The 214,425-nt window shown below is 41.6% G+C and carries 214 protein-coding genes, 1 tRNA gene, 1 rRNA gene, 8 pseudogenes, 2 riboswitches and 2 other annotated features; of the genes and pseudogenes, 146 read left to right on the top strand and 78 right to left on the bottom strand.

Features of this window, described 5'->3' with window-relative positions; genetic code table 11:
• From rrf to I2484_RS04800, 5 genes are all read left to right on the top strand, one after another.
• A 5S ribosomal RNA gene (rrf, locus tag I2484_RS04780) occupies positions 1–96 on the top strand; the annotation flags it as partial.
• 303 nt (positions 97–399) lie between these two features.
• A complete protein-coding gene (locus I2484_RS04785) occupies positions 400–1,230 on the top strand; it encodes a YihY/virulence factor BrkB family protein (protein ID WP_207149902.1) in 831 nt (276 codons plus the stop codon).
• Entirely contained in the window at positions 1,227–1,901 is a 675-nt protein-coding gene (locus I2484_RS04790) for a response regulator transcription factor (protein ID WP_207149903.1), read from the top strand. The genes I2484_RS04785 and I2484_RS04790 overlap by 4 nt, the downstream gene beginning before the upstream one ends.
• Positions 1,898–3,277: a sensor histidine kinase gene (locus I2484_RS04795; protein ID WP_207149904.1), complete on the top strand. Its 1,380-nt coding sequence runs from the start codon at positions 1,898–1,900 to the stop codon at positions 3,275–3,277. Before I2484_RS04790 ends, I2484_RS04795 begins: the two co-directional genes overlap by 4 nt.
• Positions 3,278–3,352: 75 nt before the next feature.
• Positions 3,353–3,751: a hypothetical protein gene (locus tag I2484_RS04800; protein ID WP_207149905.1), complete on the top strand. Its 399-nt coding sequence runs from the start codon at positions 3,353–3,355 to the stop codon at positions 3,749–3,751.
• 83 nt (positions 3,752–3,834) lie between these two features.
• Here the strand turns inward: I2484_RS04800 and I2484_RS04805 are convergent, their stop codons facing one another.
• A complete protein-coding gene (locus I2484_RS04805) occupies positions 3,835–5,985 on the bottom strand; it encodes a type IA DNA topoisomerase (protein WP_207149906.1) in 2,151 nt (716 codons plus the stop codon).
• Between the two features lie 288 nt (positions 5,986–6,273).
• On the opposite strand from I2484_RS04805, the pseudogene I2484_RS04810 reads away from it, so the two are divergent.
• Together I2484_RS04810 and I2484_RS04815 are read left to right on the top strand one after the other, a co-directional pair.
• A pseudogene (locus I2484_RS04810) lies at positions 6,274–7,046 on the top strand (GNAT family N-acetyltransferase).
• Positions 7,047–7,524: 478 nt separating this feature from the next.
• Entirely contained in the window at positions 7,525–8,013 is a 489-nt protein-coding gene (locus I2484_RS04815; RefSeq protein WP_207149907.1) for a hypothetical protein, read from the top strand.
• Between the two features lie 248 nt (positions 8,014–8,261).
• Here I2484_RS04815 and I2484_RS04820 read toward each other — a convergent pair whose 3' ends face one another.
• Positions 8,262–8,426: a hypothetical protein gene (locus I2484_RS04820; protein ID WP_207149908.1), complete on the bottom strand. Its 165-nt coding sequence runs from the start codon at positions 8,424–8,426 to the stop codon at positions 8,262–8,264.
• A 358-nt stretch (positions 8,427–8,784) separates the two neighbouring features.
• Here I2484_RS04820 and I2484_RS04825 point away from each other — a divergent pair, with 358 nt between their 5' ends.
• The 4 genes and pseudogenes from I2484_RS04825 to I2484_RS04830 all read left to right on the top strand — a co-directional run bounded on the left by I2484_RS04825 (position 8,785) and on the right by I2484_RS04830 (position 10,862).
• Positions 8,785–10,080: a tetratricopeptide repeat protein gene (locus tag I2484_RS04825; RefSeq protein WP_207149909.1), complete on the top strand. Its 1,296-nt coding sequence runs from the start codon at positions 8,785–8,787 to the stop codon at positions 10,078–10,080.
• Positions 10,080–10,214, top strand: coding sequence for a hypothetical protein (locus I2484_RS21365; protein ID WP_255551098.1), 135 nt, complete (start codon positions 10,080–10,082; stop codon positions 10,212–10,214). Before I2484_RS04825 ends, I2484_RS21365 begins: the two co-directional genes overlap by 1 nt.
• A gap of 147 nt (positions 10,215–10,361) precedes the next feature.
• Positions 10,362–10,575: pseudogene (locus I2484_RS21370) on the top strand (LLM class flavin-dependent oxidoreductase); the annotation flags it as partial.
• Between the two features lie 134 nt (positions 10,576–10,709).
• Positions 10,710–10,862: a hypothetical protein gene (locus I2484_RS04830; protein WP_207149910.1), complete on the top strand. Its 153-nt coding sequence runs from the start codon at positions 10,710–10,712 to the stop codon at positions 10,860–10,862.
• Between the two features lie 145 nt (positions 10,863–11,007).
• Here I2484_RS04830 and I2484_RS04835 read toward each other — a convergent pair whose 3' ends face one another.
• Complete coding sequence (locus I2484_RS04835; protein WP_207149911.1) at positions 11,008–11,262, bottom strand: hypothetical protein; 255 nt, start codon at positions 11,260–11,262, stop codon at positions 11,008–11,010.
• 497 nt (positions 11,263–11,759) lie between these two features.
• On the opposite strand from I2484_RS04835, the gene I2484_RS04840 reads away from it, so the two are divergent.
• Both I2484_RS04840 and I2484_RS04845 read left to right on the top strand, forming a co-directional pair.
• Positions 11,760–12,494 (top strand): sulfite exporter TauE/SafE family protein, encoded by a 735-nt coding sequence (locus I2484_RS04840; RefSeq protein WP_207149912.1) that lies wholly within the window; start codon positions 11,760–11,762, stop codon positions 12,492–12,494.
• Positions 12,495–12,606: 112 nt separating this feature from the next.
• Entirely contained in the window at positions 12,607–13,206 is a 600-nt protein-coding gene (locus I2484_RS04845; protein ID WP_207150098.1) for a short chain dehydrogenase, read from the top strand.
• Between the two features lie 211 nt (positions 13,207–13,417).
• Here I2484_RS04845 and I2484_RS04850 read toward each other — a convergent pair whose 3' ends face one another.
• The 6 genes from I2484_RS04850 to I2484_RS04875 all read right to left on the bottom strand — a co-directional run bounded on the left by I2484_RS04850 (position 13,418) and on the right by I2484_RS04875 (position 20,206).
• The gene (locus I2484_RS04850; RefSeq protein ID WP_207149913.1) at positions 13,418–14,236 is read right to left on the bottom strand and encodes a purine-nucleoside phosphorylase; all 819 of its coding nucleotides are present in this window, start codon (positions 14,234–14,236) and stop codon (positions 13,418–13,420) included.
• Between the two features lie 127 nt (positions 14,237–14,363).
• Positions 14,364–15,548, bottom strand: a complete 1,185-nt coding sequence (locus I2484_RS04855) for an alanyl-tRNA editing protein (RefSeq protein WP_207149914.1) — start codon at positions 15,546–15,548, stop codon at positions 14,364–14,366.
• Positions 15,549–15,638: 90 nt separating this feature from the next.
• Positions 15,639–17,021, bottom strand: a complete 1,383-nt coding sequence (locus tag I2484_RS04860) for an FAD-binding oxidoreductase (protein WP_207149915.1) — start codon at positions 17,019–17,021, stop codon at positions 15,639–15,641.
• Between the two features lie 1,096 nt (positions 17,022–18,117).
• Positions 18,118–18,600, bottom strand: a complete 483-nt coding sequence (locus tag I2484_RS04865) for a DUF2798 domain-containing protein (protein ID WP_207149916.1) — start codon at positions 18,598–18,600, stop codon at positions 18,118–18,120.
• A gap of 326 nt (positions 18,601–18,926) precedes the next feature.
• Positions 18,927–19,679 (bottom strand): hypothetical protein, encoded by a 753-nt coding sequence (locus tag I2484_RS04870; RefSeq protein WP_207149917.1) that lies wholly within the window; start codon positions 19,677–19,679, stop codon positions 18,927–18,929.
• Complete coding sequence (locus I2484_RS04875; RefSeq protein ID WP_207150099.1) at positions 19,676–20,206, bottom strand: RNA polymerase sigma factor; 531 nt, start codon at positions 20,204–20,206, stop codon at positions 19,676–19,678. The genes I2484_RS04870 and I2484_RS04875 overlap by 4 nt, the downstream gene beginning before the upstream one ends.
• Before the next feature lie 193 nt (positions 20,207–20,399).
• Between I2484_RS04875 and I2484_RS04880 the strand changes: the two genes are divergently transcribed.
• A complete protein-coding gene (locus I2484_RS04880; protein ID WP_207149918.1) occupies positions 20,400–20,936 on the top strand; it encodes an NADPH-dependent FMN reductase in 537 nt (178 codons plus the stop codon).
• Positions 20,937–21,010: 74 nt separating this feature from the next.
• On the opposite strand, the gene I2484_RS04885 is transcribed toward I2484_RS04880, so the two are convergent.
• Both I2484_RS04885 and I2484_RS04890 read right to left on the bottom strand, forming a co-directional pair.
• A complete protein-coding gene (locus tag I2484_RS04885) occupies positions 21,011–21,574 on the bottom strand; it encodes a GNAT family N-acetyltransferase (RefSeq protein ID WP_207149919.1) in 564 nt (187 codons plus the stop codon).
• A 93-nt stretch (positions 21,575–21,667) separates the two neighbouring features.
• A complete protein-coding gene (locus I2484_RS04890) occupies positions 21,668–22,555 on the bottom strand; it encodes an EamA family transporter (RefSeq protein ID WP_207149920.1) in 888 nt (295 codons plus the stop codon).
• A gap of 204 nt (positions 22,556–22,759) precedes the next feature.
• Here I2484_RS04890 and I2484_RS04895 point away from each other — a divergent pair, with 204 nt between their 5' ends.
• From I2484_RS04895 to I2484_RS04930, 8 genes are all read left to right on the top strand, one after another.
• A complete protein-coding gene (locus I2484_RS04895; protein WP_207149921.1) occupies positions 22,760–23,698 on the top strand; it encodes a carbohydrate kinase family protein in 939 nt (312 codons plus the stop codon).
• Between the two features lie 113 nt (positions 23,699–23,811).
• Positions 23,812–24,966, top strand: coding sequence for an ABC transporter substrate-binding protein (locus I2484_RS04900; RefSeq protein ID WP_207149922.1), 1,155 nt, complete (start codon positions 23,812–23,814; stop codon positions 24,964–24,966).
• 92 nt (positions 24,967–25,058) lie between these two features.
• Positions 25,059–25,943 carry a branched-chain amino acid ABC transporter permease gene (locus I2484_RS04905; protein WP_207149923.1) on the top strand — a complete coding sequence of 295 codons (885 nt, stop codon included), beginning with the start codon at positions 25,059–25,061 and terminating at the stop codon, positions 25,941–25,943.
• A gap of 4 nt (positions 25,944–25,947) precedes the next feature.
• Positions 25,948–26,928, top strand: coding sequence for a branched-chain amino acid ABC transporter permease (locus tag I2484_RS04910; RefSeq protein ID WP_207149924.1), 981 nt, complete (start codon positions 25,948–25,950; stop codon positions 26,926–26,928).
• On the top strand, positions 26,900–27,673 hold the full coding sequence (locus I2484_RS04915; RefSeq protein ID WP_207149925.1) for an ABC transporter ATP-binding protein: 774 nt from the start codon (positions 26,900–26,902) through the stop codon (positions 27,671–27,673). The genes I2484_RS04910 and I2484_RS04915 overlap by 29 nt, the downstream gene beginning before the upstream one ends.
• Complete coding sequence (locus tag I2484_RS04920; RefSeq protein ID WP_207149926.1) at positions 27,666–28,367, top strand: ABC transporter ATP-binding protein; 702 nt, start codon at positions 27,666–27,668, stop codon at positions 28,365–28,367. Before I2484_RS04915 ends, I2484_RS04920 begins: the two co-directional genes overlap by 8 nt.
• 194 nt (positions 28,368–28,561) lie before the next feature.
• Positions 28,562–28,939 carry a hypothetical protein gene (locus I2484_RS04925; RefSeq protein ID WP_207149927.1) on the top strand — a complete coding sequence of 126 codons (378 nt, stop codon included), beginning with the start codon at positions 28,562–28,564 and terminating at the stop codon, positions 28,937–28,939.
• A gap of 167 nt (positions 28,940–29,106) precedes the next feature.
• Positions 29,107–29,778 carry a polysaccharide deacetylase family protein gene (locus tag I2484_RS04930; RefSeq protein ID WP_207149928.1) on the top strand — a complete coding sequence of 224 codons (672 nt, stop codon included), beginning with the start codon at positions 29,107–29,109 and terminating at the stop codon, positions 29,776–29,778.
• Between the two features lie 513 nt (positions 29,779–30,291).
• Here the strand turns inward: I2484_RS04930 and I2484_RS04935 are convergent.
• The gene (locus tag I2484_RS04935; protein ID WP_207149929.1) at positions 30,292–30,537 is read right to left on the bottom strand and encodes a hypothetical protein; all 246 of its coding nucleotides are present in this window, start codon (positions 30,535–30,537) and stop codon (positions 30,292–30,294) included.
• 176 nt (positions 30,538–30,713) lie between these two features.
• On the opposite strand from I2484_RS04935, the gene I2484_RS04940 reads away from it, so the two are divergent.
• Positions 30,714–31,169: a YflT domain-containing protein gene (locus tag I2484_RS04940; RefSeq protein ID WP_207149930.1), complete on the top strand. Its 456-nt coding sequence runs from the start codon at positions 30,714–30,716 to the stop codon at positions 31,167–31,169.
• A 373-nt stretch (positions 31,170–31,542) separates the two neighbouring features.
• Here I2484_RS04940 and I2484_RS04945 read toward each other — a convergent pair whose 3' ends face one another.
• Positions 31,543–31,737: a CsbD family protein gene (locus I2484_RS04945; protein ID WP_207149931.1), complete on the bottom strand. Its 195-nt coding sequence runs from the start codon at positions 31,735–31,737 to the stop codon at positions 31,543–31,545.
• Positions 31,738–31,855: 118 nt separating this feature from the next.
• Positions 31,856–32,671: a flagellin N-terminal helical domain-containing protein gene (locus tag I2484_RS04950; RefSeq protein ID WP_275956873.1), complete on the bottom strand. Its 816-nt coding sequence runs from the start codon at positions 32,669–32,671 to the stop codon at positions 31,856–31,858.
• A 169-nt stretch (positions 32,672–32,840) separates the two neighbouring features.
• Here I2484_RS04950 and I2484_RS04955 point away from each other — a divergent pair.
• The 7 genes and pseudogenes from I2484_RS04955 to I2484_RS04985 all read left to right on the top strand — a co-directional run.
• Positions 32,841–33,032 (top strand): annotated as a pseudogene (locus I2484_RS04955) (ATP-binding cassette domain-containing protein); the annotation flags it as partial.
• Positions 33,023–33,241 (top strand): annotated as a pseudogene (locus tag I2484_RS04960) (ABC transporter permease); the annotation flags it as partial. The pseudogenes I2484_RS04955 and I2484_RS04960, both read left to right, overlap by 10 nt.
• Before the next feature lie 96 nt (positions 33,242–33,337).
• The gene (locus I2484_RS04965; RefSeq protein WP_207149933.1) at positions 33,338–33,502 is read left to right on the top strand and encodes a hypothetical protein; all 165 of its coding nucleotides are present in this window, start codon (positions 33,338–33,340) and stop codon (positions 33,500–33,502) included.
• Between the two features lie 195 nt (positions 33,503–33,697).
• Positions 33,698–33,898, top strand: coding sequence for a PLDc N-terminal domain-containing protein (locus I2484_RS04970; RefSeq protein WP_207149934.1), 201 nt, complete (start codon positions 33,698–33,700; stop codon positions 33,896–33,898).
• On the top strand, positions 33,895–34,794 hold the full coding sequence (locus I2484_RS04975; protein ID WP_207149936.1) for an ABC transporter ATP-binding protein: 900 nt from the start codon (positions 33,895–33,897) through the stop codon (positions 34,792–34,794). The genes I2484_RS04970 and I2484_RS04975 overlap by 4 nt, the downstream gene beginning before the upstream one ends.
• Positions 34,794–35,576: an ABC transporter permease subunit gene (locus tag I2484_RS04980; RefSeq protein ID WP_207149937.1), complete on the top strand. Its 783-nt coding sequence runs from the start codon at positions 34,794–34,796 to the stop codon at positions 35,574–35,576. Before I2484_RS04975 ends, I2484_RS04980 begins: the two co-directional genes overlap by 1 nt.
• A gap of 60 nt (positions 35,577–35,636) precedes the next feature.
• Positions 35,637–36,341 (top strand): CBS domain-containing protein, encoded by a 705-nt coding sequence (locus I2484_RS04985; RefSeq protein WP_207149940.1) that lies wholly within the window; start codon positions 35,637–35,639, stop codon positions 36,339–36,341.
• A 42-nt stretch (positions 36,342–36,383) separates the two neighbouring features.
• Here I2484_RS04985 and I2484_RS04990 read toward each other — a convergent pair whose 3' ends face one another.
• Positions 36,384–36,569, bottom strand: a complete 186-nt coding sequence (locus I2484_RS04990; RefSeq protein WP_207149942.1) for a hypothetical protein — start codon at positions 36,567–36,569, stop codon at positions 36,384–36,386.
• A gap of 198 nt (positions 36,570–36,767) precedes the next feature.
• On the opposite strand from I2484_RS04990, the gene I2484_RS04995 reads away from it, so the two are divergent.
• On the top strand, positions 36,768–37,175 hold the full coding sequence (locus I2484_RS04995) for a hypothetical protein (protein WP_207149945.1): 408 nt from the start codon (positions 36,768–36,770) through the stop codon (positions 37,173–37,175).
• Between the two features lie 111 nt (positions 37,176–37,286).
• On the opposite strand, the gene I2484_RS21800 is transcribed toward I2484_RS04995, so the two are convergent.
• Positions 37,287–37,616, bottom strand: a complete 330-nt coding sequence (locus I2484_RS21800) for a hypothetical protein (protein WP_346014155.1) — start codon at positions 37,614–37,616, stop codon at positions 37,287–37,289.
• A 244-nt stretch (positions 37,617–37,860) separates the two neighbouring features.
• Here I2484_RS21800 and I2484_RS05010 point away from each other — a divergent pair, with 244 nt between their 5' ends.
• The 4 genes from I2484_RS05010 to tatC all read left to right on the top strand — a co-directional run bounded on the left by I2484_RS05010 (position 37,861) and on the right by tatC (position 40,569).
• Positions 37,861–38,112, top strand: a complete 252-nt coding sequence (locus I2484_RS05010; RefSeq protein WP_207149946.1) for a hypothetical protein — start codon at positions 37,861–37,863, stop codon at positions 38,110–38,112.
• Between the two features lie 102 nt (positions 38,113–38,214).
• Positions 38,215–39,246, top strand: a complete 1,032-nt coding sequence (gene nadR / locus I2484_RS05015; protein WP_207149948.1) for a multifunctional transcriptional regulator/nicotinamide-nucleotide adenylyltransferase/ribosylnicotinamide kinase NadR — start codon at positions 38,215–38,217, stop codon at positions 39,244–39,246.
• Positions 39,247–39,504: 258 nt separating this feature from the next.
• The gene (gene tatA, locus I2484_RS05020; protein WP_207149950.1) at positions 39,505–39,705 is read left to right on the top strand and encodes a twin-arginine translocase TatA/TatE family subunit; all 201 of its coding nucleotides are present in this window, start codon (positions 39,505–39,507) and stop codon (positions 39,703–39,705) included.
• A 12-nt stretch (positions 39,706–39,717) separates the two neighbouring features.
• Entirely contained in the window at positions 39,718–40,569 is an 852-nt protein-coding gene (gene tatC, locus I2484_RS05025; RefSeq protein WP_207149952.1) for a twin-arginine translocase subunit TatC, read from the top strand.
• 389 nt (positions 40,570–40,958) lie between these two features.
• Here tatC and I2484_RS05030 read toward each other — a convergent pair whose 3' ends face one another.
• A complete protein-coding gene (locus I2484_RS05030; protein WP_186668287.1) occupies positions 40,959–41,105 on the bottom strand; it encodes a hypothetical protein in 147 nt (48 codons plus the stop codon).
• A 164-nt stretch (positions 41,106–41,269) separates the two neighbouring features.
• Between I2484_RS05030 and I2484_RS05035 the strand changes: the two genes are divergently transcribed.
• The 5 genes from I2484_RS05035 to I2484_RS05055 are packed head-to-tail and all read left to right on the top strand — an operon-like array spanning position 41,270 to position 46,113.
• Entirely contained in the window at positions 41,270–42,844 is a 1,575-nt protein-coding gene (locus I2484_RS05035) for an ABC transporter substrate-binding protein (RefSeq protein WP_207149953.1), read from the top strand.
• Positions 42,834–43,802, top strand: a complete 969-nt coding sequence (locus I2484_RS05040; RefSeq protein ID WP_207149954.1) for an ABC transporter permease — start codon at positions 42,834–42,836, stop codon at positions 43,800–43,802. Before I2484_RS05035 ends, I2484_RS05040 begins: the two co-directional genes overlap by 11 nt.
• Complete coding sequence (locus I2484_RS05045; protein WP_207149955.1) at positions 43,803–44,615, top strand: ABC transporter permease; 813 nt, start codon at positions 43,803–43,805, stop codon at positions 44,613–44,615.
• On the top strand, positions 44,608–45,357 hold the full coding sequence (locus I2484_RS05050; protein ID WP_207149956.1) for an ABC transporter ATP-binding protein: 750 nt from the start codon (positions 44,608–44,610) through the stop codon (positions 45,355–45,357). Before I2484_RS05045 ends, I2484_RS05050 begins: the two co-directional genes overlap by 8 nt.
• Positions 45,358–45,375: 18 nt before the next feature.
• Positions 45,376–46,113, top strand: a complete 738-nt coding sequence (locus I2484_RS05055; protein ID WP_346014156.1) for an ABC transporter ATP-binding protein — start codon at positions 45,376–45,378, stop codon at positions 46,111–46,113.
• A gap of 127 nt (positions 46,114–46,240) precedes the next feature.
• Here I2484_RS05055 and I2484_RS05060 read toward each other — a convergent pair whose 3' ends face one another.
• Together I2484_RS05060 and I2484_RS05065 are read right to left on the bottom strand one after the other, a co-directional pair.
• Positions 46,241–47,623, bottom strand: a complete 1,383-nt coding sequence (locus I2484_RS05060; protein WP_207149958.1) for an alkaline phosphatase — start codon at positions 47,621–47,623, stop codon at positions 46,241–46,243.
• 277 nt (positions 47,624–47,900) lie between these two features.
• On the bottom strand, positions 47,901–48,047 hold the full coding sequence (locus I2484_RS05065) for a hypothetical protein (RefSeq protein ID WP_207149959.1): 147 nt from the start codon (positions 48,045–48,047) through the stop codon (positions 47,901–47,903).
• A gap of 29 nt (positions 48,048–48,076) precedes the next feature.
• Positions 48,077–48,330: a binding site (T-box leader), on the bottom strand.
• Positions 48,331–48,504: 174 nt separating this feature from the next.
• Here I2484_RS05065 and I2484_RS05070 point away from each other — a divergent pair.
• Complete coding sequence (locus I2484_RS05070) at positions 48,505–48,840, top strand: L,D-transpeptidase family protein (RefSeq protein ID WP_207150102.1); 336 nt, start codon at positions 48,505–48,507, stop codon at positions 48,838–48,840.
• A 234-nt stretch (positions 48,841–49,074) separates the two neighbouring features.
• Here I2484_RS05070 and I2484_RS05075 read toward each other — a convergent pair whose 3' ends face one another.
• On the bottom strand, positions 49,075–50,517 hold the full coding sequence (locus I2484_RS05075; protein WP_218627924.1) for an MFS transporter: 1,443 nt from the start codon (positions 50,515–50,517) through the stop codon (positions 49,075–49,077).
• 285 nt (positions 50,518–50,802) lie between these two features.
• Between I2484_RS05075 and I2484_RS05080 the strand changes: the two genes are divergently transcribed.
• Both I2484_RS05080 and I2484_RS05085 read left to right on the top strand, forming a co-directional pair.
• Positions 50,803–51,261: an NUDIX hydrolase gene (locus tag I2484_RS05080; protein WP_207149960.1), complete on the top strand. Its 459-nt coding sequence runs from the start codon at positions 50,803–50,805 to the stop codon at positions 51,259–51,261.
• 247 nt (positions 51,262–51,508) lie between these two features.
• Entirely contained in the window at positions 51,509–52,042 is a 534-nt protein-coding gene (locus I2484_RS05085; RefSeq protein WP_207149961.1) for a P-loop NTPase family protein, read from the top strand.
• 11 nt (positions 52,043–52,053) lie between these two features.
• Here the strand turns inward: I2484_RS05085 and I2484_RS05090 are convergent, their stop codons facing one another.
• The gene (locus tag I2484_RS05090) at positions 52,054–52,383 is read right to left on the bottom strand and encodes a winged helix-turn-helix transcriptional regulator (RefSeq protein WP_207149962.1); all 330 of its coding nucleotides are present in this window, start codon (positions 52,381–52,383) and stop codon (positions 52,054–52,056) included.
• Between the two features lie 114 nt (positions 52,384–52,497).
• Here I2484_RS05090 and I2484_RS05095 point away from each other — a divergent pair, with 114 nt between their 5' ends.
• The 4 genes from I2484_RS05095 to I2484_RS05110 all read left to right on the top strand — a co-directional run bounded on the left by I2484_RS05095 (position 52,498) and on the right by I2484_RS05110 (position 56,733).
• Positions 52,498–53,343: a VOC family protein gene (locus tag I2484_RS05095; RefSeq protein WP_207149963.1), complete on the top strand. Its 846-nt coding sequence runs from the start codon at positions 52,498–52,500 to the stop codon at positions 53,341–53,343.
• Positions 53,344–53,663: 320 nt separating this feature from the next.
• The gene (locus I2484_RS05100) at positions 53,664–54,743 is read left to right on the top strand and encodes an AI-2E family transporter (RefSeq protein ID WP_207149964.1); all 1,080 of its coding nucleotides are present in this window, start codon (positions 53,664–53,666) and stop codon (positions 54,741–54,743) included.
• 123 nt (positions 54,744–54,866) lie between these two features.
• Positions 54,867–55,748 carry a DUF4349 domain-containing protein gene (locus I2484_RS05105; RefSeq protein ID WP_207149965.1) on the top strand — a complete coding sequence of 294 codons (882 nt, stop codon included), beginning with the start codon at positions 54,867–54,869 and terminating at the stop codon, positions 55,746–55,748.
• Between the two features lie 388 nt (positions 55,749–56,136).
• Positions 56,137–56,733 carry a hypothetical protein gene (locus I2484_RS05110; protein ID WP_207149966.1) on the top strand — a complete coding sequence of 199 codons (597 nt, stop codon included), beginning with the start codon at positions 56,137–56,139 and terminating at the stop codon, positions 56,731–56,733.
• Between the two features lie 258 nt (positions 56,734–56,991).
• On the opposite strand, the gene I2484_RS05115 is transcribed toward I2484_RS05110, so the two are convergent.
• The gene (locus tag I2484_RS05115) at positions 56,992–57,321 is read right to left on the bottom strand and encodes a CHY zinc finger protein (RefSeq protein ID WP_207149967.1); all 330 of its coding nucleotides are present in this window, start codon (positions 57,319–57,321) and stop codon (positions 56,992–56,994) included.
• Positions 57,322–57,401: 80 nt separating this feature from the next.
• On the opposite strand from I2484_RS05115, the gene I2484_RS05120 reads away from it, so the two are divergent.
• Positions 57,402–57,680 carry a hypothetical protein gene (locus I2484_RS05120; RefSeq protein WP_207149968.1) on the top strand — a complete coding sequence of 93 codons (279 nt, stop codon included), beginning with the start codon at positions 57,402–57,404 and terminating at the stop codon, positions 57,678–57,680.
• An 11-nt stretch (positions 57,681–57,691) separates the two neighbouring features.
• On the opposite strand, the gene I2484_RS05125 is transcribed toward I2484_RS05120, so the two are convergent.
• On the bottom strand, positions 57,692–58,402 hold the full coding sequence (locus I2484_RS05125) for a hypothetical protein (RefSeq protein ID WP_207149969.1): 711 nt from the start codon (positions 58,400–58,402) through the stop codon (positions 57,692–57,694).
• Positions 58,403–58,507: 105 nt separating this feature from the next.
• Between I2484_RS05125 and I2484_RS05130 the strand changes: the two genes are divergently transcribed.
• The 6 genes from I2484_RS05130 (at position 58,508) to I2484_RS05155 (ending at position 64,174) form a co-directional block, all read left to right on the top strand.
• Positions 58,508–59,779, top strand: coding sequence for an acetyl-CoA hydrolase/transferase family protein (locus I2484_RS05130; protein WP_207149970.1), 1,272 nt, complete (start codon positions 58,508–58,510; stop codon positions 59,777–59,779).
• Between the two features lie 121 nt (positions 59,780–59,900).
• Positions 59,901–60,254, top strand: coding sequence for a rhodanese-like domain-containing protein (locus I2484_RS05135; protein ID WP_207149971.1), 354 nt, complete (start codon positions 59,901–59,903; stop codon positions 60,252–60,254).
• A gap of 234 nt (positions 60,255–60,488) precedes the next feature.
• The gene (locus tag I2484_RS05140) at positions 60,489–61,217 is read left to right on the top strand and encodes an ABC transporter permease (RefSeq protein ID WP_481886378.1); all 729 of its coding nucleotides are present in this window, start codon (positions 60,489–60,491) and stop codon (positions 61,215–61,217) included.
• Positions 61,218–61,221: 4 nt separating this feature from the next.
• Positions 61,222–62,016, top strand: a complete 795-nt coding sequence (locus I2484_RS05145) for an ABC transporter ATP-binding protein (protein WP_207149973.1) — start codon at positions 61,222–61,224, stop codon at positions 62,014–62,016.
• Between the two features lie 27 nt (positions 62,017–62,043).
• A complete protein-coding gene (locus tag I2484_RS05150; protein ID WP_207150104.1) occupies positions 62,044–63,138 on the top strand; it encodes an ABC transporter substrate-binding protein in 1,095 nt (364 codons plus the stop codon).
• Between the two features lie 373 nt (positions 63,139–63,511).
• Entirely contained in the window at positions 63,512–64,174 is a 663-nt protein-coding gene (locus I2484_RS05155) for a M50 family metallopeptidase (protein ID WP_207149974.1), read from the top strand.
• An 82-nt stretch (positions 64,175–64,256) separates the two neighbouring features.
• Here I2484_RS05155 and I2484_RS05160 read toward each other — a convergent pair whose 3' ends face one another.
• The 4 genes from I2484_RS05160 to I2484_RS05175 all read right to left on the bottom strand — a co-directional run bounded on the left by I2484_RS05160 (position 64,257) and on the right by I2484_RS05175 (position 67,541).
• The gene (locus I2484_RS05160) at positions 64,257–65,213 is read right to left on the bottom strand and encodes a DMT family transporter (RefSeq protein ID WP_207149975.1); all 957 of its coding nucleotides are present in this window, start codon (positions 65,211–65,213) and stop codon (positions 64,257–64,259) included.
• Between the two features lie 18 nt (positions 65,214–65,231).
• Positions 65,232–66,458, bottom strand: a complete 1,227-nt coding sequence (pepT, locus tag I2484_RS05165) for a peptidase T (protein ID WP_207149976.1) — start codon at positions 66,456–66,458, stop codon at positions 65,232–65,234.
• Between the two features lie 35 nt (positions 66,459–66,493).
• Entirely contained in the window at positions 66,494–67,156 is a 663-nt protein-coding gene (locus I2484_RS05170; RefSeq protein WP_207149977.1) for a lysoplasmalogenase, read from the bottom strand.
• A 163-nt stretch (positions 67,157–67,319) separates the two neighbouring features.
• On the bottom strand, positions 67,320–67,541 hold the full coding sequence (locus tag I2484_RS05175; protein WP_186668246.1) for a DUF2187 family protein: 222 nt from the start codon (positions 67,539–67,541) through the stop codon (positions 67,320–67,322).
• 299 nt (positions 67,542–67,840) lie between these two features.
• Here I2484_RS05175 and I2484_RS05180 point away from each other — a divergent pair, with 299 nt between their 5' ends.
• The 7 genes from I2484_RS05180 to I2484_RS05210 all read left to right on the top strand — a co-directional run bounded on the left by I2484_RS05180 (position 67,841) and on the right by I2484_RS05210 (position 71,853).
• Complete coding sequence (locus I2484_RS05180; protein ID WP_207149978.1) at positions 67,841–68,104, top strand: metal-sensitive transcriptional regulator; 264 nt, start codon at positions 67,841–67,843, stop codon at positions 68,102–68,104.
• 68 nt (positions 68,105–68,172) lie between these two features.
• Entirely contained in the window at positions 68,173–68,652 is a 480-nt protein-coding gene (locus tag I2484_RS05185) for a DsrE/DsrF/DrsH-like family protein (RefSeq protein ID WP_207149979.1), read from the top strand.
• A gap of 25 nt (positions 68,653–68,677) precedes the next feature.
• On the top strand, positions 68,678–68,974 hold the full coding sequence (locus I2484_RS05190; protein ID WP_207149980.1) for a rhodanese-like domain-containing protein: 297 nt from the start codon (positions 68,678–68,680) through the stop codon (positions 68,972–68,974).
• A 58-nt stretch (positions 68,975–69,032) separates the two neighbouring features.
• Positions 69,033–69,599, top strand: coding sequence for a sulfurtransferase TusA family protein (locus tag I2484_RS05195; RefSeq protein ID WP_207149981.1), 567 nt, complete (start codon positions 69,033–69,035; stop codon positions 69,597–69,599).
• A gap of 33 nt (positions 69,600–69,632) precedes the next feature.
• On the top strand, positions 69,633–70,760 hold the full coding sequence (locus I2484_RS05200) for an MBL fold metallo-hydrolase (RefSeq protein ID WP_207149982.1): 1,128 nt from the start codon (positions 69,633–69,635) through the stop codon (positions 70,758–70,760).
• Positions 70,761–70,788: 28 nt separating this feature from the next.
• Entirely contained in the window at positions 70,789–71,016 is a 228-nt protein-coding gene (locus I2484_RS05205; RefSeq protein ID WP_186668233.1) for a sulfurtransferase TusA family protein, read from the top strand.
• Between the two features lie 63 nt (positions 71,017–71,079).
• A complete protein-coding gene (locus I2484_RS05210) occupies positions 71,080–71,853 on the top strand; it encodes a TSUP family transporter (RefSeq protein WP_207149983.1) in 774 nt (257 codons plus the stop codon).
• A 61-nt stretch (positions 71,854–71,914) separates the two neighbouring features.
• On the opposite strand, the gene I2484_RS05215 is transcribed toward I2484_RS05210, so the two are convergent.
• Positions 71,915–72,538: a glycerol-3-phosphate acyltransferase gene (locus tag I2484_RS05215; protein WP_207149984.1), complete on the bottom strand. Its 624-nt coding sequence runs from the start codon at positions 72,536–72,538 to the stop codon at positions 71,915–71,917.
• A 145-nt stretch (positions 72,539–72,683) separates the two neighbouring features.
• Positions 72,684–72,799: riboswitch (SAM riboswitch) on the top strand.
• A 125-nt stretch (positions 72,800–72,924) separates the two neighbouring features.
• Between I2484_RS05215 and I2484_RS05220 the strand changes: the two genes are divergently transcribed.
• From I2484_RS05220 to I2484_RS05230, 3 genes are read left to right on the top strand one after another with little or no spacing between them, the layout of a single operon-like run.
• On the top strand, positions 72,925–74,214 hold the full coding sequence (locus tag I2484_RS05220; protein WP_207149985.1) for an O-acetylhomoserine aminocarboxypropyltransferase/cysteine synthase family protein: 1,290 nt from the start codon (positions 72,925–72,927) through the stop codon (positions 74,212–74,214).
• A gap of 30 nt (positions 74,215–74,244) precedes the next feature.
• Entirely contained in the window at positions 74,245–75,111 is an 867-nt protein-coding gene (locus I2484_RS05225) for a homoserine O-acetyltransferase family protein (protein WP_207149986.1), read from the top strand.
• Positions 75,069–76,055 (top strand): homoserine dehydrogenase, encoded by a 987-nt coding sequence (locus I2484_RS05230; protein WP_207149987.1) that lies wholly within the window; start codon positions 75,069–75,071, stop codon positions 76,053–76,055. The genes I2484_RS05225 and I2484_RS05230 overlap by 43 nt, the downstream gene beginning before the upstream one ends.
• A gap of 38 nt (positions 76,056–76,093) precedes the next feature.
• On the opposite strand, the gene I2484_RS05235 is transcribed toward I2484_RS05230, so the two are convergent.
• The 4 genes from I2484_RS05235 to I2484_RS21375 form a co-directional block, all read right to left on the bottom strand.
• Positions 76,094–77,584 carry a BCCT family transporter gene (locus I2484_RS05235; protein WP_207149988.1) on the bottom strand — a complete coding sequence of 497 codons (1,491 nt, stop codon included), beginning with the start codon at positions 77,582–77,584 and terminating at the stop codon, positions 76,094–76,096.
• Between the two features lie 196 nt (positions 77,585–77,780).
• Positions 77,781–78,011 carry an excisionase family DNA-binding protein gene (locus tag I2484_RS05240; protein ID WP_207149989.1) on the bottom strand — a complete coding sequence of 77 codons (231 nt, stop codon included), beginning with the start codon at positions 78,009–78,011 and terminating at the stop codon, positions 77,781–77,783.
• Between the two features lie 71 nt (positions 78,012–78,082).
• The gene (locus tag I2484_RS05245; RefSeq protein ID WP_207149990.1) at positions 78,083–78,583 is read right to left on the bottom strand and encodes a QueT transporter family protein; all 501 of its coding nucleotides are present in this window, start codon (positions 78,581–78,583) and stop codon (positions 78,083–78,085) included.
• 7 nt (positions 78,584–78,590) lie between these two features.
• A riboswitch (PreQ1 riboswitch) is annotated at positions 78,591–78,637 on the bottom strand.
• A gap of 185 nt (positions 78,638–78,822) precedes the next feature.
• Positions 78,823–79,158, bottom strand: a complete 336-nt coding sequence (locus I2484_RS21375; RefSeq protein WP_346014157.1) for a winged helix-turn-helix transcriptional regulator — start codon at positions 79,156–79,158, stop codon at positions 78,823–78,825.
• Positions 79,159–79,292: 134 nt separating this feature from the next.
• Here I2484_RS21375 and I2484_RS05255 point away from each other — a divergent pair, with 134 nt between their 5' ends.
• Positions 79,293–79,922: a nitroreductase family protein gene (locus I2484_RS05255; protein ID WP_207149991.1), complete on the top strand. Its 630-nt coding sequence runs from the start codon at positions 79,293–79,295 to the stop codon at positions 79,920–79,922.
• 424 nt (positions 79,923–80,346) lie between these two features.
• Here I2484_RS05255 and I2484_RS05260 read toward each other — a convergent pair whose 3' ends face one another.
• Both I2484_RS05260 and betB read right to left on the bottom strand, forming a co-directional pair.
• Positions 80,347–81,558, bottom strand: coding sequence for an iron-containing alcohol dehydrogenase (locus I2484_RS05260; protein ID WP_207149992.1), 1,212 nt, complete (start codon positions 81,556–81,558; stop codon positions 80,347–80,349).
• A 55-nt stretch (positions 81,559–81,613) separates the two neighbouring features.
• On the bottom strand, positions 81,614–83,089 hold the full coding sequence (betB, locus tag I2484_RS05265; RefSeq protein ID WP_207149993.1) for a betaine-aldehyde dehydrogenase: 1,476 nt from the start codon (positions 83,087–83,089) through the stop codon (positions 81,614–81,616).
• 279 nt (positions 83,090–83,368) lie between these two features.
• Here betB and cudC point away from each other — a divergent pair, with 279 nt between their 5' ends.
• The 6 genes from cudC to I2484_RS05295 all read left to right on the top strand — a co-directional run bounded on the left by cudC (position 83,369) and on the right by I2484_RS05295 (position 89,658).
• Complete coding sequence (cudC, locus tag I2484_RS05270; RefSeq protein WP_207149994.1) at positions 83,369–83,935, top strand: choline uptake/conversion transcriptional regulator CudC; 567 nt, start codon at positions 83,369–83,371, stop codon at positions 83,933–83,935.
• A gap of 37 nt (positions 83,936–83,972) precedes the next feature.
• Positions 83,973–84,896 carry a glycine betaine ABC transporter substrate-binding protein gene (locus I2484_RS05275; RefSeq protein WP_346014158.1) on the top strand — a complete coding sequence of 308 codons (924 nt, stop codon included), beginning with the start codon at positions 83,973–83,975 and terminating at the stop codon, positions 84,894–84,896.
• Positions 84,897–85,594: 698 nt separating this feature from the next.
• A complete protein-coding gene (locus I2484_RS05280) occupies positions 85,595–86,479 on the top strand; it encodes an EamA family transporter (protein ID WP_207149995.1) in 885 nt (294 codons plus the stop codon).
• Between the two features lie 140 nt (positions 86,480–86,619).
• Entirely contained in the window at positions 86,620–87,309 is a 690-nt protein-coding gene (locus I2484_RS05285; RefSeq protein ID WP_207149996.1) for a response regulator transcription factor, read from the top strand.
• Positions 87,287–87,463, top strand: a complete 177-nt coding sequence (locus tag I2484_RS05290; RefSeq protein ID WP_207149997.1) for a hypothetical protein — start codon at positions 87,287–87,289, stop codon at positions 87,461–87,463. Before I2484_RS05285 ends, I2484_RS05290 begins: the two co-directional genes overlap by 23 nt.
• A gap of 2 nt (positions 87,464–87,465) precedes the next feature.
• On the top strand, positions 87,466–89,658 hold the full coding sequence (locus I2484_RS05295) for a sensor histidine kinase (protein WP_207149998.1): 2,193 nt from the start codon (positions 87,466–87,468) through the stop codon (positions 89,656–89,658).
• A gap of 784 nt (positions 89,659–90,442) precedes the next feature.
• On the opposite strand, the gene I2484_RS05300 is transcribed toward I2484_RS05295, so the two are convergent.
• Positions 90,443–91,087: a CPBP family intramembrane glutamic endopeptidase gene (locus I2484_RS05300; RefSeq protein ID WP_207149999.1), complete on the bottom strand. Its 645-nt coding sequence runs from the start codon at positions 91,085–91,087 to the stop codon at positions 90,443–90,445.
• Between the two features lie 165 nt (positions 91,088–91,252).
• A complete protein-coding gene (locus I2484_RS05305) occupies positions 91,253–91,369 on the bottom strand; it encodes a YjcZ family sporulation protein (RefSeq protein WP_370569575.1) in 117 nt (38 codons plus the stop codon).
• Positions 91,370–91,699: 330 nt separating this feature from the next.
• On the opposite strand from I2484_RS05305, the gene I2484_RS05310 reads away from it, so the two are divergent.
• Together I2484_RS05310 and I2484_RS05315 are read left to right on the top strand one after the other, a co-directional pair.
• Positions 91,700–92,023 carry a hypothetical protein gene (locus I2484_RS05310; RefSeq protein WP_207150000.1) on the top strand — a complete coding sequence of 108 codons (324 nt, stop codon included), beginning with the start codon at positions 91,700–91,702 and terminating at the stop codon, positions 92,021–92,023.
• Positions 92,024–92,106: 83 nt separating this feature from the next.
• The gene (locus I2484_RS05315; RefSeq protein WP_218627925.1) at positions 92,107–92,577 is read left to right on the top strand and encodes a DinB family protein; all 471 of its coding nucleotides are present in this window, start codon (positions 92,107–92,109) and stop codon (positions 92,575–92,577) included.
• A 68-nt stretch (positions 92,578–92,645) separates the two neighbouring features.
• On the opposite strand, the gene I2484_RS05320 is transcribed toward I2484_RS05315, so the two are convergent.
• The 5 genes from I2484_RS05320 to I2484_RS05340 all read right to left on the bottom strand — a co-directional run bounded on the left by I2484_RS05320 (position 92,646) and on the right by I2484_RS05340 (position 96,126).
• Positions 92,646–93,278: a response regulator gene (locus tag I2484_RS05320; RefSeq protein ID WP_207150001.1), complete on the bottom strand. Its 633-nt coding sequence runs from the start codon at positions 93,276–93,278 to the stop codon at positions 92,646–92,648.
• Complete coding sequence (locus tag I2484_RS05325; protein ID WP_207150002.1) at positions 93,253–94,299, bottom strand: sensor histidine kinase; 1,047 nt, start codon at positions 94,297–94,299, stop codon at positions 93,253–93,255. Before I2484_RS05325 ends, I2484_RS05320 begins: the two co-directional genes overlap by 26 nt.
• Positions 94,296–94,997, bottom strand: coding sequence for a cell wall-active antibiotics response protein LiaF (gene liaF / locus I2484_RS05330; RefSeq protein ID WP_207150003.1), 702 nt, complete (start codon positions 94,995–94,997; stop codon positions 94,296–94,298). Before liaF ends, I2484_RS05325 begins: the two co-directional genes overlap by 4 nt.
• A gap of 123 nt (positions 94,998–95,120) precedes the next feature.
• Entirely contained in the window at positions 95,121–95,759 is a 639-nt protein-coding gene (locus I2484_RS05335; RefSeq protein ID WP_207150004.1) for a PspA/IM30 family protein, read from the bottom strand.
• 16 nt (positions 95,760–95,775) lie between these two features.
• Positions 95,776–96,126 carry a lmo0954 family membrane protein gene (locus tag I2484_RS05340; protein ID WP_207150005.1) on the bottom strand — a complete coding sequence of 117 codons (351 nt, stop codon included), beginning with the start codon at positions 96,124–96,126 and terminating at the stop codon, positions 95,776–95,778.
• Between the two features lie 400 nt (positions 96,127–96,526).
• Between I2484_RS05340 and I2484_RS05345 the strand changes: the two genes are divergently transcribed.
• The 4 genes from I2484_RS05345 (at position 96,527) to I2484_RS05360 (ending at position 101,556) form a co-directional block, all read left to right on the top strand.
• A complete protein-coding gene (locus tag I2484_RS05345) occupies positions 96,527–97,675 on the top strand; it encodes an acyl-CoA dehydrogenase family protein (RefSeq protein ID WP_207150006.1) in 1,149 nt (382 codons plus the stop codon).
• Positions 97,676–97,928: 253 nt separating this feature from the next.
• Complete coding sequence (locus I2484_RS05350; RefSeq protein ID WP_207150007.1) at positions 97,929–99,551, top strand: long-chain fatty acid--CoA ligase; 1,623 nt, start codon at positions 97,929–97,931, stop codon at positions 99,549–99,551.
• Between the two features lie 558 nt (positions 99,552–100,109).
• Positions 100,110–100,721, top strand: a complete 612-nt coding sequence (locus I2484_RS05355) for a VTT domain-containing protein (RefSeq protein ID WP_207150008.1) — start codon at positions 100,110–100,112, stop codon at positions 100,719–100,721.
• A gap of 7 nt (positions 100,722–100,728) precedes the next feature.
• Complete coding sequence (locus I2484_RS05360) at positions 100,729–101,556, top strand: undecaprenyl-diphosphate phosphatase (protein ID WP_207150009.1); 828 nt, start codon at positions 100,729–100,731, stop codon at positions 101,554–101,556.
• A gap of 60 nt (positions 101,557–101,616) precedes the next feature.
• Here the strand turns inward: I2484_RS05360 and I2484_RS05365 are convergent.
• A pseudogene (locus tag I2484_RS05365) lies at positions 101,617–101,739 on the bottom strand (FAD-linked oxidase C-terminal domain-containing protein).
• Positions 101,740–101,950: 211 nt separating this feature from the next.
• Positions 101,951–102,040: pseudogene (locus I2484_RS05370) on the bottom strand (FAD-binding protein); the annotation flags it as partial.
• A 684-nt stretch (positions 102,041–102,724) separates the two neighbouring features.
• On the opposite strand from I2484_RS05370, the gene I2484_RS05375 reads away from it, so the two are divergent.
• The 4 genes and pseudogenes from I2484_RS05375 to I2484_RS21940 form a co-directional block, all read left to right on the top strand.
• Positions 102,725–104,656: a TRAP transporter permease gene (locus tag I2484_RS05375; RefSeq protein ID WP_207150010.1), complete on the top strand. Its 1,932-nt coding sequence runs from the start codon at positions 102,725–102,727 to the stop codon at positions 104,654–104,656.
• 53 nt (positions 104,657–104,709) lie between these two features.
• Complete coding sequence (locus I2484_RS05380; RefSeq protein ID WP_255551111.1) at positions 104,710–105,717, top strand: TAXI family TRAP transporter solute-binding subunit; 1,008 nt, start codon at positions 104,710–104,712, stop codon at positions 105,715–105,717.
• Positions 105,718–105,766: 49 nt separating this feature from the next.
• A complete protein-coding gene (pheA, locus tag I2484_RS05385) occupies positions 105,767–106,636 on the top strand; it encodes a prephenate dehydratase (RefSeq protein ID WP_207150011.1) in 870 nt (289 codons plus the stop codon).
• Positions 106,637–106,676: 40 nt separating this feature from the next.
• Positions 106,677–106,871 (top strand): annotated as a pseudogene (locus I2484_RS21940) (undecaprenyl-diphosphatase); the annotation flags it as partial.
• A 194-nt stretch (positions 106,872–107,065) separates the two neighbouring features.
• On the opposite strand, the gene I2484_RS05395 reads toward I2484_RS21940, so the two are convergent.
• A complete protein-coding gene (locus tag I2484_RS05395) occupies positions 107,066–107,806 on the bottom strand; it encodes an IclR family transcriptional regulator (protein WP_207150012.1) in 741 nt (246 codons plus the stop codon).
• 169 nt (positions 107,807–107,975) lie between these two features.
• On the opposite strand from I2484_RS05395, the gene I2484_RS05400 reads away from it, so the two are divergent.
• From I2484_RS05400 to I2484_RS05435, 8 genes are all read left to right on the top strand, one after another.
• Positions 107,976–108,848, top strand: coding sequence for a dimethylarginine dimethylaminohydrolase family protein (locus I2484_RS05400; protein ID WP_207150013.1), 873 nt, complete (start codon positions 107,976–107,978; stop codon positions 108,846–108,848).
• 20 nt (positions 108,849–108,868) lie between these two features.
• Complete coding sequence (locus I2484_RS05405) at positions 108,869–109,630, top strand: dimethylarginine dimethylaminohydrolase family protein (protein WP_207150014.1); 762 nt, start codon at positions 108,869–108,871, stop codon at positions 109,628–109,630.
• Positions 109,631–109,678: 48 nt separating this feature from the next.
• A complete protein-coding gene (locus I2484_RS05410) occupies positions 109,679–111,097 on the top strand; it encodes an amino acid permease (RefSeq protein WP_207150015.1) in 1,419 nt (472 codons plus the stop codon).
• Positions 111,098–111,109: 12 nt separating this feature from the next.
• Positions 111,110–112,747: a M20/M25/M40 family metallo-hydrolase gene (locus I2484_RS05415; protein ID WP_207150016.1), complete on the top strand. Its 1,638-nt coding sequence runs from the start codon at positions 111,110–111,112 to the stop codon at positions 112,745–112,747.
• 95 nt (positions 112,748–112,842) lie between these two features.
• Positions 112,843–113,550, top strand: a complete 708-nt coding sequence (locus I2484_RS05420; protein ID WP_207150017.1) for a response regulator transcription factor — start codon at positions 112,843–112,845, stop codon at positions 113,548–113,550.
• Positions 113,540–114,883 (top strand): HAMP domain-containing sensor histidine kinase, encoded by a 1,344-nt coding sequence (locus tag I2484_RS05425; protein ID WP_207150018.1) that lies wholly within the window; start codon positions 113,540–113,542, stop codon positions 114,881–114,883. The genes I2484_RS05420 and I2484_RS05425 overlap by 11 nt, the downstream gene beginning before the upstream one ends.
• Positions 114,884–114,939: 56 nt before the next feature.
• The gene (locus tag I2484_RS05430; protein WP_207150019.1) at positions 114,940–115,635 is read left to right on the top strand and encodes a PepSY domain-containing protein; all 696 of its coding nucleotides are present in this window, start codon (positions 114,940–114,942) and stop codon (positions 115,633–115,635) included.
• Between the two features lie 87 nt (positions 115,636–115,722).
• Positions 115,723–116,271, top strand: coding sequence for a PepSY domain-containing protein (locus I2484_RS05435; protein ID WP_207150020.1), 549 nt, complete (start codon positions 115,723–115,725; stop codon positions 116,269–116,271).
• 49 nt (positions 116,272–116,320) lie between these two features.
• Here the strand turns inward: I2484_RS05435 and I2484_RS05440 are convergent, their stop codons facing one another.
• Together I2484_RS05440 and I2484_RS05445 are read right to left on the bottom strand one after the other, a co-directional pair.
• Complete coding sequence (locus tag I2484_RS05440) at positions 116,321–117,055, bottom strand: MBL fold metallo-hydrolase (RefSeq protein WP_207150021.1); 735 nt, start codon at positions 117,053–117,055, stop codon at positions 116,321–116,323.
• Positions 117,056–117,126: 71 nt separating this feature from the next.
• Positions 117,127–117,930 (bottom strand): RDD family protein, encoded by an 804-nt coding sequence (locus I2484_RS05445; protein ID WP_207150022.1) that lies wholly within the window; start codon positions 117,928–117,930, stop codon positions 117,127–117,129.
• A 170-nt stretch (positions 117,931–118,100) separates the two neighbouring features.
• Here I2484_RS05445 and I2484_RS05450 point away from each other — a divergent pair, with 170 nt between their 5' ends.
• Positions 118,101–119,066, top strand: a complete 966-nt coding sequence (locus tag I2484_RS05450; protein WP_207150023.1) for a stage II sporulation protein M — start codon at positions 118,101–118,103, stop codon at positions 119,064–119,066.
• On the opposite strand, the gene I2484_RS05455 is transcribed toward I2484_RS05450, so the two are convergent.
• From I2484_RS05455 to I2484_RS05490, 8 genes are all read right to left on the bottom strand, one after another.
• A complete protein-coding gene (locus I2484_RS05455; protein ID WP_207150024.1) occupies positions 119,059–120,420 on the bottom strand; it encodes a DUF58 domain-containing protein in 1,362 nt (453 codons plus the stop codon). The two genes, I2484_RS05450 and I2484_RS05455, sit on opposite strands and share 8 nt — an antisense overlap.
• Entirely contained in the window at positions 120,371–121,300 is a 930-nt protein-coding gene (locus tag I2484_RS05460; RefSeq protein WP_207150025.1) for an AAA family ATPase, read from the bottom strand. Before I2484_RS05460 ends, I2484_RS05455 begins: the two co-directional genes overlap by 50 nt.
• Positions 121,297–122,430 carry a DUF4350 domain-containing protein gene (locus I2484_RS05465; RefSeq protein WP_255551112.1) on the bottom strand — a complete coding sequence of 378 codons (1,134 nt, stop codon included), beginning with the start codon at positions 122,428–122,430 and terminating at the stop codon, positions 121,297–121,299. The genes I2484_RS05460 and I2484_RS05465 overlap by 4 nt, the downstream gene beginning before the upstream one ends.
• Before the next feature lie 36 nt (positions 122,431–122,466).
• Positions 122,467–123,096: a DUF4129 domain-containing protein gene (locus tag I2484_RS05470; RefSeq protein ID WP_207150026.1), complete on the bottom strand. Its 630-nt coding sequence runs from the start codon at positions 123,094–123,096 to the stop codon at positions 122,467–122,469.
• A 24-nt stretch (positions 123,097–123,120) separates the two neighbouring features.
• Positions 123,121–124,026, bottom strand: coding sequence for a hypothetical protein (locus I2484_RS05475; protein WP_207150027.1), 906 nt, complete (start codon positions 124,024–124,026; stop codon positions 123,121–123,123).
• Between the two features lie 174 nt (positions 124,027–124,200).
• Entirely contained in the window at positions 124,201–125,091 is an 891-nt protein-coding gene (locus I2484_RS05480) for a glycine betaine ABC transporter substrate-binding protein (protein ID WP_207150028.1), read from the bottom strand.
• A gap of 2 nt (positions 125,092–125,093) precedes the next feature.
• Positions 125,094–125,747 (bottom strand): ABC transporter permease, encoded by a 654-nt coding sequence (locus tag I2484_RS05485; RefSeq protein ID WP_207150029.1) that lies wholly within the window; start codon positions 125,745–125,747, stop codon positions 125,094–125,096.
• Positions 125,744–126,874: a betaine/proline/choline family ABC transporter ATP-binding protein gene (locus tag I2484_RS05490; protein ID WP_207150030.1), complete on the bottom strand. Its 1,131-nt coding sequence runs from the start codon at positions 126,872–126,874 to the stop codon at positions 125,744–125,746. The genes I2484_RS05485 and I2484_RS05490 overlap by 4 nt, the downstream gene beginning before the upstream one ends.
• A 247-nt stretch (positions 126,875–127,121) precedes the next feature.
• Between I2484_RS05490 and I2484_RS05495 the strand changes: the two genes are divergently transcribed.
• From I2484_RS05495 to I2484_RS05515, 5 genes are all read left to right on the top strand, one after another.
• On the top strand, positions 127,122–127,805 hold the full coding sequence (locus tag I2484_RS05495) for a response regulator transcription factor (RefSeq protein WP_275956874.1): 684 nt from the start codon (positions 127,122–127,124) through the stop codon (positions 127,803–127,805).
• A gap of 15 nt (positions 127,806–127,820) precedes the next feature.
• Positions 127,821–128,843 (top strand): sensor histidine kinase, encoded by a 1,023-nt coding sequence (locus I2484_RS05500; protein ID WP_255551115.1) that lies wholly within the window; start codon positions 127,821–127,823, stop codon positions 128,841–128,843.
• Positions 128,844–128,945: 102 nt separating this feature from the next.
• A complete protein-coding gene (locus I2484_RS05505; RefSeq protein WP_207150031.1) occupies positions 128,946–129,734 on the top strand; it encodes an ABC transporter ATP-binding protein in 789 nt (262 codons plus the stop codon).
• Positions 129,721–131,691, top strand: coding sequence for an ABC transporter permease (locus tag I2484_RS05510; RefSeq protein WP_207150032.1), 1,971 nt, complete (start codon positions 129,721–129,723; stop codon positions 131,689–131,691). The genes I2484_RS05505 and I2484_RS05510 overlap by 14 nt, the downstream gene beginning before the upstream one ends.
• A gap of 542 nt (positions 131,692–132,233) precedes the next feature.
• Complete coding sequence (locus I2484_RS05515; protein WP_207150033.1) at positions 132,234–132,551, top strand: hypothetical protein; 318 nt, start codon at positions 132,234–132,236, stop codon at positions 132,549–132,551.
• A 179-nt stretch (positions 132,552–132,730) separates the two neighbouring features.
• Here I2484_RS05515 and argS read toward each other — a convergent pair whose 3' ends face one another.
• Entirely contained in the window at positions 132,731–134,395 is a 1,665-nt protein-coding gene (gene argS, locus I2484_RS05520) for an arginine--tRNA ligase (RefSeq protein ID WP_207150034.1), read from the bottom strand.
• A 62-nt stretch (positions 134,396–134,457) separates the two neighbouring features.
• Positions 134,458–134,661: a binding site (T-box leader), on the bottom strand.
• 561 nt (positions 134,662–135,222) lie between these two features.
• Between argS and I2484_RS05525 the strand changes: the two genes are divergently transcribed.
• The 12 genes from I2484_RS05525 to I2484_RS05580 all read left to right on the top strand — a co-directional run bounded on the left by I2484_RS05525 (position 135,223) and on the right by I2484_RS05580 (position 146,691).
• Positions 135,223–137,439, top strand: a complete 2,217-nt coding sequence (locus tag I2484_RS05525; protein WP_255551139.1) for a ribonucleoside-diphosphate reductase subunit alpha — start codon at positions 135,223–135,225, stop codon at positions 137,437–137,439.
• Complete coding sequence (locus I2484_RS05530) at positions 137,424–137,864, top strand: flavodoxin (protein WP_207150036.1); 441 nt, start codon at positions 137,424–137,426, stop codon at positions 137,862–137,864. Before I2484_RS05525 ends, I2484_RS05530 begins: the two co-directional genes overlap by 16 nt.
• Positions 137,819–138,880, top strand: coding sequence for a ribonucleotide-diphosphate reductase subunit beta (locus I2484_RS05535; RefSeq protein WP_207150037.1), 1,062 nt, complete (start codon positions 137,819–137,821; stop codon positions 138,878–138,880). The genes I2484_RS05530 and I2484_RS05535 overlap by 46 nt, the downstream gene beginning before the upstream one ends.
• A 603-nt stretch (positions 138,881–139,483) precedes the next feature.
• Positions 139,484–140,182 carry an iron-sulfur cluster repair di-iron protein gene (ric, locus tag I2484_RS05540; RefSeq protein WP_207150038.1) on the top strand — a complete coding sequence of 233 codons (699 nt, stop codon included), beginning with the start codon at positions 139,484–139,486 and terminating at the stop codon, positions 140,180–140,182.
• A 104-nt stretch (positions 140,183–140,286) separates the two neighbouring features.
• Positions 140,287–141,054 (top strand): molybdate ABC transporter substrate-binding protein, encoded by a 768-nt coding sequence (modA, locus tag I2484_RS05545; RefSeq protein ID WP_207150039.1) that lies wholly within the window; start codon positions 140,287–140,289, stop codon positions 141,052–141,054.
• 17 nt (positions 141,055–141,071) lie between these two features.
• Complete coding sequence (modB, locus tag I2484_RS05550; protein WP_207150040.1) at positions 141,072–141,782, top strand: molybdate ABC transporter permease subunit; 711 nt, start codon at positions 141,072–141,074, stop codon at positions 141,780–141,782.
• The gene (locus tag I2484_RS05555; protein WP_207150041.1) at positions 141,775–142,401 is read left to right on the top strand and encodes an ATP-binding cassette domain-containing protein; all 627 of its coding nucleotides are present in this window, start codon (positions 141,775–141,777) and stop codon (positions 142,399–142,401) included. Before modB ends, I2484_RS05555 begins: the two co-directional genes overlap by 8 nt.
• 531 nt (positions 142,402–142,932) lie before the next feature.
• The gene (locus I2484_RS05560) at positions 142,933–143,397 is read left to right on the top strand and encodes a GAF domain-containing protein (RefSeq protein WP_207150042.1); all 465 of its coding nucleotides are present in this window, start codon (positions 142,933–142,935) and stop codon (positions 143,395–143,397) included.
• Positions 143,394–144,440, top strand: coding sequence for a sensor histidine kinase (locus I2484_RS05565; protein WP_481886376.1), 1,047 nt, complete (start codon positions 143,394–143,396; stop codon positions 144,438–144,440). The genes I2484_RS05560 and I2484_RS05565 overlap by 4 nt, the downstream gene beginning before the upstream one ends.
• Positions 144,441–144,457: 17 nt before the next feature.
• The gene (locus tag I2484_RS05570; RefSeq protein ID WP_207150043.1) at positions 144,458–145,105 is read left to right on the top strand and encodes a response regulator; all 648 of its coding nucleotides are present in this window, start codon (positions 144,458–144,460) and stop codon (positions 145,103–145,105) included.
• A 35-nt stretch (positions 145,106–145,140) separates the two neighbouring features.
• Positions 145,141–146,160, top strand: a complete 1,020-nt coding sequence (locus tag I2484_RS05575; protein WP_207150044.1) for a ThiF family adenylyltransferase — start codon at positions 145,141–145,143, stop codon at positions 146,158–146,160.
• Positions 146,161–146,184: 24 nt separating this feature from the next.
• On the top strand, positions 146,185–146,691 hold the full coding sequence (locus I2484_RS05580) for a MogA/MoaB family molybdenum cofactor biosynthesis protein (protein WP_207150113.1): 507 nt from the start codon (positions 146,185–146,187) through the stop codon (positions 146,689–146,691).
• 16 nt (positions 146,692–146,707) lie between these two features.
• On the opposite strand, the gene moaC is transcribed toward I2484_RS05580, so the two are convergent.
• The gene (gene moaC / locus I2484_RS05585) at positions 146,708–147,202 is read right to left on the bottom strand and encodes a cyclic pyranopterin monophosphate synthase MoaC (RefSeq protein ID WP_207150045.1); all 495 of its coding nucleotides are present in this window, start codon (positions 147,200–147,202) and stop codon (positions 146,708–146,710) included.
• 64 nt (positions 147,203–147,266) lie between these two features.
• On the opposite strand from moaC, the gene I2484_RS05590 reads away from it, so the two are divergent.
• The 6 genes from I2484_RS05590 to moaA are packed head-to-tail and all read left to right on the top strand — an operon-like array spanning position 147,267 to position 151,279.
• On the top strand, positions 147,267–148,523 hold the full coding sequence (locus tag I2484_RS05590) for a molybdopterin molybdotransferase MoeA (RefSeq protein ID WP_207150046.1): 1,257 nt from the start codon (positions 147,267–147,269) through the stop codon (positions 148,521–148,523).
• Positions 148,511–149,032, top strand: a complete 522-nt coding sequence (mobB, locus tag I2484_RS05595; protein WP_207150047.1) for a molybdopterin-guanine dinucleotide biosynthesis protein B — start codon at positions 148,511–148,513, stop codon at positions 149,030–149,032. Before I2484_RS05590 ends, mobB begins: the two co-directional genes overlap by 13 nt.
• The gene (locus tag I2484_RS05600) at positions 149,019–149,465 is read left to right on the top strand and encodes a molybdenum cofactor biosynthesis protein MoaE (RefSeq protein WP_275956875.1); all 447 of its coding nucleotides are present in this window, start codon (positions 149,019–149,021) and stop codon (positions 149,463–149,465) included. The genes mobB and I2484_RS05600 overlap by 14 nt, the downstream gene beginning before the upstream one ends.
• Complete coding sequence (gene moaD / locus I2484_RS05605) at positions 149,462–149,695, top strand: molybdopterin converting factor subunit 1 (RefSeq protein WP_207150048.1); 234 nt, start codon at positions 149,462–149,464, stop codon at positions 149,693–149,695. Before I2484_RS05600 ends, moaD begins: the two co-directional genes overlap by 4 nt.
• Positions 149,692–150,264 carry a molybdenum cofactor guanylyltransferase gene (gene mobA, locus I2484_RS05610; protein ID WP_207150049.1) on the top strand — a complete coding sequence of 191 codons (573 nt, stop codon included), beginning with the start codon at positions 149,692–149,694 and terminating at the stop codon, positions 150,262–150,264. Before moaD ends, mobA begins: the two co-directional genes overlap by 4 nt.
• Positions 150,265–150,268: 4 nt before the next feature.
• A complete protein-coding gene (gene moaA / locus I2484_RS05615; protein WP_207150050.1) occupies positions 150,269–151,279 on the top strand; it encodes a GTP 3',8-cyclase MoaA in 1,011 nt (336 codons plus the stop codon).
• Positions 151,280–151,386: 107 nt separating this feature from the next.
• Here the strand turns inward: moaA and I2484_RS05620 are convergent, their stop codons facing one another.
• The 5 genes from I2484_RS05620 to I2484_RS05640 form a co-directional block, all read right to left on the bottom strand.
• Positions 151,387–152,913, bottom strand: coding sequence for a tripartite tricarboxylate transporter permease (locus tag I2484_RS05620; RefSeq protein WP_207150051.1), 1,527 nt, complete (start codon positions 152,911–152,913; stop codon positions 151,387–151,389).
• Between the two features lie 18 nt (positions 152,914–152,931).
• Complete coding sequence (locus I2484_RS05625; protein ID WP_207150052.1) at positions 152,932–153,381, bottom strand: tripartite tricarboxylate transporter TctB family protein; 450 nt, start codon at positions 153,379–153,381, stop codon at positions 152,932–152,934.
• 54 nt (positions 153,382–153,435) lie between these two features.
• A complete protein-coding gene (locus tag I2484_RS05630) occupies positions 153,436–154,449 on the bottom strand; it encodes a Bug family tripartite tricarboxylate transporter substrate binding protein (RefSeq protein ID WP_481886377.1) in 1,014 nt (337 codons plus the stop codon).
• Positions 154,450–154,581: 132 nt separating this feature from the next.
• Positions 154,582–155,274, bottom strand: a complete 693-nt coding sequence (locus I2484_RS05635; RefSeq protein WP_207150053.1) for a response regulator — start codon at positions 155,272–155,274, stop codon at positions 154,582–154,584.
• Complete coding sequence (locus I2484_RS05640; RefSeq protein ID WP_481886379.1) at positions 155,258–156,877, bottom strand: ATP-binding protein; 1,620 nt, start codon at positions 156,875–156,877, stop codon at positions 155,258–155,260. The genes I2484_RS05635 and I2484_RS05640 overlap by 17 nt, the downstream gene beginning before the upstream one ends.
• Positions 156,878–157,001: 124 nt before the next feature.
• Here I2484_RS05640 and I2484_RS05645 point away from each other — a divergent pair, with 124 nt between their 5' ends.
• Entirely contained in the window at positions 157,002–157,964 is a 963-nt protein-coding gene (locus I2484_RS05645) for a 2-hydroxyacid dehydrogenase (RefSeq protein WP_207150054.1), read from the top strand.
• A 68-nt stretch (positions 157,965–158,032) separates the two neighbouring features.
• Positions 158,033–158,446, top strand: a complete 414-nt coding sequence (locus I2484_RS05650; RefSeq protein WP_207150055.1) for a VOC family protein — start codon at positions 158,033–158,035, stop codon at positions 158,444–158,446.
• A gap of 143 nt (positions 158,447–158,589) precedes the next feature.
• Here I2484_RS05650 and I2484_RS05655 read toward each other — a convergent pair whose 3' ends face one another.
• The 3 genes from I2484_RS05655 to hutG all read right to left on the bottom strand — a co-directional run bounded on the left by I2484_RS05655 (position 158,590) and on the right by hutG (position 162,291).
• Positions 158,590–159,957, bottom strand: coding sequence for a sodium-dependent transporter (locus I2484_RS05655; protein WP_207150056.1), 1,368 nt, complete (start codon positions 159,955–159,957; stop codon positions 158,590–158,592).
• A gap of 185 nt (positions 159,958–160,142) precedes the next feature.
• A complete protein-coding gene (gene gltS, locus I2484_RS05660) occupies positions 160,143–161,333 on the bottom strand; it encodes a sodium/glutamate symporter (RefSeq protein WP_207150057.1) in 1,191 nt (396 codons plus the stop codon).
• Entirely contained in the window at positions 161,317–162,291 is a 975-nt protein-coding gene (gene hutG, locus I2484_RS05665; RefSeq protein ID WP_218627927.1) for a formimidoylglutamase, read from the bottom strand. The genes gltS and hutG overlap by 17 nt, the downstream gene beginning before the upstream one ends.
• Before the next feature lie 134 nt (positions 162,292–162,425).
• Here hutG and I2484_RS05670 point away from each other — a divergent pair, with 134 nt between their 5' ends.
• On the top strand, positions 162,426–163,328 hold the full coding sequence (locus tag I2484_RS05670; protein WP_207150059.1) for a LysR family transcriptional regulator: 903 nt from the start codon (positions 162,426–162,428) through the stop codon (positions 163,326–163,328).
• A gap of 685 nt (positions 163,329–164,013) precedes the next feature.
• Here the strand turns inward: I2484_RS05670 and I2484_RS05675 are convergent.
• Together I2484_RS05675 and I2484_RS05680 are read right to left on the bottom strand one after the other, a co-directional pair.
• Positions 164,014–164,811 carry a TIGR00266 family protein gene (locus tag I2484_RS05675; protein WP_207150060.1) on the bottom strand — a complete coding sequence of 266 codons (798 nt, stop codon included), beginning with the start codon at positions 164,809–164,811 and terminating at the stop codon, positions 164,014–164,016.
• Between the two features lie 94 nt (positions 164,812–164,905).
• A complete protein-coding gene (locus tag I2484_RS05680; RefSeq protein WP_207150061.1) occupies positions 164,906–165,790 on the bottom strand; it encodes a TetR/AcrR family transcriptional regulator in 885 nt (294 codons plus the stop codon).
• Between the two features lie 235 nt (positions 165,791–166,025).
• Between I2484_RS05680 and I2484_RS05685 the strand changes: the two genes are divergently transcribed.
• The 16 genes from I2484_RS05685 to I2484_RS05755 all read left to right on the top strand — a co-directional run bounded on the left by I2484_RS05685 (position 166,026) and on the right by I2484_RS05755 (position 184,602).
• Positions 166,026–167,552 carry a DHA2 family efflux MFS transporter permease subunit gene (locus tag I2484_RS05685; protein WP_207150062.1) on the top strand — a complete coding sequence of 509 codons (1,527 nt, stop codon included), beginning with the start codon at positions 166,026–166,028 and terminating at the stop codon, positions 167,550–167,552.
• 110 nt (positions 167,553–167,662) lie between these two features.
• Complete coding sequence (locus tag I2484_RS05690) at positions 167,663–168,706, top strand: SEC-C metal-binding domain-containing protein (protein ID WP_207150063.1); 1,044 nt, start codon at positions 167,663–167,665, stop codon at positions 168,704–168,706.
• A 181-nt stretch (positions 168,707–168,887) separates the two neighbouring features.
• On the top strand, positions 168,888–170,366 hold the full coding sequence (locus I2484_RS05695) for an aldehyde dehydrogenase family protein (protein ID WP_207150064.1): 1,479 nt from the start codon (positions 168,888–168,890) through the stop codon (positions 170,364–170,366).
• A gap of 24 nt (positions 170,367–170,390) precedes the next feature.
• Entirely contained in the window at positions 170,391–171,557 is a 1,167-nt protein-coding gene (locus I2484_RS05700; RefSeq protein WP_207150065.1) for a saccharopine dehydrogenase family protein, read from the top strand.
• Between the two features lie 579 nt (positions 171,558–172,136).
• Positions 172,137–173,327, top strand: a complete 1,191-nt coding sequence (locus I2484_RS05705; RefSeq protein ID WP_207150066.1) for an acyl-CoA dehydrogenase family protein — start codon at positions 172,137–172,139, stop codon at positions 173,325–173,327.
• Positions 173,328–173,451: 124 nt separating this feature from the next.
• On the top strand, positions 173,452–173,688 hold the full coding sequence (locus I2484_RS05710) for a hypothetical protein (RefSeq protein WP_207150067.1): 237 nt from the start codon (positions 173,452–173,454) through the stop codon (positions 173,686–173,688).
• An 83-nt stretch (positions 173,689–173,771) separates the two neighbouring features.
• Complete coding sequence (locus I2484_RS05715; RefSeq protein ID WP_207150068.1) at positions 173,772–174,470, top strand: AIM24 family protein; 699 nt, start codon at positions 173,772–173,774, stop codon at positions 174,468–174,470.
• 290 nt (positions 174,471–174,760) lie between these two features.
• Positions 174,761–175,930, top strand: a complete 1,170-nt coding sequence (locus I2484_RS05720) for an aminotransferase class I/II-fold pyridoxal phosphate-dependent enzyme (RefSeq protein ID WP_207150069.1) — start codon at positions 174,761–174,763, stop codon at positions 175,928–175,930.
• 265 nt (positions 175,931–176,195) lie between these two features.
• Positions 176,196–176,561 carry a DUF2089 domain-containing protein gene (locus tag I2484_RS05725; RefSeq protein WP_207150070.1) on the top strand — a complete coding sequence of 122 codons (366 nt, stop codon included), beginning with the start codon at positions 176,196–176,198 and terminating at the stop codon, positions 176,559–176,561.
• Between the two features lie 12 nt (positions 176,562–176,573).
• Entirely contained in the window at positions 176,574–176,960 is a 387-nt protein-coding gene (locus tag I2484_RS05730) for a hypothetical protein (protein ID WP_207150071.1), read from the top strand.
• A gap of 9 nt (positions 176,961–176,969) precedes the next feature.
• On the top strand, positions 176,970–177,251 hold the full coding sequence (locus I2484_RS05735) for a hypothetical protein (RefSeq protein ID WP_207150072.1): 282 nt from the start codon (positions 176,970–176,972) through the stop codon (positions 177,249–177,251).
• Positions 177,252–177,547: 296 nt separating this feature from the next.
• Complete coding sequence (locus I2484_RS05740; RefSeq protein WP_207150073.1) at positions 177,548–179,281, top strand: ABC transporter ATP-binding protein; 1,734 nt, start codon at positions 177,548–177,550, stop codon at positions 179,279–179,281.
• Positions 179,282–179,457: 176 nt separating this feature from the next.
• A complete protein-coding gene (locus I2484_RS21805) occupies positions 179,458–179,577 on the top strand; it encodes an RAxF-45 family protein (RefSeq protein WP_346014159.1) in 120 nt (39 codons plus the stop codon).
• A 152-nt stretch (positions 179,578–179,729) separates the two neighbouring features.
• The gene (gene abc-f / locus I2484_RS05745) at positions 179,730–181,601 is read left to right on the top strand and encodes a ribosomal protection-like ABC-F family protein (RefSeq protein WP_481886380.1); all 1,872 of its coding nucleotides are present in this window, start codon (positions 179,730–179,732) and stop codon (positions 181,599–181,601) included.
• A 160-nt stretch (positions 181,602–181,761) separates the two neighbouring features.
• The gene (locus I2484_RS05750) at positions 181,762–182,331 is read left to right on the top strand and encodes a TetR/AcrR family transcriptional regulator (RefSeq protein WP_207150075.1); all 570 of its coding nucleotides are present in this window, start codon (positions 181,762–181,764) and stop codon (positions 182,329–182,331) included.
• A gap of 69 nt (positions 182,332–182,400) precedes the next feature.
• Positions 182,401–184,602: a YhgE/Pip domain-containing protein gene (locus I2484_RS05755; RefSeq protein WP_255551124.1), complete on the top strand. Its 2,202-nt coding sequence runs from the start codon at positions 182,401–182,403 to the stop codon at positions 184,600–184,602.
• A gap of 249 nt (positions 184,603–184,851) precedes the next feature.
• On the opposite strand, the gene I2484_RS05760 is transcribed toward I2484_RS05755, so the two are convergent.
• Both I2484_RS05760 and I2484_RS05765 read right to left on the bottom strand, forming a co-directional pair.
• Positions 184,852–185,733, bottom strand: coding sequence for an SDR family oxidoreductase (locus tag I2484_RS05760; RefSeq protein ID WP_207150076.1), 882 nt, complete (start codon positions 185,731–185,733; stop codon positions 184,852–184,854).
• Positions 185,734–185,850: 117 nt separating this feature from the next.
• The gene (locus tag I2484_RS05765) at positions 185,851–187,374 is read right to left on the bottom strand and encodes a DASS family sodium-coupled anion symporter (protein WP_207150077.1); all 1,524 of its coding nucleotides are present in this window, start codon (positions 187,372–187,374) and stop codon (positions 185,851–185,853) included.
• Positions 187,375–187,588: 214 nt separating this feature from the next.
• Here I2484_RS05765 and I2484_RS05770 point away from each other — a divergent pair, with 214 nt between their 5' ends.
• Positions 187,589–188,782 carry a GTP-binding protein gene (locus tag I2484_RS05770; protein ID WP_218627928.1) on the top strand — a complete coding sequence of 398 codons (1,194 nt, stop codon included), beginning with the start codon at positions 187,589–187,591 and terminating at the stop codon, positions 188,780–188,782.
• Between the two features lie 138 nt (positions 188,783–188,920).
• Here the strand turns inward: I2484_RS05770 and I2484_RS05775 are convergent.
• Positions 188,921–190,234, bottom strand: a pseudogene (locus I2484_RS05775) (short-chain fatty acid transporter).
• Between the two features lie 181 nt (positions 190,235–190,415).
• Here I2484_RS05775 and I2484_RS05780 point away from each other — a divergent pair.
• The 3 genes from I2484_RS05780 to I2484_RS05790 all read left to right on the top strand — a co-directional run bounded on the left by I2484_RS05780 (position 190,416) and on the right by I2484_RS05790 (position 194,015).
• Entirely contained in the window at positions 190,416–192,566 is a 2,151-nt protein-coding gene (locus tag I2484_RS05780; protein ID WP_207150078.1) for a beta-propeller domain-containing protein, read from the top strand.
• A 226-nt stretch (positions 192,567–192,792) separates the two neighbouring features.
• Positions 192,793–193,539, top strand: a complete 747-nt coding sequence (locus I2484_RS05785; protein ID WP_207150079.1) for a threonine/serine exporter family protein — start codon at positions 192,793–192,795, stop codon at positions 193,537–193,539.
• Positions 193,540–193,559: 20 nt separating this feature from the next.
• Positions 193,560–194,015, top strand: coding sequence for a threonine/serine exporter family protein (locus tag I2484_RS05790; protein ID WP_207150080.1), 456 nt, complete (start codon positions 193,560–193,562; stop codon positions 194,013–194,015).
• Between the two features lie 86 nt (positions 194,016–194,101).
• On the opposite strand, the gene I2484_RS05795 is transcribed toward I2484_RS05790, so the two are convergent.
• Positions 194,102–195,745 carry a sensor domain-containing protein gene (locus I2484_RS05795; RefSeq protein WP_207150081.1) on the bottom strand — a complete coding sequence of 548 codons (1,644 nt, stop codon included), beginning with the start codon at positions 195,743–195,745 and terminating at the stop codon, positions 194,102–194,104.
• 134 nt (positions 195,746–195,879) lie between these two features.
• On the opposite strand from I2484_RS05795, the gene I2484_RS05800 reads away from it, so the two are divergent.
• Positions 195,880–196,779 (top strand): DMT family transporter, encoded by a 900-nt coding sequence (locus tag I2484_RS05800; protein WP_207150082.1) that lies wholly within the window; start codon positions 195,880–195,882, stop codon positions 196,777–196,779.
• A 168-nt stretch (positions 196,780–196,947) separates the two neighbouring features.
• Here the strand turns inward: I2484_RS05800 and I2484_RS05805 are convergent, their stop codons facing one another.
• The 4 genes from I2484_RS05805 to I2484_RS05820 are packed head-to-tail and all read right to left on the bottom strand — an operon-like array spanning position 196,948 to position 199,640.
• Entirely contained in the window at positions 196,948–197,631 is a 684-nt protein-coding gene (locus I2484_RS05805) for a hypothetical protein (protein WP_207150083.1), read from the bottom strand.
• The gene (locus I2484_RS05810; protein WP_207150084.1) at positions 197,631–198,380 is read right to left on the bottom strand and encodes a hypothetical protein; all 750 of its coding nucleotides are present in this window, start codon (positions 198,378–198,380) and stop codon (positions 197,631–197,633) included. Before I2484_RS05810 ends, I2484_RS05805 begins: the two co-directional genes overlap by 1 nt.
• Entirely contained in the window at positions 198,352–199,260 is a 909-nt protein-coding gene (locus I2484_RS05815) for an ATP-binding cassette domain-containing protein (protein ID WP_207150085.1), read from the bottom strand. The genes I2484_RS05810 and I2484_RS05815 overlap by 29 nt, the downstream gene beginning before the upstream one ends.
• A 2-nt stretch (positions 199,261–199,262) precedes the next feature.
• On the bottom strand, positions 199,263–199,640 hold the full coding sequence (locus I2484_RS05820; protein WP_207150086.1) for a GntR family transcriptional regulator: 378 nt from the start codon (positions 199,638–199,640) through the stop codon (positions 199,263–199,265).
• 389 nt (positions 199,641–200,029) lie between these two features.
• Between I2484_RS05820 and I2484_RS05825 the strand changes: the two genes are divergently transcribed.
• Positions 200,030–201,772, top strand: coding sequence for an ABC transporter ATP-binding protein (locus tag I2484_RS05825; RefSeq protein WP_207150087.1), 1,743 nt, complete (start codon positions 200,030–200,032; stop codon positions 201,770–201,772).
• Complete coding sequence (locus I2484_RS05830; protein WP_207150088.1) at positions 201,753–203,582, top strand: ABC transporter ATP-binding protein; 1,830 nt, start codon at positions 201,753–201,755, stop codon at positions 203,580–203,582. The genes I2484_RS05825 and I2484_RS05830 overlap by 20 nt, the downstream gene beginning before the upstream one ends.
• Before the next feature lie 432 nt (positions 203,583–204,014).
• Here the strand turns inward: I2484_RS05830 and I2484_RS05835 are convergent, their stop codons facing one another.
• Positions 204,015–204,485: a YusW family protein gene (locus I2484_RS05835; RefSeq protein WP_207150089.1), complete on the bottom strand. Its 471-nt coding sequence runs from the start codon at positions 204,483–204,485 to the stop codon at positions 204,015–204,017.
• Positions 204,486–204,633: 148 nt separating this feature from the next.
• Positions 204,634–205,653 (bottom strand): DUF2804 domain-containing protein, encoded by a 1,020-nt coding sequence (locus I2484_RS05840; protein ID WP_207150090.1) that lies wholly within the window; start codon positions 205,651–205,653, stop codon positions 204,634–204,636.
• 68 nt (positions 205,654–205,721) lie between these two features.
• Between I2484_RS05840 and I2484_RS05845 the strand changes: the two genes are divergently transcribed.
• The 5 genes from I2484_RS05845 (at position 205,722) to I2484_RS05865 (ending at position 209,153) form a co-directional block, all read left to right on the top strand.
• Positions 205,722–205,794 (top strand) — tRNA-Ala (locus I2484_RS05845).
• Positions 205,795–206,003: 209 nt separating this feature from the next.
• Complete coding sequence (locus I2484_RS05850; RefSeq protein WP_207150091.1) at positions 206,004–207,533, top strand: sensor domain-containing diguanylate cyclase; 1,530 nt, start codon at positions 206,004–206,006, stop codon at positions 207,531–207,533.
• Entirely contained in the window at positions 207,479–207,784 is a 306-nt protein-coding gene (locus I2484_RS05855) for an ABC transporter permease subunit (protein WP_255551128.1), read from the top strand. Before I2484_RS05850 ends, I2484_RS05855 begins: the two co-directional genes overlap by 55 nt.
• A gap of 30 nt (positions 207,785–207,814) precedes the next feature.
• On the top strand, positions 207,815–208,543 hold the full coding sequence (locus tag I2484_RS05860) for an amino acid ABC transporter ATP-binding protein (protein WP_207150092.1): 729 nt from the start codon (positions 207,815–207,817) through the stop codon (positions 208,541–208,543).
• 124 nt (positions 208,544–208,667) lie between these two features.
• The gene (locus I2484_RS05865; protein ID WP_207150093.1) at positions 208,668–209,153 is read left to right on the top strand and encodes an amidase domain-containing protein; all 486 of its coding nucleotides are present in this window, start codon (positions 208,668–208,670) and stop codon (positions 209,151–209,153) included.
• Positions 209,154–209,547: 394 nt separating this feature from the next.
• Here I2484_RS05865 and I2484_RS05870 read toward each other — a convergent pair whose 3' ends face one another.
• Positions 209,548–210,393 carry a DegV family protein gene (locus I2484_RS05870; RefSeq protein ID WP_207150094.1) on the bottom strand — a complete coding sequence of 282 codons (846 nt, stop codon included), beginning with the start codon at positions 210,391–210,393 and terminating at the stop codon, positions 209,548–209,550.
• A gap of 167 nt (positions 210,394–210,560) precedes the next feature.
• Here I2484_RS05870 and I2484_RS05875 point away from each other — a divergent pair, with 167 nt between their 5' ends.
• A complete protein-coding gene (locus tag I2484_RS05875; protein ID WP_207150095.1) occupies positions 210,561–211,154 on the top strand; it encodes a nitroreductase family protein in 594 nt (197 codons plus the stop codon).
• A 209-nt stretch (positions 211,155–211,363) separates the two neighbouring features.
• Here the strand turns inward: I2484_RS05875 and I2484_RS05880 are convergent, their stop codons facing one another.
• Positions 211,364–212,761, bottom strand: coding sequence for a dipeptidase (locus tag I2484_RS05880; RefSeq protein WP_207150096.1), 1,398 nt, complete (start codon positions 212,759–212,761; stop codon positions 211,364–211,366).
• A gap of 166 nt (positions 212,762–212,927) precedes the next feature.
• Between I2484_RS05880 and I2484_RS05885 the strand changes: the two genes are divergently transcribed.
• The gene (locus tag I2484_RS05885) at positions 212,928–214,163 is read left to right on the top strand and encodes a hemolysin family protein (RefSeq protein WP_207150097.1); all 1,236 of its coding nucleotides are present in this window, start codon (positions 212,928–212,930) and stop codon (positions 214,161–214,163) included.
• The last annotated feature ends 262 nt before the right edge of the window (positions 214,164–214,425 follow it).

Here is a 214,425-nt window from a genome sequence, read left to right on the forward strand (position 1 = left end):
GGTCACACCCGTTCCCATCCCGAACACGGAAGTTAAGCTCTTCAGCGCCGATGGTAGTTGGGGGTTTCCCCCTGCAAGAGTAGGACGTCGCCGGTCTCATTGAAAGGTCATTACCTAATAGGTGGTGGCTTTTTTTGTGTTTATATTTAATGGGATATGTCAGGGGAAATTGCGAGGGTGCAAGGAAATAATTCTCTATTAATAGAAATTTACATTCGAATTTAATCAAACCTATTATATGATTGGTCAGCGATGGGATATGCTTGTTCCTCGAAGTTATATGTTTGACCATTTAACCAACCAAGTAATACAATTCATTCCTCCACATTTCGATATTCCTTCATAGTCATCCTATTGCTTTCTTTAGAATAGGGTATATTGAAGTAGAGGGGGTTCCAAATGACAATTATTAAAAACGTAGTGGTTCGTTTTTTCAATGAACGCTTTTTTGATCAGGCAGCGCAGACGGCGTACTATCTTCTATTGTCGATGTTTCCATTTTTCCTCTTTATCCTTTCCTTGCTTAGTTTGTTTCCGGTTAATGAAGAGATGCTACTAACATTTCTCAGACCTTTTACGCCTGAGGAAGCGTTCACTGTAATAGAAGAAAATGTTCAAGCGGTTCTTAATAAGGGTCATGGTAAGGTGTTATATGCAAGCCTAGTGACAGCGTTTTGGATTACTTCGATGGCAGTACAGTCGCTTGCGCGTTCACTTGACCTGGCGAATGGTTATGTACGTCGTTATGCGTTTTGGAAAGTACTGATACGTGATCTTGGGGTGACGCTTCTTTTTATGTTGGTCATTCCGTTATCATTGTTTCTTCCAATTATCGAAAAAGCTTTATATAGGGTTGTGACCTATTACGATACAATCGAGGAATGGCAGGGTTGGTTTTATATTTGGCCGAACGTTAAATGGGGCTTGGGAACGTTGTTTCTGTTTTTATTTTTTCTATTGTTTTATAAAGTTGTGCCAACAGGTAAGATGAAGTTTAAAGAAGCACTTCCGGGAGCGATTTTTTCTGCTATTGGATGGCAGTTATTTTCACTTGTGTTCGGTAGCTATGTTTCGAATGTTGATTATACTCGTTTATATGGACAATTGTCGGGTATTATTCTGCTGGTTATCTGGTTTTATTTGACTGCAGTCATTATTTTAATTTCAGGTTTGTTAAATTCGGAATGGCGGAAGTTATCCAGTCGAAAAAGGAGGAAAATAATAGGATGAAAATACTTGTGGTAGATGATGACCCAAATATTTTAGAGCTGGTAAATATCCAATTGACTCAGGCGGGGTATTCGGTTTTGAAAGCATCTGATGGATTTGAAGCGCTCAAGGTATTGGAAGAAGAATTACCAGATTTAGCAGTGGTTGATGTAATGATGCCTGGGATGGATGGGTATACGTTAACTAAGAAGCTCAGGGCAGAGGCGGATATTCCAGTTTTATTGCTGACGGCTAAGGGGGAACTTGAAGATAAGGAAAAAGGGTTCCTTGCTGGTTCCGATGACTATGTTGTGAAACCCTTCGAGCCGAGAGAATTGTTATTTCGGATAAACGCGATTTTGCGTAGATACGACAAAGCTGTGGACGTGTTCATTCAAGCTGGCCCGATGAAAATAAATCGACAGAGTTATGAAGTCTCTGTTGGTAAAAAAGTACTGCTTCTTCCGCTAAAGGAGTTTGAATTACTTTCAGTTTTAGCATCACGGTCAAATCATGTATTTACAAGGGAGATATTAATCGAGAGGGTATGGGGTTATGACTATGAGGGCGATGAACAGACGTTGAATGTTCATATCAAGCGGATTCGAGACAAGTTGGCGAAGCTGACGGGCGAGGTGTCCATTTTAACGGTGCGGGGTGTTGGTTATAAGCTTGAAGTGTCAGCGTCATGAGATCGTTGTACGGGAAATTCATCGCGATGACGGCGGTTATCATGATAGCGAGTGCTCTTATTGCATTTCTCGCGGTCAATACATATTACCATCAACAGTTGAAAGGTCAAAATGACGAAAAAAATATGAGCATCGCAAAAAGCATTGCATCGTTCATTGAATCGGATAAGGAATTAGATCTGGTAAACTACTTTGAAGCGCAATCTGCCGTCGGGTATAAGCTCTACGTTGTCAATGAAAACCAAGTAGCGACGATGTATGGAGAAGTATTTCGGGTAGAAAATCTTTCAGACAGAGTTATAGATCAAGTATTGAGTGGGGCCGTGTATCATGGGATGAGGGATCTCCCAAGCAAAACGTTCGTAACCGGTTTTTTCTCAAATGAATTAGCAAATACCGTGGGGGTACCCTTTGAATATGATGGAAAAACATATGCTCTATTTTTACGCCCAGATATTAAGATGCTCTTTACGGAAGTGCATTACATCCTTGGTGGGATGGTGCTTGTCATGGCAGTTGTTAGTTTGCTAGCGATGTTAATAGTGGCTAAAATGTTAATTGATCCAATTACAGAGTTAACCGCTGCGACGAAAAAGGTTGGGGAAGAACAGTTCTCTGGGACGCTCGATATCAACCGAAGAGATGAAATCGGGCAGCTGGCGAAAAGCTTTCAGCTGATGACGACAAAACTTAGCGAAAATGATCGGATACGCAAAGAATTTATAAGTGATGTGTCGCATGATTTCCAGTCACCATTGCTTAATATAAAAGGATATGCGGAGCTGTTGTTGGATGATAAGCTCACGGCAGATTCACGGAAAAGTTATGCTAACGTTATTCAATCGGAAACGGAACGATTGTCTTCATTGACCAAACAGTTGCTCCTTCTTACATCACTCGATCAGTTATCATCTCCTCTTGAAAAAAGGACTTTCGACTTGGACAAGCAGCTGAAGGAGACAGTCCGCAAGTATAGATGGTTGTTGGAAGAGAAGGAAATGACGTTAGAAATGGATATCGAAGAGGTTCGTTTCACTGGCGATCCTGCATTTCTTGAGAAAGTGTGGGAGAACCTGTTATCGAATGCGCTAAAGTATACAGAGATTGGCGGGGCGATTGAAGTTGTGTTGACGGAGCAATCGAATCAAGTTGAGGTCCTTATCAAAGATAACGGAATAGGCATTGATGAAGAAGTACTTGGGCGTGTTTTTGATCGTTTTTATCGAGCAGATGATTCGAGAACGCAGGAAACAGGTGGAACAGGACTTGGATTATCCATTGTCCAACAAGTCGTGAAACTGCACGGTGGAACAATTGACGTTGCTAGTCATAAAGGGCAAGGCACGACTTTTACTGTTGTGTTTCCAAACTTGTAATGTCCTGTTCATCTTGCGTTCATATTGGATGTCTAAGATAAGGGTATACCATTAACATTACAGGAGGAATTTAATATGGAGAAAAAGTGGAGTTTACGCTTGATTCGTGTAGCGGCAATTTTTGGTTTAATCGGGACAGTATTAGGTTCACATATGGCGGGAGCCGGATCACCGGCATTTCGTCCAATTCATGCGCATATTCTATTAGTAGGTTGGTTGTCCCTATTTGCTTGGGGCGTCTTCTACCGGATTTACAAAGTTCGCGCGAATAAATTGGTTGCGATTCACGGCTGGACGGGAATTATTGGAGCAATCGGTCTGACATCTGGTATGTGGCTACAGTTCATGAAGCCGTTTGGAGTGAATGAAACAGTGTCACTCATTCTTTACATCGTCGGTGGAACAATCTTACTAATTAGCTTTGCATTGTTTGTCATCATTACGTTTTTAACTGAAAAAGAAAGTAAACGTTAATTGAAGCAGCTAGTTTCGGGTAGTTAAAATACTCCAGTACAAAAAGTCACTTCCTTGATCAAAAAAGGAGGTGACTTTTTGCGTTAGGAATTAAACTCGATATTTATTTTTCCGTTTACGAGGGTTAAGCTCGCATCAAACTTCTTGTCGGAATTGGATACGAATCCTTTTATAACATTCGTTTTCCCCTTCGTACAAAGAAGCTTCACTTGAGCGGGCGTGAGCTTTTTCTTCAAAAAGACAGCGGGAAAAGTCTGCTTGCAGCCGCTTGCGTAGGAGCTGCAGCCATAAAACTCTTTTCTTGCAACGATTGTACCTTGTTTACAAGCAGGACATGCTACGATGCCATTTTGAACGGGTGCGGATGAAGAAGAGGCAGTAGAAGTAGAAGTCAGTTTGATATCGATCTTCTGAGACTTCAGCTGACCGGGTACTTCTTCCAATAAGCTATAGATGAACTTCGCAATGCTTCCGAGAAAACGTTCCCCAGTTCCTTCACCATTACCGATTTTTCGTAAATACGCTTCCCATTTAGCCGTCATGGATGGGCTTGCGAGGAGATTCCCTTCGATTGCCTGACAGAGGATGCGCCCCTTATCCGTAATAGAAACAATGTTCTTCGTCACATCGATGTAGTTATGCCGTTTTATCGTTTCAATGATACCGCTTCGCGTCGCTTCAGTACCGAGTCCTTCGATTTCTTTCAAAATATCGGTTTCTTTTTTATCCTCAACAAGTTTCCCACATGTTTTCATCATTGCGATTAGCTGACCCTCCGTATACGGTTTCGGCGGCATCGTTTTGCCTTCTTTAATACCGATATCACTCTCAACGGGTTCGTGCATAACGAGTGGAGGTAGCGTTGGCTCGTCCTTATCTTTGTCATTTTCCTTAGCCGAACGGACGAACAATGCTTTCCACCCTTTATCGCGTTCCGTCTTGCCGATTGTGAAGAAGGGGAGGTTGTTGACGTCCGTCGTGACCTTCGTTTCAGTGTACAGGTAATCGGTATGGAACATAGCGAGAGTGGTCCGGACAACTTCTTCGTATAAGTTGCGCTCGATAGTTGAGAGCCCAGCCAGTACCCCTTGTGACGGGATTTTCTTCGTTGGAATGATTGCGTAATGTTCTTGCACTTTTGAGCTGTCGACATAGCGCTTTTTCGGAGCGAGCGATGCGACAGGGAAAGTATGACCGATAAGTTGCTGATACTCTGTTACTTGTCCAGCGAGATAGGTGAACTCACTCGGCGTGATATACCGCGAATCCGTCCTTGGATACGTCACGAGTTTCTTTTCATAGAGTCCTTGCATCGTCTTCAACACATTCGCGGGACTCGTTTTCCACAAGCGGTTTGCAGTTGCCTGTAGTGTAGACAGTGCATGTAGCTGCGGAGGCGGGGTCCGTTTATCGATTGTTTCCACGGAAGTAAGGACACCAGGTGATTTTGGGTGGATGTTATGTTTCGCGAGAAGGTCCCGGATAATTTCCCTTTTCGAATCCTTTGCTTTGGCCTTCCCTTTATACGTCCCATTTTTGGCAGTAAACGTCGCTTCTATTTCATAAAACGGCTCAGAAACAAATGCTTCAATTTCCTTTTGTCGCTGATAAATAAGGTAAACAGTCGGCGATTGAACCCGCCCGATTGAAAATACTTCTCGAATGCCGCGCGCTTGCAACAGGAGAGAGTAGAGACGAGAGCCATTCATCCCAACAAGCCAGTCACTAATTTGCCGGGCTTTCGCCTCCTCATACATCAGAAGATCTTTACGATTGTCTTGTAGATTGGAGAATCCTTTGCGAACTTCATCGACTTCGAGCGAATTAATCCAAAGCCGCTTTATCGTTTGGTTTTTTGCACCTGTTTGATAATAAATACTATAGAAGATATTCGATCCTTCACGGTCAACGTCACAGGCGTTAATGACAGTATCCGTAGCTTTAATCAGCTTTTTCACAATGGCGAACTGTTTGGTTTTCCCTTTTGCGACTTGAAACTCATAGCGGTCCGGCAAAATGGGTAAACTGGCAAGTGACCACTTGGCCCATTTTGGATCGTACTCTTTCGGTTCTTTTAGTTCGACAAGATGGCCGATTCCCCACGTAATATATGCACCTTCTGAAAAAATAGGGGAAGGTAATAGCTCTAAATAACCTTCATGTCGTTTAACGGAAAAAGCATCTGCGTAAGCCTTCGCTTGTGATGGTTTTTCAGCTAGGATTACTGGCTTCATAAAAAAACCTCTTTTCTTTATACAATGAAACAGTAGTTCTACTAGTTGCATTATCTCATAATTGGGGGAGGTTTGCTTGAGTGAATGACTGATTGTCAGCCATTATTCACCGTCTTTGTGTAAGGTAATAAAGCTGGATTCATGTGTTCAACATACATAATTACTTTTTTTGAAAAATCCTTCAGTGAAAAACTCAAAGAACTTTAGAGGAAATTCACATTAAATGAAAAGTTAATGATAACATTGTTATGAATATTTAATTTATTATACAGAGAGAGAAGGAATTGGATGATTTATGAGTTAAGTAACGATTTGAGAAAAAATCTTATCCCAATGTTTGATGGTATGGATAGCACTATTATTCTTTCTTGTCTTCAAGGGCATATGGGAACAGCATGGGTTGACGACCTTGAAAATCCTACAGTTGCCCAAGTGGAAGTGGGAATTTTGTTTTTTTTGCTGGAAACCCTAATGCAAAAATAGCGGAAGAACTTCTAAACAATCTGTCGGATTATAATCTCGTTATTGTTAATACTGATGCATGGAAAAAGCGTATCGAAACAGTACATAAAGGCTCAATAGAGAAGTTTCAACGGTATAAATTTAAAAAGAATCCAGAACATCTTGATAAGAGTTATATACAGAACTTATTATCTCCATTACCAGAAGGATATGAATTGAAAAAAATAGATGCGACAATAGCGAAAGAATCATCTTTTCATGAGTTATCAGAAGATTTTATAGCTCAGTTTAATTCTGTAGATGACTTTATAAATCGAGGAGTAGGTTTTACTATTTCGAATAAGGAACAAGTCGTATGTGGGGCAACATCATTTAGTATTTATGATGGTGGAATTGAGATTGAAATTGCTACAGATCCTCAACATAGGAAAAAGGGCTTGGCAACAATTACAGCTTCTGCGTTGATATTAGACTGTCTGGAGAGAGGGATATATCCAAGTTGGGATGGAGCTAATAACGAATCAGTTAAATTAGCTGAAAAACTCGGATACATATTTAAAGAATCATATGATACGTACTTTATCGAATATGTAAAATAATGCCGAGTAGTATTTTTCTGTGCTTCAAGTTCGGACTATTTAGAGGTCCAGGTTAATTCATACTTTAATACTTTAAATGCGACTATAATATAATGCGAAATAGTTAAGCCCACTCAGTGATTGAACTGACGAAGAGTCTAATGGGGGTACTCTTTGATTTGACACCTTTTGGGAAAATATCACGGAAGGAACTATTCCTGGAATTAAAGATTCCTTCTTAGTAGCTACTGGAGTCGCAGTTGGTGCATTTGTTTTGTCAATATTTGTTTAAAGAACGACATTTTCAAAACCGAGGCAAGCCGAAGAGACAAATGAAGTAAAATAATACTCAACTCTCAATAGAAGTGCTAAAGCCAGGGATCCATATGATCTCTGGCTTTAAACTTGTCCACCTAAACTTCCGTGTCTAGCGAACAATCGATATGAAGATGGCATAGTCTATACAGATATAAGTTCGATTAGCAACGGAGGTAAAGGGATGATAAACTTTCAAGCTTTTAATGGCACGGTAACGATGATTGATGATTTTTCGATAGGGCAAAATAATGAAGCTGGTTGCTATAAACTAATAGCCGTGGATAACGGGAATGGGACATTAGTCAATTTCGTTGTGGCACCTACGACTTACTTTGTAGATCATTTAAGGGTGGCAGTTGGGGATAGGGTAACAGGGTTTTATGATGCAAACGCGCCAGTTCCTTTCATATACCCGCCGCAATATCGAGCGCTCGTGATGGCCAAAGATACGCCCTATCAACACGTGAAAGTAGCCTTTTTTAACAGCCGTTTGGAGAGTAGCGACGGCACATTAAAGTTAACCGTTTCTCCACATACTCAAGTATTATTGGAAAATGGGCAAACCTTTACGGGGAATATTACAAATCGAAATCTAATTGTTACTTATGGCGCTACTACTAGAAGTATCCCGGCTCAAACCACACCCCACCAAATCATTGTCATTTGTTAGCGGTTTGGACTGAATGATAGGTACCTATTCAAACAAACTACAATAGCATAAAAAAGCTCGGTCATATTCAATTTGACTGAGCTTTTTGTTGTATATGATTTTTTCGCAACAGCGGATAATGTAATTCGGTAGTGGATTACGATTACCAACTATAAAGCAAAAACACTTGAAACTGAATTTTCATATGTTTAGCCTTACCTGAAATAAGAAAATTTTCAATGATGGAAACAACTGAATACCTTCTTGAGTTAAATCTGTTTGATTTCAGTTGGAATATCTCGGAATTCTACTGATTCTAGAAATCCATTAGACTTCATCTTATCCAGAAACTCTATCAGTTCAATTTTCATTTGATATAATTGCATATCTCTAAAATTAACATCCAATTGTTCGTTCGTCGTTTCTATAGGCATAATATCACTCCCTTCGAAAGAATGGTATGCAGGTTTGCATTAAATTTAATATATTGGAAATGACTCTAGAATCGCGTACTCGTACTTTAGTATCACTATGTTGACTAATACCTTTACCTGTCTTTCTTTCCTTAAAGGCTTCATCAAAATAAATGTCTTCAATTCGCATGAGTACTACCCCCCATTTCTTTGCTGAATTAAACATAACACTAACAAGACTAAAGTAATATTCAATTAGGTTGGGACATTTTATTTGAAAACATGCTTTTTTTTGGCATTTCGTTAATTAATTTCTCACAATAAAGTGGTATGATAAATGTAACGTATGTACTATGCTATATAAGAGAGGGATTCGCTTATGAAAGTTGGTCATTTGATAAGGGCAGAACGAATTAGACAAGAGATGAAACAATTAGTATTAGCAAAAGGAATCTGCACGCCTTCTTACTTATCTAAAATTGAACGGAATTTAATTTTCCCAAGTGAAGACATAGTCCTGTTACTATTCAATCGATTAGGCATAGATCCGTCGAAGTTACAGAATAATGATAAGAAAACTGAAACTGATTTTGAGAAGATGCTGGAAGCTACTTACAAAGAAGTAATTACAAATCGAGATGAAAGTTTTACTAAACAAAAACTGGAGTATTTAGAACAACACAGTCCCTTATTTGAAAATCAAACGCTGTACTACACTTACCTTCTAATTGTATTAAGGTTCCGCATTATTTCAGGCAGTAATTTGAATGAAATAAAAAAGGGAATTGAAGATCTTGAAGAATTAAGCAAAGATTTCAACCCAAGGCAAGCCTATTTATATAAGTTAAATAAGGCAATTTACTATTATTCAACAGAAAACCGCAATAAATCGATCGAATATTTCGAGGATGCGTTATTATTAGGTGATAATAATTCTTTAGAGGTTTGGGAAAAAGCAGAATTGAATTATATGATAGGAGTAGTATACACAGCTGATGGTCGTATATTTGCCTCCATTGAATATACAAGATACGCGCTCGACTATTTTAGAGAGAATTTTTTAATGAAGAGAGTGCTGGATTGTTATATACTTATTGGAATTACTCGTAAGAAAAGCGAACAGTTTCAAGAAGCATTGGAATCCTATACGAAAGCAAAGCAAATTTGTGATGAATTTAATTTACACAATGAAAAAGGTATTGTTTACCACAACTTAGGTTCTTTATGTGGGACAATGGGCAATAGTGAAGATGCAATTCGTTACTATAAACAAAGTATTAAATTTAGAACAAAGAAAGACAGCCCTCTTATTTCTATACTTTGTTTAGTTATCGAGTATTCAAAAATGAATCATCAACAGTTTATTAATGAGTGGTGTGATAAAGGACTTTCTTTACTTTCACAATTAAGGGATAATAACTTCACATCGTATTATCATCATTTCACCTTTTTTAAATCATTTCATAGTGAACAGGGTTTATCCGGAAAAGTTACCGAAGATGCGATTGATTATTTTAAAACAATTCAAGACTATCAATATGCACATAAATATTCAATTGCACTAGCAGAATGGTATTACAACAACAGGAAGTATAAGCTGTCATCTATTTGCTTTCAAGAAGCGAATAGATATGGTTACTTATATAGAAAAATTAATAGATGGGAGGACTTGTAATGAAGAAATTATTATCTATTGTTTTACTTGTAGTAGTTTTAAGTGGTGTTGCTGGTAATCAAGCATTTGCAACTAAAGATGAGGTACCTAAATTGTTCAGAACATCTAGTTTTACAATTGAACTCCTAAAATAAGTACTGTAAAGGGAGCAACTCTTAACCGAGTTGCTCCCTTTACATTTGATGCTTAAAATGAAGACCAGTGTTTTGGACGAGAGTAAGTGCGGTAGTTTTTTCTTGAATCGCCCTTAGCTAAGCTGATTTCAACTTGAATGAGAATGAGAGCGACGTATTCATGAATTAATTGAACTGAGTAAGTTGGCAGATTAGGCGGACTAGATGTTTTCACAGTAGGGGGAGAGTCATCAAACGCATTTACAACACAAGCACATACAGTCATTATGGGCGCTATAGCACAAGCAACAAAAAATAGGAAAACGCAAGTTCTGTAACTGTGCTAAGTGTATCTGATCCTGTAAATGTCTTTGAAGGTTTTACCGCAACCACAAAGTGGTTTATCTGCCAAGTCGGCGTGCAGTGGGTGGACCACCTGTGAGTGCTATTCCAGCCATACTCAAAGATGTTTTTGATTTATTACCAGTCAATGCGTTCTGAGATAAAGTGGTAAGGGTGCTTGTAATAGCTAGTACAGCGAAGTATTATTTGATGGCGGACACTGTGCTTCTTGTCGATGCTTACGTAGGTATTTGTAAAGTGAAAGTCGAGGAATATGGTTTTGAACTAGTTAATGGTGGGATTAAAAATACAACCAATTATTGCTAGTAGGCCGTTTTTGTGCGATGGGAACTTAGAAAGAAACAATGAAAGGCGGAATTACTTAAATTGAAAAACTAGGCATAATAAAAAATCCCAGCAATCTCGTTGAAGCTTACGATGAGATTGCTGGGATTTTAGTCACTAATGACAGTCACTCAAGAAGAATGAGCTTTACCTTTTTTTCGTTTTCAAATAATAGATAATGGGCATTCCCCACTTTATCTTCTATATAGTCGAGTGAATAATTACCGAATGGATCCGCTAAATCTCCAAGTGCCCGAGATAGATTATCAACCGCAAGATTTAGCGTTTGAAACTGTCTAGGTTCATTTTCTCTGTTCATCTCATCCATAATTTCATGAGCTAGGCGCTGAATCCGACGTAAGCGCACTTCTTTTGTTTGCATGATAGCCTCCTCTATATATCAACTTCTATAGCCTAACTATATGGCTATTAACGGGAGTTCATGAGTAGATATATAAATTAATTCGGATAACCGCTCACAAGCGCTACTTAGTCTCCGGTTCGAAAAGTTATTTATTTATTATCGTAACAAGCTTGCGAATATCCGTGCGTGGTTGAGTTTCGGGTAAAGGTTCACGATAGCAAATCATCAACGTCGCGATTACCTTCTCGCCAGTAAGGTCACCGATACCCTCCCTGAATACTGGGGCGTATACCCAATCATTAGTACGCCAAATCATATCAATTTCCCTTTCCCATGCCGCAAGCTGGAAGTTTTGAATTAGTGAGGAAACTGCCCCAGCGTGCAATCTAAGTAGTATATATAGATTCCTCCATTAGTTTTCCGAATCGAGATTCATTCATTCAATTGAATTTACTTATGAACTAAGGTTGAATATGCTAGTCATATAGGGGTCTTAACTGAAAGAAGGATGCTATATGGAATATATTTTGCTTTATTTCATCGGGTTTGCTGCAACAACGCTTGGTACATTAGCTGGGGGCGGGGGACTCATCAGTTTACCGGCTATGCTACTAATGGGATTGCCGGTTCATTCAGCAATTGGGGCGAATAAAGTATCAAACACAGTGAGCTCATTTTCGAGTTTTCTTGTGATTTACAAAAATAAGGAAGTAACAGTCAAAGAAGCGCTTAAGGTTGTTCCAATTAGTCTTGCCGGAGGGATTACAGGCGGGGTTATCGCCTCCTTTTTGAAAGAAGAATGGATGATTGTTATTGCGATAATCCTATTAACCTTCGCATTCATCTCATCCTTTTTTGGGAAAGCGGATTTTGATGGCGATGAATCATTTCGTGTAACTAAAAAGAGTGCTACTTCATTGTATGGAATCGGTATTTACGACGGCGTTTTTGGGCCAGGTAGCGGAACATTAGCCTTATACCTGTATGCTCGATTGAAAGTTTCTTATTTGAGAGCAGTCGGATTGTCTCGCATCATGATTTTTTCAAGCTGTTTCGGTGCCTCAATTAGTTATATTTCAACTGGAAAAATAATATGGCCGCTCACGATTGCATTAATGCTCGGTTCGATAACTGGTGCACAACTTGGTGTTCGCCTCGCACGTAAATTGAAAACAGAGCATGTTAAGCCGATACTTCGCATTGTAACTGTGCTTCTGATTATACAGATTGGTGTAAAGTATTTGGGGTAAAGTGTTTAAAGACCAAAGCAAAATCGGAACACTTTTCATAAGTAAGGCATTTAATTAGTATGATGGAACAATAACTAATTGAAGCTAGTTAATTTAAAAAGGGGGATTACATATTAAAATACTCATCGTTGGTGCAAGTGGAACGATTGGCAATGCGGTTACTAAAGAATTGGAGAAAGATCATGAAGTGATCCGCGCGGGACGAAATGGTACAGATGTATCCGTTGATATTACGTCAGTAGAGAGCATTAAGAAGATGTATGAACAGGTTGGCAAAGTTGATGCTGTAATTAATGCGGCAGGGCGTGCTCATTTCGACGCAGTTACGGATATGACACCCGCGTTGAATGACGTGGGGATTGATAGCAAACTAAAAGGGCAAGTCAATCTAGTACTTTTAGGTTTTGATAATATGAATGACGGTGGGAGTTTCACGTTAACGACGGGGGTTATGATGGATGATCCTATCGCGAAAGGATCTTCGGCGGCTCTAGCAAACGGCGGCGTTAGAGCATTTGTTAAAGCTGCAGCCATTGAAATGCCAAGAGGAATTCGTATTAATAGCGTAAGTCCAAATGTTTTACAAGAGTCGATTCACAAATTTGGCACCCTCTTTCAGGGATTTGATGCGGTTCCTGTAAGTCGTGTAGTTCTAGCTTTCGAAAAAAGCGTCTTTGGCTTACAAACAGGCCAAAACTTTGAAGTCTATTAGTAAGCATATGAAAAGCCTTCCGTGAGAGTTTCTCGGAAGGCTTTTCATATTTATCCCGCATTAACGGGCAGTAAGACCCCCACATCAAGTCTTTATGGGCACAAGAAGAATCAGTGGGGGATCAACTGCCCGTAAAAGCCCGAATGGTTAAACTAACAATCAGTGGGGGAAAAAGCCCCCCTCTGATTGAAGATTAACTATATTATTGTCTTTAAATCTCTTTCAAGACGTTTTTAATTAAATGTACAAATGCACTTCGAGATTGAGCAGCAACTTTAATTACATCCTCATGACTTAGCGGTTCATCTAGAATTCCACATGCCATATTCGTTAAGCACGATATTCCTAATACCTTCAGGCCCGAATGAATCGCGACAACTGCTTCAGGCACTGTAGACATCCCAATTGCATCTGCACCTAAAATACGAATCATCCGGATTTCAGCAGGTGTTTCGTAAATAGGGCCACTCCACCATCCGTAGACGCCTTCTCTTAATATAATGTCATTGTCACGTGCTACTTGTAATGCCGTTTGTCTCATTTCTTTATTATAAACCTCAGAAACGTCAGGGAAACGCGTTCCTAAATCATCGTTATTTTTACCAATCAATGGATTAATGCCAACTAAATTAAGATGATCAGTAATTAGCATTAATTCGCCCGGATTAAAATCAGTATTTACCGCTCCGCATGCGTTCGTTATAATCAGTTTCTCTATACCTAATGCTTTCATCACTCTGACAGGGAAAGTAACTTCATCTAAGGAATACCCTTCGTAGAAGTGATAACGTCCTTTCATGGCCACGACTGTTTTTCCTTCTAAACGTCCGATAACTAATTCATTTGCGTGACCAACTGCAGCTGATTTTGAGAAATAAGGAATATCCTCATATGGAATGACAACTCCGTTTTCTATTTCATCAGCAAGGGTGCCGAGTCCAGAACCGAGGATAATTCCTATTACGGGAATTTCTTTGGTTTTACTAAGAATGTAATTTTTAGCTTCTAAAATTTCTTCTGTTTTATGCATTAATGTTGCCTCCTATTAGATCTGGGGAATTGTCTATTCATTAAGGTGCTTTCATAGTCTAGTGGCTGTATAAAAAAGAATCAAGGATGTTTTTTAAAAGTTGGTATCAATTCACGGAATGACTAGGTCATCGTGAGCCTTCCATGACAGTCAGCAATTGTTCTGCGGATATCAAGCGTTCAACGCCACCTTGGACAAACGATTCATTCCCTCCGCCTTTTCCGTTAATAAGAGGGAGTGCAGCAGAGGAAACTTGCTTCATACTTGTTTCAACGGAAGCCCCGCGAGCCGCGACAAACTGTAGTCGATTATCATTTTCAGCAACGAGAAGTACAATTATTTCATCTGCTTCAGCTACAAGAAGTCTGGCAAGTTTCTGTAATTGTTGAACCGTTCTATCTGTAAAGAATGCTTTCACAATGCCTTGTTCCTGTTGGTCCAATAATGCTTTCGATTCAAATGCTAACAGTGCTTCTTGAGCATTTTCCAATGATTTCTCAAGTGAATGATTCATTTCCAATAACTTTTGTACCGCATCCGCAACACCATCGTCCGGCGCACTTACTAATCTTGACGTTTCCGCCAACTCCTGGTTTTTTCGTTGCAATTGCTGTAACACGCGTCCACCGCAAACGAAATGCACGCGCACTTTACCTCTATGCTTCTCTGTCGATAAAATCTTCAGCGCACTTACTTGTCCCGTTGCACTTGGATGTGTACCCCCACAACCGTTGTAGTCAAAATTAGGGATAATAACAAGTCGGATTTCGTCTGTTACTGCCAGTTGCTTGCGAAGTGGGTAGTGATGAAGTTCATCTTCAGTTACCCATTTTATTTCAATCAGTCTATTTTCTAAAATAATGTCATTCGCTAACTTTTCCACCGAGTTCAATTGTTCTGGTGATACATCCTCCACATCCAAATCAATCGATACAATTTCTTTTCCTAAATGGAAGCTTACCGTTGGAAACTCGAACAGTTCAACAAATGCTGCTGACAGAATATGCTGTCCTGCATGTTGTTGCATATGATCAGAGCGGCGTTCCCAGTCGATGACACCCTCCACTTCAGTCGCAGAACCGAGACTATCAGCCAATGTATGGCGAATCTCATCTTCCACTTCTTCCACATTGAGCACCGCAATACCATTCAATGTCCCCAAATCATGTGGCTGACCACCACCTGTCGGATAAAAAGCTGTATTGTCCAACACGACATAGTGATTTCCTTCTGCATCTTGCGCGGTTTTTATAATCTGCGCCGTAAACGAATTACGATATGGATCTGCATAATACAAACGATCTTTTAACATATATAATCGACTCCCATGGCTTTTTTCTATTTTATCACGAACAGTGAAAAGAGTGCCCGATCTACTAAGGATTGGACACTCTTTGTATAATTAGTCGAATTTCACAATTTTATTTGGGTTCAATAAATTGTCTGGATCAAGTGCTCTTTTGATTTTCTCCATGACGAGAAGTGCCGCGCCGTGTTCTCGTTCCTGATACTTCTGTTTACCAATCCCAACGCCGTGCTCTCCAGTGCATGTGCCGCCACGTTCTAGCGCATACATGACAATTCTTTCATTCAACTCATCGGATTTTGCAAGTTCCCCGGCATCGTTCATATCCATCATCAGTAGAACATGGAAGTTACCATCGCCTACGTGACCGACAATTCCGCCGGTGAGACCAAGTGATTCAACGGTTTCGCGGGCATGTTCGACCGCACCTGCTAACTCTGAAATAGGCAGACACACATCTGTTACCATCATCTTTTTGCCAGGATAGCCGTGGATAAAGGCGTAGGCTAAATTATGCCGTGCCTCCCACAGTCGGTTTCGTCCGGCGTTGTCTGTTTCGAATTCGATGTCTTCACAATGATGGTCTTTCACAATTTCTTTTGTGAAATCAACGTCTTGTTTCAATCCGGCTTCATTGCCATGAAATTCTAGGAACAGCGTCGGTTTTTCTTTATAATTGGTTTCACTGTAAAGATTCGCCTGTTTTATAGAGGGTTCATCGACCAACTCAACCCGCGCAATCGGAATACCGGCTTGTAGAATGGACACGACAGCTTCCACTGCATCATTGACGGTAGGGAAGGAAGCCCGTGCAGCCGTGACGTGCTCCGGAATGCCGTATACACGAAGTGTTAATTCCGTAAAGCAGCCAAGCGTACCCTCAGAGCCTACGAATAGACCGTTCAGATGAAGACCAGATGCAGATTTTGCAGCCATATTCCCCGTATGAATAACGGTACCATCAGCCATCACGACTTCTAAATCACGGACTTGATCACGCATCACGCCGTATTTGACAGTCGTTGTTCCACTTGCATTTGTTGCCGCCATTCCGCCGAGTGTGGCATCCGCTCCTGGATCGACCGAGAAAAAGAGTCCGTACTTTTTTAGTTCTTTATTTAACTGTGTACGGGTTACGCCAGGCTGTACTTTTACTAGGAAATCATTATCTCGTACCTCCAACACTTTATTCATCAATGAAAAGTCAATTGTGATTCCTCCCTTAGAAGGGATTACATGTCCTTCCAAGCTTGAACCTAGGCCGAATGGGATGACTGGAACCTGGTATTCTTTCGATACTTTCATTACTTTACTTACATCCTCAGTCGATTCTGGGAAAACAACAATGTCCGGAAGCCTTGCCGCGTGATAGGATTCATCCCTGCCATGAAGCTCCCTTACGGTTACGTTGATGGAGACTTGTTCATCCTTGAGCACACCTTTTAAGGCTTCAATTATATTTACTGTAGATATTGTCATTTTTGTTCACTCCTTATGTAAGATAAGTATTTATACGATTTTGGTCCAACCACTTTCTAGTATACGTGAAAATGTAAGTGATTACTTAGTCTAATTGATAATTCTAAATCCGACTGGTATCGTCAGAGGTAATTAGCTTTCTGGATTAATTTTCCGTATCCGATGTAAATTAAAGGAGGGGCTACGCGTGAAAGAAAAGCTAGCTATTATGCTTATAGGGTTTACTGTCCTCTTTTTGTATCTACCCGCGCCTGATGCTACCAAGGCAAGTTCAGAGATTAGTGTCGAGACAACTATATAAACGCAAAAAAAGATATGGCTAATTAATAGCCATATCTCAGATTGCAGGCAATCGTACAATTCTTAATCCTTTACCTTACTTGGATTTCAAGAAACGTATCTCTTTTAAACGAATGGAGAGTAACCAGGTTATCAATTTTTCATATTTCTCTTGCCATAGTTTTTTCATTATCAATGTCAAGAATAACAAGGATAACAAAAATAAAAAAGAGATGATGCTTGTTAACTGGAAAAAAAGAGTTTCTTGAAAACCGCCATAACCGATACAAATGACAACGCTACTCACAAAAATTATAGATAGAACAGGTAACAATTCAAAAAGTATGTCGTAGTTTCTTTTTTTGATAAAGCGCATTATAGTTGGGGAAATTAAAGAAATAAGTAGGATATAGGAGATAACGACAAGTATGTCTACCACGACTATGAATAAGTCCATCTCTTTTCAAAGCCTCCTTATCAAATTCACCTACAGAATGACTCCCTTAGAAAAGGCTATATAGATAAACTATACCCTTTCGGCGGCTCAGTTATGCATCGAAACATAGTTTTTCCTTACAATGAATATACAGAACGAGGATGGTTGTATCGCTAACGGGTTCTCTTTTTAGGGATAAAACAACAAAATAGCAGGGGAAGGCAGGGACCTATTCGCATTAGCGGATAGGTCCCTTATTGTTGAATAACAGGTAGCAATACTTGCATTAGAATGATGTTTTAGTAACAGGGCAAGAAATTGAAACCAATTTGGAAGTTCTACATAAAACAAGCAAGCCACCTTTTGGTGGCTTGCTTGTTTTTACACGTTTACTTCTGGCTTTTGTGTCGATGGTTTAATATATTTAACTAATAGCCTACGTGAGATTGGTCCAACAATTAGTAACTGCGATGGAAGTGCAACGATAAAGTTTAGACCAACTATCTTAAGGTAGGCTGTGAAAATTGAACCTTCAATTTCTGTCATTAACGCCGTTAAAATAAGGCCGTAAACTGACATGATAAGAACCATTATAGGGACCATACAAAAAGCAATCGCCACAATAAAGTTGATTTCTCTCGATTTATCATAAGGTAGTGATAATGCCATTTTACGCGCTTTCGGTTCAATGAATGACTCTACGATAAAAGCGACGATAAATGTTATGACAAATTGAATCACTGCACTCCCTACTGTATACGATGAAAATCCGTGTAAAGCTGTGTTGTAAACTGACATAATAAGAACCATTCCAAAACACATAAATAGTCCGAAAATAATGCCTTCTTTTTTATTACTAGGCAAATAAAAACATCCTTTCGTATTGAGAATAAACGTAATTATATATGCTTAGAATTTTTCACATAAGTGACGTTTTTGTGAACCTTTTTAGACGACATTAAATTACATTGTTATTTTCAATTGAAAAATAGAGATGTACATGATTTATTGGTATAGATAGTCGCATTAATTCTAGCAAAGCTTGTAAAATTAATAATTCAAAAAAGCAGCGGCGCTATAACCGATGCTTTTTGGGTCGTTGAAACAAGTGTTATTATTGATGTTTTTTTCTTTTTTGTCCCCCCTAAAAATTACCCGTTTTTGTATCGCAAATCCTCTTTCATATTTCTTTATTCTACTATCTCAAAGCTCTCCAACATATAGTGAAACCTTGCTCCGTGGCCTTCCGCAGCTTCAAGGAAATAGTTTTCTGTAATGATGTAGCTACCCTCTTTGCCATTGCTGATGACATATGCTTGAACAACTTTAGCATCCCAATCGCTACCGTTCAATCCATATAATAAATAGCCTTCGACTGGTTCTGTTACGGCTTCGACAGCTCTTAATTCCGGAAACTCTTCCTTTAACTCGACTTCAATTTGTTTAACAAGATCTACGGGTTTCTGATCTGTTACTTGTCTGATTTCCATAGTCACTTCTGGGTACTTTTCCGGAAGCGGCTCAATCGTTGTAATGACGTCTGCTTTATCGCTTTTGATCATTTTATAGCGTGTTTCATCGACATAAATGATGTACTGTGAATTTGTACCTTCATTTAAATTAACGTCGGTTTTTTCGTCCTGTCCTTCAATGCTTTGAGTAATTTCCTTTTCCGGGACGAATATATCTTTAATACCTTTCATGAATGCCATTCCAGTATCCGTTTGTAAACTGAATGCGATGATAAGAGCAGCGGCAGTTGTAATAAGAATAGGAATTAGACGATTTTTCTTTTTCATTGTCTGAACTTCACCCCTGTTAACTTTCTCTTCGCTGAATAATTCTTTTTCTAGGCCGTTCCATATTTCATCTTGTAGACCAATTGTTTCTTGTTCTGTCCTTTTATGAAAAACCTCTTTTGCTCGTTCGTCGAAGTTACTCATTGTGGTCCCTCCTCTTTATCAATCGGGTCTAATTGTTCTTTTAGCCGTTTCCTACCTTTAAACAACCTGGACTTTACTGTATTGTGATTTAGTCCTAGAATCTCCGCAATTTCTTTTTCGGTGAAGCCCCTCACATATTTTAATATGATTGGAATTCGGTGCATGTCATCAAGAGATTGAATCGTATCGTATAAATCAGATAGATGATCGAAAGATTCTTCAGCAAGGGATGGATCATTTTCCAGGTCGGGGTGTTCAAATTTTGAAAGAGCTGACTCTTTCTTTAGGTACCGAAGGCACTCATTCATCAAGATTCGGTAAAACCACGGTTCAAAGGGCAATTCAGGGTTATAGCTGCCGATTTGCCGGTATACGCGGATGAACGTTTCTTGTACCGCGTCTTTGGCCATTTCACGGTTGCGCGTAATAGCAGAAGCCGTTCGGATTGCGTAGTCTGCATATGCTTCGTAAAGTTCACGAAACGAGTTTTTGTCGCCGGCCTGTATGTTTCGTATCAATTCTTTCATCTCCACTAGGTTTCACTCCTTCCAGAACAACGGTATTTTATTGCTCATACTATACTTACCCTTAGAAACACTAAAAAGTTTTCAGCATGGAATTTTTATTTACAAAGTCGAGTCGAATGATATATGTGAATGTAGGGTATCGTGTAGAGTACACGTTAAAGAATGAAATATGTAAAATAGAGGAGAGAACTTGATGAAAGTCGTAGCGATTGTCGGGAGTTTACGAAAAGATTCATTCAATATGCAGTTAGTGAAAACGATTGAAAAGAGATATAGTCACCTTTTTGAAGTAGTAATTGCGGATATCGGAAGTTTGCCGTTCTACAATGAAGATGAGGAAAATTCACCTTCTGGGGAAGTACAGAACTACAAGGAAATGATTGCTGAAGCGGATGCTGTCCTCATAAGCACACCTGAATTCAACTGGTCTATGTCGGGCGTTTTGAAAAATGCATTGGAATGGTTATCTAGAGTGGACAAACCGATAGCCGGTAAACCGGTTATGCCGATGGGCGTTTCTCAAGGGGCGCTTGGAACAGTAAGAGCGCAATTGCACTTACGACAAGTATTAGGGAGTATCCAAGCGGCTACACTGCCTCCTGCGGGGAATGAAATCTTCATTGGTTCGGCGGGACAGAAATTCCAGAATGGTCAACTGACAGATGAGGCTACACTTAAGTTTCTGGATAAGATCGTTGATAAGTTTGTTACTTTCGTCAAAGAGCAATAGGCTAAATAAATAATGAAAGAAAATCGCCCTTTTGATTTCCATTGGAGAAATCGAAAGGGCGATTTATATTTAGGTTAAATGATTTTCACCATATGATGAAACGGTTCACCAATGATTGTCCATGGCGAGACAATCTCGTAGCCGATCCGTTTGTAGAGACGGATGGCCGGTTCTTTTTCTGTTTCGACGTTTAAAGAAAGTTTTGCGCTGTTTTTTTGTCTAGCAACTTCTTCTGCGTACTCAAACAACTTCGTACCGATTCCTTTACCGCGAAATGCGGGATCAATACAAACTGTATCGATGTAAAGTTCGTCAGCTAATGATTCCGCGTCCACTTCGGAGTTAGTAGCACCTTTTTTAGAAAGCCACTCACTTAAGTTTTGGTCGAGTTTAGGGGCATCCGAGCCTGCATATAACACCATAATACCTGCTACTTTCCCATCCAGCTCTGCAATATAGGTATAGAGATGAGAGTGTCGGTTATCCTTACGCTTGAATAGAACGCATAGTTCCTGCTCTACCTTGTCCCATTCTGTTTCGCCTGTCATTCTTTTAGCGATATCACCGATTGCGTCGATAATAAGCGGCGCAGCCTGTTCAGCATCAGCGGGTTGTGCTTGTCGAATTGTGATGTCCATTAGTAAAAAACCTCCTTCTACATCCTCTATTATATCAAATAATACTTGTTGTAAAGAAAACAGCCCGTCTGCAAGTGCAGCGGGCTGTTCAACTCAGCTTCTATATTTCAATCTTCTCTGCGCAATGGTCGGTAACGTCATACCGATTACGATAATAATAATACCAATTACCTGGAATGTCGTCAGTGCTTCGCTTAATAAAATAACGGACGCGGTGACCGCAACTGGAAGTTCTGCTGCGCTTAAGATCGATGTCATTGCAGTCCCAACTTTCGGTACTGCAATTGAGAAGAGATAAATCGGAATGACAATCCCGAACAATCCGAGAATCAAACCGTATACCCATAAACCGCCACTGAACAACGTACCGTTCCAGACAATTTCAGGCGTTTGGAAAAAGAAGATTGCAATGGCTGCGAAAAATGATGTGAACAGCAAACGCGTTTCCGTATCCATTCCTTCAACTTGTCGTGAATTAATCATAACAAATGATGCAAAGCTGATAGCTGAAGCCATTCCCCATGCCCAACCTTGCCAAGGAATTCCGCTAAGATCTGCATCGATAATGCCGGCCGCAAGAATTGTACCGCCGAAAAGGAAAAGAAGTGAAATGACTTCAATTCGTTTTGGAAGGCGTCGTTTCGCGATACAGTCGAACAGCATTCCGACCCAAGTAAATTGGAATAACATAACAACTGCAAGAGAAGCGGGCATGTATTCAATGGCTTGGCCGTATACCGTACCTGTCGTTGCGGTGAATAACCCCGCAAGAAGGAGCGTCACGCCACCGCCGAATTTTGGAACTTTATGTCGTACAATGACAAAAATAAGTAAAGCTATGAAAAACCCGACGAAGTATTGGCTCGTTACTGCTTCAGCAGCAGTGTAGCCATCTTGAATCGCCAGTTTAATAATTGTTGAAAGAATACCGTAACAGCTTGCTGCAAAGACGATAAGTAGTGGGTAAATCCATTGTTTCATAAGAAAAATCCTCCTGTTCCATCAAAACAGTATACCACGATTAGGGAAAGTATTACAGGTCGGAAGTCTGACGACTAGATGAATTTAAATCGTGTTGGTATAGATTCTACTATAAATTGAAACGAGCTATATATTTCGGTACTCTTCCTGTATATAGTGTTCCATGATACGATGAGGAAAAATAAAGTGATAGGGTGTACATTCATGATTGATGCAACTAAAAAACACGTTTTAATTTATGGCGATGCATTCGTCGATTATATAGCGGAAGACCAGTCCAATTCGACATTCGCGACGTTTCTTGGCGGGGCAACGGTCAACGTGGCAGCGGGAATTTCTAGGCTTGGCGCGTCTTCCGCGTTCATCACAGTGACGGGAGAAGACACGACTTCCGAATTTGTACGGGAGGAGTTAGAGAAAGAAGGTGTTGACTTATCGTTTGCGAAACGTAAGAATGACAAGCGAGTGAGTGGTGTGTACATACATCTGACGCGAGATAATGACCGTATTTTCCATACGTATATAGATGAGACACCTGACATCCAAGTGGAAACTACCGATTTGTCTACAAAGGCATTTCAAGACGCTTCGGTATTGCATATTTGTTCGGGTACGATGTTTCATTTAACGGCTCTACAAACGACGCGGGAAGCGGTACGCCTTGCTAAGAAGTTTGGAGTGCCTTTGTCATTGGACGCAAATATCCGCCCACTTAGGTGGGAGAGTGAAGCGTTTTGTCGTGAGACAATCATGTCCTTTGTTGAGGACACCAATCTACTAAAATTGACGGAAGAGGAGCTTTTTTTTCTGACGGAGACAGATACGTTAGAAGATGGAATCGCTAAACTGGCGCCCTATCAGATTCACGCCATACTTGTCACTGCAGGCGAGCTCGGTACATTTGCCATCATTGACGGCAGCCTGACATATGTAGGCGTTGAACCCGTCATAGCTGTCGATACGACGGGAGCAGGCGATGCATTCATTGCAGGAATTCTTCGCCAAATCCATATGAAAGGGAAACCGAAAACACGCGATGAATGGATTGACTATATTTCCTTTGGCAATAAGCTTGGTGCACTCTGTGCGACAAAACCGGGGGCATTATCTGCAATGCCTCGGCTTGAAGAAATAGATGAATAATGATATCCTCCCTTTTTTGTGGGAGGATTTTTTATTTATTGTTCCAATTAACTAAATAGTGGTGTATATTCAGAATTATCACTATTATCTACTATTAAAGGGGATGGGATTAAATGAATAAGAGAATCAAACTGCTATTTTCAGTTTTGATGGTATTCTCACTAGTTGTATTGACAGCTTGCGGAAACAATACGAAGGATGCAGGCGACAAAGAAATAGGAGCAGATGGCGCAGTAAAAGCTAAAATAGGTGTCATTTCCTATTTAACTGGGCCAGGAGCTGGTTATGGAGAGGCAATTACGAATGGCTTGAAATTGGCCAATAAGGAGCTTAAAGAAGCAGGAGAAGTTGATTTGGAATTGAAGATTGAAGACTCAGCTGGTAAACAAGAAGAAGCATTATCTGCTGCACAGAAATTGATGAACTCAGATAATGTTGATGCAATTATTGGGCCTACGCTTAGTACTGAAATGTTTGTAGTTGGACCTGAAGCTGAATTAAATGGTGTTCCAATCATGGGGACTTCAAATACTGCAGAGGGGGTTCCGCAGCTTGGTGAATATGTGTTCAGAAACTCAATCCCTGAAACATTAGCGATTCCAGCATCTGTACAAAAAGCAATTGAAAAATATGATGTTAAAAAAGTAGCGATTTTATATGGAAATGATGATGTATTTACAAAAGCGGGTTACGATGTAATGAAAAAAGTAGCAGAAGACTTAAATCTAGAGGTCGTTACGACAGAAACATTCCAGTTAGGTCAATCAGATTATAAAGCACAATTGACGAAAATAAAAAACTTGAATCCAGACTTGATTCTTGCATCTGCTTTGTATAATGAAGGCGCAGTTATATTAGATCAGGCTAGAAAAATGGGGCTTGATGTTCCATTTGTAGGCGGGAATGGGTTCAATTCACCGGAAGTTATTAAGATTGCCGGGGAGGCTTCCAATGGTTTAATTGTTGCGACACCTTGGTTTGCACATAAGGATGATGAAAAAGTTAAAAGCTTTGTGAAGAACTATAAAGAAGCATATGGAGTTGAACCGGATCAGTTTGCAGCACAAGCTTATGATGGATTGTATCTAATGGCTGAAGCGGTTAAAAATGCAGGTGTAGCTGACCGTGATGAAATTCGTGATGCACTGGCAGCAATTAAAGATTTTAAAGGTGTATTAGGTACAATGTCGTTTGATGAAGACGGTGATATTGTAATGGAACCTACTGTATTAATCATCGAAGGCAATGAGTATATAGTATTTGAATAAATAATTGGCAATCAGGTTAAGATTGTTTGCAGCCTGATTGCATTTCTATTTAACTATTTTTAAAAGCTATGAATGGATAAGGAGGGTGCGCATTGCTAATTGAACAATTAATAAATGGTCTTACATTGGGAAGTATTTATGTTGTTGTTGCCCTCGGTTATACGCTGGTGTTTGGTGTCCTTAACATTGTCAATATGGGACATGGGGAAATTTTTATGTTTGGTGCATTTATGGGCGTTATTGTAACGAATAGTTTAGGTTTACCGTTATACGTGGCCTTTTTGGTTGCCATTATTGTTACAGGTATATTAGGTTATTTCCTTGAGCGTTTTGCATTAAGGCCATTGAGAGGGAAAGAGGGCGTGTCCCATCTTGCTCCACTTATCAGTACGATTGGGGTATCTATTTTTCTTGAAAATGCTGCTCATCATTTTTTTGGAGCTGGAAATCAGCCCTTCCGAACAAGCTTTTCGGAGTTGAACATAACGATTGGTTCAACAACCGTCTATTATGTCCAAATTCTTATCTTTGTTATTGCAATTCTATTAATGTTTGGACTCACATTTTGGTTGTCAAAGACGAAGGCGGGCAAGGCTTTACGTGCAAGTGCAGAAAACTTAGCAGTTGCAAGCCTACTTGGCGTTAATACGAAAAGAGTGATTACACAAACGGTTATTATTGCATCTGCAATGGGTGGAATTGCGGGAATTCTAGTTGGGATTGCATTCAACTCGGTTAATCCGCAAATGGGTTTATCATTTGGATTAAAAGGTTTAGCCATTATCATTCTTGGTGGTTTAGGAAACGTTCGTGGTGCGATGGCGGGCGGTCTAATATTGGGACTTTCTGAAACGTTTTTAGTGGCTTATGGAAATTCAGGTTATCGTGATGCCATCGCGTTTATCGCGATTATCGTTATTTTAATTGTTAGACCACAAGGACTTTTCGGTACGTCAACATCGAAATCAAAGGGGTGATTATATGTTAAGCGAATTAATAAACCCATATTATTTGCAGGTTGCAACTTTTATTTTATTGAATATTATCCTTGGAGTTAGTATTTACATAACGCTTGGAACGGGGCAATTATCACTGGGACATGCGGGATTCATGAGTATAGGTGCATACACATCGGCTATTTTAACGCTTAATTATAATGTACCTCTTGTAATCGGTATTATTATAGCGGCTGTGTTTACAGGTTTTATCGGTGTGTTAATTGGGTTCCCTGCACTAAGATTACAAGGCGTATACCTAGCGATCGCAACGCTTGGGTTTGGGGAAGTCATTCGAGTGCTCTTCATCAACTGGGAGGGTTTAACAAACGGTGCTATAGGGATTCGTGGTATCCCTCATCTTGGACGAGAAATTTTGAGTTTCAGTGAAAGCTTAGGTTTTAGTCCGGGAATGATTGGATTGAAAAATAATCAGTTTGTAAGTTTAGCGGTTTTTCTTGTGTTACTGATTATTAGTATAGGAGTTATTTGGTTCTTTATCAGACAGAGTAATTCTAGAATAGGGCGTGCATTTGCTTCTATAAAGATGGATGAAGAGGCGTCGGAAGCGATGGGCATTAACATTACATACTATAAGATTCTAGCATTCGGTCAAGGTGCGCTACTTGCCGGATTTGCAGGGGCGTTATATGCGCATTTAACGGCGTATATTAGTCCATCGGATTTTGGTTATCATCGTGCTGTTGAGATTCTGATATTTGCAATATTTGGGGGGAGTGAAGTTATTTGGGGACCGATATTTGGTGCTATTTTCCTTTCAACAATGCCGGAATTTCTACGTGTTATCAGCGAGTATCGCTTCATGATTTACGGTGCACTCCTCGTACTTATGATGGCATTCCGACCACAGGGGCTTATTGATACGAATGTCGTCAATTGGATCAAACGTCCAAGATTAAAGAAAAAGGAGGGAAAACATGGTACTGGAAATAAAAAAGATAAGTAAAAACTTTGGTGGAATTCAAGCGTTGACCGATGTTTCATTTTCAATAGAACAAGGAGAAGTACTGGGCTTGATTGGGCCAAACGGTGCTGGGAAAACAACAATGTTCAATATGATTACCGCCATGTTTCCCCCTAGTTCTGGTGAAATAGGATTCTTGGGCCAATCGCTTTCAGGTTTGAAACCGCATGAAATTACGAAACGAGGAATTTGCCGTACTTTCCAAAATATTCGGCTCTTTTCAGAGCTAACTGTTCGCGAAAATGTGATGGTGGGAAATCACTGCCGCCTCACTACGGGTGTTTTGCAAAGCGTATTTCGGACGAAATATCAAAAGCAAGAAGAGGAAAACGTATTAAGAAATTCGGATGAGATTCTAGAAATTGTTGGGTTGTCAGAATTTGGCCAGACAATCGCGAAAAATCTATCTTACGGTCAGCAACGTAGATTGGAAATTGCAAGAGCTTTGGCAAGTCGACCACAATTATTGCTTCTTGACGAGCCGGCCGCAGGAATGAATGAAAAAGAAACAAATGATTTATTTGATTTGATCAAGAAAATTCAAGCGCTAAACATAACTATTTTATTAATCGAACATGATATGCCACTCGTTATGCGAATTTGTAGCCGTATTGTTGTATTGAACTTTGGAAAGAAAATTGCAGAAGGCACGCCGAGCAGTATTCAAAACAATAAAGAAGTAATTGAAGCCTACCTCGGGGTTGAGGAGGAAGATGAGCTTGCTTAAACTACAGAATGTCAGTACTTTCTATGATAAGATCCAGGCATTGAGAAGCGTTGACGTAACGGTTAAAGAGGGTACGATTGTAACGATCCTTGGTGCAAATGGTGCTGGGAAAACAACAATGATGAACACGATTGCAGGTTTGTTAAAACCAAAAGAAGGTAGTATTCAATACTTGGGTAAGGATGTAACTGGACTACGACCTGACCAACTTTTGAGAAAAGGGTTGGCTTTAGTTCCAGAAGGACGAGGTATTTTAGCTTCCATGACTGTTTTAGAAAACTTGGAAATGGGTGCCTATCATCGAAATGACGCTGAAGTAAATGCTGATCTCGAAAAGGCGATGGATCGGTTCCCGATATTAAGGGAAAGACAATCTCAGCTAGGTGGAACATTGTCTGGTGGACAACAGCAAATGCTGGCAATTGCGCGGGTAATTATGTCTAAACCCAAGTTGCTTTTACTCGATGAACCATCGATGGGACTGGCCCCGCTAATCGTAGCAGATATCTTTAAAATCATTAAAGAGATTAATGAAGCGGGAACGACTGTTTTGTTGGTTGAACAAAATGCGCGTCAGGCTCTAAAAGTTGCGGATTATGGCTATGTGCTGGAGACAGGTAAAGTGGTCGCGAGCGGTAACGCGAAAGAGCTGTTGCAAGATGATACAATTAAAAAGGCTTATCTAGGGCATTAATTAATAAATAAGTTTGACAAAAAACGGTAGCGATTTCAGCTACCGTTTTTTGTGTGGTATACGAACATCGATTAGTTTTGAGAAAATCCTTCAAAAGTAGAGGCATCCTATTCAAATTTAAAGCTATAAATTTTTCCGAGTAAATTCGTCTATGTAGACCAAGCTATGTAAAATGGAAAGGACTGTGTAGGGGTTTGAAAAAAGTGAGTGTGTTTTTGGGTGTACTAGCAATTTCCATCGTATTGTTAGTGTGGTCACCTATGCAGATAACAAGTCAGCCACATTCTTTTGTTTCAAAAGATAACAGCAACATGGAAAATGTAAATGGAATTGTAGAAGAATCACTGCAAATTTATACCATTAAGATGGTTAAGAATGCAGAAATTCTAGGGGATATGACAGGTTTTTTTGAATATGTGGGTACCGCCGCAGTTGGACAGCATTTTAAAATTGTAGGGGAAAATGATCGTTATTTTTACGTGAATTTTGGGAGAGGTACCGGGTTTGTCAAAAAAGAAGATACTGTAAAAGTGAAAGCGGAAAAACTGGTCAAGTACCACAATCCGAACTAACGAATGAAAGCTTTATTACAAAAAATGACGTTGTAGTCTATGATTCAAATCAGGATTATAACCTTGGTGTGATTAGAGCAAACATGCGGTTTCCGATTGTAAAGGAAACAGATGAATGGTATGTCGTCGACTTTATTGGGTAGCTTGGATACGTTGAGAAGGAAAAAGTGGTGAAGGATAAAGGTGTAGTGGCGATTATGTATCACCATTTTCTAAGAAAAGAAGAAAATAAAAAGTTTTCAGAAGCCAGTACTACAATTCAACCAGTGGAATTTGAGTTGCAAATGAAATACTTGCAAGAAGAAGGATACGTTACGATTGATATGAATACATTAGAGAAGTATTTATTAAATCGGATCAATCTTCCAGGAAAAGTGGTTGTTATCACGATGGATGATGGTTTGAAGTCGAACGTGGTATACGCAGCACCTATTTTGCGGAAATATGGCTTTAAAGCAAATATTTTTCTAATTACGAGTCGTGTGAAAGAACATGACCAATCTTGGAATGCGGATACCATTGTTTCGGTAAGTACACATGAAATGGAGGCCAATAAAGATGTGTTTGCGTATCACGGGCATACGCATGACATGCATTATTTTAATGGTCGCCTAAGTGCAATGAACTTTCTACCTTATGATGAAGCTCTTGCAGATTTGAAGAGAAATAAGAATTTTTTAGCTAAAAACGGTTTTAACACAACCCATTTCGCTTATCCTATTGGATCGAACTTTCTTCAGTCGCAATCACTGCTAATAGATTCTGGGTTCACCACAGCCTTTACGACAAGGAAGGGCTATAACAAGGTGGGAGATAACCCGTTATTATTTAAAAGGTGAAATATCGGGCCCGGTATGACGATGGAAAAATTCGTCGGGATATTGAACAGATGAACTTATTCGGTGTTGTTAAGGAATATGGAATCCTCCCGATTATTATATTCGAGAGGATTTTTTTGTTGCGAGAATTGGACATAATGCTTACAACTCCCTATGACCCATAAATGTCTAGGTATTTTGTCGTATCACACACGTTAGTTACTCACAATATAGAACAGTTTTGGAGAACTATATTTACCTTTAACAAATAGAAAGGTAGTGAAGTTCATGTTTGAACTCTAAAGTATTCCATGGAATCTCATCATGCCATTGAATGTACTTCAATTCATTTCGATGATTATTGCACCCTTTGATGTCATCTGCCATTCGCGGACGAACGGTCCATTTATCATGTGGATATGGGGCTTTTTCCGGAGGGGGTAAAACAACGTATAGGTCTTACGCAGGCGATTGTCCATAAACCCAAAAAACTGTGCACCATTCACATTATAAGAATGGTGCACAGCTTTTTTACTATTTTTTAAGTCCAGGGCCGAGAAATTTCTCTTCGCTGGATGAATTACTTTTGGAATCGTGATGATGTTTCTCTTCCCGTTCTTCCAATTTTAAATCTTCCAGAGGAATAGAGTCGACAGTTTTCATATCTTCATGCATATCGTAAATGCTTTCCTTATCAGTTCGGAGGTTTTCAGGATTATCCATGTATGGCCCTTCAGCATCCTTTCGGTCACGTTCAGTAAATACATTTTTGTTAGTCATCAAAATCAGACTCCTTTCATCTTCGAGTTTGCCGTGGAATATTCTCCTGTTCTTATATATTCACTCTTTTACGGAAACTAAACATCCAATTTGATGGAGCAGTGCGTTTCTTAATGGTTTTGATGGGTACAATAAGAAATAAAGGCAATATCATCGAAAAGGAGGGGGTATGTAAAATGGAAAACAAGAAGTACTTAGTTACATTCCATTCCATAGATACAGTTTTATATAAAATTACAGAACTGAAAGCGCAAGGCTATGATGAAAGTGATATGTATGCCGTTACAAATGAAGAAGATAATATTTCAATGCTCCGGGGACAGACCGATGCTGAACTCCTCGGTAGAGTAGATGAAAATTGGTTAGGTTGTTTTCAACTATTCTTGAGCGGTGAAGAACCAATTCTGAATGCTTTTTCACGCATGGGGTTTTCAGAACAGCAAATTAGGGGCTATTTCAAAGAAGTTAAAAGTGGTGGCGTTGCTCTAGTCGTTAAAAGTAAGGCACTGGATGAGATGGATAGTAGTACAGAACGTGGCCTGAGTGGAGAACCATTGGATGCTCAAGATGGAAACCAACAAATGATTGATAATGACGGGACGGTCCCACGCCTCAATACAAGAAACTTATGATGGGTAGAAAGACGACTGTTTACTAATTGGAAACAGCCGTCTAATTTTTAAAAGATAAGAAATTATAATTTTTTCATCTGGAGCGTTGTCTAGTCTCTCGAGTTGCTTGTGCTGATATTATTTAGTTGTCTATTATGGTCTTGGGGCTGCCATTACAGTTTGGTGTGTTGCCCTACCAGTTTCACGAAATTTACATCAGCCCCTTAAGTGGTTTCACACTCCCACAATAAATTAAAACCCCCCTTCGTCTAAAAAGGGAGGCATACAGTCAGATAATCAAAATAGGGATGCATAGTGACACGCTTATTTCTATTTCTTATCAGATATGGACTTATAACTATCACTGTTTAACAGAAGACTTTCTATTTTAAAATTATCTATTGTTATTATCGGAAATTTTATCTTTTAGTTCTCCGATTTTCTTTTGCGCTTCGCCTTTCAACTTATCAAACTTACCTTCAGCTTGTAGTGATGGGTTATTTGTGGCATTACCAATTTGATCCTTTGCTTCACCTTTCACTTTATTTACTGTGCTTTTGACTTTGTCTGAGAAACTATCGCTTGTCATTGTAAAGCCTCCTTTTTATTCTTGTTAGGTAACAGATACCCCTTTGGAAAAACATTAAACATGGAAGAAAAACATAAAAAGGCAATTGTGCATGTCGAAAAGACAACACAATTGCCTTTTATTGTTTTAACAGCTGTAGCACAGATTGGGCTTGTTGCATGTGCATAGCGAGGATATATTGGCCAGCCTGAAGTAGAATGTTTGCTTTCGTGAGTGCCATCATTTCCTTTGCGATGTCGACATCACGTATGCGGGAATCGGCGGCAATTAAGTTTTCTTCCATGACGAGTGTATTGTTGTACGCATGTTCAAGCCGGTTTGTATAGGCACCTATTCTAGATCGTTCCGAGGATACGTTTTTAATTGCATTGTCGAGTAATCCAATTGCATCATTGGCCTGGGATTGGGTTGAAATCGATGCGTCAGACAAACCGAGTGTCTTGGCACTCATATCGCCTATGGAAAATTCAATTGATTGGCCGGCATTCGCCCCAGCTTGAATTTTCAAGGAGGAGCGTGAACCGTCTAACAGTGGCAATGTGTTGAATTCTGTGTCTTTTGAAGTACGAGTGATTTCCTTTTTTAGTTCTACAAATTCGAGAGAGAGGGCTTTACGGTCGGAATCTGTCAAGGTTCCATTGGCAGCCTGGACGCTCAGTTCACGCATCCGTTGCAGTATGGCGTGTGTTTCATTTAAAGCACCTTCAGCTGTTTGGAATAGGGAAATACCGTCTTGGATGTTGCGTCCCGCCATCGATAGACCTCGGATTTGCGCACGCATTTTCTCGGAAATCGCAAGGCCTGCTGGATTGCCTGCAGCTCTGTTTATGCGCATGCCTGAAGACAATCGCTCCATCGACCGCATTACTTGATTGTTTTGCATAGTCATATTGCGAATGATATTCATTCCTGTCGCCTGCCACATGCCAAGCATGGCACAACCCCCTCTTTATACACTGTATCGGTAATAACTGAAGGTTATTAATATATGATCTTAATCATGATTGAAATATGAAAAAAAGGAGTATGCAATAGAAAATGGGTATTTGATCAGAATAAGTAACTAAAATGATTGAACAACTTAATTATAGGGGGCGAAATGAGTGCTTGCATTTAAAAATGTGTTAAAGATTTATGCTGGTGGTAAAAAAGCTGTAGATAATTTAGATTTACATATAAATGCAGGTGAATTTATCGTCTTTATTGGTCCGAGTGGTTGTGGAAAGACGACGACTATGAAGATGATCAATGGAGAAAACATTATGGAAAAGAATATTGTACAATTGCGGCGGGAGCATTCATAGGTGGTGGAGGACTAGGCTCTATTATTATTCGCGGGACGAATGTAACAGATGGAGCATCTATTATTTTGGCCGGAGCAATTCCAACAGCATTAATGGCGGTCATCGCAGACCTCTTTATGGGATGGCTCGAACGTGTTTTATATCCAGCATACAGGAAGGCTGGAGCAAAACAATCATCATCACCGAATACAGTGGCATGAAATACCCCCCTTTCTTTGAGGGAATAAAAGGCTTAAAATTCCTGGGATAGGAATGAAGAAGCAATTTCATATGAGCGAAATGGAGGGGATGAAGAGATGATCGGCAACTTTAATGTGCGGAAAGAAATAGTAGAAGATACGCCAAATGAAACGTTACACTTTGAGTTGACGTTGGACGGCAAGGAATATCAAGGACATTATAAAGAGGATGAAGTGAGCTGGTTTCAAATACAGCCGGATCAAGAAAATCATGAAATGTAGCTTGTAGATTTGGAAGCTGAAGTAAGAAAGCGTATTAAAGAGTGGAAAGAAGATTGAATTAAATCGACATGTGATTGAAGACTACCTAGTAATTATGTAGTCTTTTTTTCATATTACACACGTTTGTTATATACAATGTAGAACAGTCTTGGTAAACTGGATTTACCATTAACTATTAGAAAGGTTGTGAGATTTATGGCTGAGCTTGCGAATATTCCTTGGAATCTTATTATGCCTTTGATTGTACTTCAATTCATTTTGATGATTGTTGCACTCGTAGATGTCATTCGTCATAGGCGGACGAACGGTCCATTTATCATGTGGATTTTCATCATCGTTCTGGGCAATTTAATTGGATCAATTCTATACTTCATCTTTGGGAGGCGGCAAGTATGACCCCACTGCTTCAAGTGGATAATTTGACCAAGAAATATGGTTCTATACATGCATTAGATACTGTGTCGTTCGAGCTTGAAGAACATACAGCAACCGCTTTAATAGGACCGAATGGGGCTGGAAAAACTACGGCGTTGTCTATGCTTTCGGGGTTAGTTTCACCAACAGGTGGATCAATTCAGTTTCAAGGCGGTGTAAAACAGGATATCCGGTCAATTATTGGTTTTCTACCACAATATCCGAAGTTCTTTCCATGGCTATCTGCGCTTGAATTTACTGAAATGGCTGCGCGATTAAGCGGGGTGGAAACGAGGCAAACGACAATCGAGGCGAAAAAGACCTTGGAATTTGTTGGTCTCGGGGAAGTAATGAACAAAAAGACGGGTACTTTCTCCGGGGGCATGAAACAGCGTTTGGGGCTTGCACAAGCGATTATCCATAAACCGAAACTCCTTCTACTCGACGAGCCGGTATCTGCACTAGACCCAGTTGGGCGTCGACAAGTGATGGAATTGTTAAAAGAGTTACAACGAAAAACGACGATTTTATATTCGACTCATATTTTGAATGATGCGGAAGAAATGACAGACCAGTTGCTTTTTTTACGGCAAGGAAAGCTTGTCGAACACGGTTCACTTGATGAAGTACGTGCACGCTATGCGGAGCCGCGAATAGTCATAGAATTCGAAGGGATACAAGAATTGCAGCGATTTACGGAAGTGACTAAATGGCAAGTGACATCAAAAGGGCTGATTGTTTCGATTGACGTCCGGTTAGAAAAGGCTGAAATGTCATCTGTCCTATCCGTGTTAACCGCAGGCAAGTTTTTAGTGCGAAGAGTTGAATGGCAGACGGCGAGCCTTGAAGATATCTTCATGAAAGTAGCGGTGATCTGATGAATGGATTTAGCGTACTATTGCAGAAAGAATGGCGTGAGCATACACGGAATTTCAAAATGTTATGGATGCCGCTCGTTTTTATTATATTTGGTATATTGGAACCTGTAACGAATCACTTTTTGCCCGAAATCATGAAAAGTATCGGTAATATGCCGGAAGAAGCCGAATTCTTATGGCCGGAATTCACAGGGGAAGAAATCTTTATGTCATTGCTCGGGCAATACCAATCTATTGGTATTCTCGTTATTATTCTCGCTTTCATGGGGACGATTTCAGGAGAACGGAAAAATGGTACAGCAACATTACTCTACGTCCGCCCGATGTCATTCCTAAGCTACTTTTTGGGTAAATGGATTGTCGTAAACGGGATTGTACTTGGAAGCGTTTGGCTCGGCTTTATGGCGGCCTGGTACTATATTGAAATCCTCTTTAACCGTGTAGATGCAGGAGCAATATTCGCTTTTGTTGCGACGTATAGTGTATGGCTAGTCTTTGTTGTTACAGTTGTTCTAGCGCTAAGCGCGTGGCTTCCGACTGGAGGGGCGGCGGGTCTTGCGATTCTAATTACACTTGTCTATCAGTTTATCGATTCGCTTATTGGTACCTATTGGACAGTGTCGCCGTGGAAATTGTCGATGTATGCATCCTATTGGTTCGAGCCGGATTCCGAACTGTCGAATTTATGGATGAGTTTGGGTTTGACAGTGATCCTAATCGTCATCCTAATCGTTTTCGGAGTATTTTTGTCGAAATGGAATGCGTCAAAAACGACAGTGTGAATAGCCCTTTGTGGTATAATCCCCATAAAGGCTAATTATTCAGACTGGGAGGGTTTCTAGATGACTACGCGCAACTCAGATCGCTTCATTTTCGCATTTAACCGTATCGAAAAATCAATGGAAAAAATAAGTGGCTTAAGCAGCTATATGTCTTTCTCGCGTTTGATTGATAAATCCAAGCATTTAAATGCGGTTATCCGGAAATTTGAGCAGGATTTGCGGGAATGTGGTGATTTACGCAATGCAATCGTCCACAATCGAACCGGTATGGAGTATGCAATCGCCGAACCACATGATGAAATAGTAGAACTGATTGAATACATCGACCAAGAACTTTCGAAACCTGTAACAGTCGGTGATATGTTTTTACGAAAAGTCCATATATTACAAGCTACTGATACACTTGCCCACGGGTTGAGACTAATACGGGAAAAAAAGTTCAATCAGATACCGATTTATCAAAGCAATAAGTTCATTGGGCTTGTTACAGCGACAGGCATTACGTATTGGCTTGCAGATAATATGACAGATGAAATGATTTCCCGGGAAATGCCGACTCTCCTCGACATTTATTCCCATGAAAAACAAAAAAACACGTATCGATTTATAAGAATGGATCTTTCCGTGTATGAAGCGGAGGAATACTTTAAAAAGTCTGTCGCAGAAGGAAAACGTCTTGAGGCACTTCTTATTACGGAAAATGGAAGGCTGGAAGGGAAACTTCTTGGAATCATTACACCGCTAGACCTAATGAAAATAGATTAAAAAGCAATGTCCATTCACAATAAGTGAATGGACATTGCTTTTTTAGGAATCCGGGAAATTTTCTTTGCCCGATATAGCGTTTTCTGTAATAGGCCGCTGTTTCTCTGTTGATGTTTTCATTTTTAATTCTTCGAGTGGAATAACATCGACAAATTTCATGTCATCTCTAATTACCTCGTCTATCGGAAGGTTTTCGGTGCTATTCATGAATGGCTTCTTTTTAGTCAATTGAACCAACCTCCTTTTTCTGTACTACTGCCTATGCTTGTCATAATTCATAAGATTATACCTGAACCGGGATCTACTTATTATTTTTCAACTGTAATTTCATCTGAATTTTTTGTGGAAATATGACGAAAGATGTATACGAAATTTTCAATGAGTTATGTATAATGGTTATATAATATGAATAGTGGGGGAGATGAAGTGATAAGAAAAGGGCGTTTTGCTTTATGGGGAAGCAAAGAGTTTGAACTAGTTTCCTATCAACGACAATACTACTTACAATCGGAAGATCCTTTAGACTTGGAGAACGGCTTCGTCGGAAAAAATGGGGATAAACAGGTTTTCATTAAATCAGTCTCCGTCAGAGAACTGGAGGATGCGTATGAAATCGTTCCGTATGCGATGATTGCGGGCTATCGATTCGCTGTGGAAGGATACAATGAAAAGACTGGAAAAGTTGCACTTGTGACAAATAATCCTTTTGTTAAAGAGAAGATTGAAGTGAGCGCTTACGGGAAGTTTGAATATATAATCAAAATTTCGTTAGATGAGATTCGATTAGAGGAAGATCGGGTTCCGATACTTGGCTTTGAAGGCCTGTACACATAAAAAGGTAATTGTGTACGCCGAAATGACGGTGCACACGATTACCTTTTACTGCTGAAGGATGAACTAGTTTCTGTCGCTAGATGACTTACGTTTGGTGTGAACTTTTGAATGTCACTTTTTGTTAGTAAACTTGTCTTTCAGTTCACCAAATTTATCCTGCGCTTGCCCTTTAAACTTGTCGACCTTGTCGTTGTCCAGTGCGGTACCGATCTTGTTTTTTACTTCACCAAATTTATCCTGCGCTTGCCCTTTAAACTTGTCGACCTTGTCGTTGTCCATTGCGGTACCAATCTTGTTTTTTACTTCACCAAATTTATCCTGAGCTTGCCCTTTAAACTTGTCGACCTTGTCGTTATCCATTGCAGTGTCAAATTTGTCTTTTACTTCACCTTTTACTTTGTTTACAGCGCCTTTGAATTTGTCAGAAAAACTATTACTCACAATAAAACCCCCCGTCTGGTTAATAATACAACTATATACCCGACATCGAATATAGTAAACGTTATTGGAAGTTTAGTAAGAATCGTCATTTTTTTTAGCTATCGATTTTTCGTCTGCAGGATTTGAAGGCGGTCAAATAATCTTCCGTGACAATCGCAAAGCCGACAATTGCCATGGTGTGAAATGAATTTCATTATTCAAGTAAGAAAGCGTCGATAAGTGTGCATAATAAGGAAGGGAAACTGTGGAAGATCGACTAAACGGAGGCGACGTAATGATTGGGAACTTTAATATACGGAGAGAAATATTTGAAGATACACAATACGAAACATTACATTTTGAGTTGACGTTGGATGGGAAAGAGTACCAAGGGCATTATAAAGACGATGAAGTGAACTGGTTTCAAATGCAGCCCGATCAGGAAAATCATGCAATGGAGCTTGAAGATCTGAATGCTGAAGTGAAGAAACGTATTAGAGAATGGGAAGAGAAATGAATTGGAAGTTATTTGGAGGCCGCCTATCACTAGGTGGTTTTCTTATTTTGCAAGACCTTGTAGTATTGGAGTCATATGAAAGCATTCTGGGGGGCAGGAAAAATGACAGCGAAGCGTAGAGTTGGGATGTATGGCGGGAAGTTTTTACCGGTACATTTAGGGCATGTAAATGCGATGGTGATGGCTTCAACAATTGTCGATGAATTACATGTCGTTGTATCATATGATGAAGAATATGAGAAAGGAGTCTTCGATGGGACAGGAATGAAACCGATTTCGGCGGTTCAACGACTTCGCTGGTGGAGCGAAATTACGGCTGATTTGGATCATGTATTTGTACATAGTGTAGAAGAAAAGCAAACAGGGAAATTTGAAGACTGGATGGCGGGTGCAAAAGCGATTAAAGCGTCTGTAGGGAAAGAAATTGATGCAGTCTTCAGTTCTGAAAGTAGTTATAACGAATACTTTAATGAATTGTACCCAAACGCTACGCATATCGTGCTTGATAATGATCGGGAGCTATTTGATATTTCGGCGACAAAAATCAGGGATGAAGGACCTTATGTTCATTGGCATATGATTCCCCAAGAAGTTCGTCCCTATTTTGTGAAAAAGATTGCAGTCATTGGGACGGAGAGTAGTGGGAAGTCGACGCTCGTACGAAATCTAGCGCGTGTGTATAATACCTCGTATGTTGAGGAATACGGTCGTACATATTACGACAAATTCAAAGATTCGATGTCGATTACGCTAGAAAGCGATTATCATGAAATTGCGTTTGAGCATAAATACCATGAACGTATGCAAACACGAACGGCAAATAAAGTGCTTTTTATAGACACGGAAGCAATTGTTACGCAGTATTATTCGGAGCTGTATGTCGGGAAAAGATTGGATATTTTAACTGAAGTGGCAAAGTTACAGGAGTACGATTTACATATTTATTTGGAGCCTGATGTGGCATGGGTGAACGATGGTATGCGTGTTCATGGGGGACAGTCGATTCGAGAAGGAAATAACCGTAACTTGAAACAGATGTTTGATGATGCGGGTGTTGACTATGTCACTGTAACAGGGAATTATGAAGAACGATTTGAAAGATGTAAGGAATTGGTAAAAGTGATTATGAAGTGAATAGGGAGGGGCTACCTGTGTTTGGTAGCCTTTTTTGTTATGTGGAAATTAAGTTAATCAAAAAAATGCCTTGTATTGTATGAAGGTTAGATAGAACTGCCATACTTTATGCTAGGACTTGATTATATAGACGGCAGTCATACAGAGGAGGATAAAGGATGGAAGAAAATATAAATGACTTATCGAGCTACGGAAAAAATTGTTGATTACAGTAAAACTGGTGGTTCACTTGTGTGAAAACGAAGGGAGTCTTATGCAATGAGTTTAGCGAGTATTGGCGTACCTGGCCTGATTATCATCCTTGTTATTGTTTTAATTTTGTTCGGACCGAAAAAGTTACCTGAAGTGGGAGCTGCGGTAGGGAAGACACTTGCTGAATTTAAAAAGTCAGCGAAAGACATTATGGAAGATGAAGAACCAGTAGCCCCAAAGGAAATAAAGAAATCGGACCAACTATAAGCAGGTGAAAGTATGGATCCATATGAAGATCACAATCGTAAAAATGTAAGTCCACTTGATAAAGTTCAAGTCGAAAAGGCGAAGGAGCAGGGTGTTGTACCAGTTGCACAGAAAATAGAAACGAAAACAACAGAAGAAGAGAAGGTCTTGGAACACAGTCTTGAAACGGATCCGTCCCTTGTCGATCATCTCACAGACTTGAGAAAACAGCTCGTTAAAAGCGCAGCTGTTTTCCTTTTCTTCCTAATCGCAGTGTTTTCGAGTATCAATCTATGGTTTCCGTATATTACTCGCGAGCATGAGCTAATCGTTCTTGGACCACTCGAAGTCGTGAAGTTTTATATGTCGATTTCAACGGCGCTGGCATTCGGTTTGTCGATTCCTTTTCTCTGCCATTTTCTCTGGCAGTTCGTAAAACCAGGACTGAATGAACGGGAAAGCCGTTTTTTGAGCCTATACTCGCCCGTGATGTTACTGCTTTTTCTTATAGGCGTGTCGTTTGGTTACTTTATCGTCAATCCCCTTAGTTATACGTTTCTTGTGTCATTAGGAGCTGTAAATTTTAACGTCATGGTGTCGGCGCAAGAATACATCAGTTTCTTGCTCATGACGACTCTACCGATTGGGCTGTTATTTGAGTTGCCTATAGTTGCGTTGTTTTTGTCTGCAATCGGGATACTTACTTCGTATTCAATGAAAAAAGTGCGGAAATGGTCGTATCTTGCCATCGCAGTTGTTTCGGCTTTGATTACACCACCGGATTTTGTTAGCCAACTCATTGTATTGATTCCAATGGCGTTACTTTACGAAGTGAGTATCCATATCGTCTTGTATACGGAGCGTCGAAATGCTGTCGCAAACTAATACTATAATCCATATCTGTTGATTTACGATTATCTTACATGAAGTACCTGTAGGAAAAGCATACAAGTCAATATTTGCACTTGTACATTTTCGCCTCGCTTTGGACGAAAAGCTGGTTTGTTTGGTTAGTTAACACATGTGACAATAATCGACATTTTCACAACAAAAACGGCAGCCTATATAAAGGTTGCCGTTTTTGTGTAAAAGTCTTTTCGGTTAATCGTTTATCCTGTATTAACAGGCAGTAAGATCCCCACTTTGAGTCATCTAGGACACGAGAAGACTAAGTGGAGAGTTCAATTGCCCGCAAAAGCCCGAATGGTTAAACTAACAATCAGTGGGGGATGAAAAAACCCCCTCTGATTGAAGATTAACTTAATAAAACGATTTTACGAATTGCTTTGTGATTCGCTTTTTTTGGAAAGTGTACCTGTAAACGATTCAACCTGTTTCATCAGTTTGTCCCTAGCGTCTTTATTTCTCATTAAATATGCTGCGCCGAGTCCAAGTGCTGTCATGGCCATTTTGTTCATCATTCAATCATCCTCCTTATTTTTTTGTTCATGATAATATGCCCGAGTTGTAGGATATTAATCGGTAAATCTGCAAGAAGATTGTTCCAAACTGCGTAAGGTTAGACTTTGAACATCCAGCTCTTTATAATTAGGTAGTAGGAATTACAAATTTTTGGGAGGCAATTATGTTTAGAAACAGAACGAACTTATTAGTTATATTCATTGCCGCTTTACTCATTATCGCGGGTTGTGGAAACAAGGAGAAAGAAACTTCAAAAACAAAAGAAAACCGACTAGTCTATGCGTCGGAAGCTGAATTTGAAGGACTTAATCCGTTACTGGAAGAAACGAACTTGGATGCGCTATTATTCCGTGGCTTGATGCGGTTCGATGAAAATAATGAACCTGTTACGGATATTGCGGAATCGTATGAAGTATCAACGGATCAGTTAACGTATACGTTTGTTTTAAAAGATACGATTAAGTTTCATGATGGTGAACCACTTACTGCTGACGATGTTGTTTTTACTATTGAAAGCATTCTCGACGATAACAATGCGTCATTCTTAAAAGAAGATTTCACTGAAGTTGATTCGATTAAGAAAGTAGACGACTATAAGCTTGAATTGAAGCTAAAACGTCCATTTACACCAATGCTTGATAAACTGACAGCTCCAATTCTTCCAAAGCATGCATTTGAGGGTGTTGATATGCGGACAGCTGAATTCAACAGTCATCCAATTGGTGCGGGCCCGTACATGTTTGACAAATGGGATCGTGGCAACAGTTTAACATTAAAAGCATTTAACGATTTCCATGGAAAGAAACCTTCTATTGAAAAAGTTATTTTTAAATTCATTCCGGATAGCAATGTGCGTGCATTGCAACTTAAATCTGGGGAAGTTGATATTGCACTACTCGATCCTGTACAAGTTGAAGAGTTAGAAAAAGAAAAGAATATTAAGATTTACGATATTGAATCTGCGGATTACCGCGGCATTCTTTATAACATGACTAAAGATTTATGGAAAGATGTTGATGTGAGACGTGCATTTAGCTATGCGACGGACCGCGCTCAGATTGTCAAAGGTATTTTGAAGGGATACGGAACAGAAGCGTATTCACCCCTTCAAAAACATGCGTTCAACAATGAAAATGTAGAGAAGTATGCATACGACGTTGAAAAAGCGAAAGAGCTTCTAGACGACGCAGGCTGGAAAGAAGAAAAAGACGGTTTCCGTTATAAAAATGATGAAAAATTGGCGTTTACGATTACCGCACCTGTTTCAGATACAGTTCGGGTAAATATGGCGAACTATGTTGCCGAAGGATTCAAGAAAATCGGTGCGGATGTCAAGGTAGATGCGCTTGACTGGAGTGCAATTACGATTGAAGATACAGAAGCATTCATGATTGGATGGGGTAGCCCTTACGATGCCGATCATCATACGCATATCCTGTTCCATACAGATCAGTCGAGTTTAACAAGCTCCGGTTATAACTTTGGGAGCTATTCAAATGCCAAAGTGGATGAGCTACTCGAAAAAGGGCGTCTCACGACGGATCCTGAAGAGCGAAAGGCGATATATATGGAGTTCCAAGCTGAGCTGGCGAAGGACCCTGCATTTGACTTTATCGCGTACGAAGATGCTGTTTACGGCATTAATAAAAATCTAAGCGGCGTGAAAGAACGGATACTTGGCCATCACGGATCTGGTTTCCTCTGGAATGTTGAGGAGTGGACGTGGAATGACCGTTAAATGGATTGGGAAGCGAATGATGATGGGGATAATTGTCCTCTTCATCGTAAGCTTCCTCTCTTTTTTCATCATGCATGCAGCTCCCGGTGATCCGGCGGCGGCTTTTTACGGAGGGAATGCGCAAACATTGAACGCGGCTGAAAAAGAACGAATCAGCCGTGTTTTTTCGCTTGACCGACCTGTCATTGCGCAGTATGGTACGTGGTTAGCGGAAACGATGAAAGGGAATTTAGGCGTTTCGTATAAAGAAGGGCGGCCCGTATCGACCATTCTTATGGAGCGGCTACCAAATACATTACTTCTTTTCGGCGTGACGCTATTTTTCATTATAATTGGTTCAATCTGGCTTGGAACGACGGCGGGCATGAAAGCAGGGTCTCTGTGGGATAAAGGATTATCGACAGCCAGCATTGTTACGTCTTCAATTCCGGCATTTTGGCTCGGGATTTTATTTATTTCATTTTTCGCAGTGAAACTGGGCTTCCTTCCGTCATCTGGAACGGGAGATATCGGCGGTGAAGGTGGATTTACGGATAAATTACGTTATCTACTCATGCCAGCAACGGTTATCGTCTTGACTCACGTTGGGATTTACGCACGCTTTCTCCAAGAGAGCATTAAAGCCGAAAGCCGCAACTACTATGTAACGGTTGCGCGTGCCAATGGTGTAGCGGAGCAAGTCATTCGAAAAGGGATTTTACGCAACGCATCGATTCCTTATTTGAATTATATCGGTATGACCATACCTTCATTTGTTGGCGGGTCGATTATCGTGGAATCGCTCTTTTCATGGTCAGGACTTGGACAACTAACCGTAAAAGCAGTGGTTACGAAGGACTTTCCACTATTGATGGGTGGTATTTTACTAACGGGTTTGATTGTTGTCTTGAGCCTTTTCGTTATTGACCTCATTACGTATTCATTGAATCCGAGGCTGCGGAAAGGGGATGTGCGATAAATGAAATCACGAAAAGCACTGACTTTTTGGTGCACTATCCTCGGCATTATTGTAGTCATGACTATTTTTGCAGGTTTCCTTTCGTCGTATGAACCAAATGACATGAATCTCGATGAAGTATATACCTCTCCTGGTGAAAGCCATCTGTTAGGAACGGATCATCTTGGGCGCGATGTCTTTTCACGTCTTTTGGAGGGCGGTAAAGTAACGCTGACTGTAGCGAGTATCTCTGTGCTAGTATCGCTTGTTATTGGCGTACTATACGGCGGAATTAGTGGCTATGTCGGAGGAATCGTTGATACTGTTATGATGCGATTTTTAGAAGCGCTCATTACGATCCCTTCACTTATTATCATCTTAGCGTTTCAAGCATTCATGCAAGGCGGGATGTGGAGTATGGCGCTCATTATTGGTGTTACGGGTTGGCTGGTTACCGCACGTATCGTCCGCTCTGAATTTATCCGATTGAAGGATGCGGAATTTGTAAAAATGGCGATTATGTTCGGGACACCGATGTGGAGAATTATTTTTGGTCATATGCTTCGCAATAGTATTCCCGCTATTTTCGTTGTTACATTGTTCAATTTTGCAGGAGCCATATTCATCGAAGTGTCGCTTAGTTTTCTAGGGATTGGCGTACCACCAGCGATTCCATCATGGGGCAATATGCTGTACTACGCGCAAAATGATATCCTAATTGGCGCTTGGTGGATTGGGGTGTTCCCGGGAATAATGATTTTCATTACAATTCTTGCGATTAACTTTATCGGGGAAGCGTTGAAAGATCCGGAACGGAGGCGTTTAGATGCTTAGTGTACGTCAATTGTCGATTGACATCGAAGGGAAACCGATTGTGCGTAATAGTTCGTTTTCTGTTCCACTCGGAAAAATAACTTCAATTATTGGCGAAAGCGGCAGTGGGAAAAGTATGACGGTTTCCGCGCTGCTGGGGATATTGCCACCAGGTGCGAAAGCGACTGGACAGGCTCTATTTTATGACAAAAACTTACTTACCGTTTCGGATAAAGAAATGATGGAAATACGGAGAACACACTTATTTACAATCTTTCAAGATGCAGCGAACAGCTTTAACCCCTCCGTGAAGATGAGGCACCAACTTTTTGAGTTTTCAGGAAGAAAATCGGGCGATACAAATGAAGAGTTCCGATTGAAGATGGAGGGCATCTTGGATGATCTTGGCCTTGCACCAGAAATCATGGAACAGTATCCATTCGAATTATCGGGTGGTATGTTGCAACGATGCATGATTGCATGTGCTTTGTATATGAAACCGGGTCTTTTAATTGCAGATGAACCCACATCCGCACTCGATATGGTGCTACAAAAGGAATTCATTGGGCTACTGAAGCGATTGAATGAGCAGCATGGGACTACAATACTTCTTATTACGCACGACTTGGATATTGTCGCAGAAGTGGCACATGATATGGTTGTTATGCGTCATGGCGAAGTTATTGAGACTGGCAGTGTTACAGAGGTATTTGATTGTCCTAAGCATCCTTACACAAAGCTTTTATTGGATAGTCGGTTTTAAAGGAGCGGAGGTGTGACGGTGTTAGCGGTAGAAAATATAACGAAAAATTATAGTAGTGGAAGTAAAGCGAAAGCAGTCCTTCGTGCAATCAGCCTAACAGTTGGAGAAGGTGAAATCGTTGGGCTCGTCGGGGAAAGTGGAAGTGGAAAAAGTACGCTAACACGTGTTATTATGCAGCTTGAAGCTCCTGATAACGGTACGATATTATTCAATGGTTCGCCCGTCACGAGGCAGTCGAGAAAAGCATTTTACAAAGAGTGCCAACTCATCTTTCAAAACGCATCGGCTGCCCTCAATCCATTATGGACCGTCCGTGAGATCTTGATGGAACCGCTTCGTAATAAGAAAGGGGACCGAGATGCTCATATTCGACGTATGCTCGGCAAGGTAAAGTTAACGGAGGCCCATTTACAGAGACGTCCTTCCGAACTGAGTGGTGGAGAAAGACAACGTGTTAACTTGCTCAGATCAATTCTCGTTGAACCAAAACTACTCGTATGTGACGAAATCATTTCTAGTCTGGATCGATTGATTCAAAGAGAAATTATTGATTTACTGATAGAACTTAACCGTGAAACCGGCATGGCCTTACTCTTTATTGCGCATGATTTGCAAGCCGTTAAGTATATGTGTGACCGGCTATATGTGTTGAATGATGGGGAGATTGTTGACGAGAGTGTGAAAGTGGAAGGTAAATTCAACTTTACACACCCTTATTCGGCAAGGCTTTTTGGGGCAGAATATAGAAGAGGATAAGGGTAGTTGGTTAATGGAGTAATTTTATTTTATTAATATAGAGTTCGGGAATAAATTACTCGGGCTTTTTTTTGTATGAAGAAATAAACCCGTTGCTTCATTAGCAAGCAACGGGTTCTAACTATGATTACTTATCTTTGTCCGCATCTAAAATGTTAAATATAATTTGTGCATGGTCTGTATTATCGAGTAACCCGGCAAAACGATCTTTGGATGGACCGAAAGCATACACAGGTACGTCTTCACCGGTATGTCCACCAGTTGTCCAACCTGTATAAGAACGCTTGTCGAAAATTGTTTTGATTACGTTATTAATAGCACTCGCTTTTTCACCAGCAGCTTTAACAGATTCAATCTCAACTTCTGTCAGTGGTAATAACTCTTGATCAATATAGTTTTTTAAGGTTTCTTCGACATCTGCACCATTGGCAATTTCATCTGCCATATAGGAAGGCGTCCGTTTTGCGGCTTTGATTGTATCACTATGCCAGTTATAATTGCCATCTGCGCCTATAGAAAATCCGCCTGTAGAATGGTCAGCGGTTGCTACGACTAGCGTATGCTTATCTTTTTTCGCAAATTCAATAGCTGCTATAAATGCTTTTTCAAAGTCTTCCATTTCACTCATTGCACCAACAATGTCATTATCGTGGCCAGCCCAGTCGATTTGGCTTCCTTCAACCATAAGGAAGAAACCATTGTCATTTTTACTTAAGCGATCGATTGCTGCAGTAGTCATCTCTTCAAGTGATGGAATAGCATCTGAACGATCTATCATTTTGGGAATGCCGCCAGTAGCAAACAATCCTAGAATCTGGTCGTTAGTATCCTTTAAAAGATCTTCTTTAGTGGTAACATAGCTAAATCCATCTTTTTTAAAGGATTCCGTGAGGTTGATATCTGAGCGTTCAAAGTTTGATTTTCCTCCGCCAAGAAGGACGTCGATTTTATGTTCACCATTGATCAACTCATTGTAGTAATCATCTGCAATTTCATCCATATTCTTACGACTTTCATTGTGGGCACCAAATGCAGCAGGCGTTGCATGGGTGATTTCTGAGGTAGCAACTAGCCCAGTCGATTTTCCAGTTTCTTTTGCAGCCTCTAAAACAGTTTTCACGTTAGATTTGTTTTTATCTACAGCAATTGCTGCATTATAAGTTTTTACGCCGGCAGACATTGCAGTTGCTGCTGAAGCTGAATCTGTTATTGTTTGTTCTGGATCGTCGGGATAAGTCATTTGTTGACCGACAAGGTACTTGTCAAACGCTGTTTTATCAACAAAGGGCGTAGTAGGATCATCTTTCAAGTAACGATAAGCTGAGGTGTAGGAAACGCCCATTCCATCACCAACGAGGAAAATGACATTTTTAATTTTAGCATTGTTGTTGGTTCTAGCTTCATTCGCCTGAACGCTTGGATTAGCGTTTATACTAACCAAACTTGTAACTAGAACCGTGGAGAGAACTGCAATCGGAATAACCTTTTTAAAAAACTTCTTTTTCAACAATGTAAAACCTCCTATTTATTTCTACTAACAAAGGTAACTATAAGCGAGAATTGTTAATCTAGCATGAATGGCATGTAAATTTGTGTTAATAGTATGTGAAGAATTGAAAAGGTTATTCGGCAATCGATCTTGCGCGAGAGGATGGAAATAGCTAGCGGTTTTGTGCATAAGCGATATTAATCCCAAGATTATGTTCAATCTACGGTTGCAGTCGAATAAATTTTTTCCTTTGAAGGGTGGATGTTGAAAATAAATAGTGTCACGGATATCACCAACATCACGAATGTCCCTGCAATGACAACGTACTGAATAAAAATAAGTTGAGCTGCCAATTCCAACTAACTACATCAAAGGATGCTTCCAAGATACGACCACGTTCCCAGGCCTCATCTGATATTCCTAATTTATCAATCATTTTTAACAATAAAAAATCCCACCCCAAAGACCTTAAGTCTTGAGGATGAGATTGTATGAATCGTGGTGCCATCTCAGTTTATTACGATGTTTCCATCGTAACCTTATCAGGTACGGAAAATAGATGCGTATTTCTAGGCTCTATAACAGGAGCTCCTGTCACTCCATCCCCATTGTTGGTTCCAAAGTGATGCTCAGAGACTTGTTTCGATAACACATTCTTACTCCTTTTCAGCAACCGGAGCTTTCTGCAAAGAATGAACGTTAGCTACTCTTCTCTTCAACGCGTTTGATTTTTAAAGATAATAGCATTTGTGGTGTGAATTGTAAATAGAAAATTCAATTTGATGGACAGTAATGATATATGAGCAAGATTTGGAATCTGGAATTAAGTCATTCTAAGCCCTCCTAGTTGGAGCATACCCTCATACAATAAGTTAACTATATTTTTGTATGGAGGCGATCTTATCAATCTATGGATCGATATATCCACACGGAAACACCAATTAAAACTTTATGATGATTATCACTTACTTAAAATTTATCCAATTGCAGTAGGGAGAATGGTTACATCAACACCGATGGGGACATATAGAATCATTAATAAACAAAGCAATCCTGGTGGGCCATTTGGGGCATTTTGGATGGGATTATCAAAACGCCATTATGGGATACACGGAACAAATAACCCTTCCTCTATCGGTAAAAATGTGTCACATGGATGTATTCGAATGCATAATGAAGATGTTTTAGAATTAGCTTCGATGATCCCGATTGGAACCACTGTTTATATTCATAGATAAAACGCTGACTACCTTGTGTTAATTGAGCTTCATTTGCTTGATGGGAAAGTGATTCGTGGGCACGACTCGAATTTATTATCTTATGAGGTGGTTGACCACAGTCGCCAAAACAATACTGAAAAAAACGAGACAATCACAATTGTTTCAACAATTATTAAAAACAGCCTAAAATCGGTTATCGATTTTAGGCTGTTTGTGTTTAGTTTGATTTGAGAGAGTGAAAAAAGATTCCCATTACATTCTTCTGCTATTATTAACAGGACTTGTAAATCTTTTTTCACTTTGACTGACTGCGTGTTTGACTGCCCCTTGCTTCGTTTTAGGAACTAAGAACATGATCGCCACTAACGCTAATACTGCGAAAATGACGTTAGTAATAATGCCTGCAGAAGCTGCCTTTTCAATATTGCCCGACATAGTCATAGTGCCGTACACAGTGGCAGATATGGCAACCCCAAAGGAACTGCCAAGAGAGCTCGCCATTTTGTAAATACCAGACGCTGAACCGACTTTATCTTCAGGTGCACTAGATACGGCGGTGTCCGTGGATGGCGTTGCATAGACCCCAAGTCCAACACCGAACAGGATGAATCCGATAAAGACAACGATGATATAAGCTGTGTCCGGTAAAAACGTCAAAGCCATTAACCCGATGCCGATTGCCGCCAAGATAGAGCCAACTATCATTGGCAATCTAGCGCCGGTTCGTTGCAGTACTTTTTCACCGACACGGATCATGACAAGGACTGCCACTAAATAGCCAATCGATAGCATACCTGATTGAAACGCCGTGAAGCCTCTTCCGACTTGCACATATGTATTCGCTACAACGAGCGTACCAGCTACCGCGTTCAATAAGAAGTTGGAGATGGTTGCACCTGTATAGGGTTTATTTTTAAATAAATTAAAATCAATCAAAGCATGTAATTTACCTGTTTCTATTTTGATGAAGAACAGCATGCCGGCTAGCGTAGCGGCAATTAAACTTAATGTGAGTGGACTTGTCCAACCAAAAACTGCACCGCGCGTGATGACAATGTTTAATGCAATCATTGTTAAAACAAATATGATTAATCCGGTAAAATCGAAACGGGAAGAACTTTGCTGTTTCACTTTACTTTCAGGTGTATCTTTAAGCAAGATCATCGCAAGGACTGCAAACACAATTGAAAAAACAAAAATCCATCTCCAGCCCATAGAAGTTGCGATAGCCCCTCCTGCAAATGAACAAACACCTGAACCACCCCAAGAACCGATAGACCAATAGCTAAGTGCACGCTGTCTTTCAGCCCCTTTGTAGTAGGTTCTCATCAAGGCAATCGTTGCTGGCATAATACAAGCAGCCGATAACCCTTGGATGATCCGTCCGATAATTAACAAGGCGGCACCATTCGTAAATACGAGGCAAAGTGAGCCAATGATACTTAGTAGGAGCCCGAAATAGGTCATTTTCTTACGCCCGATTTTATCAGCTAGCCCGCCTGCTGCCACGACGAAAATACCCGAGAATAAAGCGGTCAAACTGATTGCGATATTAAGTACGCCCAGTGAAATTCCTAAATCAGATTGAATTGCTGGAACGACATTGACCATGGATTGCGCAAAAAGCCAAAATGTTATGACACCAAATACAATTCCTGTAATCATCTTATTCGTACCTTGATAGCTTGTGGTCATGATCTTCCTCCTCAAAATAGAAAGCAGTTTCCGTGAAAGTTATCATTTATCCATTGTTTATATATTTCACTACTCTACCATAATGAAGCGAAGGGTTGAAGGTGAAAAAATTAATTGTTTTGGTTTATAATTGTTTATAATAGTGTGAATTAAAAGATATAAATAACATGGATAACTACATCAAAGTAATTATGATATTCACGGTAATAACTGAAATTTAGAGGGTTCGGGAGTACCTATCACGAACCCTTTAAATTTGGAAGAAAAATGAATGGGGGTGATTGTATGAACTATGTAAAGGAATTAAGAGAACTTGTCGGCAATCGGCCCCTCATATTACCGGGGGCTGTCGTAATAATCCTGAATGATCAAAACGAAGTGCTACTGCAACATAGATCGGACGGCGGATGGGGGTTGCCGGGTGGTTTGATGGAACTTGGAGAAAGTTTAGAGGAAACCGCGAGGCGAGAAGTGAGGGAAGAGACAGGGCTAACCGTGAGTGAATTGGTATTGATGGGTGTTTTCTCTGGGAAGGACTACTTCTTGAAGGTGGCAAATGGGGATGAATTGTATTCAGTAACTGCTGTTTATACAACGCGGTATGTACAAGGAGATATTGAAATTGACGGCATTGAATCATTGGATGTACAATACTTCCCGCTTGAAAAATTGCCAAATGGATTGACGCCGGGGTATCGAAGTTATATTGAGCCGTACATGTCGAGGTTAGGTATTGGGAAATGAATTTAGAAATTAAAAATATGGATAAAGAATTTGAGAAGCAAATTCTAAAATGAAGAGATTCCTTATTTAAATCCAGTTGTTGTCTGGCTGTACAAAGCGAAAAATACACGTGAGAAAGATCATGCCGACTTTTTCGCGGTTAAAAACTTTCTGAAGATAGAGGACAAAAACTGGTTACGTGAGGCACTTCAAGTTCATGTGCCTGGACATGTATGAACTCGCGAATTATGAGGAAGGGGGCAGGGAAATGAACAAGATTATGGTTATCGGGGTGTCAGCTGGTGCTGGAAAGTCAACGTTTGCACGTCGATTGGGGGAATTGACTGGAATCGAAGTAACGCATTTAGATTGTTTGTATTGGAAACCGAATTGGGTGGAAGCCCCACCTGAAGAGTTTTCAGCATCCCAGCAACAAGTTGTTCAAAATGATCAGTGGATTATTGAGGGGAATTATACGGGGACATTCACTATTCGAGAGTCATATGCGGACACTGTTATCTATTTGGAGCTCCCACTCCGTGTCTGTTTGTATCGAGTGTTGAAGCGAAGAGTGCAGTTCCACGGGAAAACGAGGAATGATATTGCTGAAGGATGTAAAGAGAAGATAGATAAGGCATTTCTGAAATTCATCCTTACAACATATGGGCCACGAAAAAAGACAATGATAGAGCGAATGCAGCGGTATATAGGGGAAGAAAAGACTGTTCATTATTTGAAAAGTAGTAAACAGATTGAGCTTTTTTTAAAAACGTACAAAAAAAGTAAAGCCAATTGCGTATAGTGCGATCGGCTTTACTTTTTATCGGTGAACTCTTGCTCAATCCATGTTTTCGACCAATTCTCGATTTCTTTCATGATCGGCGTAAGGGACATTCCTTTGTCTGTTAATGAATATTCGATTCGTACGGGTGTTTCCGGGTAAACATGGCGAATGACAAAGCCTTGCTGATCAAGATCTTTTAATCGCTCTGATAGTATTTTTCCGCTGACGCCGAGTTTGTCGGTCATTGTGCAAAAGCGCTGAGGTCCTGCCATTAATTGATATAAGATAAGCGCGGTCCAACGTTGGCTTAGGATAGATATGGCTTTTTCGAAACGTGGGCAAAGCTCAAATTCATTCATATTGTAGTGGCTCCTTTCGTAAAAACATTCATGTGTTGACAATATTCATTGTAACATATAAAGTTAGTTACATAAAGTAAGTAACTTACTAATTAACTAGGAGGAGGAGTATAAATGAATTTTCATACAGCACCGCATACGTATACAGGGGAAGTACATCTTAACGTTCAGGACTTGAATAGAGCTGTTCAATTTTATAAAGAGGTGATTGGATTTAAAGTACTCGTAGAAGCTGCGGATAAAGTTGTCCTAACAGCGGATGGCAAGACGCCATTGCTGATTATTGAGCAACCGGAAAATGTTACGCCCAAAGAGGCGCATAAATCTGGGCTGTACCATTTCGCATTATTGTTGCCGAAAAGAGCTGATTTAGGGGCAATTATTAAACATTTCATCCAACAGAATGTACGAATCGGGGCTTCGGATCATCTTGTAAGCGAAGCGCTCTATTTGTCAGATCCGGATGGCAATGGCATTGAGATTTATATAGATCGTGATCCTGACGTTTGGAGTTGGGATAATGGAAAAGTTGCGATGAGTACGGATCCGCTTGACGGAGAAAGTATTATTGCAGAAAGTGCGGATCAGACATGGGATGGACTTCCTGTCGGGACTGTTATGGGGCATGTACATTTACATGTAGCCAATTTGCCTGAAACGGAAATATTCTACAATGCACTCGGCTTCGAGGTTGTCACGAACTATCCGCAAGCACTGTTCATGTCTAATGGGAAATACCATCACCATATTGGCTTGAATACGTGGAATGGCGAAGGCGTGTCACGTCCTACTGCTGGCAGTGTCGGACTCCAATCGTATACGCTTATATATCCAAATGAAGCTGCAGTGAAAGAAGCGATTACAAAAGTGGAAGAATTAGATGCAAAAGTGGAATTGAACGGTAGTGAATTTATGACGGAGGATCCGTCCGGTAACCGTATTAATCTTCGGGTTGGGTGATTTATTTCATCAGTTGAATGTGAAATGGGCTGTCTAAATTGGGCAGTCTTTTTGAATTGTATTCAATTTTAGTGTTTTGTGTAGTATGGTGAGTAGTATATGTGGTAATTAATGGTTTAATTGCGGAATTGCAATTAGAATCTAAAAGTTGAAATTAAAGGCTTGAAGTTGCAATTAAAACGTGACACTTATGCTGTGGGGATATATAACTTTCCCTACTTCAACTAAAAATTATAAAACTTCCTTCGACGCCATCCGAATAACAACGTATACTTAAAATAATAATACATATATTACCGAATTGAAAAGGAGTGAACTATGTGACGAAAAAGTTATGGTTTCAAGTAGGTGTTGGAATACTGCTTGCTATGCTCATTATTAAATACTTTATGGAGATTCAAGGGATTTTTTCGCCTTTAGTTATCATTGCAAAGGCAATATTCATACCATTATTACTTGGTGGCGTTCTCTATTATATTACGGAGCCGATTCAAGGTTTTTTGGAAAAACGTAAAGTACCAAGGTGGGGGAGCATTCTTGCGGTTATAGCGATTCTCTTAGCGGTCGTTTGGATATTCGTAGCAATTATTGCGCCTCCAGTGACGAAACAAATTAATAAATTAGTCGACAATACACCAGCTATCGCCCAAGAAATAAACGACTTGACATACTCTTTGTTTCAACAAAAAAGTGAATTACCACCAAAACTTGAAAACTCGATTGATACTGCGGTTGAATCACTTCAATCGATAGCGGTTAACTTTGGGAAATGGGTTGTTCAATTTTTACAAGCCCTCTTTCAAGCGATGTTCCTGCTTGTATTAGTCCCGTTTTTCTTCGTTTTTATCCTGAAAGATCACGAAAAATTTGCACCGTTCATATACAATTTCTTTTCGGGAAAACGTCGGGAATGGGTCAAAAAGACCTTACGTGACATCGACACGGTACTCCGTTCATATATCCAAGGGCAGTTGTTAATCAGTTTTCTTTTAGCCATTCTGTTGTACGCGGGTTATATGATTATTGGATTGGAGTATGCGCTACTATTAGCTATTTTTGGGTTGTTCATGAATCTCATTCCTTTCATCGGTCCATGGATTTCAGCTGTTCCTGCAATTATCATCGGTTTCATACAGGATCCGAAGATTGGTATTTTTGCTGCAGTCGTAATGGTTATCGCCCAGCAAGTTGAAAGTAATCTTATAACTCCAAATGTCATGGGGAAATCGCTGGACATTCATCCACTGACAGTCATTACTGTTATATTGGCAGCAGGTAATATTGGAGGTTTTCTCGGCATCATCGTTGCTGTTCCGGCGTATGCAGTTGGTAAAGCAATTGTGAAAAATATCTATGCAACGCGGCGAGATATTAAAAATGCTGCAACGAAAACGGTTTGAAAAAGAAATAGTAGACTGAAAAGCGCTAGGTGAAATCTAGCGTTTTTTCATACCATTCAATTGGGAAATGTAACCTTTTAAGGGTTGGACCGTCTCATTTATTAAATAGATAGGGGGGATTCGATGAAGAGAAAGGCGGTTTGGACACTACTAGTAGGAGGTTTGCTGGTACTATTGGCGTCTTGTAGTTCAGGTGACTCATCAAAGGCTGATAGTCAGATGGAGAGCTCATCAACTTCGCATGACATGGCAGCAACCGAGCAAGAGAATAAAGCTAAAACAGAAGTGTTAGCCGATGAACAATCTGAAGTGATCCCAACGAATAGAAAAATCATCCACAGAGCGGAATTGCAGCTCAATGTGAAAAACCTTGAAAATACGCAGCTTACGATAGAGAAAAAGGTGAGTGAATATGGAGGCTATATCGTTGAATCGAATGTGCATCGTGAAAGCGAAGAAAGTATGAGTGCTTTGATCACAGTTAGAATCCCAGAGCAACATTTTCAAAAGTTCTTAACAGATGTTGAAGGGGAAGCGGCTGAAGTTTTGAATCGCAATGTGACTGGGGAGGACGTAACCGAACAATATATAGATCTAGAGTCCAGGGTTAAATCAAAAAGAACGGTAGAGGAAAGGTTACTTGTGTTTATGGGCAAGGCGGAAAAAACAGAGGATTTATTGAAAATATCGTCTGATTTATCGAAGGTTCAAGAAGAAATTGAATTAATTGTAGGAAAGATGAAGTATCTAGAAAACCAAACGTCTTTTTCTACTATTGAAATAGCGATGCATGAAAATCGTGTTATTGTTCCAGGATTAGACGGTGAAAGTTTAGATACATGGGAAAAAACTAAAAAGCAACTTGCAACAAGTACAAACTTCATTTTTGCGGCGGGTTCGGGATTGGTAGTCTTTTTCATCGGGAATTTGCCGATACTCATTTTGCTACTACTTGTTGGTGTAGGGGTTTACTTTATTGTTAAAAGAATGAAGACACCTAAATAAATTAGTGAATGTAACTAAAAACAGCGTGATATAAATATCGGGTTCGGTACATGGGGAGAAAACGTAAAAAGTATGGCATATGGGGATGTAATTCGCACATGATTTGGTGTCCCCGTTTTTGTTGTTGTATCAATGTTTAATGCGATTATCGATAGTAAATCGCATTACAATTGGTGGACAAATTAACAGCAGCACATAAATTTATGTGCTGCTGTTAATTACGTTGTTAATATGCTTGTTAATAAGTGAATGGGGTTTTTTCCATGAAACAATTGGAAACGTCGAAGGGAACAAGGTATTTTGTGCTGAAATAGATTATAAGAGGACGGCTTATTAGACAAACAGGGCCTTTAATTAATTGATGGTAGATGGATAAAGGGGGGATAATATGAAAAGGTTAATTACACTAGTAGCACTGTTGGTATTTGTTTTAAGTGCCTGTGCTAATAGTAATCCAAAATCAAATACGATTTCTGCTGTTGAATTAACAGAGAGAGAGCATGCAATACTTACGACTACTTCAGACAAATCATTTGTTTTTGACTTCAATACTGACAGTGATTATAAAGAAGTATCAGTATGGGTTGAAAAATACGAATCAGGTAAATTGGTTAATGATGCAATAAGCTCATTACTAACAGAAGTAGAGGAAAAAGGGTCTATTATCTTTGCGACTTCTAATCCAGATGACAGTGGAAAGAAGCAGACATTCAATATTGGAATTAGAGGTAATGGTGGTATAAGTTCTGTAAGTAACTTCGAGACAACTTCAGATGATTTAGATGCTATGGCAAGCGTTTGGAACAACCTCGAAGGCAAGAGTAATTCAATTGAAGGTGAGCTCTTGCTAGCCATTATCGGTTATTCAAGTAATGAAACTATGAGTAGTCTTTCTACTGGTTTTTATGAAGATTTTGAAGGTAATAGGAAAGAGTTAGAAAAATATGACGTTGTTTACCTTCTAAAAGCTGAATTTAATAAGTGAAGACTTGTATAGATAATATTTAATAAATAGGTGCGATTGTGGAACAAGTGATATAAAATTATATTAGGAAATACGGTGAGTAAAAAAACCGCACAGGCGTAATAATCTGCGCGGCTTTTCTTGCATTTTCTATTGTTAATTCATATTAATTCATATATAAAACATATGCTAAATCGATTGTCATTTGACTTATTATTGTCGTTTTTCTCCCCGTCAACCGAACCCGTTATGATATAATAATTACTGCTTTTTCCTGTTTTATGTTTGGAAATACAAATGTTTATGCAAACTACATCCCGTATTAAATTGTGCTGAACACTTAGGGCACTTCGATCGACACGTCAAATACTCCGTAATAGTTAACTCATATCCACAAGCCCCGCAAAGAACTACTTCTTCATCAAACTTCTCAATGGGCCAAACAGTAGGATTCCCGCAACCATCTTCTTCATGGCATTTGTAGCACGGATAGTAGGTGTCACAACAATAGAATTTTATTGCAATCCGGTCGATTTCGGCATGATAATGTACACAGCGCGTTTCTTCATCAAGAACTTTTCCTTGAACTGTATGGCCTTTTATTTGCATGTTCAATTCCCACCTTCATTTTTTAGCATGTATAGAATCACTTGGAAAATGGATAAGCTATTGAAAAAAGGATTGATATAATGCGGAATGAGTTCCCTTTAATCCATACAAATATTTGGGATGCTTTTTGGGCAATACCCGCTATTCTTCTAGGAATATTCCTGTTGAAAGTTTTATTCAAACTCCCTGAAAGTTGGTTTTCAACCGCTGCAACAATCCTTGGACTTATTTTGTCTATTTTCATCAGCCATCCAGGTAACTTGCCAGCCGGTATTTTTATGGGATTTTTCTACGGCGGCGCAGCTAGTGGGACAATTTATTCGATGAAGGTCTGGTACAATGGCTATCGAAAAAAATAATATCCATCTTTTCATTTCAACGGGCAAAATCCACACTGCATGAGACCGGGTACATCCTTTGAGAAACAGCATGTTGTCCGGACTTCGGTGTTTAAAAGCATGGACGGTTCGCATCCTTTTAAATAGGCAGCAAATAAGGAACGAGGTGCGATCCCTTCCCAAGTTGTGTCGTCTTTCAATATGTTGAGGTCTGCGCGTGCTTCTACGGAGGTGCCTGGGTTCGCCAAAAGGACATGGTACTGCCAAAGGAGAAAACCGAAAATGTTTTCCCATAACGTCAATGGAGAAATGGATGAGACCGTACGGATTTGTCGGATGACAGCGCCACATTCATCCTGTAGAATCCGCTTGATGACGTCGCGCCGTTCCGCGTCTTCTACATATCGCCAATCCTTCGCAGATGCAAACGTGCTAACTGCCAATTTTCCGTATTCCTCTTTTGCACCAAAATGGAGCTGTTCATTGTTTCCGTCCCATACTTCATCGTACTTCGCCAGGTTATAAAATTGCATCGCGGTAAACATCCCAAAACGGCGCATGAAATACGATGCTGCTACAGTGCGGTTGGGGCTTCCACTTACTGCTTGGACGACATTTAGCATATCTTCTGTTTTTTGGCTGTCGAGTAACATTTTCAATGTGAATAAATTCTGTTCGGGAGAATCTACATAAATGCTGTACATATTCAGTTGTCTGAGCTGATCCGTGGTTAAGTTTGTCATAAATTGATTATAGCGTTCTTACTAGTCAATCATCAAGTTGAGTGAGCGCTCAGTCTGTTGTATACTAATTGAATAGACGGACTTTTATAGGAGTGAAAAACCAACGTGGAAAAACGATTGAGTGCAGAACAATTTATTGATTTGATTGATAAAGAGGCAGATATTATTATCCCGATTGCCAATGGGGAACCTCATCGTTTACTTGATATATTGGAAGAGAACTATTTGAAATTACAGAACGTTAGGATTCATCAAATGCTGGCTCTTCGAGAGCGAGATTATATAATTGGTAAAATGAAAGGTCATCTTTCACATGTCTCATACTTTTTGAGTGGTGCAACACGAAAGGCTTATCAGGAAGGAAAAATAGCATTAGTCCCGAACGTTTTCCATGAAGTTCCGCGCATGCTAAAGAAAATTACGAACATGTCGCTGATTATGACAGTTTCTTCACCAATGGATGAACACGGATACTTTTCATTGGGCACACAGGCAGATTATATTTCCGAGTTCATCGGTCATGTTCCATTTATCTTGGAGGTGAATGAGCATATGCCGCGCACATACGGTGAAAATCAAATCCATATTAGCCAAGTTGCGGGCTACATAGAAAATAATGCGCCTTTATCAGAAGAAAAACCTCCTTTAATCGGTGAGAAAGATCTTAAAATTGCGGAATTTGTAACAAATATTATTGAAAATGGGGATTCACTTCAAGTTGGTATAGGTGCGATCCCGAATGCGGTTATGAGCATGTTGAAAGATCACCGTCATCTAGGTATCCACACTGAAATGCTGACAGACGGAATCGTTGATCTCGTACAAGCGGGAGCTGTTGATGGGACACAGAAGTTCACACATAAAGGGAAGATTGTTGCGACATTTGCATTCGGATCAAAGCGTTTGTATGATTTCATCCATGAAAATCCTGCTGTTGAATTTTTACCGGTAAGCACGGTGAATGATCCGCGAGAAATTGCGAAGGAAGAAAGAATTGTGTCCATCAATGCAACAACAGAGGTTGACCTTTATGGACAATGTGCTTCCGAAACAATTGGAGGACGCTATTATTCGTCAACTGGTGGACAAGCAGACTTTGCACGCGGGGCACGTTTTGCAAAGCATGGTAAAGGTTTTATATGCATGTATTCGACTGTGAAAAACGACACCATTTCACGCATTAAACTGCAATTGTCGCCAGGTTCTGTCGTAACGACGTCGAAAAATGACGTCGACAATATCGTCACTGAATATGGCATCGCTAGTCTGTATGGCAAGTCGTTATCTGAACGTGCAAAAGCGCTCATAGATATTGCCCATCCGGCATTCCGGGAAGAGTTAGTGTTTGATGCGAAGAAGAATGGCATACTTTATTGACATCGAAACAGCGTCCTTGCAAAGGGGCGCTGTTTTTATGCACAAAACAAATTTATTGCAAAAATATACCCCGCGTGGTATATTTTTAGTGAGATTAAAGGGATATTAGGAGGGTAATTATATGACGTGGGTATTTATTTTACTAATCGTTGGATTTTTTGTATGGCGCATGATGCCGGCTAAAGGTGTTCGTTCTGTTTCGACAGAGGACTTGAAAGGAATGTTGAAAAATAAATCAGTACAGTTCATCGACGTTCGGACGCCTGGCGAATATAAAGGACGACATATTAAAGAGTTTAAAAATGTTCCGTTGAACACATTGAAATCACAGTTGGCTAGCCTGGACAAATCGCAAGAAACCGTTGTTATTTGTCAAAGCGGCATGCGAAGCGGACAAGCAGCGAAGATATTGAAGAAAGAAAAGTTTACGAACGTTTTAAACGTTACAGGCGGCATGAGTGCTTGGCGCGGATAATGAAAATCGGGAAAATCCATGGGGAATGTTGTACTCATGGATTTTTTTGTAGAAAAGAATAGATTATGCCCGTTTATCAGCATATGCCCAACACACTTTTTTAGGCTGATACATACTATTTGAATGAAGAGGTGGTGGACGTTGAAGAGAGATGATAAGGCTGTCCGATACGATCCGTTTGAAATCGAACAGCGCGAATGGAAACAAAGGCAAACGAAAGAGCGGCTAAAGCAGATGTTGACGATTGCCTCGCCGTTGTTCCTGCTTCTTATGTGGGAACTGTTGTCGAGGACTGGAATGATTGATATCCGCTTCTTCCCACCTCCATCCGCAATTGTGAGCACGTTTTTTGGGATGATTTCAAGTGGTGAAATGGCTGGTCATATCGGTGTTTCATTATACAGAATCCTCGTCGGATTTTTGCTAGGTGTCATACCTGGTGTCGTCATTGGTCTGCTAATGGGCCTTTATACGCCAATTCGGCATTTTGTTTCGCCAATTGTGATGGCGCTCATGCCGATACCTACACTTGCCTTGCTTCCAATCATTATTATTCTTTTTGGAATCGGGGATTTATCGAAAGTCATAACAATAGCTGGGAGTGTTTTTTTTCCGGTTGTTATCAATACGGCGGCTGGAGTCATTAATATCGATTCAATCTATTTGGATGTGGCAAAAAATTATGGAGCCAGCAAACTAGATTTTTTTACGAAAATTGCTTTTCCTGGTGCAATGCCGGTTATGTTGGAAGGGATTCAGATGGGGCAGGCGATAGCGCTTCTGACAATTGTCGCAGCGGAAATGATGGGTGCTACATCAGGGATTGGCTATCTAATCTGGGTTTCGTACAAAGCATTCTTACTGCAAGAAATGTACGTTGGGCTCATCCTCATTTCGTTTTTCGGTTATCTGTTCTCGCTGTTGTTACGAGGAATTCAGAAAAAGATGTTACCGTGGAGGTGAGTAGATGAGCAGGAAAGCAAAGATCATCATTCGTAATTTAACCAAGGCATTTTATAAAAAACAAGGCAGTGTCACGGCGCTTGACGATATTAATGTAACAATCAATGATGGGGAATTCGTTTGTATAGTTGGACCAAGTGGCTGCGGTAAATCGACGTTACTTCGAATCTTGGCAGGGCTTGAAACTCCTAGTATTGGTGAATTTACAATTGCTATAGCGACGGATGGAGAGAATCGACCGTTGCAATCGATGGTGTTCCAGGAAAGGGGTATCATTCCGTGGCTCACTGTCGAAAAAAATGTGGCATTCGGGCTTAAAATGCGCCATTTGCCGAAAAAGTTCATAAAAGAGCGTACGGCATATTATTTAAAAAAGACTGGATTAGAAAAGTTTTCATCCCTTTATCCGAAAGAGCTATCTGGGGGAATGAAACAACGGGTGAGTATTGCGCGTGCATTTGCTAATGATCCGGAGATCCTGTTGATGGATGAACCTTTTGCTGCGCTGGATGAACAAAATAAATTCATCTTGCAGGAAGAGTTACTGTCGATTTGGTCGGAAACCGGGAAGACGATTCTATTCATTACCCATAGTATCGATGAAGCGTTATTGCTAAGTGATCGTATCTTACTAATGAGTTCACAGCCGGGTAAAATTATTCGAGAAATTATTGTCGAAATGCCACGGCCGCGAAAAATCGAGGACATACGAGAAAATCCTGCTATGGCAGGGCAATTTGTGGAAATATGGAAGCACTTGCAGGAAGAGGTGCAGCGTTCAAGACGAGAAGATGAATAGAAGGGGAGAGGTTCGATGGCAAAGTGGATGAAAAACGGATGGTTGCTATCGTTATTTGCGATAGCGCTAATCGTTGGTGCTTGTTCTCCTAAAGAGACGGCGAAACCGGTAGTAGATGATAAAAAGCCTGAAGAAGTAGCTGCAGTTAATCCTTCGGGTGATTTGGCACCCCTTGAAAAACGTGCAAAAGTTGTCATTGCGGAAGACGGCGCTGCGTCTGGTGCGGGATTCTATATTGCAAAAGAGAGAGGATACTTTGAAGACTATAATATTGAAGTAGAGTTTGCTCAGTTTGCAAACAGCGATGACATGCTTCCAGCGTTAGCAGCTGGGGAAGTGGATATTGCAGGTGGTGTTTCCACTGCATCGTTCTTTAATGCGATTGGTCAAGGTATTGATGTGAAAATTATTGCGGATAAAGGACATAACGTGCCAGGCAAGTCGTATTTCACACTTGTTATAGGTAATCATATGGTTGACGTAATAAAAGAGTATAAAGATCTTAAAGGGAAGAAAGTTGGCGTATCATCACACAACTCGATTGATGAATATATTTTTGAGGAAATGATTAAATACGCCGGATTGACAAAGGATGACGTCGAATTTGTCCTTATGAGCGATTTTGGTAGTATGCTCGGTGCAATCAGTAACGGAACAATTGACGCAGCTGTTAATATTGAACCGCTCATCGCAACTGGCGTAGAAAAAGGATTCCATGTTCGATTTGGAGACACGACTGATTTTGCGCCGGAGTCCCAAATTGCAATGGTGTTAGGCTCGCCTCAATTCATGGCCGAAGAGCAAGATATATCGTTGCGATTCATGGCCGCTTATTTGAAAGGTGTGCGTGATTACAACGATGGATTTATCAAAGGCGAAGGAAAAGATAAGATAATCGACATAATGACGAAGCATACAGCGTTGAAAGACCCGGCGCTTTGGGAGAAAGTGAACGTCACCGGTCTCGATCCAGATGGGAAGATGTTCATCGACGATATTAAAAAGCAATATGACGCGTACAAAGCAAATGGTGCTATCCGTGGTGAGATTGATTTTGATAAAGCGATAGATACCTCGATAACGGAAAAAGCGGTCGAGGCGATTGGTGAATATAAGCGGTGATCACCGTAATTAATATGATGTAAGAGTTGACAGCTCTAAATAAAAACCCTTTCAGAGCTAGTGATTTTAGCTCTTTTTTTGTATCTTCCTATCAGGGTTGCACTTATTTATGGATCCAACCCTAGAAGGAACATCATCGCATTTCGACATTCTAAATGCTAAACTAAAAGTAGCTATAAATGTTGAAATATTGAATATGGCGTATAAATTAAGCGTAGGCGCCTTGCAAGGGGTAGCCGGAGCCATAAGACTGGCAGCGCAGCAGTCATGCTTATGGCGGGAGGTATCCGCAAAGTGCCAAAGCATTATTCAATGGAATCATTAACTCAACCTATATAGAACATTCTCGTACCTAAACAAAGGAGATAGAAGGTTGAAACTACTCATAAAAGTGCTAGTGTTTTTAGTCTTAGCCATTATATTAACGAAGTTACCAATCGCCGGTAAATACTTCGCTGTTGCAAATACACTAATTCATGAGGTAGGCCATCAACTGGCCAGTATACTAACTTTTGGTAAGGCGCATGAAATCCATTTATTTTCAAATACAGAGGGAGTGGCTTATTCGAGTCATCAATTTTGGATAGGTAAGTTCATCACAGGGTTAGCGGGATATGTTTTTTCTTCATTTATGGCATGTACTTTCTTCTTCCTTATTTACAAAGGACGTTATTCGATGGTGATTTACATTTTATTAGCCATCTTGGGAATCAGTTTACTATTTTGGGTTAGAAACGTATACGGTTTTTTCTGGATCATTACCTTTACCGCGGCATTCGTATGGTTACTTTGGAAAGCTGAAGGCCTGATTATTGAATACGTTGTTCTATTTCTGGTTTCCGTTATTTTTATAGAATCCATTACATCGGCGTTTGAGATTATGTATATAAGTTTTAAAACGCCATTACAAGCAGGAGATGCAACTAGTCTGGCTGGACTAACTCGTTTGATCCCTGCCCAAGCTTGGGGAATACTTTTCTTTGTCCAAGCTTTATATTTTGGATGGTTAGCCATGAGGAAATTTAAACCCACCTAATACCCTGAACATACTAGCGTCTCAATCCGAAGTGAAAAATAGCCTCCCGAGTGAAATTTTAACTTTGGGAGGCTATTTCTTGTTAAGTTATTTTCTCCTGTTTCATCACCGATGTTTGCAAACTATGCAATACCATTCCTGTAATGATTACTGCGATGCCAACTAAAGAAAGCGTACCGGGCAGTGCAATACCGAGAATCATCATTTCGCCAAGAATAACAAAAATAAGCTGTGTTGACTGTGTTGCTTCCACAGCTGCGAGTTTGCCTTGATCTCCCCGTACGCGGTCGGTTGCCATGAAGAATAAGGTTGTAGCGATGACTCCCGAACTGATACCAACGATGAACGACTGGCCAAGCTGACTCATAGAAGGGGGTCCGACCGTCCATAACGCATAGAATGAAAAGGCAATCCAAACGGGAATTGTCATAAGGGTCATACCAAGCACTCGTTGAAACGTATCGAGTCGACCACCAAGAAGCTCCATCATTTTACGGTTGCCAAGCGGGTAGGCGAACGCTGCCAAAACAACTGGAATGATGCCAAGCAGCAACGTACGCGGTTCAACGCTTTGGGCGTGCGGGATTTGGATAAGTACGACACCAGCAAAAATAATAAGTGTAATACCAAGTGAGATTAGCGGAATCTTTTGCCGAACCTTTTTTTCACCGTCTAGCGTTTTCACAATCAACGTGAAAAAAGGTGCCAGCAGGATACCGGCCACAATTGTCAATTGCCATGTGCCAGCAAGAAGCCACCCTGGACTGTAAGCTGCCGCGTAAGTAAGTGGTGCGTAGAATAAGACAAAGGCCGTTAAGCTCCAGATGAAAAATGGGGCAGGTTTACGGACGAATTCCTGCATCACTTCACCAAGCCCTTTGCGGTAAGCAACGATAGCGAATAAAAAAGGTACCATAAAGAAATAGCGAAGGGAGGCGCTCCAAAGCCAGCTTCCTCCCGATAATTCCATAGATCTGTTCAAAATGAATGTCACCGCGAAAAAAATGGAGGAAAGGACACCAATCCAAATTTCCCTCATAGGCTATCCCCCTTTTATTTAGGCGCGTTCTTCAAAAAGTTTCACGGCTTCAATGATGACATTTGTCGCTTTTACCATATTATCCACTGAAATATATTCGTATTTCCCATGATAATTTTCTCCACCTGTGAAGATGTTAGGCGTTGGCATACCCATATACGACAATTGGGAACCATCTGTACCGCCGCGTACGGGTACGATGTTCGGTTCAATAGTGAGGTTTTTGAATGCATCGGACATGATATCAACTATTTCCATGACAGGTTCAATTTTTTCACCCATATTGAAGTATTGGTCTTCGATTTCGAGTGTGACTGCGTTCTCGCCGTACTTTTTCTTCAGCTTATTAGCAGTTTCGATCATCAGCTGTTTTCTGTCTTTGAAGGTTTCACGGTCGAAATAGCGGATGATATAGCCAAGTGTAGTTTCTTCAGTGGAACCGTTGAACTGCATAAGATGAACAAATCCTTCGTAGCCATCGGTTTTCTCAGGAATTTCATTTGCCGGCATTGCCGCCTGGAATTGATTGGCGAGTAAAACGGAGTTGACCATTTTATCTTTCGCAGAACCAGGGTGAACGCTGACACCGTGGAATGTAACTTTAGCAGCCGCTGCGTTGAAGCTTTCATATTGCAATTCTCCAAGTGGTCCACCATCCATTGTATAAGCGTATTTGGCGCCGAATTTTGCGACATCAAATTTATGTGGTCCACGCCCGATTTCTTCGTCTGGTGTGAAGGCGATACGCAGTTTACCATGTTTTATGTCTGGGTTCGCAATCAAATACTCCATCGCTGTAACGATTTCAGCAATCCCCGCTTTATCATCCGCGCCAAGAAGTGTTGTCCCGTCCGTTGTAATAAGCGTGTGACCGATATAGTTTTTCAGTTCAGGAAAAGAATTTACTGTCATTATTGTGCTGGCGTTCAGTTGTAGATCATTGCCGTCGTAGTTGTCGATGCGCTGTGGCTTGACATTTTTTCCGGTGTAATCAGTCGTCGTGTCAACATGTGCAAGAAATCCGATGACAGGTACGTCACGGTCCGTATTGGCAGGCAGTGTTGCGAATAAATAGCCGTTGTCGTCGAGTGTAATGTCTTCCATTCCAATAGTGGTTAGTTCTTTTTGTAATTCGTGCAGAAGGTCCCATTGACCCGGTGTTGAAGGCGTCAAAGAGCTTCCAGCATCTGATTGTGTGTCAATTTTTGCATAACGTATTAGACGTTCGATTAGTTTTTCTTTCATAGTTAATAATTCCTCCTAATAAAGTGCTGATTCCCCTATCTTATCAGATTGCTCCGGTTTACGGAATACTTTACAATCCGACTTCCAATGCTGGATGCTATGAAAATTTGCGCCGCGTAATACGTCAACATAACGAATGCCTCGCGGTATGGAATTTCGTAAACGAATCGATCGATTGCAAGAATGGAATCTGAGAATATGAATAGCAATGCTCCAATGATAGCGAGCTTCATTCTCGTGCGAATAGCCATCCAACCCATCATTAAAATAATACTAATGTAGGCGGTAATGGCAATGCCGAGAAAGGTTTGGCCAGCAGAAAATTGTGAACCGGCAATCCAAATAGCCATGCCTGTACCGTAGAGAAGGAGAGGAGCGGCGGCCCATATAGGCACGGTCTTTTTTGCAACATGATTAAAAGCAAAGATATAAAAAATGTGACCAATGAAGAAGGTGATAAGTCCGGGTAAGAACCAATAGATGACGCCATCGGCAATCATGCAGACGAAGAGTCCACCAATGACGATCCGTTTGTATCTACGGGATAATAGGGGTCTTGTCGTTTGCGCAAATAGGATAATAAGTACCATGGGAATCAGTTTCATTAAAGTTTTGAAGCCGACTGGATCAGTGGGGATGAAGAATATATGGATGATACCCATTGCGATAATTGCAATAAGTAGTAGATTTCTAATCATTAGGACAACCCCCTTTTCTACTACGTTTTCGGGGGATGGGTAGAGAAACCCTTTTTAGGTTGTGTAGATTTCAGAAATTGTCGTCCAGTTTCAATAGGCATACATAAAAGGGCATAGAAAAAAGGCATCGCTTTAAGCGCAAATGCCTTTTTCTTGCTATTTATTATACGATTGAGTAATTCTTATGTGAAACAACAGTAAGATTTGACGCGGCGCCAATAAGTTCGGCGTCCTTCGATGAGATTTCAACAATGACGGAGTTCTCAAGTATTTTAAAAATAGTACCATTTACTTCGTGTTCATTACGGACAAATGAAATTTCTTCGTCGATTCTGCGCGCTGCGACAAAATCCGATACTTCTTTTTCCCTGCGTGGAAAAGCCATTTGAATTCCCCCTATCATCCATTCTCATCTTGCCATCTAGTTAAAGAGTACTTCGGGGAAACCCGTAGCAACAAGTAGATGAAGATGGAAAACAACTAAACGTAAACGATAACACAGATGTTGTCTACTATTAGTATACCATATTTTAACGAAATTTGCAGGGTAGCAGACTTTGTTAGCTATTTAAATAACAGTGCTTAAGTTCAAAACTTTGTAGCATACTAAAAACAAAGAGGTTGACATTATACCTGTAGGGGTATAATGTGTGAGTATAGCTTAAATAAAAGGAAGTGATGGGCATGGTATACGATGACAAAGTGAAAAATAGGCTAAAACGGATTGAGGGTCAAATCAAAGGTATTTTAAAAATGATGGATGATAATAAAGATTGTAAAGAAGTAATTACGCAATTGTCAGCCTCGCGTTCAGCTATAGATAGAACGATTGGTGTTATTGTCAGCTCCAATCTAATTGAATGTATACAACAAATGGATGACAGTGATCCAAGAACACAAGAGGATATTGTAAAAGAAGCAGTAGACCTACTAGTTAAGAGTCAATGAAATAATGGACTCTTTTCTTTTTAACGCATAATATACCCTGTGGGGTACAAAAAGAGAGGGAGATTTGATTGTCTGAAACGAAAAGAACCACCATTGTATTATTCAGTGGAGATTATGATAAAGCTATGGCGGCGTACATCATTGCAAATGGTGCTGCAGCTTATGATCACCAAGTAACGATTTTTCATACATTCTGGGGATTGAATGCACTTCGAAAAGACGAACTAGTCCCAGTAAAAAAAGGCTTGCTAGAAAAAGTATTTGGCAAAATGATGCCACGAGGTGCAGATAAGATGGGTATTTCCAACATGAACTTTGCTGGAATGGGTCCTAAAATGATTAAACATGTCATAAAAAAGCACAACGCGATGACACTACCACAACTGATTGAACTCGCTGAAGAACAAGATATAAAACTTGTCGCCTGTACAATGACGATGGATCTTCTAGGCTTACAGCAGAAAGAATTGATGGATGGCATCCAGTACGGCGGAGTTGCTGCTTATCTTGGGGATGCTCAAGAAGGCAATGTAAACTTATTTATTTAAAATTTTAAAAGATGGAGGGTTTAAAATGATTGAAATAACACCATTAGAAGTTCTGAAAAAGTTAAATACGAACGAAGCAATTCACCTGATTGACGTGCGGGAAGTGGATGAAGTGAAAGAAGGGAAAATACCACAAGCAATTCATATTCCGCTCGGATTATTGGAATTCCGTATGCATGAATTGGATAAAAATAGTGAGTACACAATGGTGTGCCGTTCAGGTGGACGTAGTGGAAGAGCCACACAATTGCTAGAGGGACACGGATTTAAAGTAGTGAACATGGTTGGCGGTATGAATGACTGGGAAGGTTCAGTGGAATAACCCTATTTTTTTATATTAAATTATACCCATACGGGCATGAGTAAAGGGAGAAGATGACATGATAAAAACTGATTTTATTCTTGACGCAAAAGGAATGGCTTGTCCAATGCCAATCGTCAAAACGAGAAAGATTATGAAAGAAATGGAACCGGGAAATGTGTTGGAAGTGCAGGCGACTGATAAAGGATCTACGGCAGATTTAAAAGCATGGGCTGAGGGTTCTGGACATTATTACCTCGGCACGACTGAAGAAGCAGGAGTTCTTACGCATTATGTACGGAAATCAGGCGACGAAGAACAAGTTGAGAAAAAACATCCACACATCGTGTCGAATGAACAACTCAAAGCCATTTTAGAGGAGAATCGTGAAGTGCTTGTGCTCGATGTTCGTGAATCGGCAGAATATGCATTCAATCATATTCCAGGGGCTAAGTCTTTGCCGCTTGGTGACCTTGAAAGTGAACTCGGGAATTTGGATAAAGAAGCGGAAATTTACGTCGTATGCCGAACAGGAAATCGCAGTGATATAGCATCTCGGAAAGTTGCTGAAGCCGGATTTTTAAAAGTGAAAAACGTTGTGCCTGGCATGAGTGAATGGAATGGACCAACAGAAAAGATTGTGTAATGAATGAATGAAATTACTAGAGGGGGTATACAAATGACGGTTCAACCAATGACGGCAAGTACAATAGCGAAAAAAGTAGTGAATCAAGAGCCTTTTTTCATTTTAGACGTGCGTAATGAAGATGCATTTGTGGATTGGAAAATTGAAGGAGACAACATTCAGCATCTCAATATCCCTTATTTTGATTTACTAGATGGGGTTGAAGAAATTATGGGTCAGCTTCCTACGGATCAAGATATTGTCGTTGTCTGCGCAAAAGAAGGCTCTTCCATTATGGTTGGGGAAATGATTGCGGAAGAAGGACGCACGGTTCATTACTTACAAGGTGGGATGAAGGCTTGGAGTGAACATTTGGAGCCAGTGAAAATTGGTGACTTGAAAGACGGCGGGGAGCTGTATCAGTTCGTGCGAATTGGCAAAGGTTGTTTGTCGTACATGATCGTTTCGAACGGGGAAGCAGCAATTGTTGACGCGACGCGGATGACCGATGTATTCATCGATTTCGCGAAAATGTTGGATGTCAAAATCACGCATATTTTGGATACACATCTCCATGCGGATCATATTTCAGGAGGCCGTAAAATTGCAGAAGCCGTAAATGGGACGTACTGGTTGCCTCCAAAAGATGCCGGTGAAGTGTTATTTGCTTATGAGTCATTGGAAGAGGGGCGAACGATAACAATTGGTAATACGACGATTGCCATTCAACCTTTGTATACACCAGGGCATACAATTGGATCTACATCATTCATAGTAGATGACACGTATTTACTTTCAGGCGATATCTTATTCATCGATTCAATCGGACGCCCCGACCTTGCCGGTTTAGCCGAAGATTGGGTTGGCGATTTGCGGGAGTCGTTGTACAAACGCTATAAAGAATTGTCAGCAGAATTGATTGTTCTTCCTGCACACTTCATGATTATAGAAGAATTCAATAGCGATGGTAGTGTTTCTGGAAAACTAGGTACATTATTCGCAGAAAATCACGGTTTGAATATTGAAAGTGAAGTAGAATTCAGAGAAATGGTAACAGGTAATTTACCACCACAACCGAATGCTTACCAGCAAATCCGTGAAACTAATATGGGCAAAATAACGCCTGATGAAGAAACACAACGTGAAATGGAAATCGGACCAAATCGTTGTGCGGTTAGATAATTTATTAAAAAACGAGGAGAGATTATGAATGAAATCAAACAAAGTATTAGACGCTAAAGGGTTGGCTTGTCCTATGCCGGTTGTACGTGCAAGAAAAGTGATGAAGGAAATGGAAACAGGTGAAGTGTTGGAAATTCTTGCGACAGATAAAGGATCCGTTGCAGATTTAGCTGCATGGTCGAAGTCGGGTGGTCATGACTTAGTGAAGCATACGGAAGAGGCTGGCGTATTTACATTTTGGATTCAAAAAGGTTAATTTAAAATGGAAGGGTATCTGCTTGTAGGATACCCTTTCTCCTTTTGAAAGGAGGACGGTGTGGTGGATTTCGCGTTTATTGTCACGATATTTTTAATTGGATTTGTGGGTTCGTTTGTTTCCGGAATGGTTGGGATAGGCGGCTCAATTATCAAGTATCCGATGCTGTTATATATTCCGCCCCTTCTTGGCGTTGCGGTCTTTACCGCTCATGAAGTATCCGGAATAAGTGCAATTCAAGTCTTTTTTGCAACAATTTCAGGTGTATGGGCATACCGTAAAAGCGGTTTGATAAATAAATCATTGGTTCTGTACATGGGTTCTAGTATTTTAGTGGGTAGTTTCATCGGTGGATACGGCTCGACTCTATTATCGGAAGGTGCTATCAACCTGGTCTACGGTATATTGGCAACAATCGCTGCGATTATGATGTTCATCCCTAAAAAAGGACTGGATGACATTCCTGTCGATCAAGTTACATTCAATAAATGGTTAGCGGCAGTGTTGTCATTCGTTGTTGGTATTGCAGCAGGAATTGTTGGAGCCGCGGGAGCATTTATCCTAGTACCTATTATGCTAGTTGTTTTGAAGATTCCTACGCGAATGACGATTGCGACGTCACTCGCCATTACGTTTATTTCTTCCATAGGTTCGACAATCGGGAAAGTTGCGACCGATCAAGTGTTGTATGGACCTGCTGCCGTTATGATTGTTGCGAGTATCATAGCAGCACCTATTGGGGCGAAAATTGGTCAAAAAATGAATACGAAAGTACTTCAATGGTTATTGGCACTTCTTATTTTGGGGACTGCTATTAAAATATGGTTGGATTTTTAACAACAAATAGAATCCGGTATCGCTCATTATGTAGGCGATGCCGGATTTTAAGTGTTCATTACTATTTCTTTTTAAATAAAATTGAAACCCGCTTCTCGCTACGCTCTTTCATCCGCTGGAAATTCTCGAGATGTTTCCAAATAGCGATTGCAAATAACAAAGTTGCTATCACGACGGGCCAGTATCCTTCTGCCAATACCGCCATCGCGATGAGCGTCACATAGAGCATCAGCACACCAAACACGAGAAAGTCTGTTACTAGCGCCACGACGACAAACAATGCAAAGCCAATGAGTCCAACTTGCCAGTCGATGGCAAGCAGTACACCAATTATTGTCGCGGTTCCTTTCCCGCCGTTAAAGTTCATGTAAAACGGGAAGTTATGCCCAATCACGGCTGCAGCAGCAGTAAGGAATAAAAGTAAAGACACAAAGACTTCTGGAAGTGCTGCGTTTTCTGTGAAATAACGCACAAGTAAGACAGCGGCCGCACCTTTTCCGATATCAATTACTGCAACAAGTGCGCCGAATTTCTTCCCAAGAACAATGGTCGCATTCGAAGCACCGGCATTTTTCACACCAGTTTCTTTCAAATTAACGCCGGATATTTTCTGCGCGATAACTGACCCATGTAGACATCCGACTGCATATCCCCAGAAGAGCATACCTACAACCCACAACCACATATCAAGTTCCTCCTAAAATAGCGATAGGTTAAGTGTAACATTCTATATAGACACAAGTTTCAGAAGTATTGTTTAATAAACTATTGACAAAGTATTAAGATATCTACTATACTATGTCACAAGATGGAAAACTGAATATCACAAACTCTTATCAAGAGCGGCGGAGGGAATAGGCCCTGCGATGCCCGGCAACCAGCGAGTGACAAACTTGCAAAGGTGCTACTTCCTACAGATTCGTGCGAACGGTCTGAAAGATAAGGGGAGGAATAAGCGAAAGCGTAACCCTCTTCTTAAGCGAAGGGGGTTATTTTTTATTCCGAAAATACCCCTAACGCCTCCGTACATCACACTCATATCCATCTAAAAAAACTCTGGAGGTAATGACTTTGACAAAACTTCAACCCGAAACACTTCTTCTACACGGTGGACAAAAACCGGATCCCGTAACTGGTTCACGCGCAGTTCCAATTCATAGAACCACATCTTTTGTATTCCGTGATACAGAACATGCCCAAAAACTATTTGCGCTACAAGAAGCAGGCAATATCTATACACGTATCACAAACCCGACCGTTGCCGTATTTGAAGAGCGTATTGCACTTCTTGAAGGCGGTACCGCTGCAGTTGCATTGTCATCTGGCATGGCAGCTATTGCGTTCTCCATTTTGAACGTTGCAGGGGCCGGAGATGAAATTATTGCAGCAAGCAATTTGTACGGGGGTACGTATAATCTATTCGCCACTACGCTTCCGCGTTACGGCATTAATGTGAAATTTGTCGACCCAACGGATCCAGAAAACTTCCGCGCAGTAATCACAGATAAAACAAAAGCCATATTCGCAGAAACAATTGGTAACCCGGGTCTTCATGTTCTTGATATTGAAGCGGTTGCGGACATTGCGCATGAAAACGGCCTTCCACTTCTTATAGATAGCACGTTTGCATCTCCGTATGGTTCGAATCCTATCGAGTTTGGTGCGGATGTTGTCATCCATTCTGCTACAAAATGGATTGGTGGGCATGGGACGACAATCGGTGGAGTTGCTGTCGATGCGGGTACATTTGATTGGACACAAGGTAGGTTCCCTGGCTTCACAGAGCCAGATGCATCATATCATGGCCTTCGTTACGGAATTGATACAGCGGCAGCGGCGTTTGCGACTAAACTACGCGTTCAACTCTTGCGTGACTTCGGGCCTTGCTTAGATCCGGATAGTGCATTCAACTTCCTACAAGGACTTGAAACGTTGCATCTGCGTGTGACAAGGCATAATGAAAATGCCGTTAAGGTAGCGGAGTTCTTGAAGAAACATCCTTCTGTTGAATGGGTAACATATACAGGCAACGAAGATCACCCATCTTATGACCTTGCGAAAAAGTACTTGAAAAACGGTTTCGGTTCCATTATTGTATTTGGTATTAAAGGTGGACGCGATGCAGGCCGAAATGTAATTGATAACGTTAAGATCTGGTCGCATGTTGCGAACGTTGGGGATGCAAAATCGCTGATTATTCATCCTGCTTCAACGACGCATCAGCAACTAGGACCTGAAGATTTGAAAAAGTCGGGCGTAACAGAAGAATTGATCAGACTATCGGTTGGGCTTGAATCTGTAGAAGATATTATTGCAGACCTTGCACAAGCGATTGAGCTAGCAGTACCAGTAACGGTATGATTTTAGGGTAACAGGAAGGGCGTGACAATCGTGAAGACGGGAATTGTAGAAATCGGTAACATGACATTGGAATCCGGTGTCGTCTTAGAAAATGTACAGCTTGCTTATGAAAGAAAAGGCAGTCTGGATAGACCGATCGTCTTAGTTTGTCATGCCTTGACAGGAAATCATGTGACAGTTGGAACGGATGAAAACCCGGGTTGGTGGAGCGGGCTTGTTGGCCGAGTGAAAAGTATCGATACGAACGGGTTAACAGTCATATCTTTTAACGCACTTGGCGGAAGTAACGGGTCAACAGGACCGTTAGCTGTTAATCCAGCCACGGGTGAGTTTTATAGGAATTTATTTCCGGAAGTAACAATCCGCGATATGGTGCACGCGGAACGGAGAGCGTTGGCAGAACTGGGTGTCAATCGATTACGGGCGGTCATCGGCGGTTCGCTTGGTGGCATGCGTGTACTTGAATGGGGCATTTTGTATCCCGAGGATATGGATATTCTATTTCCAATGGCCGTGACGCCGCAATCAACTAAAATAGGGAGCAGACAGTCTCCTTTTGGAAATAGCAGAAATGACATGGAGAGTTTCTATCCCTTAATCCGTGCCATGAATACACATGATATCGGCCGTGATCGGGGGGGCATTGAACTAGCTTCCAGCCGGATAGCTGCAAAAGTAGTGGCCTTTGCGTTTACGCACGATCCGATGTGTCCGACGGAAGAAACTCGAACTTTTGTCCATATGATTCCTAATTCAATCTATTGTTTGGTCAATACAAAAAATGGCCATGAAAGCTTTTTAACGGAATTTGAAAAATGGGGACTTGTCATCAACCAGTCCATGGAGGTGGCGGTATGCCGTCAATCAAAGTTGCTCTACTTGGCTTCGGCACTGTAGGTGAAGGGATTTATAGGATTTTGAATGAAAGAAAAGAAGAGATTAAACGAGAAACCGGCTGTGTAATCGATATCGTTTCTATCTTGGTTCGGGATAAGGCGAAAGAACGTCTAGCGACACCTGGAACGAGGATAACGGACGACATTCAGGAAGTTTTGTCAAATCCGGACATAGATTTCATCTTTGAGGCGATTGTTGGGGAGGAGCCCGCTTATACGTATCTTTCGGAAGCGGTAGAAAAAGGTTTTCATGTTATAACAGCGAATAAGACGATGTTTGCGAAACATGGTCCAGCGTTGCTAAAGCATGCGAAGTTCCGCAGAGTTAACTTTGGTTACGAAGCAACGACAGCGGGCGGTGTACCGATTATCCGTACAGTGACAAACTTATTACTGACAGATCGAGTGCGACGAATTCGAGGCGTTTTGAATGGTACTTCCAACTTTATCTTGACGAAGATGCGGAACGAAGGAATACCATTTAAAGCCGCACTTCATGAAGCGCAGGCGCTTGGTTATGCGGAAGCAGATCCAACGGACGATATAAGTGGCAAAGATGCCTTTCGGAAACTGATGATTTTGAGCGCACTTGCATTTGGTAGCCAACCAAATTGGCAAGACGTTCCGGTTGTCGGGATTGACAGGGTTACCATTGAAGACGTTTCGGATGCATCTAAGGCTAAACTTCGCTATCGACATGTCGCTGAAATTTTGATTGATGAAAAGGGACTATTACACGGAAGTGTGGGGCCGGTACTAATTGGTCCAGAACATCCGCTATATGGTGTTGATGGCGTAAATAATGCAATCATTGTTGAAACTGATTATCTTGGTGCGCTCACACTTGTTGGTCCGGGCGCAGGTATGTATCCAACGGCAAGTGCAATGGTTGGAGACTTTCTCCAAATGATTGGGAAACATGAAAAAGTTCTTGTTACTAGTTAAGAAAAAGCGATTCCATATATGGAATCGCTTTTTGGTCATTATTTTAATTTCATTAACTTTAATTCGGCTTTCAATGCTTTGATCAACGCGACAACCATGAGCAGCATGACGAAAGAGAAAGGTAAAGCTGCGATAATAATCGTGTTTTGCAAGGCGGATAGGCCGTTGACAGATAGTAAAATAAGCGCAATTGTCGATTGAATAACGCCCCAAATGAGCTTTACATTATTCGGTGGCGTCAATGAACCGTTGGTTGATTGCATACCGAGGACAAAAGTTGCTGAATCCGCTGATGTGATGAAGAATGAAACAATCAATAAAATCGCACAAATGGATATGATGAACGACAAAGGCATCACATTGAACATTTCAAAAATAGTTAGTTCTGTTTTTGGTATCGTTAAGTCGACAAGTCCTTTTTTCTGAATATCAATCGCTGTCGAACCAAACGCTGTAAACCAGAAAGTAACAAGAAGTGTAGGGGCAGCAAGTACGCCAATCATAAACTCCCTTATTGTCCGCCCTTTTGAAATACGAGCAATGAACATACTGACAAACGGTGCCCAAGCAATCCACCATGCCCAGTAGAAAATTGTCCAACCGTCGAGCCATTGCCGATCAGTAGAATCAAGAGGTGCCGTGCCGAAACTCATTTGAATGAGGTTTGAAAAGTAGCCGCCAAATGAATCGGTGAACATATTGAAAATGAGCAATGTCGGTCCTAGTACAACGATAAATCCAAGAAGTGCTAGTGTAAGGACTAAGTTTGTGTTCGACAAATACTTGATACCTTTACTTAACCCAGACCATGCGGATATAACGAACAAGACCGTGATGACTGCAATGATGACAAACTGTGAAAAGATAGATATCTCAATACCAAATAAGTAGTTGAGGCCTGCATTAATTTGAACAGCACCGAAGCCGAGAGATGTAGCGACGCCGAATGCTGTCGCAAAAACAGCGAGTACATCAACGAGAGTCCCCCACGGACCAAGCATTTTTTTACCGAATATCGGCTTCAATGTTGCTGAAATTAATCCCGGTTCTCCTTTGCGGAACTGGAAGAAGGCTAGAGATAGTGCAGTAACTCCGTACATGGCCCATATGTGGATACCCCAGTGGAAGAAAGACTGACGTAAGGATTCTTTAAAGGCGGCATCCGTATTGGGATCTTCCGAAGCAGGGCTGATTGCAAAGTGAGATAACGGTTCAGCGGCACCATAAAAGACGAGGCCGATTCCCATCCCGGCAGAGAACAGCATGGCAACCCATGTAACTGTTGAAAACTGCGGACGGTCCGTATCTTTTCCAAGTCGGATTTTTCCGTATGGACTGACGATAAAATAGAAACTTAGTGCTAACATAAATGACATGAGTAGCATATAGTACCAACCAAAAGACGACGCAACGAAGTCTTTGGCGTTAGTTGTGACAGCAGCGAAATGTTCGGGTGCTAACGCGCCATACCCGACGGTCAAAATAATCAGACCAATTGTGATGTAAAAGACATTTGAAATTTTCTTCATAATTCCCCCTCGTGTAACTGGTAATTTAGAAACAGCTTCTTACTATACTAGTAAAGTGCTTTTAAAGCAATCAATTGGTGTATTTAGTATTTCCGTTTATAGAGGTTTTTAATCTTTTTCCGAAATTACACGGAATGATAACCCATTTCAAATGAAATAAACCCGGCTGAAAGTCCGCAGACTTTCAGCCGGGTTTTCAATCTTCGTCTTTAATGTCACGATCGGGTGGGATCGGTTCGTTCCGCCATTCGTCGATTTGGTGTTTCAACATTTCGAGTTGTTCCAGATAGAGGCCAAACTGATCTTTATTAATGAGAAATTGTTCGCCATCATGGACGGAACGGATACGACCTTCCCGCACGTACTTCTCTACTTGTTCGACGGGCATGCTGAGATGTTCAGCGGTTTCTTGGATTGAGACATACATGGTATACAGCTCCTTAAAAAAACCCCGCTCTATTTCAATCGTAAACGGTGAAATGGAGAGGATGGGTTATATTAAATCAGTTTTTCGAAGTTTAGACGTTTATTCAAAGCAATCATGATCGGAATTCCAATTGCCATGACAACGAATTCGCCGATAGCAAGTGTCAGATATATGATAAGGAACGGCAATCCGTGGAATTCTGGAATATCTGCAAAAAGGCTAAGTTGAAATGCAATAATAATCATTAAAATTGTAAAAGTGACTGTGTTAAATAGCATTCTTTTGAAGATGCTCTTAATGAATTTTGCGGAAAAAATCGTTATCGATAGAGCAAGTGCTGAATGAAGTACTCCAAAAATAATATCAACTGCAATTGGTGAAAAGAGCAAGTTAGCGACAAATACACCAATTATAATTCCGAAAATATATTTTTTATTGAAAACGACAAGATGGTTGAAAACTTCTGAAATACGGAATTGAATGAGGGTGAATCCAAATGGTGCGATTAAAAATGTGACAGCAACATATAAGGCCGCAATAATACCGTTTGTTGTTAATGTTTTTATTTTCATTATTCATTTCCTCCTAGTTTTTTTAGCGTGGGATGGTTGACGAACCACGTGTTGAAAAGCCTGCAATACAGTGTATCATAGTGTTTTTGATTCGTACATGCCAATATGTAGGGGGGGAAGGAAATAAAGGGAAAGAACTATAACCTGTAATAAAGGATATAGCTCTTATTATTGTTATAAAATAAAGTCGAATAGCTTTGATTTAATGACATTTTGTATGTTGAATTAACTCAACGGGTCTAAAGGTTTGCTCGCTTTTTCGTCCAGTTCCGAATGGCAATAATGACATCCTTTAATGCCATGCCAATTGCTGTGAGTTCATATTCGACTTTCTTGGCGGAAGATTCAAGATGTTTTTTTGTTATTAGGCCTTCCTTAACTAATTCATTCAGCCGTTCGGTCAGAAGTCGATCTGATATTCCTGGAATGGCTTCAGCTATTTCATGAAAACGCTTCGGTCCGGACATCAATGTATAAATAATTATCCCCGTCCATCTTTTACCGATAAATTCGATGGTATCGTGAAAGTTACTGCAGATATGTGGTAACTTTTCGCAATCGTATGGTCGGTCCACTAGTAAAACCTCCAGTCTACCTCATCTTTCATTCATCTTAACATGAATCGTTAGTGTTGACATAACAAACTTACTAATGGTAAGTTAAATTCAATGACTTACTAATAGTAAGTTGATTAAGAGGAGGCAATACGATGACAACGACATTGGATTCAAACTTATATAGTGTAATGAACGCAAGAAAATCAGTAAGGGTGTTTGATACGAACGCTACAATCGCAAAAGAGGAAATTGTAGAAATGCTAAAATTGGCTACAATCGCTCCTTCATCCAGCAACCTACAATCTTGGAGCTTTATCGTTTTTCAAGACGCAGAATTGAAGAAGGAACTGAAAACAATTGCCAATAATCAAGCCGCCGTCGAGGATTCATCTGCTGTTATTGCGGTCTTGGGGAATATCGACGCGTATAAGAAAGTGGAACAAATTTACACACAAAACGTTGCAGAAGGACATATGGATGATTCTATTAAGGATTTCACAATTGCCAGTACGAATGCAGTTTATCCAAATATGCCAAGAGAGGTAAGAGCGAACATTGCTTCTTTTGATGCAGGACTTGTTTCTATGCAATTGATGTTGATTGCTAAAGAAAAAGGCTATGATACTTTACCGATGGGTGGCTTTGATAAAGTGAAATTTGCTGAGAGATTCGACCTTTCCGCTGATCAATTCCCAGTTGTACTGATTGCCTTAGGTAAGGCTGCTGCCCCGGCATACGGGTCCTCGCGCTTGCCTTTAGATGAGGTTGTACGTTTTATATAAGAATATCCTTGCCCGAAATGCTAGCTGTTTCGGGCTTTTTTTATATATGCATGTTTATCGTAGGTGAGCGACTGTAAATCGAACATCATGGACAGGTGTTTGTGGTGCTACTTGGCGTGATTCTTGAATTGACGTTGAGTGGGAGAGGAAAGTTGTACAGGTGGCGGTGGTCGAACAAAAAAACAAGGCCCATAAGCTTATGGGCCTTGTTTTTGAATGTTCAATAGTTGCATTTCACTTTAATTTGGAATGAAAAATAGTGTGACTCATGTTTTTGAAAAAGATAAGAAAGTATACGTTTTTCACCTTGGACTAGTGTCTAAGTGCTAGACGCCTGAAGGCTCATTTGCTAGGAGTTACGCCGCTCCGCCTTATGCCTGTCAGGTCTTAAACGGCGCCTTGTGCTTTTCATGTTTGTGTATATTCACAAGGTCTTAGGTACTAGATTATAACAACGTTTGTATATCCATTCGTAATCTTTGACTGATAGATCGCGAGGATTACCAATTGTTTGTGGGTCCGTCATTGCTGCTTTGGCAAGGCGTGGAATCATATCTTCTGAGACACCTTGTTCCTTTAACGAGGGAATATCCATATCTTCCACAAGTTTATATACTTTATTTACCGCTGCTTTCGCTGCTTCCTCGATTGTCATCTGGGATGTATTGATACCTAAAGCTTGAGCAATGCGTGCAAAGCGTTCTGGATTGCCCTTCCAATTGAATTCCATCACGGGACCTAGCATCCAAGAGACACATTGACCATGTGGCACGTTTATAATACCGCCAAGTGTTTGTGCCATTGCATGTGCTGCGCCAGCAGATTCACTACCGTATGAAAGTCCAGCGAGCATTGCGGCCTGCGCCATACCGTACCTAGCTTCAATGTCGGCTCCATCCGCATATGCTCGATGAATATAATTCGCCACGTACTCAATTGCCAACAGCGCGACAGCATCGGTTACTGGTTGAGCATATTTCATTGTGTAACATTCAATTGCGTGAGAAAGGGCGTCAATACCTGTCATTGCCGTGACATGTGGTGGCATTGAAGTGTGAAGTTCAGGGTCTATAATCGTTAAGTGTGCCGCGATAAGTGGACCACCAGTATTAAATTTAAATTCACGTTCTTCATCAGTGATGACAGCCCATTGTGTCACTTCAGAACCTGTGCCGGCCGTTGTTGGAATCGTTGTTAATGGGGGAATACGGTTTACTAATGGTTTTTTTCCATCAGCAGCTTCGTATTCTAAAACTGATGCGTTATGTGCTATTTCAACACCAATTGCTTTTGCCGTATCCATTGAACTACCACCGCCAACTGCGACAAGGCCATTACATTTATTCTTTTTATAAAGTTTAGACCCTTCATTGACAACTCTTATAGGTGGGTTCGCTTCGACTTGATTGAAGAGTACGACTTCAACTCCAGCTGCCGCTAGGGACTTCTCTACTGATGTTGTCATTCCTGCATTGTAAATACCTGGGTCAGTAACGAGTAGTATCTTGGTAACACCGAGGCTTTTAATTTCATTACCCGCATATTTAATGATACCAATTCCGTGTTTGATAATTGTTGGAACTTCAAAAGATTGCATTATCGTCATTTGTTCAAATTTCATATTCATACCTGCCATAATAATATTGCCCCCTACTAATTTTTATCAACTTAATCGTCTGTTACTATTTTGTTTATTTAAACCAGTTTACTGGTTCTGGTTTTGTGTTTTGGTAAATATGTTTTACTTCTGTATATTCTTCTAATCCAGTTTTACCTAACTCACGTCCGATACCTGATTGTTTATATCCACCCCAAGGAGCTTGCGCAAAGTATGGATGAAAATCGTTAATCCAAACGGTCCCCATTCGTAATTGACTAGCTACTCGTTCCGCTTTTAGTATATCTCTGGACCAAACAGCGCCAGCAAGACCATAAATAGTATCATTTGCTAATGAAATGACTTCTTCCTCGCTAGAAAAGCGTTCAATTGTTAAGACAGGACCAAATACTTCTTCTTGAACAATCCGCATATTAGCTGTACATTCTGTGAAAATAGTTGGGAGATAGAAGAAGCCGTTTGCGAGTGAGGGATCTGTTGGTCGTCCACCACCAATTATTAGTTTTGCTCCCTCTTCTTTTCCGATTTCCACATATTTTTCAATTTTACTGCGCTGTTCTGCCGAAATCATTGGACCCGATTGCGTATGTACATCAAAGCCATCTCCAAGTTTTATTCGCTTAACACGTTCTACTAATTTATCGACAAACCAATCATGAATCTCGTCTTCAACCAGCAACCGAGCACCCGCTGAGCAGACTTGGCCAGCGTGGAAGTAAACAGCGTTTAATGCCTGATCTACAGCCGTATCTAGATCACTATCGGCAAAAACGATATTAGGGTTTTTTCCTCCAAGCTCTAATGCGATTTTCTTCAAGTTACCACTAGCCGAAGCCATAATGTTTTTGCCTGTTTCAATACCACCTGTAAAAGAAATTAGATCAACAAGTGGGCTATCTGCCATCGCCTGTCCAACACTGTGACCTGGTCCGAGTACTAAGTTAAATACGCCTTTTGGAACATTGGCTTCTTCAATTAATTCGGTAATTTTAACTGTCGTTAAAGGTGTGATTTCACTAGGCTTCAAGACAATCGTATTACCAGCAGCAAGCGCCGGTGCAATTTTCCATGACGCCTGTAGTAGGGGATAGTTCCAAGGTAAGATTAAGGAAGTAACGCCAACAGGTTCCCGAACAACCCTACTCATTGAATTAGGATTAGGTGATTCAATGAGTTCGCCTCCATTCTTATCAGCCAGCCCGGCAAAGTAGCGAAATACTTCTGCGATATCCACCATATCGGCTTTACTTTCTATTAGTGTTTTTCCGGTATCTAATGTTTCTAGCATAGCTAATTCATCTTGGTCTCGTTCAATGAATGCTGCAATCTTATAGAGAAGTTTTCCACGTTCGTTTGCAGGTGTAGCCGCCCAACTACCCTGATCGAAGGTTTTTCTAGCGACGAGTATCGCCGTGTTTGCATCATCTGCATTTCCTTCAGTAGCAGTAGTGATAACCTTCTGATTATATGGATTGATAATTTCCCGGGTTTCTCGTGATTTTGCTACAACCCAATTACCATCTATATACATTTTCTGAATAGCGATCATCTTAATAACCACTCCTTTGTATTTAGTTCGTTAAGTTCGTTAAATTTAAATTTAACGTTGATGACAATCATTAATGTAACATAAAGAATAATTAATGTAAATATATTGGGTTTTTTAAAGAGTATGAAGAAAAAATCCTTATTAAAACATGCAAAGTATAAGGTTCTCTATTTTTAAAGTAATTAGATTTCAATTTAGCATCTATCCTAGCTATTTGAGTATTAAGGGTGTAAAATATATATTTAACAAAGGTTCTTTAGGGAAAGGAGAATAATACAGATGTCCCCACAATTAAAAAAAGATGAAGTTGCATTAGCGTCAATAGAAAATGCAAAACAAACAATCATCGGTGCGATTGCTGAAACGATGGATTTATATGGTGTCACTCCTTCAGCGGGGCGCCTTTATGGCACGATGTATATTGAAGGTGAAATGACACTGGATCAAATGAAAGACCGTCTAGGAATGACCAAACCAAGTATGAGTACTGCGGTTAAAAAACTACGGAGTAATGGAATGGTACAAAAAACATGGGAAAAGGGATCGAGGAGGGAACATTTTGTAGCAGAGTCAAATTTCTTTAAATCATTCATCACTTTTTATTGTAAAAAGTGGGAACGTGAAGTAGAGATGAATGTAACAGCAATTGATGATGCGGAGAAAGAGCTTGAAGCAATTATCAATAATGATCAAGTGAGTCGTGGTATTAGAGAATATGCAGGGAATTTAAATAATCAAATTCGTGAATCCAAAAGTTATTACAATTGGTTGACTCGGCTGATTGACTTGATTGAGTCGGGAGAGATATTTACATATTTACCAATAGAAGATATTGAAAAAGAATAAAGGGAAAATGCGTTACCATCAACCAAGGGGGATAATAGTGAGAAATTCAAGAAAAAGTAGTAGTTTGTTAAGTCTAATAAGTATATTTGTAGTTGCAATTATATTGTCGGCATGCGGAAGTAATGAGAAAAGCGTGAATGAATCGGATGATAAAAAGAATCAGCTTGGAGAGAAAAAGATTACGATACCTTACGTATCTTGGGCAACAGAAATTGGAAGTAATCATGTGATAAAAGAGGTACTTGAGAGTGTCGGCTATGACGTGACTTTGAAAGAAGTTAATACAGGCGCGATGTATATTGCTGTAGCGGATGGGTCGGCTGATGCGATGATTTCAGCATGGCTTCCATATACAGACGTAAGTTATTGGGAAAAGTTTGAGGATGAATTAGTAGATTTAGGTCCTAACCTAAAAGAAGCGCCGTTAGGCTTAGTTGTGCCTAGTTATGTAGAAATCGATTCCATTGAAGAGATGAAAGAAAATGCTAATTCCGTTGGAGAAGCGACTGGTTGGACGATCACTGGGATTGATCCAGGCGCGGGCCAGATGCAAATTACTGAGGAAGCAATGAAGGAATATGGCTTAGATAACTGGACATTAAAAGCCACCAGTGACGCGATAATGATGGCTGCATTAGACAGGGCAATAAAGAAAAAAGAAGATATTATCGTGACGCTCTGGTCTCCACACTGGGCATTTAAAGAATATGACTTGAAATATCTAAAAGATCCGAAAGGCGTATTTGGAGAGCCGGATGATATTCGTACACTTACCCGCAAAGGTCTAGAACAGGATTCGCCGGCAGCCTACCAAATTTTGAATCAATTCGAGTGGGACAAAGAGCATTTGGAAGCTGTAATGGTCAATATTTTTAATGGAACAGACCCTGAAAAAGCAGCTAAAGAATTTGTTGAGAATAATGAGGAACTAGTTAAGAAATGGACAAAAGGCGTGCAATAAAGTTACTTATTATTACACATCTGTTGATTAAATATTTATTTGCATAAAATACTGGTAGGAAGGGCTTGATAACCTCCATTTTTTACTGGACTATTTTTGGCCCGCTTACGGCTAACTATTCATGTCAGATGTACAGAGGGGTCCTAGTGTGGTTAGAAGTGACGGAGTCACTTCTAGCCACACTATTTTCAGTAATCCTGTTGCGAATAGTTGCCTGTCGCGAACCTACACTATTCAAGTGGAAAATGCAATTGTTTTGGAAGAAAAGAATAGATGACTTTCTATAGAGAGTGTAAGTGCCCGAAGATACAATTTCAGGCACTCTAGTACGTTGTACAATGTGTTCCTTGCTTACTTTTAGCAAAGATTATTCATGTAATCATGTGATGTATTATAGAAGTCATTCAATCCAAAGCGATGCAATAGCGCAACTATACAAGTAGTGGGCAGGGGGTGATCAAGATACTCGCTGGATACTTTTGGTTAATCAACAGACGTGTTATTATTAGACTGTACATACAAGGATGTTTTGTAGTGCTGTTCATTAATAGACGTTGACTAATAAAGACACACAATCCTTTAGCTAAAGGATTGTGTGTCTTTTGAGCATCCAGTAAGGTGGGGGGATATGTACGAGTTAAGGTGTTGGAACAATCTGTTTGTATGGTATCTTCTATATAGAGAAAGAGGGGATAACTGTGTCACAGCGTATTTCATATTTATTCGTACTAGTAGGAGCGATACTTTGGGGAACGACCGGCACCGCACAGACGTTTATGCCACAAACAATCCACCCATTGGCAGTGGGGGCATCGAGGCTTGCTATAGGTGGTTTTTCATTACTAGTTATTTTGCTCATTATGCGTAAAATCGATTTTCGAAATTGGCCGTGGAAATCTACGCTGTACGCAGCTATATCAATGGCTATTTTTCAATATTTATTTTTTTCCTCTGTCAGATTGACGGGAGTTGCTATAGGCACGGTCGTCACAATCGGAAGTGCTCCCGTTTTTTCCGGAATCATTGAATGGTTATTATTGAAGCGCCGTCCGACCCGGGTGTGGATCATGGCGACAGCACTTGCAATTATAGGATGTGCACTGCTCTTTTTAAATAAAGATGGAATCGTTGTCAATCCAGTGGGAATCGCGATGTCACTTGGAGCTGGATTGTTGTTTGCCTTTTATACCCTCGTCAATAAAGACGTACTAGACAAGGTGGATGCTGTGCCTGCTGTTGCGGTTATCTTTTCGATGAGTGCGATAATGCTTCTGCCATTTTTGTTTTTATTCGAAACGGAAGGGCTTATGACTGGGCGTGGAATATCTGTCGTGTTGTATCTTGGGATCGTTACAACCAGTGTGGCATATATCCTATTTTCTGCCGGATTGAAACGGATACCTTCATCGTCAGCCGTAACGCTGTCACTTGCTGAACCGCTGACTGCTGCTATATTGAGTGTAATTGTTGTAGGTGAGCGACTGAATGGAACGTCGTGGGCAGGTATTGCGATGTTGCTTGGTGGAATTCTTGTGTTGACGTTGAGTGGTAGGAAGATGAAGAAATCTAATTTACTTACTTAATTGGCACTGGGCCTTCCTGTAATTATAGGAAGGCCTATTTTTGACTATCTTAAGACTTTCTTCATAATTACAGTTGGTAAATGTTAAGATTTGGCGGGTACAATTGGTATCATAGAGTTAAGAAAAGCGAGGTGCGGAAGATGGCGAAGTTCACAGTGCTTGTAGCGGATGACGATCAGGATATCCGTGACGGGATTGAAATTTATTTGAAAAATGAAGGATACGACGTACTAAAGGCCGCGGATGGCAAAGAGGCGCTGGAGTTATTGGAGGCGAACGACGTCCATCTTCTCATTCTCGACATTATGATGCCGAACATGGATGGTATCACAGCAACATTCAAAATTAGGGAAGTGCGCAATATCCCGATTATCATGTTAAGTGCAAAAGCGGAGGACTCTGATAAAATTCACGGTTTGTCCGTTGGCGCTGATGATTATGTAACCAAACCGTTCCATCCAATGGAGTTGATGGCGCGGGTGAAGTCACAATTACGTCGCTATATTCAATTTGGTACGTATGACGGTCAGAAAAAAATTGAAGTTGACGGTCTTGTTCTTGATGAAGAAGCAAAGGAAATAACAGTCGAGGGCGATGTTGTGAAGCTGACGCCCATTGAGTACAAAATTACAGAATTGCTGATGAAAAATGCGGGGCGCGTGTTTTCCATCAATGAAATCTATGAACGCGTCTGGAACGAGGCGGCGTACAATGCTGAAAATATTGTTGCTGTCCATATACGTAAAATTCGTGAAAAAATCGAAGCAGATCCAAAAAATCCGAGATATGTGAAGGTGGTGTGGGGCATTGGTTACAAAATCGAAAAATGATTACGCTGCTTTTTGGTCAATCCTTGCAATTGTTATTGGGGCATTAAGTATTGGTTATTGTTTCTCCCACATCATCGATTTAGTTGGTAATGGTGTGGAACGTTCTAGTCGGGCCATCGCCCAATTAAACAGGCTAATTAAAGGAGGCGTTTAACGATGAAGAGTAATAAATCGCCCCTACTATTATGGGTTTTACTAGTTTCGTTATTTTTAATAGCGCTTAATTCAACCGTGCAGGCTGATCTACAGAATATCGGGAAAAGTTATGTCAATTCGGAAGTTTTTAAAGCTAATATGGATACTTTTTATCAAAATATCGGTCCAACCACTTTGAATCCGATTAATATGGAAGAAGCAGAAAAAACGATTCCGGTAGCGAAGTCGGAAATTGAAGCACACCGCAACAGATTCGGAACCATGTCTGAGCAAATATCCAACATCCAAGACCAATATGTCGATCGGATTGCAGATGCAAAAGAGTCGAAAAATGAAGAGCTGAAAGCCGTATTAATTAAAGAGCGGGACACGAAACTGGATGATATTCGTCAAAATTTTGAAAGTGATGAACATGTAGAGGCAAAAATTAGGACTAAAAAAGCAGCTATGCTGAAAGGCTATTTGAATGAAAACCTTAGGTTAGAAATTGATGAGTTTCCAGTTTTTTACGAACTAGTAGATACCAAAACAGGGGAAAAGTTTTCATATGGCGATATGTTTTCCCACGCCGCCTATAAGAAGGTATTTGATGGGGGAAATGGTTATTTAAAAGCTTCGTCTATTCCTGTAGATAGGGATTTAACTTTTATGCGTGATGATGAAATCGAACTGACTAGGGATGACATGTTGTCAATCAGCAATCCGACACGAACATTCGAAGGCGAAGTCATCGTCTCGAAAGATGCATTGAAAGATGGGTTACTCAGTCACCAGATAAAGCAATATAACCAAGACAGATATTTTACGTTTGTTCTTTGGTTAGTTGGTGCAATTGCGTTGGCCGTAGTATTCACAAAGCTTCAGTTTAAAAAAGGGTGGGTTACGGAAAACGACTGGGCTATTAAATATAGCCACCTTAAAATTGATATGAAAGTAGGTTTGCTGGGTGTATCTACTATTGCAATGTATGCAGTATTAAATATCGTTTCAAACAGATTTCGTTATTTCTATTTTATAAACGTGAGTGCGTGGGTAATGAACATAATTCAGTTCGGCTTTTTACTGTTGTTCTTATTGGCAGTTGTATTCCAGCTCGTTAATTTCATTGAACGGCTAAGACTTAAAGGAATGCTTGAAAAGGACATTGCGGACAGTTATACAGTGAGCTTCTTCAAGGCTTTTCATGATATGTTCTTGAAAAAGTCAATCGGTGTTCAAACGTTCATTTTACTTATCGGCTTTTTCCTTGCCGGGATAGGGTTCGTAGTCGTATTTCTTATGCCAGTATCTTTAATACTCTACATCCCAGCCGTCCTGTTTCTGGGCTTGCCTGCACTTTACATGTTAGTGAAGCGGTCAGCGTATTTAAACCGGATCATTGTTGCTACGGAGGCGATGGCAGCAGGACGTCTTCATGAAGAGATAAAGGTAGAAGGAAAATCACCACTTGCCGAACACGCAAATAATTTGAATAACTTGCGCGAAGGTGTTCATGTCTCAATGACTGAACAAGCGAAAAGTGAACGCTTAAAAACAGAATTGATTACAAATGTCAGCCATGATCTTCGCACGCCATTGACATCAATTATTACGTATACGGATCTCCTGAAAAAGGAAGACATTACAGCTGAAGAACGTACAAAGTATGTAGATATTTTAGACAAAAAATCACAGCGTTTGAAGACCTTAATCGAGGATTTATTCGAAGTATCGAAAATGGCGAGCGGTAACTTGGAACTAAACAAACAGCGCGTTGATATGACGCAATTACTACAGCAAGCCCTTGCGGAGCACGAGGAAGAAATCTCGAAATCAGGGCTGGACTTTAGGGTGAATTTCCCTGAATCGGCACTCGTTGCCTATGTGGATGGAAAAAGATGGTGGCGTGTTTTAGATAACTTGATTGTCAATGCCATTAAGTACACATTGCCGGGTACCCGCGTCTATATTACGCTTCGAAAAGTAGGTGATACAGCCGAATTCATCGTGAAAAATGTGACGAAGTATGAGCTCGGTGAAAATACCGACGAATTATTTGAACGCTTTAAACGGGCGGATACATCACGCCATACAGATGGTTCAGGACTTGGCCTTGCAATTGCGCAATCCATCGTTGATTTGCATAATGGGAATATGAAAATCGAAGTAGATGGGGATTTATTCAAAGTAACGGTCGTCGTGGCGGTGGTTTAACAAATAGATATACAATAATACATGTCTATTTATTAACCAAACATAACCAGCAAGTAACTTGATCACACATTGGTTCTACATGTATAGTTGCATTTTGATTGCTTTGGGATTGAACGACTACTATAGAATTACCCAGATGTCTGGATGTGTAGGGATGCGACTTTGTCGCATCCCTACACAGTTTTCCCGGTATTCCTATGGTGGTCCTTCATCCGTCGCGCTCCAAATGAATAAGTACAAAAGTGCTGAAACTTTTTGGGACGAAAGAATAGTGGGGTAACTACCCGGATAAAAGCCGCCAAAGATGCAATTTTGGCGGCTGATGCTTTCTCTATGGTTTTTTCTCTTTTATTAAAGAAGTGTCACTTTCTATAAGGTATCACACGATTATATGCATACTCTTTGCTAGAAGTAAGCAAGGAACGCATTGTACAACGTGCAAGAGTGCCCGAAATTGCATCTTCGGGCACTTACACTCTCTATAGAAAGTCATCTACTCTTTTCTTTCCAAACAACTGCACTTTTCACTTGAATAGTGTAGGAACGCGACAGGCAACTATTTACAACAGGATGACTTAAAAAAGTGTGTCTAGAAGTGATTGAGTCGCTTCTAGACACACTAGGACCCCCTCAGTAAATCTGTCATGAATAGTTAGCCGTAAGCGTGCCGGAAATAGTCCAGTGAAAATAATAAGCTGTACGCAACGCCCTTATACGGAGGGGGATGCGTACAGCTTTATTTTTTTAGAATATGGATACTAAGCTTGTTTTTCTGCAGTCTTATTCAATAGAAGTACATGATATAAACACCGATGAGTAGTACGCCAATATCCGCACACATATGAATCGTCCAAGAGGGCAAAATTGTTCCGCTTTTTTCATTGGCAAGTTGAAAGATAACTCCGCCGACCCAGAGCCCTGTCACAGCGAGTATAAGAAGAGCTGGGTTGAACCACGGAAGAAAAATCGTGATATGATAAATGGCAAACAGGAATGATGGTAAAATAAACCGAATAAGGGACTTGCCAACAAGGTTTGGCAACAGACCGCGGAAGTAAAATTCCTCTAACATCGAATTGCCGAATAGTATATAGAGGGCGATGAACGGGAATGTAGTTGTCGTTATACCTGCGCTAGCAAGGTCAGCTAGAAGTGCAGCAATGTCTATGAAGGGCTGTAAGAAGATGAACGCGACAATGATAAACCCCATGATTGCAACCCCAGAACCAATCGCGGTCATCATGCTTTTTCGATCAGTTTGGCGCAAACGTAAGAATGGGAATCCCACCTTGCGGAATAAAATGAGTGGGAGGATTAGGAAAAGAATCATTTTCGCCATTGTCTTCCATATGTACGCAACTTCTACTGATTGATCAATCCACAGTAAAAAAGCGATGCTCAATAACGATAAAACAATTCCCCGTATCATAGTAGAACCTCCAATCACTGATTCAGTATTGGACGACTCAATAATGTATAAAGTTTCATGGAAATAAATAAAATGGAAATATAGAAAGGGAGCGCTTTTCAAGCGCTCCCTAAGAAAAGATATAATACTAGCAAGTGCCTGGTACTTGATGCCTAACAGCCTTAATTAACCAATAAAGCAAGCACCAATAATAATTAACAGGATGAAAAGCACAATAATTAACGCAAACGAGCTTCCGCCCTCAGATCCCCCGTATTGACCCATTGTCAACACTCCTTTCATGAATGGTCTAATTTAACTTATGCGAATAGATTACTAGGCTCTAAGGACAAACGCCTTTACGTCTGCTGAAAAAATAGTTACTTCAGGTCATTTAGAGGAATAAGTTAACAAGATAAGAATGTGGCTAGACGGGTAATTGGAGTGGACACTCTGCTGTTTTAGATGCGATTCTACTTGCTTTTTTGATGAAATATGGTGTATCATTAATTTAAATTATGGGAATCGAACCACTATTCGGGAAAGTAGTGGGCATCCATTAGGTGCGCCGTTACCGAAGTGGAAAGGCCGTACTCTGAATTGCTATTCGAAGAAGGAGGATTAATAGTTGCTATGACAAAATCAGATGGTAAGTACCCAAACAAAGAAGATCTCGAACCGAAAGTGAAAGGGGCAGCTAGTTCCGATGAGCTTCCACTCGCGGATCCATCCGATTCGAATACATCGGATGCCTTTAGAAAAAACACCTTGGACAAAACTGGTGAGAACGAACAGTCGGCATATGGAACATACAAAACGGACACGGGTTATAATAAGCCAAAGTTGGATGAACAATATCCATCAGGTGAAAAACAAAAAGAAGACAGCAAGTTTGATCAAGAAACACACGATAAATGGAATGAAGAGAAACCGAATGAGGATCCATTTAAACCATAACTTAGTAGCGGTCGTTCCTTTTGGAGCGATCGTTTTGATTTGTCGATAAGATGCGATAGAGTTGCAGAGAAGTAAAGAAAGGAATGATTATCATCGAAACGGTGAATCAGTTAAAATTCACACGTATTTATACACTTGGACGTCTTGTAAAGTCAAAAGAAGAAGCTTGGGACGCACAACCGACGGGATTCAATAATACGATTCGTTGGAATGCGGGCCATATTTTTGTGACGATGGAAACACTCGTTCAAAAAGCAATGGAAGGTTATGAACCTGTTCATCCTGAATGGATCCCTCTCTTTGTGTCGGGATCAGGACCTAACGATTGGCAAGTAGGAAGTGTCCCATCAACAGACGAGCTCCTCGCAGCCTTAGAGGCACAACCAGAGCGTGTCATTAAAGCGCTCGAAGGCAATCAGCACAATACATTACAAGAACCGATGTCAATTGGGCCCTTGCATACGATGGCAACAGTTGAGGCGGTCGTTCAATTTGCAGTGTGGCATGAAGGCGTTCATGCAGGCATGATTAATGCATTGAACCGCTTGGCGTAAGAATAATTCATTAAGAAAATAAGCAGTCATCATACATCAGGTATAGTCTGACGTGTGATGACTGCTTTTTAATTCACTAAATCATGCTTAAACGCATAAATAACTGCTTGTGTTCGGTCTTGCACTTCTAGTTTAGCTAATAGATTGCTAACATGCGTCTTCACTGTTTTCAGGGCAATAAATAAATCATCAGCGATTTCCTGATTCGTTTTACCTTTGGCGAGGTGCAATAAAACTTCGAGTTCACGTTCCGTCAACTCATCATGGGGTTGCCGTTCATTGCCCGCTCGCATTTTGAGCATCATTTTTGTTGTGACTTCAGGTTCCAAAACCGTTTGTCCTTTCAATGTTTCACGGATGGCTTCGGCAATTCGCTTCGCATTCGATGTTTTCAAAATATAACTGATTGCGCCTGCTTCGAGTGCTGGATACACTTTGTCATCATCTAGAAAACTAGTCACGATAACGATTTTTGCTTCAGGCCACTCCTTAATAATTGCGGCAGTTGCTTCGGCACCGTTCATTTCCGGCATGACCATATCCATTAAGATAATATCGGGTCGTAACTCAAGTGCTTTTTCAACGGCTTCGCGCCCATTTACCGCTTCACCGATGACTTCCATATCGGGCTGAATCTGAAGGTAAGCCGATACTCCGATTCGCACCATTTCGTGGTCATCCACTAATAGAATCTTGATCATGAAGTTCATCTCCTTTTCGAGCAGGTAATTTCACCTCTACTATTGTTCCTTGTGAGGGGACGGAAACGATTTTGCATGTTCCGCCAATTTCAATTGCACGTTCTTTTACGTTTTGAAGCCCATATGAGCCGCCTTTTCCGTCACTATCTTTGAATCCGACACCATTATCTTGGACACGGAAAATCGCGAGTCCATCTCGTTCCACGAATAGCACATCGACCTCTGTGGCTTGTGCGTGGCGCAATGTGTTGGATAAGGTTTCCTGTGCAATTCGGAATAAATGATCTTCCGCACCTTTTGATAATGTAACTTCTTCTAAGCGAAATCGAATATCGAATAGCACTTTTTCTCTCAATTCAATTAATAGTTCTTCAAGTCCTTCTGCGAGTGATTTATTGTTCAAAGCTGCCGGTCGTAAATGAAGGAGCAATGCACGCATTTCTAGTTGCGCCTGTTGAACGATTCGCTCGACTTGGAGTACGGGTTTTTGTGCTATAGCGACTTCGTTATTTTCCGTAATAGCGGATAATAGCATCGATGCGGCGAACAGTTGCTGGGATACAGAATCATGCAGTTCGCGTGCAAGCCGCTGTCGTTCTTGTATAATTCGTTCTTGGATCAGCTTATCTTGAGCCTCCGCACGCTCATCGATAATCCGTTGCAGACTTTTTCGCTGCGTATGAATAACAGTTGACACCGTTCCGATTGCTCGATCCATGCGTGGAGAAAACTTCACATTTGAATCGAGATTTTTTTCAGTGTCGATCAACCCCGTTAACCTTTGTTCAATCGCTTTTTCTTTTGAACTTCCTAAGAAATGTGTCCAAATGGCAATACCCCAAGCCAAAACAAGGGTAGTATTCAAAATCCACCAACCAAGCGGAACTTCCGCAAATTTCAAATTGTAAAATGCAAACCAAATTTCCTCTAAAGGCAACCCAGTAATAAAATAGAAGTATACCGCGGCAATTATGGTAAATAGAAACGATAAAAAAAGTCCACGTCCGATGACTGCCTTCATTTTCGTGTCACCTCGATATCTCCGCCCCAAGTGGAAAGTGTAATGATAAGTTCAGGGGACTCAGCTGATTTCCCTTCATAACTATCTTTCATATGGAGCGACTCATTAATGAGCCGTTTTCGGTAGGTATCGAATAGCTTAGCATCACCGATTAATGTCGTGTAATGAATGCGTACGGGGATTTCGTAAGGCAATTCAATCTTGATTTTCCCAATACCTTGCCTAACGGAGATTAAAGAAGTCCCTTTTGGTAGCACTGTATCCGTGACATCGATGTGAATATCACCAAAGAGTCCTTGGATATGGATATCCTCCCACTCATAAGACGAAAAAGGGGATGACTGGACGGAAAAAAATTTGTTTTTCCATATTCCGTTGGGTGTTTCTCGCTGGAGATCTTTGAAAGGACGCATGATTTCCTCTGACGGCACACCTTTCCATAATCTCACAAGGACGTAGACGATAACGGTGAAAATGAGCACCCGTAAACTCCACAATGTGAAAAGCGCCATTGCGATAAAAAACAGGCCTGGTAAAAACAGCAGCTTCGAGCGTTTCCGCAAACCGTAATAAATAAGTCCGGCACCAAGAAGGACGAACACGATATTGCCATTATGAAAGAAAGCCGCCTCAACAAAAATGAGCAGCAGGAAAGTGAGTCCCCAAAATGTGATTTTGTTCGTATCGATTCGTTTCATCTTGTTATTCCTCCTTCTTGAGGTCAGATTATCTGTCAGTAAGGATAGTATGGAAGCAGGTACGCAACCTAAGTAAGCCGCGTTCTGCGGCGATGATTGCATACCTGCATCCTACAGTCTATTTTACACAATATCTACTTCTTTTGCGGATTCTTTCTCTAATATCCCAAGGCGGCGGTCCATAGATGACGTTTCGTACTCACGTTCAATCTTCCCACCAAGGTTTTCGATATACTTTTTCATATCTCCAACTGACGCCATTTTACTGTCTGCATTTTCAGGAGAGATGACTTGGTCCATGCGATGATGCGCGCGCGTTACGTTCTCCTTGCCCATTAATTGCAGCTGACGTACTTTCATGTCTTTTACTTTATGTTTCATTTCCTCGAATTTACGTTCCAGTGAAATCAATTCATAAGCCGTTTCCATAACACTCTCCGAAAGTTCCGCTGCACGCGTATCGTACGCAGCGATTTCCTCCTCGGCAAATGCGACTAAGTCTTCTTCACCTGCAGTTTTTGCAAGTTCGAGCTGACTGCGGCGTTTGTCGGCCATCATTTCTGCTTCTGCCAATTCTTTCTGCAGTTCTGTTTTTAGTTTACTTTGACGTTCAAGTAATTTGCCGATTGAATCGGTCTGCTTTTCTGCCTCGCGGATGTATTGATTCAACATGGCGATTGGATTTTTGCTTTCTTTTTTGTCGAGCACCGTGTGAAGATCTGCTTGTACCGAGTATTTAAATCGATTCCAAAGTGAGTTCATAGTTAGTTCCTCCTCATTATTTTGTGATTTCATTCCACTGACGTTCGAAGTTAACGAATGGATCGTTGGTGGCTTTATTGATGATGTTACTATTTTCTGTACCATGCCATTTACGCCAAGCGTACAGAACACCCACTACAGCAATGATTCCGATGAATGCTGGTACATTTGCAATTGCTGTTAACAAGCCAATGACAAGTACACCTCCCCAGAACAATTTCGAGATTGTAGAAGTGCTCTTTCTAAAGTAATGGAACCCCGCGTATGCAATCAATGCTGAAAATGCAAGTGCGAGAAGTGAGCCGAGATTCGCGATCGCAACGATTGCCGCTGTAATACCGAGTGCTGCAAGACCTAGTTTTTTCATTTGTTGTTCCTCCTTTCGTTTGTAGCTTAATCTTATAACGATTTCCGGCTCGTCCAAACGGGCGCTAAGCGGATTTTCATCTAAGACTTGAGGCTGATTCGATCTAAGTCATACTAGATTTTGTAAGTGTTTTCATGTATTCTATAATTATAAGAAAAGTTAATTAATTTGAGTGACGAGGTATGGGAATATTGCTAGGACAGCAGTTCACATCGCAGGATTCCTAATACATGTCCCTGGTGTGACAATCGACTGGCAATGCGGATTGAGCCAGCGAGCTGTTCATTTTTCGTTACAAGTCATTCTGTCAGGGGATATGGATATCTACACATCAAGTGCTGATAAAGTTAATAATCTATTGATTTCCAAAGCGCATGTTACACAAGAGGGGGCTTGGCCATTGGCAAGATACAGATTTGAAACGGATGAGCACGTCATGTTTCGGGATTCGCTCCGGAAGTTTCTTCAGAAAGAAGCGATCCCATTCTACGATGCATGGGAAAAAGATCGGCTTATTCCAATCGCATTTTGGAGAAAACTCGCAGAGATGGGATTCCTCTGTCCGCAAGTAGATGAAAAATACGGTGGGCTTGGTTTGGATTTCAGCTTCAGCGTTATTATCGGGGAAGAACTTGAGCGTGTAGGTGCGGGTCTCACGGGTGTAGGTTTGCACAATGACATCGTTGTTCCATACATTGAATCATTTGGAACGAAGGAACAGAAGGCGCGTTGGCTACCCGGATGTGTAAGTGCTGACACGATTACTGCTCTTGCAATGACAGAGCCAGGGACAGGATCGGACTTGGCTAATATCTGGACGACTGCAATTAAAGACGGTGACCACTACGTCGTGAATGGTCAAAAGACGTTTATTACAAACGGTATTAATGGAAACCTTATGCTTGTTGCTGTAAAAACCGACCCATATGCCGATCCAAAACATCGCGGCGTCAGTCTACTTATTATAGAAGAAGGAACGCCTGGATTCACGAAAGGTCGCAAACTCGATAAAGTAGGGCTACATTCGCAAGACACGGCAGAGTTGTTCTTTGAAGATTGCCGTGTTCCTGTAGCGAACCTGATCGGCGAAGAAGGAAAAGGATTCAGCTACATGATGGAAAAACTGCAGCAGGAACGGCTTGTTGTTGCGATAGCTGCACAGACGGCATCTGAAGACATGTTGGAAATGACATTGGCGTATGTAAAATCTCGAAAAGCATTTGATAAGACGATTGGTTCTTTCCAAAACACGCAGTTTAAACTTGCTGAAATTGCAACAAAAGTAGAAATTGGCAAGGCATTCCTAGAATCACTAATAGAAGATCATCTAGCGGGAAAAGACGTAGTCACGAAAGTATCGATGGCGAAATATTGGCTTACTGATACGGCGCGAGACATTTCGGCAGAGTGTATGCAATTGCACGGCGGATACGGTTATATGGAGGAATATAAAATTGCGAGGCGTTTCCGGGATATTCCTGTGGCATCAATTTACGCCGGGACGAATGAAATCATGAAAGTCATCATCGCTAAAAATATGGGTTTGTAGAAATTATAGAAGCTTGAAGGACTAATTTAGCTTCGTGTGGCATATTATCTTGCGGGACCATATGTGACGTATGTCTACGATTTCAAATCGCACTGATTATGTAAAAAAACTTAATCTACATATGTTGAACAAATGAATGCCTATAGTAATTGAGCGAAGGCGTCTTACAAAGGGGAGGAATCCACTAGCGCCTTAGCAAATTCAATGGGATTCTTTATAGCAACATATATAACTGAAAAGGGGATTGACTAATATGATGCAAACACCACTTTTATTATCTTCCTTCATTAAAAGAGCAGAGCAATATTTTCCTAACAAACTAATTATTTCACGAACAGGAGAAAGTACGATTCACCGAATACCTTATCGTGAGTTCGCAAAAAGAACGCGTAAACTGGCAGATGCCCTGACGAAACTCGGGATGGAGCACGGAACGAAAGTTGGAACGTTTGCTTGGAATCACCATCGACATTTGGAAGCATACTTCGGAGTGCCAGGAACAGGTGCCATTCTTCATATGGTGAATATTAGATTATCGCCGGAACATATTGCGTACGTCATCAACCACGCGGAAGATGAAATCCTGCTTGTCGATGATAATCTGTTTCCGCATCTTGAAAAACTTGCGCCTTACCTGAAAACGGTTAAACATTATATCATCATGGGAGACAGCACTGAAATACCGGAGACATCTCTCGAAAATGTCCATTCGTATGAAGCGCTTCTCGCCGAAGCATCTGAAGACTTTGTATTCCCAGAAGATCTCGATGAAAATACGCCAGCAGGAATGTGCTACACATCCGCTACAACGGGCAATCCGAAAGGAGTCATCTATACTCATCGCGGACTTGTGCTGCATAGTTATGCGCTAGGACTAGCTGATGCCATGGGCCTATCAGAGAGGGATGTCATACTGCCGGTTGTACCAATGTTCCATGTCAATGCATGGGGAATGCCATTCGCCGCGGTCTTTTTCGGAACAACGCAAGTCCTCCCAGGACCTGGCTTAAATCCGAAATTACTGCTGGACTTGATTGAGCAAGAGAAGGTGACTATAACAGCGGGAGTTCCAACAATTTGGCTCGCGGTGCTGAAGGAACAAGAACAGAATCCAAGAGACTTGTCATCCCTTCGAGTCGTTGTAAGCGGTGGTTCAGCTTCACCAAAAGGATTGATTCGTGCATTCGAAGAAAAACTAGGCGTACCGTTCATCGTTGGCTATGGCATGACCGAAACGTCGCCACTAGTCAGTCTATCTGTCTATTCATCAGGGATGGCCGATTTGACAATGGATGAGAAAATCGATGTCCGTGCACTTCAGGGCTTGCCAATGCCAGGTCTTGAAGTTCGTATTGTCAATGAAAACGGTGATGCGCCTTGGGATGGCAAAACAATGGGCGAATTAGCCATTCGGGGACCTTGGATTGCAAGTGAATATTACAAGGATGAGCGGACAGCAGAAGCCTTCCGTGATGGCTGGCTATTCACGGGTGATATCGCAGTCATGACAGAATTCGGCTATCTTAAATTGATGGATCGGACAAAAGATTTGATCAAGAGTGGAGGCGAATGGATTTCGTCTGTTGACTTGGAGAATGCGCTGATGACGCATGAAGATGTTTTTGAAGCAGCAGTGATAGCAATACCGCATGAGAAATGGATTGAACGTCCACTTGCGTGTGTTGTTTTGAAAGAGGGGAAGGTTGCTGACGAAGAGATGAAACAGCGGTTGCTAACTTATTTGACAGGCCAGTTTGCTAAGTTATGGGTACCGGACGATATTATCTTCTTGGATGAAATCCCGAAAACTTCCGTTGGTAAATTCCTAAAAGCCTCATTACGTAATCAATTGACCGAACATTATCAGCAAGTGTAAGACTACAAAAAGGGGCCGTAACGGGTCCCTTTTTCATGTAATCAATTAAAGAATTTAACAGCGCGATATCCCGATACTTGAATAATTAACCAAATATCCGGTACTTTAGTGAATCGTATTTTTGTAACTTAGTATAAATATAACTCCCCAGACTATGCACCATATATATCTTGGTGAGTAGTGAATAACTAGAGTGATGATTGTGGAGAGATTGTTAACCGGGGAGTAAATTGTGGATATCTTTCTCCGAAATTCGATTAATAACCTAAAAAAAAGATTTTCGATAGAAAATTCTGAAACTATAAACATTTTCTCGAGTTATCAACTGACGACTGTTGATAACTTTGCTTTTTCTAAAGATATCAACAAAAACAGTAATACTCTAGTTGGGGATTTAGACGAGTATTACTGATCTAGAATCATAGTGATGGATTCTTTTGCATAAAATAATCGATAAGAAAGGCAACTTCTTCTATAAAGGAACGTCCATTCATTTCACGGAGTCAGTTTGCACTTGCATTCGGTATTTAGTAAAGTAATAGTTGGTGGGGGCGTAGCGTGGAAAATTGGATTACTGAATTTATGGATCAGTTTGGCTATTTTGGTGTGTTTTTATTAATCATGATTGAGAATGTGTTTCCACCGATACCATCTGAAGTTATTTTGACATTCGGCGGATTCATGACGACGTATTCAGATATGACCCGATTAGGCGTCATTATTGCGGCGACTGTCGGATCGGTTATTGGAGCGATGATTTTGTATAGTATAGGGTTATTTCTCGATGTGGTACGCCTTGAGAAAATTGTCGATCGGTGGGGTGGCATTTTACGTCTTACACGAAAAGACATCCACAAGGCGGATGCATGGTTCGACAAATATGGTCCGTGGACAGTCCTGCTCTGCCGCCTAGTTCCACTAATCCGGAGCTTAATCTCGATTCCAGCAGGTATGTCGAATATGAATTTCCCGCTATTCATTTTACTTACAACAATCGGTAGTCTAATCTGGAACACGGCACTTGTTACGATCGGCGCAGCAGTCGGCGACAATTGGCAATCGATCGTCCATTATATGGACATCTATTCGAACATTGCGTACGCACTGCTAGCAATTAGCGGTATAGCGATTTGTATTTGGTATAGTCGCTTCCGTAGAAAGAGAGTGTAAGTAACTTATGGAATTATTTGATTTGATTAAAGCGTTAATACTTGGATTTGTTGAAGGTATGACGGAGTTCGCACCTGTATCTTCGACGGGTCACTTGATCATTGTCGACGATATGTGGCTGAAAACAGAAGATTTTTTAGGTAAATATCCCGCGATTACATTTAAGATTGTTATCCAGCTAGGATCGATTTTAGCGGTTGTAGTCGTATTTTGGAAACGTCTTTTCAGCCTAGTCGGTCTTTATAAGATTGATGGTGAAAAGGTGAATTCACGTTTCAATTTAGGGCATGTCATTATCGGTATGCTTCCGGCTGTCATTCTTGGATTTGCGTTTAAAGATCTGATTGATGATTATTTATTCGGAGTAGAAACGGTTATTTTTGCCTTGGTGGCAGGGGCGATTCTTATGATTGTCGCTGACAAATTTGGCCCCAAAAAACCGACAGTACAAACGTTGGACCAAATAACATACAAGCAGGCATTCACAGTCGGTCTCGTCCAATGTCTGTCGCTATGGCCAGGATTTTCGCGCTCAGGCGCCACGATTTCGGGCGGTGTGCTGTTTGGTATGAACCATCGAACGGCGGCAGATTTCACGTTCATAATGGCTGTTCCGATTATGATGGGCGCAAGCCTCGTATCGGTTTTGAAAAACTGGGAGTACCTGTCGATGGATAATCTGTCGTTTTACATCGTCGGATTCATCAGTGCATTCGTCTTTGCGCTTATCTCAATTCGCTTTTTCTTGAAGCTCATCTCGCGGATTAAGCTTGTACCGTTTGCAATTTACCGACTTATATTGGCGGCTGTATTAGCGGTTATTGTATTTTTATAAGAATTTGAAACGACTCCTGCATATTGGTTTGCGGGAGTCGTTTTTTGCTTTTAGTAACTATTATAAGAAAAACTTACCCGGATTCAGTAAGTTTTTTGGATCTAGCAGCTGTTTCATCTGCTTCATTACCTCGAGGGTCTCTTCATGTTAGGCTTGCTGAAACTTACGCTTACCTAGACCCAAACCATGTTCACCTGTACAACTGCCTCCGACTTCGATTGCTACCTCTTCTTACACCCCAGATTACGTTCCATCAAATTCAAAAAACAGCGAGTGGGCTACGGGTATATCCTAGCCCACGTAGGCATTGACTGTCTCACTGCTTTTATCCTCGACAAGCTCCATGCGTAATACGGGGATACCGCTTTGTAAAATCATTGTTGGGGCTCTCCGACACTACCTCAAGATTCAACACTTGATCACGCATGGAACCATATTTTACAGTGGTTGTTCCACTGGTATTTGTCGCAATCATTCCCCCGATTATCCAGGCAGAAACCACTGCCGAGGAAGGTATGTAGTTTGTTTTGTGAACTCGATAGTAAGAACTATCCGCAAGAAAAATAGAAGATTGCACTCATCCCATTAACTAATTAAATGAAAATTAAAACTTGACTTTTAATTTGGACATGGTAACATTCAAAACAATCACTTTCGCGCGAAGGTATTGACAACTATTAAAAAATTAAATTAATTATACATGAGAGATGGTCCAGTAATTATATTGTGAGCAGCAACAAGAGACTGAATGGTAGGTGTGAATTCAGGCAACAATATGTATGAAGTACGCCATTCGATATTCTCAACTACTAATGAAGTGGATGACCGGTCCAAAACCGGCCATCAATTAGGGTGGTAACGCGGAGAGCATCTTCGTCCCTTTCCAAGGGATTGAAGGGGCTTTTTTTTGTACCCATTTTGTCTAGCCCAGCCGCATTAGTAGTGGCAATAGCATCCATAACGAACGTTAGTATTCTTCAATTTGGATAAGTGTCTCATTTGCCGATTTTGTTCTCTATCTTGAACTTGTTATTAATTTGTTATGGTCTTATCAAAAAAAACGTACCGTAAGTTGAAAGGTGAATGGTTTATCTACCTAAGAATATACTTGTTTTAGATTGACTAGTTAATCCTAAGTGAGCTATTTCGGGGGAAATGGAGGCGGAAAATGAATAAGGAAAATGAAATAGGTGTTCAACTTGTTGAAAATGTCGATAGCGAATTCCGATTTCGGAAATACGTTGGAAAAACAGCTGTAGTAGTATCAACATTAGCTATTATTTGGTCGATTTTTCAGCTCATCGCTGCCGGTACAGGGGCACTTAATGCGATTACCCTTCGAGGATGGCATATTTTATTTATGTTAGTGTTAGTGTTTTTATTATATCCCGCACGAAAAGAAAGGAGTGGGACACTTCGCCGCCCAACCATAGTTGACATGATATGTGTGAGCTTAAGTGTCCTTGCGTTTGGATATTTATTAATTAGTTATAAAGAGATTGTACTTCGCGGAGGCTATTTACTCACAATAGACTATGTATTTGGCGCTATCGGAATTGTAATGATTTTCGAGGCAGCTCGGAGAGTTGTTGGTAACCTTGCGATTCTCGCATTAATTTTTTTATTATATAATTTTTTTGGTGAAATCGTTCCAGGATCTTTTGGGCATAGTGGATTTAGTTTGAAAAGAGTGATAGATTACCTGTTTTGGGGTAGTGAAGGCATATTTGGAATTGCAGTAGGCGTTTCAGCTACATTTGTCTTTTTATTTATTTTGTTCGGGGCATTCCTGAAAATAAGTGGATTTAGCCAGTTTATCAATGATTTGTCATTAACAATTGCTGGTCGCTCTCCAGGTGGCCCGGCTAAAGTAGCTGTCATTGCTAGTTGTTTAATGGGAATGATTAATGGAAGTGCACTCGCAAATGTAGCGACTACCGGAACAATAACGATACCTTTGATGAAAAAGACTGGATATAAACCACAGTTTGCTGCAGCGGTAGAAGCAGTTGCGTCTACTGGTGGCCAGTTTGCACCACCTATTATGGGGGCAGTTGGATTCGTAATGGCTGAATACCTCGGTGTTCCTTACACAACCGTACTTATTGCAGCGATTATACCAGCTTTACTTTATTATGTAACACTAATCATGGTTGTTCATTTTGAAGCAAAACGTTTAGGGTTAAGAGGTCTTTCTAAAGAGAATATTCCAAATGTCTTTGAGGTTCTGAAGAAACAAGGGCATTTATCATTACCACTTATTGTTCTAATGGTTATGTTGTTCAAGGGATATACGCCTGTTTATGCAGCTGTATTTTCGATTATAGCTTGTGTAGTTGCGAGTTGGGCGCGAAAAGATACACGAATGGGCATCAGAAAGATTTTACAAGCACTTGAGGAGGGGGCGAGAGGAGCACTTGGTGTAGCTGTGGCCTGCGCTATTGTTGGGGTAATTATCGGGACGGTTTCATTAACAGGTATTGGTTTGACTTTTGGCTACACGATTATGGCAAGCGCTAATGAGAGTTTACTTATTGCAAGCCTCCTTGTAATGCTGATGAGTATTGTTCTAGGCATGGGTGTACCTGGAGTGGCAGCTTACATTATTGTTGCCACAGTAGGTGCGCCGGTTCTGATAAATCTAGGTGTAGCGCCACTAGCTGCTCATATGTTCGTGTTGATATATGCTTGTTTGTCTAACATTACGCCACCAGTTGCATTAGCCTCATATGTGGCGGCAGGAATCGCAAACACGAACCAACACCAAGTCTCAATGATAGCAATGCGATTGGGTATAACCGGATTTTTACTCCCGTTCTTCTTTATCTATGAACCGGCATTACTTCTAGGGGAAGAGGCGTATACAAAGAGTATTATTCCTGTATTAACGGCCTTAGTGGGTACCGTTTCATTAGCAGCTGGTTTACAAGGTTGGCTACTAAAAGGGGCAACAGTTATTCAAAGGATTATTTTAATAGTAGTAGGGCTGCTAATGATTGCGCCTGGAATTGTGACAGATGGAATAGGTATTTGCTTCTTGTTAATTGTTGTTATCTGGCAAAGGTTAACAATGAGAATGACTAAAGAAGTGAAAGTATAGCAGAATTAAAGTACTGAAGAACTAGATTTTCTATCATGAGAGGGTGTTTGCCAATGGTTAAGAACAGTTGGAAGAAAATTATGTTGATAGGTGTGTTAGCAATGATCACTATACTTGCTAGTGCTTGTGGAAGCGATGGTACTGAAGAAACAGAAGGGGGGAAATCCTCTAAACCAGTGCAGTTGAATTTCCCAACCGCATCAACGACAGGAACAATTTATCCACTTGGCGCAGCAATGGCTAATTTATGGGGAAAAGAAGTCCAGGGTGTTCGTGTAAATGCCCAAGCTTCAAATGGCGGCGTCGATAATCTAAATTTGATGAAAAACGGTGAAGCCCATATTTCCTTTGCAACAACGGGTATCATTTGGGAAGCCTATAACGGTGAAAGAAGTTTTAAAGATCGCCAATATAAAGACGTTCGAATCGTTGCGGGGCTTTATTATAATCCCAATCAATTTGTGGTTCGAAAAGATGCAGGAATTAAATCAATTTCAGATTTAAAAGGAAAGCGCTTTGCACCAGGAGCAGTAGGAAGTACACCTGAGGTAGAATCCAGTATCATTTTACCGGAATACGGAATCGGGTATCCAGATGACATTAAAGAAAACTTTGTTGGGTTCACAGAAGCCATCGATTTAATGAGGAATAAACAAATCGATGGTGCATTGATTCAAGCAGGACTACCGACGGCAGCAGTTACAGAAATGACATCTACTGCGGATGGTGTATTGATTGGAATTGAACCGGAAGTCCGTAAATCATTAATGGAAACTTATCCGTGGTATTCAGAAGTAACGATTCCAAGTGGAACATATGAAAATCAAAAAGAAGATATCGATACATTAGCTATTAAAATGGTATTAATGGCAGACGCTTCAGTAGATGATGATACTATTTATGAATTGACAAAAGCTTTTTGGGAAAATATCGATAGTTTGAAATCTGCCCATGCAATTGTTAACCAAATGAATATAGATGAGGCGGTAACAGAACTCGCTGATATTCCAATTCATAGTGGGGCAGAACGTTACTATAAAGAAATTGGTATTTTAAAGTAGAATTTTTTTTTAGAAGGAAAGACGTCATGTCTAAAAAGGCAGGTGTTAGATGATGAAGGGAAATAAGAAAAGTATTGGATATCTTGGACCCACGGGCACGTTTACGGAGCTAGCGGTAAATGCCCTATTTCCAAATAGACAATCGGTGAGTTTGCAGGGATATTCTTCAATCCAAGCATGTTTGCTAGCAGCTCGTCAGATAGAAACCAATTATACTGTTGTTCCAATTGAAAACTCGATTGGCGGATCTGTAGATATGACACTCGATTGGCTCATTAATGAAATTAATGTACCCATTCAGGCCGAGGTACGATTACCGATACATCACGAATTATTAGCAAACCAATCACAATCATCAACTCATAATTATGAGGTTGTTTATGGACATCCTCAGGCATTAAAACAATGCAATCAGTATTTGCAAGATTTCTACCCCGATATTGAGCAACGTGCGACTGATAGTTCCGCGCTAGCAGCTAAGATTATCTCTGAAAATCCTGATGAAGCGTGGCTTGCTATCGCAAATTTCGTTGCCAAAGATATTTATGGGTTATTGGAAATAAAGAAAAATATTGAAAATAACATAATGAATATGACTCGTTTTATTGTACTGGGATATGAGGAATTAATGCTTCCTGAAGATAGTATGAAATCTTCGATAATAGTGTCTTTTCCAGAGAAAAAATTGATGATGCTTCATAAAGTTCTAGCTATTATTGATTACTGGGGGATTACACCGACAAAGATTGAGTCAGTACCTATGAAAACAGAACTGGGTGAATACGTTTTCTTAATTGATATTGATACAACAAATGTATTATCTAGTTATTTACGGGCTTGTTCTGATATACGTGACTTAAATTGTAAACTTCGGCAATTGGGAACGTATCCAGTATTAACAGCAGACATTGGATATTGATTATCCAATTCGATTAAGTAGGATCTGTGACTTGAGCTATGTCGATGATATGTGGCTTAGAATAGAGGAGTTCCTTGGGAAATATCCTGTAATCACATTAAAGATTGTGATTCAGTTAGGTTCGATATTTTCGGTTGTTGCTGTATTTTTGAAGCGTTTATGTAGTTTAGTTGGATTTAATAAAATTGATAGTGAAAAGATGAATTCACGTTTCAATTTAGGGCCTGTCATTATCGTTTTACATCGTCGGATTCATTAGCGCATTCATCTTTGCGCTTATCTCACGCGTTAAGCTTGTACCGTTTGCAATTTACCGACTTATATTGGCGGCTGTGTTAGCGGTTATTGTATTTTATAAGAATTTGAAACGACTCCTGCACATTGGTGTGCGGGAGTCGTTTTTTGCTTTAGAAATTGTATGCGTGTCAATCAATTACTATTAGAACCAAGTTTCTCCGAAACCCGCTTACCTGTTTCCATAGCTTTTTCAATAAGGTAATCCATTCGGCTGTCAGTCAGATTAAAACTGACGACGCCTATACTGATAGCGCTAATTACTTCCCCGAATCCATCCCTAACTGCCACTGCTACAGAAGTAGTTCCTGCTGTCCTCTCTCCGTGACTTATTGCGTAGCCAAGCTTTTTTATCTTTTTCAGTGTTATTTGAAATTCGGCCAGTTGTTCCTGAGGCAGGAGACTCTTTAAAACAACCAATGACTTGGAAGAAGGCATATTGGCAAGCATCGCTTTATTTGCTGCACCGATATGCATTGGAATGCGTAACCCAAGTTGGTCATAAATTCGGATTGTGTTATTAGGACTGTCAATTCTCTCTAAAATGATCGATTCTGATCCTGCAGGTCGACTGAGATAAACACTTTCATCTACTTCCTGACTTAAACGCTCCAGCTCAGGCCTAATTTTACTGATGTAGTCCATAGAATCATAAACTTGTAAACCGTACTCCAGCCATATCGTACCGAGCCGATAGCATTTGGTACGTTCGTCCTGTTCTACCATGCCTTGTTTAATCATCGCTTTCAGTAATCTATGCATCGTGCTAATAGGTAAATCGCATTGTTTAGTGAGATCGGATATAGATACTCCAGTTTCAGCTGTGTGCGTTGCAAGGGCGTTAGCCACGGACATGGCACGGTCAATTGATTGCATTTATAACACCGCCTGTCATTTAAATAACTGTTAAACATTTAATATCTTAAAAAAGTAGTTTTTATTATTCTAAATACATTGACATTGTATCACGAAAAGAATATATTTTACATATAAACTTTCCGTTGAACGGAAACGTTTTCCACAATGCGGAAAAGGGGCGTAAGAGATGACGTATTGTTCATCAATGTATAGATCATTAGAGCAGGTTATTGTGAAACATCCAAAAGAAGCCTTTAGAAATCAAAGCCATCTGGCAGATGAATGGAGAAACTTTAATTATCTTGAGGAACCGGATTTTGAAGAAGCTGTTCGTGAGTTCCAAAATTTTATATCAATCCTTGAAATGCATGTTTCACAAATTGATTATCTACCGGCTTCATCCGAAGTTGGAATGGATTCATTGTACGCGCATGACCCTGTTAAGTTTACACCGGCAGGGGCAATCATTTTGAAATCCGGTAAAACGCTTAGACAACCGGAAGCCGCAGTATATAAAGAGTTTCTTACGAATAGAAGTATTCCGGTTATCGGCGAGTTGACGGGAGATGCGGTGTCAGATGGAGGCGATATCATTTGGTTGGATGACAGGACGATTGTCGTAGGCCGAGGATACCGTACGAACGATGAAGCGATCAGGCAACTTAAAGAAATGACAGCCGATTTTGTCGATGAATTCATTGTTGTTCAACTGCCGCATGACCAAGGAGAAGCAGAATGTCTTCATCTGATGTCGTTCATCAGCATGGTCGATCATGATCTGGCAGTCGTACATTCACCATTAATGCCGGTGTTTTTCCGACAATTATTGATTGAACGAGGAATCCAGTTAATCGAAGTACCGAAAGATGAATATGACACACTCGGCTGTAACGTGTTGGCGCTAGCACCACGAACTTGCGTAATCGTTTCTGGTAACGCTTCCACGAAAAAACAATTGCTCGATGCGGGAGCGACCGTCTATGAATATAAAGGCGAAGAAATCAGCGTAAAAGGGACGGGCGGACCGACGTGTTTGACATCTCCCGTTGTTAGAAACTAAATAATTAGGAGTGAATGGATATGTTTGAAAATATAATTGTAAAAACACCTGGGAAAAGTTATTTGAATGGATTAACGACATCAAATCTTGGGAAACCGGTATTTGAACCATTATTGGAACAGCACAAATTATACGTAGAAGCATTGGAGAAATGCGGTGTTACGGTTACTCAACTGCCAGCGAGCGAAGAATTTCCGGACTCAACGTTTGTGGAAGATGCGGCGGTGCTGACATCCGATTTCGCAGTTATTACAAATCCGGGTGCGGAATCACGGAACGGTGAAATAAAAGAGATTGAATCTGTACTAAAAGGATTTTACGATAAATTCTATTATATTAAATCACCTGGCACATTGGACGGCGGAGATGTTCTTCAAGCAGAAAATCACTTTTATATTGGTATTTCTGAACGGACGAATCCAGAAGGTGCACGCCAATTGAAAGAAATTTTGGAACAAGAAGGAAATGAAGCAACGATCATTCCATTAAAAGAGTTTTTCCACTTAAAAACTGGAATCGCTTATCTTGGAGATAATCGGATGGTCGTAGCGGGAGAATTTATAAATCATCCAGCATTCGAGTCATATGAAAAAATCATCATAGACCAGGAAGATGAGTATTCTGCAAACTGTATCCGAGTCAATGACTATGTAATTATCCCAAAAGGGTATGAGAAAACAAAACGTAAGTTTAATGAAGCGGGCTATAAAACAATCGAACTTGAAATGTCTGAAGTACAAAAGCATGACGGCGGATTGAGTTGTCTGTCGTTACGGTTTTAATAGACTGAGGAAATAATAAATACGTGGGGAAACAGGGGAGGATACTTTATGTCAAACAATAGGGAACAAGCGCAAGATAATCTATTAAAACGTTCCATGAAAAGTCGCCATTTATTTATGCTTTCTCTAGGAGGGGTAATTGGAACGGGCTTGTTCTTGAATGTTGGCTACACCATCAATCAGGCCGGTGCAGGCGGGGCTATGATAGGCTATTTAATAGGTGGTCTAATTTTGTATATGGTTATGGTCTGTCTTGGGGAATTGGCTGTTCATATGCCAGTGACAGGCTCTTTCCAAGCATATGCATCACGTTACATCAGTCCTTCTGCCGGTTTTTCACTTGGCTGGATGTATTTTGTAGGTTCTGCCGCTACGGCGGGAGTCGAATTTACTGCTGCGGGAATCCTTATGCAACATTGGTTCCCGAATACTCCGATTTGGATTTGGTGTTTTGTATTCATGATTCTCTTATTCTCGTTAAATGCATTGTCTACGAGAGGGTTTGCAGAAGCAGAGTTTTGGTTCGCGGGTATTAAAGTTGTTGCGGTAGTCCTTTTCATCATCATTGGAATAGCAGCAATTTTTGGATTCATTCCAATGGATGGCCGTTCAACTCCGTTTTTAGCGAATTTAGCTCCGACCGGACTGTTTCCCGCTGGGATTGCAATTATATTTGTTACAATGATGAATGTCATTTTTTCCTATCAAGGTTCTGAGTTGGTAGGAATTGCAGCAGGAGAAACGGAAGACCCTGAAAAGAATATACCTATAGCAATCCGGACGATACTTGTTAGGATTATCGTTTTCTATATTGCTTCTATTGTAGTGTTATCGGCTATTTTTCCAGCATCGGAGCTTGGCTTGCTCGCGAGTCCATTCGTAACGCTAATGGAGGTAACAGGAGTACCGTATGCTGCTGGTATTATGAACTTTGTCATTTTAACGGCGATTTTGTCGGTTGGGAACTCCTGTTTATACGCTTCCACGCGTCTTCTATGGGCAATGGCGAATGATGGGATGGCACCTAAAATATTCGGACGCCTTTCGAAAAGAAAAGTTCCACTTACGGCCTTGCTCTTTACAATGTCATTCTCTCTTTTGTCTTTATTAACAAGTGTGATGGAAGCTGATACTGTATTCATTTTGCTAATGTCCATTGCGGGTATTTCTGTTACGATTTCATGGATGGGAATTGCATTTTCTCAATTCATGTTCCGTCGTCATTATTTGAAGGCGGGTGGAAAATTGGAGGACCTGAAATATAAAGTCCCTTTCTATCCTTATGTTCCATTGTTCTGTATTGTATTTTGTCTTCTCATCCTCGTCTTTTTAGCATTCGATCCAACGCAGCGAATCGGTCTTTACTACGGAGTTGGATTCTTTGTCGCATGCATGTTGTTTTATAAGTTAAGATTGGAAAAAGCAAGCAAAAGTGTAGTTGACATTGAAGTGAAAATACTAGAATAAAGGAGAATTACCATGAATCAATTACTATGGGGCACACCCTCTACACTTCGTTCACTGTTATGTGAACTTGTTAGCTGGGATAGCCGTACGTTAACAGAAGGGGAAAATACATTTGCTCCAAAATTAGAGGCAAAATTAAATGAATTAGCGTATTTCATAAATAACCCGAATCAGTTGGCACTTCACGATGCGGGCCTTGGTCGTCAAGCTGTCACTGCTTTGTACAAGCATCCTGAAGCGACAGAAACGATTGTTCTTATAAGTCACTTCGATACCGTATGGACTGAAGAATATGGTGTGTTGGAGCCGTTCGCATTTTATCCGGAGATGCTGACGAAAATGTTGTCTGAACCCCAGCATAATGCTGATCTTCCAGAGGATGCGCGCATCGACCTGGAGACTGGGAATTACCTGTTTGGTCGAGGCACAATGGATATGAAAATGGGGCTTGCGCTTCATATGCAACTCATTGAAAAAGCCAGTGTTGAGAAATGGCCAATCAATCTATTATTAACAACGGTTCCTGATGAAGAGGTAAACTCAGCGGGCATGCGTGCTGCAGTGGCGGAGCTTGTTCGTATTCGTGAGGAGCAAGGGTTAACGTATAAACTATTTTTAAATAGCGAGCCATCGTTTTCTCAAAACCCAACGGATATTGCTGAATATGTCTACTCGGGTACCATCGGGAAAATCATGCCCGCTGCATTGTTCTATGGCAAAGAAACGCATGTCGGTGAGCCAATGAAAGGCATGACTGCAAACTATATTGCTTCGTATCTGACGCAACGGATGGAATGGAACGAATTATTCCGAGAGACGGTTCTCGGAGAAAGCACGCCGCTGCCGGTTTCACTGCAACAAAAAGATTTGAAGCTTCAATACTCGACGCAGACGCCTTACCGCGCAGTGGCATTATATAATGTTTTCCTTATGAAGCGTACGGCATCAGAAGTGATGGATTTATTCGAACAAGTGGCTCTCGAGGCAATGTCAGCGTGCAACGATAGCTACAAAATCATTTGTGAACGAGAGCAAGTGAAGGGTGTAGGGGAAGTGAACGTTTTGCGTTATGAGCAGCTCCTTGAACATGCTTTGATAAAATTAGGGGCTAAGGAAGTTGACCGCTTGAAGCAAGAAGTACTCCATAATGAAGAGTGGGACGATCGTGAAAAGTCGCTTCGAATCGTCGATAGCCTGATGATTCAGTGCCAGGAACTTGCGCCTTCAACTGTCCTTCTCTACGCACCGCCTTACTATCCAGCAATTAACTCGTCGGATAACCCGCTTGTCATCCAGTCGATTGAATTGATGAAGAAAACAGCAGAAACATTCAACAATACAGTCGAACAGATCCATTACTTCAATGGTATCTGCGACCTAAGTTATGTTAACTACGACGATGACGCAAATGGCTGGGCTGCATTCGAAAGAAATACGCCGGTATGGGGCGAAACGTATAGCATTCCATTCACTGAGATGGCCCAGTTGAAAGCTCCCGTTCTCAATGTAGGTCCGTTTGGGAAAGACGCACATCAACGAACAGAGCGTTTACACGTTGACAGTGCTTTCGTTGAAATGCCTGTTATGTTGGAAACGCTCGTGAAAAGCATGTGTGTCACGATTGAAAGCCTGGAAACATGCACAGGCTAATATGACTGGAAAGTGGAGACCTTCGGAAATAATGAAGGTCTCTATTTTTTGTCTTAATCTGTTAAGATGAAAGAAAAAGTGGTAGGTGCATTGGTATGAATGAGCAGATCTTAATCATCGAAGACGAAGAAAGTATCGCACGTGTCCTTCAGCTCGAGCTGGAGTTTGAGGGATATGGAACGGGTATTGCACACACAGGGCCAGATGGGCTTATTAAATATCGTGAACAACAGTGGGATCTTGTTCTGTTAGATCTTATGTTACCCGGTTTGAATGGGTTAGACGTATTACGACGGATTCGAGCAACAGAGGCAGACACGCCTGTCATTTTATTGACAGCGAAAAGCGACGTTGAAGATAAGGTGGCGGGGCTTGACCTCGGGGCGAACGATTATGTGACGAAACCTTTTGAAATCGATGAATTACTTGCAAGGATTCGATCGGCGCTTAGATTCTCGAAGCCTGCGGAGCCTGTAGAAACAAAGGACGAATACCTTCTCGAGTTCGCTGGATTGTCGCTTCACGAACAAACGCGTGATGTGACAAGAAATGGCCGTTCCATTGAATTAACACCGCGGGAGTACGACCTTTTACTTCATTTGCTGAAACACCCAAACCAAGTGTTGTCACGTGAACAGTTGCTCGATGCCGTTTGGGGATTCGATTATTACGGTGATACAAACGTTGTGGATGTGTACATCCGATATGTTCGGAAGAAAATCGAACAAGGGGAAAAAAGCACGCTTATCCAAACGATACGGGGTGTTGGTTATGTTTTAAAGGAGCAGGTTAATGAAGCTTAAAACAAAGATTCACTTTTTCTCAACACTACTCATGCTCGTTATCCTCGCACTGACGAACATTGGAATATATTTTCTTTTCGAAAAGATCGCCTATGACACAGAATACAATCAGTTACGTACGCAAGCCGAAGAGCTCACCTCTTCTTTAAGTAAGATGACTGTTCAGAATGATCCAGCAACCGTATTACGTGCATATATACCGCCAAACGGAGCCGTTCGGATTATAGATACTACAGGTAAAGTGAAAGTAGCGGTTGAATCGGCAGAAGGAATTAAAAAGTACAATCCTTTTATAAAACCAGGGGAACGCTATTCAATCGGTGAATTTGACAACACACCGATACTCACGATGCGCGAGCCAGTCATTTGGACAGATGGAAAAGTGGTTGAACTGCAAATAATCCAACTGCTTAGTGATGTAAAACACAATTTGAGCTTGCTCAAGCTTATCCTCTTCGGAGTGACCCTTATTGCGATGATTCCCATAACGATTTCAAGCGTTGCGCTTGGTCGCATCGTAATCCACCCAATCGACAATCTCATTAAAACGATGTCACAAAGCCGGAAAACGGGAACGTATGAGAAGATTGAGGTCCCAGCCGAAGGGAAAGACGAAATGGCTCAGATGGGTCATGAGTTCAACGATATGATGGGGCAACTTGAGAGCAATTTTAAAAAACAAGAACAGTTCGTTTCCAACGCCTCGCACGAATTAAAAACGCCGCTAACTGTTATAGAAAGCTATGCGCGGCTCCTATCGAGACGCGGATTTGATGACCTTTCAGTTGCGGAGGAGGCAGTCGGGGCAATTCTTAGTGAGTCCGTTCGCATGAAGGATATGATTGAACAAATGCTCCACCTTGCAAGAAATCAGGAACATGTAGCATTTGACTTTGAGGAAACGGCTATCAATTCATTGGTTGAAAAGACCTTACAGCCAATGCGCCAAGCACACGCAAGAGATTTCATCCTAGAAGGGAACGGTTCTGTGGTTGCGGTGACAGATGCTGAAAAGCTTAGGCAACTAGTATTCATTCTCCTCGATAATGCACGGAAGTATAGCGAACGAGAAATTAAAACAACTATTTCAGGAAATGAAACTACTATTACTATTGCCGTTACTGACTATGGAAACGGTATCCCCGAAGAGGCCTTGCCGCACATTTTTGACCGATTCTACCGAGTTCATGAAGACAGAAACCGCAAAACAGGCGGAACTGGACTTGGGTTGGCAATTGCTAAAGAACTTGCAGATGGTCTTGGGGCAGAATTGAAACTTGAAAGTAGCGTAGGTGTGGGAACCACCTTCCGGATCATCATGCCGAAAAAATAGATTCTCACCGATTTTTAATGTTGGAATCGTATGATGATCGAAAGGAGGCGAGGAGTATGCATTTTTTGAAAAAGCCATGGTTTATTCCATCCCTGTTAACCTTAGTACTTCTAACGGCGGGCGGATTTTATATAGGAAGTTTGATCAACAAACAGGAACCGATAGCGGTTGATGTTATTCGAACTCAGCTCGAAAACATGTACGGTGGAACCGTTGACCGAATCTTAATAACGAACGGTGTCTATCAAGCAGAAATGACTCGAGGTGAAGCGGTTTATTCGGCTGAAGTCGATGCAGTGACGGGGAGTGTTTTGTCGCTTTCTCAGACTGGTGAATTGAAGGAAGAGATTCCAAATGTACTTACTGAATCTAAGGTGAGGGAGATTCTAGCGGGGAAATATAGCGGTGAAACGGAACTGATTTCATTGAATACAGGTAGCGAAGACCCGATTTACGAGGTGAAGTTGTCGAAAGACCCGAAGTTTTCAAAAGTGACAGTCGACGCCATCACTGGGAAAATAATCGATGAAACCGTGAAGGAAACAACAGGGGAAAATGCGCTTATTACCAAGGAACAGGCGATTGCAATTGCACAAGCTCAACTAAAAGGTGAAGTAGATGACTTTTCTTATGTAAAATCGAACGATGGAGGCTACTACCTAATCGAAATCGAAGCAGCTGATGAGCGGGAAGGTACTTTCCAAATTCATGCGATTTCAGGAAAAATAATGTCAGTCACTTGGGATGACTAATCTCTCATCAAATTCTAATACTCCTCACAATGTCCTCTCATGTTCGCCGAGTAATATGAAGGTAATAACAAAAGGAGGAGATACAAGATGAAGAAATGGATGATGATTCCGGCATTAGCTGGCGTGCTTGTAATAGGTGGGGTTGCAATGGCTGGGAGCGCAGGACAGAGTTTCGCGGCGACGCAAAAAGGTTTATTGACAATGGAGGAAGCGGAGGCAATTGCTTTAAAGTCAGTAAATGGAGATGTGACGAAAATCGAATTGGACCGCGAAAAATCAGGTGCTACCTATGAAATTGAGATTAAATCTGGCGGTTTTGAATATGACCTCGATATCGATGCGAAAACAGGGGAAATATTACGCACAGAAAAAGATAATGACAATGATGTTCTTGATAGCGACGATTCAGACGATAAAGTCATCGATCCCAATGGTAAATTTATAACAGAAAAAGCTGCTATCAAAATTGCAATGAAACAAGCAAAAGGTACAGTAACAGAAGTTGAATTGGATGAAGATAATGGTCGTGTAATCTATGAAATCGAAATTCGAGATGGAAAATATGACTACGATTTCGATATTGATGCAATTTCAGGTGAGGTTCTTAAGTTTGAAAAAGAACGCGATGACGATTGAAGACACGGGGCTGTTCCTGAACAGCCCTATTTTTATGGAGAAAAATGATTTAAATTTCGTATACTTTCCCAACTTTGGCAAGTTCAGTAGGTCCATCATAAATGACGACAGCTGCATCAATAATTTCCTCGATATTTCCGTGCAATGGCAAGTGAGTTAACACAAGTTGTTTTACTCCCGCCAATTTTGCCAGTCTTCCAGCTTCGCTTCCGCCCATATGACCTGGTGCTTTTCCAACGTGTTCTTCATACAAATTCGCCTCGCTAATTAATAAATCTGCCCCTTGTGCGAAATCAATCAGTTCATCTCGCCATTCTGTATCTGCGGTGAGCACGACGGAATGGTCGCCAACGCAAAATTTCATTGCCAGGCAATAGACGGGATGTACCGTCCGGCAAAAGCTCACTTTAAATGGACCTATTTGAACGATATCATCTTCTGAAATAGCAATGCCCACAGTCTGATCTTTGTACGAAAGTTTCTCGAAATTCTCTTGATCCTTAGTATGTCCATAAATCGGTAATGGGGGAGCTTGATCACCTAGATAGAAATTAATGATCCTGCTGAATTGTAGACTTCCGACATCGGCAATATGGTCTGCATGATAATGACTTATGACAACGGCGTTCAGTTTATCTAAAGGTAAATAGTTTTGCAATGAGGAAAGTACGCCACTGCCGCAATCAATGAGGCAATGAAAGTCATCGTGTTCGATCAAAAAAGACGATGTGGCGCTATTTGGTTTCGGGTATCCACCCCAGATACCGATTGGTGTTATTTTCATTGGACAATCCTCCTCTTTGTTAATAAACCCTATTTAGGCGGTGATCACACTTTATTCACCCATGAAGCTGGTCACAATTCGTATGCCCATTCCTCTTTCAAGATCAAGTATAGGACAAGCAAAGTGTTTTCTAAATCAAGGTGGCTTTTTCCTGCTATTTCTAATCCTAATTTAGGGAATAATAATCCAGCCATTTGTAGGGTGAGTTCAGATCTTTCGTTTGTTGGCAACTGCATGAGACGATTACTATAGGTATTAATGAGGTTCCAATCTTTCTGGCTGATTGATTGCAAAGACCACTCATCAATGGTGAAATCGTCTTTCGCTAGGCCCCTCTCTATGAGTTCTTTTTCAATCGGTGAAAGCTTCTTCTTTCGTTTCGCTTTTCTCTCATGAACGACGATTGTGCCAGCTACAAGGTCCCCAATTCTTTTATGTGTTGGATGGAAGAAAATCATCATGATGCCCAGAAAGTAACCTGCCGGTAAGCTATCAACAATCCGAAGAAAGTTACGAATGAAGCTAGATAAAAGTGTCAGACTATGACCGTTTTCCTGAATGGCTCGAATCCCGATGATTCGCTTTCCGATCGTTTTCCCGCCTGAAAAGTATTCAAGGACGATAAAATACCCCGAGTTAATAATAAAGAGACCAACGATTGTAAGTCCAACTAGAAGGGAGTCCGTTCCTGCATAAGCTAATAGATCTAACTCGCCAGTAAAAAGGATAATAAGTGAAATAATGATTAACACATTCACGACGAATAGAATAAGTTGGTCGATTATAAACGCTGTGGCTCTACTACCAAGACCCGCGAGCTGAAATTGAAGAGATACGAATTCCGGCGTTTTAATTCCTACTTGCTCTTGTTTCACAATGTTTTCCTCATTTCTAGTGGAGTTTTCATTTTATTACAAGTTTTTCAAATTCATCTGCTATACTTGTATTTATATACATTGGCATACTATCTAGAAAACTCGAAGGCAAGCTAAGTCGAGACATTTTGGAAACCCCTTGAACCAATAAAAAACAAGAAGGTGACTAGATGAATATAAAGCAATTTGTAAAGTTGCATCGTGATGATTGGAATCAGCTTGAAGATCTAGTATCAACCGTTCATAAAAGGAAATCCGGAATGACGGGTGCCACAATTGATCAATTTTACAGGTTCTATCAAAAAGTAAGTCAGAATCTATCTTACTCACAAACATATTTTCCTGAGGAAGAAGTAACACTTTACTTAAATGGACTCGTTTCGAAATCGCATAATCTCTTATATAAAGACCAAATTTCAAGTATGAAACAAATTGGGCGTTTTTTAAGCACCACATTTATTCGTTTATTTATGGAGCAATGGAAGTTTATCATTGTTGCAATGCTGTTATTTACGCTAGGTGGGGTAGGAAGCTTTTTCGCGGTTGTCAATGATCCGCAAACGTTACATGCGATCTTACCTGCACAAATAGCACAAGGTGTGAATCCTGAACAGTTGGGTAGCGCTGATGGTCAGGTTAATTCTTCGATGATGTCCGCCAGTATTATGACAAATAATATCCAGGTAGGAATTTTGGCCTTTGCTGGTGGAATCACATTTGGCTTATTAACAGTCTATGTACTCATTTATAATGGTATCTTAGTGGGTGCTCTCGCTGGCTTGTTCTTTCATCATGGAAAATCATATGAGTTTTGGGCATATATCGTACCCCATGGAATGATTGAGCTTACAGCCATTTTCATCGCAGGTGGTGCTGGTCTATTAATGGGCTACAAGCTCTTTGTTCCAGGACAATTTTCCAGGGGCTATCAATTAAAGATACAGGCGCAACGTTCTGTCCAACTATTAATAGGAACGATTCCTTTATTTGTGATTGCTGGATTGATCGAAGGCTTCATCACCCCAGCAGCGATTCCCTTGGCGGCGAAGTATATCGTTGCATGCATAACCGTATTTGGCTTAATTCTATATATAGTGATTGGCAGGGTATTACTAGCCAAAAGACAGCTTATATAAGATTTCGATTCATGATATCGATATAATGGGAGACCGCCACTACTGCAAGTTTGTCCTCACGGGCCTCAATCATTTGGAGGCCTTGCTTTTCCCATTTTAACTTCTCTTTTTTCTTGATTAAGACTTGCTGCTGGGCAATGCTTTTCTCCATCGCACTTCGAACGTCTACAGGCTCCTCATTGACTTTCTTCAATATCGCCACATCTTCAATTCCGATCATCAAAAACAAATGCCGTTGTCTAAGTCGCTGTAAGTATACTAGCGCACTTTCCTCATGAAGAAATGTGCGTACATCACTAAATAAGAGTAGCAAGCTTCGTTTCTTTTGCATCGTTTCCAAATAAGTGAGCACCGCCGCATAATTTGACTCTGCCGTATCGACTTTAAGATTGTAAATTGCCTGGAGAATTGTCTGTAAATGTGTCATGCCTTTTGCGGGTGGTACAAATGCTTTCACTTCTTTCGAAAATGCGACTATAGAGACATAATCTCCTTTTTTTAAAGCCGCTGCAGTCACTGTTAATGCGGCTTCCAGCGCTTTCTCAAGGCGATTTCCTATCGCCAGTTCCGAGCCCATCATTCGCCCACAGTCGATTAAAATCGTTACATACTTTCCGTGCTCAGGTTCATATTCGTTTGTCATCACTTCCTGTAGCTTCGCTGTTTGTCGCCAGTTGATCATCCGTGGATCATCACCGACAACGTAGTTTCTAATTTGGGCGAAATCTCCTACACCACGTTGTTGCTTGCGAATTTTGGAGCCTTCATATAATAAAAAACGCTGGGCGTTCCCTAAATAGTGTTTTGTCTCTGTTAAATCGGGAATTACTTTTACAGAATCGACTAATTCAACCGTCTGTTGCTTTGCCCACAAACCAAAACGACTTGTATAACGAAAGTAAAGCCGGTCAATTTCATACAATCCTCTAACGGGTGCATTTGTTTCGTATGTAACTAGACTTGTGGATGCCCTCGGAGCCTTCCCACGGAGAGGAAAAGGCCGCTTAAATGACTGAGGAATAGCATCCACTAGAAAAAAGCTAAGATCATGTTCGGATGTATTACTTACTTCAATCTCTACCGTATAGCTAAGATTCCGCTCTAGCTCTTTAGTGATTGTACGCCGAAAGCTCAGTTGATCTTTCTGTGGTGAATAAATTAAATCTAGTAAACTTACCAAAATAACACTGGCGTTTAGGGTAATGATTAAGGACCAAGTAAGATCGAGTAGGCTTCCAAGTACAATGACAAGCAACGAAAAAATTAGGTGCGTACTGAGTAATCGTTTCGTCGGTAAAATCCCCCTACCTTGGAACAGGAACCGAGCCCACAAGTTCTTCAATGATTTGGTCAACGGCCGCTCCCTCCATTTCTACATGTGGCGCTAATTGAATCCGATGCCTTAATGAAGGTTTCGCTACTATTTTAATATCATCTGGCGTCACATAGTCTCGGCCTGCTAAGTAAGCCCATGCTTGACATGCCTTTCCAATCGAAATTGCTGCTCTCGTACTCGCCCCAAAACGGATTGACTCCGTTTCCCGTGTCTTTCTGACAATCTGCATAATGTAATCTAGCACGCCATCCCCAATCGTCACACGTTGAATTTCTTTTCTGATTGTCAAAAATGCCTCCATATCTAGCACGGGAGTAACAAGGCTTGTGTCAAAACTTTTTTCGAGTACTTGTTTAAGCACACTTTTTTCTTCCGCAAATGAAGGGAAATCAATTTTCAGCTTAAATAAAAAACGATCTTGTTGGGCTTCAGGCAGGGGATACGTTCCTTCAAATTCAATCGGATTTTGTGTCGCGACAACAAAAAATATATCTGGTAATGGAAACGTATTTCCTTGAATGGTTACTTGCTGTTCTTCCATCGCTTCTAAAAGTGCTGCTTGCGTTTTTGCTGGTGTCCGGTTAATTTCATCTGCCAAAAGGATATTGGTAAATACAGGTCCTTTTAGCGTTTCAAACGTTCCTTCTTTCATGTTGTAGATCATACTTCCGGTAATATCACTTGGGAGTAAGTCCGGCGTAAACTGAATTCGACGAAAGCTTCCCCCAAGAAGATCAGCGAGTGTTCTCACCATCTGTGTTTTCCCAGTACCCGGAACTCCTTCGAGTAGGACATGTCCACCGGATAAAACGGCCGATAATAAAAGCCTGAGATTGGTGTTTTGACCTAAAATGCGTTCTTCATATTTTTCCAATAAAGTTAAAACTTGTGCTCTCATCCTTCTTCAACCTCTTTCCTGATTTGCTCTAGTCTTTTAGACCATAACAAGTATTCCTGCTTGCTCACTTTGCTCTTTTCTAACAAATCAGCCAAACCATTTAGTAGGGAGTGAATTTCACCCTGTTGCAAATGTGGCCACTTTCGTTCGAACTGCGTAGTGAGATCCCGCCATTCTTGATGAGAGGGAATTCTCCAATGTTCTTGCAGCAAATTCAAAACATAAGTAGCTTGAATAACTAACGAATCATGATAACGATGCCCTCTAATATACCAGGCAGCCAATGCTTTTATTCCTTCATCACTGAAGCGAACTGTTTCTTCTCTTGCAATGAAAACTGGACCGAATCGCTTACCATGGTGCCACAGCCAAAGAATAGCCAAAAGGGCCCCTTGAATCATTAACAATAAAAACCACCGCGGATAGATGGTCAAAATGGTCGTGGCATTCTTTACATCATGTATGTATTCATCAAACAAAATGATTTTGCTATCCTCGTCATTTAGAAGTGTTAAAACGAGCGCAATATGATCTTCAGTAACTATTTCTCCGTTCGTAATCCATCTTGGTGAATTAGCTACAATCAAATGACCCTCGCCAACTACTCGCTTTAATGCGATAGTGCCTGCGTCATCAGACAGTAAGATTTCATCTTGAGCATTTTCTAGAAGCCTAACTTGGCTAGTTACTTCAGTATTAGTACGATAATTAGCACCTGCTGGATCAAACACATCTACTGAGTCAGTTTCCATGAGTTCTGCTTCTAATCCAAACATCCCTTTCGGATTTTCTTTAAACAAAAGGATTGTATTTCCTGCTTCCATATAGCGGGTGTAGCTGTCTAATTCCGCACTGTTAGGTGTAAAGTATGGTTCGACCATAACGAGTAGTTGGTTTTCTGAATTGATTGGTAATTGGCTTGGGGGATCGGACCATATTTTGACGACATCCTTATGATTCAGTACATATGTATAAAGTGCCTTCACACCTGTAGGAGAAGGGGAGTCAGAAGCATACACTGGAAACTCTTTTGGGTTTCCTTGGACTAAGACATAGCGTGAAAACATCAGCACAGTCAAAATAATTACTAGCCATGCCCATACTTTTTTATTTGCTATTGGGTTCTGCAATCTATCTTCCTTCCTCCTTTCTCCTGACCACTTTGTTTATTCATCCGTTCCACCTAGGTATTTCATGACTTCCTTCTGAAACTGAACGTAGTCCTCTTTCTGTACTTCTCGCTCTCCATATGTAGCTTCATCGAAAAAGTAGGAGAGATGTTGAAATTGATTTGCTGATTGTTGATTTACTTTCTTTAACTCTTCATAATACTCCCAGTTGGTTTTCCAAATTCTCGCTTCTAGCCATTCTTTTTCATGGAAATAAAGAAGCAAAGCTAAAAATAGATGACGAGTAGCTGAAGAGAGCTTTTCCAAGCCCTCCTGTTTCATAGCTTCGGTTACATGCATTTGATACGACCAATCAATTTCCTTTGTTGACTGAAGCGGAGATGTCTCACGGAACTTCCTTTTAGAACTACGATTACGTACAACAAAAAATAGTACTGTTCCCATTAATAGAAGAATCATAACAATAACAATCGTCAAAATCGGTCCAGCCAATATTCCAGTTGTTTTGATTGCGGGAAACAACTGGTCCAATTGATCTGCAATCCAGTTTTTAGCTTTTTCCAACCAAATCGAAAATAGACTACTGGGCTGATCACTATAAGTCGTATACTCAGTTTCGTTTAAAATCTTTTCGAGTTCATCTCTTGCGTCATCTACATTATCCATAGATTATCACCTTCGATTGTTTCATTATTGAACCACGTTATAATCATCAATCATTTCTTTTAAATCGTCTGCATCATGCCTTACTTTTAAATCTAGGTACATCACTGCATAGCCAACAGAGAAAATCATTGTCGTAAATATACTCGCCAGGGATACAATCATCGAAAGCAGCACACTACTTCCTAGGAATATACCGAAAGTTAATTCAATTGTGATACTAATGACGCCAATAATTAAAGAAAAAATAATATAGAGGCCTATTAATGGCCACCCACGCTTACGAGTTAGTCTCCAACTTCTTGTGAAACCTGGTGAACCTTCACCGAGTACTGCAGATCCGAGATAAAAGCTCCAACGAGTTAACAGGTAGGCAACACCGATAGCAAGTGCTAGGAATAGGATAATCCCTAAAACAATTCCAACAGTTGCAGAAGTGGCAAGGGAGCTTATTAGTGAAAACACTAAAATAAACACAGGAATCAAGATCAAGCCAAATATTATCAAAGAAAATAAGATGCTACTACCAATAATTGGGCCGTATCGTGAAAAAGCTTGTTTAATGACAGAACCAATGGTGTACGTTTCATTTTTTCTTATCCGATTAACGACTAATAAAGTGGCTGCTGAAGCGACTGGAAATAAGAAGAAACTAGTAATTCCTACAAGAGCAGTTCCAAGATCTGAGCCTAGACCTGTGGATTCCGCTCCCTCGAAGCTTGAAATTATTTTTTCATACCAAGCTTCACCAGCTCCAAGTTCTCTGAAAAAGCCGACTCCTGAAGCTAGACTAATCAATGCTTGAACCAAATAAATTGGACCCATAAAAATTAGAGAAATAAAGAACAAGTCCCGAAACTTGTTTTTACTCAAACTAAACGTCAGGTCAAGGATTTCACCAAATCCTTTTGGCTTATTAAGTCTTTCATTCATTCTAGTCATCTCCTTAAAATTCTCATATTTACTAGTCTAACACTATTTAGCTAGCCGATGTTTCATTGAATAGGAGAAACATTTAGAAAGGCGCGTTTAGTCTCAGCTTTTAAGCAAAAAAAATAAGCACCGTTAAAGGCGCTTATTTCCGACTGCATGTTCAAACCCAGTGTTTTATTTCTTTTCAATTAACCCTGCTTCAATAAGGAATTCTTCTGCGACTTTTTCAACCATCTGGCCTTCATTGTCGACTTTTGCATTCATTTTCTGCATCGTATCTTCGTTAATCGTGCCTTCAAGCATTTTGAGTAATTCTTCAATTTCAGGATACTCTTTCAGTGCTTCTTTCCTTACAAGCGGGAGTGCATGGTACGGTGGGAAGAAAGATTGGTCATCTTCCAGTACGCGCAGGTCGTACATTTGTAACTGTCCGTCCGTCGTATACGAGTTAATAACGTCAACTTCACCAGCGTTAATGGAACGGTACATAATACCATGGTCCATCCCTTTAACTTCTTTGAAGTCAAGATCATATGCTTTTTGGAATCCAGGTAATCCATCCGGCCGGTCGATGAATTCGAATACCGCACCTAATATGAAGTCCTCCGAAACTTTAGCAAAGTCACTAAATGTCACTAGGCCGAGTTCTTCTGCTATTGGTTCGTCCACTGCAAGTGTATACGTATTGTTGAAACCAAATGTGTTGAAAGCAATCATGCCATCCTTATCGACGAGCCGTTTCGTCGCGGCTAATGTTTCGTCCGCCGTCCCGGGTTCTTCATGATAATAGGTAAGGACGATTGTCCCTGTATAGTCGGGTATAACGTCGATAAGACCGTCCAACATGGCTTTCCATACGACGCTGGACCCACCAAGGTTTTCTTTGTAAATGACGTCAATATCAGTTTTGTTTTCAATCAATTGGCCCATGACGTGTGACAATATGATGCTTTCCGTATTGTTACGAGAACCGAGAGTCAGGGAATCTTTTTCGATGAAAATACATCCTGACAGCAGGCTTGCAACAAGTATTGATGAAATCACTAATTTGAATTTATTTTTCATTGTTACTTCAATCCTTTCGGTGTCGTCCAACGTTCAATTCCACCGAAGAGCGTTTCCAGGATAATCGCTAAGATTGCCGCCGGGATTGCCCCAAGTAAGATCAGGCCATCAATTCCGCGTGTGATACCGAGGAAGATGAAATCACCGAGTCCACCCGCTCCAATGAAGGCTGCAAGTGTTGCTGTACCGACATTAATAACGGCAGCTGTACGTATTCCGGCCATAATAACAGGAATCGCAAGAGGGAGTTCCACTTTTAACAGGATTTGCATGCTTGTCATACCCATCCCTTTTGCTGCTTCAGTGGTAGCTTTATCGACGTCTTTAATACCTGTGTAGGTATTGCGAATTATCGGTAGCAATGAATAAAGGAATAACGCAGCAATTGCTGTTTTCACACCGATTCCGAAAATCGGTATCATGAAACCAAGCAAAGCAAGACTTGGAATTGTCTGCATGACGCCTGCGCCGCCAAGTACGATTGTCGTGAGTTTCGGAACGCGCGTAATCAAAATACCTAGAAAAATACCGAGAACGATGGCGATAAGCATTGAGAAGAAGACGAGTTGAATATGGACGGATGTCGCTTCAAGCACTTCTTTCCACCGCATTTGTGTTTGTTCAACGAGTTGTTGCCAAATATTTAAGTTATTCATTGGATATCCTCCATTTCTGTCCACTGACTGGACATGGCGGATAACAGTGAACCTCGTGTAACGACGCCAACTAATTTTTGTGTTATATCGACAATCGGGATTATGCCGTAAGGTGCTTCACCCATCATGACAATGGCATCTTTAGCCGTTGCGGTATCATAAAGGAATGGTTCCCGGGTCTGCATGATTTCCTCAATTGTTTTAATGTCATCTAATTTTTTTATAACGTCATATGCGGACACGACTCCAATTAATATCTTGTCATCATCAACCACAATAAGGTTCGTAATTTTTCGCTTGCGAATAAACGAAAGGGCCTTCTCTGGCGACCATTGGGTAAGGGCAGTGTAAACCGATTCTGACATTATGTCGACAACTGGCATGAGTCCTGGATTTTGGATAATCCGATGTTTACCTATGAACTCTTCTACAAAGCCGTGGGCTGGATCGTGAAGTAATTTCTCTGGGGTGTCCAACTGTAGTAGTTTTCCGTCTTTCATGATGGCAATGCGATCGCCCATTTTTAGCGCTTCATCCATATCATGTGTTACGAAGACAATCGTCTTTTTTAACTTTTTGTGCAATGAAAGTAATTCGTTTTGAAGCTGTTCGCGTGTAAGTGGATCAAGTGCGCTGAACGGCTCATCCATTAAGATTACATCTGGATCTGCTGCTAGCGCTCTTGCAATACCAATACGCTGCTGCTGACCGCCTGATAGTTCTTTTGGATAACGACCTGCATAAACCTCAGGATCCAGACCGACTAATTCAAGAAGTTCATTGACGCGGGCTTTAATCTTTTTGTCGTTCCAACCTTTAAGCTGTGGTACAATTGCGATGTTTTTTTCGATAGTATAGTGGGGGAAAAGTCCGATTTGCTGAATGACATATCCGATATTTCGGCGTAACTCAGCGGCATTGTAGGAGTTGGTATCCTTGCCGTTAATAGTGATTTTGCCACTTGTGTGGGGCTCCATCCGGTTAATCATTTTCATTGTTGTCGATTTCCCTGAACCACTTGGTCCAATGAGGACGAGTAATTCACCTGCTGGAATATCGAAACTGACAGATTTTACTGCTTGGAATCCGCCATCAAACACTTTGCTTACATTTTCAAATTTAAGCATGTGTACCTCCTATTGTTTTTTCACAACGAATTTATTTTAAAATAATAGATTAAAAAATAATTCGTAGTTAATAAAAAAGAAGACGTATTTGCATCCTGGCTGTTCAGGTGCGAAGTCTCTCTCAATAAGTATACCACATTTAGATTGAATTTGCAGGAATTAGGGGTGTTCATCTCCTGAAGTGTCTAAATTGCCTGTTAGTTGTATGCTGCTTTAGAATGGATAATAGAAGGGAAGTGAATCGGCAATGGATATGACAATTTTCGTCGTAGAGGACGATAAAGCAATTTTTGATTCACTAAAAGAGCGACTGGGGCAATGGTCTTTTAATGTAACTGGACCGAATGATTTTCATGATGTCATGGTCGACTTTATTAATGAAAAACCGCATCTCGTTATTATGGATATTCAGTTGCCTTCCTATGACGGGTTTCATTGGTGCCGAGAAATTCGCACAATTTCGAAGGTACCTATTATCTTTTTATCATCGCGGGATCACCCGATGGATATGGTTATGGCGATGAATATGGGAGCAGATGATTATGTTCAGAAACCATTCCATTCAGATGTACTGCTTGCAAAAATTCAGGCACTCTTAAGACGGACATACGCATACGGTGAAGAGGCTCCGGATGTACTCGAATGGAATGGAGCGATGATTGACATGAAGCGCGGTGTCATCCGTTTAGATGGCAATGATGTCGAATTGACGAAAAACGAATTTTTCATATTAGCTGTGCTTGTTCAATCTAATGATGAGATAGTCTCACGCGATGAGTTAATCCGTAAGTTATGGGATGATGAACGTTTTGTTAACGATAATACATTGACGGTGAACGTTACGCGCCTCCGTCAAAAGCTTACCGAACTGGGCCTTGGTGAAGCAATTGTCACGAAAAAAGGACTGGGCTATATGGCGACTACACTTTAGGAAGGGGGTGTTTGTTTGTTTATAAGTTATTTATTGGATATGAAAAGTTGGATATTCTTTTTTATAGCGGCACTTGGGTTTGCAGATATAGTGATTTGGCTGGACGCTGGAATCGATGCGGAATTTTCAGCTGTTATGTATTTTAACGTTTTACTGCTGAGTGTGTTCCTCATTTTTTTCATATGGCGCTATTTCAAAGAAATGAAGTTTATGAAAGCATTAATCCCACTCAATGGAGTAATTGAAGAAGATTGGCAAGAAGCGCTGCCGGAGCCGTTATCAATACGTGACACAATGACGACTAAGATGTTGCGGCAAGTTGCGGATGATTATAAGAAAAGACTGTACGATTTAAAAGCAACTAGCGTGATTGAAAGTGATTATACGGCGGCTTGGGTACATGAAGTGAAAGCACCTCTGACTGCCATGAAATTGGTGATTGAAGCCAATCGAAGTGAACCGGCATTGCGGAAAATCGAAACGGAGTGGCTACGAGTTCATTTGCTCATCGACCAGCAGTTATACATTTCCCGTTTGCCTTCTTTGGAATCGGATTATGTTGTCGGGAAAAACGGCATCCACCAGCTTGTAGCTGCGGAAGTGCGCGAGCTTGCATCGTGGTGCAGGCAAAAAAATATGGCTATTGAATTTGAAGATGAAGCGATTGAAGTTGTAACGGATAGTAAATGGTGTCGGTTCATAATCCGTCAAGTATTGACGAATGCAGTGAAGTATAGTCCGTCAGGCGGAACAATTTGGATCACAACAAACGTTGTAGAAAGTGGCAATGTGGTTCTATCCATAAGAGACGAAGGACCTGGTATTCCATCGCATGACCTGCCTCGGTTATTCGATAAAGGATTCACTGGTGGTACAGGAAGGCTACATAATGCAGCAACAGGTCTAGGGCTTTACCTCGCACAAACCGTTGCTGTCAAGATCGGCATCACACTTACTGCACAATCTGAAGCGGGGCAAGGAACGACGATGCGACTGACATTCATGACTGAGAATGAATTCGACTCCGTACTAACGTGACGTTTATGTAACGTTGGATGACCTGTTTGTCATGCAAATCAAACGACCCAAGGAACTAAGCGGGATAAGATAGGGACATAGCAAACAGGGAGGCCATTTCAGATGAATGAAACACATACAATAAAAAAAACAGTTCTGCATGCGCAGAATATTCGAAAGTCCTATGGATCACGCAGCAATGTCCAACAAGTACTAAAAGGCATCGAACTTCGTGTCAATGAAGGTGAATTTGTCGGCATTATGGGCTCTTCGGGAGCAGGAAAGACAACATTGCTCAACGTTCTTGCGACAATTGACCGTACGACAGAGGGGTCTATCCTCATCGGTAATTCCGATATTTCGAAGATGAAAGATCGGGAACTATCCGCGTTTCGTCGTGAAAAATTAGGTTTCATTTTTCAAGACTATAATTTATTGGATACATTGACTGTGAAAGAAAATATCTTGCTGCCTGTTTCACTTGGTAAGATGAATAAAAAAGAAGCGGAAGCAGAGTTCAGGGCAATCGCAGACATCCTTGGCATTAAAGACCTCGCACACAAATACCCGCACGAAATTTCAGGTGGTCAAAAACAGCGGACATCTGCTGCACGTGCTCTTATTAATAGACCCTCCATGGTATTTGCAGACGAGCCAACAGGGGCTCTCGATTCAAAGTCAGCATCTTCCCTATTAGGCACATTAGAGGATGTCAATAAAAAGCGGGATGTCACAATTATGATGGTGACGCATGACCCACTTGCTTCGAGCTATTGCAGCCGCGTTGTCTTTTTGAAAGATGGCACCATTTACTCGGAATTGTACCGTGGCGATAAAACGAGACAAGCCTTCTTCCAGGAAATCCTGAAAGTTCAAGGCGTTCTCGGGGGTGACAGCATTGACACTATTTGATCTTGTAATCCGCAGTATGCGGAAGAATCTCAAGCATTATTATTTGTATTTCTTTGCACTGATTTTCAGTGTTGTCCTTTACTTTGTATTCGCGACGTTGCAATATGATTCTGCAGTTATTGAGCAGGCAAGTAGCTCCATGAAGATGGATTCCGCATTTAAGGTGGCGGGGATATTGGTTCTTTTCATTGCTGGCATATTCGTTATTTACGCCAATTCGATTTTCCTTCGGAGAAGAAGTAGTGAAATTGGACTGTATCAATTGATTGGATTAACGAAAGGGGCAGTTGCACGGCTCCTTTTTATTGAAAACACACTTCTTGGAGCCGGAGCGCTCGTTATCGGAATCGGTGTCGGGATGCTTTTATCTAGAGTGTTTTTATTGATACTTATGAAATTGGTCGGCTTTAATGACATTGTAGAGTTATCGTTTTCGATGGGGGCCGTTTTACAGACAGCACTTGTATTCGTGGTTATCATTGCTCTTACATCAATTCAAATGGTGTTTAAAGTGTATCGTAATACGTTGCTTAGCCTATTCAATGCAGACAAACAAGGGGAACAGCCGAAGAAGCCGAAAAGTGGGTTATCAGCAATACTTGCTTTACTTGGTATTGGATTGATTGTCTTTGGTTATTGGTTATCGGCACATATGTTGAACGAATTGTTATTCTTTAATATGCTTGGCGTTTTATTCTCAACGATATTAGGAACCTATCTTCTATTCCGCGTGACAATCAGTTGGGTGTTCTATCAAGTAAGAAAGAGCAAGCAAGGACATTTAGGACTCTCCAATAGTTTGTCACTTGCCTCGCTCATGCACCGTCTAAAAGGGAATGCGAACTCGCTCACGATTATTACAGTTTTATCTGCAATGACATTAGCGATGCTTGCAGGTTCCTACTCGCTTTATTATTCAACGGAAAAAGAAACGCGCTACATGATTCCGTTCGATTTTGCGTTTGAAGAGGGGGTGGCAACGTCGCTTTCAGACAACGAAATATCGGCAGTGGACTTTGAGGTTGAATTGGAAGAAAATGGAATTGATTATACAACAGGGACAATCGAATTACTCGGAGTGGAAGGAACTCATGAAAAAGGTATTTTCCCTGCTATTTTTGATATGAGAGAAGAAATTTTTAATGCCTATTTTGTAAATGCTAAGCAATTACAAAAAGCAGGTCTCGAAGTTGAAACGCCAAAAGATGGATCTGTCATTTTTCATAACGCTTCCATGATGGCTATGGCAAAAGATATAAAGATACCATTTAAGATGTATATTACAAGCGGTGAAACAGAAAGCGTATTTACCGCTGTGAAGTATGGTGAAGGGGACGTTGTGAACGCAGTTTGGGGGTCTCAACTTGTAGTGAGTGATGCCGATTTTGAAAAGTATAAAAGAACGATGAAACCAGAAAAAATAGTAGAGATGACCCCAGAGAGTATAGTAAGGAATGTCCGAGTTTTTAATATAGCAGACAAAGACCAACTTGCCATTGCATCTACTATCCGCAACTCAAATCAAGACACCGAGTCGTCATACGGCACCGATTATTATTTGACGTATGTAAAATCCATGCAAGTCAATGGACTTCTCATCTTTATCGCCGGATTTTTAGGGTTAGTGTTCTTAATTTCAACAGGCAGTATTTTGTACTTCAAACAGATGACTGAGGCGGAACAGGAAAAACAAAGCTACACAACGCTGCGTCAACTCGGTTTTACAGTGAAAGACATCATGCGCGGCATTATCCGCAAGCAGGCATTCGTCTTTGGTTTGCCACTTTTGATTGGCCTGTTGCATTCTGTGTTCGCTATTAAAGCTGCGTCATTCCTCTTCATGTCTGATATAACTGTGCCTGCTTCGATTGCAATGGGCATTTATGCGTTGATTTACCTTGTGTTCGCTTTCTTGACGGTTGGTTACTATCGAAAAACTGTGAAAGCTGCTTTATAATCGAAAAACCATCGGAGTTTGACATACTCAGGTGGTTTTTTAATATTTGTAAAGGTTTGTGTTGGAGGAAAGTGGAATACTTTGTGGTTAGTGATACGTTCCAATGACTATAAATGTTGACATAGAGAATCCTCTCAACAACGCTTGGCGCTTGGGGATGCCTCCCGCAATAAGCCAGACAGAAAACCGCTGTCAGCCTTATTGCTTCGGCTACCCCTATGAGGCGCCTGCGCTGGAGATTATATAGAATCATTAGTTCAACATATATAAGATTGGATTAAGAAGTAGGAGAGGTTTGATAGGTTAGAAAAACTTAGAGTTCAAAAAAACAGATACTCTGCTACAAAAAATATACGAAATAAGTTTTTGACCAAGAGTTTATTGGGTGAAATGTCTTTGCAATGTTTTTATGAACAAGTATGTGAGTCGGGACTTGCGACAGAATCATTGTGACTGTATCCATTTGAACAATAGGAGAAAAAGAGTTGGAAAAGAGATTCGTATTTTGGCCTAATATAATTGATGAGTAAGGAGGAATAAAATTGTCAGCGTTGAAAAGGGATGCTATTACATTTTTTAAAGTGTTAATTTATTTGGCTATTGGTTTCATCCTAACTGAAAATGTATTAGGAGTAATTTATGAAGAACTCGGGATTAGTTTTATGGGAAACGTATGGGTTAATTGGTTCGGTTTGTCGTATCTTTTGTATTTTTTCTATACAACAATCCGTGTGCTATTTACAAATAAAAATACCTATTTGTTTAAAAAACGTATGAAATCGAAGGTTTTTTGGGTACTGTTCATTGTTTCGGCTTACGTCGTCTTTATTCCTTTTATTAAAGGAGAAAATCCATTCTAGCTCAACTAATGATAGTTAGTTGAACTAAGAACAAGAAATCAACAAGAGAATTTAATGGACTGTGCTGGTGAAAATACCAAACGTAAATGTTTGGCGTTTTCTCCAACGCTTTTTGCTGTTTTTATACCACTGATCGAAACTAGTTGACCCACGTTTGATAAGGGGTGATTCGTTTCCTATCACATCTCCTCAGGTGCCTTCATACCTAACAGTCGTAGGGCCTCTTTCAAAACGGTCGATGTGCTCGTGATCAGCGCAATTCTATACGGCAGATGATTTGCATCGGAAAGCACTTTTACATTGCCGTAAAACGAGCTAAAAGTTTGAGCGAGATCGATTGCATATTTTGCGATGATGGAAGGGTCTAAATCATCCGCAGCGCGCTTGACTGTTTGTGGGAATTGCTCCAATGCTCGAATGATTTCCCATTCGAAATCATTGACGTCATCCACGCTATACGGCTGTATGTCGCCAGCTTTTCTTAACACTGATTTGGCCCTTGCGAAAGCATATTGGACGTAGGGACCGGTTTCACCTTCTGTTTGGAGCATTGTTTCTAAGTTAAATTCGATATCGTGTTTGCGGTGCTGTTTTAAATCGCCGAAAATGATGGCTCCGACGCCGACTGCTTCGGCAACTTTTGTTTTATTAGCCAAATTAGGATTTTTCGTTTCAATTGTCGTCTGTGCGAGTGAAATCGCCTCATTCAAAACTTGTTCTAGCAAAACAATTTTCCCTTTGCGGGTGGACATTTTTTTTCCGGCTTTCAAAATGAGACCGAAAGGAATGTGCTGGATATCGTCTGCCCACTCGTAGCCCATTTTACCGAGTACTTTCTTGAATTGTGTGAAGTGGAGACTTTGTTCATTTCCAACGACGTAAAGAGATTTCACGAAATCATACGTTTCTTTTCTATCGATTGCAGCGGTTAAATCGCGTGTGGCGTATAACGTCGCGCCATCTGATTTCATAATCAAACAAGGTGGCATATCCTCACCCAGTTCAACCACGAGCGCACCATTTGATTCTATTAAAAGTCCTTTATCCGCTAACTCTTTAACGATGGGTTCCATCTTGTCATTATAGTAGGCCTCGCCGTTATAGGAATCAAAGGTGATACCCAGCAAATCATAAATGCGTTGAAATTCCTGGAGGGATTCCGTTTTGAACCATTTCCATAATGCCAGTGCTTCCGCATCTCCGTCTTCCAGGGCTTTGAATGCCGCTCTGCCTTCATCGTTAAGGGAGTCATTTTGTTCCGCTTCTTCGTGGAAACGGATGTACAGCTTTAATAGCGTCTGGATTGGCGCTTGCTGGACTTGTTGTTCGTCGCCCCATTTTCGGTAGGCCGTCAGTAGTTTGCCAAACTGCGTACCCCAGTCGCCGATGTAATTGATTTTCACGGTCTTAAAACCACTTTTTTTAAGTAATAAAGCAATTGAATTTCCGATGACGGTGGAGCGCAAATGCCCCATGGAAAACGGTTTGGCAATGTTAGGGGAAGACAAATCGATTGTAACAATACCACCATTACCTTCATTAGATGAACCATAGGATAGTGATTGATCTAGAATTTTCTGCAGGAGTGCACTGGTAATTGTAGAACGGTTCAAAAAGATATTCACATAGCCGTTGACGGCTTCTGCTTTACGAATTAGCGGATGATCGATTGCCAGGGCAATTTCATGGGCAATAACAACAGGCGATTTTCTAAGTTCTTTCGCGAATGGAAAGCACGGTAAAGCCAAATCACCTAAATGTGCATGTACAGGCTTTTCTAGCATGTTTTCATTCAATGGAATCGAACTAAATTGTTGCAACACGTGCAAGACATCCATTTTCATCGTCAACACTCCTCTTGGTTGATTGAACTAAAAAAGCGTAAAAAAAAGCCTTCATCTCAAATTAATGAGACGAAAGCTTACTTCCGCGGTACCACTCAAATTGCCCGTATAGGGCCACTTCCTCATAACGGCGAGACACCGGCTTTTCTAAAACGCTTGGAAAAGCATCTCCAAAGTGCGGTTCACAAATATTCTTCACCGGGCTTCCACCATCCCCAGTTCGCTGAAAAAGAAATAATTGCTACTCTCTTCATCACAGATGTTGTAGTTGAATGTATCAAAATGGTGATTGGGTGTCAATGGAAAGTAACAATAATTCACAAGTGAAAACTGTTTGGAGTTAACTTCTAAACTATGTGTAGAACACTGCATTTAGTGCTGAATGACAAAATAGAACCGACATCGGGAAAAAAGGATATTTTTTCAGGTTTTAAATTAATGTTTATAACTTGTGTATCATTTGCAAGAATGACGATGATGACGGTCAAAGCGACACGAGAAAACGACTGTGGATATGTGGATAAGTTATTGATGGTAGGACAAGTATGCTTTTAGGCACTTTACGATTAGACCACAACATGTTAGGGTATGTATAGAGATTAAGACACTACATGTAGTGTTATTGGTGAAATTGAACGAAAGCTGTATTGTTGACAAATAGGAATTTAGAGTGTCAAATAAGTTCTTGACTATCTAACTACAGCCAACAAATTATCCCTCAGTAAATAAAACTCATAAACGATGGGTCCGCCTGAAAAAGGTGGGATTATCGTTTTTTATTGGAAATAGAAAAATTAGGTTTGATAAAGGAGCCGATGAAATTGACAATGAACATTACTAAGACAGGTACGGAACTGCTATTGGAAGACTTACAGAACGAGTTTGGCGTTGAGGAGATTCGTCCATTAGTTAGTGCAAGTGAAAAATGGAATGAGCGTCATCCTGGAGCAAGTGCGTCAGAATGGACGAAAGCGATGATTCTAGAAACGCTTAGCAATATCGATGAGGTATCGACGTACTGGACTTTCGTTGCGGCCCGTATTCACTTACGTGATGTTTACAATCGTCAAGAAAAGCTTCGCGGTGCAAAGGTCTATACGGACTTTGCTGATAATGTTGCACTTCTAGTCGAGAAGGGATTATACACACCCGTCTTGACGGAGAAGTATTCAAAGGAAGACCTTGTAATTCTCGGTAATCTAATCGAACCAGAACGGGACAAGCTATTTACATATATCGGTTTGAAAACACTTATGGACCGTTATGTCGCTGTTGACTTTAGCAAACAATCGGTTGAACTTCCGCAAGAGCGCTGGCTTGTCATCGCGATGACATTGATGCAAGACGAGACAACTAACCGGCTCGAAAAAGTGGCGGAATCATACTGGGCGATGAGCAGCCTCTATATGACGGTTGCAACACCGACATTGTCGAATGCTGGAAAACCGCACGGCCAGTTGTCAAGTTGCTTTATCGACACGGTCGACGATTCTTTGCAAGGCATCTATGACAGCAATACGGATATCGCTAACTTGTCGAAATACGGTGGCGGCATTGGTGTTTACATGGGGAAAGTTCGCAGTCGTGGCTCGTCCATTCGTGGATTTAAAGGCGCATCAAGTGGTGTACTTCCATGGATTAAACAGTTGAACAACACGGCAGTAAGCGTTGACCAGCTTGGTCAGCGACAAGGTGCAATAGCAGTTTATCTTGATGTTTGGCACAAAGATATCTTCACGTTCCTCGACCTTAAATTGAATAACGGAGACGACCGCTTGCGCGCACACGATATTTTCACGGGCGTCTGCCTTCCTGATATTTATATGGAACAAGTGGATGCACGTGGCGACTGGCATTTGTTCGATCCGCATGAAGTTCGGACAATCATGGGCTATTCACTAGAGGATTTTTACGATGAAACAAAAGGTGCGGGTTCGTTCCGTGAGAAATACGAAGAGTGTGTCAATAATCCTGAGCTCAGCCGTGAAATCGTACCTGCTATCGATCTTATGAAACGGATTATGCGTAGCCAATTGGAAACGGGAACGCCGTACATGTTTTACCGCGACGAAGTGAACCGTGCAAATGCTAACAAACATGAAGGCATGATTTATTCGTCGAATCTTTGTACAGAAATCACGCAAAATATGAGCGCGACTGAATTCGAGTCTGTTACGCTCGAAGACGATATCGTTGTCACGCGTTCAAAACCAGGCGATTTCGTTGTCTGCAACTTATCATCCATCAACCTTGGACGAGCAGTTCCAGCAAGCGTTTTGGAAAGACTTATTACAATTCAAGTACGCATGCTTGATAATGTTATCGATCTTAATAAAATACCGGTTGTCCAAGCGCAGCGTACTAACGCGCGCTACCGTGGAATCGGTCTCGGGACATTCGGCTGGCACCATCTGCTAGCCTTGCAAAATATTCAATGGGAATCAAACGAAGCAGTGGATTACGCTGATAAATTATATGAGAAGATCGCTTATTTGACGATTAAAGCTTCGATGAAACTGGCTACTGAAAAAGGGTCGTACCCATTATATGAAGGATCCGAATGGCAGTCTGGCGTTTATTTTGAAAACAAGAACTATGATTCGAAGGAATGGCGCGAACTACGCATCGATGTTGCAACAAATGGTATGCGCAATGGCTATTTGATGGCAATTGCACCGAATAGCTCGACGTCTATTATCGCAGGATCAACTGCATCAATTGATCCGGTTTTCAAACCGTTTTATCATGAAGAAAAGAAAGATTATAAGCTACCGGTAGTTGCACCTGACCTTAATCACAACACGTATGACGTTTACCGTCGTTCCGCTTATATTGTCGATCAACGTTGGTCAATCAAACAAAACGCAGCAAGACAGCGCCATATTGACCAAGCAATTTCATTCAACATCTATGTACCGAATTCAATTCGCGCATCCGTACTGCTTGAACTTCATTTGCAAGCTTGGAAGTCTGGTATGAAAACAACATACTATACACGGTCAACTGCGACGGATATTGAAGAGTGTGAATGGTGTCATTCTTAATCGTCTACGCATCGTGGAGCGGAAACACGCAGGAAGTTGCGGAAATGATTGAAGAAACGTTAGTTGCAGAAAATATAGCTGTTACAACGTATCGAATTGGCGGGGGGATCATTCCGAACCCCCGCGATTTTGATGCGATGATCTTCGGGTCATTCACGTGGGAGCAAGGCTCAACGCCTGACGAAGTAAAAGACTTTGTAGCGGATGTAGGGTATAAACCGGATAATGTCTACGTCTTCGGAACGGGTGATACCCAATTTGGCGGCGATGCATTATTCTGCCACGCAGCGGTGAAGTTAGCGCGGTTTTACGCATCCCCTTATGAGCCGCTTAAAATCGAACAAAGCCCACGTGGCATACAGCAAGAAAAAGTAATTGAATGGTCGAAGGGAGTCATCAGACATTGGAAAAACTTAACCGAGTGAAGGTCTTAGAACCTGCACATCCAAACAAATCAACGGCTATTTTCGGTGGGAAAGCGAGTGGTATCCTCAACTGGAACGACATCGCACATCCCCATTTCTATACATTACGTCAACAAATTCGTTCACTATTCTGGACGGCCAATGAAGTCGATATGACGCAAGACGTTAAGCAATTCTCGACGCTGACTAAGCCGGAACAAGATGCATTTCTTAAAATTATTGGCTTGCTTGCGACACTCGACGGACCACAGACGACAATCGCTTTGAAAATGGCAGATTACACAACCGATCCTTCTGTTAAATCAATTATGGCGACAATCGCCGATCAGGAAAGTGAACATAATCACAGTTACGCGTACGTTCTTTCATCAGTTACAACACTTAATAAGCAGATGGCTTCATTTGAAATGGGCCGCTCAGACGAAGTGCTGTTGAAACGGAATGAGCGCATTGTAGAAGTCTACAACGACTTCGCCGAGCGTCCGACAATTGAATCAGCATTGAAAGCGATGGTTTATACGACGCTGCTTGAAGGGCTATTTTTCTATAGTGGATTCGCATTCTTCTACAACCTCGCACGCAATCAGAAAATGGTCGGTACTTCGACAATGATTTCGTACATTAACCGTGATGAATTGCAACATGGTAAAGCAATTAGTGACATATTCCGCGCAGCACTTGCAGAAAACCCTGAACATAATACAGATGAATTCACGCAATGGATTTACGATCAGTTCAAACATTCGGTCGAGCAGGAAGTCATCTGGAGCAGTTATGTACTTGCAGATATAGAAGGTATTGACCTTGCCGAAATGGAAGGGTATGTGAAATATCGCGCGAATAAAATGCTTCGCATGCTCGGACTTAGTGAAATTTATCCGGAGTTCACTGACAACCCAATGAAATGGATTCGTGCATATGTCGACAGTTTCGACGATACAAAAACCGACTTCTTCGAACAATCTTCACGTCAATATGTCAAAACAAGCGATTTAAATGGTTTTGATGATTTGTGAATGAAAAAAGCACACAACATGAGTTGTGTGCTTTTTTACGATTATATAAGTTGAAATGGGGATTCCCTTCAAATTGGCCTTAATTATCCTTGATAGATGTCGCGACTCAATTTTATCATGTATTCTTATGTTCGATATTAAGTTTAACGGAAAACCCCATACTCATGGTGCCTGAATGTTCAAAGTAGATATATCGAATAGGTTTTGTGTAAATAACATGTGCCGGTCATAATCAAGGCAATGGCGGTCATGAGTGCAGCCATGGCGAGCATAACGTGGTCCGTGGCGGTCATAAGTGCGCCCATGGCGAGCATAACAAGATCCATGCCGGTCATAACAATATTAATGCATTTAATAACCGCTTCAAAACAGTGGAAGGCTCATTATCCTCAGCTACTATCTAGTTTGAATGGCAACCAAAGTTTGATTTTACATGACATGGAACAATGGAGTCTACTTATTGAAAAATTGCGGGTACTATAGTTTATCCAGAGACAGATTTTTACCCGAAATAGGGCAAACCCTACTACCTACGTGAATTCCTGTCTTGTATACTTTAACTGGGAATGGTTCCCGGTGAAATGGAGATAGGAGGAAACTATAATGAGTCAATTAACACTTGATACACAAGTTTGCGATATCGTCACGGTGGTCCCTAAAAGTGCAGATTTATTTAGATGTCTGCGCATCGACTTTTGCTGTGGAGGGAAAATAGCCTTAAAAGATGCTGCAGAAGACCGAATGCTTAATCCTGAAGATGTTTTAAATAGCATTAAGGAAATAGAAAAGACATGGGGGAAACAGAGTGAAACGGACCCGACATCATTCGGTTCAAAAACACTTGTTGCCTATATTCAAAGAAAGTATCATGATGGACTGCGGGATGAGTTTTCACTCCTCGCGCCGTACATTACGAAAGTTGCCCGTGTTCATGGAGAAAATCATCCGCATCTCCTTCGTGTCCAAGAAATCTTCAAAGAATTACGGAGCGAACTCCTCGCCCATACAGCAGATGAAGATGCAAATGTCTTCCCGCTCATTCTAAAGTTCTTAGAAAGCCCAACACCTGAACTAAAAGAGAAAGTTAAACCATATATAATGGAACTCGAGAGAGAGCATGAGAATGCAGGGGATTTATTAGCTGAGATACGCAATCTTACAAATAACTTCACGCCTCCAGATGGTGCGTGCAGAACTTATAGACTCGTATACACACGTCTTGCGCAATTAGAAAAAGACACGTTTGATCATGTTCATCTCGAAAATAACAATTTATTCGACCGTGTACGAGCTGCACTTTGATTAACTAAAGAGTACGCTTAAAAAAACCACCGCATGGGTGGTTTTTTTGCATGGAGCGATTCTGCTATGTCCGTTATGATAGAGGAAAAGGGGATTTGGATAACATGAGACAACTCGTATTAGTTATTACCATCCTGCTTACTTTTATCCTAACATCATGCACCAACTCGGAGGCTGATGCAAAAGTAGAAATCCTTGTGGCAGCAGCTTCCAGTATGACGCCGGCGCTAACTGAAATTGCAACCGAATTTGAAAAGACCAACACATATACTCAAATCACATTCACGTTCGGCTCATCCGGCAAACTAGCACAACAAATAAAAAGCGGTGCACCAGTCGATGTTTTCATCTCTGCAAGCAGTTCTGATATGGATACACTTGAAAAAGACAATATAATTAAATCAGACACACGTGTAGATATCACGACTAATACATTAGTTGTTATTCGCCAAAAAAACGGTGGTAATTCGTCGCTAAATGAAGATAATCTGTTTACATCCAAAATCGAACACGTTGCCATTGGCAACCCTGACACTGTTCCAGCGGGTGTTTACGCAAAAGAAGCGCTCACAAAACTTGGAGAATGGGAAACACTCGAACCGAAATTTGTATTCGGCAAGGACGTCCGCCAAGTATTAACATTTGTAGAAACAGGTAATGCCGAAATGGGAATTGTTTTTACGACTGATGCCCAATCATCTGATAAAGTAGAAGTCATCTCGAAAATTGATCCAACTCTGCACTCGTCAGCTATTTATCCCGGTGCAGTCATCACTGCTACAAAACAGCCGAAAGCAGCTAACGCTTTTCTCGATTATATGACAACACCTGAAGCGCAAAAAATACTAGTAACGTATGGATTTACAAACTAAAAGGAGGAACACCGCCAATGGGAGAAATCAGTTACGGGCCGCTCATACTCTCTATCAAAGTTGCAGCCATAGCGACAATCCTTGTTTTTCTCATTGGTACGTTCCTAGCACGCATATTTGCACGAAGAAATTTCTTTGGGAAAACAATCATTGAAGCGTTTTTCCTATTACCACTTGTATTACCGCCCACCGTCGTTGGATTCGGACTACTGATTTTATTTGGCAAGGATCAGCTACTTGGGAGATGGTTATATGATTACGCACATCTCCAAATCGTGTTTTCCTGGATTGGAGCCGTCATCGCTTCGACCGTAGTCGCTTTTCCGCTCATGTATCAAAGTGCATCCGCTGCATTCAAACAAGTAGATGGAAAATTGGAGGCCGCGGCTCATACACTAGGTGCTTCAAGATGGCGCGTTTTCCGCACAATTACAATGCCGCTAGCCTGGCCGGGTTTACTTGCGGGCTTCGTCCTTACATTCGCCCGCGCACTCGGCGAGTTTGGAGCGACGCTGATGATTGCAGGCTATATCCCTGGTCGAACAGATACCATTCCCATGGCCATCTACTTTGCGGTTGAAGCCGGCGATATGCAAAAAGCAACATTTTGGGTGATTATTATCGTCGCACTTGGATTTTCCACAATTCTCTGGCTAAGTTGGTGGTCGAATCAGAATTTGCGGCGTTTCACTGTGAAAAGGAAAGGGGGAGCTCCTCGTAATGTTTGACGCACATCTTATTAAAGATTTGCCAGATTTTAAAATCGACGTGGCGATTAAAACAGCTAAAGGGGAAGTGAGCGTCTTATTTGGACCATCCGGTTCTGGAAAGACGACATGTCTAGATATGATTGCCGGTCTTGTTCACCCAAATTCAGGTCATATTCGTATGGGGGACAACACTTACTTTTCATCCAATCAAAAGCCATATCCTACTGAAAAACGAAGTATTGGATATGTGATGCAAGACTATGCGTTATTCCCTCATATGACAACAGAAAAAAACGTTCAGTATGGCATGAAATCTGTACGGAAATCCGAAAAAGCACTAGCGCTGCTCGATCAATTCGGAATAAGTCATCTGCGAAATGCCTATCCCCATGAAATGTCTGGAGGGGAAAAACAGCGAACTGCCATTGCACGTGCGCTTGCGACAGAACCTGAAGTTCTTCTGCTTGATGAACCACTTTCTGCACTGGACGATAAAGCACGTAACGATGCGCTTACAGTGATAACAGATATTCAGCGGGATTTAAATATTCCCATTATCATGGTGACTCACAATTGGACAGAAGCGGAAAAAGTTGCAACGCGTATATATAAAATCGAAAAAGGCCGCTTTATCTAGTCCATGTTGGATAGATAAAGCGGTTATTTTTATTGCTAAAAGAATTTCCACGTCTAGACTTAGGGCACGAAATGCTTGGAAGCTGTTAGTTGTAGATATGATCGGTTGAGGGCTTTTTATGATCGTTTGGCTAGGTATATGATCGGTTGAGGACTTTTATGATTGTTTGGCTAGGGATATGATCGGTTGAGGGTTCTTATGATCGTTAGGCTAGGTATATGATCGGTTGAGGTTTTTTATGATCGTTAGGTTAGGTATTTGGTGGACTTAGGTTGTGTTTTCGCTATTGTTCTTCGGGGATAGCCCTATTACTTTATTAATAGGAATATCCCTACTAGAAAGGCCCCTTACCTGAACGTACAATTAGTAGTATGTGAATGAACAAATCTCTAATTCCTGCCAATCTAAAAAGGAAGGGAGTTGCGCCGTTGAATTATGTCGCAGGAAGCTATATTCTTTATATAAAGAACAATTCGAATTTAATAGTAGAAAAGGGTTAACTGCCTTTTTTCTATATAAGGGGTAAAGTTGATGAATGGACAGGAAAACTTTAATTACCAACAGGAAATGGCACGTTTGCGGGATCATTTCGATTTTGACTTTGTCGGGTTGGCACTTGTCCAATCGATAGAGTCTCGGTTCGAGCTGAAATGGGTATTTACTATGGGAAATCGAAGTAATCGTTATCGTAGAATTGTCTTACAAACCGGCAAAGGTATTGTAGGTCATGTTTTTAAGACAGGTAAACCGCTCCTTGTAGAAGATGCGGAAAAGATACTTGGAGGAAAAGACCTTTATAATTATCCGATTATCGTAGCAGAAGGGTTGAAAAGTTTTGGGGCGATTGCGCTTTATGAATACAATCGTGTAAAAGGTGTGTTACTTGTAGGTTACCGCACTGAGGAGAAATTGACCCTAGAATGTTTTACAGAATTTAAACAGGTGGTTGGTCCGACGTTTGGCCAATTTTATAATAAGGAGATGGTTGGAAATTGAAGAGTATGAGTGAATTTCAATTGACGGATCTGTTGATGAAAATGTATGGCAATTCTGCAGAGGCCATCTTCTTTTTTGATCGTACTGGAAAAGTACTGACAATGAATAGTGCTGCCGAATTCATTTTGAATGCAGAAGTACTAGACAGCATGGCGGCGGGCGATGCAGAGGCGATATGCATGTCTTGTAGGGGGTATACGAACGAGCAGGAACTTCAAACATGTATATCGTGCTATTTGAAGAGTCCAGATGAAGATTTCAGCTCGTTTCAAGTGTATTTGGACACCAAGGGGAAAGGAGTTATTCCCTACACGGCTAGTTATCAAACGATTGACGTGGAAAACGGGATCCGTGTATTCATGCTCCGTGATTTGACGAAACAATATAAAACACAGGAAATGCTTAATCAGAAATTGATTACGAAAAATATCATCAAAGCTCAGGAAGATGAACGGAAACGGATTTCGAGGGAGTTGCATGACGGGGTGGCGCAGGAAGTGCTTAGTTCGCTAGTTGAACTTCGAGTACTGAAATATATGAATGTCGATGCAGAAGTGTTGAAAAAAGTGCAGCAGACGGAAGGGTCACTCATGCGGTTATTGGACGATATCCGTCATCTATCCGTCGAACTAAGACCAGCGACACTTGATGATTTAGGGATGGAAGCTGCATTCAGAACACATTTTAAATGGATGGAAAAAAACTATGGACTTGTCGTCCATTTTACAGCGGAGCTGGACTCGAAGAGATACGAAGGCGAAATTGAAACGGTCGTTTACCGGGTTTGTCAGGAAGCTGTGTTTAATGCACTTAAATACGCAGGCACTGAGGATCTTACTGTCAGGCTTTTTGAAGATGATGGGTATTTAAAGTTATACGTCATCGATGAAGGAATCGGATTTAATTTGAATTCGATTCACCCAAAAGGTACAGGTCTTGGTCTATATGGGATGAGGGAACGGGCAGAGCTTGTAGAAGGGCGAACAACAGTCCTTTCTGAACCTGGAAAAGGGACGAGTGTACGGCTGGAAATACCATTATAGTAAAGGGGGAAATATGTTTGAAAATTATAATTGCGGATGATCACGCGGTCGTTCGTAGCGGATTTATGCATATTCTGAACTTCCAGCACGATATGGAAGTGATTGGGACCGCTGCAGATGGACTTGAGGCGTATGATCTGGTTGCGAAACTCTGTCCAGATCTTTTACTTATGGATTTGAGTATGCCACCGGGAGAAAGTGGTCTCATTGCGACAGGGAAAATAACAGAAGACTTTCCCGAAACGAAAATCCTTATTTTGACGATGCATGATGACGAGGAGTATTTATTCCACGTTTTAAAGAATGGAGCATCAGGCTATGTGCTGAAAAATGCACCGGATGAGGAATTGCTCGCCGCGATTCGTATTGTTTACGAGGGAGGGACATATATTCATCCCTCAATGACGACTTCGCTCGTTCGAGAATTCGTTAAAAAAGACTCGAATAGCATAGAAACAGATCCGTTTAAGATTTTATCGAAACGTGAAATTGAGGTACTGCCACTAGTCGCAAAGGGGTATGGCAATAAAGAAATTGCAGAGAAATTATATATCTCTGTCAAAACAGTGGAGGCGCATAAATCTAAAATTATGGAAAAGCTTCAATTGAAGGGCAGACCGGAACTTGTTGAGTATGCTTTGAGAAAGAAATTCTTGAACTTCTGACATGGGAACTCTGTACGATGACAGGGGGCGAAAATGTGGAACGCCGTTATTCAAGACAAACATTGTTTAAACCGATTGGGAAGACGGGGCAGGACAAGATAAATTCATCCCATGTGGTCGTTATTGGATGTGGAGCATTGGGTTCAGCTGTTACAGAGACGCTTGTCCGTGCGGGAGTAAGAAAGCTGACGATTGCGGATCGGGATTATGTTGAGCCTTCGAATCTACAAAGGCAACAGCTTTTTACTGAACAAGATGCGCGGGATGGTTTACCGAAAGTGGTTGCTGCTGAAGTACGATTAAGGATGATCCGTGAAGATATTGACATTGTAACTGTGCTAGATCATGTAGATGGTCCGCTTATGGAGCAGATTACTGAAGACGTTGATTTAATCATGGATGCGACTGATAATTTTGAAACGCGTCTGTTGATAAATGATAGTGCATGGAAAAAGAATATTCCATGGATCTACGGCGCATGTGTGGGGAGTTCGGGTACTGTTTTTCCGTTTGTGCCAGGTGAGTCAGCCTGTTTCCGCTGCTTGCTACCGGTTTTACCATCGGTCAATGAAACCTGCGACTCGTCAGGAATTATTGCGCCTGCAGTTCAAATTACGGCGGCGCATCAAAGTGCAGAAGCACTAAAATGGTTATCGGGGAATAAGGATGCGATGCGTAAGAAGCTATACCATTTTGACGTTTGGAACAATACGCATGCAGAAGCAGGTATTTCACGTCTGCGGAACGAAGTATGTGAGACATGCGGAAATGCGCCGACATATCCTGCGCTGCACCGTTTAGAGGGGGCTGGATATGCAGTACTCTGCGGTCGGGATACCGTACAAATTATCCCCGGTGAAAGTCGTTCATTGACGATTGCAGATGGAGAAATAGTCGCCAAAAGGTTGGGGAAACCCTATAAAGTGACGCCGTTTTTCGTGGAATTTCATGCGGAGGGGTATCGCTGCATTTTATTCGGCAATGGTCGTTTATTGATTCATGGATTAAAGGATCTAAAAATTGGCCGTAAATTGTACCATCGTTTTTTTGGATGAATTGGAGGAATAGCCTTGTCGCATATGAATGAATCGGATAAAGGGGAAAAACTCATTTTTTGCGTGTTGACGACGAGTGATACGCGTAATGCGTCAAATGACAAAAGTGGCAGAACAATCCGGATAAAACTTGAATTGGCAGGTCATAAAGTCTTTGAATCGCGTCTATGTCGGGATGACAAGAAAGAAATTGAATTCATCGTTGAAGAATGGTTAAGGAATCCGAACGTTAATGCCATCATTTCAACGGGTGGGACTGGCATCGGTTTCCGGGACGTCACGATTGAAACTATAGTGCCTTATTTCACGAAAAGGATAGATGGATTCGGTGAATTGTTTCGTTATTTGAGCTATACAGAAGATGTTGGATCGAAGGCGTTATTAAGCAGGGCAGCTGCGGGTGTGATTCAGGAGAAGGTGTTTTTTGCACTCCCCGGATCTGTAAAAGCTGTTGAACTTGCGATGGACAAGCTGATTTTACCTGAAATCCATCATATTGTTGATGAGCTGACGAAGCATTTGAAGAGATGAAAAGCGCAAAGATGCGTTAAGCGTCTCTGCGTTGAAAATCACCGTTTTTCCCACCGGTTTTCCGAAGGAGCCTTGTCGGACCGATAACCATTTCTTTACCGGCTGCTTTACACATATCGTAAATGGTGAGTGCAGCAACGGAAGCGGCAGTAAGTGCCTCCATTTCAACCCCAGTCACGCCTTTCGTCTTCACTTCAGCTTCGATTACTACTTCAAAATGAGCAATTGATTCATCGATGTTCCATTCGAATCGAATATTGACACCTGTTAATGGAATTGGGTGGCACATTGGAATGATGGACGAGGTGCTTTTTGCCGCCATAATAGCTGCGACTTGAGCAACTGCGAATACATCGCCTTTTTTATTGGACCCTTCTGTTACTTGTGAATGAATTAGTTCATTGACGATGATGGAAGACGTTGCGATTGCTGTCCGAATTGTTTCTACTTTATCGGAAACATCAACCATTTTCGCACGGCCCTGTTCGTTGAAATGTGTGAGCTCTGACAATGGAGTCATTCCTTTCATACATGCATAATAATTTCAGTATAGCAGATAAAAGAGGGGGATCCGCATGGTTGAAATGAGAAAGCCTATACAGGTGTCGGAGGCCGTCCGCCTTGTTATGGAGCATGTCCATGTAGCCGGAACGGAAACGATTTCACTTGAACATACATATGGTAGAATTCTGGCCGAACCGATTAACGCAAAACATGATGTACCGTCTTTTGACAGATCACCCTATGATGGCTTCGCGATCCGTGCAAGAGACACAGCGGGGGCATCAGGGGATAATCGCATTCCGTTCATTGTAATTGGCGAGATTGGCGCGGGGCATGTAGCAGAACGTGGCATCGAGGAAGGGGAAGCGTACCGGATTATGACGGGCGCGCCCATTCCAGAAAATGCTGACGCGATTGTTATGCTGGAGCAGACGACAGAAGGAAAAGACAGGTTCACAGTACGAAAAGTTTTCAGCCAGGGAGAAAATATATCTTTCAGAGGCGAAGACGCAAAAGAGGGTGCGCGTCTGATTGAGGCAGGAGTATTTATCCATCCAGGCACAATTGCGCTCCTTGCTACGTTTGGTACTGCGGAAGTTAACGTCGCGAAACGACCTGTTGTGGGCATTCTTTCAACGGGTACGGAATTGCTAGAGGTCTCTGATGAACTTGCTCCAGGAAAGATTCGGAACTCAAACGGACCGATGATTGCCGCGCAATTAACCCGAATGGGAATCGGCTATAAATCATACGGGATGCAGGTTGATGATCTCGATGCGTGTACGGAAATCGTTGAAAAAGCACTTGCTGAGACGGACTTACTTATTACAACGGGCGGCGTATCTGTTGGAGACTACGATTATTTACCGGCAGTCTATGAGCGACTGGGTGCCCAGGTTTTATTCAACAAAGTTGCGATGCGTCCGGGAAGTGTGACGACGGTCGCTGTGCTTGGCAATAAGCTTTTGTTTGGATTATCAGGCAATCCGTCGGCCTGTTTTACCGGTTTCGAGTTGTTCACAAGACCTGCAATTCTTGGCATGCAGGGCGCAATTACACCGTATATGCCGCGCATGCAAGCGAAGCTCGGGGAAGATTTTACGAAGCCGAACCCTTTCACCCGCTTCATCCGCGCCTTCTGGGAAATGACGTCGGACGGGATTATTGCCGTGCCGGCAGGTTTTAATAAATCCAATGCGGTTTCTTCGATTGCGCGGGGGAATTGTCTGATTGTCCTGCCAAGCGGAACGCGCGGTTACACGGCTGGAATGAATGTCGATATGCTGTTACTTGGAGCTGAGCAAGGCGTAGGTGAATGGGCATTATGAAGACGCTCCATGTCGTAGGCTATAAAAATAGCGGCAAGACGACACTTATTACGAGATGGGTACGTTTATTGAAAGAAGGAGGTTTTTCGGTTGCTGTACTAAAGCATCATGGGCATGGGGGACAGCCAGCTATGCCGGATTCAAAGACAGATACGATGCAGTTTTTGGGTAGTGGTGCAGACGTTTCGATTGTTGCGGGCGGCGGCGTCGTTCAATTACTGTTAAATGAAGAGCCAGAATTCACAGAGCTCAAGCTACTAGCGACAATAGGCAATCCGGACTTTTTACTTATTGAAGGGTATAAGAATGAACAAGGGGAGAAAATTGTCCTACTCAGGGATGCGGAAGATTGGGAGTCGCTGAGCAAATTGGATAGCATTCAGCTCGTCATTGGGATTACAGAAAATCCAACTGGTATTACACATATAAAGGCTAGGGTGGATGTTGAACAGCTGGATTCGTGGTTACTTGACTGGGTTGAAAAGGAGGCTGACAATGAAACCATTTGAAATTGTTGAAACACCAATTAAAACGGAAAAGTACACAGATTACGTTCTCCATGCTGGTGCCGGCGCTGTCACTGTATTCACAGGGCATGTCCGAGAGTGGACGCATGGAGTTCGCACACTATATTTGGCTTATGAAGCCTACGTCCCGATGGCGGAAAAGAAACTAGCGCAAATTGGCGCAGAAATGGAAGAGAAATGGCCGGGCGTGAAAGTGGCAATCGCTCATCGAATCGGAGAAATGCACATTTCAGATATCGCCGTAATCATTGCGGTTTCATCACCCCATCGTAAAGCTGCATATGAAGCGAATGAATATGCCATTGAACGCATCAAGGAAATCGTGCCGATCTGGAAAAAAGAAGTCTGGGAAGATGGCGAAGAATGGATCGGCGGTCAGAAAAAGTATCCTGAAAAGGGGATTGAGCAGAAGTGATCAAAGTGAGCTATTTTGCAAGGTTGCGTGAACTGACAGGCAAGTCAGACGAGACGATTGAACAACAAGCGATGACTGTCAGTGAATTGCTAGAGTGGGCAGAAACGACATATCCGGGTTTTGGAAAAGAACCCGTACACGTCGCGGTAAATGAAGAATACGCCTTAAAGGAAGATGTTATTCAATCGGGTGATGTCTGTGCTTTTATCCCACCAGTGAGCGGCGGATGAACAGGACGGTTGGCATCGTCTTAGCGGCTGGATTATCACGGCGGTTTGGGTCTCCGAAAGCGTTTGTTAAACTTGGCGAGCAGTACTTTTATGAACGGGCGATGGATGCTTTGGTTCCATGCTGTGCCGAAGTTTTTGTCGTGACGCGTCCAGAACATATGCAGCGCTTTCCTAGTAGCGTGAACGCGATGACCGATTTAACTAGATATGCGGGGCTCGGTCCGCTTGCAGGGATCCTGTCTGTGATGGAATTCGTGGAAGCGGACCGCTATGCCGTGTTGCCATGCGATATGCCGTTTGTAGATAGTATGGTTATGTCGAAATTGCTGGAACACCATGATAAAGGTGTCACTGCAGTTGTTTCGGATGGGCGGTATCATCCGCTCGTTTCCATTTGGGACAGGAAATTGGCGAGTGCAGTGAAAGAAGCGCTAGAAAATGACCAACTTCGTGTAATGAAAATACTCGCCCAAAGTAATGCTGTTTGGGTGGATGGTAGTACTTTAACTGATGATGAAAAACGGATGTTCATGAACGTGAATACACCGGAAGCCCTGGAAAGGGGATGACGTTTTGGAAGCAATCATAGATAAGCTTGGACGACCGATTCGGGATCTCCGGATATCGGTGACGGATCGCTGTAATTTTAGATGTGCCTACTGCATGCCGAAAGAAGTTTTTGGTGACGATTATGTATTTCTGCCAAAAAACGAATTGCTGTCGTTTGAAGAGATTGAACGGTTTGCCATATTGTTTGCATTACTCGGCGTGAAAAAACTCCGTTTAACGGGTGGAGAACCGCTTATGCGCCGTGAACTTCCGAAACTGGTTGAAAAGTTGATGAAGATTGAGGGAATTGAAGATATTGGTTTGACAACTAATGGTGTGTTGCTTAAACAATACGCGCAGCCGCTTTATGATGCAGGTCTTCGTCGGTTGAACATGAGCCTTGATGCGCTTGATCCGACTATTTTCGGCAAACTGAATGGGCGGGGAATAAAACCGCAATTGATTCTATCCAATATTGACTACGCTAAAAAAATCGGCTTTACGATCAAAGTAAATATGGTTGTTCAAAAAGGCGTCAACGAGGGTGAAATCCTTCCAATGGCCGCTTATTTCAAGGAACGCGGTATTACGCTACGGTTCATCGAATTTATGGATGTTGGAAATGACAATGGATGGAGCTTTGAAAAGGTTGTGACGAAAAAAGAGATTTATGACATGATTTCTACTGTCCATGAGATTGAACCGGCGGAAGAGGATTATTTTGGTGAAGTTGCGAAGAGATACCGTTACGTGGATAATGGAGCGCAAGTTGGTTTCATCACTTCCGTTTCGGAGTCATTTTGTTCGACGTGCACACGGTCCAGGTTGTCATCGGATGGCAAGCTGTTTACATGTTTGTTTGCGTCAGAAGGGTTCGACCTGAGGGAATTGATCCGCAGTGGAATGGCAGATGCGGAACTACTTGAAGTAATTACAGGTGTATGGCAACGTCGCGGCGACCGCTATTCGGATGAGCGAACCGAACAGACGGCGAAAAATCGTAAGAAGATTGGTATGAGTTATATAGGTGGGTGAATGTAGTGCTTATTTTCATGGTGAATGATGGTGTGTGGGGTCGTTGTTTATCTCCTTTATAAATTAAAAATCGGATTGCCTCTAATCTAAGGCAATCCGATTTTTAATCAACCCTCATCTTCTACAACAACAGTTCGCCCTTTAAGTTTTAATAGCAGCGGGATAAGAAGCCATGCTGCAGCGGCAATGATAAAAACGAGTGATAGTGGGTTTGTGAAGAATATGCTAAATTCACCGTTAGAAATAGTCAGTGCTCGTCGCATATTGTTTTCAATCATCGGACCTAATACAAGGGCCAACACTAATGGAGCCACCGGGAAATCGTTTTTTGATAATAAATAGCCGGCCACACCACATCCGAGCAACAGATATAAATCAAAAGTTGTATATTGCACTGCGTATACTCCGAAAAATGAGATAGCAACAATGATTGGTAACAAATATTTCTTAGGCGTTTGAATGATTTTGGCAAACACTCGAACGAGTGGCATGTTCAACACTAACAGCATCAAGTTGCCGATAAACATACTCGCAATAAGTCCCCATGCTACTTCCGGATGTTCGTCAAAGAGAAGGGGGCCTGGCTGGATGTTGTACATGATAAGAGCGCCCATCAGAATCGCAGTCGTACCTGAGCCGGGGATCCCTAATGTTAGTAAGGGAATCATCGCACCACCGGAAGCAGCGTTATTCGCCGATTCCGGGCCCGCCACTCCAGCGATGTTACCTTTCCCAAAGCTTTCAGGGTTTTTGCTGAATTTCTTCTCCGTCATGTAGGAGAAGAAGGAAGCAAGTGTCGCACCAGCTCCTGGAAGGACTCCGATGAAAAACCCGAGTAAGGAACCACGTACAATAGGGACGGCACTGTCTTTCATATCTTGTTTTGTAGGGAGGATACGGTTGATTTTTGCTATCGCTCCGTCTTCGTGATCACGTTCTAAGACTGTCTTGAACACCTCACCGAGTGCGAACAATCCGACCGCAATCGTTAGGAACTCTAATCCGGAAAATAGAATGGGTTGATTGTATGTAAAGCGGGCGATTCCCGAAACGGCATCGATACCGATTGTGCCTAACATGAGTCCAAAGACAGTCATCATTAAAGCTTTCGTCATCGAATTGCCAGCTAGCCCGCTTACGGCGGCAAGACCTAACAGCATTAGAGAGAAATACTCCGCTGGTCCGAATTTGATGGCGATATTTGAAAGTGGTTCTGCTAGCAGCACAAGACCGATTAGCGAAATGATACCGGCAACAAAGGAGCCAATAGCCGAGATGGCCAAAGCTGCTCCGGCCCGCCCCTGTCTAGCCATCTGATAACCGTCAAGAGTGGTGACGACAGAGGAAGATTCACCAGGAGTGTTCAATAAAATTGACGTTGTGGAACCCCCATACATTGCCCCGTAATAGACACCCGCGAGTAAAATGATTGAACTGGCAGCCGCTGCATCTGTTGGCATTCCCGAAGTAATAGTTGCTGTAACAGGGATGAGAAGGGCGACCCCGCTCATAGGACCAATTCCAGGCAATACGCCGACTGCTGTCCCAATTATGACCCCAACAAATGCAAATAATAAATTATGCCATTGAAAGGCGATACCGAATCCATCGGCTAAAAACTGTAAAGTGCTCATAACTTGACTCCTTTCGTGCTAGAGTACAGGGAATCCGGGCAATGATCCGCCAAGAAATTCTGCAAATAAATAATAGATACTTAGTGAAAATACGGCCGCAATAATGACAGAAGGCAATAATCGTCCACGTTCCATCGTCTGAAAAGCGATAAGTAAAAAAAGGAACGTTGAGATGACATAGCCGACTTTTTCCAATAGAAATGCATATAAAACTGCGCTAGTAAGGATAATAATGAATTTCTTATATTGCAGCTTTGATTCAGATGCTGTTTTAGTTTTGTATTTAAATGTTTCGTATAATAGGCGCAAGCTTAATAGAATTAAAATAACACCAAGCCACATTGGGAAAATTTTCGGTCCAACTGTCGATCCGTATGCACTGTCTGAAATTTTTTGACTTTCGATTACAAACAATAGACCAACTAGTAAAAAAACGATGCTACTGTATCGGTCGAACGTTTTACTCATAGTCTTTGATACCTCCCAAAAGAAAAGGCGGCTGCTGAAGCCGCCCGAATAATGTTACTTTTGCATTCCAAGTGCTGTTAGTAATTCTACAATCACTTTGTCCTGATCTTCCAAATAGATAGTGAAATCTTTGGCATTACGGTATTCGCTTTCCCAACCATTTTTCTCTAATTCAGCTTTCCATTCATCTGTTTCTACCATCTTCTCTAGCTTTTCAGACCAGTAGTCATAAGCTGTATCAGACATTTCTTTAGGACCAAAGAGACCGCGCCAAATTGTAAATTCTGCGTCAATCCCTTCTTCTTGGAATGTAGGAACTTCCGTCAATTCACCCCCAAGACGATCCGATGAGCTAACTGCAAGGACACGGACATCGCCGGATTTCACGTACGCTCCAATAGCAGAGGCATCCGTTGCGATAACATCGGCATTCCCTCCAAGCAATGCCGCGACAGCTTCTCCGCCGCCGTCATACGATACATATTTTACTGTTTTCGGGTCAATACCGTATTTGAATGCAGGTAAGACGCCGACAAGATGGTCCATCGATCCCGGAGCAGATCCGCCGGCAAGTGTCACCGATTTAGGATCTTTCTTGATTGTTTCCAGCACATCTTTCAATGTTTTGAACTCTGAATCCGCTTTGACAACAATTGCTCCGTAGTCACGCGTTAGTTGTGCTAAAGGTTTAGTATCTTTATAGCCGTAAGGACTGTTACCTTCCGCCTTGTTGTTGTTGATTAAGATTGGCGGAGATTTAACAAGAAGGGCATAATCATTTTTTACTTCTTTTGTTGCGAACTCTGCCATGTAAACAGCACCGCCACCACCAGGCTTGTTTTCAACTACAATCGATTTATCAATTAGCTTCGTATCACTCATTGATTTTGCAATTGCTCTAGCGGTCAAATCCCATCCGCCACCTGCCCCGGAAGGAGCGACAATTGTAATGTTGTTCTCGGGATATTTCGATGATGCGCTTTCAGCGTCGTCTGCAGAACATGCTGCAAGGCTTAGTGCCAACATACTTGCTAGGGTAACTGTCGTAAGTTTCTTCCACATCTTCATATTAATCCCCCTTGTAATAAAAAATGACAGCGTTTTCATCCGCTGTCATCAATCTATCAGAATTTTGATTAAATTAAGAGTTATCGTTTATAAGTTCGATAATGAAGTTAAACGTCATTTTGTTCATACTGTTCACCGTTTTTTGATAAAATACCTTCTTTCCGGACGTCCGACCGAGCCATATAGAAGTTCTGTAAATGCACGTTTTTCTGACACAAGGTATTCTAGATAACGTCTTGCGGTCGAACGACTTACGCCAATTTCCAATCCAAGTGTTTCGGCAGTAATGCCGCCTTCTATACTTTTAATATGGCTGACTACCTTCTCCTTGGTCATTGGGTCGATACCTTTTGGCGGTATTAAATCCGGGTTTGATGGTGTAGATTGCGTTTTATTCCAAAGGGATTTGATGGCGTCTTCTTGCATAAGCCCTTCCCCGGAAAATGTTTCTCTTTTATCTTTATAAGAAAGGAGGCTATCCCTAAATCGATCGAATGTAAGCGGTTTTAAGATGTAGTCTATAACACCATGGCGGAATGCTCTTTTTACAATTTCAATTTCCGACGCGGCGGTTATAAAAATAATATCTGTTTCCGGGCTTTTTTCATGAATGAAGCCCATTAGCTCCGTGCCTAGGGCATCGGGTAAATATACATCAAGCAACACGAGGTCTGGCAACAATGCTGAAATCCAATCTTTCGCTTCATCACCAGTATGCGCTGAACCTACGACAGCAAAGCCCTCTATTTTCTCGATGAACCGTTTGTGAATGTCAGCAATTCGCAAATCATCTTCAATAATTAAGATTTCAATCAGTTCCGTCATATGAAAAGCCTCCTTTAGGTATAGAAATGATGAATAGTGCACCGTCTAAATCACCTTTTTCCAGCGTAATGGAACCTCCGAGATCATTCACGTTTTCCGCAACTTTCATTAGTCCATATCCATGGTCCCCTTGATCTTTTGTTGATACCTTTTCGTGGAATAGAACATCCAGTACTTCATCAGCTATCCCGGGTCCTGAATCTTCTATTTCGATTAAAATTTCTTCTCCGTTATCCAAAATGAAAATACGAACTATTCGTTGTTCTTCAGAATACGACTCCACAGCTTCAAAAGCATTTGTTACTAAGTTTCCAATGATAGAAACAAAGTGGTTTTTTTCCAAGTGTTTCGGAAGTGTCTGCAAGAAACTATCTTCATCGAGAAGGAACCGGACTTTCAATTCTTTCGCCCGGTTGAAGAAACCGATGACAATCCCTCCGAGAAAGGGGTCTTGCAACCGCTTTGTTACAAACTGGATGAGTGATTGATGTTCAGCTGTCTCATCGTGAATAAGGCTTAGTGCTTCGTCGTATGAATTAAGCTGAATAAGACCTGAAATGGTGTACAAGAAATTAGTGTATTCATGAGTTTGTGCTCGAAGTGCTTCGGTATACCGTTTGACTTGTGATAATTCCATTGCAAGTTGGTCAATATCTGATTGTAGACGGAAAGTTGAAACTGCACCGACGATTTGTTCGCCGACAAGAATCGGAATGCGATTTACAATCACTTTTTTTCCATGAATCTCCATAGATCGATCGAGATGCCTTTCTCCGGTTTCAAGTACCTTTGGAAGAAGGGTGTTCGGAAGGACTTCCTGAATTGTCCGTCCGATTAGTTCAGTCTGCCCAGGTAGGGAAAGTGTTTCATATGCGGCAATATTCACCGTCGTAATGATGCCTTTGGCGTCGACCATAATGATTCCTTCGCGTACAGACTCAATAAGCGCATTTCTTTCGGTGAATAGATTCGCTATTTCTGCAGGCTCTAAGTTGAACAGTTCCTTTTTAATGTTGTGGGCTAGAACGCTTGAACCAATAACGCCCAGGATAATTGCGATAAGTACAATGTAGGAAATATTATCAACATACTGAAAAAAGATTGAGGAAATATCCTCTTTTAAAAAACCGACGGAAACGATACCGATTATTTCACCGTACTCGTTAAATACGGGTGTTTTCCCGCGTAAAGCGGCCCCAAGTGTCCCGGTTGCCTCAGAAATATAGGATTCTCCCAGTAGGAGTGCACGTTCGTTATCATCCCCTACCATTTTTTGACCAATCCGTTCAGCAACAGGGTGCGCATATCGCATACCTTCGCTGTTTCCGATAACGACGTATTCGGCTCCCGTTTTTAGTCGCACTGCTTCGGCAATCGGCTGCAATGATTCCGATGGATTAGCCTGTCCAAATCCTGCACGGACATCGGGACGATCCGCTGTCGTCTTGGCTATACTTAGCGCGCGGTCACCAATCTGCTGCTCAATGCCTTGTGACATCGTAAAGTAGAAGGAAATGCCGATAATAATCGCCACTAGAGAAACAAAGAGGGCGCCATATGAGAATATGCGTGACTGTAAGGAAACGGGTTTCATCGAGATCATCTCTCTATCTTTAAGGAATCTAGGTGCAGCAAAACCACTAATGACCTGCTCGAAGTTTGCCACAGGTCAAATGCTACTCTTTATATGCTACACTATTGTCAATTGTGGGAATAGGGGGATTCGAATGAAACCAAGACTTTTTATTACAAGAAAGCTAGCGGAAGAAGCGGTTGCGCCGCTCCGAGATAAATTTGACGTGCGTATGTGGGAGGAGGAAGGTGTAGCGGTTCCACGCGCTGTTTTATTAACAGAAGTGGCAGAAGCTGATGCACTATGGTCGGTTTTGGCGGATGGCATCAATCGTGAGGTTTTTGAAGCAGGTAAGAAGCTTAAAGTTGTTGCAAATATGGCCGTTGGTTATAACAATATTGACTTAGAAGTGGCAAGGGAATATGACGTCATCGTGACGAATACGCCAGGTGTTTTAACTGAAACGACGGCGGATCTTGCTTTCGCTCTGCTTCTTGCAACAGCACGCAAATTAATCTCCGCAGAAAATGAAATTAGAAAAGGCAATTGGACCTCGTGGGCGCCAATGAGATTTACGGGAATGGATGTTGGCGGTGCAACGCTAGGAATCATTGGTATGGGAAGGATTGGCGAAGCAGTTGCGCGTCGGGCAAAAGGCTTTGATATGACAGTTCTCTATCATAATCGCAGCCGTAAACCCGATGCAGAAGCAGAGCACGGTTTTGAGTTTAGAGAGTTGGATGCACTGCTGAAAGAGGCGGATTTCGTTCTGATCCTGGCACCGTTTACACCAGAAACTGCAGGAATGATTGGTGCACGGGAGCTCGGCCTTATGAAGAATACGGGGGTTCTCATAAACGTTGCTCGTGGCGGAATTGTTGATGAGGTGGCTCTTTACGATGCATTGAAAAACGATACGATTTGGGCGGCGGGGCTCGATGTGTTTGAAACAGAACCCGTTTCACTAGATCATCCGCTTCTTACACTCCCGAATGTGACGGTTCTACCACATATCGGCAGTGCAAGCATTAAAACGCGCCTTGCCATGATGAACTTGAACGCACAGGCGATTACGGATGTACTTGAGGGGCGGGAGCCGGAAAATCGAGTTATTTAAAAAGGATTCGAATGTAATCTTGTCGAATTAACCATACATCTAGTTTAATTAAAGGAGGAACAACAATTATGAAAGGTGCACTCATTCCATATTTAACATTTTACGGAGAAGGAAATGAAGCGGCTGAATTCTATACAAATTTATTAGGGATTGAGAGAATCAGAATGCAGAAATATGCAGACGCTAATTTCCCACATCCACCCGAGGCAGCTGATTATCTTCTTCATTGTCATTTGAAAAAAGGTGATTTTCAAATTATGCTTGCCGATTCTGTGGACAAGCCAGCTGAGAACACCAAACTAGGTGTTACCCTCCTTATCGACTGTGAAAGTGACGAAGAGGCCAAGCGATTATACGATGGCCTACGCGAAGATGGAGAGGTACTAATGGAATTGCGAGATATGTTCTGGGGTGCTAAGTATGGGAAAGTGAAAGACAAGTTTGGTTTTACATGGGATTTGAACTTTGAGGAAGAAAGCTAAGTATAGGATGAAAAAACGAGAAAACTATCCCGTCTAAGGTGATGGATTTCTCGTTTTTCTATAAAAAAATGCCTAATTATGTCGACATACAGCCTTTTACGGTTTCTGAATTTGCCGTGAATGTTTAGCGGATCGCAAAACATTTACTCAGAGTGGTTTGTAAACAAATTAAATAAACCCAGTGCATCAAGGAAGACAATAATAATTGCAATAGGGGCTAGATACTTTAACAAATAGAACCAAACAGTAAAGAAAATGTTGCCGATTTTCGAACCCTGCTTCATCTCATCAAATAAATCTGTTTTAGATATCTTCAATGGTATGAAAATAGAAATTAATAATGCGCCAAGTGGTAGCAATACATTACTTACTGCAAAATCGACTAAATCAAATACCGTTTTATCGAAAAACTTCACATCAGCCATTACTCCATATGATAAACAAGATGGGATCCCAACAATGAAAATCGCCATTCCAATTATCCAAGTGAATTTTTTCCGTTTTGAAGGATCATTTTTCGTCATCGTTGCAACGATAATTTCAATCATTGAGAATGCGGAGGTTAAAGCCGCGAATAAGAATAAAAGCAAGAATGCAATGAAGAAGAACATACCAAAGGGCATTTGATTGAATACAGCTGGTAATACTGAAAAGATTAATGTCGGTCCTGCGTCTGGTTCAAGCCCAAATGAAAACACGCCTGGGAAAATCGCTAGCCCAGCTAACAGAACGATGACAATATTCATAGCAATGATCGACATCGCTGAGCCCGGTAGATTTTGCGTTTTAGGAAGATAAGAAGCGTACGTAACCATGACGGAAGCTCCTAATGTCAATGTAAAAAACGCTTGTCCCAGGGCGAATAAAATTGTTTCGGATGTCAACTTAGTAAAATCAGGTACGAGTAGAAACTTCACACCCTCCATTGCCCCATCCAAGCTAAGGGAGCGGATGACGATGATGACAAATAAAATAAAGAGGGCGGGCATCATAATCTTACTTGCCTTCTCAATTCCCTTTTGAACGCCTTGGGCTACAACCACAATTGTCAGCACCAAAAAGAGTAATTGACCGGTTAGGGTAGAGTACGGGTTCGAAATAATTTCTCCAAATAGTGGACCGAACTGATCTTGCGAAAGTCCTGCGAGGCCCCCGGTCATAGCTTTAACTAAGTAGAGAATAATCCATCCTCCAACAACACTGTAAAATGACAAAACGAGAAAACTCGTAACAACACCAATAACCCCTGTTATATGCCACCCTGAGTTAGGCGCAAACTTTTTGTAGGTAGTAATAGCGTCACTTTGGCTTTTTCGCCCGAGAATGAATTCTCCAATTAGTAGAGGGAATCCGAGTAGTAGCGTGAATAACAAGAAGATAAGTAAGAAGGCACCACCACCGCCTGTTCCGGCTACATAAGGGAACTTCCATATTGCACCGAGCCCGATTGCCGAACCGGCAGCTGCTAACACAAATCCTATTTTCGATTTCCAATGTTCTTGTTGAGGCATATGGTCAATCCTTTCGATGTAATGAATATGTGCTTATTACTAAAATAAAGGGTAGTTGTATAATGGTAGCGTATTTCACGGGGACTGTCACTAAAACAACAAATTTCCGAGCATTGAATGTATACGTCCTAAAGAACAAAAAAAGCTTCCCACATAGAAAACATAATGTGGGAAGCTTTTCGCCATCAATTGAATAGATTTATGGTTGTAATAATAATTGGTATTGCAAACACGTCGATGAGGAACGCACCGACGATCGGAACGACTAGGAATGCTTTTGTCGAAGGACCGAACCTTTCCGTGACAGCTGCCATATTAGCCATTGCATTAGGAGTAGCACCGAGACCATGTCCTGTAAAACCGGCTACCATGATAGCCGCGTCATAGTCTTTCCCAAGCAGACGGAACAAGACGAAAATACCGAAAAGTACGATGAAGACAACTTGGACAAAGACGATAACAAGTAGTGGAAGTGCCAAATCCGCAACTTCCCACAATTTGATGCTCATTAGTGCCATTGACAGGAAGATTCCTAATGTAACGTCGCTGATTAAGCCAATGCTCTTCATGTCGATTACTTTTGGATTAATTTTGTCGACGATATTCCGAACAAGAACAGCAACGAACATTGCGCCTACATAGCCTGGTAGAACAAATCCTGTTGCAGTTGAAAACAATTCACCCAAATACGTGCCAAGCGCCATACAAAGTGTGATGAGGAAAATTTGCGTGAAAAATGAATCTGTTTGAATTGGCTTTTCATTCTCAGTAATAGGGTTACCAATCCCATTCTCCGTTTCAGAAGGCTTAAGATTGTGTTTTGTAATAAGATATTTAACGGTAGGACCACCAATAAGACCGCCGGCAACAAGTCCAAATGTAGCCGCTGCAACTCCGATTGAAAGAGCTGAATTAATACCTATATCTTCAAGTGTTTGGCCGAATGCAGTAGCGGCTCCGTGTCCGCCTTCCATTGAAACTGCCCCAGCCATCATTCCGATAAGTGGGTGCAAGTCGAACAAATAAGCCATGGAGACTCCGATAGTGTTTTGTGCAAGCGCTAAAAATCCACAAGCCAGCCAGTAGATGACAAGAACCTTCCCGCCAAGTTTAATAAGTTTAAAGCTTGCTCCTAAACCGATTGTCGTAAAGAATGTAAGCATGAATAAACTTTGTAGGGATGTATCAAGTGTAATTTCTAGCCATCCAAGAGATTTGAGAATGGTCGCTAAAGTGGCGAATAATAATCCACCAACAACGGGGGCAGGTATACAGAACTTTCGTAAAAAACCAACCTTTTTAATTAAAACCATTCCGAAGGTTAGTAATGCGATGGCAAGGAAAATCGTGGAGACTTGATTAAGAACTAGCGTCATGAATTTTCCCTCCTAAAAATGTTGTAATGGCCTCATTTATTAAGTATGCTCCAAGTTTTACTGTACGATTATTTTCATCCAAAAGAGGATTTACTTCCGAAATATCAAACGACAGCGTTTTTTCGTGTGAGGTGACTGTTCGAATAATGGAACGTACAACGGAAGGATCTAGTCCAAATGGCGAAGGGGCACTGACACCTGGCGCGAAGGCGGCATTGAGTACATCGGTGCATAAGGTAAGAAAAACAAAGTCATGTTGGTTGATAAATTGTTCAAGAGCTACCGTCAATTTGTCCATATTTCCGATATGCATATTCTCTTCGTATTCATATTTGACGCCGAGCCTATCGGCTGTCTCAAATAGTTCCTGCGTGTTACCGTATCGCTGAATTCCGACGACGAAGTAGCTGCTCTGTTCATCATGCTCAAGTATTTGTTTGAACATCGTGCCGGACGACGGTTGTTCGTCGTATGAGCGTAAGTCGAAGTGGGCATCTATGTTAATAATCCCAAGAGAAGCGTCTTCTCCGATTGATTTTCGGATTCCAAGATAATGACCGTAAGCGGTTTCATGACCGCCACCAAGAATGATTGGTGTCATTTTTTTCTCTAGTGCTTTTGCAATTGTGTCGCCCAGTTGTTGTTGGGCTTTTTCTAGGTCAGTACCCATGTACTGAATATTTCCGACATCGACAAGCCGCTTACTTACCGGGAATTTCCATGGCAGTTTGGCTAGTTCACTACGCAATGCATCTGGTGCTTGTGCTGCGCCAAGTTGTCCTTTGTTGCGGCGGACGCCTTCCTCGCTTTCAAAACCGATAATTGCACATGTATCGGGTGATGAAGGTAAATCTTCTAACTCGATAACTTCAACTACTTGGTGGTACCGGAAACTCGTTCTATTTTCAATATGATCCGTACGTCCCGACCATATATGAGTATCTACTCTTGTAAGCAATTGCTTCACCCTTTCTGAACTTTCAGTTACAACTTCACTAATTTATTATAAAGCACCTGATTTATAATTTCTAATATATAATTACTATATATTTATAGCCTTAAACTATAGGCTAGGGGGGAGTGACAATCAGTATGGACCTAAAACAGTTAAACTATTTCGTTTCAGTCGTTGATCATATGAGTTTTTCAAAAGCGGCGGAGAAGCTACATATCTCTCAACCGTCATTAAGCAACGCCATAAAAAACTTGGAGAGGGAATTGGGGTTTCAAATTATTGAACGTAACACGAGAAATAGTAGGCTAACGGAAGCGGGAGAGGTTTTATACGATAGAGCGATTCATCTTTTATCAGAAATGTCGATTGTGAAAAAGGAAATGGAAGAGGTAAGGCTCATTGGAAAAGGGGAACTCCAAATCGGCATGATAGAGTCGGTGAAGTATTGGATACCGAAAGTGATTTTACGATACAACGAAAGTTTTTCCGAGATGAATATTCGATTGACGGAAGTATTAGGTGGTGACGATGTAAAGAATTCGTTGAGGAAGTATGAAACACATGCCATCATCACGAACCAGCAAATTAAAGAAGAGGATATAGAAGCCGTCCCGTTGTACAAGGAAAAACTTGTACTGGTCGTTCATGAAAGTCACCTAATGGCGGGAAGGGAATCAATAACGCTTAAAGAATTGGAGAATGAGCAATTCATCATTAGTACCGAGGGGTTTCAGACAAGGGAAGACATCTTACATGCTTTTGCATTGGACAATACGGCGCCTACAATTAAATATGAAATTGAGCGTTTCGAAACGGCACTAAGTTTAGTCAGTGAAAATTTAGGCATTGCACTTATTCCCGAAAATTACTTACAAGGGCCACATGACTTTTCAATCGTCAGTAAAGTAATCGATTCTTCTGCGCTGGAGAGAACCGTGTATTTGACGTACATGAAAGATCGGTATGTGTCGCCTTCAATAAAAGCGTTTATAACGGAAGTTGAGAACTTTTTTATATACAAGGATACGTCTGTTGTTTAACCATTTATTTTCATAAAAGAATGGTGAGAAGGGAGCGATGACCTTCGTTTTCACTTGAATATTTTCGGCCCGCTTGCGGCTAACTATTCATGATAGATTTACTGAGGGGACTAGTGTGGCTAGAAGTGACTCCGTCACTCTAGCCACAACATTTCAGTAATACTGTTGCAAATAGTTGCCTGTCGCGTTCCTACGATGTTCAAGTGAAAAATGCAGTTGTTTTTGAAAAAAAGAGTAGATAACTTTCTATAGAGAGGGTAAGTGCCCGAAGATGCAATTTCGGGCACTCTTGCACGTTTTATAATGTGCTTCTTGCTTACTTTTAGTAAAGAGTATGCATCTAATCACGTGAAGACTATTAGAGAGTGGCACTTCTTTAATAAAAAGTGAGAAAACCTTATAGAAATTTTCAGCTGCCAAAATTGCATCTTTGGCGGCTTTTCTCCAGGTTAGAAGCCCTCTATTCTTTCGTCCCAAAAGGCTCAAGCACTACATGTATGTATGAATTTGGAGCGCGACGGATGAAGGTTCACCATGTGATTACCGAAAAAATGTGTGGGGGTGCGACAAAGTCGCACCCCCACACATCCAGCCATCTCGGTAATCGTATAGAAGTCATTCAATCCAAAGCAAATAAAGTCATCTATACACGTAGTGCCCAGTGTTCGGTAGTGAAATTAACTAGTTATTTCCCACCTAACATATTGAACAAACCACCTGCAATACTACCTTCATCACGTGAACCTCCACCAGGTGTTTGCGGTGCAGCTGCAAAGACACGGCTAGCGAGTCTAGAAAATGGAAGTGATTGAATCCAAACAGTTCCAGGTCCCTTCAATGTCGCGAAAAAGAGCCCTTCGCCGCCAAATAATGCTGTTTTTACGCCTTTCACCATTTCGATGTTGTAATTTACGTTGTGCGTCATCGCCACGAGACATCCCGTGTCAACACGTAATATTTCTCCCGGTCGTAGCCTTTTTTCGATAATCGTGCCTCCAGCGTGGATGAACGTCATGCCATCGCCCTCGAGTTTCTGCATGATAAACCCTTCACCACCGAAAAAGCCGGTACCCAGTTTACGTTGAAATTCGATTCCAACAGACACGCCTTTTGCGGCAGCAAGAAAGGCATCTTTTTGGCAGATAATTTTGCCGTTATGCTCACTTAAATCCATCGGGATGATTTTACCAGGGTAAGGAGATGCGAAAGAGACATGCTTTTTGCCTGCCCCCGTATTCGTGAATGTTGTCATGAATAAACTTTCCCCAGTCAACATTCGTTTTCCGGCGCCCATCAGTTTGCCCATAATTCCCCCGCCTGAAGAGCCGGACCCGTCACCGAAGATTGTTTCCATTTCGATACCGTCTTCCATCATCATCAGAGCCCCTGCTTCCGCTACTACCGTCTCTTTAGGATCAAGCTCGACTTCTACAAACTGCATATCATCGCCATGTATTTTGTAATCGATTTCGTGATTGTTCATCTTGTTACGTTCCTCCCTTAGAAAAAATAGTCTACTACCCAATCATACGAAATAGAGTGGAGAAAGTTTCAACAAGTATAAAGAAAAACTGTAACTAATCGAGTGTGTCGACATAACGCCAAACTTTGTAAGCCAGCTCTTGAGCTTCAGGTTCATTGGAGAATCCTTTGAAAGTCTCCCGGAACGAGCGGACGATGGACTCGAGTACGAATATTCGTGGACACTCAGAGCGAAGTTCTTCCAATAGGAATTGAATATATTGTTTGCCAGCGGGAAGAGCATCATCCACGAGCGAATCCGAAAATCCTGCAAGACGTTCGAGCAATTGTTCCTTTGTTTCTGTTTGATCTTCTACATCCCCGCTTAATTTGGAAAATACATCTTCAGTGAAAAATGCATCTTTTGTGCTAATCATACCCGGCATGATGGAATCGATTCTACGTAGTAAGAAAGTGACGAGTTTCAAGGAGTCCATTTCCTCTTTGGAAACGGCTGACCAAGCATGAAGTATTTGCTGCATCATTCCGAATAGCATAACGGCGCAATCAGCAGCATAGGGCACTGCATCTTTGCCATAGACGTCCACCAGTCTTCTTGTTAGCCAAGAAAACTCGGCTAAAAGCATGTTCTTGATGAAACCACGCAAGTCGCTATCTCCCGAATGGAAGACAGCCTCAAAAATGGGCAACAAATTATGTTCGCGATTCAAGTGCATACGTATTAAAATTTGCTCAACCAAAATGTTCTTATCGGACAAGTTTTGTCCGATAAGCAATTCATGCCTTCTCACAGTCGTTTCATCATGTGCATGTTCGAGTATCGCTTTGAGACATTCGTTCTTGGATGAAAAGTAATTATAGAATGTTCCTTTCGAAATGTTGGACTCGTCTAATATGTCTTGAACAGACGTGGTGGAGAACCCTTTATCTATAAAAAGTCGTTGTGCTGTCAATAAAACCTGGCGTTTACGATCGTTCATATAATCACCTTTATTCTGTATTTTGTTGGTCTTTTCTTGAAGTGGGAAATTCAATTTGTACTAGTGGTACATTTATATGTTATCCCTAAAATGTTGTTATATCAATGAAATAAAGTTTATTTATATGAAAGCGTTTTCGTAGGTTGCATGTTTTGGACTATCGGTATAATATATTGAACATGATGTACTAAGGGTACAAATTCTATACGTTACGTATTAAATAGGAGGAAGTAATATGGATATTGAAAAAATGCAAGAAAAACCGCCCTATGGCATGATAGCCATCCTGTTTATAGGTGCATTTGTGGCTTTATTAAATAATACATTGTTGAACGTTGCATTGCCGACAATTATGGTTGAGTTCGATATAAAACCATCAGTTGTCCAATGGCTGACGACTGGATATATGCTTATTAACGGTATTTTAATCCCGGCAAGTGCATTCTTCATTCAAAAATTCACAAATAGGAGATTGTTCTTAACGGCTATGGTGCTGTTTACTCTAGGGACACTTCTTGCAATGCTTGCACCATCATTTGGTGTACTTGTTGCTGCTCGGATGGTTCAAGCGTGTGGATCTGCCATGATGATGCCGCTCCTTATGAACGTTATGCTGACGGCATTTCCAATTGAGCGCAGGGGAACTGCAATGGGGATATTTGGTCTTGTAATGATTACAGCGCCAGCGATAGGTCCAACTTTGTCAGGTTGGGTAATCGAGCATTATACATGGCGTACACTTTTTGGTATCGTTTTACCGTTTTCAATTTTGACGCTCATTTACGCCTTCTTTAAATTGCGTAACATTACACCGAATCGTGACATGAAATTAGATGTATTTTCGCTAGTTTTGTCTAGTGTTGGTTTTGGCGGACTCCTTTACGGATTCAGTTCGGCGGGAGATCCGGATAAAGGTTGGGATTCGCCACTTGTCTATGGAACAATCATTATTGGTACGATTGCACTAGTAACGTTCATCGTGCGTCAATTGCGTATGGATGACCCAATGTTGGATTTCAAGATTTATAAACATCCAATGTTCGCCTTATCGTCTGCCATCTCAATCGTACTATCGATTGCAATGTTTTCCGGCATGATTCTTACGCCCCTTTATGTCCAGACAATACGGGGAATTTCACCGTTCCATTCAGGATTACTTATGCTTCCAGGTGCGATTGTCATGGGGCTTATGTCGCCGATTACAGGTCGCTTATTCGATAAGTACGGTGCAAGGATTTTGGCGATCATCGGGCTTACAATCACTGTCATTTCGACATTCTATTTAAGTAGACTAGGCATGGAGTCCGGCTATTATTACATCATGTGGATTTATACGATTCGCATGTTTGGGATTTCGATGGTGATGATGCCAGTTATGACGAACGGATTGAATCAGTTGCCGATGATCTCGAATCCGCACGGTACGGCAATGAACAATACGTTGCAGCAAGTGTCCGGTGCAATTGGGTCCGCGATACTGTTAACGATTATGACGAAGCGGATGGAATCAACCGGCGCGGAGTTATTTGCAGAAGTCCAGGTATCAGGGAATGCTCCGTCGACCGCTGAGGGGCTTGCAAAGTTAAAGGAACAACTGGAAGCACAAGCGATGCTTGACGGAATTAGTTTTTCGTTTTTCATCTCGACAATTGTTGCGATTGTTGCCTTGGCACTGTCTCTCTTCATGAAACGTGTAGCTCTACCAACTAATGACAAATCATTTACTAAGTCCGAGGAAATTGAAAAATTAGCAAAAGATTAAAGAATGCTCTGCATGGGTATATATATATACCACTGCGGAGTTTTTTTGTTTCTGTTACTATTGAGTGTGAGGTAAATATTAATAACGTATAATTGTAAGGACGTGGGAAAATGGTAGGACGAAACGATCCGTGTCCATGTGGGAGCGGAAAGAAATATAAAAAGTGTTGTGCAGAGAAAAATGAATCACCTTTAGAGACACTTATTGATGAGGAACTTGAGCGTATCGTCTTTGGTGCATATGAACAAGCTACAGCCCCAGCGGATATTTCAGAGTTCGAAAGCCATAGAAGACACTGGAAAAGTAAACTTGATAAACTGATGGCACCGGATGACGTAGAAGAGGCTGTAAGTGAATATTTCTTATTCGTTGCGCGGCGTGATTTGTGGAAGCGTCATCTTCTCAGAGTGTTGAATAGCCCGATAAGAGGTACAGTTCGATCCGTATTGGAATTATGGAAAGAGCCTATTGTTTTGTTTGCTAAAGTGAAAGAGGAGAAGGAAGGATATGTTGTTGTCCAAGAAATACTTGGCGAGCGCATGTTCAAACTGGAAAAGAAAGAAGGAATGCTACTGGAAGAGCATTCATTCGTATTCGGTATTGTTTTGCCGGATAATCGGGACCAGAACAATGATATCTACGTAATCTCTTCACTTATGTTTATTAATGATTGGAATGGTTCACTCGAAAAACAAATAGTTGAACTTGCGGAGTCAAGCGGGTTCGATAAGAGTCTTGCGTTCTATAATGAGCATATGACAGACGTCTACGAAATTTTGCTTGCCAGGGATTCACGAACAGTGAATGAACTAATAGAGCATGATTTTACACCAGTTCAGCAAGAAGTAATCGAGAGCCTTGATGAAGTACTTGAGTTAAGAAATACGCCTAAAGAAGCACGTGAATTACTGAGAAATATTGTCGTAACGTATTTCTTGAAAGAGCGCCCCAATTTCCGTAAACCTGGTGTTATCGCCGCTGCAGTATTTTTTGTAGCAGTTGATTTGGAGATTATAAAAGATGAAGAATTGACGAATGCTGAAATTGCTAAGTTGTTCGTTGTATCGGCGAGTTCGATGATGAAACATGCAGATAATATCCGTGAATTTGTCATTGAAATGTACGAACGAAGCCGCCAGCAAGTAGAGGAATAACTCTGTAGATGGAATGAGTAGCGATTGAGATGAATAGGATAGAAATGGATTAACCCTGGACGGGAATGAAATCGTCCGGGGTTTTCATTTTCGGTAAAATTAAAGGGATATGATAGGGAATGTCGAATTAATAGATGTAAGCGTTTTCAAAATGGTGTGTTAGAGAAAGGGGCATGTTGCAATGCGACTGAACAATTATATCGGGGGTTCCTGGCAGGAAGCTGGTGGGGCAGATTATACGGCAGTCTTGAATCCAGCAAATGGTATGGAACTGGCACAAGTAAGATTATCGACTAAAGAAGATGTGAGTCTTGCGGTAAAGTCGGCGAAAGAGGCTCAGAAAAAATGGGCACTCGTTCCCGCACCGAAACGTGCAGACTTTTTATATGAAATTGGACGGCTCATGAAAGAGAAGAAAGAGCATTTATCGCAAGTATTGACGAAAGAAATGGGGAAAGTCATCGAAGAGGCACGCGGTGAAGTGCAGGAAGGCATTGATATGGCACTCTACATGGCGGGAGAAGGACGCCGCATGTTCGGGGAGACAGTACCTTCGGAGCTTCAAGACAAGTTCGCAATGAGTGTCCGTGCGCCAATCGGAGTTGTCGGGCTCATTACGCCATGGAATTTCCCAGTGGCGATTGCGACATGGAAATCGTTCCCAGCAATTGTTGCGGGCAATACATTCATCTGGAAACCAGCAACGGAAACACCTATGATGGCGTACGAAATGGCACTTATATTTGAAGAAGCAGGGCTCCCTGAGGGTGTTGCGAATATTGTTTTCGGGTCGGGAGCAGAAGTTGGAACAGCGATGATTGAACACCCCGATGTTCGCGTTATTTCATTCACAGGGTCGACTGAAACGGGTCGTCATGTTGCGGAAACAGGTGGACGCCATTTGAAAAAAGTATCGCTTGAAATGGGTGGTAAAAATGCGGTCATCGTTATGGATGACGCGGATATCGAACTGGCAGTGGAAGGGATCCTTTGGAGTGCATTCGGAACAGCGGGTCAGCGTTGTACAGCATGTAGCCGCGTCATCGTGCATACAGATGTAAAGGAAGAGCTCGAGCGAAAACTTGTGGAAGCGATGAAAGTGTTATCGATTGGCGATGGACTGGATGAATCAGTGAAAATCGGTCCGGTCATCAATAAAAAAGCGCTCGATAAAATTCACGGCTATGTCGGAATTGGCAAGGATGAAGGCGCGAAACTTCTTGCGGGTGGAAATATATTGACGGATGGAAAACTTGCGGATGGCCATTATTACGAACCAACTTTATTCACAGATGTGAAATGGGATAGCCGCCTTGCACAAGAAGAAATTTTTGGGCCTGTCGTTTCGCTCATTGAAGTTTCAAGTTTAGATGAAGCGATTGAGGTCAATAACAGTGTGAAGTTTGGACTTTCAAGTTCAATTTTCTCGCGTGATGTCAATAAAGTGTTTCGGGCACAACGTGATCTTGATACAGGTATTGTCTACGTGAATGCTGGAACGACAGGTGCCGAAATCCATCTGCCATTTGGCGGAACAAAAGGGACGGGCAACGGGCACCGTGATTCTGGTGTTGCAGCACTTGATGTATTCACTGAATGGAAGAGTATTTATATAGACTTCAGCGGGAAATTGCAACGAGCGCAGATTGACACGGACTAATACCTAACGTAAGGGGATGGGGAAATGAAGGTTGTCATACTTGGAGCAGGTTTAATGGGGAAAGAGGCGGCACGCGATCTAGTGAAAAGTGATGACGTTGAAAGAGTTTATTTGGCAGATCTGAACGTCAAGCAGGCGGAAGACTTTGCGGAGGAACTCATGTCCGACAAGCTGAATGTCCTATTACTGGATGCGAAAAATGATCAGCGATTAAGCGAAGTGATGGCACTAGGGGATGTGGTTATCAATGCGCTATTCTATACGTTTAATGAAAAGGTTGCTCGAATCGCAGTAGATATCGGTGTTCATTCCATTGATCTTGGCGGTCATATCGGCGGTGCAACGGATGCGGTGCTCGGTCTGGCGGACGAGGCGATTGCGAAAGGTGTGACAATCATTCCAGATCTAGGGGTAGCTCCTGGAATGATTAATATTCTTACTGGTTATGGAGCAGGTAAACTCGATAAAGTTAGTTCCATCAAGTTATTTGTTGGGGGAATTCCGGTGAAACCGGAGCCGCCGCTTAATTATAATGTCGTCTTTTCATTGGAAGGCGTGTTTGATCATTACACTGATCCTTCTCACGTTATTCGAAATGGGCAACTGTTGGAAGTACCATCATTGTCTGAAATCGAAACGATTCATTTTGATAAATTCGGTGAGCTTGAGGCGTTTCATACGTCAGGCGGCACGTCGACATTGACGACATCGTTCCCGAATGTGGAAACACTTGAATACAAAACGATTCGTTACAAAGGGCATGCGGAGAAGTTCCAACTACTTGTCGATTTAGGCTTGCTATCACGGGACAATGAAGTGACTGTTGACGGTCATAAAGTGAAAGTCCGCGACGTCATGAGGGAGCATCTGTCACCGCAACTTCGCCTTGGTAAGAAATCGGATGCAGTGTTGCTACGCGTTATTGTCAGCGGTGAAAAAAGCGGTATGCCCGTAACGTACGAGTACGATCTAATTACGGAAAAGGATACGGCGGTAAATGAGACTGCAATGGCGCGTGCTACGGCAAACACGATTTCCATTGTGGCGCAAATGATTGGCGATGGCACCATTACGAAACGTGGCGTTCATCCACCTGAAAATATCGTGCCTGGTGAATTGTATATTGAAGAGATGAAAAAGCGCGGTGTTGTAATCGAAGAAAGCATCGAGTCGAACGAGGCGCGTGTCTAATGAGAAAAGCGGAAGACGCCGCACAGCTCCGACAGGCATAAGTAAATAAAAGAAGGCAGTCTAAGATCGCGACTTCCTGTCGCAACGACTGCATACCTGCATCCTTGCAGGCATGGCTCACTTTTCCACATAGTTGGATTACTTATGACCCGAGGAGTTGGAGCCTGTAGCTAGACACTAAGAAAAGCGGAAGGCGCCGTTTAGACGCGACAGGCATAAGACGGACCAACGGCGCGGCGAACTTCCGCATAGTTGAGCTGACTTATGACCCGAGCGGCTGGTGCCTGTAGCTAGACACTAAGAAAAGCGGAAGTCGCCGTTTAGACGCGACAGGCATAAGACGGACCAACGGCGCGGCGAACTTCCGCATAGTTGAGCTGACTATCAAGGAACCCTGCCTAAGTGCGCCGCGTCCTGCGGCAACAAGGAGGGATGCAGTTCAATCCCTCCTCGCTGCGTAACTCACATCCTGTGAGCCTCCGAGCGGCTGGTGCCTAGAGCTAGACACTGTTCCAAGTTGAAAACGTATAATTTCTGATCTGATTAACGGCAAAGTATTTTGTGAAAGGAGATGGAAAAGTGGACTTCGGATTTACGGAAGAACAGAAAATGTTGAGGAAAACGGCACGCCAGTTCGTCGATGCAGAAATTATGCCTCATATCCAGAAATGGGATGCACAAGGTGGATTCGATCAGGCGATTTGGAAGAAGCTTGCGGATCTTGGCTTCATGGGCGTGTGTATACCGGAGCAATATGGTGGCAGTAGCATGGATTACAATTCGCTCGCGATATTGTGTGAAGAATTGGAGCGTGGGGATACAGCGTTCCGGACAGCAGTATCGGTCCATATTGGCTTGAACTCTATGAGCCTACTGCAGTGGGGTAATGAAGAACAGAAGGAAAAGTACCTTGTGCCGCAAGCGAAGGGCGAAAAAATAGGTGCATTCGGATTGACAGAACCGGGTGCAGGTTCCGATGTTGCTGCAATGTCGACAACTGCCGTGCGTGACGGAGAAGACTATGTATTAAACGGTCAAAAAACGTGGATTTCCCTTTGTGATATTGCGGATCATTTCCTTGTTTTCGCGTATACGGATAAAGCGAAGAAACACCATGGTATTAGCGCGTTCATCGTCGAACGGAAGACGCCAGGTTTTTCATCGAAAGCGATCAAAGGAAAGTATGGCATTCGTGCAGGCAATACAGGCGAACTGTTTTTCGAAGATATGCGTATCCCAGCTGCGAATTTATTAGGTGAAGAAGGCGACGGATTTAAAATCGCCATGGCGTCACTTGATAATGGGCGCTTCACTGTCGCTGCGGGGGCGGTTGGCTTAATCATGGGCTGTCTCGAAGAAAGTGTGAAGTATTGCCATGCGCGGGAAACGTTTGGTAAGGAAATAGGTAGACACCAACTCGTTCAGCAAATGATTGCTAACATGGAAGCGGGCTATCAGATGAGTCGTCTACTTGTCTATCGAGCTGGTGAAATGAAAAATAAAGGATTGCGTAATACGCGCGAGACATCGCTTGCGAAATGGCAGGCATGCGATTTTGCCAATAAAGCAGCGGATGATGCATTCCAAATTCACGGCGCATACGGCTATTCGGATGAATACCCAGTCGCTCGATTCCTGCGTAATTCAAAGGCGCCTGTTATTTATGAAGGAACTCGTGAAATCCATACGATTATGCAGGCAGAATATGTGCTTGGTTACCGGGAAGATAAGAAATTGAGTAATAGGCTACCTGAGTGGCCGTTTGAGTGAATTTACAGTCCTGAAGGGATAGGCCTATCAGGATTTTTTCTTGGTTAGTGATAAGCGATAGAGGGATACAACTACCATATAGTACAGTAAAACGTTGAGAAAGTACCTACTATGGGGTGAAGATATGGAAAGTTTGAAACGGTTGCTAGGCTTTCTTAATAGCCTAGAGGACAAGAAAATAGATTATAAACTAAATAAAATTAGAAATGAAGCGATTATGGTGGAGATAGCCGTCCCTGGTCAATTGTGGGAGGTTGAGTTTATGGATGATGGTACGATAGAGATTGAAAAGTTCATAAATGATGGGGGTTTTTATGATGGTGAAGAATTGAAAACGTTATTTGAAAAATTTAGCGATTAAAAAATAGACCACTTGAACTCCTTTGAAACATTCGAGTTGAACGTATGAATAGGCTTTTTGAATTGCTGAAAGGGGAGATATAGATGGGGAAATATACGATTAATGAATTCGTCAAACAGACTAAGCAGGATGAGAGGGTAAGTGAATACTTTGAATTGGAAACACCGCGAATTCTAGAAGTGAATTTAACTGACTTTGTTTGGGCGAAGATGGGCTCTATGATCTCATATACGGGTCAGATTAAATTTGAGCGGGAAAAAGTGCTTGAGCATGGTGTAGGCATGATGTTTAAAAAAGCGCTTACGGGTGAAGGTACTTCACTGATGAAAGCAACAGGAAATGGTCGGCTTTATTTAGCGGACCAAGGGAAAAAGATAACCATTTTTGATTTGAATAATGAATCGATTACGGTGAATGGCAATGATCTTCTTGCGTTTGAACCAAGTATTGAATGGGATATTAAGTTGATGAAGAAAGTGGCTGGAATGATGTCAGGTGGACTGTTCAATGTCACGTTGAGAGGTAAAGGGAAGGTTGCGATTACTACCCATTTTGAGCCGCTAACGCTACTTGTCCACCCTGGAGAATCCGTCATTACAGACCCGAATGCAACAGTCGCCTGGTCTGGCCATTTAACACCGGAGTTTCGAACAGATATTAGCATTAGGACCTTCTTTGGTCGTGGTAGTGGAGAATCGATTCAAATGGAGTTTAGTGGTGAAGGTTTTGTTATCATTCAACCGTTTGAAGAAGTTTATATGACTGGAAATGGATCCTCTTAAATACCGAGCTTATCCTGTTGAATTCAAAGATAGGGTGTAAGCATAACTAACAGATATAGATTCGTGATACCCTCCAAATAGAAATGATTTTTTATTTGGAGCACTCTTTTTGAAATAGAATCCTAATTTTAGGTGGTAAGTCTTGAAACAATCGCATCGGTGGTTGTTTATAACTCGCAGGAAGGCCAAACATATTCCCTTTTTTTACAACCTTATTTACACTAGCCGCATAGTTTGTGATAAACTACTCCTTAAAAAAACAATTCACCATAAAAAAGGAGTGTTTCCCTTTGAAGATTGAACCTTCGTTAAAAATGTCCATTTTTGCACCTGCCATTTTCGGAGATTTAAAAGTAGCAGCCGAAGTGAAAAAAGCGACGGGCGCTGAAGTCTATGATTTAAGTCTCGGCAGTCCGGATCTTCCCCCTGACGAAAAAGTGAGGCGTGTGTTATCAGAACAGAGCGCTCTAGCGAATACATACGGTTATACACTTGGCGGCACAAGACAGTTTAACGAAGCTGTCGCGAATTATTATGAACGACGTTCCGGTGTTACGCTCAATCCTGAAACGGAAATAATTCAAACAATGGGTTCTCAAGAAGGACTTGTCCATCTGCCGCTCGCTTTTTGCAATGAAGGAGACTTTGTGTTGACAACGAATCCTGCATACGTTGCATATGAAGCGGGTATTAAGCTTGCGGGTGCAGTTCCTTATGAGATGCCATTGCTGGCGAAAAATGGATTTTTACCAGACTTGGATGTGATTCCTGAAGAGGTTGCAAAAAACGCTAAATTACTTATTTTGAATTTACCGGGAAATCCGGTACCAGCGATGCCGAACCCAGTATTTTTTGAAAAGGTAGTAGCCTTCGCCAAGAAATATAATGTCATCGTGCTCCATGACGCGGCCTATTCCGAATACTATTTCACAGGTGATTCTCCAATCAGTTTCCTATCGACACCTGGTGCAATGGAAGTCGGGATGGAGATTAATTCATTATCCAAAAGTTTTAGCCTAGCAGGTGCCCGCATCGCTTATGTTGCTGGTAATGCCGAGGTAGTTCACATTTTAAGGCAGCTTAAATCGAATTTGGATTATGGAACGTTCGGTCCTATTCAGGACGCGGCTGTCATCGCACTCGATAATGCGGAAGAGATTACGGATCGTCTGCGGGTAGAGTTTTCTGCGCGCCATAGTGTGTTAATGAAAGGTATGGAAGAGATTGGGTGGTCGGCCACTCCTTCAAGCGGCGGCATGTTTGTATGGGCAAAATATCCGTATGACATGGATGATAAGGAATTTGTGTTTAAAGTAATCGAGCAATGCGGTGTTGTCATGGTTCCGGGTAGTATCTTTGGTTCTGAAGGTTCCGGGTTCGTCCGGTTGGCGCTCGTTCAGAAAGTGGAGGTACTGCAAAAAGCCGTCGACCGATTGCGGGATTTAGTAATTACTAGATGAAGTAAATTAGAGTTACGAAAATAGAATTAGAAAGAAAAAAAAGAGCGTTCTTTAAATAGATACGCTCTTTTTGGGGTGATAAAACACGTTTTTATTAAAGAGAAGTATAATTCATTGTTGAGGTGGAGATGTTGTTTATTGGTTTAGTTAAACGGTTTTATCAACATTGTAAATACCGAACTTAATAAATTTAATATCGGTATTGATAATGTTGATTATTTACGATACGATGTATACAAATGAGAGGAGGGAACTAAATTTAATTATGGCCTATCAAGTTATTAGTCACTGTCCTGTTTGTAGTGAAACACTAAAAATTACGAAGTTACATTGCTCTCACTGTCACACAACCATCGAAAATGAATTCGAATTATCCAAATTGGCATCCCTGTCGAATGATCAACTTCGCTTCGTTGAAGTTTTTCTAATGTGTAGGGGAAACATTAAAGAAGTTGAAAAAGAACTGGGGATTTCCTATCCTACGGTTCGTGGCAAATTAAATGAAGTTGTTAGCTCCCTAGGATTTGAAACGAAGAAGAAAAACGTGGTAGATGAGAAAAAGGTAGTTGAAATGTTGGAAAGTGGAGAAATTTCTGCGGAAGAAGCCATCAGGTTATTAAAAGACGAATAGGAGGAACCAGCTTTGAGTATAGAAATTGAAAAAATAATAACGATGGTACAAGAGGGGAAAGTTGATGCAACAAAAGCATCAGAATTGATCCAAGTATTGAAAGATCGGGAATCGGGGAGTAATCTTTCTTCCAAATCACCTGTATATGCTGATAAAATGCTGAAAATCCGTATTGTATCTGCGGAAAACGATAATGTTTCAGTCAATGTGCCGATTAAGCTTGTGAAAGTCGTTTTGTTAGCTGGACATAACATCGCTGCTAGTATCCCGCAATCGGAAAAGTATGTAAAAGATATCGACATCGGCTTACTTATAGAGGCGATTGAGAATGAATTGGACGGTCAAATTGTAGATATTAAATCTGCGAATGGCGATACAATTTCAGTCGCGATTGAATAGGGTGACAGTATGCTAAACGTCAAGGTGAAAGCGGGAGCAGTACGGCTCTCCATTCCAGTTCCTTATGTGCTTCTCAACATAGGTATTGCTATAGTTTCTTCAGAACTCATCAATCGACTTGTTAATAAGTGGGTGAAGAAATCGATGAAGGAAAAAGAAATGTCATTTACAATACCGCTCTTTAATAAAAAGGAGCTCAAGGGAATTATCAAAGAATTGAAAGGGCATAAAAAACTGGAGTTAGTAAATGTCAAAGCACAGGATGGCACGGAAGTTATTATTAAGTTATAAGTTGCTTGATAAGCTAAATGTACTGTCCAACTGATAAGTGAAGTTGAAACGCCTCTGTTGTCCACAAGTACGAGTTATTCAAGTAATCTATATACCTTTAGACCACTGTCTAATTCCTTAAGTTCTGTCTAACCCGAGAACTTGAATGGTCTTCTCAGCGGTCTTTTTATCGTGGAAATTAACCGTAAGATTTATATATTTCGGGCAACAAAACGAAGTTTGTTGATATTGGGTTTACATACATCTACTATGATAAGCTTATCAAATAAAGATTCAGCGGAATGGAGTTAAAAACTATGGATAAGAAAAAAGTCGGCTTGAAGCCGTTTTTCTCTCTCATTTTATCAACAGGAATCCCAAAACTAGCTTTAGCAGTTGGTTTGACAGCAGGTGTGTTGACAACACTTGCAGGTTTGGTTGTCCCTTTGCTAACGAAAAATTTAGTGGATGGGTTTTCAGTTGCCTCACTTAGCGTCCCGATAATGATTGCTATTGGGGTAGCGTTTATTGTTCAAGCAGTAATTGATGGGGTATCCATTTATTTACTGAGTTATGTAGGACAAAAAGTAGTTGCGAGATTACGCGAACGCATGTGGACAAAGCTAATACGTTTGCCTGTCAGTCACTTTGACAAGGAATCTAGCGGTGAAACGGTGAGCCGTGTCATCAATGATACGGGAATCGTGAAAGAATTGATTACACAACATTTCCCGCAGTTCATTACGGGCATCATTTCGATTATAGGTGCGGTGACGATTCTGCTTATCATGGATTGGAAAATGACACTTATCATGTTGATTGCGGTTCCGATTACAGTGGGAATCATGATTCCACTTGGCACCAAAATGGCGAAGATTTCGCGTGGACTACAAGATGAAACAGCTATATTCACAGGCAATATTCAACAAACACTAGGCGAGATCCGCTTGATGAAAGCTTCTAATGCCGAACAGAATGAAGAGGCGAGTGGAAAAGCTGGAATTGGAAAATTACTTGGTTTTGGCTTGAAAGAAGCTCGTATAACTGCACTGATTGCTCCCTTTATGTATCTAGTTGTTATGGTGGTCATCGTGATGATCATCGGATATGGCGGTATGCGTGTTGCGAACGGCACAATGTCGACGGGTTCACTTGTTGCATTCCTACTGTATCTATTCCAAATTATTTTTCCAATTACATCATTTGCAATGTTCTTCACACAATTGCAGAAAGCGAAAGGCGCAACAGAGCGTATTATCGATATTTTAGAATTGCCATTGGAAGAAGGACAAGATGGCTTGGTGATGGATATTGCGAACAAACCAATTCAAGTTGTGGACGTGTCGTTTGCTTATGAAGACGATGAACCGGTAATCGGCAACGTGAGCTTTGAGGCCCAGCCTGGTGAAATGATAGCATTCGCCGGACCGAGTGGTGGTGGGAAAACGACTATGTTCGGATTACTTGAGCGTTTTTACGAACCGACAGCCGGTGAAATTCAAATCGGCGGCACACGAATAAAAGAGTTGTCGATGGCGTCGTGGCGCAGTCAGATCGGTTACGTTTCACAAGAGAGTGCCATGATGGCAGGGACAATACGTGAAAACTTATGTTACGGATTAGAAAATGGGGAAAGTATTCCGGATCAAAGGCTTTGGGAAGTTGCTGAAATGGCGTATGCCGACGAATTTGTTAAAACATTTTCGAAAGGCTTGGACACCGAAGTTGGAGAACGAGGTGTAAAACTTTCTGGAGGGCAAAGGCAGCGTATCGCCATCGCTCGTGCTTTTTTACGAGATCCAAAAATATTGATGATGGACGAAGCAACCGCAAGCCTAGATAGCCAATCGGAAGGCGTCGTTCAAGATGCGCTGACACGATTGATGGAAGGGCGCACAACGTTCGTCATTGCCCACAGATTATCCACAATTGTCGATGCAGATAAAATCATTTTCATTGAAAATGGGCAGGTTACAGGTAGTGGAACGCATAAAGAATTGATACAATCACATGCGTTGTATCGTGAATTTGCCGAACAGCAATTGGCGTAGGGGAAAAAACCCCTTATGCCGCTAATAAACAAGGTGTTGTCCACAAGTCAAAACGTTAACGACTAATCGGACAACACCCTTTTTTGTTAGGGTTATTATGTGGGAATTGTCTAGGTGACTGACGCATGGATTTGTGTTATACTATTCTTACTATTAGTGAGCGGAGGTGAGGAATGATGTTAGACACGGTGTATGCACGTGAAGTTTTATTGGAATACTTAGCCACTTCATGTGCGATTACTCATGAAATTGCAGTCAACGGGACTAGTCTGTCCTTTTGTAGACAATTTCAGTAATCACACAGCTGTTTAGCATGCATTCCTTACGATAATTATTTTGGGGAAGATCGCTTACACGCGGTCTTTTTTGTTGTCTAGACTCAGGGCGCCCAGCGCTTTTCGTAAGATGCTTCCAGTTGTGAAAACAGGACGAGGGGAAGCGGAAAATGATGATATGTACAGTTCAACAAATAAGCAAAATGCTCGGTGGGAATATGATTTTTGAGAATCTTTCTTTGGACATTAAAACAGGTGATAAATTAGGTGTTGTCGGACGGAACGGTAGTGGGAAAACAACGTTATTTAAGTTGATTTCGGGAGCGGAGCAACCTGACAGTGGGGCAATTCATTTTAAAAAGGGTACAAAGATAGGCTATTTAGCGCAAATCCCTTTATATGAAAAAGAAACGACCGGTTATGATGTGCTCAACAGTGCATTTGTAGAACTAAAAGAAATGCAGGCAAAAATGTCGGAGTTAGAAGCAGAGCTAGCCAATGCCGGAAACACGGACATGGATAAGTTGCTTCGGGTATACGGAGATTTACAGGAGGAATTCGCCAATCGTGAGGGCTATGCCGTAGACTCGGAAATTGAGAAAGTCATCAATGGATTGCAACTGAAATCATTCGTCGGACGTTCTTTTGGGCAATTGAGCGGTGGCGAACAGACGAAGATAATGCTAGGGAAGCTATTATTGACGAAACCTGATTTGCTGTTATTGGATGAACCGACGAATCATTTGGACTTATTTGCAGTTGAATGGCTGGAAGCATATTTAACGGATTACTCAGGAACAGTTGTCATCATTTCGCATGACCGTTACTTTTTGGATTGTGTTGTAAAGAAGGTTGCGGATCTTGAAGAAGGGGATATTCATCTTTATTACGGGAATTATTCCGCCTTTATTCTAGAAAAAGAAGAGCGTCTTATGAGGGAGTTTCAGGATTACGAAGAGCAACAAAAGAAGATTAAAAAAATGAAAGAGGCCATTAAACGGCTCCACCAATGGGCGAATGAAGCCAATCCTCCAAATCCAGGACTCCACCGGCAAGCGCGCAATATGGAACGGGCGCTAGAGCGGATGGAAAAAGTAAGGAAGCCACTTATCGATCCGAAGAAAATGACTTTGTCGTTTGAAGCTGCGCCACGCAGTGGTAAGGAAGTCGTTGTAATGGAAGGAATCACGAAATCATTTGGGCAGCAGGAGCTATTGAAGGGTGCGGACTTCCATGTGTATTGGAAGGATCGGACAGCGATTGTCGGTCGGAATGGATGCGGAAAATCAACCGTACTGAAAATTATTTTAGGCGAGCTTCCGATTGATGCTGGATTGAGTAAAGTAGGAAGTAACGTGAAGATTGGGTTCTTGTCACAGCATTTTAAAATCAAGGACCCGAAGGCGCGTCTGATAGACGTCTTTCGTGATGAAGTAAATGTTGCTGAAGGGGAAGCTCGACATATATTAGCGAAGTTTATGTTTTACGGTCCAGATGTATTTATGCGAATTGGAGACCTAAGTGGCGGAGAGCGGATGCGGCTCCGTTTGGCACAACTGATGTACCAGGATGTTAATTTCTTAGTGCTTGATGAGCCAACAAATCATTTGGATATTGAGTCACGTGAAGTGCTTGAAGAGGCGCTGGAAGACTTTACGGGCACGATCGTCGCCGTTTCACATGACCGTTATTTCTTGAATAAACTATTCTCCCGTACTGCATGGTTGGAAGACGGACTCATGACGACATTTGACGGACCATATAATTGGGCACGTGAGAAGTGGCAGGAGCTTCAAATCCGCATCGTAGTTGAAGTGCCCGAACCTATCGCAGTAAAAAAGCCGAAGATAGAAAAAGCGGAAAAAAAGATAGCTATAAACACAGAACTAGAAATAGCGAGACTTGAACAAATAATCGCCGCTCTGGAAAAAGAAGCGGAAGATGAAATGGATTGGGTGAAGTATGAATCATTCATAGCGGAAGTTACCGTGATGAAACAAGAGCTAGAGTCTATCTATGAAATGTGGATGAGTGAAGTGGAATAGGGAACTAAGTACACAGTCTGAGAGGGAGTAATCCTTTCTTAGACTTTTTTATCCGGAAGAAAAACCTTGCATAATACGAGTAGCCGGAGTAATATAGTGACTAGATGACCGAAAGCGTTTCGTGGTCAATCGGATGATCCATTCAAAGTGAGGTGGAGAAATGGACCGCAGGCAGGAAATTTTGGAGGCAGCTGAAAAATCATTTTCGTTGTTCGGATATAAAGCAACAACGATGGACCAGGTCGCGAAAATTGCGAATGTGGGCAAAGGAACAATCTATACGTTTTTCGCCAATAAAGAAGAACTGTTTAATGCCATTGTGTTAAAAATGATTAACGAAATGCGGGCGGAGGCGGATGCTGTTTCTGTTGAAGGTGCGCCATTCGAACAAAATGCGCATGCCAGGCTGATGCAAATGCTCAAATTCCGTGGAACGCATCAATTGTATGCTAAGTTAATTGATGAAGAAAAAGAACTGCGTACACCTGCTGTAGGTGAAGTGCTACAGGCAATTGAAAAAGAAATCATTTTTTATGTAAAAGAGAAGATAGAAAAGGGAATTGCCAAAGGTGAAGTATTTCCCTGTGATACAGAACTTGTCGCATATATATTATTTAAGGCATATCTCGCACTTGTCTCAGACTGGGGTAAAACCCACGATGAAGAGCTATCGGAAGAGCGTATCGCTGCGTTGTTAAAGGGGACCATTTTTAAAAGTCTCTTAATTTGAGGCTTCATTTTTTATTCTGAATTGACCGTTTGAGTGAATTGGTCAACCAGTATTGGAGGAAATAGATAGATGAAGAATACAATGACATGGGCAGAGTGGAAACTGCTCTTACGTTCAAAAAAATTAATCGTTCCACTGATTGCTATATTGTTTATACCTGTCCTTTATGCAGGTATGTTTTTATGGGCGTTTTGGAATCCATATGCCAATATGAGTGATTTGCCTGTTGCAATCGTCGACCTTGATAATGGAGCGGAAATGGACGGCAAGCAGTTGGCACTCGGAAAGGAACTGACCGATAAATTAATTGACAGTAAGCAGTTTGATTTTAAGAAAGTATCAAAATCAGATGCAGAAAAAGGGCTTGAAAATGAAGATTATTACGTAGTAATTGAAATACCGGAAAACTTCTCCGAACACGCAACTACACTTTTGGATGATGAACCGGAAAAATTAACAATTGTTTATAAGCCAAATGAAGGATTCAACTTCCTTTCTGCTCAAATCGGAGAAACAGCGATGGACCGAATTCGTGCAGAAGTGAATGAGCAAGTTGCTTCAACGTACGCGGAAAAGCTCTTTGATTCCATTACGGAAATGGGCGATGGATTCGGTGAAGCGGCGGACGGCGCAGGTGAATTACATGACGGTGCCGCAAAACTATCATCTGGCGCAGATGAATTGAAAGGGTATCTTGAAACGTTGGCAAGCAGCACGATTACACTTGCGGATGGTTCACAAAAACTTGCGCAAGGAGCGAACGATGCAGCTAAAGGTGCCAATGAGTTGAATAAAGGACTCGGTACTTTATCGCAAGGTTCAAAAGATCTTCTTGCAGGCGCAGAAAAGGCTTCAGCAGGCGCTGGAGGACTTAAGGATGGAATTACTGGCTATACAGAAGGCGTCGGTCAATTGGCCGCAAGTTACGGTCAAATGGGTCAGAAAGAACAAGAATTTAACTCAGCTGTTAGTACATTGAAGGAGAAATCTGGGCAATTGAATGGTGCGGCAGGTCAGCTTACTGGGGCGGCTGCAAATCTCACTGCTGGAATTGAGGGATTATCTACACAGCTTGGTCCAGTTCTTGACGGGCTTTCAGAGGAACAGCAAACGGCAATCAAAGAAACACTTGGCCAATTGAAACAAGGAAGTGCTACACTTTCGGGTGGGATGAAAGAGTTGTCTGCTGGTACAGTTTCAATGGCAGCAGGTACCACCGATTTGAATGGTGCTGCCGATCAACTTTCCGGAGCACATAGCCAGGGACTTGCTGGGTTGGAGAAGTTGAATGGGTCTTCCGCACAACTTCTTGAAGGGGCAAACGCCCTTGCGTCAGGCAACGATACACTTGAAGCTGGATTGAAACAATTTTCACAAGGCGTCGTGGCTGCGGAGAAAGGGTCATCTGATCTTGCATCAGGCCTCACATCATTAACTGAAGGAACAGGGACACTGAAATCAGGAACAGAAACACTTGCATTTAAATCGCAAGAACTTGCCGAAGGATCAGCGACACTGTCTGACGGTATGGTTGAACTTGATGAAGGAACACTCACACTGCAAGAAAAACTTGCAGAAGCAAATAAAACTGCCAGCGAAGTGAATCCGACAGACAAAACATATGGAATGGTCGGAGCACCTGTCGATGTAGAGAAGGAAGGCATTAACCATGTACCAAACTATGGTACCGGTTTTGCTCCATACTTCCTATCACTCGGACTGTTTGTCGGTGCACTGCTTCTTTCCATCGTCTTCCCGCTAGTCGAACCTGCTATTAAGCCAACGGGGGCATTCGGATGGTTCGCAAGTAAAGTTTCTGTGTTGGCCATCGTCGGTCTTTTGCAGGCACTTATCGCAGCAGGGGTTGTTAAGTTTGCACTCGGAATGGAAACAGTGAATACACCGTTGTTCGTCTTGACCGCGATCATTACGAGCTACACATTCATTGCACTTGTACAAATGTGTGTGTCCATACTTTCAGATGCGGGACGTTTTGTAGCAATCCTTGTCCTGATTTTGCAATTGACGACGAGTGCAGGGACATTCCCGCTCGAATTAATACCGGCACCACTGCAAATTTTCAACACATTATTGCCGATGACGTATTCCGTCCAAGCATTCAAAGCCGCCATCTCAACAGGCAATATGTCGTTCCTTTGGATGAACAACGGTATTCTAATCGGATTCATGGTCGCGTTCCTTGCGATTACATTCGGATACTTTGCACTTCTTTACAAAAAGAGGCATTCGAAAGAAACAGTGGAAGCATAAGTGAAAAAACCCCTCTAGGGCGGAAGAGATTCCGTGCTAGAGGGGTTTTTTTATTGAAGTAGGGCAGATAGTCGTGAAGTCATGGCAATTGGTGAACTAGTCATGGCGCACGCAGCTTGTCATGGCAATGTTCGAGTTATTCATGGCCCGGGCGTTGGAAGTCATGGCAATGTTCGAGTTATTCATGGCTCGAGCGCTGGAAGTCATGGCAATTGGTGAACTTAGTCATGGCGCGCAGAAAATATCCATTTACGATCCTACAAAATCGCCACCATCCACATGTATCGTCTGGCCGGTCATATAACTAGAATCACTTGAAGCCAGAAACACATAGGCTGGTGCATTTTCAGCAGGTTGGCCGCGACGTTTAACAGGTGTGTTTGCCCCATGTTCTTTGACTTTTTTCGCGTCAAACGTTGCTGGGATGAGTGGTGTCCAAATTGGACCAGGCGCAACGGCGTTGACACGTATCCCTTTTTCGCCCAAGTTCAGTGCGAGTGACCGTGTAAAGGAAGTAATCGCTCCTTTTGTCGCGGAGTAATCGAGCAATTCTTTAGCCCCGTTATACGCTGTAATGGATGATGTATTGACGATAGTATCACCGTTTGTCATATGATTTATAGCCGCCTTCGTCATATAAAATAAGCCGAAGAAATTCGTATCGAACGTTTCCCGAAGCTGGTCTGCTGAAATCAACGAGATATCTTTTTGTGGAAACTGTTTACCAGCATTGTTGACAAGAATATTCAAACCACCGAATTCATTAATAACCTTATCCACCAATTGCTCGCAATGTTCTTCCTCGCTGATATCGATTCGGATTTTCAGCGCTTTTCCACCATAACCTTTAATGAGTTCCACTGTTTTATCCGCGTCGATATCCTCCTGTTCACTTAAATATGCAATCGCCACATTCGCGCCTTCTTTTGCGAAGGCGACCGCTACTGCCCGACCGATCCCGCTATCACCACCTGTAATCAAAGCGCATTTTCCTTTCAATTTTCCTGAACCTACATAATTTTCATCATCATAAATCGGTGCAGGATCCATTTCCGCCTCCACACCGGGTTGATGAGCTTGAGTCTGCCCTGAAACCTGTTTATCAATTTTTTCATATTTATCTTTTGGCAAAATAACTCCTCCCATACAAATGGTCTTAATAAGAAGTGATTCCCTATAGTCTAATAAAATAAACGAAAAACGCTAAGATAGCCCGAAATGAGAGGGATCTTAGCGTTTCGTTTGAAATTATAGAAGTCCAATCCATTTCCAATACGTAGCACTAAACAGCAGGATGAGTAAATACCCGATAACTGTTAGCGCTATACCGGATTTCAAGAAATCCTTTACCGTAAATGAACCAGTTCCGTAAGCGAGCATGTTTTGCGGTGCGCTGACCGGAAGAAGGAAACCAAAACTGATAACGAATTGTTGGATCAAGACGAATCCGACGCTGTTGGCATCCAAGGAAATCGTCGTTGTAAGCGCGATGAAAATCGGGATTAGCGCCGATGATAAGCTCGTCGCACTGGCGAATCCGAGGTGAATGAGAATGTTGAATAATGACAGCAAGGCAATCGTTGCAAGAAGCGGCATATTTTCAAGTCCCATTGCACCGAAGACCCTATTGGATAGCCATTGAGCGCCTCCTGTATCCAAGAGGACGGTACCAAGCGCAATCCCTACTGCAAAAACGATGATTGTTCCCCAGGGAATAAGTTTCTCAACCGTTTTCCAGTCGAATACTCCGATTTTGGGAGAGAGAAGAATCGCAATTGCCACGAGTGTCACAGTCGTCGTATCAAATGGGTGGAGTACTTCTTCTGTTGACCAGAAGAATAGCAGTGTAAGTGCGACAAAAATTAATCTTTTTTCTGTCGATTTCATCGGGCCAAGTTCTTTCAGTTGACCTTGGATCAATTCCTTCCCGCCTTCGACAACTTGTGTTTCTGGCTTAATCAATTTAATCATTATGAAATACAATGCAATAGACATAAGGATTGACCAAGGAGCTGCATACAAGAACCAAGCTCCCCAAGAGACGGATACACCCATTTCCTTTTCGATGAAACCGAGCGCAACCATATTTTGTGCGGCACCAGTTTTAATCCCGATATTCCAGATGGAGACCGACTGGACTGCAGTGATGACAAGAAGTGCACCAAGACGACTATTATGAGGTAGTCCGAACGCTGCAACCATTCCGAGAAGAATCGGAACAACTGCGCCCGCACGTGCTGTTGCACTTGGAACGAAGAATGCAAGTACAATGGATACGATTATGGCACCGAAAACGATAGCCCCCGTTTTAACCCCAACTTTTGACAGGATATAGAGAGCCAACCGTTTGTGGAGATTTGTCGCTTGCATCGCTGCGGCCAAAAATAGGGCGGCAGCAACAAGTGCAACCGCGGAGTTAGAAAATCCACCAAGGGCTAACTTAAGGGCTGCTTTTGTGCCGAGTATCTCATCGGGATTCGCCATATCGGGTGCAAGGCCGAGTGTCACGGCAATAAGGCCAATAATCATTGCCGAACTTACCGGATAAGCCACCGCTTCCGTCATCCAAAGAATGACGGCAAATGCCAAAATAGCAAGTGCACGTTGCCCCATTACAGGCAAGTCACCGGAATTAGGAAGAAGCATGATGATAATCATGACTGTGAATGCAAGGGCAATCCAATATGGTTTTAAATTTCGTTTTGGCTTAGTAATATTTTCTATACTTTCCAAATGTAATCGACCCTTTCTTATATAAATATAGCTACACATTTACATTACCCAACAAACGATGGCATTGAAACTAATAGGCTTGATAGTCTAAAGCAATTCGATGGAATTTGTGAAATTAAGCTGTAAAACGTAATTACGTGAGTTTGAAAATCATTAAAAAAGGGGTTTTTTCATTTTTTACTTGCATTACTAAATATCTCTGTGTAATATATGAATCGTAATCATTACGATTTGAGGTGAGGGGCAGTCCATTATGAATGAAATAAAAAAGATTCCAGTCACGGTGTTGAGCGGCTATCTTGGAGCGGGTAAGACAACCGTTTTAAATCATCTACTTGCGAATCGCGAAGGCCTACGAATTGCGGTCATCGTCAATGATATGAGTGAAATAAATATCGATTCGGCTTTAATTAAGAACAATGGGTTTTCACGTACGGAAGAAAAGCTTGTGGAGCTATCGAATGGCTGTATATGCTGCACATTACGTGAAGATTTAATGATAGAAGTGGAAAAACTCGCGGCTGAAGGCGATATCGACTATATCGTCATTGAATCGACGGGTATTTCTGAACCAATTCCCATTGCACAAACGTTCACGTACATTGATGAAGAAATCGGAATCGACTTATCCAAAGTGTGCAGACTCGATAGTATGGTAACGGTTGTGGATGCGTTCCGTTTCTGGAAGGACTATGAAAGCGGGGAAACTTTGCTCGAACGTAAGCAAACCGATGATGAAAATGATCATCGTGATATAGCAGACCTATTAGTCAATCAACTTGAATTTGCTAATCTATTACTAGTAAATAAATTGGATCTTATTGATGAAGATTATAAAGAGCCATTTTTTGCGTTCCTTAAGAAGATAAATCCAGACGCAGAGATCATACAGATTGAATTCGGCCGTGTGGATCCTGCGAAGATTTTGAACCGCCAGTTGTTTGACTTCGACAAGTCGAGTCAAGGGGCGGGGTGGATAAAGGAATTAAACGAGGAGCATGTACCGGAAACTGATGAATACGGCATAACATCTTTTGTGTATAGGAGGAGACGTCCATTCCATCCGGTGAGATGGCATCAATGGCTAACCGGTTTTCCACAAGAGATTGTTCGCTCAAAAGGTTTTTTCTGGTTGGCGACGCGGCCGGAAATGGCAGGATTATTATCGCAGGCTGGTTCTTCAATTATATTCCAGGGGGCAGGGCAGTGGATTGCAGCACTTCCAAAAGCGCAGCAAAAGCTAGTTTTCGCGGACGACCCGGAATTGCTGAAACGTTGGGATGACAAGCACGGTGATCGTCAAACGGAGCTCGTATTCATCGGACTTGATATGGACAGAGAAGAGATTGAGGAGGATCTAGATGGTTGTTTGTTAACAGATGAAGAAATGGCGATAGATTGGTCTGGATTTGCAGATCCGCTGCCGAAGTTCGTGGCGGCTGAATAGGGAGAATGATTGGTTCGTGGGGTAATGATCGGTCCACAAGTTTTTAACGCCACCCAACCAGCTTTTACTACTAAACAAACAAGGGCTATGCCGTAAGTCGTAAATTACCGACTTACGGCATAGCCCTTTTTAATTATTTTAGAAGAAAAACAATCCGATACTAATGATGATACCGCTTAGAAAGAGAACAAATAAACAATATCCCATAATATCCTTCGCGCGAAGTCCAGCGATTGCGAGTGCAGGAAGTGCCCAAAACGGCTGGATCATATTTGTCCATGCATCACCCCAAGCGATGGCCATTGCTGTTTTCGAATAGCTGACGCCAAGTGTTTGTGCTGCATCCAGCATGATAGGAGCTTGCACAGCCCATTGTCCTCCGCCCGATGGTACGAAGAAGTTTACAATTCCCGCTGCGTAAAACGTGAAGAGTGGGAATGTATGCTCATTCGAAATACTGACGAACGATTCGGAAATGACACCCGCAAGACCAGAGGCAACCATCATTCCCATAATTCCCGCATAGAATGGGAATTGGATAATGATACCGCCCGCCGTCTTCACAGCATTCGTAACCGCTGCAAGGAATCGTTTCGGTGTCCCGTGGAAAATGATTCCGAGCGTGAAGAATATCAAGTTGACGATATTCAAATTCAAATCGAAGCCTTTTAAAACAAAATGCTGAATCAGGTAGACGAGACCGAGCGCACCAATCAGCATGGAAAGCGTAACACTGTTTTCAAGCTTGCTTGCTGGTGTGCGATCTGTATCTTTATCAATTTCAATAGGTTCTTCCAACAGCTTCGGATCTACAGTAACCGTATCTTCCGGTTTCGGCATCATGAAGCGGTTCAAAATCGGAACGGAGATAATAAGTGCGACAACAATAATTATGTTATAGCTTGAAAAAATCGTTTCTGACGTCGGAACAACACCCATGATGCCTGCGAATGGGTGATCTGCTGTCGCAATTGAAAGTGGAATCGATCCACCAAGTCCACCGTGCCAAATGATGAAACCTGAGTAAGCGCTTGCAATTAAGAGTCGATAGTCGACCGTTGTTACTTTACGTGCAATCTCTTTCGCAAAAAGTGCACCGATAACGAGACCGAATCCCCAATTAATCCAACAAGCAATCAGTGATACAACTGAAACTAGAAGAATTGCAGAACCAGGTGATTTCGCGAAACCTGCCAGAGTACTTAATAGTTACTTGAATACTGGACTGCTTGCTAACACATGCCCCGCAACAAGAACAATAACCATTTGCATTGTAAATGCGAGAAGCCCCCAGAAACCATCTCCCCAATACGTAACCATGTCGAGAGGTCCGGAATCAGTTAATCCGAGGCCTAGCAAGAATACGACCAACGTCAGAATTGCGACGAAGATATATGGATCCGGTAAATACCGCTCCATTAGTGTATTCGACCACCTTGTTAATACTTTCACAAAACATCCCCCTCTTCTCTTGTCCTTCCTAAGCTTATACTATGCTAGCCATTCAATCGATATGTTTTTAGCATAGTTTCATAATAAAACAACGACTACTAAAAATTTTCAGATTAGTGAAACGAAATCATCCTAACAGAGTCTAATGGTGTAACAAACCAAAAGGGAAGGGTTGGTCAAATTGAAAAAAAAGGTAAGTTGGCTTTTTATTACGGCATTTATTACAGTAGTTGCAATTTCTATCGCGTTTTTCATCGACAAAGTGACTGTTACGGCATCCAATAGTGCACTTTTGGACCAGGGATGGCACGCAAACTTCTCCACACCGTTGAAAAAGGACGCATTGGGATCGAATGATTTATATATAGCTGATCGAAATGGAAAGCAGGTAACAGCCGACGTTACGCTTGGAAATGCTGGTAATACACTATATGTAAAAGGCCTCGTACCGGGGTCGTATACACTTCACGTCAAGAAAAATGCATTTAAAGGCAGGGTCTTAAAATCGCTACCAATGGATAAAGTCAAATTTACTGTCCACGAAACCATCGAATCCGTCGCGTCTGCAAAAGAGTTGAAAGCCTATTTCGAACGAGCGAATAAAATGCAACAATCAGATCAAACGGTAACAATGGAAATGGAAGATGCAACTTCGTCGAATAGCGCTAAATCAGAATCTGCTAAAAGTAGTGGTTCAGATCATTCGACAACCAACAATCAAGTCGAAGGAGTCGATGAAGCCGATAGCGTAAAGACAGACGGTAACTATATATATTCTGTAATGGGCAATAACAAAGTCACCATTACCGATATCCGCGACCCGAAGAAAATCCAGAAGACTTCGGAAATTAAAATGGAAGAAGAATTTTATCCATCTCAATTGTTCCTACACGGCGACACGCTAATTGTCCTTGGTGAGAAATATGAACCTTACAACAACGAAGAGAGTACTAGTGAGGCGAGGACCAGTAGACCAATGAACGGAATGACTACGGTTCGTATGTATACTGTTAAGAATCCGAAAACGCCTAAACTTATTCGAGAAATCGGAGCTGAAGGCTATTTAAACGGTGCACGGAAAACAGGAAATATGCTGTACTTTGTAACGAATGTACAGCCGAACTTCTGGATAATGAATGAAATCGATGGAGACACGCTTCGTCCCCATGTATATGATTCCATAGAAGGCCCTGATTCCGAACTGATTGACTACAAGGATATCTCAATTCTACCAGGTGCGATGGAACCAACGTACTCCGTCATTTCAGCCATTGACCTTTCATCACCAGCAGAGGGTAAGGTTGTGACGAAAGGCTATCTAGGTGCCAGTGAGCAACTCTATATGTCTGAAAAAAATCTGTATTTGGCGGCGACAATTTACGAAACGAACACCTCTATATCCAATAAAATGAGTTGGAATCCCGGCACTGCAAACAGTGAATTATTTAAGTTTACATTGAACAAGACAAACGTCACATTTCAAAATTCAGCCACACTAAAAGGGCATTTACTCAACCAGTTTTCAATGGATGAACACAATGGTTATTTCCGAGTCGTCACGACAGAGGGAAATATGTGGGATGATAAAAAACCATCTAAAAACCATCTCTTCATTTTGGATGAAAACCTTAATACCACAGGATCGGTTGAAGGTCTTGCGAAAGGAGAACGCATCTACTCTGCACGTTTCATAGGGGATAAGGCCTATATGGTGACGTTCAGGGAAACGGATCCACTGTTTGTTATCGACGTGGCTGATCCGACTGCCCCGAAAGTGCTTGGCGAGCTGAAAATTCCAGGTTTCAGCAACTACTTGCATCCGCTTGATGAAAACCATCTCATTGGCTTTGGTTATGAAACAGTTGCCGAGAAAAATCCGCAAGGGGGAGAACCGCTCATCTTGACGATGGGCATGAAGGTTTCCTTATTCGACGTAACTGATTTCAATAATCCAAAAGAGACGGACACCGAAATCATTGGCGGTCGTGGAACATACTCGCCGGTTCAATATGATCACAAAGCATTGTTCCAGCATAAAGAACGAAACTTATACGGTTTCCCAGTATCGGTTTACGATGAAATAGGGAAAGATCATAACATCGACTTTCAAAGCTCTGGTGCGCTTGTCTATGAAATTACTCCAGAACACGGTATCGTGCTAAAGGGCGATTTACTGAAAGCGAAAAGCCGCGGAGAGCAGTACGGGGATTGGGAAAGAGAAATACAGCGCATGCTTTATAGCAAAGACATCTTGTACACAGTTTCAATGAAGGAAATCAAAAATTACTCACTTGATACGTATGCGCCAATTGGTAACTTACAAATTGACTGAATAGGATTCTAAGATGAAAGATTCGGACTCGCGCTGGGTCTTTTTCTTGTGCAGAAAGGGTATCAACTCACTTTGTTCATTGTTATTTGCCTTCAGCTTCGATAAGATTATTTAATAGAGAGGAATTGGGTTTTATTGCTCTATATAAATGTGATAAATGTATACCTATATAAACTCATATAGAGAGACATCGCACTTTATTTCACCTGAGTTAGGAGGACGACATATGCCAATAGTGGACAAAGAGACAGCAATCGATTGCTGTCTGCTCGCGGGACGTCTCATGATGGAAGCTGGAGCAGAGACGTACCGGGTAGAAGATACAATGGCGCGAATGGCTGAAACGCAGCAACTGTCAGCTACTCATAGTTTCGTTACGCCGACAGGTATTATTTTTTCGCCAGGCAGTCCGCATCATACGAAGCTGATTCGGATAAAGGATCGGACGACGGATCTTGAAAAGGTTGCACTCGTTAATGACGTTTCACGTAAGCTATCTACAAATGAATATACACTTGAAGAAGCGTACTCTAAGCTCCAAGAAATCGAAAAAACGAATGTCATGTTCCCTCTTTGGCTACAGATTATTGCTGCAGCTGTCGCGAGTGGGTGCTTTCTAATCTTGTACAGCGGTCTTTGGATGGATGTACCCGCTGCTATCTTCGCGGGAGGTGTCGGATACGTCATAGTGACAAAAATTCATGAGTTGACGAGGGTAAAGTTTTTTGCGGAATTCGTTGGCTCATTGTTTATTGGGCTTATCGGGTTTACTGCAGTTCAGACCGGACTAGGGCTGGAACTCGATAAAATTATCATTGGATCGGTCATGCCACTCGTTCCAGGCCTACTCATTACGAATGCAGTGCGCGATCTGATGGCCGGTCATTTTATGTCGGGATTGTCAAAAGGGGCGGAAGCATTTCTGACGGCATTTGCAATCGGAGCTGGCGTGGCACTAGTTTTATCTTTCTAAATGGAAAAGGGGTTTGAGTTTTGACGTGGATTGTACAAGCGATTCTTAGTTTCCTTGCGGCGACAGGTTTTGGAATTATATTTAATGCCCCACGTAGAATGTTGTTTTATTGCGGTTTTGTAGGGATGACGGGTTGGCTCGTTTATAGCTTGTTTAATGGAATATCGAGCGATCCCGTGCAAGCGTCATTCCTAGGTGCATTCATGGTTGCGCTCGTTGCTCATATTTTCGCCAAACGTTTTCGTACACCAATGATCATATTCAGTGTCGCTGGAATCATTCCGCTCGTGCCGGGGGGGATGGCTTATAATGCGATGAGGCATATTGTTGAACAAGATTATTTAACGGCAATTTCATTTGCATCGGGTGCTTTCATGGTATCGGGTGCGATTGCGATGGGGCTTGTTTTTGCAGAAGTGATTATACAGCTCGTCTTTAGGTCCGGTATCGGAAGGAAGAGGGGGAAAAAGCTTTGAGAAAAGCGTGGGTGGCCTAGACAGATAAAAAAAGGGAGTGTCCTCCCTATGAAAGATACTCCGTTTCGTTAATTAACATTATTAAATTAGATGGTGTCGGATGTTACCGGTATGCCAATATAATAACCTTGTACGGCATCTGCACCCATTTTTTCGAGAAGCTTGTACTGCTCCTTTGTTTCAACACCTTCTGCTACGATATATAATCCCATCGATTTGCAAAAACGTATCATTCCTTCAACAAGTTGCTGCGTTTTTGGATGTGTCGTTAAGGAATCGATAAATACCTTGTCGATTTTTACTTTTGTAATAGGTAGATGCTGCATATACCGGAATGATGCATATCCGGTACCGAAATCATCTAGTGCGAATTCGATTCCCGCGTCTTGAAGTTCTTTCATCTGAAGAATGATTGAACTTTCTTCTTCAGCTTGGAAAGCAAATTTCTCGGTTATTTCGAACTGGATGCAACTTGCGGGGCATTTCGTCTTATTAAGGATGTCTATAACTTTGTTTTTCATTTGTGAATTACTGAACTCCCGAACGGAAGTGTTTACTGAAATATCTATATGACGGCCTTGTTCGTTCCACTGTGCGGCAACGGTTGCGGCTTCTTCAAGTACGAAAGCTCCAATATTATGGATGAGACCGTTCTCTTCTGCGATTGGGATAAGCTCGTCAGGCGTAATAGTACCAAGTTCTTCATCATCCCATCGAATGAGCGCTTCGTAAAGTGTCACTTCACCAGATGCAAGATCGAATTGTGGTTGGTAGACTACTTTTAAACTCTGATGGTTTAGGGCGGATAACATTTTTTGGTCGATAATTGCTCGCCTATTAAGCACTTTATGTGAAGCGGCTGAGAGAGAAGAAATCTTACCGCCCCCATTATTGCTAACATCTTTTGTAGCGGCCAATGCGGCTTTCATAAGGTGGTTATAGGTTTTCTGGTCTTCAGGATAGCGGACGACGCCACCGCTAATAGATAACGGAATGGCACTATTGTTGATATAGATCGGTTGCTGTTCAAGGAATAGTAGAAAGCCTTGCACATACCAATCACCGAAGGCGGTAAGAACGATAAATTCATTTGCACCGACCCTGGCTATTAGATTATCTTGGAAATATCGCTTAAGCCGATTTGAAAATGAGTTAATAAGTTCAATCTTTGATTCGGATGAATGAAGATCTTTCAATGTATAATAGTGATCAATAGTTATGAGGACAAATGAGAAACTTTTTGCCTCTTCAATAATTTCTGTCACGGTCGTTTCAAGTTTGTAGCGGCTCATTAGTCCAGTCTCGTAGTCAATGAATGCAATTTGTTGTAGCTGGTCCCGTAACTGCACGTCTTCAGTGATATCCAATTCAAGGAAAGTAACGGAAAACGGTTTTTCATGTGACGGCATGTTGGGAATGGCAATCATATTCACAAAATACGGTTCACCCAAACGCGTTATTTTTTCAACCTTGCCGAACCACTTTCTCCCAGCCATTATGCTTTTCCAAATGTCATGTGCCTGAATTTGACCTTCAACAGTTTCTGGAAGCATTTGCCACAAAGTTACTCCCAGCACCCGCCTAGGTGTCCATTTACTGGTTTCCAAAAAGTTTTTGTTTGCATAAATAATCGAACCTTCACTATCTGTTCGGGTTACCATATAAAACTGTTCGAGACTTTTCATTATGTCCGGCAGTTCTGGCACGAATTGTCCATAATCTGGCTTCATATAAATGTCCCCCTTCCGGATATGTATGATATTACTATTATAAAGAAGTTCTCGTGTCTGTACATCATGAAAGTGATAAATCATTAATTTAGTATCTGTATTTGTAGATAAATAGTGGAATTAGGGGGATAGACATGGATAGATTAAAGGGTATTGCTTTGATTGTTTCGGGTGCAATGCTTTGGGGGACCACGGGTCCGATGATGGAATGGATTTTGCTACATAGTGATATGTCGGTTTCCTTCATGCTGACAGTTCGCCTCCTGCTAGCGGGTTCGTTTCTGCTTGCTATGCTGAAGATACAGGGGAAACCCATCACTCTTCCTTGGCGGCAAAAAGTATGGGCACGTCAACTCCTTCTTTTTGGAGTATTTGGCATGCTCGGGGTCCAATTCACGTTTGCTGCGTCTATTAATACGAGTAATGCAGTCATTGCGACATTGTTCCAGTTTCTTGCACCGATTTTCATCATCATATTTGTAACGGCAGCGCAAAAGACTTGGCCGCCGGTTGTACAAGTACTCGGAATGATTGTAACACTGGTGGGATTAGTCCTCCTTTTGACAAACGGCTCGTTTTCCGGCTTTGCTCTGAGCAAAGTTGCGGTTTTATGGGGAATTGCACTTGGTTTTGCATTCTCGTTTTACACATTATACCCGGTTCGGCTGATGCAAGAATGGGGAGTTCTGCTATCAATTGGCTGGGGAATGATTATCGGGGGAATGACGCTTTTCATTTCGAATCCATTGACTGTTGTTACCCACTTATACTATTTAGCAGATTGGACCATTGCGGGCATGCTCCTACTCGTCACTGTAGTAGGGACGGTTGCCTTTATCTTGTTCATGAGCAGCATGAAATACATATCACCAGTGGAAGTGAGCATATTATCAAGCTTTGAACCGCTGACAGCAATGGTTGTTTCCGTTATTTGGTTCGGTCAGGTACTTGGTATGTGGCAATTGACAGGGGCCATAATCATGCTTATCGGGGTGACTTGGCTGTCGATTGCGGGGAGCAAGGCGAGAACATAGAATAGTAGAAGGACCGGTCCCATTGGGGAATTCCGGTCCTTTTGTTAAAAGATTAGAAAGTATAATTTTTTCTACATAGATCGGTGTCTAGACTACAGACACCAACCCCTGGAAGCCTTGTTGAAAAGGCATAGTGCGCCTTTATCCTCATGACTTCCAGGGATTTTCTTATTCATTGATGTAGTTGATGTAAAGACGTTCGTCTGCGGTGATGATTAAATCTTTTGGGACTAGTAGATGTACAGCAATCTGGCGCTCTGAAGTGTGGTGAGAATTATTCCTTTGTCGGGATGTACGTGTGAACTGTCTTAACAGATAAGCTTCCTGATAAGTGGTATAGGTTATTTCGGTAAGGGGTGGTTCTAGGAACGTGATCGAGTAGGCGGTCCATTCTGGTATTTCGTAGTTAAGTTGATCAGAGAAATCGTACTCGCCGAGCAGAAGATGAGGCTTAATGATTGTTTCTTCAATCAATCCATCATTTTCACTTTTACGTTCTACAATAATTGTTGAATTAATATCATTGCCTTGCGCATTCATTCGGAGTGTTTTTCCAATGGTCTGCGTTTTTTTACTGAGAATAGTGGAAGAATCGATTGACCCGATATCCCCGTTTTGTATAGCAGTCGTAAGGCGATTAAGATGTTCATTTGATTCCGCTTTCGGTTGACTGTTTAAAGAAGTGGTATCAACTAGTTCTACTGCAACCGTTGCAATGATTAAAAGGGCTGCATATGTTGCCAAAAACACATACGTCCATTTTTTATTTATCTGACGTGTCGATTTTTTTCTTCCTTGTAAGAAGTACCACATAATTAAAGCGATAAAGATGAGAGATATAAGACCAGACATTATTTTCTCACCTCCGTTTTAGTTGTAACCCCGATGGAAATGGCGAAAAGTATGCTAATTGTTACAATTATTTTTAGTAAGAAAAGGAGTAACGATGTTTCGGTACCAAAGAAAGCAACACTGTTTGCAATCAGGTCTTGGCCCCTCATATTTAACTGGAGTAGTGGAATTACAAAGATTGCTGCAATGAGAAGTGGGAGAACGAATTTGCTGCGCTGGATGAATGAACCCACTACATAACCCATGCTTGCAAACAGGGCGGTGTATAGAACCGAAGTCGAGGTCATGATGAAAAAGTCGGCTGGAGAGCTGAACAGTCCTGATGTTTCCGCGAATAAGGGATCACTTTGGAATGAAGAGATAAGTTTAATGATTGAACCTGCAAGGGTTGCTAGGGTACCGGCGATGACAGACGCAAATAGTAAAAACAGAAAGCTGGATATGTTGTGGCTAAGCCGATTTGATACGAAAGAAAAAGCGTCGTTACGATAAGCTAGCGTTGTGACAAGGATGCCCATTGAAAATGCCCAAAGAAGCGTGAAGATAACGGGCACATCTCCAGTTAGAAAACTATAGTTTACCGTTAGCGTACCTCCACTACTGGATCCACCACTGCTGGTTCCAAAACCTAAAATAATTCCAATCAGCTGCATAACAAGAAGTGAGTTAAAGACACCTGTATATGCCTTCAATTTATGAAGAAATTGTTTTTTTACGACATCAGTTAACAAGGGTTCCGTTAAATACATGATCGATACCTCCTTTTGTCCCGGTTGTCAGTGCAACATATGCATCGTCCGCTGAGACAGGAACTAGTTGGATGCCTTGTGTGTGTAACTGTTTTATTTCATCGGGAGTGAAATTGTTTTTGACGAGTATTTCACTGAAAGAACCATTTATCTGGCTGCTGAAAATTTCTATATCCGCAATGAAGGTACTAATTAGCTCGTTTTTCCCAATTAAGCTGACAAACATCTCTTGTAAATCCGTTACAGGACCGTGAAAAAGGGCGGTTTTATTGTGGATTAAGAGAATATTCTCGAGCAAGTCTTCTATTTCTTCAAGGTGATGGCTAGATAGTAAAATGGTCCGTGGATGAGCAATATAATCTTTTAGTAGCGCACGGTAAAAGTCTTTCCGTACGACGGTATCCATACCTGTGGTCGGTTCGTCGAAAATCGTCAGCGGACAATGGGAGGCAAGACCGATAATGGCATTGAATGTGCTTTTTTTCCCTTTAGAAAGATCTATCTGGCGCGCATCCGAATGAAAACTGAAGTAATCGAACAATCGTTGTGCAAGTGGAGCATCCCAGTTCGGATAGAAACGATCCGCCTCTTTCAAAATGTCTTTCAACGTCAGTTTGTCAGAAAAACTCATTGTGTCGTCAACAAGGATGGAGTTTGCAGACACTTTCAAACTGTTGAAAGGTTTGTCTGAAAAAACACGGATGTCTCCGGACGTGGCTTGAATATGTCCTGCAATGATTTTCATTACTGTGGATTTGCCGACCCCATTACGTCCAATGATTCCTGTAAGAACACCGTGTCGAATGCTGAAAGTCATCTTATTCAACACAATACGTTTACCATATGTTTTTGTCACATCGTTAAATTCAATCACCGTCATGTTTATTCCCCCTTTTTCTGCGCGCGCTCTGCTTCAATCATTGCTAGCAAATGTGAAGCATCAACACCTAGTAGCGCAGCTTCGTTGAGCAGTTCCTGAATTAGTCGCCGAAGAGTATCTTCTTTACGTTTGGCAAGTAGCTTGGCGCGGGCATTCAGCGCGACAAACATTCCTAGACCGCGTCGCTTGTAGATGACTTCCGCTTCGAGCAATAACGTAAGCCCTTTGCCGGCCGTTGCTGGATTAATAGTGAAGAGTTCCGCAAGTTGGTTTTGTGAATAGACTTTTTCATCGGGTGAAAGGGTGCCGTCAATTATTTCTGTTTCGATCCATTCCGCAAGTTGGACGTAAATTGGTTTCGAGCCGTCCAGGTTAAGCACCGGTGTCACCTCCTAATAGTTAGTGCATTACTGTTGTAATGTACTATACGGTAATTGGGAATGAAATACAACTGATAATCGGGGATTTCGAAGTTTTGATTAGAGGGAAGGGGTAGGTTGCTTAGATTTACGCAGAACTCAGAAGTTGCAGTTATAATCCAACGCATGCGCCTTATAGAGCTAGCCGAAACGCTAAGAATGGTAGCGAAGCTGTTTGGCTTAGGGTGGGAGGCATCCCCTAAGCGGCGAAGCGGTATTCAATGAAATCATACAATTTAAGATATCCCATAATTCAGTCGAATCGACTATACACAACCGAGTAGCTGTGGCATAATAAGTTCTATCGAGAAGTAATTCGTAAAACGAAAGAGTTTCTGGGGGTCAAAAAAATGAAAACAGTTTTTTCTTATGCGTTGCCATATAAATGGCCTATCGTAATTGCATTAGTTCTTATGTTACTGGAATTATCTGTAGAGCTAATTCAGCCGATGCTCATCGCTAAAATTATCGACGATGGCATCATGGCTGGGAATGAGGCCGTTATTTGGACGTGGGGAAGCGTTATGATGGCACTGGCGTTTGTTGCATTCTTTTCTGGGGCCATCAATTCATTCTTCGCTGCACATGCGGCACAAAGCTTTGGGTTCGACTTACGACAGGCATTGTTTCGCCAAGTACAAGCATTTTCCATGGCGACATTTCTTCGGTTCCCGACATCGGGACTCATCACGCGCTTGACAAGTGATGTAACGATGGCACAAAACGTCCTTTTTATGGGACTTCGGATCATGATGCGTGCACCTTTGCTCGTAATTGGAAGTCTGATTATGGCTTTTTTCGTCAATGTGAAACTGGCATTATTCCTAGTAGTTGGGGCACCATTTTTGCTGATATTTCTTTATTTTATGGCTAAAAAAGGGGTCAGTTATTTTTCGCTAGTCCAGCACAGGCTTGACCGAGTAAACCGTGTCATTCAAGAAAACTTACAGGCTGTACGGCTTATTAAAGCGTTTTTACGCGGGGCTTATGAAGCAAGCCGCTTCTCAAAAGTATCTAATCTGTTAAGAACGGATACCGTCAAAGCGATGCGAATGATGGAGCTTATATTGCCCATCCTATTATTTGTTATGAACGCCAGTCTAATGGCTGTACTCTGGTTCGGTGCTATTGAAGTTCGTGATGGCGGCGCACAAGTGGGTGAACTAGTAGCAATTGTTAACTACGCAATGCGCATGACGGGTGCGTTCTCGATGTTCTCATTCATTATTGTGGCATTCTCGCGTGCAAAAGCATCTTCTGAGCGGATGGAAGAAGTTCTGCTTGCGAATGAAGACTTGGAAATCCATAGTTCGGAAAGTACAGGACTGTTGCGCAATGAAGGCGATTTGCAATTCGAAAACGTGTCGTTCGTGTATCCAGGTAAGTTGGAACCGATTTTAGATAACGTGTCATTCCACGTTTCACCGGGAGAAAAACTCGCTATTATGGGAGCGACTGGATCCGGGAAATCTACATTGCTTAATCTTATTCCACGTATATTTGAAAAAACACAAGGGAAGATCTATGTCAGTGGAACAGAAGTAGAGGACTGGCCGCTGAAAGATTTGAGGGATACAATCGGACTCGTGCCGCAGCAATCGATTTTATTTACAGGGTCGATTTTGGATAACTTGTCATGGGGCGATATGGAGGCGGATGTCGACGAATTGGAAGAGGCGGCTAAAAAAGCACAAATCCATGAATCAATTGATCTGTTCCCGCTAAAGTATGGAACGAGGGTCGGACAGAAGGGTGTTAACTTATCGGGTGGTCAGAAACAGCGATTATCCATTGCAAGGGCGCTCGTTCGGAAACCATCGATTTTGATTCTCGATGACAGCACAAGTGCGCTTGACGTGAAAACGGAAACGGCACTATGGGATGCGCTTGAAGGAGAAGAAGCGACTATGCTCGTTGTCACACAAAAAATCCGGACCGCACAAGGCGCGGACAAAATTCTTCTATTAGATGAAGGGCAAGTTGTTGGCTACGGAACACATGACGACCTGATGGAGCAATCCGCACTGTACCGGAAAATTGCGGAATCCCAATCCGATGAGGAGGTGGCGGCCGATGTTACGCGCAATTCGTAAACCGTTCGGCTACGAGCCGATTCTATCAAAGGAAGATATTAATGGCACCGGGAAGAAGAAAAAAGAGCGTGCAAGTAATTGGAAGTCAGTTCTTTTCCGGATTTGGAAACTTGTCGATGAACAGCGAGGACTACTCATTGCTGTGCTCGCACTTGTTTTCGTCAGTTCAGTCCTCGCGCTGCTTGGGCCGTTGATGATTGGGAAAATTATAGATAACTATATAATCCCGATGAAATTCGCGGGTTTAGGCGGCAGTATCGGGTGGCTTATCGCTATCTATATAGGCTTATCACTTGCGATGTATTTCCAAAACTATTGGATGGTAGGCATCGCACAACAAACCGTTTTCCGCTTACGGACGAGCTTGTTTGCCCATCTTCAGAAGTTGCCAGTCACATTTTTTGATAAACGGCAGCACGGTGAACTGATGAGCCGAATTACCAACGATATTGAAAACGTTAGCCAAACGCTGAACTCATCTTTCATCCAAGTATTTTCAAGCATCTTGACGCTGACCGGAACGTTTGGGGTCATGCTTTACTTGAGCCCTCTATTGACACTACTGACGATGATCATTGTTCCAGTGATGTTCGTAGCGATTCGGTGGATTACGCGCCGTACGGGACCTTTATTTAAAGAACAGCAGCAAGCAGTGGGCGAATTAAACGGAATGATTGAAGAAACAATTTCTGGCCAGCGCATTGTCAAAGCATTTTCACAGGAAGAACGTGTAATGGAAGAGTTTGCGCAGAAGAGTGACCGACTTCGACGAACCGGTTTCTGGGCGTTGACTTACTCTGGTTTTATCCCCAAAGTGATGAATATGTTAAACAACGCGAGTTTTGCGGTCGTTGCAGGGGTGGGTGGATTGCTTGCGTTAAGAGGGGACGGCGTTGTAACGGTCGGGACAATCGTCATCTTCTCGGAATTTGCACGCCAGTTCACGCGTCCGCTTAATGATCTTGCCAACCAATTTAACACAGTGCTGTCGGCAATCGCGGGAGCGGAGCGGGTCTTTAAGATTATGGATGAACCGGTCGAGAAGGATGAGGCGACAGAAAATGAGGATAGGATCCTCAGGGGAGACGTCGAATTCCGCAATGTATCCTTCGGTTATGCAGTCGAAACGGACGGCTATACAATTAACGATTTATCATTTCATGTGAAGGCGGGAGAAACGGCGGCATTTGTCGGGGCTACTGGCGCAGGGAAGACAACGATTATGCAGTTGCTTGCTAGGTTCTATGAAGTCGATAAAGGAGAAATCTATATCGATGGTATTCCGATTAGCAAGTTGCCACGGAAAACACTTCGTAGCCAGACGGCATTTGTTTTGCAAGATCCATTTCTTTTTGAAGCTACAGTACTTGAAAATATTCGTTATGGAAAACTTGACGCTACGGACGAAGAAGTCATCAAGGCGGCAAAACAGGCCAATGCGCATAGTTTCATTAGTCGGCTGGAAGATGGCTATGACACTGTATTAACGGCAGATGGCGGCGAAATTTCACAAGGGCAGAAGCAGTTACTGTCAATTGCAAGAGCGCTTGTTGCAGATCCAGTAATTCTCCTTCTCGATGAAGCCACGAGCAGCATCGATACGGTGACAGAGCTAGAAATCCAGGAAGCACTCGATCGCCTTATGGAAGGCAGGACCAGTTTTGTTATTGCACATAGATTGAACACCGTTCGGAAAGCCGATACCGTTTATGTTATGGAGCAAGGAAAACTGATAGAGTTTGGAAATCAAGAGGAATTGATTGAAAGACAAGGTGTTTTTTACAATATGTTGCTTGAATCGAAAGTATAGAAAAGCGTAAGCGGCCTGCCTAAACGCGGCAGGCATAAGGCGTGCCGGCGGAGTGGCGTACTTTGCCACATAGCTGGTATGACTTATGACCCGAGCTAGGCGCTGGAGTCTAGACAGTATAGAAAAGCGTAAGCGCCTGGGTAGCTCGTGAAGGAAAAAGGGAAAGATCCGGAAGCCGCACTTTGGCTTTTGGTTCTTTCATCTTTTCCACAGCGAGCTAGGCGCTGGAGTCTAGACAGTATAGAAAAGCGTAAGCGGCCGTTTCAAAGGAACGCAGCCTAAGTACGCCACCTCCTGTGACAACAAGGAGGGATGTAGTTCAATCCCTTCCCACTGCATGACCTACATCCTGTATAGGCCTAGGCACCTGGGAACCGGGACAATGGAAAAGGCTACAAGGACATTATCTCCTCGTAGCCTTTTCCATTGCTATTATTTCAAGTCTTCGATATCAAGCAACGTACCATCGTCAAAATCGACTTCAAGGTCAAACTTGGAGTAAGTTTCCAACCCAAACCACTGGAGAACCTTATCAATCACTTCTTGTTGGGGGGTATCTTTTGTGATTCGAATTTCTATAAACATTTTGTTCAGCTCATCCATCGCTTTATTATCTTTCAGTTTGACGTTCGTTAGTTTATTTTCATAATCCGCATTTGCTTTTTCGGCAACATCGTAATCAGCATCAATTGCATCTTTGCCATCGACATCGATTTCAAGATCGAATGACGTAAAACCAAATCCATTACCAGTTTCTATGGATCCACCGGCTTTCTCAGCCTCATTAATAATTACAGCATCTTCCCGGTTAGGTTTATCTGCATTTTTCCCGAAGTTGCCGCATCCGCTCATCAGCAATGCACCTGTAATCACGATTGTACCCGCCATATTCAATTTTCTCAAAATACTCACTGCCTTTCGGATCTGTTGTCTTATCTATTATTTTGCCTAATAAATCACTTTCTAAACAAAATACGTGTACAAATAAAAAAACCGGCATTTTAGCCGGCTAGTGTAAATAATGTATAATGTGCAATTTCAATCCTATTAATCACCATTTTGCGGTATGTTCTTCCGAAGTTCCAAGCATGTTGCGGATTTGTAGGGTGGAGCCGTCATGTAAGCGTACTGTCCCGTTAAAATAACCGACTACTTGATGGACTTCCGTGCGTACGAGCCGTACATTCGTCATAGAAACACGTTCAAAAAAAGGCGTAAATGTTATATTTACGGTATCTGAAAACTTTGTTCGGATTTTCCAAGGCATCATGAAGTTTTTATTGTTATATGTAAATAGAACATCCTCATGAATTTTAGTCATCAAACCATCAACGAACACTGCGTTTTCAGTCATGCCTGTCCCATCCGTCCATTTACCACCGAAATTAAGTCCAATGCGATGGCCACCAAGACGTTGCGATGCCATCGCCCAGTTCCAATCTGCTTTTCGCGGCCAGATACCTCTGCCATAATCGAGGACGGCAAAACTATAATCTGGATTGAAATCATACCGTTTGTCACCGATTTTAACGAACCCGGAAGTTGGCAATGAATGGTGCTTAGCTGTGAACTGGAAAATGTCCCTGCTCCTAGGTATAACAACATTCAACGATTCATCGTCGATGGGATGATCAATATGGAAATCTGCATGCAGTACTTCATTATCAAAATCTGGGATCGTCACGGACAAATGCGTTTCGCCTTGAATATGTATGATCTGGACAGTTAGGTTGTCATTCACGAATTTAACACCATCCAGCACGTTTTCGGGCATCTTCACATTACGCCCAAATGGAATCGTTATTTGCTTTTCATAAAACCGTTGCGTTTCATAATCCAAAATATAGACAAAGCAGACAGCTGCATAATCGAGATGGCTAATCGTTACGGAAAATAACAAATCTTCTCCGTACACACACCAATAATTCCACTTCTTCTTGCGCATGAAGTGGTTCTTGAGATTGCTTTGGATGAAGGGCTGACGTGCGAAGCCGATTGCATCTGGATTCAATAACCCTTTGTCGTCACACAACGCAACGGGTTCGGTAATTTCTCTTTCTGCATGCTGCATATAGACTTCCCCCTGCCTATTGTCTTTTTCGAATCATATTGCTATACTTCTTATTGTATCAAAGATACGGGGCATTAGCTCAGCTGGGAGAGTGCTTCGCTGGCAGTGAAGAGGTCAGGGGTTCGAGCCCCCTATGCTCCATATAGTTTTAAAATACGTAGAACCCTTGATATATAAGGGTTCTTTTTTTTAGAAATCATTAGTTCATTGTCATTTTATTTGCAAGCAAAATTAAAAACTTACTATTTCTTTACCTCTATGCTTTACTAGTACTTTATAGTGGGAGTATATTGAAATATGGGAATTTAGGTAGAAATGAACTACTGTTTTTTTGAGAAAGGAAATTCTGAATGGTCGGGGAAATTATATTGCCTTTTGATACTACTTTGGTAGAAGTGCTCGTAGATATGGTGTTTATCGTGAAAGTTGAAGAAGATTTTACCTTTACCTATGCCTTTTTTAATCACATGGCTCTTGAGAAAACCGACTTGGACCAAAATGCTATTGGCAAAACATTTAGCGAAGTGCATGATGAAGGACTTAGTATTTTATTGAACGACGAATATGGAAAAGTAGTGAACACTAACAAAACCAGGACTTATGAAGATTCCTTTAATTCACCTTCCGGAATCAAACGTTATTCTAAGGCTAGATTGACACCCTTATTCGACAAGGCAGGAGCATATACACATATTATTGCCGTTGTGAAAGACGTTACAAATGAAAAAGTTGCGAAACTGGAAAGTGAAGATTCTTGGAATAAGCTTGTTGAAAGTAAATCACGTTATCGCTCGTTGTTCGATAATAATACTGACGCCGTTTTTACGACCGATTTAAGTGGAGTTATTCTGAGCGGCAATACGGCTGTGGAAAAAATCAGTGGCTATTCGCTAGATGAATTGAAAGGTAGGGGACTTATCGAATTCCTTGATACAAATGACCCTATGTTTACCATTAAATCATTTCAACAGGTATTGGAGTATGGGCTTAATGATCATCGTATAACCTTACTTGAGAAATCAGGAGCAAGTGTCAGCTGCCTCGTCAACTTCACACCGATTGAAGTGCGGGATAAAATCGTAGGCATTTATGCAATTATGAAGGATTTAAGAGAATTGGATGACATGAGCAATAAATTCTTTGAAAGTGAAAAGCATTTTCGAATCATTGCAAAGAATGCCCAGGACGTCATCGTGTTGATAAATGACCAGCAGGAGTATCTCTACGTTTCTCCTTCCAGTAACCAAGTTTACGGATACGATTCCACGGAATACATTGGGAAATCATTGTCTTGGCATGTGCATCCGGAAGATGTGTCTCGTATGGAACAGAATTTTGTACAAGCACTTCGGGAAGCAACAACATGCAGTATACGTTTGAGGATAAAGCATAAGTTGAATGGATGGCTTTGGTCGGAATTAAAAGCCACCCCAGTTTATGATGAACGGAATAAGTTTAAACATATGGTGATGATTATACGCGATATTACGTTACAAAAAAAACATGAAGAGCAACTTGAGTATTTTGCATACCGTGATTTTTTAACGAATTTACCCAATCGTCGGTTTTTCACAGATCAGCTACTAATGGAATTGGATCATTTTCGGAATGGGAGTAATGCTTTTACGGTACTTCTTTTGGATATCGACCATTTCAAGGGTATCAATGATCAATATGGCCATGAAATGGGTGACTGTGTAATCGAGGAATTTGGTAGGAGATTATGTGGAAGTATACCCAAAGACGCTATTGCTGCCCGACTTGGCGGTGATGAATTCATACTGAAATCGTTCGTTCGGGAATTCAAGGGGTTCCGAAAGGTCAAATGGAAGCCGCGCGTTCATCGGGAATGTCGTACACGCAAGCTATGCGATACATAATATTACCGCAAGCATTTCGTCGTGTATTACCACCATTAGCGTCACAGTTTATTATACTAATAAAAGATTCGTCTTTAGTATCAGTAATTTCTGCGGCAGATTTAACGTTAAACGCAAAAAACCTCGTTGCCACATCGTTTCGTTCACTGGAAGTGTGGACGTTTGTTGCCGTAATCTATTTCATTATGACATTCAGCTTATCGCTGATAATCCGGTATTTCGAGAAACGATTGTTATCTCGCGAGGTGTGAGTATAAGCTAGTAGTGAGGGAGTGTCGTTTATGATTACCATTAAAAACGTTAATAAATCCTTTGGTGCTCATCAAGTGCTAACGGATGTATCACTAGAAGTACCGAAATCCAACGTAATTGCACTTATTGGACCAAGTGGTGCTGGAAAATCAACGCTCATTCGGACATTAAATGCGCTAGAACCAATTGATAATGGAGAAATAATTGTGGATGGCGTTTCCGTTCACGACAAAAAAACGGACATTAACAAAGCGCGCATTAATATCGGATTTGTATTTCAAAATTTCAACTTGTACCCATTCTTGACAGCGCTTCAAAACGTGACGATGGCACCGCTAAGGGTGAAAGGGATGAGTAAAGAGGCGGCCGAAAAGAGAGGGAAAGAGCTGCTTACCTCTCTTGGGCTTGGCGATAAATTCGATGCTTATCCTGGTAGGCTTTCGGGCGGACAACAGCAACGTGTTGCTATTGCACGGTCGCTTGCTATGGATCCACAAGTGATGCTTTTCGACGAACCGACATCCGCACTCGATCCAGAAATGGTGACGGAAGTGCTTGATGCGATTCGTAAATTGGCACACGATGGGATGACGATGGTCGTCGTTACGCATGAAATGGGTTTCGCCAAAGAAATTTGTGACGAAATCGTCTTTATGGCGGAGGGTAAAATTGTAGAAAAGGCTCCACCATCAAAATTCTTTACGAATCCAGATTCCGAACGGGCGAAGAATTTCTTATCTAAAGTGCTGAACCACTGATTTTCCAAGTGGTTTGGCTTTTTTTATTACCTGAACAATTTTATGCTCGCCCCACAGTTTCCTCAGGTTCAACGCATTCCATCCGCTTCGTTTTCATACGTTTAATGAAAGGAGGAATTGGATCATGTACAACAGGGAAGCGGCTGTTCGCTATGCGGATACGTGGTGGAATAGTCGTAATCCGGCATTTCCGGCATTCGATGTGGATTGTACGAATTTCATATCGCAATGTTTGCTCGCTGGTGGGGCACCCATGCATGGCTATCCAAGTCGTGGAAATGGGTGGTGGCTCCAAGGGGGGACGTGGAGTTTCAGTTGGTCAGTGGCACATTCGCTGCGCTGGTATTTAGCGACTTCAAAAAAGGGATTGACGGCAACACAAGTTGCAACAGCTCAGGAGTTAGGGCTCGGGGATGTCATTGCCTACGATTTTGAAGGGGATGGCAGATTTGATCATTCGACCATCGTCACCGCGAAAGATGGTTCAGAGCCGCTCGTTAATGCTCATACATTCAACGCGCAGCACCGTCACTGGGCATACAAAGATTCGTATATGTTCTCACCAAATGCAAAGTATGTCTTTTTTAAAATTAATGACCAATTTTCATAATGACTATAGTTGAGTATATAAGCGTAGAAAAGCAGTCCGTCAACTAAAGACGGACTGCTTTTCTACTGTCGAGCCTCCAGCTCCTAGAGGCTCAGAGGACCACAGGATGTGGGTCACGCAGTATGGAGGGATTAATTCGCATCCCTCCTTATTACCGCAGGACGCGGCGTACTTTGGCTGTGTTCCTTAATTTGCTTGTCAGGCTATAAAGGATTGTATTCCATCCTTCCCGGGCAAAGAACGCCGCTTGGGTCTGCAGGATGCAGGTCATGCAGTGGGGAGGGATTGAACTTTATCCCTCCTTGTTGCGACGCGATGTCGCGAACTTTAGGCTGCCTTCCTTTACTCGTCTTATGCCTGTCGCCCCTGAATAGGCGCTTGCGCTTTTGTTCCTTCAGTCAAACCATAAAACAGCCAGCGTACCCTCTCCGGCATGAACCGCGAGAACGGAACTAATATCTCCAATTTCCACTTCAAGATCGGGTATTTGTTCCATGATAAGAGTTTTTAAATACTCTGCCTTTTCTAAGACATTGCCTTGCATTAAATGAATTTTCGTTCGGCCAGGATGGTGGCCTGCGACTACTTTATCGACCAAGTATTGGAGAGCTTTTTTCTCGGACCGTACTTTGTCTACGGGTTGTAGTTCGCCTTCGGTCGTAATCTGGACAATTGGTTTCACTTTCAACAAGCTTCCGATGAAGAATTGAGCAGCGCTCATTCGACCACCTTTGTACAATTGTTCAAGCTGTCCCATTAAAATATAGATATGCATCGTGCCGGCCATTTTCTTAAGCTGGGCTTCAATTTCTGGAACAGTTGCGCCTTCGTCTTGCATTTCCATGCCTCGTTCAATTAATCCGGTCACTCCATAGGATAAGGAAAGTGAATCGATGAATGTAACAGGGAATCCAGAAATTTCAGAGCCTGCTATAGAGGAGGCAAGTGTCCCACTCATTTTACCGGACACGTGAACAGCAATTGCTTGTTCATACTGTTCCGCAATCACTTCGTACCGTTCGGCAAATGCACCCGCCGAAGGTTGTGATGATTTAGGGAATTCTTTAGCGTTCTTTATTTTCTCGTAAAGTTGCTGAGGATTCAAGTCGACACCGTCAACAAATTGTTTTTCACCAAAATGTATATTTAAAGGTACTGAAAAGAAGTCTGGATGTTGACGAAGTTCCTCTGAAATGTATGCTGTGCTGTCTACAATCCAAGCAATGGGCTTTTTTATCATGAATAAAATCATCCTTTTTCATTATAATATTTGCTGTTATTACTATACCATGGAAAGTAATAATCTTGTATTTTGAAAACATTAAATATGTGCGTATTCAGATGACTTCGCTAAAAATGAACAGTTAAGGTATAATGGTCGAAGTATGTGTAAAGGGGAAATGAGTTATGAATGAGCAAGCTTTGTCTGTCAGAGATGCGATTATTACGCGTCGTTCAATAAAGAACTTTAACGGCCAGCCGGTTGATCCGGAAAATATTGCTGAAATGCTTGAAGATGCAGCATGGGCACCAAATCATGGCAATCGTAATCCGTGGCGCTTTGTTGTAGCTGCTGATAAGGGATATGTGAAATTCCTCGATATTTTGCGTGAATATGGTGTTCCGAAATGGAAAGAACTTTCGGAAGAAGATCTTGAGAAAAAAATGAAGAATTTCACAGGACCTGGTGCAGTTGCATTTGTTATAGTTCCTGAGGACGTGCGTCAGAAAGAACGTCTAGAAGATTACGCAGCGGCGAGCATGTTCGTTCAGAACACACAGCTTCTCGCATGGGATAGAGGAATCGGTACATGCTGGAAAACACCCGGCTTCCTGGATAACCCTAAATTCAGAGATGAACTTGGCGTTAAACCAGGCGAACGTATAATCAGTATGCTTCAATTCGGTTATTATGATGAAAGACCAAAGGCCCGTCCACGTAAGCCACTTGAAGAATTTGTCACGTATTACGGACAGGAAATCGAAGAAGAAGAAGCATAATGGTATTGGGGTAGTTTTTGCTCGGATTGCATTTGTTAATGCAATCCGGGCCTTTTTTTGCAGTTCTGTACCGGGGTCGTCTAGTGGCCCATGCGTTGTTTAGTTAGGCTGAAGCGTTGAGAAGTTGGGTCTGGATGTTGTTAACTTTGTTGAAAGTGTTGCTTAGTTCTAAAAAACCGGACCCTCGCAAGGAGAATCCGGCACATGTATCACTTTTTCAATTCATCTTTCTCAAAGCCGGCAATTTCGTAATAATAATCGCCGATGACACGCAATCCTTGGTCGAAGTTTTCCAAATGGAAGTGTTCGTTCGGTGCGTGGAAGTTTTCCGACGCTAGCCCGAAGCCCATCAAGACGACTGGCAACTCTAGGATTTCATCAAATGCTGCAACGATTGGAATTGAACCGCCACCACGTGTGTAGGCAGTTGGTACATTGTACACTTTTTCGTATGAACGTCCTGCAGCCTGGATTGCAGGGTGGTCAAACGGTGTAATGAACGGTTTCCCTTTATCGAATTCCGTTACTGTAACCGTTACGCCAGCTGGTTTATATTTTTCGATATGCGCTTTCAGTTTTTCAATGATTTCATCTGGATCCTGGTCAGGAACTAAACGGCATGTAATTTTTGCGCCTGCTTCGGCTGGCAATACTGTTTTAATGCCTTCGCCTGAAAATCCGCCAAATACGCCGTTCACTTCAAGTGTCGGGCGGGTCCATGTACGTTCAAGATACGAATATCCTTTTTCGCCAAACAGTTCTGTCACGCCAATTTCTTCTTTCAATTCATCTTCGCTAAAGCCAAGTGCTTGGTAGGCTTCGCGCTCTTCATCTAATAGAGGGCGGACATTTTCGTAAAATCCTTCAATTGCAATCGTTCCTTCTTGGTCACGGAACGAGGCGAGTACTTCTGCAAGCGCATGAATTGGGTTTTGGACGCCACCGCCATATAAGCCGGAGTGAAGGTCGCTTTTAGCACCTTGCACGTCAATTTGCACGCCGCATAGACCGCGAAGTCCGTAGCAAACTGCGGGGTGTCCTGGTCCTTGCATACCCGTATCAGAAATGACTATGATGTCAGCTGCAAGCTTGTCTTTATTGGCCTCGATATATTTTTCGAGATTTGGACTGCCGATTTCTTCTTCGCCTTCAATGATGAACTTCACATTGACTGGTAAACTGCCTGTTTTCCGGATGAGTGCTTCAACGGCTTTCACATGCATGAACACTTGTCCTTTATCATCACTAGCGCCGCGCGCATATAATTTGTTATCGCGGACTTCGGGTTCGAATGGTCCCGTTTCCCATAAATTTAGCGGATCAACCGGCTGTACATCGTAATGGCCGTAAACTAGAATTGTTGGTTTTCCTTCTGCGTGGAGCCAATCACCGTAAACAACCGGCTGTCCGTCTGTCTCGTCGATTGAAAGGTTTTCAAGTCCTGCTTCTTTGAATGAATTCAACAGCCACTCCGCAGCTTGTTGCATATCGTTTTTATGTTCGGATAAAGCACTAATACTTGGAATGCGAAGGAAGTCTTTTAATTGTCCAAGATGTTTGTCCCGTTGTTCTTTAAAATACTCGTCAAGTGTTTCTAAATGATTCAACACAATCCCTCATTTCAAATAATTTCGTGAATAGAAATAGTATAGCAGATGATGTAGATAGTGAGTTAGAAAGATGAATGTAAGTATGAATAATATGGTATGCTATTTGAAAGTTATTAATTGGCTGAATATATAAATATGAAATCATTTCCGGGAGGAATCGCTTTTGTTTATCGCACTTGGATTATTTTTATTCCTGTCATTTTACTTGTCAGGGAGTGAAACAGCGCTTACAGCAGTAAACAGGAGAAAGGTACAGTTTCGAGCAAATCAGGGAGACGTGCATGCGATCAAGCTGCAGAAACTGATTTCGAAACCGGATCGCATGATTACAGCAATACTTATCGGAAATAATATCGCGAATATTATGATGCCGACTTTAGTTACGATGATAGCGATTGATAAGGGGCTTAGCGTAGGTGTCTGGACGGGAGTTCTGACCGCTATTATCATTGTCTTCGGCGAAGTATTGCCAAAAACGATTGCAGCAACATTTTCTGAGCGCGTCTCTTACATGGTTTCGCCGTCGATTATGCTACTTGTAAAGTTATTAACGCCGCTGACAGCTTTGCTTGGATTGTTCACAAATATCTTCATCCGTATCATCTCGAAAGGAACTGTAACGAAAGCTACGCTCACAAAAGATGATCTCCGTTCGATGGTTGACATTGCTTCTATAGAAGGAACGTTTGAGATGGATGAATCGAATCGTTTGAAGGAAGTACTCGACTTTGCAGAAAAAGACGTGTCCGATGTCCTTGAAACACACCGGATGGATATCGTCGGATTACCGATTGAAGCGACGTATGAAGAAGTCCGTGACACCATTTTGGAGCACTCTTACACGCGTTATCCTGTCTACGAAGATAGTATGGATACGATTTTAGGCGTGTTTTATTCTAAAATGTTAATTAAATGGTCGATTGATCCCGAGCAGACTCTTGGTGATTTAATTGACCGCAATACGTTTTACGTTGTGCAGTCCGCTAGCGTTGAGAGAGTATTCAAGATGATGCTATCGAAAAAGAAACATATGGCGATCGTTCTGGATGAATACGGCGGAACGCTAGGCATGATAACGCATGAAGATATTATTGAAGAAATGATTGGTCAGGACATTGAGGATGAGACGGATGATGACGAGGAAGTATTTGTCTATGAAAAGACGGATACTAGCTTAATCTGTCATGGCAGGCTTGAAATTGTGGATGCGATGGAGTTACTCGGTATTGAATTGCCAATGGATCATGAGACGCTTGGAGGATTTGTTCTGCAAGAGCTTGGTCACGTTCCAGAAGAAGGCGAACGCTTTACATACAATCATCTGCGTTTTGAAATCGAGGAAATGGAACGCAACCGGATTATTCGTATGACAATTACAATCAGTGAAGGTGAAAATTAATTAACAAGCATATCTCCGTAACCGAGTAAAATGGTTACGGAGATATTTTTTTCATGTTGAGCTCCGGGCGCCAGCCGCTCGGGTCATAAGCAATCCAGCTATGTGGCAAAGAGCGCCACTTCGCTGGATCGTCTTATGCCTGTCGCGTCTAAACGGCGCCCTCCGCTTTTCCTAGTGTCCAGCTCCTTGCGCCAGCCGCTCGGGTCATAAGCAATCCAGCTATGTGGCAAAGTGCGCCACTTCGCTGGATTGTCTTATGCCT

Origin of the sequence: Sporosarcina sp. E16_8 (genome assembly GCF_017347095.1) — a bacterium.
GTDB lineage: Bacteria > Bacillota > Bacilli > Bacillales_A > Planococcaceae > Sporosarcina.

Coding starts and splice junctions, on each gene's coding strand:
- I2484_RS05110 (WP_207149966.1), top strand. CDS start 56,137: ATGAAAAGGTTAATTACACTAGTAGCACTGTTGGTATTTGTTTTAAGT.
- I2484_RS05405 (WP_207150014.1), top strand. CDS start 108,869: ATGTTTGAAAATATAATTGTAAAAACACCTGGGAAAAGTTATTTGAAT.
- I2484_RS04900 (WP_207149922.1), top strand. CDS start 23,812: ATGAATAAGAGAATCAAACTGCTATTTTCAGTTTTGATGGTATTCTCA.
- I2484_RS21805 (WP_346014159.1), top strand. CDS start 179,458: ATGTTAGACACGGTGTATGCACGTGAAGTTTTATTGGAATACTTAGCC.
- I2484_RS05825 (WP_207150087.1), top strand. CDS start 200,030: ATGAAAACAGTTTTTTCTTATGCGTTGCCATATAAATGGCCTATCGTA.
- I2484_RS05400 (WP_207150013.1), top strand. CDS start 107,976: ATGACGTATTGTTCATCAATGTATAGATCATTAGAGCAGGTTATTGTG.
- I2484_RS05735 (WP_207150072.1), top strand. CDS start 176,970: ATGCTAAACGTCAAGGTGAAAGCGGGAGCAGTACGGCTCTCCATTCCA.
- mobB (WP_207150047.1), top strand. CDS start 148,511: ATGGGCATTATGAAGACGCTCCATGTCGTAGGCTATAAAAATAGCGGC.
- I2484_RS05160 (WP_207149975.1), bottom strand. CDS start 65,213: ATGAGGGAAATTTGGATTGGTGTCCTTTCCTCCATTTTTTTCGCGGTG.
- I2484_RS04785 (WP_207149902.1), top strand. CDS start 400: ATGACAATTATTAAAAACGTAGTGGTTCGTTTTTTCAATGAACGCTTT.
- I2484_RS05655 (WP_207150056.1), bottom strand. CDS start 159,957: ATGCCTCAACAAGAACATTGGAAATCGAAAATAGGATTTGTGTTAGCA.
- I2484_RS05415 (WP_207150016.1), top strand. CDS start 111,110: ATGAATCAATTACTATGGGGCACACCCTCTACACTTCGTTCACTGTTA.
- I2484_RS05555 (WP_207150041.1), top strand. CDS start 141,775: ATGTTTGACGCACATCTTATTAAAGATTTGCCAGATTTTAAAATCGAC.
- I2484_RS05475 (WP_207150027.1), bottom strand. CDS start 124,026: ATGAATGAAAGACTTAATAAGCCAAAAGGATTTGGTGAAATCCTTGAC.
- I2484_RS05170 (WP_207149977.1), bottom strand. CDS start 67,156: ATGATTAGAAATCTACTACTTATTGCAATTATCGCAATGGGTATCATC.
- I2484_RS04935 (WP_207149929.1), bottom strand. CDS start 30,537: ATGACTAACAAAAATGTATTTACTGAACGTGACCGAAAGGATGCTGAA.
- I2484_RS05725 (WP_207150070.1), top strand. CDS start 176,196: ATGGCCTATCAAGTTATTAGTCACTGTCCTGTTTGTAGTGAAACACTA.
- I2484_RS05305 (WP_370569575.1), bottom strand. CDS start 91,369: ATGAAAGGAGTGTTGACAATGGGTCAATACGGGGGATCTGAGGGCGGA.
- I2484_RS04965 (WP_207149933.1), top strand. CDS start 33,338: ATGATCGGCAACTTTAATGTGCGGAAAGAAATAGTAGAAGATACGCCA.
- I2484_RS05505 (WP_207150031.1), top strand. CDS start 128,946: ATGAATGAAACACATACAATAAAAAAAACAGTTCTGCATGCGCAGAAT.
- I2484_RS05115 (WP_207149967.1), bottom strand. CDS start 57,321: ATGCAAATAAAAGGCCATACAGTTCAAGGAAAAGTTCTTGATGAAGAA.
- I2484_RS04985 (WP_207149940.1), top strand. CDS start 35,637: ATGACTACGCGCAACTCAGATCGCTTCATTTTCGCATTTAACCGTATC.
- I2484_RS04855 (WP_207149914.1), bottom strand. CDS start 15,548: ATGTTAAAAGATCGTTTGTATTATGCAGATCCATATCGTAATTCGTTT.
- I2484_RS05255 (WP_207149991.1), top strand. CDS start 79,293: ATGACAACGACATTGGATTCAAACTTATATAGTGTAATGAACGCAAGA.
- I2484_RS05105 (WP_207149965.1), top strand. CDS start 54,867: ATGAAGAGAAAGGCGGTTTGGACACTACTAGTAGGAGGTTTGCTGGTA.
- abc-f (WP_481886380.1), top strand. CDS start 179,730: ATGATATGTACAGTTCAACAAATAAGCAAAATGCTCGGTGGGAATATG.
- I2484_RS05040 (WP_207149954.1), top strand. CDS start 42,834: ATGACCGTTAAATGGATTGGGAAGCGAATGATGATGGGGATAATTGTC.
- I2484_RS05710 (WP_207150067.1), top strand. CDS start 173,452: ATGGAAAGTTTGAAACGGTTGCTAGGCTTTCTTAATAGCCTAGAGGAC.
- I2484_RS05135 (WP_207149971.1), top strand. CDS start 59,901: ATGACGTGGGTATTTATTTTACTAATCGTTGGATTTTTTGTATGGCGC.
- I2484_RS05630 (WP_481886377.1), bottom strand. CDS start 154,449: ATGAAGATGTGGAAGAAACTTACGACAGTTACCCTAGCAAGTATGTTG.
- I2484_RS21365 (WP_255551098.1), top strand. CDS start 10,080: ATGAAGAAATTATTATCTATTGTTTTACTTGTAGTAGTTTTAAGTGGT.
- cudC (WP_207149994.1), top strand. CDS start 83,369: ATGTCCCCACAATTAAAAAAAGATGAAGTTGCATTAGCGTCAATAGAA.
- modB (WP_207150040.1), top strand. CDS start 141,072: ATGGGAGAAATCAGTTACGGGCCGCTCATACTCTCTATCAAAGTTGCA.
- I2484_RS05260 (WP_207149992.1), bottom strand. CDS start 81,558: ATGGCAGGTATGAATATGAAATTTGAACAAATGACGATAATGCAATCT.
- nadR (WP_207149948.1), top strand. CDS start 38,215: ATGACAGCGAAGCGTAGAGTTGGGATGTATGGCGGGAAGTTTTTACCG.
- I2484_RS05030 (WP_186668287.1), bottom strand. CDS start 41,105: ATGATGAACAAAATGGCCATGACAGCACTTGGACTCGGCGCAGCATAT.
- I2484_RS05485 (WP_207150029.1), bottom strand. CDS start 125,747: ATGAATAACTTAAATATTTGGCAACAACTCGTTGAACAAACACAAATG.
- I2484_RS05805 (WP_207150083.1), bottom strand. CDS start 197,631: ATGTCTGGTCTTATATCTCTCATCTTTATCGCTTTAATTATGTGGTAC.
- I2484_RS05535 (WP_207150037.1), top strand. CDS start 137,819: ATGGTCGAAGGGAGTCATCAGACATTGGAAAAACTTAACCGAGTGAAG.
- I2484_RS05350 (WP_207150007.1), top strand. CDS start 97,929: ATGATGCAAACACCACTTTTATTATCTTCCTTCATTAAAAGAGCAGAG.
- I2484_RS04805 (WP_207149906.1), bottom strand. CDS start 5,985: ATGAAGCCAGTAATCCTAGCTGAAAAACCATCACAAGCGAAGGCTTAC.
- modA (WP_207150039.1), top strand. CDS start 140,287: ATGAGACAACTCGTATTAGTTATTACCATCCTGCTTACTTTTATCCTA.
- I2484_RS05200 (WP_207149982.1), top strand. CDS start 69,633: ATGACGGTTCAACCAATGACGGCAAGTACAATAGCGAAAAAAGTAGTG.
- I2484_RS05120 (WP_207149968.1), top strand. CDS start 57,402: ATGCGGAATGAGTTCCCTTTAATCCATACAAATATTTGGGATGCTTTT.
- I2484_RS05245 (WP_207149990.1), bottom strand. CDS start 78,583: ATGAAAATAAAAACATTAACAACAAACGGTATTATTGCGGCCTTATAT.
- I2484_RS05050 (WP_207149956.1), top strand. CDS start 44,608: ATGCTTAGTGTACGTCAATTGTCGATTGACATCGAAGGGAAACCGATT.
- mobA (WP_207150049.1), top strand. CDS start 149,692: ATGAACAGGACGGTTGGCATCGTCTTAGCGGCTGGATTATCACGGCGG.
- pepT (WP_207149976.1), bottom strand. CDS start 66,458: ATGAAAGAAAAACTAATCGAACGTCTAATACGTTATGCAAAAATTGAC.
- I2484_RS04940 (WP_207149930.1), top strand. CDS start 30,714: ATGGAAAACAAGAAGTACTTAGTTACATTCCATTCCATAGATACAGTT.
- I2484_RS05645 (WP_207150054.1), top strand. CDS start 157,002: ATGAAACCAAGACTTTTTATTACAAGAAAGCTAGCGGAAGAAGCGGTT.
- I2484_RS05855 (WP_255551128.1), top strand. CDS start 207,479: ATGGAAGCCGCGCGTTCATCGGGAATGTCGTACACGCAAGCTATGCGA.
- I2484_RS05470 (WP_207150026.1), bottom strand. CDS start 123,096: ATGGATAATGTAGATGACGCAAGAGATGAACTCGAAAAGATTTTAAAC.
- I2484_RS05360 (WP_207150009.1), top strand. CDS start 100,729: ATGGAATTATTTGATTTGATTAAAGCGTTAATACTTGGATTTGTTGAA.
- I2484_RS05180 (WP_207149978.1), top strand. CDS start 67,841: ATGGTATACGATGACAAAGTGAAAAATAGGCTAAAACGGATTGAGGGT.
- I2484_RS05875 (WP_207150095.1), top strand. CDS start 210,561: ATGAATGAGCAAGCTTTGTCTGTCAGAGATGCGATTATTACGCGTCGT.
- I2484_RS05815 (WP_207150085.1), bottom strand. CDS start 199,260: ATGACGGTGATTGAATTTAACGATGTGACAAAAACATATGGTAAACGT.
- I2484_RS05450 (WP_207150023.1), top strand. CDS start 118,101: ATGAATATAAAGCAATTTGTAAAGTTGCATCGTGATGATTGGAATCAG.
- I2484_RS05785 (WP_207150079.1), top strand. CDS start 192,793: ATGCCAATAGTGGACAAAGAGACAGCAATCGATTGCTGTCTGCTCGCG.
- I2484_RS04880 (WP_207149918.1), top strand. CDS start 20,400: ATGAAAGTCGTAGCGATTGTCGGGAGTTTACGAAAAGATTCATTCAAT.
- I2484_RS05600 (WP_275956875.1), top strand. CDS start 149,019: ATGAAACCATTTGAAATTGTTGAAACACCAATTAAAACGGAAAAGTAC.
- I2484_RS04885 (WP_207149919.1), bottom strand. CDS start 21,574: ATGGACATCACAATTCGACAAGCACAACCCGCTGATGCTGAACAGGCT.
- I2484_RS05715 (WP_207150068.1), top strand. CDS start 173,772: ATGGGGAAATATACGATTAATGAATTCGTCAAACAGACTAAGCAGGAT.
- I2484_RS05235 (WP_207149988.1), bottom strand. CDS start 77,584: ATGAAGAAAATTTCAAATGTCTTTTACATCACAATTGGTCTGATTATT.
- I2484_RS05865 (WP_207150093.1), top strand. CDS start 208,668: ATGTACAACAGGGAAGCGGCTGTTCGCTATGCGGATACGTGGTGGAAT.
- I2484_RS05700 (WP_207150065.1), top strand. CDS start 170,391: ATGAAGGTTGTCATACTTGGAGCAGGTTTAATGGGGAAAGAGGCGGCA.
- I2484_RS05075 (WP_218627924.1), bottom strand. CDS start 50,517: ATGACCACAAGCTATCAAGGTACGAATAAGATGATTACAGGAATTGTA.
- I2484_RS05410 (WP_207150015.1), top strand. CDS start 109,679: ATGTCAAACAATAGGGAACAAGCGCAAGATAATCTATTAAAACGTTCC.
- I2484_RS04910 (WP_207149924.1), top strand. CDS start 25,948: ATGTTAAGCGAATTAATAAACCCATATTATTTGCAGGTTGCAACTTTT.
- ric (WP_207150038.1), top strand. CDS start 139,484: ATGAGTCAATTAACACTTGATACACAAGTTTGCGATATCGTCACGGTG.
- I2484_RS05340 (WP_207150005.1), bottom strand. CDS start 96,126: ATGAAAAAACTAGGTCTTGCAGCACTCGGTATTACAGCGGCAATCGTT.
- I2484_RS04795 (WP_207149904.1), top strand. CDS start 1,898: ATGAGATCGTTGTACGGGAAATTCATCGCGATGACGGCGGTTATCATG.
- I2484_RS05770 (WP_218627928.1), top strand. CDS start 187,589: ATGAATGAAATAAAAAAGATTCCAGTCACGGTGTTGAGCGGCTATCTT.
- I2484_RS05530 (WP_207150036.1), top strand. CDS start 137,424: ATGGTGTCATTCTTAATCGTCTACGCATCGTGGAGCGGAAACACGCAG.
- I2484_RS05420 (WP_207150017.1), top strand. CDS start 112,843: ATGAATGAGCAGATCTTAATCATCGAAGACGAAGAAAGTATCGCACGT.
- I2484_RS05425 (WP_207150018.1), top strand. CDS start 113,540: ATGAAGCTTAAAACAAAGATTCACTTTTTCTCAACACTACTCATGCTC.
- I2484_RS05755 (WP_255551124.1), top strand. CDS start 182,401: ATGAAGAATACAATGACATGGGCAGAGTGGAAACTGCTCTTACGTTCA.
- I2484_RS05285 (WP_207149996.1), top strand. CDS start 86,620: ATGGCGAAGTTCACAGTGCTTGTAGCGGATGACGATCAGGATATCCGT.
- I2484_RS05230 (WP_207149987.1), top strand. CDS start 75,069: ATGCCGTCAATCAAAGTTGCTCTACTTGGCTTCGGCACTGTAGGTGAA.
- I2484_RS04975 (WP_207149936.1), top strand. CDS start 33,895: ATGACCCCACTGCTTCAAGTGGATAATTTGACCAAGAAATATGGTTCT.
- I2484_RS04890 (WP_207149920.1), bottom strand. CDS start 22,555: ATGAAACAATGGATTTACCCACTACTTATCGTCTTTGCAGCAAGCTGT.
- I2484_RS05460 (WP_207150025.1), bottom strand. CDS start 121,300: ATGAGAGCACAAGTTTTAACTTTATTGGAAAAATATGAAGAACGCATT.
- I2484_RS05190 (WP_207149980.1), top strand. CDS start 68,678: ATGATTGAAATAACACCATTAGAAGTTCTGAAAAAGTTAAATACGAAC.
- I2484_RS05090 (WP_207149962.1), bottom strand. CDS start 52,383: ATGAATGAATTTGAGCTTTGCCCACGTTTCGAAAAAGCCATATCTATC.
- I2484_RS04840 (WP_207149912.1), top strand. CDS start 11,760: ATGGAATATATTTTGCTTTATTTCATCGGGTTTGCTGCAACAACGCTT.
- I2484_RS05840 (WP_207150090.1), bottom strand. CDS start 205,653: ATGCAGCATGCAGAAAGAGAAATTACCGAACCCGTTGCGTTGTGTGAC.
- I2484_RS05395 (WP_207150012.1), bottom strand. CDS start 107,806: ATGCAATCAATTGACCGTGCCATGTCCGTGGCTAACGCCCTTGCAACG.
- I2484_RS05675 (WP_207150060.1), bottom strand. CDS start 164,811: ATGAACAATCACGAAATCGATTACAAAATACATGGCGATGATATGCAG.
- I2484_RS05680 (WP_207150061.1), bottom strand. CDS start 165,790: ATGAACGATCGTAAACGCCAGGTTTTATTGACAGCACAACGACTTTTT.
- I2484_RS04945 (WP_207149931.1), bottom strand. CDS start 31,737: ATGACAAGCGATAGTTTCTCAGACAAAGTCAAAAGCACAGTAAATAAA.
- I2484_RS05625 (WP_207150052.1), bottom strand. CDS start 153,381: ATGAGTAAAACGTTCGACCGATACAGTAGCATCGTTTTTTTACTAGTT.
- I2484_RS05480 (WP_207150028.1), bottom strand. CDS start 125,091: ATGAAAAATAAATTCAAATTAGTGATTTCATCAATACTTGTTGCAAGC.
- I2484_RS05295 (WP_207149998.1), top strand. CDS start 87,466: ATGAAGAGTAATAAATCGCCCCTACTATTATGGGTTTTACTAGTTTCG.
- I2484_RS04850 (WP_207149913.1), bottom strand. CDS start 14,236: ATGCATAAAACAGAAGAAATTTTAGAAGCTAAAAATTACATTCTTAGT.
- I2484_RS05850 (WP_207150091.1), top strand. CDS start 206,004: ATGGTCGGGGAAATTATATTGCCTTTTGATACTACTTTGGTAGAAGTG.
- I2484_RS05640 (WP_481886379.1), bottom strand. CDS start 156,877: ATGATCTCGATGAAACCCGTTTCCTTACAGTCACGCATATTCTCATAT.
- I2484_RS04870 (WP_207149917.1), bottom strand. CDS start 19,679: ATGAGTAACTTCGACGAACGAGCAAAAGAGGTTTTTCATAAAAGGACA.
- I2484_RS05335 (WP_207150004.1), bottom strand. CDS start 95,759: ATGAACTCACTTTGGAATCGATTTAAATACTCGGTACAAGCAGATCTT.
- I2484_RS05085 (WP_207149961.1), top strand. CDS start 51,509: ATGAACAAGATTATGGTTATCGGGGTGTCAGCTGGTGCTGGAAAGTCA.
- I2484_RS05590 (WP_207150046.1), top strand. CDS start 147,267: ATGGTTGAAATGAGAAAGCCTATACAGGTGTCGGAGGCCGTCCGCCTT.
- betB (WP_207149993.1), bottom strand. CDS start 83,089: ATGATCGCTATTCAGAAAATGTATATAGATGGTAATTGGGTTGTAGCA.
- I2484_RS05795 (WP_207150081.1), bottom strand. CDS start 195,745: ATGAAGCCAGATTATGGACAATTCGTGCCAGAACTGCCGGACATAATG.
- I2484_RS05035 (WP_207149953.1), top strand. CDS start 41,270: ATGTTTAGAAACAGAACGAACTTATTAGTTATATTCATTGCCGCTTTA.
- I2484_RS05650 (WP_207150055.1), top strand. CDS start 158,033: ATGAAAGGTGCACTCATTCCATATTTAACATTTTACGGAGAAGGAAAT.
- I2484_RS04815 (WP_207149907.1), top strand. CDS start 7,525: ATGATAAACTTTCAAGCTTTTAATGGCACGGTAACGATGATTGATGAT.
- I2484_RS05375 (WP_207150010.1), top strand. CDS start 102,725: ATGAATAAGGAAAATGAAATAGGTGTTCAACTTGTTGAAAATGTCGAT.
- I2484_RS05095 (WP_207149963.1), top strand. CDS start 52,498: ATGAATTTTCATACAGCACCGCATACGTATACAGGGGAAGTACATCTT.
- I2484_RS05560 (WP_207150042.1), top strand. CDS start 142,933: ATGAATGGACAGGAAAACTTTAATTACCAACAGGAAATGGCACGTTTG.
- I2484_RS04980 (WP_207149937.1), top strand. CDS start 34,794: ATGAATGGATTTAGCGTACTATTGCAGAAAGAATGGCGTGAGCATACA.
- I2484_RS04860 (WP_207149915.1), bottom strand. CDS start 17,021: ATGACAATATCTACAGTAAATATAATTGAAGCCTTAAAAGGTGTGCTC.
- I2484_RS05140 (WP_481886378.1), top strand. CDS start 60,489: ATGTTGACGATTGCCTCGCCGTTGTTCCTGCTTCTTATGTGGGAACTG.
- I2484_RS05300 (WP_207149999.1), bottom strand. CDS start 91,087: ATGATACGGGGAATTGTTTTATCGTTATTGAGCATCGCTTTTTTACTG.
- I2484_RS05685 (WP_207150062.1), top strand. CDS start 166,026: ATGGATATTGAAAAAATGCAAGAAAAACCGCCCTATGGCATGATAGCC.
- I2484_RS05690 (WP_207150063.1), top strand. CDS start 167,663: ATGGTAGGACGAAACGATCCGTGTCCATGTGGGAGCGGAAAGAAATAT.
- I2484_RS05205 (WP_186668233.1), top strand. CDS start 70,789: ATGAAATCAAACAAAGTATTAGACGCTAAAGGGTTGGCTTGTCCTATG.
- I2484_RS05670 (WP_207150059.1), top strand. CDS start 162,426: ATGGACCTAAAACAGTTAAACTATTTCGTTTCAGTCGTTGATCATATG.
- I2484_RS05620 (WP_207150051.1), bottom strand. CDS start 152,913: ATGAGCACTTTACAGTTTTTAGCCGATGGATTCGGTATCGCCTTTCAA.
- tatA (WP_207149950.1), top strand. CDS start 39,505: ATGAGTTTAGCGAGTATTGGCGTACCTGGCCTGATTATCATCCTTGTT.
- I2484_RS05310 (WP_207150000.1), top strand. CDS start 91,700: ATGACAAAATCAGATGGTAAGTACCCAAACAAAGAAGATCTCGAACCG.
- I2484_RS04950 (WP_275956873.1), bottom strand. CDS start 32,671: ATGCTTGGCATGTGGCAGGCGACAGGAATGAATATCATTCGCAATATG.
- I2484_RS05495 (WP_275956874.1), top strand. CDS start 127,122: ATGGATATGACAATTTTCGTCGTAGAGGACGATAAAGCAATTTTTGAT.
- I2484_RS04820 (WP_207149908.1), bottom strand. CDS start 8,426: ATGCCTATAGAAACGACGAACGAACAATTGGATGTTAATTTTAGAGAT.
- tatC (WP_207149952.1), top strand. CDS start 39,718: ATGGATCCATATGAAGATCACAATCGTAAAAATGTAAGTCCACTTGAT.
- I2484_RS05635 (WP_207150053.1), bottom strand. CDS start 155,274: ATGACGGAACTGATTGAAATCTTAATTATTGAAGATGATTTGCGAATT.
- I2484_RS05580 (WP_207150113.1), top strand. CDS start 146,185: ATGAATGAATCGGATAAAGGGGAAAAACTCATTTTTTGCGTGTTGACG.
- I2484_RS05125 (WP_207149969.1), bottom strand. CDS start 58,402: ATGACAAACTTAACCACGGATCAGCTCAGACAACTGAATATGTACAGC.
- I2484_RS05860 (WP_207150092.1), top strand. CDS start 207,815: ATGATTACCATTAAAAACGTTAATAAATCCTTTGGTGCTCATCAAGTG.
- I2484_RS05695 (WP_207150064.1), top strand. CDS start 168,888: ATGCGACTGAACAATTATATCGGGGGTTCCTGGCAGGAAGCTGGTGGG.
- I2484_RS05175 (WP_186668246.1), bottom strand. CDS start 67,541: ATGGCTTTTCCACGCAGGGAAAAAGAAGTATCGGATTTTGTCGCAGCG.
- I2484_RS05325 (WP_207150002.1), bottom strand. CDS start 94,299: ATGAAGGCAGTCATCGGACGTGGACTTTTTTTATCGTTTCTATTTACC.
- I2484_RS05750 (WP_207150075.1), top strand. CDS start 181,762: ATGGACCGCAGGCAGGAAATTTTGGAGGCAGCTGAAAAATCATTTTCG.
- I2484_RS05240 (WP_207149989.1), bottom strand. CDS start 78,011: ATGTATGTCTCAATCCAAGAAACCGCTGAACATCTCAGCATGCCCGTC.
- argS (WP_207150034.1), bottom strand. CDS start 134,395: ATGAAAATGGATGTCTTGCACGTGTTGCAACAATTTAGTTCGATTCCA.
- I2484_RS05380 (WP_255551111.1), top strand. CDS start 104,710: ATGGTTAAGAACAGTTGGAAGAAAATTATGTTGATAGGTGTGTTAGCA.
- I2484_RS04970 (WP_207149934.1), top strand. CDS start 33,698: ATGGCTGAGCTTGCGAATATTCCTTGGAATCTTATTATGCCTTTGATT.
- I2484_RS04895 (WP_207149921.1), top strand. CDS start 22,760: ATGATTGATGCAACTAAAAAACACGTTTTAATTTATGGCGATGCATTC.
- I2484_RS05440 (WP_207150021.1), bottom strand. CDS start 117,055: ATGAAAATAACACCAATCGGTATCTGGGGTGGATACCCGAAACCAAAT.
- I2484_RS05080 (WP_207149960.1), top strand. CDS start 50,803: ATGAACTATGTAAAGGAATTAAGAGAACTTGTCGGCAATCGGCCCCTC.
- I2484_RS05320 (WP_207150001.1), bottom strand. CDS start 93,278: ATGATCAAGATTCTATTAGTGGATGACCACGAAATGGTGCGAATCGGA.
- I2484_RS05740 (WP_207150073.1), top strand. CDS start 177,548: ATGGATAAGAAAAAAGTCGGCTTGAAGCCGTTTTTCTCTCTCATTTTA.
- I2484_RS04875 (WP_207150099.1), bottom strand. CDS start 20,206: ATGAAAGAATTGATACGAAACATACAGGCCGGCGACAAAAACTCGTTT.
- I2484_RS05490 (WP_207150030.1), bottom strand. CDS start 126,874: ATGCTTAAATTTGAAAATGTAAGCAAAGTGTTTGATGGCGGATTCCAA.
- I2484_RS04800 (WP_207149905.1), top strand. CDS start 3,353: ATGGAGAAAAAGTGGAGTTTACGCTTGATTCGTGTAGCGGCAATTTTT.
- I2484_RS05870 (WP_207150094.1), bottom strand. CDS start 210,393: ATGATAAAAAAGCCCATTGCTTGGATTGTAGACAGCACAGCATACATT.
- I2484_RS05145 (WP_207149973.1), top strand. CDS start 61,222: ATGAGCAGGAAAGCAAAGATCATCATTCGTAATTTAACCAAGGCATTT.
- liaF (WP_207150003.1), bottom strand. CDS start 94,997: ATGAAACGAATCGATACGAACAAAATCACATTTTGGGGACTCACTTTC.
- I2484_RS04835 (WP_207149911.1), bottom strand. CDS start 11,262: ATGCAAACAAAAGAAGTGCGCTTACGTCGGATTCAGCGCCTAGCTCAT.
- I2484_RS05045 (WP_207149955.1), top strand. CDS start 43,803: ATGAAATCACGAAAAGCACTGACTTTTTGGTGCACTATCCTCGGCATT.
- I2484_RS05150 (WP_207150104.1), top strand. CDS start 62,044: ATGAAAAACGGATGGTTGCTATCGTTATTTGCGATAGCGCTAATCGTT.
- I2484_RS05315 (WP_218627925.1), top strand. CDS start 92,107: ATGATTATCATCGAAACGGTGAATCAGTTAAAATTCACACGTATTTAT.
- pheA (WP_207150011.1), top strand. CDS start 105,767: ATGATGAAGGGAAATAAGAAAAGTATTGGATATCTTGGACCCACGGGC.
- I2484_RS05810 (WP_207150084.1), bottom strand. CDS start 198,380: ATGTATTTAACGGAACCCTTGTTAACTGATGTCGTAAAAAAACAATTT.
- I2484_RS05830 (WP_207150088.1), top strand. CDS start 201,753: ATGTTACGCGCAATTCGTAAACCGTTCGGCTACGAGCCGATTCTATCA.
- I2484_RS04790 (WP_207149903.1), top strand. CDS start 1,227: ATGAAAATACTTGTGGTAGATGATGACCCAAATATTTTAGAGCTGGTA.
- I2484_RS05765 (WP_207150077.1), bottom strand. CDS start 187,374: ATGTGTAGCTATATTTATATAAGAAAGGGTCGATTACATTTGGAAAGT.
- I2484_RS04825 (WP_207149909.1), top strand. CDS start 8,785: ATGAAAGTTGGTCATTTGATAAGGGCAGAACGAATTAGACAAGAGATG.
- I2484_RS05435 (WP_207150020.1), top strand. CDS start 115,723: ATGAAGAAATGGATGATGATTCCGGCATTAGCTGGCGTGCTTGTAATA.
- gltS (WP_207150057.1), bottom strand. CDS start 161,333: ATGACGCTAGTTCTTAATCAAGTCTCCACGATTTTCCTTGCCATCGCA.
- I2484_RS04915 (WP_207149925.1), top strand. CDS start 26,900: ATGGTACTGGAAATAAAAAAGATAAGTAAAAACTTTGGTGGAATTCAA.
- I2484_RS05525 (WP_255551139.1), top strand. CDS start 135,223: ATGAACATTACTAAGACAGGTACGGAACTGCTATTGGAAGACTTACAG.
- I2484_RS05800 (WP_207150082.1), top strand. CDS start 195,880: ATGGATAGATTAAAGGGTATTGCTTTGATTGTTTCGGGTGCAATGCTT.
- I2484_RS05215 (WP_207149984.1), bottom strand. CDS start 72,538: ATGTGGTTGTGGGTTGTAGGTATGCTCTTCTGGGGATATGCAGTCGGA.
- I2484_RS05430 (WP_207150019.1), top strand. CDS start 114,940: ATGCATTTTTTGAAAAAGCCATGGTTTATTCCATCCCTGTTAACCTTA.
- I2484_RS05195 (WP_207149981.1), top strand. CDS start 69,033: ATGATAAAAACTGATTTTATTCTTGACGCAAAAGGAATGGCTTGTCCA.